Source organism: Bacillus sp. AK031, from assembly GCF_053903065.1.
Map to the genome: position 1 here is coordinate 2,749,486 of NZ_CP096424.1, position 230,686 is coordinate 2,980,171.

Here is a 230,686-nt window from a genome sequence, read left to right on the forward strand (position 1 = left end):
GTACGTTAAAAGATTACGACGGCGACCTACCATTTTCAAAAGACCGCGACGAGAGTGGTGGTCTTTCTTGTGAGTACGCAAATGGTCGTTCAAAGTGTTGATTTCTTCAGTAAGGATAGCAATTTGAACCTCTGCAGAACCAGTATCGTTCTCATGAGTTTTGTACTCGTTGATTAGTTCGTTTTTACGTGTTTGTGTGATAGCCATCCATTTCACCTCCTAATATTCTTTCAAAATCCCCTGTGACCCAGCAAACGTTGGTGAATCGTGCTGCCAAGTAAAGGTTCATTGTCATACGTTAATTAGAATACTACTTTTTCTTTCATAAATCAAGCCTAAACGAATAATTTCTCAAAGTAAGCGATTGCTTCCTTCTTATCCTTTTCAATTTGATCAATCAATTGTTGAATTCCGTCGAACTTTTGCTCAGACCGAATATACTTGTGCCATTCAGCCACTACCTCTTCCCCGTAAATAGAAGAATTGAAGTCAAAGATATGAACCTCAATCGACAGAGCCTTATCATCCGGATTATTAAAAGTAGGTTTGTATCCCAGATTGGCTACCCCATCATGCCATTGGTTCTGGACATACAGCCTCACAGCATATACCCCCAGCTTTGGAATGATGTAGTCATCCGCCAGTTCAATGTTGGCAGTAGGAAAACCAATCTTTCGTCCCCGTTTATCACCATGTATGACAGTGCCGGAAGTGGTATAGAACCTGCCGAGAAGATTTGCCGCCCTGCATGTTTCCCCTTCATTGAGGGATGACCTGATCAAAGTGGAACTTACCTTATCATCTTCATCTGAAAGCTTGCTCACAATACTGTATGTGAATTGGTTACGGGAATGAAATTGGAGTGTTTCCATATTCCCTTTGCCTAGCTTGCCATATGTAAAATCAAAACCGGCAGAAACATGCTTGACATTCAGGTTGATAATATATTGATCTACATATTCCTGTGGATGAAGGCTTGCAAAATCTGAAGTGAACCGGACTATGAATAAGTAATCAACTCCCAAGTCTTCCATGCGTTGAATCTTATCCTGAAGCGGTGTAATATATTTAACATGCTTGTGCTTATGTCCCAGCACTACCGAAGGATGCGGATCGAATGTCATGACCGCGCTCTTCAAATTGCGGGCTTCAGCTTCACTAATTGCGTTTTTAATAACCTTCTGATGTCCTTTATGCACTCCATCAAAATAGCCCAGGGCCATCGATAACGGAGGAAAATCCTCAGAGTGTAACGAATGGGGATGATGGACCGTAATAACCTTCATGATACCTCACCTATTTTCCCTAATCATTGAATAGTACTTTCACAGGCTTAATAACGCCTTCTTTATCTGGATGAGCCTGATAAATCGCCAAGGTTTTACCATTATAATTCATAGCAACTTGATCACCTGGCCAGCTTTCCGGCGTATGCAGCACTGCTCCGTTCTTTACTTTCATTGCTAATGTATCACTTAAATCCCATTTCGGCAAATGAGAAATTCCTGTTTCAATAGGAAATAGCGCTTGTTGTACATTACCTGTCTGAACGAGTTCCTCAATCTCTTCGAAAGTAAAGCAATCTTCCTGGTTAAAAGCAGCTGAGCGGATTCTCGTCAATTTAGACATGTGAGCGGGATATCCAAGTCTCTCCCCTATTTCAACTGCCAGTGTCCTAATATAGGTTCCTTTGCTGCAGGAAACTCGAAATTCAAAGCTTAACGGATTTCCTTCAAAGACAGTCCGCTCGTCAAGCAATTCAATTGAGTGGATGGTAACCCTTCGGCTGGGACGCTCAATGACTTTCCCTTCTCTTGCATATTCATATAAGCGCCTGCCATTTACCTTTACCGCTGAGTACATGGGGGGAGTCTGAGTGATCTCTCCATGAAATGACTGCAGTACATTTACTATCTGCTCCCTTGTATAGCTGTCGGTTACCTTCTTTTCTTCTACCTTTTCTCCCCAGACATCTTCTGTTGTTGTTGAAGAGCCCAGCGTCACTTCTCCTTCATAAGCCTTGCCGCTGTTGGTTATATATTCAGCTATTTTGGTCCCTCTGCCAATACAAAGCGGCAAAACACCGGTCACTTCGGGGTCCAATGTTCCGGTATGTCCAACCTTTTTAGTTCGCAGCAATTTTCGGATTTTAAATACACAGTCATGTGATGTTAACCCTTTGGGCTTCCATAATGGTAATATGCCATTCATTTCAAACCACTCACTTTCTCAGCATTCAGCTGTTAATCCCAGTAACCTGTATGAATCATAGAAAAAGGCTGACCCAAATAAAATTGGTCAGCCTATGTCCATTGAGGAAGTACGCAGCATTGACTTGAATCAGTCCTGCTTTTCTTCCGGTTCATCTTGAATTTTTTTAAGCAATGATTCAATTCGATTTCCGTAATCGATTGACTCATCAAATTCAAAAATGAGTTCAGGTGTTTTACGCAAACGAACTCGCTGTCCGATTTCCGAACGAATAAATCCTTTAGCTTTCGCCAATCCCTTCAAAGTGTTCTCTCTCTGCTCCTCGTCACCGAGAACAGTGATATACACTTTCGCTTGCTGCAGATCCCCTGATACTTCCACATCAGTCACCGTAACAAAGCCGATTCTTGGATCTTTGATTTTTCGTCCGATAATATCGCTGAGCTCTTTTTTCATCTGCTCGCCAACACGGTTAGAACGATGGCTCATCAATATCACCTCTTAACTTCCCTTGTTTATAGCTGAAGCTTTGAGACTAGAGAAGTTCGTGTACAGTTTCTCCTCTTTCCCACTCAGGAAATGAATCTGTTAGCTTCAGGGCACTGTCTATTACAGCCTGGGCGGATTGACGTGAAGATGCGACAGTGACAATGGCAATCCTGGTTCGCTGCCATACATCCTGATGGTCAATTTCTGAAACCGCCACATTGTATTTTTGCTTCAAGCGGGTCAATACCCGCTGAAGCACTGCTCTTTTGTCCTTAAGAGAATGAGAATCATGTATGATAAACTCACATTCTACATATGCAATCATTATCGTTTGATTTCCTGCATTACAAAGGCTTCAATGATATCTCCTTCTTTGATATCGTTAAAGTTTTTAATTGTAATACCACACTCGTAGTTGGTCGCAACTTCTTTCACGTCGTCTTTAAAGCGTTTCAGGACATCCAGTTCACCTTCGTAGATGACAACTCCATCACGAATCACGCGAACCCCGCTGTCACGGGTGATTTTCCCGTCTGTTACATAGCTTCCCGCAATTGTTCCAACTTTAGACACTTTAAATGTTTGACGAACTTCAGCCTGACCGATAATTTTCTCTTCGAACTCAGGATCAAGCATTCCCTTCATCGCAGATTCAATCTCTTCGATTACTTTATAGATAATGCGGTGAAGGCGAATTTCAACTCCCTCTGCTTCGGCAGCACGCTTTGCATTGACATCAGGACGAACGTTAAATCCGATAACGATCGCGTTGGATGCAGCAGCAAGCGTAATATCAGATTCATTCAAGGCACCAACACCAGTGTGGATAATCTTAACATTTACACCTTCCACTTCAATCTTCTGAAGTGAAGCTGCTAAGGCTTCGACAGACCCTTGAACATCAGCTTTCATGACGATGTTCAAGTCCTTCATCTCGCCTTGTTTCATTTGCTCGAACAGGTTATCGAGGCTGACACGGGATTTTTCGCCGCGCTGCGCTTGAAGTGCCTCCTGGGCACGGGATTCACCTACAGAACGAGCTGTTTTTTCATCTTCGAATACGACAAATCTGTCTCCAGCTTGAGGAACATCATTCAAACCGGTAATTTCGACCGGTGTAGATGGGCCGGCCTCTTTCACTCTGCGGCCAATATCATTAACCATTGCACGAACACGGCCAAACGTAGTTCCTACAACAATCGGGTCACCGACTCTTAAAGTTCCGTTCTGAACAAGCAGTGTCGCGACAGAACCGCGTCCTTTATCAAGTTCCGCCTCTATGACAGTACCTTGAGCCAGTCGGTTAGGATTTGCTTTAAGCTCCTCTACTTCGCTGACAAGAAGAATCATTTCCAAAAGATCGTCAATTCCTTCGCCTTTCAGTGCAGAAAGCGAAACGAAAATCGTATCTCCTCCCCATGCTTCTGGAACAAGCTGATACTCTGTAAGTTCCTGCATGACACGGTCAGGGTTTGCTCCTTCTTTGTCCATTTTGTTAACAGCAATGATGATCGGTACCTCTGCAGCTTTAGCATGGTTGATTGCTTCTACTGTTTGCGGCATGACACCATCATCTGCTGCAACGACAATGATAGCGATATCCGTTACCTGGGCACCGCGTGCTCTCATAGTTGTGAAGGCAGCATGTCCCGGTGTATCAAGGAAGGTGATTTTCTTATCGTTTTCAACGATTTGATAAGCACCGATATGCTGAGTGATTCCTCCTGCTTCTCCTTCAGTCACTTTCGTATTCCTGATGGAATCAAGCAAGGTGGTTTTACCGTGGTCAACGTGTCCCATGATTGTAACAACAGATGGACGTTCAACTTGGTCTGCTTCTTCATCTTCAGTGAAATACACTTCAAGATCAGAAGCATCAACAAGGATCTCTTCCTCGACTTCAACACCATATTCTGCTGCAACAAGTTCTATTGCTTCTTTCTCAAGTTCCTGGTTGATGGTAGCCATTACACCCAGCATGAATAACTTTTTGATAATTTCAGAAGGCTCACGATGTAATTTCTTCGCCATCTCGGCAACAGTAAGAGATTCGGTAAAAGTGATTTTTTCAGGAAGCTCTTTTTCCTTTTTCTTTTGAGGCTGATTGTTGTTTGTCTGGCTGCCTCTGTTGTTTCTGTTATTATTCTTGTTGTTAGGCTTATTGTTGTTTTTACCTTTTTTATTGTTGTTAAACCCTTTTTTATCCTTTGATTGGCCGGATTGTTCAGTCTTTTTGCCATCGCGGTTATTCGGTGTACCGCTCTTCACTGCTTCTTTATTTGGAGCTTTATCTGAAGAAGACCCCTCAGATTTGCCGCCATATGACTTGTCTAGTTTCTTAACGGTGTCGTCCTCCAATGTTGTCATATGATTTGATACCTCAATATTCATTTCTTTTAGTTTTGAAATAACGTCCTTGCTTGAAACGTTATGTTTTTTCGCATATTCATATATACGTACTTTACTCATATGTTCACCCCCATTGAGATTCATCGAGCAGGCTGGAAATCTTTTTGGCAAAACCGGCATCCAGTATTGCAACCGTTACTCTGGCTTCTTTTCCGATTGCTCGTCCGAGAAGGCCCCTGTTTTCAACAAGGCAGACTGGAATTTGATAAAACTTGCATTTATCCATTATCTTCTTCCTTGTATTCAGAGAAGCATCATCTGCAAGCAGCACGATCTTTGCACGGTTGTTCCGGATTTCCTTAATAACAAGTTCTTCGCCTGAAATAACCTTGCGTGCCCGATTGGCCAATCCTAGCAGAGACATCCATCGATTTTGCTGATCCATATAATCGGGATTACTCCTTATCCACGAACGCTAGCAGGTCCTCATATAATGAGTCTTCTACTTTTGTTTGTAATTGATTGGCTATTGCATTTTTCTTTTTAGCTGTTTCGATTGCATCCTTTGATTTCGAAAGGTATGCCCCTCTTCCTGATTTCTTTCCTGTCGGGTCGATGGAAACTTCCCCTTCTTTAGAACGGACAATTCTGATCATTTCTTTTTTAGGCTTCATTTCCCCAGTAGCAAGGCATTTCCTTAGAGGAATTTTCTTCTTCGTACTCATTTTTATCACCTTTATTCGAAATCTTCAGAAGGATTATCATCATAATCCTCTTCTTCATTAACCGGAAGCAGCGGTTCTTCGCCGCGAGGGTAAAGCCCCAGCTCGCGGGCATCGGTTTCGCTCTTAATATCGATTTTCCACCCGGTCAACTTTGCAGCAAGGCGTGCATTCTGACCTCTCTTGCCAATCGCAAGGGACAATTGATAATCAGGTACCACGACTCGTGTAGCCTTGGCATCTTCATCAACTTGAACGTCCAATACCTTCGATGGGCTTAAAGCATTTGCAACGAATGTGACGGGGTCTTCTGACCAGTGGACAATGTCAATCTTTTCACCTTTCAGCTCATTAACGATTGCCTGGACGCGCGCCCCCCGGGAACCAACACATGCTCCTACTGGATCAATTTCTTCATTGGCAGCAGCAACGGATATCTTTGAACGGTCACCTGCTTCTCGTGCAACAGATTTGATTTCAACCGTTCCGTCAAAGATTTCAGGAACCTCAATCTCGAATAACCTTTTCAATAGGCCGGGATGTGTTCTGGAAACGAAAATTTGCGGACCTTTTGTAGTTTTTTCAACTTTTGTTATAAATACTTTGATACGGTCATGCGGTTTATACGATTCATTTGGCATTTGCTCATTCACTGGCAGCAATGCTTCTATTTTGCCTAAGGCGACATAAATGAAGCGGCCATCCTGCCTTTGGACGATACCTGTCATGATATCTTCTTCTCTATCGGCAAATTCAGAATAGATAATGCCTCTTTCAGCTTCCCTTACTCTTTGAGTAACGACCTGTTTTGCTGTTTGCGCAGCAATCCTGCCGAAGTCTTTTGGTGTAACTTCAAGTTCCACTACATCCCCGGTATCATATCCTGGGTTAATCTCTTTCGCATCATCTAAAGAAATCTCCAGGCGGGAGTCAAACACTTCATCAACGATTTCCTTACGGGCAAAGACCCTCATCGAACCTGTTTCTAAGTTAAGGTCAACCCTTACATTTTGAGCCTGGTTGAAGTTTCGCTTATAAGCAGAAACCAGGGCAGCTTCAATCGCTTCAATAATTACATCTCTCGAGATGCCTTTTTCTTTTTCAAGTACATTAAGAGCCTCAAGTAATTGCGAACTCATAGTTATGTCATCCCCCTTCTCAATAAAGGTCCTTCCGCTATTTAAAAAGTAACCGCCAGACGGGCTTTTGCCACTTTTTCCATCGGAATGTCTACCTGTTTTTTCCTTGTCTTAATAATCATTTCTATTGAAAGGGATTTCCCATCATATGACAGGAGTTTCCCTTCAATCGCTTTTTCTCCATTGATAGGTTCATATGTTTTCACGTGAACATTCTTGCCGACCGCTTTTTCAAAATCCTTTTCTTTCTTAAGGGGACGTTCTGCCCCCGGGGAAGAAACTTCGAGGAAATAATTATGGGTGATCGGATCAATTTCATCCAGCTTTTCACTCAAGCGTTCACTGACGATTCCGCACTCTTCAATGTCAACGCCAGTTTCTTTATCGACAAAGACACGCAGGAACCAGTTAGAGCCTTCTTTCACGTATTCAACATCTACCAATTCAAGTGACATATCATCCAAAATCGGTGTCACGAGTTCATCTACGAGTTCAGTAATTTTACTCATACATACCTCCTGGATATTAAAAGAAATCTTGGACCAGGAATAATCATTCCCAGCAAATAAAATATCGGACCGCCTAATAATATAGACAGGCAATGTTACAGACTCTGCCGCAACCCCTGTCTATCGAATTTACTCTCATTAGCCTGGATACAAGCTTGAAAAACTTGTGTGTACCTTTCGATGAGCTAAAGATTCGAGTTGACGTTGCCTTCATTGAACACCTTAAGCATTTCGTTGAACGCCAGATGTCCAATTATCCACTTCGACAATCCTCCTCTTCTGCTTAGCGAAAAGCTCCTGAAAGATATTTTATCATTCCTGCTACAAGATGACTTTCGGCTTGAGGGATGAAAGGCAGAGCAAGATTCGTTTCTGTTTATCGATGAACAAATAGAATCAAGTCAAGCAAAAAATCCCTAATCAACAACGAAAGAGTGAGGCAGCCCCCACTCTTTCGTTCAGAGTTAACATTAGTATTTCCAATAAAAATATACCATAACCAACATTTTTTTGCAAACAAAACCCTTGACAACACTGCGTGCCATCAGAATAGTGACAGCTGATTTTGGTCAGGAAGAGCATCAAGGCAGCCATGGTTCGTCAGGTATTCAATGATCGTCTTGGACACCCGTCCTCTTTGCTGTAAGTCTTCCTTGGACAGGAATTCCCCCTCTTTTCTTGCATTCACTATGTTGATGGCTGCATTGGTTCCCAAGCCAGGAATGGCATTGAAAGGCGGGATTAGTGAATCTCCATCTATCACGAATTCAGTCGCAGAGGATCGATACAGATCAACCTTCTGGAATTTATAACCCCTCTCGCACATTTCTAGCGAAAGTTCGAGAACTGTCAATGTGTTCTTCTCTTTTGGAGAAGCATCAAGTCCTTTGCTGTTAATTTCTTCGATTTTCGCCCTGACCGCCTGGCTTCCCCTTACCATCGCTTCAATATCAAAATCCTCTGCTCGAACCGTAAAATAGGCAGAGTAATAGAGCAATGCATGATGGACTTTGAAGTAGGCAATTCTTACAGCCATTAACACATAGGCAGCGGCATGGGCTTTCGGGAACATATATTTGATTTTCTTACATGAATCAATATACCAGCCTGGCACACCATTTTTGACCATTTCTTCTTCCCATTCAGGCTGCAGGCCTTTTCCTTTACGCACAAACTCCATTATTTTAAAGGCTAATGAAGGCTCAAGCCCCTGATAGATCAGATAAACCATAATATCATCACGGCAGCCGATAACTTCACTTAGGTTACAAATCTTATTGTGTATCAATTCCTGAGCATTTCCAAGCCATACATCAGTGCCGTGCGAAAGCCCTGAGATCTGGACAAGTTCAGAAAATGTCGTTGGTTTCGTATCCTCAAGCATCTGCCTTACAAACCTTGTTCCGAACTCAGGGATTCCCAAGGTTCCGGTTTTACACATAATTTGATCCTCTGTTACTCCAAGCGACTCGGTGCTGCTGAAAATCTTCATGACTTCGGGATCATCAGTCGGTATCGTTTTAGGATCGATGCCTGATAAATCCTGAAGCATACGGATAACAGTCGGATCATCGTGCCCGAGTATATCCAGCTTCAAAAGATTATCATGAATCGAATGGAAGTCAAAGTGGGTCGTTTTCCATTCCGAATTCTTGTCATCTGCTGGAAACTGAATAGGTGAAAAATCGAAAATATCCATGTAGTCAGGAACAACGATAATACCGCCAGGATGCTGGCCAGTCGTTCTCTTTACACCAGTACAGCCTTTCGCCAGCCTGTCTACTTCGGCTCCCCGGATCTGGAGGTTATTATCGGAAGCATATCCCTTTACATATCCAAAGGCTGTTTTGTCGGCTACTGTTCCGATCGTTCCTGCACGATACACATTATCTTCACCGAACAGGACCTTTGTATAATCATGGGCCTGCGGCTGATATTCCCCGGAGAAGTTCAAATCGATATCCGGTACTTTATCTCCTTTGAAACCAAGGAAAGTTTCGAACGGAATATCATGCCCATCTTTTTTGAAGACACCGCCGCACTCAGGACAGTTTTTGTTCGGAAGGTCAAAGCCCGATCCTACCGATCCGTCATCAAAGAACTCTGAATGCTTGCAAGCCGGGCACACATAATGAGGCGGAAGAGGGTTTACCTCTGTAATCTCAGTCATTGTGGCAACGAAGGACGAACCTACAGATCCACGTGACCCAACCAGATATCCATCATTCAGCGACTTCTTAACAAGTTTTGCAGAAATTAAATAGATAACGGCAAATCCATGGCCGATGATGCTCTTTAACTCTTTCTCGAGCCTGGCTTCTACGATTTCAGGCAGGTCATCGCCGTAAATGCTTTTGGCCATCTCGTAACTCATGCGCCGCATTTCTTCATCTGCGCCTTCGATTTTAGGAGTATAAAGATCATCTTTAATCGGCTTGATGTCATCGATTAAATCGGCAATTTTATTGGAGTTGGCAACGACGATTTCCTTTGCTTTTTCTTTACCCAGGAAAGAGAAGCAATCAAGCATTTCATTCGTAGTTCTAAAATGGACATCAGGAAGCTTATGGCGGTTAAGAGGATTGGCTCCCCCTTGGGAACCGACCAATATTTCTCTGTGCACTTTATCAGTCGGGTTGATGTAATGGACATTCCCGGTAGCGACAACCGGTAAATCCAGCTTTTCGCCCAACTTGACAATATTGCCGATGATTTCTTCAAGGTTCTGTTCAGACATAATTAACTCTAGTTCAATCAGGTGCTGATAGACTTCTTTCGGATGGACCTCCAAGTAGTCATAAAAGCGTGCTGCCTCTTCGACTTCTTCCGGTGCCTTCTGCATCATCCCTTCAAAGACTTCACCTTTATCACATCCAGACCCGACCAGGATTCCGCTTCTGTATTTTTGCAGAAGGGACCTGGGGATACGAGGCACACGATAAAAATATTCCAAATGTGAAACTGTCACCAGTTTAAACAGATTTTTCAGTCCTTCTTGGGTCTGTGCAAGCAAAGTCACATGTGATGGACGGGAGCGCTTATAGGCATCTCCCTTACCCATGTAATCATTAAACTGATTGTGATAGGTGATCCCTTTCTCATGTGCATCCTTCAGCATTTTCAAGAGGAGATAGCCTGTTGCTTCTGCGTCATAGATTGCCCGGTGATGCTGTGTAAGTTCTACATCGAACTTTTTAGCAAGAGTATTTAAACGGTGATTTTTCATTTCCGGGTAGAGAAGCCTTGCTAATTCGAGTGTATCTATAACAGGGTTATCAGCTTTATCCATTCCTGCTTTTGTATATCCCACATTAAGGAATCCCATATCGAATGAAGCATTATGGGCAACCAATACAGAATCAGCGGCCCACTCCTTGAAAGACCTTAATGCTTCCTCTACTTCAGGCGCGTTTTCCACCATATCATCTGTGATCCCGGTCAGGTTGATTGTAGTTGCTGACAATGGATGGTGGGGATTGGCAAATGATTCGAACCTGTCAATGATTTCCCCATCATGGATTTTCACTGCAGCTAACTCGATGATAGTATTGTACATGGCAGACAATCCGGTTGTTTCAACGTCAAAGACAACAAAGGTATCTTCTTCAAGTAATCGGTGTGAATCATTGTATGCAATCGGAACACCATCATCCACCAAATTAGCTTCTAATCCGTATAGGATTTTGACACCATGTTTTTTACTTGCGTTGTATGCTTCCGGAAATGACTGGGCAACGGCATGGTCTGTGATGGCGATGGCTTTATGCCCCCATTTTTTTGCTTGTCCGACTAATTCGCCGACAGAAGAAACAGCATCCATTTGGCTCATTGGCGTATGAAGGTGGAGTTCGACCCTTTTTTCATCTTCCGGAGCTGTATCTTTTCTGAGGACTGGCGTAATTTCATTCACATCATTGGCGATCATCACCAAGTCCCTGACAAAAGTGTCATTCTGGATGCTTCCCCGACAGCGTACCCACATTCCTTTTTGTACTTTGCCCATGATGGCGGCATCCTCTTTATCCCTTGAGAACATCTTAACTAGGATAGAGCTTGTGTAATCAGTGATTTTAAAAGTTAGCAATGTACGTCCGCTCCGGAGCTCTTTTGTCTCCGCATCGAAAATGTACCCTTCTAAAGCGATTCTTCTTTCCTCATCAAATATATGTTCTATTTTACGGAAATCAGCATCATCTTTGATTGTCAGACCGATATTGACTGGCCCGGACGGAGCTGAATCCTGATCTTTTTCATTCGCCTGCTTCTGCATCTCGATGACAGCCTGCTTGGCTCTTTCTTCATCTTCCAGTCTTTTTGCTTCCAGGAATTTTTGATAATCATCATTTTCGTTATCTGTCTGCTTTACTTCCGCATCAATACTGTAGGCAGGAAACCCAAAATTCTGAAATACAGAAGATATGAATCCACTGTACTTCCGCTTCAGTGCAGTTGCTTCCGTTTCATTAGAAGTCTGGACGATGATTTTATTTCCTTTTACTTTTGGCACCTGCTTGTTCAACAAGGCCAGCAGAGGCGGAGAAATACCATCAATTTCTTTAATACATTCATTCCAGTATTCCAGCAGCTGATGTTCAGTATGTGTATCGTCCTGCAACTTGATGGAAAACTGAACTTTGGCAATATGCTGAAATGCCTGCTGCAGCCTTATGGAGAACGTATTCCATACTGCACAAGGCACAAGTTTTTCTAAAGTGAAATAAAAATGCCATCTCTTTTCCTGGCGGTCGACCAGTAATTTTTCTATCTGTGCAGACTGAAAATGCTTCACAACTGCATCTTCCGTTAAACCAAGCTGCATAAGCAATACTTGAAACCTTTCTTTTTTGCCGGCGGGATTGTCTCGCAAACCATTTCTCCCCCATTCTATTAACTGTCTATAAAAAGAATTAATATCCTTGTCCCTTTATTTAACGGACAGAAGAAAGGGACTGACCGTAATGATCAGACCCTGTTGTAGTTCAATCAGGAATGAAATATAAAATCTCTTTCTATTTTACCATAAATCCCTGTTTTATTGATTGCGAAATAATTCCTGCATTTTGTCCAGAAGCTCATCTTTACGGACTTCCCATACTTCTGCTGTTTTTCTGCATTTTACTTCTACGATGCCTTCTGCTGCTTTCTTTCCGACCGTCACCCTGAATGGAAGCCCAATAAGGTCAGAATCGGTAAACTTAACACCTGGACGTTCTTGGCGATCATCGAGCAGGACGTCATAGCGATGTTCTCTCAGTTTAGAATAAAGCTCCTCCGCCAATTCACGCTGCTCATCGTTTTTGACATTGATCGGAATGATATGCAAATCGAATGGTGTAAGACTGGCAGGCCATTGCAAGCCGTTCTCATCACTGAATTGTTCTGCTACTGCAGCAAGTGTACGGGAAACCCCGATACCATAGCAGCCCATGATCATCGATTGGGCACGGCCATTTTCATCCAGGAACGTTGCGCCCATGGCATCACTGTATCTTGTTCCTAACTTGAAAACGTGCCCTACTTCAATTCCCTTGGCAAACTTGATAGTTCCATTGCCATCGGGTGAAGGGTCACCTTCCATTATGAATCTAAGGTCTGCAAATTGATCAACCATGAAATCTCTTTCATAATTAACATTTACATAATGATATCCTTCCTCATTTGCACCGCAGACAGCATTTTTCACGTACTTTACAGCCTCATCAGCAATAATCTTAACTTCTGTCTTCAAACGTGCAGGCCCTACTGACCCGACAGGCGCACTCAGAACGGAATAGGTTTCCTCTGCTGTCGCCAATTCAACAACACTGGCGTCGAGAAGGTTCTTCACTTTAATATCATTTACTTCGTGATCCCCTCTGACGACGACAAGAACATACTCATCATCTGCTTTAAAGAGCAGGGATTTCAGGCATTTGTCTTTAGCCAATGATAAATGCTCACTGACCTCTTCAATCGTTTTCTTGCCCGGAGTTTCCAACTTTTCCAACTCCTGATCAGCCTCATTTGACAGTTCATATTGAGGAATGACTGGGGCCATTTCAATATTTGCAGCATATTGGGAAGAATCAGAGTACGCGATTGTGTCTTCACCTATTTCAGAGAGCACCATGAATTCATGAGTATCTTTTCCTCCCATGGCTCCTGAGTCAGCAATTACAGCCCTGAAGTTCAGTCCACAGCGCTCAAAGATGTTGGAATATGCCTGAAAGAGTTTGTCATATGTTTCATCCAGGCTTTCATAAGAAGAATGGAAAGAGTAGGCATCTTTCATGATGAACTCCCTTCCCCTTAGCAGCCCAAAGCGAGGCCTTTTTTCATCACGGAATTTTGTCTGGATCTGGAATAATGTAAGAGGCAACTTTTTATAGGATTTCACCTCATCCCTTACCAGGGAGGTAATCACTTCCTCGTGAGTGGCACCCAGGGCAAAATTTCGTTTATGCCTGTCTTCTAGCCTCATAAGTTCAGGGCCGTATGTGTTCCATCTGCCAGACTCCTGCCACAACTCAGCTTGCTGAAGCGCGGGCATAAGCAATTCGACCCCGCCTGCATTAACCATTTCTTCTCTTATGATTTCTTCAACTTTCTGAAGCACCTTCCGGCCAAGAGGAAGAAAACTGTAGATACCGCTTGCATTTTGTCTAATAAAACCTGCACGCAGCAGTTGCTGGTGACTTTTCACTTCTGCATCAGCTGGTGTTTCTCTTAATGTTGGAATTAGCGTCATACTCTGTTTCATATACTACCACCTCAAACAAATTGTATTTAAATTATATTTAGTCTTTGAAAACTCCATTTTTTATGTAAAGCTATTGATTTTATTTTTTATTATAAGCAGTGCTGCCAAGGAGCAAATCATTTGAAAACAATGAAAAGAAAAGAGAACGAACAGTATTCATTCTCTTTTCTGCTATTACACTGGATAACCACAAGGGATTGTTTTACAGGAAGAATCGCTGGATATCATTCCAAGTAACAACAAGCATGAGCACCATTAGCAATGCAAACCCAATAAAGTGGACCATTCCCTCTTTATGCCGGTCTACCGGACGCCCTCTAACAGCTTCTACAGCAAAGAACATTAACCTTCCGCCATCCAAAGCAGGAATAGGCAGCAGGTTCATGATCCCGAGATTAATACTCAGAATGGCTCCCCATTTCATCAAGTAATAAATACCTGATTTGGCTACAATATCCGTCGATTGATAAATCCCGACCGGACCTGACAATGCATCGATTGAGAACTGCCCTGTAACAAGCTTCCCAAGCATGACAAAGATCAGCTTTGTCCATTCATAGGTCTGTTGAAATCCATTGGTCACGACCTTCAAAGGAGATTTTTCAACTGGGCTGTGCACACCGATGATACCTATTTCCTTGTCTTCAATCACTTGAGGCTTTGGTGTAACAGACAGCTCTTCTGTCACCCCATCACGATCTACGGTAAACAACAGTTGATCACCAGGGTGTTTTTGAATGATGGTAACAATATCTTCCCAGGAGGAAATTTCATTGCCGTCAATACTGATGATTTCATCACCCTGCTGGAGCCCTGCTTCCCGTGCTGCTCCATCATCAGTTAATTTACCAAGAACAGGATCATTTACCGGCACACCTTGTAAAAGACCTACAAGCAGAAAGATGACAAAAGCCAAAATAAAATTAAAAAGCGGTCCTGCAAAAATAGCCATCGCCCGCTGCCCCAATGTTTTCGACGCAAATTGTCTGTCCCATGGAGCAACCTGGGTTTCCACCCCATCTTCAATAATGACCGCATCTCTGCTGATAGTGAAAGTCGTTAATTCTTCTTCTCCATCCTCATATCCGCGAATGAATAACTTATGTTCCAGATCGCTCTCTTCTACCTCGATGACACGAACGTTCGGATATTTATCTTTATTATTGATGATGATCTTTTGAATCGTCTCATCATCATTTAACACCAGACCGACTCTGTAACCGGGTTTCAAATCGACCATTTCAGGATCTTCACCTGCCATGCGGACAAATCCTCCAAGCGGCAGAAGACGGATCGTATAGGTTGTTTCTGACTTTTTATAAGAAAATACTTTTGGTCCAAATCCAATTGCAAATTCCCGGCACATAATTCCTGCTCTTTTTGCAAAAATCAAATGCCCTAATTCATGAAAGAAAACAAGTGCGCCAAATATGACGATAAAGGCTATCACTGTCTGCAAATAGAAAACCACCTTTATAGTTGAGTGTAGATGAAAACCATGTCATCCCACAAGTTTTAAACGTAGTGGAAATTATTGAAAAGCACCCGGAAAAATACTCCGTAATACCGATGCTTCTTATAACCGGTACGAATTGATGAAACGGCGTGTTTCTGCATCAATCTCTCTGATTTTATCCAAATCCGGCTGGTTGATGACCTCATGCTTCTCCATTGCCTTTTCAATGAGTGCTTCAATCGCCAGAAATGTAATTTCCCCATTTAAGAATCTGGCAACTGCAGCTTCATTGGCAGCATTGAGCACAGCAGGCATAGAACCACCAATTTCTCCGGCATCAAAAGCATATTTTAGACAAGGGAACCGCTCCATATCCATTTGCTCGAAATGAAGTTTGCCAATCTCTGCAAGGTTCAATCTGCTTCCCCCGCGCCTTTCCAACCTTTTCGGATAAGTCAGGGCATATTGAATCGGCACCTTCATATCCGGTGTACCAAGCTGAGCAATAACAGAGCTGTCATGAAACTCAACCATGGAATGAATTATGCTCTCTCTATGAAGCAATACTTTGATGTCTTTGAATGGTATGCCAAACAGCCAATGTGCTTCAATAACCTCTAAACCTTTATTCATCATAGTTGCCGAGTCAATCGTTATCTTAGCGCCCATCGACCAGTTTGGGTGGTTAAGAGCATCCTCAACCGTTACGCCTTCCAGTTCCGCTCTGGTTCGATCTCTGAAACTTCCTCCCGAAGCGGTAATGATCAGGGACTCGATATCTTTCTGGTTTTCTCCTTGGAGGCATTGGAAGATAGCGGAATGTTCACTATCTACCGGCAGCAGGTTAACACCGTTTTGCTTGGCAGCTTCCATCACCAGGTGTCCTGCTGTCACCAATGTTTCTTTATTGGCAATCGCAATCGTTTTCCCTGCCTCAATCGCTTGTAATGTAGGATATAACCCCACACTTCCCAGGACTGCATTAACTAATACATCTGCATCCCGATGGCAGGCAACTTCCAATAGCCCCTCTTCTCCCCAGAGTACCTTTGTTCCAGGAGGTACATCATTTTTCAGGGATAGAGCATCCTCTTTTAACAGGACAGAAACCAATTCTGGTTTAAATTCATTAATGATCTTTTTTGTTTCTGCTATATTCCTGCCAGCAGAAATAGCCGTCAGTGCAAATTCTTCCTTATTATCGCGTATAACCTCGATGGTCTGCACGCCGATTGAACCGGTAGCACCCATCAAACTGATTTTCTTCAAAACATCCACTCCTACTAAAACACACATTCTGACAGAAATTTGCTTAGTGAATAACGAGCACTATAAAACATTTAAGAAATGAAGCAGAGGCAGTACAAATAAAAGGCTGTCGAACCTGTCCAGTATACCTCCATGCCCAGGCAGCAAGCTGCCGGAATCCTTGACATCATAGTGACGTTTTAAAGCCGATTCCACCAAATCTCCTATCTGGCCAAAAACAGATAATACAGCTGAGACGATCAATAGTTTCGGCAAGGAGACACCGAGATCTGCAACAAATGTAAAGATGACCGCGACGATCATTGCACAGATTACTCCCCCGATGGAACCTTCAATGGTCTTGTTCGGACTGATATCAGGCCAGAGTTTCTTCTTTCCAAAAGCCCGTCCTATGAAATAAGCACCTGAATCTGTTGCCCATATCAAGAATAGCGTATAAAAGACAAACTGGATTCCTGCATCTGCATATCTTGTTTCAAGAAAGTAGTAAAAGCCGATTCCTACATACAAGGTAGCCAATATAGAAAACGCGACATCATCGAAGGAAAATCTGTTCTTCGCCGCTACTGTATATGTCAAGAAAAGCAAAACAGCCAGTAACGCCAATTCAATTTTGCTATAGCCAAGCTCCTCTATAACATCAATATATTGATCCGGAAGCAAAAAAATCCATAAAAGTGCAATAGAAATGATGCCAGGGATTGATAAAATTTTCAGCTTTCTCATTTTCAGCGCTTCATATAGCCCTATAGTTGCAATTAAATAAGTCAAAATCAAAAATGGGGTTCCGCCAAATAACACAATTGGCAGGAAAACAGCTGCTGCAATGATAGCAGTCAGTATTCTTTGTTTCATTTCAATTCCTCACTTTGTATTCCGCCATACCTTCTCGATCTTCCTTGATAGGCCTCAATAGCTTCAAGCAAATGTTCCTCTTGGAAATCCGGCCATAGTACTGGTGTGAACCAGAATTCAGTGTATGCTAATTGCCAAAGCATAAAGTTACTCAATCTGATTTCACCGCTTGTGCGAATCAGAAGATCTGGATCTGTAAGATCCTTCGTCATTAAATATTTGGAGAAGGTATCTTCGTTAATTTCATTTTTATCTATTATACCATTGCTCACATCATTTAAGACATCTTTGACAGCTTCTATAATTTCAAACCGGCTTCCATAGTTTAAGGCAAAGTTCAATACCAGGCCATCATTTTGTTCTGTTTCCTTCATTGCCTTTTTTATAGCATTAGCTGTATGAGAGGGTAATTTATCTTCATACCCCATCATTGTCACTTTAACATTTTCCTCTATCAACTCCGGCAGGAACGTCCCCAAAAACTCCTCTGGCAGTTTCATTAAGTATTCCACTTCCACTTTTGGCCTCTTCCAGTTTTCTGTAGAAAAAGCATATAAAGTCAGGGTTTTGACACCTAGTTCATTTGCCATCTTCGTTATTTTCCGTACAACCTTCATACCTTCATGGTGTCCCGCTATCCTGGGAAGGGCTCTTTTCTTGGCCCATCTTCCATTTCCGTCCATAATAATCGCGATATGATTAGGGATACGATGTTGTAATACTTCATGAAATTTTTCGTCAAACTCAGTTTTATCCTTCTGACTTTTCCATAATTTCATTTTATTTAACATAATTGGTCCTCCACAAACAATAATATCAATACCATTCTTTGCACCTCAGATCAGCTTCTTCTTATCATTACCCCAGCCGCAAAATCGACTATAGCCATATTATTCATATACGGTTTTGAACAAGAATGAACACCGAAGCAGAGCACGATGAAATTGATTAGTATAATCATTATCCCTACTATCATATCAAAAATATGTATATTTATCTTTAAAAATCAAGATTTCTGTTTTACAGCCTTAAAATATGCGGTTTGAATCATTTTGCTGCATTAAGCGTATCGGCTAATAGATGAAAAAAACCCCCTGATAAAAGAGGGTTTTTTCATCATACTTCTAAGATTTCTTTTTCCTTGTCTTTAGCAATGGAATCAATTTGATTAATATGATCATCTGTTAATTTTTGTACATCATCTGAATATCCACGCAGGTCGTCTTCAGTGATCTCACCGTTCTTTTCTAACTTTTTCAGGTCATCGTTAGCATCGCGGCGGATATTGCGGATTGCAACTTTTGCATCTTCAGATTCTTTTTTCACAAGCTTAACAAGATCTTTACGGCGCTCTTCAGTCAACTGCGGTATTACAATTCGCAGGATATTGCCATCACTTGTAGGCGTAATGCCCAGATCTGACTTCAAGATAGCCTTTTCGATATCTCCTAAAGCTGATTTATCGTATGGCTGGATAACAAGCATTCTTGCTTCAGGTACAGAAATACCAGCTAACTGATTGACAGGAGTTGGCGCCCCATAATAGTCAACAGTAATTTTGTCAAGTAAAGAAGCGTTTGCCCGTCCGGCACGGATAGACGCAAGCTCCCTTGTAAAGGTTTGAATTGCTTTAGTCATTCTTTCTTTTGTGTTAGACATAATTGTACTTGGCATTATGCTTTCCCCCTCACAATTGTTCCGATTGGTTCACCTAAAACGGCACGTTTAATGTTTCCATCTTCAGAAATAGAGAAGACAATAAGCGGAATATCATTATCCATACATAAAGATGAAGCTGTAGAATCCATCACTGCAAGTCCTTCTTTGATCACTTCCAAATATGAAAGCTCATCATATTTTACAGCATTTTCGTCTGTTTTAGGATCTGCCGTATAAACACCATCAACATTATTCTTTGCCATAAGGATAACTTCCGCTTCAATTTCAGCTGCCCTCAAGGCTGCTGTTGTATCTGTCGAGAAGTAAGGATTCCCTGTTCCTGCAGCAAAGATGACCACTCGCTTTTTCTCTAAATGGCGGATTGCCCTTCTGCGAATATACGGTTCAGCCACCTGGCGCATATCAATGGATGTTTGCACACGTGTTTCAACTCCGCTTTGCTCAAGGCTGTCCTGCAATGCCAATGAGTTCATGACTGTAGCCAGCATTCCCATATAATCAGCTGAAGCACGATCCATTCCCATTTCACTGCCAACCTTGCCGCGCCAGATGTTGCCGCCGCCGACAACAACAGCAACTTCTACACCCAGTTCAGCAATTTCTTTGACATCTTCTGCGACACTCTTAATAATGGAAGGACTAAGCCCGAAACCCTGTTCGCCAGCCAGCGCTTCCCCGCTTAACTTCAATACTACCCGTTTGTATTTTGGAATGCTCATTTGAACCTCCATATGTAGTTGATTTTTTTATGTTACTTCCAGCATACCTCTGCTGATCAGGCTTTGAAAAATAGGGAACACACAGTGTGTTCCCTTTCTTTAAAAGTATATCCTACTGGTTACTTCTTATTTACTTGGCTCATTACTTCATCAGCAAAGTTTTCTTGGCGTTTTTCCATGCCTTCCCCAACTTCGTAACGAATGAAGTCTGTTAATACAGCACCTTTTGACTCAAGGAATTGACGTACTTTCTGGTCAGGATTCTTAACGAATGGCTGATCAAGAATACATACATCTTCAAAGAATTTGCCAAGGCGGCCCTCTACCATTTTAGCTACGATATTCTCTGGCTTGCCTTCATTAAGAGCTTGCTGAGTAAGAACTTCACGCTCACGCTCAACCTCTTCTTCAGACACTTGGTCACGGGAAACATATTTAGGGTTTAGTGCAGCAGCATGCATTGCAACATCTTTTGCAACGTCAGCATCAGTCGTGCCTTCAACTACACTTAACACACCGATTCTTCCACCCATGTGAAGGTACTCACCAAACGCGTCATTATCCGTTTTTGTACGGATAGCAAAACGGCGAAGAGTGATTTTCTCCCCGATTTTAGCAATTGCAGAGTTGATGTATTCACCAACAGTGCTGCCGTTAGTCATTGTCTGGTCAAGAGCTTCTTCAACAGATGCAGGCTTGTTTGTAAGCACGTGTTGGGAAAGATCCTTTACTACTGTTTGGAAGTTTTCGTTTTTAGCAACGAAATCCGTTTCAGCATTTACTTCAAGGATGACAGCTTCGTTGCCTTCGCTTTGAATGTAAGTAGTACCTTCAGCTGCGATACGGTCAGCTTTCTTAGCTGCCTTTGCAATCCCTTTTTCACGAAGAAAGTCAATTGCTTGATCCATGTCGCCGTCAGTTTCTTGTAATGCTTTTTTACAATCCATCATTCCGGCGCCAGTTTTTTCACGAAGTTCTTTTACCATTTGCGCAGTAATTGCCATAATGATTTCCTCCTTAAATTTACTATGTAGACTTGTATTGCAAGTGTTTTTATTTTTAAAAAAAGGTGATAAGGGGTATCCTCTCATCACCTTTTCAGATCAACCGTACCAGTATGATCCACAGCAGTTTCTGCTATTCAAGGTGCAGATTATCTGTCTTCCATATAAGCCGGTTGCTAATGCTCTTTATTACTCAGCAGTTACAGCTGCTTCCTCACCTTGCTTAGCTTCTAGAATAGCATCAGCCATTTTGGAAGTAAGAAGTTTAACAGCACGGATTGCATCATCGTTGGCAGGGATAACTACATCGATTTCATCCGGATCACAGTTAGTGTCAACGATACCAACGATTGGAATGTTCAATTTACGAGCTTCCGCTACAGCGATACGCTCTTTACGAGGATCGATGATGAACAATGCATCTGGAAGTTCTTGCATATCTTTAATACCGCCAAGGAATTTAACCAAGCGCTCATGTTCTTTTTTCAATTGTACTACTTCTTTCTTCGGAAGAACTTCAAAAGTTCCGTCTTCTTCCATCTTTTCGATTTGCTTAAGACGGGAAATACGCTTTTGAATTGTTTCGAAGTTTGTTAGTGTACCACCCAACCAGCGTTGGTTGATGAAGTACATGCCTGCACGTTCTGCTTCTTCTTTAACAGACTCTTGTGCTTGTTTCTTAGTACCTACGAAAAGAACTTTACCGCCGTTACCAGCTAATTCCTTAACGAAGTTATAAGCTTCTTCAACCTTTTTAACTGTTTTTTGAAGGTCAATGATGTAGATGCCGTTACGCTCTGTGAAGATATATTTCTTCATTTTCGGGTTCCAACGGCGAGTCTGGTGACCGAAGTGTACACCAGCTTCAAGCAATTGTTTCATAGAAATTACTGACATGTGTGTTTCCTCCTAATTGGTTTTTATTTTCCTCCGCTTTTGATCGCTTCCAGACAAAAACTGTTTTTACAGCACCTTCTGCCTGAATCCTAAAAGCGTGTGTAATCACACCGTTAATTACTATAGCACAACAGGATTGTGCAATCAAGAAATTTATTTGTGATTTTGTCGAAATTTCAAAAGCAGCTCTATTTCGGTTACTCCCTTACCCAGTTCTTGGGCAATTTCATCAAGTGAATACCCATCATCCTGGAGATTTTTGATCTTAGAGTATATAGGGTCTTTGCTCGATGCCTCATCAACAGGTAAAACATGATCGGCATCAGGTTTTGAACTATTCATATGAATTTTCTTATATGCTTTTGCAGCATTTTGCCGCTTAAATGATTGGCTGCTATAGGTTTCAGGGCTTTCCTCCTGATCCTGGAATGAGTTCCCTGCTCCTGAATCCAGCTCAGCTGCTTGCCTGATTTTTTCGACTTTTTCCCGGCTCTGTTCCGTATTATTTTCTTTTAAAGTTTGAAATTGTTGAATGAACCTGTCATTATCTTCTTTCAGCTCAAGAAGATAGGCTGAAATCGTATCTTCCATTTCTTTAACCGTTCTTTCCTGCTTTTTTTCCACTTCCAACAGTCTGTTTTGCCTGGTATAAAGTATGACAATCGCCAATAAGGCTGCTATGTTCAGAATAAAAGATATAAAAATTAAAAATGTTTGCATATGCTCACCATAATTTCTGTAATCTGTAATAGTTTGAGGCTTCTTCCAGTTACAAGGAGCTGTTACCCTAATAGGGTGCGAAGCTTAAAAATAGCCTTGGAGTGAATCTGAGAAATTCTTGAGGTGGATAAACTCATCACTTCCCCTATTTCAGTCAGCGTCAGCTCTTCATAATAAAACAAACTGAGCACCATCTGTTCTTTCTCAGATAAAGTCCGTATGGTTTCTGTCAACTCAGCGATATTTTCATTTTTAAGCAGCTGAGATTCAGGCATAACTGTGTGGTCATCCTTGATGGAGTATGAAAGCTGGCCTTCACTTTCTTCATCAGAAACTTGTTCATCGATCGACAGTACATTCGCAACAAAATACTCAGTCATCGTCTGATAGACTTCGCCTTCCTCCAGCTGCAATTCACGAGCAATTTCTGCTGGTGTCACAGAACGAAGCAAGTCTTGTTCCATAACTTCAATCTTTGCTTCAATCTTCTTTGCCCGCTCCCTTGTTGACCGTGGCAGCCAGTCCTCTTTTCGTAATCCGTCGATGATTGAACCTCTTACTCGAAAGGAAGCGTAGGTATCGAACTTCAGGTCTCTGGATGGGTCAAACTTTTCTAAAGCATCGAGAAGGCCCATCAAACCGAGACTCTTCAAGTCTTCTCTTGAAACATTCTTAGGCAGTCCGACTGAGATCCTTTGAACATGGTAAGAAACGAGCGGCAAATATTTTTTTACTAGCATATCTCCAGCGTGGGGATCCCTGGATTTTTTCCACAGATCCCAATACTTTCGTTCATCCATTAAAGAAGGCTGAGACATGTTACTCCTCCTCCCGGCATCCAAGATTGGCTGTTTTTTATAAATAATTCAAATCTGATTGTCATACTCAATGGAGTATGTATTCCTTAAAGGTATTACAGATGCAGTTAATCACTCGTCTTTGAGTAAGTGTTGTATAGCTGCTGCAATTTCTTGTTCATCATATGACTTGCCGATGTCCGCTGAAATCTCTCTCTCTTTTTGCCCTTCTGGTTTTCCCGGCTCTCCCGTAACATCTCCAGAAGGAATCCTGTCATCATTCAATCCGGATTGGACAAAAAAACGGACAATGAACATGATTATAAAAAAGATTAATGATGTAATGAATGAGCCAGTAAGGACTTCTTTTGGCTCTCCATCTACGAATGCAAGAAAAAAGTACAGGCTGAAACCAAAAAGGGCAAAAGCAAAATTCCATACAATGTTTCCAGCCATTATATATCTTTAATTCCCATATTGACAGTCCTGACATTCAATAAAGAAGAATCGATATGAAATTCAATCGTACGTCCGTTACTGCCGCCTACATCTTCCGACAGGATTGGAATTCCCAATTTTCTTAATTCCTCTTTTACAGCTTCTACATTCCTGGGGCCAATCCGCATTAGGTCACTTCCGGAAGTGAATTGGAACATTTGAGCTCCACCCGCGATTTTGGCTTTAAAACGATTGATTCGTCCACCTTGAAGTGATAGGCACCTTACCAGTTCTCTAACTCCAGTGTCTGCAAACTTTGCTACATTAAAACTGCTGTCTTTGGACAGGCTTGAGGAAGGCAGCATTACGTGAACCATTCCAGCCAAATGAGCTAAGTCATCAAAAATAACAACTCCGACACAAGAACCTAATCCGGATGTCCTGATAGACTGTTGGCCTTTGGCGAGTTTCATATCAGCAATTCCTACTTTTACTACTTCGCTTATCTGAGTCACGTTCATACACCTAATGATTTAAAAATTGATTTAAATGAATCGGGATCGGGAAGCAAGAAAAAATGGCCTTTAACACTATCTGTTTCAGGAATATCTTCTTCTCTAAGAGCTGTATCTATGACAATTGCATTATCACTGGTCTGTGATACTTCCAATAAACCAAAACTGATAATGGCCCCTACCATATCCACAGATAATGCAGGAACGGAGGGATAAAGATTCAGGCTGGTAAAATCGCTTAATGAGGAGAGGTAGGATCCAGATAAAATATTTCCAAGCTCCTGCATAGCGGATAATCCAATCTCCGAGTATGGAGGTTCATCAAATGTAAACTCTGTATCTCCTGTCATCCTTTGAATAAAGCTTGCAGCTTGCCTCAAAGGAAGAACAAAAAACATGCTTCCCGGCGCATCTCCTTCAATTCGCAAGAAGACACTTACCACCACATTGTCCGGTCCGCCTGCCATCTCCATCATTTCATCAAAAGAAACGACTCTGACCTGAGGAACCTTCATATCGATTTTTTTATTCAGCAAAGTTGAAAGAGCCGTTGCAGCATGACCAGCCCCGATATTTCCGATCTCTTTGAGAATATCCAGGTGGAGGTGTGTAATTTCTTTTTCGAATCCCATTGTAAATAACCCCTGTTTATATTCAATTTATACATAAGGGAAGCTGCCCCTGAGTACTGGACCTTCCCTATGACCTCACTGCTAATCTATTGCTTAATTTAATACTTCTTCCAAATTCAATAGAACAAGCAGCCTTTTCTCTATTTTCGCTACTCCGCTGATATAATCCGTTTCAACACCCCCGACTACTTCCGGCTGTGACTCAATAGATTCTGCCGGAATGTCAAGGACATCATTCGCCGCATCAACGACAAGGCCCACTTCCATATCTCCAATACCAGCAATAATCACCCTTGTATCTTCGGAGTGTTGTTCTTCAGGAAGCGAAAATCTGCTTCTCAAATCAATAACGGGTGTCACGACTCCCCGTAAATTGATGACTCCTTTAACAAAAGTGGCTGCCTTTGGGACCCTGGTAATATGTTGAACTTTTTCGATTGACCGTACCTGATTAACAGGGATCGCATATTCTTTCTCCAATAATTGAAAAACAATCACTTTTAAATCTGAAGCAGTTGCAGTATCACTCATCATCTTCGGCCTCCCATTATTTAATTAATGCATTACAATCAACGATTAATGCTACTTGTCCGTCTCCAAGGATAGTGGCGCCGGAAATAGCAAAAACATCAGTCAAGTAATTGCCAAGAGATTTCAACACGACTTCCTGCTGCCCTATAAAGGAATCCACTACCAGTCCTGCCATCCTGTCACCTTTACGGACAATCACCACTGAATAGAATTCATCCTGTTCTTGTTTAGACACCTCAAAAACATCTTCAAGGAATAGCAATGGAACTACTTTTCCACGGAAGTCGATCACCTTTTGATTGTGTGCGTTCATGATATCTTCTTTTTTAATAATAGCCGTTTCAATTATGGAAGATAACGGGATAGCGTATTTTTCTGTCTCCACTTCAACGAGCATTACCGATATAATGGATAACGTCAATGGAAGCTGAATGGAGAAGACGCTTCCTTCACCGAGCTTGGAATCTATCGTAATCGAACCGCCTAATGATTCAATTGTTGCCTTTACAACATCAAGCCCTACTCCTCTTCCAGAAATATCAGAGATGGTTTCAGCTGTTGAAAAGCCTGATGCCAGTATGAGCTCATACACTTGGCGGTCTGACAAAGTGGAAGCTGTTTCCTCACTGACAACACCTTGTGAAATAGCCTTCTTCAGTACTTTCTCTCTACTGATTCCACCGCCATCATCAGCAATTTCAATGAAGACATGGTTGCCGCTGTGGTAAGCTTTCAACGTTACGGTTCCCTGCTCAGGTTTGCCGCTTCGCTGCCGGACTTCCGGTGTTTCTATGCCGTGGTCAATCGCATTTCGGAGCAAGTGGACCAGAGGATCACCGATTTCATCGATAACCGTGCGGTCAAGTTCTGTATCTGCACCAATGATTTCAAGCTCTATCTTCTTGTTCAAGTCTCTCGCAAGCTGACGGATCATCCGTGGGAATCTGTTAAACACAGTTTCTACCGGAACCATTCGCATATTAAGAATGATGTTCTGTAAATCGCCGGATATTCTGGACATTCTTTCTACAGTCTCATTCAGCTCTGGATGGTTAAGATCTTTGGAAATCTGCTCAAGCCTTCCTCTGTCAATAACCAGCTCTTCGAACAAATTCATCAGGATATCCAGTCTTTCGATGTTCACTCTGATCGTCTTATTGCCAGCGTTGCTTTGTTTCGCTGGAGCCGAGTCTTTCTTTGCCTCTCCTTTTACAGATCCAGCAGGTGTTTGGGCAATCTGGCTGTCCATCGTCGCTGCCTTCTCGCCATCTCCCGTTTCAATCGGGTTATTCTCTGATTCTGGAGAACTTTGCCCTTTTGTTTTATGTAAATCAACAGGAAGTACTTCAACCTTATCAACCTCTGAAACTTTCAGAACCTTCTTCTGGATGTCTTCTTGTGAGTCTTTCGTCACAATACTCACTAGAAAGTCATGGTCAAAGTTTTCTTCTTCCAACACATCCACTGGAGGAACAGACTTAATCACTTCTCCGCACTTCTCCAACACTTCAAACACCATAAATACCCTTGCTGCCTTTAATAAGCAGTCTTCTCTTAGAGACACTGATACTTCATAACAACTGAATCCTTGTTCCTTCGACTGCTCAATGACTGTTTGCTCAAACTGGTCATACTCAGCTGTGGATTCTGCTTGAGGTTCCTTTTCGAGAACAGCAGCAGCAGCTTCATTACCCGGTTGGAGGGTATCCAGAGATTCTCCTTTTTCAATCAGGGCAAGCTTTTTGACAATTTCAGTTACGTCACGCTTTCCTTCCCCTCCTTCAGCAATGGACATCACCATAGCTTCCAAATCATCGACCGCCATGAAAACCACGTCTAAAATCAGTGAACTGACTGATATTTTATTATTGCGTATGGCATCCAAAACATTCTCCATTTGGTGGGTCAAGCTGGCCAGATCTTCATAGCCCATTGTCGCTGCCATTCCTTTTAAAGTATGGGCAGACCTGAAAATCTCATTGACGATTGCCAAATTTTCCGGGTTTTTCTCCAATTCCAGCAGTTGTACATTACAGGTCTGTAAATGTTCTTTGCTTTCTTCAATAAATACTTCCAAATATTGGTTCATTTCCATGGTTTCCACACCTCTCTAGGGCATATATTTCATAATACAGCCGGCAATATTATCTACAGTTTCAATGTCATCTACCAGATCAGTAGAAATTGCAGCCTTCGGCATTCCAAAAACAATACTTGTTTCATGAGATTCTGCTATAGCTTTAACTCTACCATTCTCCTTCAATTTTACCAGACCTTTCGACCCATCAGAACCCATTCCTGTCATAATTACAGCAATTTTGTCATAATTTGAAAGTCCGCTGATAGATTCATACATTACATCAACTGAAGGTCTGTGGCCATTTCGGGGGGCTTCTTGATCGTCTAAGCAAACAACCAGAACTGCTCCCTTTGATTTAACTTTCAGATGAAACCCTCCTGGTGCGATGTACGCTGTCCCTTTTCTGAGAATTTCTCCATTTTCCGCTTCCTTAACCGTGATTTCCGATAGTGCATTAAGCCTGTTCGCCAGGGATTTGGTAAATCCGGCCGGCATATGCTGAACAATAAGGACCGGTGCTTGAACATCTGCCGGGAGCGATGCTATAACCTCTTGAAGTGCTCTTGGGCCTCCGGTAGATGTTCCAATACATATCAATTTCTTTGTCTGCCTTGACCAATCTAAAGTGTCAACTTTTCTAAAATCCAAAGGTTTGCTGATACTTTCAGGTGTTTTCCTGGAACGGTATTGATCAAGCTGTTTCATGGATACACTACTTGCATTCAAAACTTTGGAAATCAATTCTTCTTTAACTTTATGCAAGTCCAAGGAAATGGCTCCGGAAGGTTTCATTACAAAGTCGATTGCTCCATAGTTCATTGCTGTTATCGTGTTGTCAGCGCCTTCTTTAGTTGTAGATGAGAGCATGACTACCGGCAGCGGGCAGTGGTGCATAATATGCTTGAGTGCTTCCAAGCCGTTCATCACAGGCATTTCCACATCCAGTGTAATCACGTCCGGCTGGTACTTTTCTATCTTTTCCAATGCCTCTTTACCATTTCGTGCAGTAGCTGCCACTTCAAGATGATGGGAGCTTGTTAGAAAATCTGTTATCAGCTTTCTCATGAATGCAGAATCATCTACAATCAAGACTTTTTTCTTTGTCATCCCCCGGCCCTCCTAAAGAGCATTCTTTTTAGATTAGAAACGAATCCTTTCTTTTCTGCCGGTGTAAAAGTTGTGTTGCCTTCTAAATATTGTTGAAGGACACGTTGTAAGGACAAGGCAATAGCTGATTGAGGAAAGGAATGAACCAAAGGTACTTGCTTTGTGACCGCCTTCCGTACTGCAGGATCTTCAGGGAGAACACCTGAAAGATAGACTTCTTTGTTCAAAAATTTATTCATAGCCACTTTAAGCCTGTTCAGCGTCTCCATTCCCTCGTTTTCTGTTTCTGCCCTGTTGCAGATCAAATAAAAATCCTTCTCTTTATCCTTATTAAATATATATTTCATCATTGAATAAGCATCAGTAACCGCTGTAGGTTCAGGGGTAGTCACAACCATAATATCATCAACCGACATAAGGATTTCCATTGTATAGCTCGCAGCTCCTGCGCCCATGTCAAAAATTATATAATCATAGGAGTGAACCAGTTCTGCCAAGGCATTAACAAGCCTCTCTATGTCTTCCTCCACCCATTCAACTATATTTTGAAGACCGTTTCCTGCACTTATATATGAAGCACCTTCAGAATCAGTGAATATTACATCTTCAACCCTCAGCTCATGGTCGTTTATAAAATCAGCAATTGTCTTATCAGGCTGCTTACCGAGAATAATATGGATATTCCCCATACCCACATCAAGATCAAACAATAGAACCTTTTTTCCTTTTTTCTCTAACGCTAGTGAAAAATTGACAGCAAAGTTCGATTTTCCTACTCCACCCTTGCCGCTGACTACAGCAATGGTTTTTGCGTTTTTAGATTGGGCTTCAAGTAACTTCATCCTTAACCCTTGTGCTTGATCTTTCATAATTCATAACCTTCCATCATTAAACGTACAATTTCTTTTGGCGTTCCCTCTGTAATATCTTCAGGCACACTTTGTCCTGCTGTAATATAAGCAGCGCCTTTTTGTTCACTTCGGATTATATTGTACATCGTTCCATAACTCGAAGTTTCATCCATTTTCGAAAAGATGAACTTTTCGATAGGAACATTTGAGAATTTACTGATAATTTCTTTCAAATCTTTTTCTTTTGATGTCATAGATAACACAAGAAAAGTTTCCATATCCTTTTTAAAATCAATTATTTTTTCAAGATCTTTAACGTATTTTTCCTCCCGGAAATTTCTTCCAGCTGTATCAACAAAAATAAGATCATAATCACTGAATTTATCTATGGCTTTTTGAAAATCTGCAAGCTTATATACCACTTCCAACGGGACATTCAATAATTGAGCATATGTTTTTAACTGTTCAATTGCAGCAATTCTGTATGTGTCCGTCGTAATGAAGGCAATTTTCTTTCGCTTTTCCAAAACTGCTTCAGTGGCCATTTTAGCTAAAGTCGTCGTCTTGCCTACACCTGTCGGCCCGATGACATTCACAAACTTTTTCTTATAACTGATACCGCCGAAAGGCATTCCACTAATTTGTGAAGTAAGAAATTCAGATAGTCCCGAGCCGTACTCTTCATTGTTTTCTAATGACATTAAATGTTCAGCTGACTCCAGAATATATTCCTCATCAACCTCCTGATTCTTCAAGAACATGAGAGCTTTTCTTATGTGTTCGGGATAATGTTCAAACCCATTGCTTGACTTCATTAGCTGTACAATGGATTTAAGTTCTGAAATTTCCTTCTCAAGTTGATTCGAGCTGCTTTCTGTGATTTGTACAGCTTTAGTCACTGGCTCTGCTTGCTTCTGCATAACCTTAGGCTTTGCGGCAGGAGTACGCCTTTCTGCAGACTTGGGTTTGTTATTGGGGTCTATCGCAGCAATCACTTCTATATTCTTTTTCTTGAACAGACCCAGAAAGCCTCCCGTATAAATCACTTTTGAGTTCAATATAACGGCACTTTCACCTAATTCAGACCGTACTTTTTTCATTGCTTCCGGCATGGTAGGTGCAGTATACTTTTTTACTTTCATTCAATATTCACCAACCCTAAACTTTGGACTTCGACATTTGCTTCCAATTCGTTATATGAGAGTGTCGGGACTTGAGGGAAATACCGCTCTGTCAATTGACGAACATACATCCTGACAGCAGGTGAACATAATACAATCGGCGACTCTTCCATTAATGACAGTTGTTCAACTTGAGAAGCGACCGCTTCGAGGATCCTTTGTGAATCATTGGGATCCATGGATAAGTAATTTCCATGTTCTGTCTGCTGGACTGCATCAGCGATAAGTTTTTCCACCCTTCCAGATAACGTGATTACTTTGAGTGCCCCTCCCTGATCAACATACTGCGAGGTTATCTGCCTGGCTAATGCCTGACGTACATATTCTGCTAATAAATCGGTATCTGTACTCATCTTTCCATAGTCTGCCAATGTTTCGAAAATGATAGGAAGGTTTCTGACCGATACATTTTCTCTTAATAATTTTGCAAGTACTTTTTGGACTTCACCAACTGACAAAGGATTAGGTGTAACTTCTTCGACAAGAATAGGGTACGATTCCTGAAGGTGATCTATCAGCTGTTTTGTTTCCTGTCTTCCCAGCAATTCATGTGCATTGTTTTTAATGATCTCAGTTATATGGGTAGAAACAACTGAAGGTGGGTCAACCACTGTATAACCAAAGATTTCGGCCTGTTCTTTCATGTCTTCACCTATCCATTTGGCTGGAAGGCCGAATGATGGTTCAACCGTATCAATTCCTTCAATTGATTCATCCTCAACCCCGGGACTCATTGCCAGGTAATGATCAAGGAGAAGCTCTCCTCGTGCCATCTCATTTCCTTTTATCTTCAAACGGTATTCATTAGGCTGAAGCTGTATGTTATCCCTGATACGCACAACCGGGATAACAAGTCCAAGTTCGATTGCAAGCTGGCGGCGGATCATGACTACCCTGTCAAGCAGATCTCCACCTTGATTTGCATCTGCCAGCGGAATCAAGCCGTAACCAAACTCAAACTCTATAGGGTCTACATTCAGTAAATTAACAACGCTCTCTGGACTTTTCATTTCATCCTGTTCTTTCTCCTCTTCCATTTCCAGCAGGTCCTCTTCTTCTTCTTTCGGTGCGCGGGAAACCATATATCCGCCTACACCCAAAACAGCTGCTACAGGAATTGTAAGGATGTCATTGATAGGTGTGAATAGCCCCAAAAGGAAAATGGTAGCCCCTGAAACATATAACATCTGAGGAAAAGCCAGCAGCTGGTCGATGATATCTTTCCCCAGGTTCCCATCCGATGCCGCTCTTGTTACAACGATACCAGTTGCTGTAGAAATCAAAAGAGCCGGGATCTGGCTGACAATCCCATCACCTACGGTTAACAGGGAATATCTTGTGGCAGCTTCACCGATAGCAAGCCCCTGCTGGGTCATGCCGATGATAATCCCGAAAATAAGGTTCATCAAGACGATGATGATTCCGGCGATTGCATCCCCTTTTACGAACTTTGATGCACCATCCATTGCCCCGTAAAAGTCTGCTTCCCTGCTTACTTTTTCGCGTCGTTCTCTTGCATCATGCTCTGAAATGATACCTGCATTAAGGTCGGCATCGATACTCATCTGTTTACCCGGCATAGCATCAAGGGTAAATCTTGCCGCTACCTCTGAAACACGTTCAGAACCTTTCGTTATGACAACAAACTGTATGATGATCAATATGATGAAAACGACAAGTCCTACCAGTACATTACCGCCTACAACGAATGTCCCGAAAGTTTCTACTACATCCCCTGCTTCTCCATTGCTGAGGATTGACCGCGTTGTTGATACATTCAATCCCAGCCTGAAAAGAGTAAGCAATAAGAGCAGCGATGGAAAAATCGCAAATTGCAGCGGTTCGTTCATATTCATGGAAGTAAGGAGGACAAGAAGTGCCAATGAAATATTAATAATAATCAGGACACTTAACAGCCAAGGCGGAAAAGGAATGATTAACATGGCCACTATAAGAATAACACTCGAAAGTACGGATAAATCTCTTGCTGTCATCAGCATTCCCTCCTATCACTCAGCTGTTACAGCTGATTCTTCATTCGGTAGACATAAGCTAGAATTTCCGCGACCGCTTTGAAAAATTCTTCAGGGATGGCGTCCCCGATTTCTGCACCATCATAAAGCGAGCGGGCAAGCGGCCTGTTTTCCACCATGATTATGTCATTTTCACTGGCTATAAATTTGATTTTCTGCGCAAGATAGTCAACTCCTTTGGCGACTACATAAGGAGCTTCCAACTTGTCTTCATCATACTTCAATGCGATGGCATAATGAGTGGGATTGGTTATTACCACGTCTGCATCTGGAACTTCCTGCATCATCCTCCTCATTGCCATTTCGCGCTGACGTTGTTTGATCTTGGATTTAATAAGGGGATCGCCCTCAGAGTTTTTATGTTCATCTTTAATATCTTGTTTAGACATCCGGATATTCTTTTCAAAATCATATTTCTGATATAGATAGTCAAAAACGGATAAGAACAGTAAAGCCAAGGATGCTGCAATACCCATCTGCACTGTCAGGCTTGCCATCGTTGCCAAAGAATCATGTGCTGATTTAAATGATAGTTCTAGTACTTCATCTATCTTCCACCACAAGATTACAAAGGTGATGGCGCCGACAAATCCGATTTTCAATATCGACTTCAATAATTCTACGATCGCCCTAAGTGAAAATATCCGTTTCGCCCCTTTGATCGGATCGATCTTTTCAAGCTTTGGCTGTAAGGGTTCGGAAGTGAACATCACGCCGACCTGCACATAATTAGAGAAAACACCAGCCAATAAAGCAACAAGCATGATCGGACCGAGCAAAATGGCGACCTGCATCAAAACATCATTCACGATGACAAAAAAGCTTTCATGAGTCAGGTTCATCATCATATATTCTTGAAAGGAATGGCGGAAGAGATCAAAAACAATATTTCCAATGTAGGAAGCACTAAAGGTCAAAAATAAAAATACAGCTAGTAAAATGGCGGCTGCATTAACATCCTGACTCTTGGCGGTTTGTCCTTTCTTCCTTGAATCCTGGCGTTTTTTCGGTGTGGCTTTTTCAGATTTTTCTCCTGCAAAAAACTGCAGGTCAAGGGAAAGCAATTTCAAACTAAGCGCCTCCGATAATTTTCATTAAATCTCTCATCGTATACATCATCAACTCAAACATTTGCTGCATCACTGTCATCATCGCTCCCATTACAATAAACAATACAAGAAAACTGACAGCAATCTTGATTGGGAATCCGACAACAAAAATATTCAACTGAGGAACGGTCCTTGCTACAATTCCCAAAGCGACATCCACCAAAAACAAGGTTGCCACTACCGGAATGGACATTTGAAATGCAATAATAAAAACGGAATTAAAGGTTTTCACCACATATTCTGCAAGGTTTTCGTTCCCAAATGGTATCCACGGCTGATCGATCGGTATGAACTGATAGCTGTAAAACACTCCATCAAGAAGAAGGTGATGACCATCCAGTGCGAGGAGGAGCAGCAAAGCAAATGTATATAAATACTGTCCGACTAACGGAGTTTGCGCCCCTGTTTGCGGATCGATGACATTGGCGATGGCAAAACCCATCTGAAAATCAATGAAACTGCCGGCAACTTGAATGGCTGAAATGATCATATATGCGGCAAAACCGAGAAGAAGTCCTATCATAGCTTCTTTCATGACCAACAATATATAAGCGAAATCGATCACAAACGGGGCTGTATCGATTGTGTAATACATCATCCAGGAAATCACAGCCGCGAAACCGAGACGATGCTGTGCAGGAATGGATCTGTACGAAAATAATGGAAGGGTGACAAAAAAGGCAGAAACCCTCATGAAAACCAATAAGAATATTGAAAGATTTGGTATTAACTCTTCCACTCTATTAACCTACAAACCTGTTCAGATTCGTGAAAATATCTGACGCATACGTGACAAGCTTTGTCAGCATCCATGGACCAAAGAAGACCACACCAACGAGTACTGCCACGATTTTAGGAATAAACGCAAGGGTTTGCTCCTGAATTTGAGTGGTTGCCTGAAAGATGCTGACAACAAGACCTACCACAAGTGCAAGCAGCAAAAGGGGGGCACATATGACTAATGTTGTATAAACTCCTCGTTCTGCTAAAGCGATGACCGATTCAGCATTCATGTTATTCACCTACTTAAAAGCTTTGCAGCAGAGATTTTATGACAAGATACCAACCGTCTACCAATACAAAAAGCAAAATTTTGAAAGGCAAGGAAATCATTACAGGCGGCAGCATCATCATCCCCATGGACATCAATACACTTGCGACAACCATATCGATGACAAGAAAAGGAATGAAAATCATAAACCCTATCTGAAACGCCGTCTTGATTTCACTCAAGGCGAAGGCAGGCACGAGTGCCGTCAATGGAATATCTTCGATGGACTCAGGCCGTTCTGCCCCGGAATAACTCAAAAATAGTTCCAGGTCTTTTTGTCTTGTGTGCTTACTCATGAAATCCTTGAAGGGTACGGCGGCATTTTCATATGCCTGTTCTAAATTGATTTCTTCATTGAATAAAGGTGTAAGAGCCGTTTCATTCACTTCCTGAAATGTCGGTGCCATGATAAAAAATGTTAAGAATAGCGATAAACCGATAAGCACCTGATTGGGAGGCATCTGCTGAGTCGCCAGAGATGTTCTTACAAATGAAAGCACAATCATGATTCTTGTAAAAGAAGTCATCAGAATCAGGATACTCGGGGCAATAGACAGCACGGTAAAGAGCAGAAGCAGCTTGACCGATGTCGAAACAGAATCAGGAGAAGTTGAATTAAAAAACTCCATGAATTCATTCATCTTTATCTTTCTCCCTGCTGTTTAAATCATTAAGCATCTTATTTCTGCCTTTCCTGATATCATCTAATTGTGTTTTCAACAAAGACTGAAATGATTGAGTGTCATTCTCATCCTTGGAAGAACTGTCTGTCTTTCTGCCAATCAGCTGGGCAAGCAGAGCTTTGGGCTGCTGGATCCCCTGTGGCTTCTCTTCGTAATACTCCAGTATTTCTTCTTTCTCTTCAACCCCGTCAATTTCTTTCAGCAATTGAATATCTTCCCCTACTCCAAGAATCAATATTCTATCTCCAACTTTCACAAGCTGTACTGAACGATTTCCACCAAGGGTTGTTCCTCCTAAATTATGAATTAATTTAGTCTGTTGAAAGGATTTGCTTTTTTGATTAATAAATTTAAGCAAAAAATAGATAAGTGCGATAACAAATACAAGTGCAAAGATCATTTTTATATAATCAAAAGCTGTTACCCCTGTAGATTGCTCAGCCACTGTCCCTGTATCACTCTGAGCAGGCCGATTTTCTTCATTTCGCTGTTCGTCAGGTTGTTCCCAGTAATCTTTCACTGTTCCATCAAATGCTGCATATGCCGGCGAACTGCCAGTCATATGCAGAGCTGCTGTTAGGGCTGCGATGAAAACAAGCTTCTTCATGATAGTTCTCAAAAAAAGCACCTACTCTTTAATTCTAGCTTTATATCTTTCTATCGATGAAAGATCATTCTTTTTATCGTTCAATCCTGGCATCAAGTGGCGGCCTCTTAGCTCAATGCTTTTTGAATCGCTTCAATAACACGGTCAGCCTGGAAAGGTTTTACAATGAAATCCTTTGCTCCCGCCTGGATTGCATCTATTACCATTGCCTGCTGGCCCATTGCTGAACACATTATAATTTTTGCGTTGGAATCCATCCCTTTAATTTCTTTAAGTGCAGCAATTCCATCTTTCTCAGGCATCGTAATATCCATGGTAACCAGGTCAGGGTTAAGTTCTTTATATTTTTCCACTGCCTGATTTCCGTCTGCTGCTTCTCCAACTACTTCGAAACCATTTTTAGATAAAATGTCTTTAATCATCATTCTCATAAATGCTGCATCATCAACAATTAAAATTTTATTCGCCATTTTCTTTTCCCCCGATTTTTACTTTAATTTTTTTAAGCGATCTGATTGACTGACAATATCGGTAATTCTAACACCGAAATTTTCATCGATGACAACAACTTCGCCTTTGGCAATCAGTCTGCTGTTGACTAAAATATCTACTGGTTCTCCAGCCAGCTTATCAAGCTCAATGATGGACCCGGATGACAAATCAAGGATATCTTTAACTGAACGACTTGTTCTCCCCAGTTCTACCGTTACATTAAGCGGAATATCAAGCAGCATGTCCAGGTTTTTGCTTTCTTGCCTTTGCGCAGGCTGTTGCTCAAAGCTTGTGAAAGATGCCGGTTGAACATTTACAGGCTGCTGATTTTCAAAATTACTGCTCTGTTTGCTTCCGAAATGCTGCGGCTGTGCTTTTTCCTCTATATGCTGCTGTGCTGGACGAGCCTGCCCTGGCTGAGGCTGAGCCGAAGGCTGTGGTGTTGTAGTACTTGATTGACTTACTTGTTCTTGTTCTTGTTCTTGTTCTTGTTCTTGTTCTTGTTCTTGTTCTTGTTCTTGTTCTTGTTCTTGTTCTTGTTCCATTATATCGGAATTTGTCGATGATGTGTCATCATTATTCGTCAATTCTTCTACCAATTTTTTGGCGAAGTTCAATGGAAGCAGCTGCATGATACTTGAGTCAATTAAATCCCCCACTTTTAAAGAGAAAGAGATTTTGCTCAACAAATCCTGCTCAGGTATCGTATCAACACCCTCCCCTTCTGGTAGATACATCATATCAACCGTAGGTGGTGAAATGTCCACTTTCTTACTGAATACAGTCGACATGGATGTTGCTGCAGATCCCATCATTTGATTCATCGCTTCCTGGACAGCACTTATTTGTATTTCACCAAGGTCTTCGGATGGATTCAAACCGTCTCCCCCAAGCATGAGGTCAGCAATGATGGCTGCATCAGTTTGTTTTATGACCAGAAGGTTCGCTCCGGAAAATCCTTCAGTATATTCAACCTGAATCGCTACATAAGGATGAGGAAAATCGTCCTCAAGCTTGCTTCTTTCCAGGATGGAAACTTTTGGTGTCGTGATTTCCACCTTTTGGTTCAATAAAGTAGAAAGTGCAGTCGCGGAACTTCCAAAGGATATATTCCCAATTTCCCCAAGTGCATCTTGTTCAAATTCACTTAAATAATCCTCTACATTCAACTTCTGAGAAGAAGGTGGTTCTTGCTCTTCGTTGGAAGCACCCTTCAACAGGGCATCAATTTCGTCTTGAGATAACATTTCATCACTCATCATCCTCTTCTCCCCCCTTAAAAGAATCTAAGATTTGCACAGCAACCTTCTTATTCAATTCACCAGGCTGGGCTGTGAACTTTGGAATATCCCCAACCCTTACAACCATGGGCTCATCAATACGCCTGTCTAACTGAATGACATCACCGATATCAAGCATCAGAAAATCATCAATTGTGATATCCGAATCCCCAAGTTCTGCCACAATAGGTACCTGTGCTGTTTTAATCCGTTTTTCCAGATTTTCTGTTTCCCGAGGATTCTTGTCTTTCGACTTGGTTTGCATCCAATAGCTGACAGACAACTTTGGAATAATGGGCTCCAATACGACATGAGGTATACAGATATTGATCATCCCGCTTGTTTCCCCAATCGTAGTATTCATGGAGATAACGACCACCGTCTCGTTCGGTGAAACCATCTGCAAAAACTGTGGATTGACTTCAAACTCAGCCAGTATGGGATCTATTTCTGCAATGTTGCTCCAGGCATCACGAAGGTTGTCAAATGCCCTTTCAAATAGATTTGACATGATCTTTGTCTCAATCTCTGTCAAGTTCTCTATTTTATTCAATCCTGTACCTCTGCCGCCCATCACTCTGTCCATCATTGCATAGCCGATGTTAGGGTTGACCTCCATCAGTATATGTCCATCCAGGGGGGGAACGTCAAAGATATTCAGAAGGGTCATTTTAGGTACAGATCTAACAAACTCCTCAAAAGGTACCTGATCAGCAGATACTACAGAGATTTGTACATAAGTTCTTAGCTGTGCTGAAAAATAGGTGGTCAGGATCCTTGCAAAGTTTTCATGAATTCTGGTCAAACTCCTGATTTGATCTTTTGAAAATCGAAGAGCTCGTTTGAAATCATAAACCTTCACTTTTTTTTCTTCTTCCTCTTTCTTAAAGTCATCAGCACTCATTTCTCCTGTTGAAAGAGCTGATAACAAAGCATCAATTTCATTTTGCGAGAGAACCTCACTGGACATTTCCTCACCCCCGTTTCTGTAGAAGTTATGTTATTGAATCATGTAAGAGGTGATATAAACTTTTTCTACCTTTCCCTCTTGCATCAGGCTGTTTGCTTTTTCCTTGATGGTGTTTTCAAGCTTTTGCTTGCCTTCTTTCCCTTGAAGTTCATCAGACTTTAATTCAGAAAGTTCTTCGATAATGATATTCTTCACTTGAAAGTCTCTTTTTTCCAGTTCCTCTTTAGCTTCCTTGCTGTCAGTCTGAACTTTAAACGAAATTTTAATATAAGCACCGTTTAATAAATTTGTGGTGATTTCAGGAACATCAACCGAAGCCTCAATCACCTCATCGATACTTGGTTCTTTAGCTTCCTCATCATCATTGAATTTCAAAAGGACAATGAGTGCCAGTACACCAACTAAAGTAATTGTTACTAGCAGGATGAGTGTAATAGTTATCATTTTATTTTTCATCATGTATCCCCCTGGTACTTCTTACTCCCAGTACATTAATTTTTCTGTAAAAGGAAAGTGTTCTTTCCTCCACCTCTTCGATGGTTTCTTTGACAACGATCTTCTTGCCGTTGGTAAGAATGATTGTCGTATCTGGAAAGGCTTCTGCGCTTTCTATGTATAGACAATTGAGTGAAAAGGATTTGCCATTCAACTTTGTTAGTTTTATCAAATTCAGTCAGGACTGGACAGCCCTAACTGTACCAGCCCCGTACCTCCCTTGCAATCTATTATCGTTTCAAGTTTACAAGCTCTTGAAGGATTTCATCTGAAGTTGTTATGATTCTAGTATTTGCCTGGAATCCACGTTGTGCTGTAATCATTTCTGTGAATTCTTCAGAAAGATCAACATTGGACATTTCCAGTGATCCGGAAGCTAGGGAACCTCTTCCATTCCCAGGGAGATCTATGTTAGCGACGCCCGAGTTAATCGATTCCTGGAATACGTTCCCCCCTGCTTTGGATAATCCTGATGGATTCGAGAATTTTGCTAAAGCTAATACTCCTAATGTTTCAACTAAACCGTTTGAGAATACTCCGTTTATTTCTCCACCTGCACCAATATTGAAACTTTCAAGGGAGCCTTGAGTGTTGCCATCCGGGTCACCAATAATGGTTGTTGGTTCATTTTTATTTTGCGACACATCCGAGAAGTCGAAGTTTATCCTAGGAATCGGTTCTCCATCTACTGTTATCGGCCAAGGAGAGGGAGTAGTAGTTGTTTCATTCCAAACAGGTTCTGGATTAGTTTGTGTTACAGTGGAAAAATCCAAGGTACCTACCGACTTACCATTTAATTGTACATCCCAGCTGTCCGTTCCTGTACTGTTAACAAAATTAACTTTTCCCACTACTTCTTTGCCATCTGAGCTTACTAATTTAACTTGCTGGCTAATATTATCTGACAAGTTATTCGTGAATGAAATATTTTTTGTTTCAATAGTCGGTAACACTGCATTTACGTTAACAGAAACATCACCATAAGCATTACCAACTGTCCCGTCTGCATTCATCTTAAAGGCCTGTACTTTTAAACCATCTCCGTTCACTAATGTCCCACTGTCATCAAGATAAAAGTTACCAGCTCGGGAATAGGTTTGCTGACCGCCTTGCTTCATAACAAAATAACCGTCACCGTTTATCGCCAAGTCCAATGATCTACCCGTAGTTTGTAGGCTTGATTGCGTATGGATTGTATCTATGGTAGCTAAGGTGGAGCCCAATCCAACTTGTAACGGGTTTTTGCCTCCTCGGTTATCTTGTGCAGCCGATGCACCAGAAATTGTCTGGTTCATAGTATCTTTGAAAGTAACACGACCTTTTTTGAAACCATAGGTATTTACATTTGCGATATTATTCCCAATCACGTCAAGTTTAGTTTGAAAATTTTTCATTCCGCTGATTCCAGAATACATTGAACGTAGCATTTATCATTTTCCCCTTTCTTTTCTCACTGCATCTGTCGGTCTGCAGTGACAGGCTTCCTTATGGGTCCAGCCTATTGGTCTATTAATATAGTTCCATCAATATTGGTGAATATTTGAGAAACTGCTTCTTGTCTGTCCATGGCAGTAATCACTGTGGAATTTTTGGCACTGACTATCAATGCCGCATTCGAGAGCAGAACAAGTGATTCTTTTACACCTTTATCCTTGGCTTGTGCAACCTTGCTCTCAACCTCTTTCCAGGTTTGTGGACAAATTTCAATCCCTCTCTGCTTCAACCGGAAATCTGCATGCTTGCTGATTGTAAGATTTTCTCTCGTGCCTTTGACCGTTTTCTTGAATGTGTCTGCAAATGATTGATTCGGGATTGGTTTCCTATTGATATTCTTTGATGGAAATTGCGACGTAATTGGTTGAGATGGCAAACGATTAATAAAGTTCCTATCCATTCAACCACACCCTTTTATTCGATTTTCATAATTTTATCTTCTTTGATTTTTTCACCGTTTTCCAGATGAAACCACAGGCTGCCGTCTTTTTGTGACACTGATTTAACTGTACTCGATGTTTCGGTATCTCCATCTTCCCAGTAGACTGCCCTTCCAATCAGGTTGCTTGCGTTAACTAATGAGCTGCCTCCATACATACTTCCACTGTTATTGACTTGAGATATGTTTCCAGGCAACAGAGTCGTACCATCTTCTAGAACGAATTGAACTTCATTATCCTTGAAGCGCACAGAAGAAATGACCCCTTTTCCTTCCTGTATAGACATCTTTCCATCTTCCTGGGAAGCTTCATTAAGCTTGTGCCATGTGACCTCTTTACCTGCAAACTGATTATAAGCAATCAAATTGTTTTGGCCTTCTGCTTCAATAAACTTCTCCATTGTTTTTCCAAGGTTTGTTATTTGTTCCAACGTTGAGAATGTTGCCATTTGAGCAATAAAATCTTTATCCTGCATCGGATTTAATGGATCCTGATTTTGCAATTGTGTCATGAGGATTTTCATGAAATCATCTTTTCCGAGTACATCTTTCCCGCCCTCTCTCTGCGTTTGCTGGAGGGAAGATAATAACAAATTTGAATTAATTGTGTTTGACATGGTCATCACCTATACTTCACTGTTCATTAAAATGTCTTTAAATGTTGCTTCTGTTTCATCATCATTATGTCGATGTTCCTGTCCTGACTGCCCCTTTTGCTGCTGTCCGCCTTGCTGTTGCGAAGATTGTCTTTCCTGGCGGCTTGATTCAGATAGTGTTTGGGCAACTTCAATTTTATCTACCTGCAAGTTATGTGAGCTAAAAGCTTGTCTTAAACCATTTAGTTGCGAATCAAGCATTTCTTTTGCAGTCTTAGTACTGGCAAGAATCTTAGCTGTCATCACTCCATCTTGCTGAAGCAGTTCAATTCGGATGGAACCGAGCTGTTCAGGGTACAACTTGATCAAAAGCTTGCTCATACTAGGTGTTTGGAGTAGTTGGGACCTTCCTATTACTTTGGCAAATTCTTTTGTAAACTGCTCATAGGTAGTGTGATTCTCCCCCTTATTCATAAACAGAGAGAGTTGCTCCACCTTTGCCGTCTGTTGGGTAAACATGCCTGAGCTAAAATTCGAAATTGTTGTTTCTTTACTTTGTAGGTGTTCAACTTCATTTAAAGTTCTATTCCCATTTTGGAAAAGCCTGCTCAGGGAAGGTGAGTTGTTATTAAACTGGGAAGTATTATCACCAGTAAGATAAATATTGTTGAATGCCTTTTCCAGGATTTGATTCCAATTCCGACCAGCAAATTTAGTGCTCGTCAAAAATTGTTCGATTTTCTGTGTAAGTGCCTTCAGATTCTGTTGAAGAGTTTCTGCTTTTTCTGATTGCCTGAAGTCCATTTCTGACTGATTAAATGCCTGTTCATAACCTTTAGCAGTCTTCAACAGGACTTCCATTCCTGTACTATCAAGCTTTTTCAAGCTATCTGCAGGCACAAGGCCTATAAGCTCAATGAGCTGAAACAAAGCCTCTTCCGGCTCTTGCTTAGACATTTGTGCTATAAGTTCTTTAATCTGAGGAACTTCATTTCCCATACTTTCTTTGATGAGCTGCATAGCCTCAGTTAATTCCTCTACAGAAATATTTAATGCATCCAGAATATTTTCCATGCTTAATTCAACTTCTTCTTCAGATTTCAAACTTGTGGTTTCTACCGGCTGAAGAATTTCCATCATGTTAAGCAGTTTCAACATCGCTTCCGGTATTGGTTCAGCTTTTCCTGGAGCCGAATCCACAGCCGAAAGCATGCCGCTGAACAGAGTGCCCTGTTTGCTATCGCCTCCCTTAAGTGAATTCCCCTGGACTGACAATTGACCTAATTTTTGCATGGAAAGCATGACTCCTACATTCATTTATTCACCTCCCTTCAAGTTCATAAGCCTCAAGACTCCTGCTCTACTACGGCTGATAGTAACTCAGTATACGTCGCTGCATCTTCAGGTGGCATTTTTTCCAGTATCTTTGCAAGCGTGTCCGGCTTGACATTCGACAGGATCTTTACAGCTTCCTCATTTTCCATATTCAACAAGACAGGTGCTGCACTTTTGGCAGACATCGATTCAAAGGTGGTAATCACTTCTTTAAAGGCCCGCTTGTTTTCTTCCTGAATCTGTTTAAATTCCACAATTTGGGCTTGAAGTTGTTCCTGTTCAGCTAAGAGCCGTTCTTTCTCATCTTCTTGAGAATTAATTTTGCTTTGGAGACTGCTGATCTCTGATTCTTTATTCTGGATTTCCGTCTGAAGCGAAAGGACTCGTTTCTCAAGTTTCGCAGCTTCTTCCTTTGCATCAGTTGGAATAACTGAAGAGACTACAGGGATTTCACCGCCTATTTCTTTCGCTTTTTCAAAAACATTTACACCAGCCACAGTCATAACAATCAAGGCAATAACCACGGCAAACAGTAGAGGTATTATGCCTGCAAACAGTACCCATTGAAAACGGCTGTTTGATTTTTCTTTTTTTGCTTTCTCTGCTGTTTTCCCCATGTCTTCACCTAATTTCTTTTATTTGCAAATTGCATGACAGCCAGTTCATCGAGAACTTTATTTTCTGATGCGTTCAAGACTTGTTTGTACCGGGTGTAATCATTCTCCTTGATCTTCTCGTATTTCCTGACTTCAATATTCATTTCGGAAAATTTCTGTTCATGCCAGTTCATGCGGTTCCTTGCTTGGATGACCATACCTTGATAGTATTCGATTGTCTTCTCTATATTGGTAATGAAGTTTTGATTATGGCGAATATCGTGTACCGACAACCCGTTGACAATTTTCTCAGATTGGAAGTTTGCAAGATCCTCTTTTTTCTTCAATAAGTCATATAATTTTTGGGCTATGTGTTCAAATTTCTCTACAGCATCACGATAAGATTCTCTTACTTCTTCCTTTTCTTGTTCTTTGAGAGCAAGGATATTTTCAAACTTAAATTGATACGCCATCACTTCCACTCCCCTTTTGCAGCCAGGCTGATTAGATCGGCTGTGCTTTCATCCATCGATACCTTCTCATGTGTGCCCTGCTTCAGAAAAGAATTGATCTTCGGCTGGCAGGCTATCGCCTGGTCTATTTCCTGAGATGTACCTTTCTTATATGCACCGATATTGATCAGGTCCTCTGAGTTACTATATGTGCTCATTAACTCCCTGACTTTTTCTGCTGCACGAAGATGGTCTTCTGAAGCCAAGTGATTCATGAGACGGCTGACACTCTTGAGGATATTGATTGCCGGGAATTGCCCTTTATTGGCAATGTTCCGGTCAAGGACGATATGGCCATCAAGGATTCCTCTGGTCGTATCTGCAATCGGCTCATTCATATCATCCCCATCAACAAGCACTGTATAAAATGCTGTAATGGATCCATTTTGATTGGTGCCTGTCCGTTCAAGCAGTTTCGGCAATATCGCAAATACAGATGGAGTATATCCTTTCGTAGCTGGAGGCTCTCCAACAGCAAGACCGATCTCCCGTTGAGCCATTGCAACCCGTGTAACGGAATCCATCATCAACATTACGTTAAGACCTTTATCCCGAAAATACTCTGCTATGGCAGTAGCAGTAAATGCACCTTTTATTCTCATGAGAGCGGGCTGATCGGAGGTAGCAGCAACCACTATCGATCTTTTTAAGCCTTCCTCCCCAAGATCTCGTTCAATGAACTCCCGGACTTCCCTGCCTCGTTCACCAATTAAAGCAATGACGTTGAGATCTGCCGTGGTGTTTCTTGCAATCATACCAAGCAGGGTGCTTTTCCCTACTCCACTCCCGGCAAAGATACCGACTCTTTGGCCTTTTCCTACAGTCAGCATGCTGTCGATTGACCTGACTCCCACTTCAATTTTTTCATTGATAGGAGGTCTGGTCAGCGGGCTGGGCGGATCCTGCTCTGTGCGGGCTGTTGCCAGCCCTTTCGGCAGCCTTTCACCATCAAAGGGGTTGCCCAGAGAATCAACAATTTTTCCTATTAACGAATGGCCTACTTTAATGGTCAAAGGGCTAGAGGTTGCTTCTACAAGACTTCCAGGAGAGATTTCATTTATATTGGAATAAGGCATCAATATTACAGTCTCTTCTTTAAAGCCAACTACTTCAGCCTGGATGGTTCTGCTGCTTTCAGATAAATGTATCAAACATAGTTCGCCAATTGAGCTCTTCGGACCCTGTGACTCGATCATCAATCCAACTACCCTTTTCACTTTCCCGTACTTTTTGAAAGTTTGCAGTGAAGATAAGTAATCAACTAGTTCGCCGGCTTTCATTCATTTTCACCTTCTAATATCTCAACCAATTTGTCTTTTATTTCACGGAGCTGACTGTCAATACTGACAATGACCCTGCCTTCCCCTGTCTCAATAAAACACTCTTCAGCACTTAGCGCATCGTCAGGGTAAATGAGCAGCTTTTGAAGAATAGGAAACATGGATTCAAGTTCTTCCAGGTTTTCACTCAGCAAATCGTACCTGGACGGGTGAATGTGAATTTGTACTTCAGGCAGGTCTCGTACTTCCTTTATTCCACGCTTGACGATATCAAGAAAAGCTGAAGGGGATTCTGCTATTACCCTACCAAGAATCCGCTCGGCTGTTCGCATCCCCAGTTCCAATATGACATTTTCAGCTTTTTCAATATGGAGGAAGTAATCTTCTTGAGCTTTTGAAATAACTTCTTGAGCTTGCGTGATGTGTTGCTTGTATTCCTCGCGTCCCATTTTCTGCCCCTCGGCCATCCCCTGTTCAAAAGCCTGTTGGTAAGCCTCCTGTTGAAGACTTTCTTTTTCCTTCTCCCACTCCAACTTCAAGTTGGAAGCTTTTTCTTCCATCCGTTGTGACTCTTCTTTAGCAGAATTCAGCATACGTTCAGCTTTCGCTTGTGCTTCCTGCAATATGCTTTCTCTCTCCCTTAATAGCTGGTGAGTCACTGCGGGATTTTCTTCTGTTTCACTTACAGCAGCCTCTAACACATTCCTGACAGCTATAACTCTTGCCTGCCTCTGAGGGGTCTGAGGCGCTTGAAAATTCTTAATGACCTTAGACAATAATATCGTCTCCTCCGCCACGGGCGATAATTATTTCACCAGCATCTTCAAGCCTTCTTATTACACTAACGATTCTGGATTGTGATTCTTCGACATCTTTCAAACGTACCGGTCCCATGAACTCCATCTCTTCTTTGAAGGTTTCTACCATTCTCGTAGACATGTTGCGGAACACTATATCTTTCACTTCATCACTGGATACTTTTAGTGACAATAGGAGGTCTTCATTTTCACTGTCACGGATAACCCTTTGAATAGAGCGATTATCAAGAGTGACAATATCCTCAAATACAAACATCCGTTTCTTGATTTCTTCTGCGAGTTCAGGGTCCTGGATTTCCAACGAATCCAGAATGGTTTTTTCAGTGGATCGATCCACACCGTTCAACACTTCCACGACCGCTTCAACTCCTCCCGTATGGGAATAATCTTGAGTGACGGTTGTGGAAAGTTTCCTCTCAAGGATTGCCTCTACCTCACTGATTACCTCTGGAGAAGTACTATCCATTAAAGCGATCCTCCTGGCGATATCTGCTTGAACCTCTTGTGATAGTTCAGACAAAATCTGCCCTGCCTGCTGAGGATTCAGATATGAAAGGATTAAGGCGATGGTTTGCGGATGCTCATTTTGAATAAAATTCAATATTTGGGAGGCATCCGCTCTTCTAGCAAAATCGAAGGGTTTCACTTGGAGTGAAGATGTCAGCCTGTTTATGATGGCTGAAGCCTGATCATTTCCAAGCGCCTTTTCCAAAACCGTTTTAGCATAGCCAATTCCGCCTTGTGATATATAATCCTGCGCAAGAGCAATATTATGAAATTCTTCAAGTATTTCTTCTTTTGCTTCAGATTCAACCTTTTTGACACCCGATATTTCCAGAGTCAGCTTTTCAATTTCTTCTTCAGACAAGTGCTTATATACCGAGGCTGAAACATCAGGGCCAAGCGAAATGAGGAGTACGGCAGCTTTTTGTTTGCCTGTTAATTCTTTTTCACGTGGGTTTGCCATTTTAATTTCCTCCTATTCATCAGCCAGCCAGGATCTCAGCAGCTTTGCAAATTCTTCCGGTTTTTCTTTGGCCATTTTTTCCAACTGCTTCCTTCGTAAAGAACCCTCTGTTTCTTTTTCAGTATCTATGTCCGGTATGTTGATTGTCTGCTGCTGTTCAACAGACACAATCTCTTCTTCTTCTGAGGATTTGCGTTTTCTTGCAATTAAGAATACCAGTAAAATTATTATGGCAAGCAGGATTCCGCCAATAACATATGTCCACCAAGGAAGAACTGACTGTGCCTCCTGCTCGAACTCCATTTTTCCATTGAAAGGCTGGACCGAAACGACAATTTTGTCTTCAATAGCTTCTTCCGTCAGTTCAGTCCCGGCTTCTTTATCTATAGAAGTTCTTACAATAGTAGAAAGGATTTGCGAGATATCTTCCTGTCTATCCTGCGGAAATGAGTTAGGGTCCTCGGGATCAGGAGGTTCAACCATAACTTGAATGCCGATATCCCTGATTTTATAAGGACTTTCAACAATCTCTTTTCGGATTCTATTCACTTCACTATTTATGGTTTCTTCAATTTTTTCATAATCACCATTAGAGTTTGAACCTTCTGTATAGGATCCAAGCGCATCACCGCCATCTTCTGAAGCAGGAATGCCCCCTGCTCCTTCACCGTTTCCAGTAAATGTTTCAGTTATCCGCTGTGCACTTACGGCGATTCCTTCCATATTTTCTTCATCAACTGGCGCAACAAGGTTTTCTTCTCTGTTTTCTTGGGTAAAGTCAATATCAGTGGTTACGGATACAACGACCTTATTGAATCCAATTAAAGTTCCGAGCATGCTTTGAACTTGTCTTTGAATATCTTTTTCCACTTTGTCTTTGACATCCATTTGCTGTACAACATTTCCACCAAAGGAAGAATTTTCATTTTCCAAATCAAAATACTCAAAAAATTGATTCATAATGACGATATTATTTGTAGGAAGATCTGGTACACTCTTGGATACCAGGTGATATAAGGATTTGATTTGCTTTTGGTCAAAATTAAATCCCGGTTTTGTATTCAGGACGATTGAAGCAGAAGCTTGTTCAGTGTCCTCGCTGATAAACACACCTTTTTCAGGCAGGGTTATCATTACGTTGGCATCCTGGACTCCTTCAATCCCCTTCATGAGATTTGCCAGTTCTGTTTGCATTGCATCAAGCTTCATTACGCTAAATTCATTATCAGTCATGCCAAACCCGGCATTTTGGCTGAAGAAAGAGTAATCAATACTTCCTGAATTCGGAATCCCTTCAGCGGCTAGTTCCACTTTAAGCGTATCAACCATCTCTCCCGGTACCATTATGGTTGATCCGCCATCTGTTATCTCTGAGACTACCCCTCTCCCATCAAGGTTTTCTTTGATAGAACCTGTTTCCGAGGGAGCAAGATTACTATAGAGCGGGACAAGTGTCGTTCTTGTAGAAAGGAAGCCAGTTATAGCAATAGCAAGGATGACCACCAATGCAGCCAGCCCGTACATTCCTTTTTGCTTTTTTGTCCTTGACGCCCAAAATGTATTCAATTGTTGTTTGTATTTATTAAACGTTTCGTTCATCATAATCCCCCGGTTACTCTATCTTTTTTATCCGGCAGCACTCACTCAGCAAGTTACATTGGCATTCTCATAACTTCCTGGTAGGCTTCTACCACCTTGTTGCGGACTTCCATCGTAGTCTGGAGTGTAATACTTGCTTTTTGGGATGCAATCATCACTTGATGAAGATCGACGTTCTCTCCCTTAGCCAGCTTGTTGGTCAAGAGGTCTGACTCTTTCTGGCTTGAATTCACCTCATCTATCGATTTCTTTAGAAAGTCAGCGAAATTTTGCTGTCCCTGCACTGGTTTTGAAATATTTTGTTCAAATGACGGACTTATTTTGTTATTCATTGCAGAATATATATTATGTACTGGCATGGTACCCCTCCTTATTTACCGATCTCAAGTGATTTCATCATCATGGATTTATTAGCATTGAATACCGTAACATTCGCTTCGTAGGAGCGTGTCGCTGAAATTAAGTCAATCATTTCGCGAAGGGGATCCACGTTAGGCATCTGTACGTATCCTTCCTGATTGGCATCAGGGTGTTCAGGGTCATAAACAAGATTAAATGGCGTCTCATTGTCTTCTTTAATAGATGAAACGCGCACACCATTACCTAAAGATTGAGAGTCTTTAACATTCATAGCTTTATTGAGAAATGAAGAAAACTGTCCTTCATTAGGCTGAAATACAACTGACTTCCTTTTATAGGGCTGCCATTCTCCATCCACCAGCTTTCCCCTTGTACTATCTGCATTTGCCATATTGGATGAGATAACATCCATTCTAAGGCGCTGTGCAGTCAATGCAGATGCTGCAGTATTCATACTATGAAAAATTGACACAGTTACTTACCTCCCCGTATAACAGACTGTAAGGAATTGAACTTCCCATTTAGTCGATCCGTTAACGCATTAAAGTATATTTGATTCGATGCAAGATCTGACATTTCTTTGTCAATATCTACTCCATTGCCATTGTGGTTATATTGGAACTGTCTATTACTTACTGTGATTCCATTAGCTCCCCTGCCTGAAAATTGAATGTGGCGGGGGTCTGTTATTTTAGTATTGAGATTTGCTACGGAGTCATTCAGCTGGTTTTTAAAACTAACCGATTTTGCTTTGTAATTGGGCGTATCTACATTCGCAATATTTTGCGAAATTATTTTCTGTTTAGTTGAAGAATAGTTCAACCCGTTTTCAAGTGATTGAATGGTGCTGGAAAATAAACTCATTTTTTACACCTCTAGCCTGATTTTTGTCGAAGATTAAGGAATTTTGACATTTGTTACGAAAACATACTACCTATTGTAATATTAAGTAAAAGGAGTGTCTATGTATATTCTGTTAATTCTCCTGTTACTTATTATTCATTTTTTTTTAAGGCTTTTAACTCAAAATCGATAATAAATAGCTGATATAAGCGTGTTTCAAGGCAATCATCATTCAGAAAATCAGTCTTTTTTACTTGTTTTTTTCTATAATTTTCTAAACTATTTTTATTACCAATCCAAAAAAACATAAAAAATCTGAAGAGGGATACTATAATTGAAATACAACCAACCTTTAAATTTTAAACACTTAAAATAGAGCGACCTCTTTATCAGATATCGCTCATTAAAAGAAGCTACTGCTTTTTCTTAATCTAAGTAACTAGGCTGCCATTAGCCCTTAGCTTTGCGTCCTCTCTTTTCAGCTGCTTCCACGGTATGCAAGAGATGTAGGTTTTTGTCGTATTCACATTTATTAACATTTTACTATCTACAGAGGGAAATACAACCCATATTCTTATTTTCTAAATAGGTCTTTTTACCTGTTTATATATTTAGAAATTTTGCAGAACATAAAAAACCGACCTTCAATTGTGAGGTCGGTTTTTTTCATTAGTTTGTCTTCAATTTATCAAGTTCTACAAGGAACTTATCATTTAATACTTTAATATACGTTCCTTTCATTCCAAGTGACCGGGACTCAATGACACCCGCACTCTCCAGCTTACGAAGTGCATTTACGATTACTGAGCGGGTAATCCCCACTCTGTCAGCAATCTTGGAAGCAACCAATAGGCCTTCATTTCCGTCAAGCTCTTCAAAGATGTGTTCAATTGCTTCCAGCTCACTGTAAGATAAAGAACTGATCGCCATCTGGACAACGGCTTTGCTGCGTGCCTCTACTTCAATTTCTTCAGATTTTTCACGAAGGATTTCCATACCTACAACCGTAGCACCATATTCACCCAAGATTAGGTCATCATCGTCAAAACTGTCTGTAAGACGGGCAAGGATCAACGTACCAAGACGCTCCCCTCCTCCGATAATCGGAACGATGGTTGTAAGGCCATTCTTGAACAGGTCTCTGTTTTCAACCGGGAAAGCAGTATACTGGCTGTCGATGTCCAGGTTGGAAGAAGTCTCCTGAATGTTGAACAGGCTGTTTGTATACTCTTCAGGGAATTGGCGGTCTTCAAGCATTTTCTTCATTCTTTCATTTTCAATCTGCTGATTGACGGCAAAGCCAAGCAGTTTTCCACGTCTGCTTACTACAAAAACGTTGGCAATAATGACAGAGCTTAATGTTTCAGCCATTTCTTTGAAGTTAACAGGCTTTCCTGCTGCCTTTTGCAGCATTGCGTTGATTGTTCGTGTTTTGCTTAGTAAATTCATTTCATTTCCTCCTAGTACAACTAAATAGTTTCTATATTTATATAATATGATCTGTGATTGATTGCTGCTATCTCAGCAATTCGTTCCTTGTTCGAATACGTCTGCTATAGGTTTTACCCTTTAGGAAGCAATCGCAAACTTATAGAATGAACTGGCTCAAGTCTTTATCTTGAGATATTGCCCCCAGCTTTTCTTCTACGTAAGATGGGGTAATGGTGACCTTCTCCATAGTAATGTCTGGAGCTTCAAAAGATAAATCTTCGAGCAGTTTCTCCATGATAGTATGAAGACGGCGTGCTCCGATGTTATCAGTATTCTGGTTAACCGAAAAGGCTATTTCTGCCATCCTACGAATAGCATCGTCAGAAAATTCAATTTGTATACCTTCCGTTTCTAAAAGTGCAATATATTGTTTCACTATCGCATTATCTGGTTCTACAAGAATTCGGACAAAGTCTTCAACAGAAAGCTTCTTTAATTCCACTCTGATCGGAAATCGGCCCTGCAATTCAGGTATCAGGTCAGAAGGTTTGGCTGTATGGAAGGCACCTGCCGCAATGAACAGCATATAATCTGTTTTGACAGAACCATGCTTTGTTACGACTGTAGAGCCTTCTACAATTGGAAGGATATCTCTCTGCACACCCTCCCTCGAAACCTCACCGGAAGACTGACTGGAATTTTTGCTTGCGATCTTATCAATTTCATCTATGAAAATGATACCGGTTTGTTCCGCCCGCACGATTCCCTCTTGTGTCACTTCATCCATGTCAATAAGCTTTTGGGCTTCTTCATGAATGAGAACAGGTCTTGCTTCTTTGACTTTCAACTTACGTTTTTTCTTTTTCTTCGGCATCAGTCCGCCAAGGGCATCCTGCATGTTCATGCCCATCTGCTCCATTCCCGAGCCTTGCAGCATATCAAACATGGAAGCCTGCTGTTCTTCAACCTCTACTGTGATAACTTCATCCTCCAATTCACCATTTGCCAGCTTTTCAGAAATGACCCTGCGTTTATCATGGATAGATGACTCTTCTTTTTGTTCTTCATCATCCTGCTGCTGATTGCCTTGTGTTCCCCCAAAAATCATTTCAAACGGATTTTTGTAATTATTATTTTTCTTTTTTGAAGGGACAAGAAGTTCAACCAGACGGCGGTTTGCGTTTTCTTCTGCCGCTTCCTTTACATCACTCATTTTTTCTTCTTTGACAAGCCTTACTGAAGTCTCGACAAGATCACGGACCATGGATTCTACATCCCTGCCGACATATCCCACTTCGGTAAACTTCGTTGCTTCAATTTTAATGAATGGAGCTCCTACAAGCTTCGCCATCCTTCTGGCGATCTCGGTTTTACCGACACCCGTGGGTCCCATCATCAATATGTTTTTGGGAACAACTTCCTCTCGAAGCCCTTCAGGGAGAAGACTTCTTCTGTAACGGTTCCTTAATGCAATAGCTACTGACTTCTTCGCATCATGTTGTCCAACAATATATTGGTCAAGTCGCTCAACGACCTGTCTTGGTGTTAGTTGATTGGCTTGTTTTTTCAAGAGATACACTCCTTTGTTGTGTAAGGTTCATAACTCCATTATATTCTCCGGAAAGAGGAGTATACAGTTTTCCAAGCAGTCCATATATAACTGACGTAAGCCTTTATTAAAATCGGACTATAATTTTTCTACTATTATATTGCTGTTGGTATAAACACAGATATCAGCCGCAACATCAAGTGCAGCTTTGGCAATTTGTTCTGCATTCAAATGGTCACCGCTATGATATTTAAGAGCCCTGCCTGCTGCAAGGGCATAGTTTCCACCCGAGCCAATGGCCAGGATTCCATCATCAGGTTCAATAACCTCTCCTGTACCGGAAATCAGAAGCAAATCGTTTTCATTCATAACAATCAACATCGCCTCCAGTTTCCGCAATACCTTGTCACTTCTCCACTGTTTAGCAAGTTCCACAGCAGCTCTCTGCAGATTCCCATTGAACTCTTGCAGCTTTCCTTCAAACATTTCAAAGAGAGTAAAAGCATCGGCCACCGAACCGGCAAATCCAGCCACCACCTTGCCGTTAAACAATTTTCTCACTTTTTTTGCCGTATGCTTCATCACTACTGCATTACCGAATGTAACCTGTCCGTCCCCTGACATTGCACATTCACCTTTGTGCCTGACGGCGAAAATCGTTGTAGCATGAAAATTACCCAAAATAATTACCTCCTTTTTAATTAAGCTCGAGGATGGTGATTCAAGTAGGTCTTCCTAAGATGATCTTTTGTAACATGTGTATAAATCTGCGTGGAGGATAAGTTTTCATGGCCGAGCAGCTCCTGTACAGTACGCATATCCGCTCCATTATTCAGTAAATGAGTGGCAAAAGTATGTCTCAACATATGCGGGTGAATCTTCGCATTCAAAGAAGCTTTATTGATGATTTCCTTGAGGACGTGGCGAATTCCTCTGGCAGTCAGTGCGCCTCCCCTGAAATTCACGAAAACATTGTCATGGTCCTTATCTTTCAATAATTCCATTCGGCTTGTTTCTATGTAATGTTTCAGCGCATCATCAGCGTATGTTCCGAATGGCACATACCTTTCCTTATTGCCCTTTCCCCTGACGAGAATTGTCGACAACGAGAAATCGATGTCTTTCAACCGCAGCCCTGCACACTCACTTACCCGTATGCCGGTAGCATAAAACAACTCGAAGAGAGCTCTGTTTCTTACCTGAAGGGATGAATCGCCTTCACATGCTTTCAGGAGGCTTTCCATTTCTTCTTCATAGAAAAATTGGGGCAGCCTTTTCTCAGCCTTTGGACTGCTTACCAGTGCAAACGGATTTTCAGTCAATACTGTTTCCCGGTTTAAAAAACGAAAAAAACTGCGCAAGCTTGATATTTTCCTGGATATGGACGCCCTTGCATAATTGTTCTCATGCAACCCTGTTAAAAAAAGACGTGCATCAAAATATTCAATATCAGATAAAGAATGCAAATCCTGCTGATTCATAAAAAGAAAAAATTCCTTGATATCATCCCTATAAAAGGTAACCGTATACTCTGAATAGTTTTTTTCAATTTGTAAATATGTAATAAAATCATTCAGGCAATGAGTCAAATCCTTCTTCATTCCTATTTCACCTCACAAAAGGCTACTAAATAGTAACATAATTTAGTAGCCTGCGCAATGGAGTTTACAAATTTTTCACAAAGTTCTGAATTGTTTCTAAAGCTCTATTAGCGTATGTTTCATTACGGTCTTTTTTTGCTTTGATTTTCTTCTCCAACTCTGGAAACAGACCAAAGTTTGCGTTCATCGGCTGAAAGTTCTTTTGATCAGCTGTCGTTATATAACGTGCCATGCTTCCCATTGCCGTTTCATGCGGAAACTCCAATGGCTCCTCACCATAAGCCAGCCTCGCTGCATTAATGCCGGCGATCAGCCCGCTTGCAGCCGATTCAACATATCCTTCAACACCAGTCATTTGTCCGGCGAAGAATAAATCATTCCGGTCTTTGAATTGATAGGTAGCTTTCAATACCTTTGGTGAATTGACAAATGTATTTCGATGCATCACTCCGTACCGGACAATTTCAGCATTCTCGAGACCCGGTATCAAGCGAAGGACCTCTTTTTGCGGACCCCACTTTAAGTGTGTCTGGAATCCAACAAGATTATATAATGTTCCAGCTGCATCATCCTGTCTCAACTGTATGACAGCAAATGGCCGTTTACCGGTACGCGGATCCTCTAACCCAACAGGCTTTAACGGACCAAATAACATGGTCTTTTTCCCTCTGTTCGCCATTACTTCGATCGGCATGCAGCCTTCAAAAAAGATTTCTTTTTCGAATTCCTTTAGTGGCACTGTTTCAGCCGATATCAAAGTATCATAGAAGCGGTTGAATTCTTCCTCTGTCATTGGACAGTTTAAATACGCGGCTTCCCCCTTGTCATATCTTGACTTAAGGTATACTTTTTCCATATCGATACTATCTTTCTCGATAATCGGCGCAGCAGCATCGTAAAAATAGAGATACTCTTCCCCTGTTAGCTGGCGCAGCTTTTCAGAAAGAGACTCACTTGTCAGCGGGCCTGTTGCAATAATCGTAATTCCATTCGGGATTTCCGTGATTTCTTCATTATATACAGTAACGTTCGGGTGGTTTTTCACCTTGTCCGTTACATTGGCGGCAAACTCATGGCGATCGACAGCCAGAGCACCCCCAGCAGGGACTGCACATGCATCAGCAGAGGAAATGATCGCAGAATCCAATATCCTCATTTCTTCCTTCAGCACACCAACAGCATTTGTTAAGGTGTTGGCTCTGAGTGAATTACTGCATACCAGCTCAGCGAACTTATCTGTATGGTGCGCAGGCGTTTGCCTTACAGGCCGCATTTCAAACAGATTGACTTTTATACCTCTTTTGGCTGCCTGCCATGCAGCCTCACTGCCCGCCAAACCGGCGCCGATAACATTTATCTCTTTCTCCATCAAGACAGCTCCTCCATCAATGCCAAAACAATTTATATGAAAATGGATCAAAACTCATCGAAAGCCTGTTTCAACTTTATATTAACCTTAAAGATACCATATATTTAAACAAAAGGAAAAGGTGAGCCTCCATAGCCCACCAAATCCTTTACTGCTGTGTTTCTTCCTTATAATCACAGTTGGAGCACTGAACCTGAACACCCTTCTTCAATTTCTTCTCGATCAGAAGGTGTTCACATTTCGGGCACTTCCTGTTGATCGGTTTATCCCAAGAAAGGAATTCACATTTAGGATATTGATCACACCCGTAGAATATCCTTTTCTTCTTGCTTTTTCTTTCAATAATATTTCCTTCGTCGCAATCTGGGCATTTAACCCCGATTTCTTTGACAATCGGTTTTGTATTGCGGCAGTCCGGGAAATTGCTGCAAGCCATGAACTTGCCGTATCGTCCCATCTTGAAAACCATCGGATGTCCGCAATTCTCACAATCTTCGCCTGCAGGCTCATCTTTGATTTCTACTTTTTCCATTTCTTCTTCCGCTTTTACAAGATGCTTTTCAAAGCCTTTATAGAATTGATCAATAATATTGACCCATCTTTCTTTGCCGTCTTCGACATAATCCAAATCGCGCTCCATATTGGCTGTGAATTCCACATCTATGATCTCAGGGAAAAATTCCGAGACGAGTTCAGAAACGATTTCTCCAAGTTCCGTCGGAATAAATCGCTTATTATCAAGGCTTACATATCCTCTTCTTTGAATCGTATCCAAGGTTGGCGCATAAGTGGAAGGCCTTCCTATACCCAGTTCCTCCAGGGTCTTAACCAGTCTTGCTTCCGTGTATCTCGGAGGCGGCTGTGTAAAGTGCTGTTTTGGATCGATGTCTGAATAACTGACTACATCGCCTTCAACCAAAGCAGGAAGCATATTTTCTTTTTCTTCCTTTTGATCGTCAGAGCCTTCAACATATACCTTCATGAACCCAGGAAATTTCACCTTTGATCCATTTGCACGGAAATATACATCACCGTTGACGATATCCACGCTCATAGTATCCATGACAGCTGAAGCCATTTGGCTTGCTACAAAGCGTTCCCAAATCAATTTGTAGAGTCTCAGCTGATCACGCGATAAATACTCTTTCATGGAGGCAGGGTCCCTGAGCGTTGAGGTTGGCCGCACCGCTTCATGGGCATCTTGTGCCTTTTGGCCTTTTTTCTCTTTTGTCTCCTGGCTTTTCGTATATTCGCTGCCATATTTATCAGTAATATACTCTGCAGCTTCTTTTTGGGCAACTTCAGAGATTCTCGTAGAGTCGGTTCTCATATAAGTGATCAGGCCGACTGTCCCTTCTTTCCCAATCTCAATACCTTCATAAAGCTGCTGGGCGAGCATCATTGTTTTCTTTGCCCTGAAGTTAAGCTTTCTGGCAGCCTCCTGCTGTAATGAAGATGTGGTAAATGGAGATGCAGGATTACGCTTTCTCTCCTTTTTCGTGACTTTCTTTATTTCAAAAGAGTCGCCTTTTACCTTTTTCAGGACTTCATTCACTTCTTTTTCGGTTTTCAGTTCCAGCTTGTTACCATCCAGGCCATAGAACGATCCTTGAAAATTGTTTTTGCCTTTCTGGAATTGCGCTTGGATTGTCCAGTATTCTTCGGGAGTGAATTCTTTAATTTCTTTCTCCCTGTCTATGATCAGCCTGACTGCAACTGATTGAACTCGTCCCGCACTAAGCCCCTTTTTTACTTTTTTCCAAAGCAGCGGACTGATATTGTATCCTACAAGCCTGTCCAGTATCCTTCTGGCCTGCTGGGCATCTACAAGATCCATATTGATCGGGCGTGGGTGCTTGAATGACTCTTTGATTGCATCCTTCGTAATTTCATTGAAGACGACACGGCAATCTGAGTGGACGTCCATATCAAGGCTGTGGGCAAGATGCCATGCGATAGCTTCACCTTCCCTGTCGGGGTCGGCAGCCAGGTATATTCGCTTCGCTTTTTTTGCAGCGGTTTTCAATTCTTTTAGAACAGGCCCTTTTCCGCGGATTGTAATATACTTCGGGTTGAATTCATGTTCAACATCTACCCCCATCTGACTCTTAGGCAGATCGCGGACATGCCCCATGGAAGCACGGACCTTATACTTTTTTCCTAAATATTTCTCGATTGTCTTTGCCTTTGCCGGCGACTCAACAATCACTAAATAATCTGACATTCAATTGCCTCCTTAAAGAGGGAAATCATATTTTTTTAAGTTCATTTTTTTCATTATCATTCTATAATTGAGCCGAGGAAACGTTTTCAACAGCTCTAATAAAAGAAACTGGATATTTGTTTTATATCTGTTGCAAAATGTATAACAGATTGCGAAGAATTGCAACCTTTTTATACATTTTACACATATATTCATGTTTTTTTCAAAAATTTCGGCTATCGATCATGTTCATTAGCTACCTTTTCCGGACCCTTAGTTGCAAACGGAGAGGGATTATACAGGATGTTCGTCTCCGTTTAACACGGTTTTTTTAAATACATCACAAATATACTAAGACTACATGAGACCCCATAACTACCGATAACCTTGAGAATACATTTAGACTAAGCAAGCTCTGTTTTCAGTGAATTGCTCCCTCGCCATTGTATTAAAAAAGTTTATAAATTTTTCTATTATTTATATTTATACTCTGAAATTATGTCATCAGGTGCGGCAATTAGCTTGGCTCCTTGCTGAATTAAATGGTTGCTGCCTTCTGAGAGAGGTGAGTGAACAGGTCCTGGAAGAGCAAAAATGTCTCTTCCTTCATTTAAGGCGAAATCTGCGGTAATCAGGGAACCACTCTTCCTGCTTGCCTGGGTGACAAGCACAGCTTGGGATAATCCGCTAATGATTCTGTTTCTCATGGGGAAATGCCATCGACGGGGCTTTGTACATGGAGGGTATTCCGACACTAGGAGCTGGGTCTTTTTCATAGATTGAGCAAGCCCCCGGTTAGAAGCAGGATAAATGTGGTGGAAGCCCCCTGCAATGACAGCTATTGTTTTCCCGCCTAACTCGATCGTCTGCCGGTGAGCACAACCATCTGCTCCTGCTGCAAGTCCGCTGACGATTACGATATTTTCATCCACCAGTTTCGGGAGGAAAGCTGATAAAACATTGACTGTATATTCATCTGCCTTTCTCGATCCTACTATAGCAAGCTTCTTTTCTCTCAGCAAAAGTTCATGGTCACCTGTATAGAAGAGAACCCAAGGAGGATCGTAGATATTTTGCAGCAGTTTTGGGTATTCTTCATCCCAAATAGTAAGGAATCCAATCCCTTCAGCCTGATACTGATTCATTCTTTCAATTAGGTCAAACGAATGGAATTGTTCGTAAAATGAGTGGATTGAAGACGAAGGGATGGGAAGGATTCTGCGGAGATCCGCTTTGGATAAATGGGGTATATCTGTTGGGGTGGGTGTGTGTTTTAAAAGCAAATAGATCGACTTCCAGCCAATACTGTCACAGTGCTGGAGTGCAAACAAAATATTCCTGAATGAATTCATTGAAGCCTCCTGTTATTTATTTTTTAGAAAAAGATAATAAAAAGGGACTGAATAAACTAGTGAGTTAATATTCAGTCCCTTTACAACTATATTAGTGAGTTTTGCAATTTTCGTAAATACCTTTATCTTTAAGAACCTTGATTAATGTTTCACCCATATCAGAAGGAGTTGGAGCTACTTCAATTCCACACTCATTCATAACACGAATCTTCTCGTCAGCTGTACCTTTACCGCCTGAAATGATGGCGCCCGCATGGCCCATACGTTTTCCTGGAGGTGCAGTACGTCCACCGATGAAGCCTACTACAGGTTTGGTCATATTCGCCTTAACCCATTCTGCAGCTTCTTCTTCAGCTGTTCCGCCAATCTCACCAATCATGATAACTGCATACGTATCTTCATCTTCATTGAAGGCTTTTAAAACATCAATGAAGTCTGTGCCGTTTACCGGGTCTCCACCGATACCGACTGCTGTAGACTGGCCGATTCCTTCTTGAGACAGTTGATGAACCGCTTCATACGTTAGAGTTCCAGAACGTGAAACAACACCTACGTGTCCTTTGGTATGGATGTATCCTGGCATGATACCAATCTTACATTCATCCGGAGTGATTACACCAGGGCAGTTAGGTCCTACAAGACGAGTCTTTTTGCCCTCCATGTAACGTTTCACTTTAACCATGTCAAGAACCGGAATATGCTCTGTGATACAGATGGCAAGATCCAGTTCAGCATCAACAGCTTCCATGATTGCATCCGCTGCAAATGGAGCAGGAACGTAGATAACTGAAGCATTGACACCAGTCGCTTTTTTAGCTTCTTCTACTGTATTGAATACCGGAACACCTTCTACTTCTGTTCCGCCTTTTCCTGGTGTTACACCAGCAACGATTTGTGTGCCGTATTCAAGCATTTGCTTTGTATGGAAAAGAGCAGTTGAACCAGTAATCCCTTGAACAACAACTTTTGTATCCTTATTAATAAATACGCTCATTAGTCCCCCGCCTTTCTTAGCCTACTTGCTCAACGATTTTTTGTGCACCGTCCGCCATAGATTGCGCGGCAATAATATTCAGACCTGACTCGCTCAGGATTTTCTTACCTAGGTCAACATTTGTTCCTTCAAGGCGTACTACCAATGGAACTTTCAGCTCCACTTGTTTAGCCGCTTCCACAACACCCTCAGCAATTACGTCACATTTCATGATTCCACCAAAGATATTGACAAAGATACCTTTTACGTTTTCATCAGAAAGAATAATCTTGAATGCTTCAGTAACCTTTTCTGCAGTAGCTCCGCCCCCAACATCAAGGAAGTTGGCAGGGTCTCCGCCGTAATGCTTAACGATATCCATAGTTGCCATCGCCAAACCTGCTCCGTTAACCATGCATCCGATGTTACCATCTAATGAAATGTAGCTTAAGTCATACTTAGATGCTTCAATCTCTTTTGCATCTTCCTCTTCAAGGTCACGAAGCTCCATAACATCTTTCTGACGGTATAAAGCGTTGGAATCGAAGTTGAACTTCGCATCCAGTGCCATTACATCTCCATCGCCTGTTACGACCAAAGGATTGATTTCTACAATGGAAGCATCCTTTTGAGTGTATACATTGTATAGGCCCAGCATGAATTTAGCCGCTTTATTGACAAGCTTTGCAGGGATATTGATATTGAATGCAATACGGCGTGCCTGGAATCCAGTCAAACCTACTACAGGGTCAATATATTCTTTGAAGATTTTTTCTGGAGTTGCTTCTGCAACTTCCTCGATCTCTGTTCCACCTTCTTCAGAAGCCATTAATACAACTTGAGAAGTCGCACGGTCAAGAACCAAACCTACATAATATTCTTTTTTGATGTCACAGCCCTCTTCGATAAGTAAGCGCTTTACTTCTTTACCTTCTGGGCCTGTTTGATGAGTAACTAATGTTTTTCCGATTAGCTCCTCTGCATATGTACGTACTTCATCAAGACTCTTTGCGATTTTGACTCCGCCAGCTTTACCGCGGCCGCCGGCATGGATCTGGGCTTTAACCACATAAACACTAGAATCCAATGTTTTTGCTGCTTCTACCGCTTCATCTGGAGTAAAAGCCACTTTACCATTAGGTACCGCAACCCCATAACTTCTGAGGATATCTTTACCTTGATATTCATGGATATTCATTTTCCATCCTCCTATCAAAACTCTTTCAAAAATAGACTGCGCTTTCATTGTATAAAATGAAAGAATAGATGTCTACCTATATGCAATAAATATTATATTAATTTAAAAATTCCGACAAGTTAAAGAAGATAAAACTACTGTTTTTAACTAAAAATTACGGAAAACGTTATTTTGGAAAAACAAAAAACCTTGGCTATTCTATGTGTAATTTCTCATCACCCACTGCAAATATTATCTTATTTTTAATATACATTTCAAATTTTTAACAGTAGTAATACCCTGGATCACGTTTAGAGAACCTTTAATATGGTACCCCCTGTTTCTCAACTCTTTTCAGCTGCCTTGTCTATTCTGTAAAGAAAAGCAAAGACTTCCGCTACTGCCTGATAAAGCTCTTCAGGAATCGACTCATTAATATCAAGGCTCCCCAGCAATTCAACAAGATTATGGTCTTCCTGCACCGGTATATTATGATCTTTGGCCTTTTCCAGTATATTCTCTGCTATTATTCCCTTACCCTTTGCTGTAACTCTCGGAGCCTGCTGTTTCTCTGCAACATATTGGAGGGCTATAGCCTGTTTTCGCCTATACTCATTTACATTACTCATATTCTAAGATCCACTCCTGAATAGGACATGTCTTCAGCCATTTCCTTATAAACCTTCTTTAAAGGCGCTGCATGGCCTGGCTCCTTAAAATTGATCGACGATACTTTGTAATCCAATTTTTCAAGACCCTTTTTTATAACTGGATAAAAGGGTGCCGATATCTCCTTCAGTTGAGGCGTGTCGTTGTAGATATTCAAGGCTATCACCCTGTTCTGCACAGCCATGTCGACTACAACTTCGCGAAGGTTTTCCAGATCAAGATAAAATAACACACGGCAAAAGCCGGAATCAATCGAATCTCTTCCAGTTTTCCTTCCCGTCCATTGCATCGTGATATCTGTTTTTTGATTAAGCCAGGACAAAGGAAACTGGTAAATGATATGCTGCAGCGGACCGCTTTCCCCTGAGAGAGCAGCGTGACCATTGAGTTTATACAGTACCTTCTCAGCAGCCTCCCTGATTCCCCCTTGTGGCAGCTCCTTCAAAAGAGCTATTAATGCAGGCTTTAATGACTCACTGTTCTGGCGCACTCTCTCCCCGTCGGCTGCGAGCTTTGCCTCATAGTCAACACCCAGTTTGGAAAGTAATTCTTTGATCAAGCCGGGCAGCGATTCTTTCTGGATGCTGCTTGTTTTTTCTTCTGTTTCATTGAACAAAAGATTCTGAAGCAGTTTCAGTTCCGCCGGCTTTGGATTATCAGGCTTTTGCAGAAATTGCAGAGTCTGTGAAAAATCCGACAGTATCAGCCTTTCTTTTGCTGAGTGGATTCCGAGCATCAGATTGAACCTTTCAGACTCTTTCAGCTGGAGGCCCGGCTCTTTTCGGGAAAACAACTCCCCTCCTTGGCTAATCAGCGCCAAACTCTGCTTCTGAAGCTCTTGGAAGGATGCATTTCCTTCATTTGCCCTTCTTAAAACAGCCTGAACTTCAGTCAGTAAAGATTGTCCCCTGCCTTCAAGAGGTTTTGACCTGGAAAGCTGCTCTTGAAGTGCGATTAATGTATCTTTTGTCTGGTCAGTGCCCATGCTGTTCACATATTCAGCCATACGCTGAATGGCGCTCCCTTCCCTGCCCGCGAAAAGTTTTACAGCTTCGAGGGATGACTCTACAGGGACTGCTCCCAGTGTTTGCAGAAGGTTTAATGCAGGAAGGCGCTGTGAGTCTGAATTACTGGGGTTCATAAGGATTTCTGAAGCCTTGATTGCCGTCTTTTGAAAGAGCGTTGATACTTCAGTGTCTTTCACGCCTGCTAAGGCTGAAAGGACGTTCTCAGCGTACTGTGACCTCATTACGTTTTTTTTCAGAAGGCCTTCCAGATTATCCATTAATAAAGAGAGTGGCTCCATGCTTCTCCCATGAAGAAAGGATAAATATAAATCCTTTGAAACCGGCAGGCCAGCCCCTTTTAACTTAAGCATTGTTTCCATTCCCGCCTGTGTATCGTCTGTTTGAGACAGCAAGTTCACCATCCTGCTGAGCTCATCTTTCGTGAATGGAATAGAGTGCTTCGCCATGACTGTGACAAGTTCTCTTACCATCCCGTTCTTGGGCAGTTTCAAATCACTTATCAGACTTTCAGCCTGTCCGGCGATTGCAGGCTTGGAATCAACAGCCTGCGGGGAGGCGAGTTTCAACTTCAGGAATCCCTCTTCCGCCAAATCCGTTTGAAAGAAATAGGCGCTCCCTGGCTTCAATGGCACTTCAAGTTTCACAATTGCTTTTTGACCTTGGTAGTTAATCTCTGCCATGCTATCAGGGAGCAGCTTATTTACCTTTGCAAAAATAAGCTGTCCTTCAGATAGAGCAGAGAATGACTGCCTGCTGAAGGAGGGGTGATTGGCACTGTTTTGTATACCTCGTTCCAACATGATTACACCTTCTCTATATTAGCGAATAGTCTTTGACTGGAGCAAAAGATTTCCTATGTATCGGTGAGGGACCGATACGTTTCAATCCGTCCAAGTGTTCCTTGGTCCCATAACCCATATTTTTTTCAAAACCATATCCACTGTAGGTTTTTCCGTATTCAACCATTAACCGGTCCCTGGTGACTTTAGCAACGATGGATGCCGCTGCAATCGAGATACTGCGCGCATCCCCTTTGATCAGGGACATTTCAGGGTAAGGTGAGCCCAATTCCATCGCATCGATCAATAAATAGTCAGGCTTGACACTGAGGCAGTTCAGGGCTGTAAGCATAGCCTTCTTGGACGCTTGGTAAATATTCAGTTCATCAATTTCCTGTGAAGATATGATGCCTGTTCCCAAACTGACTGCATGATTGACAATATCCTCATATAAGATTTCACGTTGCTTCTCAGACAGCTTCTTGGAATCGTTCAAACCCGGCAAATTAAAATCTTGAGGCAGGATCACAGCTGCAGCAACTACCGGTCCTGCCAAAGGCCCTCTGCCTACTTCATCAATTCCGGCAATCAAATTAAAACCCTGCTGGTATAATTCCTTCTCAAATTCACTCATCCTGTCAAATTCCTCTTGAAGGAACTTTTCTTGTTTCCGCTCTTTATACCATCTGTTTATTAACTTTTGAATCCCTTTTCTGTCATCCTCCAAAAAAGACTGAAAAAGTTTATCGTCTTCCTCTTTGATCTCTTTCAATATTTTATCTACTTCTGAAATTGTGTACTTATTAGACATGGAATGTACTCCTCTGATTCTTTGGTCTTAAATCTATGTAATTTTTAGTGTTTTCGAAGGTTAATCTAAATGAGCGTTAATAAATGATTCTTCATCTATTAGTATATCGGCAATGCTCAGCAGAAAATAAACAAGCTGACTCAATAAGGGTAAAATACTCCTATAGAATCAGCTTATTTGCTATTCTTGTTCTTCTTCATATTCATCAGGTATATCGAAGGTAATCTTACCAAGTCGTTCACTTCTGATATCCCGTACGATCAAGTCGGAGGTTTTATCGTAATCGACACCGCCTCCTGAGATCAAACACCCTCTCAACATACCAATTTTATCAAACGCTTCTACAATCTCTTCAGGAAAAACATCAATACCATAGCGCTCTTCAAGCCTCTTAGGATAATGTTTCTCAAAGAAACGAAGTCCGTAAACAGCAATATCCTGCAAATTGAGAATCGTGTCTTTAATGGCCCCCGTCAAAGCAAGTTTGTAACCGACTTCTTCATCCTCAAATTTAGGCCACAGAATACCAGGAGTATCAAGAAGCTCCATTTCCTTGCCGACTTTGATCCATTGCTGTGCCTTGGTCACCCCTGGGGTATTCCCAGTTTTCGCGATATTCTTCTTGGCCAGACGGTTGATAAGTGTTGATTTACCAACATTCGGTATCCCCACAATCATCGCCCTGATAGCCCTCGGCTTCATCCCTCTGGCTTTCATCCGGTCAAACTTTTCACTAAGTATTTCTTTGGAAGCCCTTACGATATCCCCCAGGCCTGTACCGCCTTGGGCATTGACTGCCAATGCCTTGATGCCTTGATCCGAGAAATACTTTATCCACTGGTCTGTAAGCATTTTATCTGCCATGTCAGCTTTATTCAGAAGGACAAGACGGGGTTTATGCTGTACGACCTCATCAATCATTGGATTTCTTGAAGAAATCGGAATGCGGGCATCCACAAGCTCAATGATAATGTCAACAAGTTTAAGTTTTTCTGTTACCTGCCTTCTCGCTTTCGCCATATGTCCCGGAAACCACTGGATTGTCATGCTATCACCTCTTTTTCTTAAAAAACCTTGTCCTTATTTGGACGAGATTATTCATTTAATTATCTCTATGTCTTTGACCGGCCAATAAATTACGCTTGTATTCCCGATCACTTCATCAATTTTGACGACGCCTATATGACGGCTGTCCTTGCTGAAACGGCGGTTATCCCCCATTACAAAAATGGTATCCTCTGGAACAGTCGTCTGCCCGATCTTCTCCTCTAAAATAAAGTCCTCGGTCAGGAGCCCCTCATCAATTTGTTCCTTATATTCTTCCAAATACGGCTCTTCATATGCTTTGCCGTTAATATAAAGGACATCATCTTTATACTCGACAATATCCCCAGGCAGCCCGATCACACGCTTAATATAGTCTTTCTGTTCAGGAGCATGGAATACCACTATATCAAAGCGGTCAGGCTCTCCCACAGTATAACTCAACTTGTTAACAATCATCCTGTCACCATTATGCAAAGTCGGCATCATCGATAAACCGTCCACCACAATTGGTGTAAATAAAAAGTAACGTATCAGCGCAGCGAGCCCAACGGCAATCAAGAGCGCCTTTATCCATTCCCACACTTCATTCTTTTGCTTTGCCACCAGGTTCCCCTCCTGTGTCTCAATATCTTTCCAACCTCTATTCTACAAAAAACAGACACGGTTTATATCCGATAAACTGAAAACAGGTATATAATATGTAATTATTTTTGTAATGACAAAAGGAGCTTGTCACCAAGCTCCTTTTAATCGTGCAATTATCGAATTTCTTTGATACGAGCAGCTTTACCGCGCAGGTTACGCAAGTAGTAAAGTTTCGCACGGCGTACTTTACCGCGGCGGATAACTTCAAGCTTCGCAATTTTTGGTGTGTGTACAGGGAATGTACGCTCAACACCAACACCATAAGAAATTTTACGAACTGTGAACGTTTCGCTGATTCCGCCACCACGACGGCTGATTACTACACCTTCGAATACCTGGATACGCTCGCGAGTACCCTCAACGATGTTAACGTGTACGCGAACTGTATCTCCAGGACGGAAAGATGGTAAATCAGAACGAAGTTGTTCTTTTGTAATTTCTTCGATTAATTTGTGCATCTATTTCATCTCCTTCCACCAGATGCTCATACAAAAACGATTTATTGCAGCGGAACATCCTAATCGATGACTCTGACAGACATTATCTGTCCAAGTCACAAAGGTAATAATACCATATCCAAATAGACCTTGCAATAGAATCCTATTACTTTTTCCATTCTTCCAGCCACTTTTTTTGGCGTGCATTTAACTCTTTACCTTCCAATAAGTCCGGCCTTCTTTCGTATGTGCGTCTCAAGGACTCTCTCTCACGCCATTCTTCAATCAGTTTATGATTCCCGGAAATGAGCTCCTGGGGAACCTTCATCCCCCTGAAATCCGAAGGCCTTGTATAATGCGGATGTTCCAGAAAGCCAGATGAAAATGAATCAAGGACAGGTGAATCCTCATTCCCCAGTACTCCCGGGAGAAGGCGCACAACACTGTCTACAACGACCATGGCACCCAGCTCCCCGCCTGTAAGGACAAAGTCGCCTATCGATATTTCATCCGTCACAACATGCGAACGGATCCGTTCATCATACCCTTCATAATGGCCGCATACAAATATCAAATGATCTTCAGCAGCCAGTTCTTCTGCTTTCCTTTGACTATAGCGTTCTCCTTGTGGACACAGCAGGATCACTCGCGGCTTCTTCCTGTCAGCGGCAGAGCTTGACAATGACTCTACCGCGTCAAAGATAGGCTGAGGCTTCAGAACCATCCCTGCACCACCACCATAAGGATAGTCATCGACTTGGCTATGTTTGTTATCAGCAAAATCACGGAAATTTACAACGTTATATTGAACAGCGCCTTTTTCCTCTGCTTTTTTCAGTATTGATTCCCCAAACACACCATTGAACATCGACGGAAACAGAGAAAGGACGTCAATTTTCATCATGATAAAAGCCCTTCCATCGGTTCTATGATGATGACTTGGTTTTCTATATCGATATCCTTCACCACATCATCTATATATGGAATCAGCACTTCTTTCCCCTTGCTGCCTTTGACTACCCAGACATCATTTGCTCCCGGCGTCAATATCTCTTTTATCGCACCTACGTCATCACCATCAGTCGTTTTGACAAGGCAGCCGATAATTTCGTGGAAGTAATACTCCCCTTCTCCAAGCTCCCCAAGCTGGTTCTCGTTAATTTTGAGAATTCCATTTTTAAACGGCTCAACCTCACTTATGTCCGTAAGGCCTTTAAAGGTCAGCAAATCGAAATTCTTATGTTTGCGGTGAGTTCCCACAGTCAGTTCTACCGGGTCCCCTCCTTTTTCTTTAAACAGAAACAAAGTGCTGCCTGCCTTATATCTTTCATCGGGGAAGTCTGTACGGGAAATTACCCGGACTTCGCCTCTGACACCATGAGTATTGACAACTTTGCCGACGTTAAACCATTTCTCCATATGTATCACCTCTAACGTTTTTAACGTATTTCTGTTATGTAGCCGTCCTTAATGACAATCGTTTTGGAAGAATGCTTTTCTTCCCAATTATCTCCAACTTCCACTTCAACAATTCCCTGAACCTCTTTATCTTTTAATTCACTGCCGAATGGCAAGATGTTCAGCTGATCAATCTGGAAGTCTGTAAGCTTAATTTTTTCCATCCTTGCTTCAATCTCTTTTTCAAAGCGGGACTTTAAGTTCTGTGAGGAATATTTTTTTGTTTTCTCCAGCTTTTTCATTTCAAATTTTAGCTGGTCACATTCTTTCTGCAGCTGAAATTTCTTTCCCTCATAACTTTCAAGCAATGATTTCTTGCTCGATTCCGTCAAAACCTGGTTTACTGTGACATTCTGGAGAATCCTCATTTTTCCGCCTCCTGTGAATGTGTTCTTATTTATTCAAGCTCTTCAGATATGAAATGTTCTCCTAAGTGAAAATGCATAGTCACAATAGTCACTATTACTTTTTCAATACAATATGCGAAGAACGTCAGCTATAAAATGGTATGTAAAAAGGGAGGTTTTTTTCTCCTCCCTTAGATAACTGTCTTATATGTTAGACCCAGGTGATGCAGATCATCATGAAGATGTATTCCGCTCACCCAATGTCTATTCCTGCTGTTACTCTGCAATTTCCAGAAAGACTCTCTTTTTTTCATGTGATCCTGCCGCAGCATAAACTACTGTTCGAATCGACTTTGCCACTCGCCCTTGCTTTCCGATCACTTTGCCCATGTCTTCAGGATGAAGCATCAGCTTATAAGTGATTGAATCATCTTTCTCCTCAGCATGCACTTCCACATCTTCAGGACGGTCCACCAGGGGAGCTACAATCGTTAAGATCAAATCTTTCATTTGTTCCACAATTACTTGCTGTTTTTAGCGTTGTGGAATTTTTCCATGATACCTTGTTTAGAGAAAAGGTTGCGGACTGTATCAGATGGTTTAGCACCATTTTGCAGCCATTTAAGAGCTAGCTCTTCATTGATATCAACTGCTGCTGGTTGAGCAACCGGGTTGTAAGTTCCTACTGTTTCGATCTGGCGTCCATCACGTGGTGAACGAGAATCTGCTACTACAATACGATAGAAAGGAGACTTTTTAGCTCCCATACGTTTTAAACGAATTTTTACTGCCATGTTTAAAGCACCTCCGAATAGTTTTACACAAGTAGATATATTATCAGTGTGTATTTTGTTTGTAAAGTGTTTTTTCTTAACAGTTGAATTTTCTTTTTAACTGGTAAGGGTTGGGTCTTACATGAACGGGAATTTCATGCCTTTTTTCTTGCCTTTTCCCTGCATTCCGCTCATTTGTTTCATCATTTTTTTCATATCTTCGAATTGCTTTAATAAGCGGTTTACTTCTTGGATGTTTCTTCCACTTCCTCTTGCAATCCGTTTTTTCCTGCTCGCATTGATGGTTTCAGGATGTTGTTTCTCTTCCTTCGTCATCGATTGAATAATTGCTTCTACGTGGCTGAGCTGCTTTTCATCTACTTGAAGCTTATCCAGCCCTTTCATTTTGTTAGCACCTGGCATCATCTTGATCAGTTCATCAAGAGGCCCCATCTGCTTAACTTGTCCAAGCTGATCGAGGAAGTCTTCAAAAGTAAAGGACATGGTCCTCATTTTCTTTTCGAGTTCTTTCGCCTTCTCTTCATCTACATTGGCCTGGGCCTTTTCAATCAGAGACAGTACGTCTCCCATTCCGAGAATACGGGAAGCCATCCGCTCAGGGTGAAACGCTTCAAGTGCATCAAGCTTTTCTCCCATACCAACGAATTTAATCGGTTTCTCCGTAACGGATCTGATGGAAAGTGCAGCACCGCCCCGGGTATCTCCATCGAGCTTCGTCAGTACGACTCCGGAAATCCCCAAAGATTCGTTGAAGCTTTGGGCAACATTTACTGCATCCTGCCCGGTCATGGCGTCAACAACCAAGAAAATCTCGTCAGGATTTGTGAGCTCTTTGATATCCTCTAATTCACCCATCAGCTTTTCATCGATATGAAGACGTCCGGCTGTATCAATCAGAACATAGTCATGGTGCTCTTCCTTTGCTTTTTCAATGGCTTGCTTCGCAATTTCCACTGGACTCACTTGATCACCTAAAGAGAAAACGGGCATGCTCAATTGCTTTCCGAGAGTTTCCAGCTGTTTGATAGCTGCCGGCCGGTAAATATCGGCCGCCACCAATAAAGGTTTGCGGTTATATTTCTTTCTAAGAAGATTGGCGAGCTTACCAGTGGTCGTTGTCTTACCGGCACCCTGAAGACCCACCATCATGATGACAGTAGGAGGACGCTTAGCGACAGCGATCTGGCTCTGCTCTCCACCCATTAATTCAGTAAGCTCTTCTTTAACGACTTTAATGACCTGCTGACCCGGTGTTAAGCTTTGCATAACCTCCTGGCCTACAGCTCTTTCACTTACCTTTTTAACGAAAGTTTTTACTACTTTGAAGTTTACGTCTGCTTCGAGCAATGCTAGACGGACTTCACGCATCATTTCTTTTACATCCGCTTCATTGACTTTCCCTTTGCCGCGAATCTTTTGAATTGTGCCTTGCAGTCGGTCGGCTAATCCTTCAAATGCCATAATGCCGCCTCCTAATCCAATTTCTCGAGCTTTTCGAACAGCTCTTCAAGTTCAGACTTTTTATTGTCATGTGTATTAAGTAACTGTTTGATTTCCCGCAATAGAATGCTGCGCTCTTGAAACTTCTGAAATAATAAAAGCTTTTCTTCATATTCTTCAAGCATCGCTTCAGTACGCTTGATATTGTCATAAACTGCTTGACGGCTGATCTCATATTCTTCGGCAATTTCACCAAGAGAAAAGTCGTCCAAGTAGTAGAGGGACATGTAGCTGCTTTGCTTAGGAGTTAAAAGCGACTGATAAAAATCATACAGATAGTTCATACGGGTCGTTTTCTCCAGCATTCCTCTCTCCCCCTTGTGTTAAGTGAAAAACCTTTACATTGGAATAATACAGAGAATAAGAGGAATTGTCAACCCTTTAGCGGAACCGGTCGTCTAGAGTCGTATAGAGATATAATGACTTGGGTTCAAGCAGAGATATCCTATTTGGTACTTTCAAGACTCTCAAACTATACTTCCCGTTTTTCAACTGCGTAGATTTGGGCAAACCCTAAAGAAAAACGCGACCAGCTTTTTGCTCATCGCGTTTTCCCTTATCCTTACTCTTCTTCTCCTGGCTCTTCATCAACTATGTTGGCAAACAAGCCATATACATATTTTTCTGGGTCGAATTGCTGAAGGTCATCGACTTTTTCACCAAGACCGACAAATTTAACCGGGATTTGCAATTCATTTTTAATGCCAATGACAATACCGCCCTTAGCGGTTCCATCCAGCTTTGTTAAAACGATCCCTGAAACGTCTGTAGCTTCTTTGAACGTTTTGGCTTGGAGAAGAGCGTTTTGACCGGTTGTCGCATCAAGTACGAGAAGCACTTCATGCGGCGCTTCGGGTATTTCACGCTCGATCACTCTCTTCACCTTTTGTAATTCATTCATCAGATTTACCTTATTTTGCAGCCGGCCAGCCGTATCGCATAGAAGGATGTCTGCTTTCTTGGCTTTGGCGGACTGGACAGCATCAAAGATGACTGCAGCCGGATCAGAGCCCTCTGAATGTTTAATGACAGGCACTCCCGTTCTTTGCCCCCATACTTCCAACTGGTCGATAGCCCCTGCACGGAATGTATCACCAGCGGCAAGCAATACGTTCTTGCCTTGTTCTTTGAACATGTGGGCCATTTTTCCGATAGTGGTTGTTTTACCGACTCCATTAACCCCCACAAACAGGATGACTGTAAGGGTATCTTCCTGAATGTTCAATTCACTGGAAGCTCCGTCATCACCTTCATAGATTTCTACCAGCTTTTCCGAAATGACACTTTGCAAGTCTCTAGTATCCTGAATGTTCTGGCGCTTGGCTTCGAACTTCAATTGATCGACCAATTCCATTACGGTATCAAATCCGACATCTGCTCCGATAAGGATTTCTTCCAGTTCCTCAAAGAATTCTTCATCCACTTTTCGATATCTTGCGACCAGATCGTTCACCTTGGATGTAAAATTGTTTCTGGTTTTAGAAAGGCCGTCCTTAAATTTGTTTGTTACAGAATCAGAAGACGTTGTAAATTTCTCTTTTAATTTCTTGAAAAAACTCATTACAAAGCACCTGCCTTATTTTACTTGTACAAAATCTTTTGTATCTTCGAGCCGGACCGAAACGACCATGGACACTCCGGACTCCTGCATTGTGACACCGTAGAGAACATGGGCATCTTCCATCGTTCCCTTTCTATGGGTGATGACAATGAATTGTGTTTCCTGGCTGAATTTTTTTAAATATTTGCTGAACCTTTGAACATTGGCCTCATCCAGGGCAGCTTCCACCTCATCCAGTATACAGAATGGCACCGGCCGGACTTTCAGGATCGAGAATAACAATGCAATTGCCGTCAAAGCCCTTTCTCCGCCAGACATCAATCCGAGATTCTGCAATTTTTTTCCTGGCGGCTGAGCGACAATATCCACCCCTGTGTTTAACAGGTCCTCAGGATTTGTCAGTTTTAATTCAGCCCTTCCACCTCCGAACAAAGCAGAGAATACACCTTCAAACTCTGCTTTAATTGCGTGGAAGGTATAATCAAAACGCTTTACCATCTCACTGTCCATTTCTTTGATGACTTCGTGGAGAGTATCCTTTGCCTCCTGCAGGTCGGTTTGCTGTTCAAGCAGGAAATGGTAGCGTTCAGAAACGCGTTCATATTCATCTATTGCCCCTAAGTTAACAGTTCCCAGTTCCTCGAGGGCCAATTTGATGAGTTTTACTTTCTTCCTTGCTTCCGCTATATCCATGGTCAGCGGGTAATCTTCTTTTGCTGCTTCAAAGGAAAGCATATACTCTTCCCTTAAGTGCTCGAGCCGATTCTCTAATTCCACATCAAGCCTGTTTATTTTTACTTCTTCATCTTTAAGGGCCCCCATGAGTCCTTTATGCTGTCTCTTTAGTTCTTTCAGGTGAAGCTCCTCATCTTCTACAGCCGTCTGAACTTTTAGTCTTTCTTCCCTGCGCTTGCTGATCAGCTCTGCTGTGTCCTGCTTCTCGCGGGACCTGGCTTCTGCAGCTTCCTGGAGTTTTTCCTCACCCGAGAAATCATTCTCCATCTCGCTGTTCAGCCAATTTAGATCTTCTTCGTAACCATTTTTTCTCTTCTTTGCCTGATCAAGTTCTTCATTTAATCTGGCAAGATCATTTTTACTGGCATTAAGCTGTTCATGGCGTGCTGCCAGATTGGCTCTAAGCTCACTGATCTCGTCAGAAATCACCTCTTTGGAAGTACGATCAGAATTTTTCTGCTGGGTCAGGCTGTCTATTCTGGCTTCCATTTCTTCCAGCTCCTGAGCAATCCGGTCAAGTTCTTCTTTCAATTCAATTATCCGTTTTTCATTCTTTTCCTTCAGGTCGGAAAACTCACCCTTTTCCATATCATAGAGAGAAAGGCGTTCATCCATGTTTTTCTGGGATATTTGAAGTTCTCTTTGCCTTGATTTATGCTCCTGTTCTTCATAGCGAAGCTGTTCACCTTTAACCCTCATATCTTCAAGCTTTTTCTCCCCTAAGGAGACATCAGCCTTGTACTGGCGGATTTGCTCTTCCAAACTTGCCGTTTTCTCTTCCATCTGCCTGAGTTTTGCCGTCAGCTCTTCCAACTCGGTTTTCCGGCTTAGAAGCGATGATTTTTTCTGTTTGGAAGCACCACCTGACATGGATCCTCCCGGATTGACGACATCCCCGTCCAGTGTAACGAAACGGTACCGGTATCCCGCCTGTTTTGCCAGAGTGTTTGCGCCTTTTAAATCTGCTGTGATAATGACATTTCCAAGCAAATTGCTGATGATCGAGTGATAACGTTCCTCATAATCCAGCAGTTCGGAAGCAACTCCGACAAATGATTCCTGGCTGCTTAGCATAGAAAGCTGGGCAGCAGGAATCGACTTTCCTTTTATAACGTTCATCGGCAGAAAAGTGGCTCTTCCATATTGATTTTTCTTTAAAAAGGAGATTGCCTCACGTCCATGAGACTCACTTTCTACCACGACATGCTGCATTGAGGCACCAAGCGCCGTCTCCATAGCCTTATCATATTGTTTAGGAACCGAAATCAGCTCTGCCACAGCTCCTTCAATTCCTTTCAAGGAACGATTCCTGGCTTTCAGCACTTCTTTTACACCTTGGAAGAATCCTGAATAATCATCTTCCATTTCTTCAAGCATTTCTTTGCGAGACTTAGCCTGCTGCAAGAATTGATAAGCCTGATACAGCGTTGTTTCAAGTTTCTGATACTTGCTCTTCATAGATTCAAGATCATTCTTCTCTTTTCTGAAGGCAACAACCTGGCTGTCTATAGATCCCTTCAGCCTCTCCAGTTTCTCTTCCGTATCCCTTTGTGCTTCCCTGATTTCTTCACGCTGCGCTAAAAACTTTTCATTGTCTTCATCAAGCCGTCTGCTCCTGCCTGTCTGCTGTTCCAGTTGGCTTTGCAGATATTGGATTTCATTCTTGGCAGCTGCCTGGCGGTTCAGCTTCTCGATGTAATCGCCTTTCAACGTCTCGATCATTGTTTCAAGATCATCGTTGAAGTGCTGGAAACGTTTTTGCTTTTGTGTCAGCTGTTCCTGCAGCTTTTCAGTTTCAGCTTTAATTGAAAAATATTCTTTCGCTGATTCATCTCTTTCAACAGTAAGCTTTTCAATCCTATTTTTGGTCTCTTCGATATTCTTTTCCATTTGCTCTCGGTTGTTTGAGGCATTTTTCTTTCTTTCCTGAAGTACCTGTTTTCTTCCTTGCAGCTTTTCCAGCTCTTCACTGGCTGCCAGAAGTACTTCTTGCAGCTGCGTAACGGATTCATCCAGAGCAGAGGCATTGTCCCGCAATTTTTCAAGCTGCGCTTCTCTTTTTTGAATATCAGCTGATAACCTCAACTCATCCTTGCCATGCAGTTCAAAGGAATCACTTAACTCCTGCCACTGTCTGTGCAAGTCTTCTATTTCAAATACAGTGACGCCTACTTCCACTTTTTCAAGTTCTTCTTTCTTCTCTAAATAATCTCTTGCCATTGAAGCCTGAATCTTCAGTGGTTCTACCTGGCCTTCAAGTTCAGAAATGATATCATTGACCCTGTTCAGGTTTTCCTGGGTTTCAAAAAGCTTTCCTTCTGCTTTCTTTTTTCTGTTTTTGTACTTCAGTACACCGGCAGCATCTTCAAATATAGTTCGACGCTCTTCCGGTTTGCTGTTTAGTATTTCTTCCACTTTTCCCTGGCTAATGATTGAAAAGGCTTCTTTGCCAAGCCCGGAGTCCATGAATAATTCGATGATATCCTTAAGCCGGCAAGGCTGCTTGTTCAGCAGATATTCACTATCACCGGATCTGAATACCCGGCGGGTCACACTTACCTCACTGTATTCTATCGGCAGTGCGCCGTCACTATTATCCAGCGTCAACGTGACTTCTGCAAAATTCTGTGGCTTTCGTGAGTCACTTCCAGCAAAAATCACATCTTCCATTTTTGCTCCACGCAATGATTTTGCAGATTGTTCTCCCAGCACCCAGCGAATTGCATCGATAATGTTGCTTTTCCCGCTGCCATTAGGTCCAACCACTGCAGTTACGCCTGGAACGAAGTCGACAGAAATCCTCTCTGCGAATGATTTAAATCCTATGACATCCAGTTGTTTGAGGAACATATTCTTCCCCCTTAATTTTCTTCAAGCTTTTGCTTTAATTTTTCTAATGCCATTTGTGCTGCATGCTGTTCTGCTTCTTTTTTTGATCTGCCTGTTCCTAACCCAAGCTCTTCACCATTCAAGCAGACTCTGGAAACGAACTCACGATTATGTGCCGGACCTTTTTCTTGAACGATTCCATACTCGATTGTCCCTGCACTGTCCCGCTGCACAAGCTCTTGCAGCTGGCTTTTAAAATCCATCACATGAGAAAAAGCACCGGAATTGATTTTAGGATAGACATTTTTTTCGAGCATATTCAGTACGGTCGGCAGCCCCTGGTCAAGGTAAAGCGCTCCGATAAAAGCCTCAAAAACATCAGCCAGCAGCGCAGGACGTGCTCTCCCGCCTGTCAATTCCTCACCTTTACCAAGAAGGACAAGTTCCCCGAATTTCAGTTCATTTGCAAACGTTACCAAAGAAGGCTCACATACTATGGCCGCCCTGAGCTTGGTTAATTCCCCTTCACTCATTGTCGGGTATTTTTTATATAGAAATTGGGATACAGTCAGTTCTAATACTGCATCACCAAGAAACTCAAGCCGTTCGTTGTCTTCATAAGGTTTTTTCCGATGCTCATTCACATATGATGAATGAGTAAAAGCCTGCCTCAGCAATTTCTCGTTATTAAAATTAATCTCATGTTTTTTTTGAAACTCTTTAAATTTTTCATCAATGAACTGCATTGATTGTTTATCTCTGTTTCTTACTTGTTTCCGCATTGGGCCTCCACCTTGCTTTTTATTAGTACATTAAATTTTTCACACTACTCAAGTTTATGATAAAAATGGTAAAATCGCAAAATTTGTTTTAATTTGCTGAGGTTTTTCCTGTTTGTTTCACCAACAGATAAAAGACAAAGCCACTGATAAAAATAAGAGGTTGTTCTTGAAGAGGCAGACACTGCAGAAGATAGAAATGACAGCTTGACATGCTGTCGATCTCCACATTCTTCTGTTTATGCCAATACTCTTCAAGAACAGCCTCTTAAAAGGAACAAGAGCTCCGCAAGATGCGGAGCTGAAAATTATCGATTAGCCTTTGTTATTTATGTAGTTCACAGCGTCACCGACTGTAGCGATTTTTTCTGCATCATCATCAGAAATTTCCATATCAAACTCATCTTCAAGTTCCATAACCAATTCTACTACATCAAGTGAATCCGCTCCAAGGTCTTCTTTAAAAGAAGCTTCAAGAGTTACTTGAGACTCGTCTACGCCAAGGCGGTCAACGATGATCTTTGTTACGCGATCTAGTACTTCTGCCATTCTTGTCACCTCCCCTCAAGTTATTATAGTAGATTTCCATTAATAATCAAGAACAGTTTCCTGATTTTCCAATCTTGTAATGAAACTGTATTAATAGAATCGGGATATTTCAAAGGACTACATGACCATTCCGCCGTCTACGTGAAGAGTTTGACCTGTCATATAGGATGAATCTTCAGATGCCAGGAAGTTTACCACTCTTGCGATATCTTTTGCTTCACCAAAACGGCTCAGCGGAATGCCTTTCAGCATCTCAGCCTTCACTTCTTCACTTAGCTCGTCCGTCATGTCAGTGGAGATGAATCCTGGTGCTACTGCATTAACAGTTATTCCTCTCGCTGCAAGTTCTCTGGCGCTGGTTTTCGTCAACCCGATCACACCTGCTTTAGCTGCAACATAATTCGCCTGACCTGGATTTCCGCTCACTCCGACGATTGATGAAATATTAATGATCCTTCCGCTTCTTTGTTTCATCATTTGGCGGCTGACCGCTTTTGTACAGAGGAAAACCCCTTTAAGATTGGTATTGATAACGTCATCCCATTCATTTTCCTTCATTCTCATCAGGAGATTATCTCTTGTGATGCCTGCGTTATTGACAAGGATATCAAGAGATCCGAAATGAGAAATTGTTTCTTTTATCATAGCTTGCACAGAGTCACCATCAGCAACATTGCACTGGATCGCAATTGCCTTACCGCCCATGCTTTTGATTTCTTCAGTGACTTCCATTGCTCTCTCTTTACTGCCTGCATAATTCACTGCCACATTCGCTCCCTGGCGTGCAAGCTCAAGTGCGATTTCTCTGCCGATTCCCCTTGAAGCCCCTGTAACTAACGCCGTTTCCCCTTGAAGTTTCATTGAGCAGCCTCCTTTAGCTTTTCTACTGTTTCCTTAAAGCTGGCTTCATCACTGACCGAGAAAGTATTCACTCTGCGGTTGACCTTCTTGATTAATCCAGATAAGACTTTACCAGGTCCGATTTCAACAAAAGTATCTACGCCGGCATCCAATAGTTCAGATACAGTATCTTCCCAAAGTACAGGAGAGTAAAGCTGCTGAATCAACCTTTCTTTAATCTCTCCGGCGCTTGTCATCGGCTTGGCATTGACGTTGGCGATAACAGGTTTATTTGCATCATTGATCGTGATTTCATCCAGCACTCCGGAAAATTTCTCAGCAGCTGGTTTCATTAAGGCAGAATGGAAAGGCCCGCTGACTTGTAAAGGCAGTACACGTTTTGCACCTTGTTCTTTTGCAAGGTCAGAAGCCAATTCAACCCCCCTGAAGGATCCGGAAATGACGATCTGGCCGGGACAATTCAAGTTTGCCAAACCGACATGGTTACCTTCCCCGGATACCTTCTCGGTAATTTCAGAAAGATTTTCTCGATCCATTCCCAAGACGGCTGCCATGGTTCCCTCGCCGGCAGGCACGGCTTCTTCCATATATTCTCCACGCTTGCGTACGGCATACACACCATCTTCGAATGATAAAGCCCCTGATGCCACTAGAGCAGAGTATTCGCCTAAACTGTGGCCGGCTGTATAGTCAGCCTCTATCCCCTCTGCTTTAAGCAGCTCAAGAAAAGCAATGCTTGTCGCCAGCAGAGCAGGCTGTGCATTCTCTGTCAATGTCAGCTCTTCTTGAGGCCCTTGGAATATAAGATTAGAAAGTTCAATGCCAAGTCTTTTGTCAGCATTGTTAAAGTACTCTTGCACCTCAGGATATTTTTCTGCTAGTTCTTTTCCCATTCCGACTTTTTGCGAGCCCTGTCCTGGAAAGACAAATGCTATTTTACCCATATTATCCCTGCTTCCCCCTCATTAATTCATTCACTTTTTTCTACCTTAGAGACTGCTTCCTTAATGGTAGCCGGCACGGAATGGTTCACCATTTCCCTTGCCTGCCGGACAGCATTGAACAAAGCATTCTCGTTGGAAGATCCATGAGCTTTGATGACTGGTGATTTCAGGCCGAATAAGCCGGCACCGCCATACTCTGTATAATCCAGCATGTTTTTTAGATCTTTCAGATCATTTTTGACCAGACCCGCAGCAATCTTATTCTTAAACGAAGAGGTCAGAGTCGTTTTAAGCATCGAGAAGATTGACAAAGCAGTTCCTTCAATCGTTTTCAGGACCATATTCCCTGTAAATCCGTCAGTTACGACGACATCTGCAGCTCCATCAAGCAGGTCCCTGGATTCAACATTGCCAATAAAATTTATACCGGAGTCACTCAGCAGGGAGAATGATGCCTTTGTGAGTTCATTTCCTTTTTTTTCTTCGGTTCCAATGTTCAGTAACCCTACTCTCGGATTCACAATACCACGGACTTTTTCGGCATAAATGCTCCCCATGATCCCATATTGCAAGAGGTGTTCAGGTTTAGCATCGACATTGGCACCCAAGTCAAGCATAAGGAATCCTTTACCATCAAGAGTAGGGAGAGTCGGTGCCAGAGCGGGACGTTCGATGCCTTGAATCCTTCCCACTATGAACAGTCCGGCTGTCATAAGCGCACCTGTATTTCCTGCTGAAATACAGGCATCCGCTTTGCCGTCTGCGACCGCTTGTGCCATCAAAACCATGGAAGCGTCTTTCTTTCGCCTTACCGCCCTTACCGGTTCATCTGATCCCAAAATTTCTTCGGTAGTATGAACAATCTCAATTCTTTCATGCTCTCCAACTTCCGCCTTGATTTTCGCCTCGTCGCCAAATAATATGATTTCTACATCGTGAAACTCATTTACAGCCCTCTGAGCACCAAGCACAATCTCCTTAGGAGCATTGTCGCCTCCCATCGCATCAATGGCTATCTTCATTGCCCATCATCCTTTTCAGCATCGTTTGAACGATACATTTCGAATTCACCGGAGAATACCTTTTCTCCACCGACATAACTATTTACTTCCACAATTGTCCGTTCTTTATGTATTTCGATGACTTTTGCTTTAGCGATGACGCGCTCACCCTCTTTTACCGGGCGTGTAAACCGGATCTGGGACTTTGCGGTCAACGCCAGTTCATCATTTATGACTGCCACTGCCAGTGAGTTTGCCTGTGCAAATAAATGATGTCCCCGGGCAATGCGGTTTCGTTTAAATACATGCTCGGCTTTCACATCAAATATTGAAATGGCGCTTTGATCGAGATCTATATCTATTATTTCCCCGATAACTTCCTCGATTGGCAGGGACCTCACTTCATCGCCAAACGTTTTTTCAGCTACATGTTTAATTCTTTCCCTTAATTCAGGAATGGAAAGTTCCATTCTGTCCAGACGGATCGTCTGGACACTGACACCAAATCTGTCTGCAAGTTCTTCATCTGTAATAAAGGGATTCTCTTTAATCGTTACTGATAATTGTATCTGCCGCTGCTTTTTAGTCGGTCTCATTATTAACACCATCCGCTACTAGTACTAGGTACTAATAGTAGTATATAATTAAAAAAATCAGATTGCAAGCCTCTGCAATCTGATTTTCAATCCAATTTTTCTCCTTGAAGAACACCTGATTTTTCAAGAAACTCCCTTAATGGCCCATATGCCGGTTCAACCCAAAATCCATTGCTTTGTATCAGCTGCTGGGCATCATTCCGGGCAACCTCGAGAGCTCTGTAGTCATGGATCATGTCTGCAACTTTAAACTCCGGGAGACCGCTTTGCTTCTTGCCGAAGAAATCACCTGGACCTCTCAATTCAAGGTCCTTTTCACTAAGTTCAAAGCCATCATTGGTCTCTGCCATGATTTTCATCCGTTCTTTTCCGACATCCGTTTTCGGATCCGCAAGCAGTATACAGTAGGATTGGGCGCTCCCTCTCCCTACTCTTCCCCTAAGCTGATGAAGCTGGGACAAACCGAATCTTTCAGCATCGTAAATGACCATCATTGTGGCGTTGGGGACATTAACACCCACTTCGACCACAGTTGTAGAAACAAGAACCTGGATTTCATTCCGGCTGAAGGATTTCATCACTTCATCCTTTTCATCCGAGTGCAGCCTTCCATGCATAAGGCCGACATCGTACCTTCCCTGGTAATAAAACTGAAGCTGAGCATGAACGTCTATGGCGTTCTGGACATCGAGCTTATCGGACTCTTCTATCAACGGGCAAATGACATATGCCTGCCTGCCTTGGACCAGCTCCTTTTCCATAAAGTCCAGGACTCGTTCAAGCTTATCCTGCTTGGCCCAATAGGTCTCAATTGTTTTTCTTCCGGCAGGCATTTCATCTATGATCGACACATCCATTTCACCAAACACAGTAATGGCGAGAGTACGGGGAATGGGGGTTGCCGTCATGAATAGAACATCGGGACTTTCTCCCTTTTCCCGAAGGACCCTGCGCTGCGCAACGCCGAATCGGTGCTGCTCGTCCGTGATGACCAGACCCAGATTTTTGAAATTGACTTCATCTTGTATCAGAGCATGAGTACCGATCAGCACATCGATTTCTCCATCTTCAAGCTGTTGCAGCAGAAGTTTTCTCCTCTTTCCCTTCACCGAACTTGTCAACAGCGCCGTATTCAGGCCTGCAGGTGCCAAAAGCTCACTGAGGGATTCTGCATGCTGCTCTGCAAGGATTTCAGTCGGAACCATCAAGGCCCCCTGGTAGCCTGCTGTGATACTCGAAAAGAGCGCAATGGCTGCAACGACCGTTTTACCGGATCCCACATCCCCTTGAAGCAGCCTGTTCATTCTGTATGGAGATTTCATATCGGCAGAAATTTCATTCACGACCCTTTTTTGGGCACCCGTCAATGGAAATGGAAGGCCGTTAATGAATTCTTTGATCTTTTTCAAATCATAATCCTGTGAAATTCCGTTTGAATGTTCGCGTTCAAACTTGCGAAGCGCCTGCATCTTAAGCTGAAACAGGAGGAATTCTTCATACACCATTCTCCTTCTTGCCTGTTTCATACTGGCTGGATCTGAAGGAAAGTGCAGGTTGAATAGCGCTTCCCGCCTGTTAAGCAATTTATACTGAAGCCTTAATGATTCCGGAATGTTTTCTGAAATGCTTTCTCCAAAATGATCGAAGGCCGTTCTAATGTATTTTCTTAAGGATTGATTCTTGATTGAACCTTTCAATGAGTATACCGGTTCAAAATCTCCTTTAGAGGTATGCGGACCAAGGGAATATTGCTGCACTGTGATAATTTGGCGGTTTTTATCCCATTTACCTGTGACTGTTATTGTGTCTTGCAGGTTCAATTTCTTTTTCAAATAGGGCTGATTGAAAAAAGTAGCCTGAATGAGATAGCCTCCAGTCAGCAAGCGAACATTCAGACGGGACTTTTTCCGGCCATAAAACATTAACGAAGGGGCTGAGTGGATTTCCCCCTCAACCGTCACCCTTCCATCATGTTCTGCTTCAGCCAGGTCCTTAAGGCGATAATCCTCATACCGGTAAGGGACATACTCCAGCAAATCGCCCACTGATTGAATATCCATGGAAGAAAGCTGCAGAGCTGTTTCTTCACCGATTCCCTTTATCTCTGTTACAGGAACCTTAACTAAATCAGTCACCTTTATTTAATGACACTCCAAAAATTTTCGCTTCTAACTCACGTCCGGTCGGGGTAGCCGCAAGTCCTCCCTGAGCGGTTTCCCTCAATGCAACAGGCATCGTCTGACCAATTTTAAACATGGCATCGATGACTTCATCACAAGGGATCCGGCTGGTAATACCTGCTAAAGCCATATCAGCTGCGACCATTGCGTTGGCAGCCCCCATTGCGTTCCTCTTCACACACGGAACTTCCACCAGTCCGGCTACAGGGTCACAAACCAATCCAAGCATGTTCTTCAGTGTAATTGCCATGGCTTCAGCACTCTGGCTGGGAGTTCCACCCGCAATTTCAACGATTGCTGCTGCAGCCATTCCACTGGCAGAGCCTACTTCTGCCTGGCAACCGCCAGCTGCACCGGAGATGGACGCATTATTTGCGACAACAAATCCAAAAGCCCCGGAGACAAACAAGAAACGTACCATTTCTTCCCGAGTCGGGTTCAGTTTTTCTTTAACTGCGAATAGTGTTCCCGGCACTACACCAGCAGACCCGGCTGTCGGTGTCGCGCAAATGGTTCCCATTGCTGCATTCACTTCATTTGTTGCTACAGCTTTACTGACTGCATCAAGCAGGAATTGTCCTGAGAGGAAATTCCCTTTTTCGATATATTTTTGAAGAAGCACTGCATCTCCACCTGTTAATCCGGAATGAGACTTAACACCCTTGAGCCCTTTTTCTACAGCTTCCTCCATAACCTCTAGGTTTCTTTCCATCTGGGAATAAATTTCATCCCATGTTTTGTTTTTATATTCCATTTCCTGCTCTATCATAATATCGGATATTTTTTTGTTATTGCTTTCTGCCAGTTCAATAAGTTCTGCTACATTACGAAACATATCAATGCTCCTTTCCATTAGTTGTGAAAGCGCTGCCACCTTTTCCCGTGATTAATCAGCTATCATGGTGACTTGAGTTACATTTGATAATGCTTTCAATTCATCTATCACTTTTTCATCTATGTTATTTTGATCAATTTCGATTGTCATCAACGCCATTTTCCCTGCTTCTTTACGGGAAACATCCATATGGCCAATATTGATTTCATGCTTTGCCAGCACACTTGAAACAGCGGCAATTGCACCGAATCTATCCTCATGAACCACCAGGATTGCCGGGTGATGTCCAGTCAGTTTCAATTCAAAGCCATTCAGCTCAGTCACTTCGATTTTTCCGCCGCCGATCGAAATACCGACTAATTCCATCTCACTCTTATCATCGCCAAGACGGATACGTGCCGTGTTGGGATGGTCTGTGACAGCATCTTCTTCGTGGAACCTGACCCTGATCCCCTTTTCTTTGGCTATCTTTAGTGATTCTTTGATTCTTTCGTCAAAGGTATCATAGTCCATCAGCCCTCCGACGATTGCGACATCCGTTCCGTGTCCTTTGTATGTTTTTGCAAAGGATCCATAGAAAGAAATTTCTGCCCATTCCGGGTCCCGTCCGAAAAGATTTCTGGCTACTCTCCCGATTCTTGCTGCTCCTGCAGTGTGGGAGCTGGATGGACCAATCATAACCGGCCCGATGATATCGAAGACACTTTTATACTTCATTGAAGTCTCCCCTTTCCCCTTAACCTGTATATTTTAATATAATTTCAGATGATTTAAAAAGCCCGTACTTATCTATCATAACACGTCTATCAAATCCTTACATCTGTAACAGTATGAGCATGAAAAGTTTCCTTACACAAGGAAATAGAAGGGGGATGCCCTTCTATTTCTGCATTCTCTATTCAATTGAGAAGATAAAAGAGTACAATGGCTGTTTGCCGTTGTGAACTTCTACTTCTACATCTTCAAACTGTTCTTCAACAAATTCTGTCAGGCTTTTGACATCTTCCTCGGAAGCGTCTTCACCATATAAGACAGTCAGGATCTCAGAATCTTCATCAATCATTTCATTTAGAAGATTCTTAGCTGTATCCAGGCGCTCTTTTCCTGTTACGACAATCTTGCCTTCAGAAATTCCCATAAAATCGTCTTTCTGGATGCTTAAGCCATCAATATTGGTATCTCTAACAGCAAACGTAACTTGTCCAGTCTTTACAAAGCTGGATGCTTCTGTCATGGCATCCTTATTGTCAGCATTGCTTGCTGAAGGATTGAATGCCAGCAGAGCAGCCATTCCCTGGGGAACTGTTTTCGTCGGCACCACGACAACATCGCCTTCAAGGACTTCTGCAGCCTGATTGGCAGCCATGATGATATTTTTATTGTTCGGCAGGATGATGACTTTTTCTGCATTCACTTCTTCGGCAGCTTTGACGATATCTTCCGTACTTGGATTCATGGTCTGTCCGCCTTCTATCACATAGGTAGCTCCAATACTGCGGAAAAGATCAGCAATTCCTGCTCCCATTGAAACAGTGACAATGCCGTATTCCTTCTTTTCTGCCGGCTTCTGCTCTGTCTCAAGTTTGTGGGAAGTCTCGTTCATAATTGTGCTGTGCTGCTGCCTCATGTTTTCAATCTTCATATTGATCAGGCTGCCGTATTTTTGTCCGTAGCTTAATACATTGCCCGGCTCTTCAGAATGGATATGTACCTTTGCAAGTTCTTCATCACTGATGACAAGCAATGAATCACCGTAAGCACTTAAATTATTTCGGAAAGACTCTTCTGAGAATGGCTCTTTCCCTTCTTCAAAACGGACCATGAATTCAGTACAATACCCGAATTCGATATCCTCTGTGTTCATGAAGCCCTGTACATTTTTATGATGTTCGGCGCTTACAAGATCGTCCATTGAAGGGAGGGTTGTATAGTCAGATACCTGTTCACCCTTTAATTCTGCAAGGAATCCTTCATAAACAAGCAGCAGCCCCTGGCCTCCGCTGTCTACAACTCCAACTTCCTTCAGTACAGGGAGCAAGTCAGGAGTTCTGTTAAGAGAAGCTCTGGCCTCTTTAACGACTTCTTCCATCAATGCAACGATGTCACTTTCATTTTTTGCAACAGCCACCGCTTTTTTGGCAGCATCTTTAGCTACCGTCAGGATGGTTCCCTCTACCGGTTTCATCACAGCCTTATAAGCTGTTTCAACTCCTGTATTCAATGCACTGGCAAACTCTTCGCTGGTTAAGGCAGGATTAGCTTCAATCGCTTTTCCAAACCCACGGAATAATTGGGAGAGAATGACACCTGAGTTTCCTCTCGCTCCCATTAACAGGCCTTTAGATAAAGCACCTGCAACTTTTCCAATATGTTCTTGTACATTATTCTGAACTTCTTTTGCACCAGAAGTCATAGATAGGTTCATGTTTGTTCCAGTATCACCATCAGGAACCGGAAATACGTTTAAAGCGTCCACCATTTTCGCATTGGCTGCCAGATTGTTGGCACCCTGGATAACCATTTCCGCAAAACGCTTTCCTTCCAAAGATGTAATTGACACAAATCTTCCTCCTCACTACGGGTTCGTTACACGAACGCCCTGAACAAAAATATTTACTGAATCGACCGCCAAGCCGACGGTTTTGTTAAGAGTATACTTGACCTTGGATTGAACATTGTGAGCGATTTCAGAAATTTTCGTTCCATAACTCACCATGATATACATATCAATATGTACTTCTTCCTCTTCCTGGCGAACGATAACACCCCGAGTGAAGTTCTCTTTGCGCAGAATATCAGTTAAACCGTCTTTAATTTGATTCTTAGAAGCCATTCCGACGATACCATAGCAATCAACAGCAGCTCCGCCCGCAATCATTGCAATAACATCATTAGTTATATCAATTTGCCCGAACTTCGTTTTCATTTCGATGGACATGAATTGTTCCCCCTTCTAATACATGCTTGGCTAAAAACATTTTACTATAACTATTGTATTTTTAAAAGCTAAACTGATGATAGAGACGGTTTTATATGGAGAATGCCTGTGTTTTTATTGGGGTTGTTACCGAAAAAAAAGATCCTTATCTTATTATTAACCCTCTTTACCCCGACATTATACCCATTAAATGTCTTAAAAAAGCTTATTGTTGTAAGGACTCTCCCCTTAATGTTGGCTCGCATGAGGAGCTTAGGCAATAGGTGAAGATGAACCAGGGAGCTCTCGTGCTGTTCCAAGTCCTTTCCCAACTCATGGAGCTCTTGAAAAGCGATGAATATACAAAATTGAAACGAGGTAGTTTTTGCTTGTTCATAAAGAAACCGAACTGCAGCGTTATATTGTTTTTAGGACCCTATTAAAATGGGTTTCCTGATTTCCGCTACAGGTGCGCGACTCCGCGGGGCGGGCGGTGAGCCTCCTCAGCTTCGCCTGCGGGGTCTCACCTGTCCCGCTAATCCCGCAGGAGGTCGCACACCTTCCGCTCCAATCAACAAATGTTTCAAGTTTCACTGAAACATTAAGTTTTTAGAACTAGGAAACGTGGATCCGTGCCCAGAACTAGTCAAAAAATAAAAGAAGTAGCTTGAAATCAGTTGCAGTTTATGAAGGTATAAAATATTCGGCAATAAACCTGAATAACAACATCATCAACTAACAAAGTCTTAAAGTAAAAACAGCAAATTCCAAGCTGAGATTACCACCTGAAATCGCCTCCGAGATTGCCGGGAGTTTCAGGCGCTACCCGCATTTCTATCCGTCAAGTATTTTTTCTTGATATCTTTTTGCAGAACTATTGCATTGTTTCAGGTTGTATGATAAATTATTAAAGTATCTTTTATGACTATGTTGAAATGTGAAACAACTGATATTGTTTCAGCTTCTTTTATGAGGAGGGAATACCATGCCAAAGAAATGCGTAGTAACTGGCCGTAAAGCTCGTTCGGGCAACGCTCGCTCCCATGCGATGAACGCTAACAAGCGTACTTGGGGCGCTAACTTACAAAAAGTTCGCATTCTTGTAGATGGAAAACCAAAACGTGTTTGGGTTTCTGCAAGAGCTTTAAAATCCGGTAAAGTTGAACGTGTATAATGTTCATTAAAGAGACATCCTGTTGAGGGGTGTCTCTTTTTCATTGAAATCGGATTATTTATTCATACTAAATAAAAAACACCCCGGCATCCAGGGTGCTTAAACCATTTCATTATTCTTTTTTAAATGTCCCCAGCATTGCTTTCACCAATCCGCCCAGAAATTTTGGCAGTTTAATCGTATAAAATTTCATCAACAGTCCCTCCCGTCAATCTAAAACCTGTTGTCTCGCTTGAATTCGCTTTTAGTATATTCAAACGAAAAATTTAAGTACGCATTACTTCTAAGTTAAAAGTGCCTAATCATGACTTCTTATCACCATTAATATGCCGCTTGTGAATGAAAAAGTACCAGAAGGCTGAATAAGTTCGTTACTTATACATAGTGTGGATCCAAGTGAAATATTCCTGTTTTGAAGGGGATACCTAAACCCTGTCAAACTCAACCCTTCAATTTCTGACGTTAACGGCAGAAACGACACATACTTGCTTTCAGGTTTTTCATTTAATGTATATTCACCAGGAGGAACAATTTGAACATGATTTTGTTTATCGATGATTTCTATTTCGATTGACGGATGAAGATTTTCTTTTTTACCTAGCAATTGGACATTCGCAAGGAAGTGATCAACTCTGCCTCCAGTTGCACCAAAAATCCTTATTGCTTCAGGGGATTGTTGTATCGACCAATTCAAAGCCAGTTCCATGTCTGTTTCATCTTTTTCAGGCATATACCTATTAATTTGTTCAACATTTTCTTCTATCAGTTTCCATTCCTCTTTACTGACAGAATCAAAATCTCCAAATGCCATGTCCGGCCGGATACCTTGGTGAAGCAGCCTGAATACTCCATGATCGACTCCCACCCAAATGCCAGCCTTGTCTTCCTCTTTGTAACTTGCGAGGGCAGGGATAAACTCTTCAGGCCCTCCGCCTAAAATATTTATTTTCATTAATACACCCGCTCTCTTCTTAGTTAGTTATGTTATCCCCTCAATTCCAACTATTTAACCTTTGGGTTTTACAGGAAGAAGGCGTGATATTATTTCAGGTTTTTTCCTATGAATAAGGTATTGGTCCTCTCAGGGAAATGTCCTAACCTGTGTACCCATCCATTTTCAGCTGCCAAAAAAGACCGGCCCAGAAGTTAATCTTCTATGCCGGTCTCAGTCTTTTGCTCATGAAATTGAAGCTGCTTCACGAATGGCGTCAATCGCCTGTTTGCGATCCTTTTGGTTATAAATGAAGGATCCGGCTACGAAAACGTCAGCACCTGCTTCTGCACACAGCTTGGCTGTTTCAGCATTAACTCCTCCATCCACTTCAACCTCCAGTGATGGATTGAAATCTTGTGCCATTTTGCGTACTTCCCGGATTTTCGGCAGTACTGAATGGATGAAACTTTGTCCGCCGAAACCGGGATTAACAGTCATTAACAGCACCATATCGATATCTTCCATCACGTGCTTAATCATTTCTGCCGGTGTTCCAGGGTTCAGGACCACACCCGCTTTTACACCTTTTGATTTAATCTGTTGAATTGTCCTGTGCAAATGCGGGCATGCCTCAGCATGGACGGTAATATAATCTGCTCCTGCCGCTGCAAAAGCATCAATATATTGATCAGGATTTTCAATCATTAAATGTACGTCCAACGGAAGGTTCGTCACCGGCCTTATCGCTTCTACGATAAGGGGGCCAATCGTGATATTGGGCACAAAATGACCATCCATTACATCGACGTGGATATAATCCGCTCCACCCGCTTCCACGTCTTGAATGTCTCTCGCAAGGTTTGCAAAATCTGCTGATAGAATCGAAGGTGCAATTTTAACCATTTATTTCAATACCTCGGCTTTCTGTCTTTTATTTCATTATAAAATTGTTCATAATGCACATAGCGGAATTCCGGTATGTCACCGTCTTCCACTGCCTTCTTGACAGCGCATTTCGGTTCATTCATATGGAAGCAGCCCCTGAATTTACAGTTGTCGGCTCTTTCAGCCATTTCGGGAAAGCAGGAAGAAAGCTCATCAAGTTCCAATTCACTGAATTCCAATGAACTGAAGCCTGGTGTATCTGCAACCAGCCCTCCATCATTTACCTCAATAAGCTCCACATGCCTTGTCGTATGCTTTCCCCTCCCGAGATGAGAGGAAATATCGTCAGTCTTCAGCTCAAGCTCAGGCATTAACGCATTAAGCAAAGAAGACTTACCCACACCGGACTGTCCGGCAAAGACGGATATTTTATCTGACAGATAAGGTTTCAGGCTTGAAAGACCCTCTTCGGTTTTAGAAGAGGTAATAATCACATCATAACCGAATGAACGGTAACTCTGGACATATTCCATAATGCCTTCCCGTTGAGAATCCTTTATCAAATCCATTTTAGTGATGCATATCAATGGTTCTATGCCCTTACTTTCGACGAGGACGAGAAACCTGTCCAGCAGCGCGGTGCTAAAGTCAGGTTCGACTGCTGAGAAAACCAGGATCGCCTGATCGACATTGGCGATCGGCGGCCTCACCAATTCATTTTTCCTTTCGAAGACTTCAAGGATATATCCTTCCCGTTCGTTTTCGGATTGAAAACTGACGTGATCTCCTACCAGGGGAGTGATTTTGTTTTTACGGAAAACTCCCCTGCCCCTGCACTGGGTAATTTCATCACCGCTTAACACATAATAAAAACCGCTGAGCGCTTTTATGATTTTGCCTTCTGGCATAACTAGCCTCCTTAATTGTCCACTTCACCTAGTCTTCCGGATAAGGAACTTCCGTTTCAGGTGTATACACCTGGCCGTCTACTATCACTTTATATATCGCAGACTCTCCTGGCTGGATAATTAATTCTATCGTTGTGGTCCAATCTTCAGTAAATGAATCAGTTAAAAACAATTCTGTTATGTCGTTTTTACTGTCTTCTACATACACTTCTACAAATGAAGGTGTTCCATCTTCTTTAGGTTCAAAGGGAATAGAAATTTCCTGTGGCACTGTTTTCGGAACTGGCTGTTTGCCTTTAGAAATGACCACATCAACTACACTGCCTTTAACCAGGTCCGTCCCGTCTGCAGGCTTCTGTGAAATAACTTGTCCTTCCGGTACTTCTTCCGAAAATTCCCTTGTCTTTTTAATATTGATTTCTCTGTACTCTGCATAATCATCAAGGCTTTTTTCTGTATAGCTTCTTAAATCAGTCAACTTAAATGTTTCAAGACCTGCACTTATTCTAAAGGTTACAGTCGTCTCTTCCGGAATAACTTCCGTATCAGGGTCTGGGTCCTGTCCTATGATTGTACCAGGTTCCAGTTCGCTGAATTCAGGATCATCTTTAACATTTGCAAATCCCTTTTCATTTAACACCTCTGAAGCATCTGCAAACATCTGTCCAGTGTAATCCTCTAAGCTTACCCTTTCCTTGCCGCTGCTGACATACAAGGTGATCTCCTTACCTTCAACAACATTTTTCCCGGCAGGAGGGTTGGTTTTGATCACATGATTGGCTGGGACTTCATCACTGCTCTGTTCCAGGTTATCACCAATTTTGAAACCTTCAAGAGCTAGTATTTCAACAGCCTCTTCTACAGATTTCCCACTTACATCTGGAAGAACCACTTCTTTTGGCCCGAGCATATCAGGCAATACCGTCACAGCCAAAATCCCAAGCACCACAAGGAAAAAGAAGAACCCTATAACGATTGCAGGCCATTTCTTCTTTTTCTTTTTCTCGGGCTTACCATCGGCACCACCGTTATTAGGAACTGTTCCGGCAGTTTCTGCTCCATTTTTATCATGGACAATCGTGTGCTCAATATTCGAATAAGGACGTTCATCCGTTATGACCGGTATGGCTTTTGTGGCATCCATATCCTCTTCGATGGCGAACTTTGGTTCATCCAGCCGGTCTGGGTCCAACGCTGTCTGCAGATCTTCTTCGACCTCTTCGACTGAATCATAACGCTGGAATGGGTCCTTCGCTGTTGCTTTGAGGACGATGTTTTCCACGCTTTGCGGAATGTCCTGGTTCCATCTTCTTAATGAAGGAGTTTCAGACTGAAGATGCTTCAGCGCAATAGAAACCGCTGATTCACCTGAAAATGGAAGCCTTCCCGTAAGCAGCTCGAACATCACAATCCCAAGAGAGTAAATATCCGATTTTCTTGTTGCCATTCCCCCGCGTGCCTGTTCTGGAGACAGATAATGTACTGAACCAAGTACTGAGTTTGTCTGTGTGATGGAAGTGGCACTCAGGGCCATCGCAATCCCAAAGTCCGTGATTTTCACAGTGCCGTCATGGTCAATCAATATATTTTGCGGCTTAATATCACGATGGACAATGTGATTTTGATGGGCATGAGAAATCGCAGAAGTTAACTGGCGCATGATATCAATCGTCTTCTCAATGGATATCGGCGAATTCTTCTGTATGTATTGCTTTAATGTCATGCCATCGACATATTCCATGACGATATAGTATATATCATCCTCTTCCCCTACATCAAAAATGCTGACGATGTTTGGGTGGGCCAAACTTGTCGCTGATTGAGCCTCACGTTGAAACCTCTTGATGAATTCTTCCTCATTGGCAAAATCCATACGCAGCATCTTGATCGCTACTTCGCGATCAAGGATCATGTCCTGGGCAAGGTATACATTGGCCATACCTCCGCCGCCGATCATCTCGAGGATTTTATATCTGCCGCTGATTCTCTTTCCGTTTAACATAAAATTCACCCGTCTCTGCTTTCAGAGGGAAACTTGACGATTGCCAGCGATATATTGTCTTCGCCGCCATTCTCATTTGCCAACGAAATGAATTTTTTGCCTATTAGGCCCAAATCCTCACTGCTTTTAAGGATCTCTTCCATTTCCTCTTGTGAAACTTTATTAGAAAGCCCGTCGGAACAGAGGAAAAGAATATCATCTTCTTCAAAAATGATGGTCTTTATATCCAGTTCTACCTTTTCCTCAGTGCCCAAGGCTCTGAGAAGTACATTTTTCCGGGGATGATGTTCAGCGTCTTCTTTAGAAATCTGACCGCTTCTGACCAGTTCATTGACGAGTGAATGGTCTTCCGTCAGCTGATTAAAGCCGCTTTCATTTAAAATATACCCCCGGCTGTCACCAATGTTAACAACTGTAGCGAAATTATCTGTGCAAATCGCTGCCACCACAGTCGTTCCCATCCCTTCACATTCCATGTGATTGCGTGAATGCTCGAATACCTCTTGGTTGATTTGTTTTATTTTATCCTGCAGCCATTTCTCTGCCTGATCAGCGGTTTTAATCTTTTCTTCCGCTTTCCATAATTCTTCAAATTTAGTAATAGTCATTGAACTGGCGACATCGCCAGCACGATGACCGCCCATTCCATCAGCGACCACCGCAAGGCAGTCCCCTCCCTGATTGTTAAAGATACCGACACTATCTTCATTATGCTGCCTGACTTTCCCTGTATCTGTATAGTGTACAGAATTCATTTCGGCCACCTCTTTTCTTCATTGCCCTTTAATCAAAAGCGGGCGGAATCAATTAAGAGTAGACCCGCTTCGACTTTTTTCATCGGCTATTTTACATTTACGACTTTTATATCAGATTTTCCTGCTTGATATTCACCTTTAATTCAGTGAGATCTTCTAAGAAGGCAACTGTCAGGATTTTTTTCGGAAGCACGAGATAAAGAAACCGTCACCGCCAAAATCCTGAGGGAAAATTTGAAGCATGTTATGATCGACAAAAGGCTTTACCGCCTCAGGCAAATGCGAAAGCCCATAAGGCTCAAAATCAGGATTCGCTGTTAAAAACTCCCGGACTGTGCCTTCATTTTCATTTTTGTCAACAGTACATGTACTGTATACAAGCAGTCCACCTTTTTTCAACAGAGGAGCGACTGCGCCTAAAATTTGAAGCTGGATTTTCTGAAGGGAGTTTAAGTCGCTTTCCTTCTTCGTATATTTAATATCAGGCTTTCTTCTTAATACCCCGAGACCTGAGCAAGGTGCATCGACCAGAACCCGGTCCAAACTTTCACGGTCAAAAAGAGCCTCTGCCGTCCGGCTGTCATGAGCTTTTGCTTCAATATTTTCCAAACCCAATCTTGCTGCATTCTCATCGATCAGTTTGATTTTATGCTTATGAAGATCCAAGGCAAACACTTTTCCTTTTCCTTTCATTAATTCAGCAATATGCGTTGTCTTTCCGCCGGGAGCTGCACAGGAATCCAGAACCGTGAAATCCTCATATACATCAAGGCTGTGGCCGACGAGCATGGAACTTTCATCCTGTATTGTCATCAGCCCTTGCTTAAACGCTTCTGTTCTGGCAAGATTCCCTTTCAGTGAAACAATTGCATCAGGGACGATGCTGCTCTTTCTTACAGATAATCCGGCTTCTGTCAGCTGAGCCAGCAAATCCTCGGTCTTGATTTTCAAAGTATTCACTCGGGCGGACTGCAGCGGTGCCGTAATATTCGTTTCACACATAGCTCTCGTTTTTTCCAAGCCAAACTGGTCAACCCATCTTTGAACAAGCCACATAGGATGGCTGGTTTCCACTGACAGGCGTTCTACCGGGTCTTCTATCGTATCAATTGATGGAATCCCTTTTCGCTGCACGGAACGGAGGATTCCGTTAATCATGCTGGCAATCCCTTTGTGCCCTCTTCTTTTGCCGATTTCAACGGCTTCAAAAATGATGGCGCGGTCCGGGATTTTATCCAGGTATATCATTTGATATAAAGATAGTCTTAGAAGCTGCCTGACCCAGCTTTCGATTTTTTTATTGATGAAAGGTGCAAGGTAATAATCAAGTGTCATTCTGCGCTGGATGGTACCATAGGTTAATTCTGTCAGCAGGCCGGTGTCAGGTCCGGTCACTCCATATTTAGTAATGGCATGATTCAATAGGAGGTTGCTGTATGACTGGTTTTTCTCAACGGACTCAAGTACATCGAGAGCTGCCTCGCGGACAGTCTTTTTCCCTTTATTCATCTGCATCTCCCAGCCTCATACCTTTTTCAATAAAAGATCCTGCACCTCTCAGGTAGTCTTTTGCATTCATTTTTTTCTTTCCGGATGGCTGAAGTTCTGTAATTTTGATTGAAGTGGAATTGCCTGTCCCCACTACGAATCCATCTTCCTCGACAGCCGTGATTTCTCCAGGATTTCCATCTGTATCCGGCACCTTTTCACTCCACCAGACCTTCATGACAGATCCATTCAATGTCGTATAGGCAACCGGCCATGGATGAAGACCTCGGACATGATTATAAATGTCTTCTCCATCCTTACTCCAATCAATCTTTTCCTGTTCACGCTTTATATTCCAGGCAAAGGTCGCTTTGCTTTCATCCTGCTTTTCAGGTTTGATTTCACCTCTTAATAAAGGCGGAATGGTTTCCAGGAGAAGCTTGGCCCCTGCAGCGCTTAACTTGTCATGCAGCGTACCGACGTGATCTCTCTCATCTATGTCTACTTCAACTGAGCTGAGCATATCACCAGCATCCAGCTTCTCTACCATATACATGATCGTAACACCGGTTGATTTCTTGCCCTGAATAATCGAATAGTGGATCGGCGCTCCTCCGCGAAGTTCCGGCAGAAGTGAGGCATGTACATTGATACAGCCAAACTGAGGAGCTTCCAGCAGCTCTTTAGGCAAGATCTGGCCGAAGGCTGCGGTTACAATCAAATCAGGCTTTAATGCTAGAATTTTTTCAAGCTCTTCTTTCCCGCGGATTTTCTCAGGCTGATAGACTGGTATTCCATTTTTCTCAGCCTCCATTTTAACAGGAGGAGGCGTCATGACTTTCTTTCTGCCGACTGGGCGGTCAGGTTGTGTAACAACCGCGATTACTTCATAGTCATTTTCAATTAAATTTTGCAGTACTGGTACAGAAAAATGTGGGGTACCCATAAATATAATTCTGGTCATTCGCTTTCATACCTTTCAAGTTCATCTTCTTCAATATATCTGATCACTTTGGTCGTGAATAATACTCCATGTAAATGGTCAATCTCATGTAAGATGGCCCTGGCTAAAAAGTCTTCAGCTTCAATGATAAAGGAACGGCCCTTGCGATCTTGTATTCTCACTTTCACATACTCCGGCCTTGACACTTCACCATAGAGGTTAGGAAATGAAAGACAGCCTTCCAGGTCTGTTTGTTCCCCTTTTACTTCAAGGACTTCCGGGTTGATCATTTCAATAGTCCCTGTTTCGTCTCCAATATCCACAATTGCAACGGAAATATCTTTTCCAACCTGTGGGGCGGCAAGGCCGACTCCATCAGCAGCGATCATGGATTCATACATATCATCCAGAAACTTTTTTAACTTCTTATCAAACACTGTTACTGGTTTGCATTCTTTTTCAAGTATTTCATTTGGATAGGTGACAATCGGTAATATAGCCAAAGGATACTCCCTCTTTCTTACATCATCATATAAGGATTGACATCTATTGAAATTGTTAATCCTTCTGATGTTTTTTGTTGTTGGGAATGTTCCAGAATCGTCTTCAATATTGATGGAAGCTCTGGTTCCCGCTTGTATTTTATCAAACATTGGTATCTATATCTATTGTTGATCCTGGGTATTGGCGAGGCAGCAGGCCCCAGCACAATCGAATGAGGCGACAATTTTGCCTGAAGGAACTTCGTAATTCTTTCCGCTGCTCCGACTACCTTCAACAGATCTTCATGGCTTATGGTGATTAAAGATAAATAATAGAATGGAGGATAACTACCAATCTTTCTCATCATCATTTCTTTTTGATAGAAAGCGTCATAATCCTGGGTGCCCGCCAGCTCAATACTGTAGTGTTCAGGTGTATAGGTTTGAATCACCACTTCACCCGGCAGAGAATGCCTCCCAGCTCTTCCGCTGACCTGGGTAAGCAGCTGGAAGGTTTTTTCAGCTGAACGGAAATCCGGGAGGTGCAGCATGGTATCCGCACTTAACACTCCCACAAGCGTGATGTTTGGAAAATCGAGACCTTTGGCGATCATTTGTGTACCAAGTAAAATATCAGCGTTACCTTCGCCAAAACTATCTAATAACCGCTCATGAGAGCCTTTTCTGCTGGTCGTATCCACATCCATGCGGATCACCCTTGCTTGCGGAAGCAGCCTGGTTATTTCTTCTTCCACTTTCTGGGTACCCGTTCCAAAGTACCTGATATGCTCACTTTCGCATTCAGGACAAGTGTCGGGAACTGCCGTTTCATGCCCGCAATAATGACACTTCATGCTATTTGAAAACCGATGGTATGTAAGGGATATGTCACATTGCGGACACTGTGCTACATACCCGCAGTCTCTGCACATAATAAATGAAGAATGGCCTCTCCGGTTAAGGAACAGGACAGTCTGTTCGCCTTTCTCCAGCCGATCCTGAAGCTTTTCAAAAAGCTCTTCAGAGAACATCGACCGGTTGCCGCTTCTTAACTCTTCTCTCATGTCGACAATCGAGACCGCAGGAAGATCCCCTGAATTCATTCGTTTGGATAAGGTAAGCAGCTGGTACACTCCTTTTTGGGCGCGCGCGAACGATTCCAAAGAAGGAGTGGCGCTTCCCAAAATAACCGGACAATGATACTTCTTTCCCCGATAGATGGCTACATCCCTTGCATGATACCTCGGATTTTCTTCCTGCTTGTAACTGGTTTCATGTTCTTCATCAATAATGATGATGCCAAGATTCTCAAACGGTGCAAATATAGCTGAACGCGCACCGACAACGACCTTTACTTCCTTCCGTTGGATCCTTCTCCACTCATCATACTTTTCCCCGGCAGATAAACCGCTGTGCAGGACGGCAACATCATCTCCAAATCTTCCTTTGAAACGATTGACCATCTGTGGAGTCAACGATATTTCCGGCACCAGTACAATGGCTTCTTTCCCTTTTTCATAAACTTCCTGGATCGATTGAAGGTAGACTTCAGTCTTACCGCTGCCGGTAACACCATACAAAAGAAAGGTTTCATGTTCCTGTTGTCTGATGGAATCAAGAACAGGTTCTATCGCCTTTTCCTGTTGTTCTGTCAGCGGCAATGGTTCAGTCTTTTGAAAGATTTTGTGGGCAAAGGGATTTCGATAAATTTCCTGCTGTTTTTTCAGAAGAAGCCCTTTATCAACGAGTGCATTGATTGTTGCAGAAGATGCTCCAGCACTTTCCGCTGCCTCCTTGAGTGTAAAGCCCTCTTCTTCGTCTGCAGACAAAATAAACTCCAAGACAGCTTTTTGCTTATCGGCATTTGCGGGAAGTGACGACAATTCATCGTATAACTTTTCTTTCGTTAAAGCCGGAAAGACTTTCATGACCGTTTTCTTCTTCCCTTTGGATTTCACACTGTAAAAAACATCTAAATTTCCTGCTTTAATTTCTTTTTGCAATAGAGGAAGCATCCCCGCCTCCTCTGCATCCTTCCAGGCAACTTCTTCCTTTTTTGCAAACAGCTTTGCAGCCTGTTCATTCAAGAGGTCTCTTTTTCCAGTCTCCAGAATGATTTTCTTTTCATATTTTGCCTTCATAGCAGCAGGCAGCATCACTTGCAATGCCGATATCTTAAAGCAGAGAGTCTCTCTTGTCAGCCAGTCTGCCATATGCAGCAGGTCTTCATTTAAAACCGGGATCAAATCCATTGGCTGAATCAGGTCTTTCAGCTTTCCTGCTTCTGTCCTTTCTTTCAATCCAGTAACAAAGCCCTGGACTTTTCGTGGTCCAAACGGAACAATGACTCTCATTCCCGGTTGTATCTGACCCTGCCAGCCAGCGGGGATGGAGTAATCAAACACCCGGTCGGTCTGCATAGCAGGAACATCGACAATTACACTTGCAATCTTCATTGCTATCAACCTTTGTCCATCATTTTTTGGATTTCGCGCAAGATTTCTTTTGCTGTCTCCGCTTTAGATAATAACGGCAGTTCACGTTTTGAACCATCTCTTTTGAATATCGTCACAATGTTTGTATCGCCTGCAAACCCTGCCCCTTCCACAGTGACATTGTTTGCTATGATCATATCCGCATTTTTCTTCTGAAGTTTTGCTGAAGCATATTCATCGACATCATTTGTTTCAGCTGCAAAGCCAACAAGAAGCTGGCCGCTTTTTTTCTCCCCCAAGGTTTTGAGGATATCTTTGGTCCTTTCAAATTCAATCGCCAGGTCGCCGTCCTGCTTTTTCATTTTCTTATCTGACGTTGTCCTCGGCCTGTAATCCGCAACGGCAGCGCTCTTAATAACGATATCTGCCGTTCCATATTCATTTAATACCTCATTGTACATTTCTTCTGCACTTTCCACACAGATAAGATTCACGCCTGGAGGACTTGAGAGCGATACAGGGCCGGCAATCAGTGTGACTTCCGCTCCCTGCTTGGCAGCTTCCTCAGCAATCGCAAATCCCATTTTTCCTGTGGACCTGTTGCTGAAGAAGCGAACAGGATCAATCTTTTCCCGTGTCGGACCGGCTGTAACGATGATTTTTTTTCCCTTAAGCAAAGAAAGAGGTATTTCGAAAAAATCATTAAGGTGTTCAATGATTTTTTCTGGTTCCTCCAGTCTTCCTTTCCCAACATAACCGCAGGCAAGGTACCCTTCACTCGGTTCAATGAAACGGTAACCAAAGGAATAAATTTCAGATATATTCTTCTGGACTGCCGGATGCCCATACATATGTACATTCATGGCTGGTGCAATCCACACCGGGGCAGTCGTAGCCAGCAGGGTGGTCGTCACCATGTCATCTCCTATTCCGTTAGCCAGCTTTCCGATCACATTGGCAGTAGCCGGAGCCACCAAAACAAGGTCTGCCCAATCAGCGAGGTCAATATGGGCGATGACCTCCGGATTCTTCTCATCGAATGTATCGGTATACACATCATTACGTGATAACGCCTGAAATGTAAGTGGTGTGACAAATTGCCTTGCAGAAGTACTCATAATCACTTTCACTTGCGCACCAGCCTGGACCAGTTTGCTTGTAAGTGCAGCTGCCTTGTATACCGCAATACCGCCAGTTACACAGAGTAATATGTTTTTCCCCTTCACCATACAATCCCCTCATTTCGACATTTCTTTTCTTGCTTACTTGCTTTATTTTTTTATATGGGCACTGAGAAATTATGATTGGATTCTTTTCTTATAGGCTGTTTTCGTGAATATTGTGGATATTGTGGATATTGACCAGGGGTTTAGTAATGATTTCCGCTCCAGGCATGCGACTCCGCGGGGCGTGCGGTGAGCCTCCTCGGCTTTGCCTGCGGGGTCTCACCTGTCACGCTAATCCCGCAGGAGGTCGCACGCCTTCCGCTCCAATCAAATAATCATTAATTAAAGCCGGCCAAATCCACAACTCTTTAGAAAACAGTCTTCTTATATTATGAAGGATTACTCCTTAAAAAGAAAATAAGGGCTGACCCATAAGGTGAAAAACCTTAAGGTGTCAGTCCCTCTGCAAACCTGCTTTAACTCAATAAAAGCATTTACTCTTACTCGTCTGAGTATACTGCTCCCGCTTCTCTTTCTTTCATAGAAAGCTTACCTGTTTCTATTTCTTCCAGCGCTTTTCCTACATACTTCTCTGAAACATATTTATCAAGCATAAAGCTGCCATCTTCCTGCAAGCTTCTCGCACGCTTTGCAGCGATACTGACAAGAGAGTATTTAGAGTCAATTTTTTTCATTAAAGAATCTATGGACGGGTTTAACATTCAATCTACCTCCAACATTTTTTGGTAACGCTGTTTCACGCGTTCTATCCGGCAATGTTCTGCCTGTACGATCGATTTGATTTTTTCAGTGGCATTCTCCACTTTATCATTTTCCACTACATAATCATATAAGTCCATCATTTCTATCTCTTTTCTTGCTGTGGTCATTCTATTTACTATTAAATCCTCTGTTTCAGTTCCTCTCGTCGTAATTCTGTTCTGCAACTCCGACAAGCTTGGCGGTGCAAGAAAGATAAACAGGCCTTCAGGGAACTTATCCCTGATTTGTTTAGCGCCCTGAACCTCTATTTCAAGAAAGACATCTTTACCGTCTTCTATCGTCGCCCGAACATAATCTTCAGGAGTACCATAATAGTTGCCTACAAATTCGGCATATTCCAAAAGCTTCCCTTGTTCAATGAGGCTTTCAAACTCTTCCCTTGATTTGAAAAAGTAATCCACTCCATCAACTTCTCCTTCTCTTGGAAGACGGGTCGTCATCGAAATGGAATACTCGAACTGAGTATCTTCTTGAGAGAATATTTCTTTCCGTACTGTGCCTTTCCCTACCCCAGAAGGACCGGAAAGCACAATAAGCAACCCTTTTTCTTTCATTATTTACCCTGCCCTTCTTCTGAAATCTCATCTTTATCTGTCAAACGAGCCGCAACGGTTTCAGGCTGAACAGCAGATAAAATGACATGATCGCTGTCCGTAATGATAACTGCTCTCGTTCTCCTGCCATAAGTGGCATCCACGAGTGTTCCGCGATCTCTGGCATCCTGTATAAGACGCTTGATCGGTGCAGATTCGGGACTGACAATCGAGATGATGCGATTAGCTGATACAATGTTACCAAAACCTATATTAATGAGCTTTATAGACATAATGCTCCTCCAATCAATAGTCTATTTTGACCTAATAAAACCAAAATTAATCAAATTATTCAATATTTTGAACCTGTTCCCGCAATTTCTCCAAACAAGTTTTCATTTCCACTACAAAGGCCGCAATCTGTGCATCATTTGCTTTTGAACCGATCGTATTCACTTCTCTGTTCATTTCCTGAATGATGAAATCCAGCTTCCTTCCAACAGGACCAGTTTGCTCAAGAGTCCCGGTAAATTGGACTAAGTGGCTTCCAAGCCTCGTTAACTCCTCAGAAATGTCACTTTTATCAGCGAATATCGCTATTTCGGTCAGAATTCTTGACTCATCCACAGTGCTGCCAGCCAGTTCTTTGATCTTTCTTTCCAGCCTTGTCCTGTATTGTTGGATCACACTGGGGACATGGGCATGGATGGAAGACAGGGTATTCTTGAACTGATTTATATGAGATAGAAGGTCTTGACGGAGTTTTTCTCCCTCAAGCTTTCTCATTTCGACCAGTTCCTTTAATGCCTCTGCAAAGGCTTGCTCAACAAGAAGCTCAAGATCTTCATTTTCATCCTCAATTTCTTCTATCGAGAGAAATTCCGACCTCTGCAAAACCGCATGCAAGTCCATCTTATCATCTAACGAATATTTATCTTTCAGCATATGTATTGTTTTTAAATAGTCATCAGCGAGCTGCCAGTCCACTACAAGCTTACGGCGGACAAGTCCCTCGCCTGTTATCGTCAGGAAAATATCGACTTTTCCCCGTTTTATGTATTCTGTCGTTATCTTTTTCAGCTTTTCTTCTAATTTGACCAGTTGTTTCGGTGTGCGGATATTCAACTCGCAGAACCGGTGATTGACCGATTTCATCTCGACCGTAACCGCATGTTGTTCCGACTCTTGCCTCGCTCTGCCAAAGCCGGTCATGCTCACAACCATTAACAGTCACATCCAATCTTTCTGCTTATGCAGCTTGAAATGAACTTTAAACAGGCTCCTCTATTCAGCAGGTCCGACTGAAACTGCTGTTAACTGCTTGAACAGCTACAAGAACCTAATAAAAAAGGTAATAGAGTATGCACTCTACTACCTTTAGGATTATATCACAACTCAGCGTTTTTTTCCTGCAAAAAATGATCCCGCAAGCAAAAACGTCGGTACTGCACTCATTCCTCCAATTAGCAGCCAGTCTTTAAGCTCGATTGGTACCGTATGGAATATTGGCTGCAGGGCAGGCAGGTAAATGACGAGAACCATGAGCAGAAAAGATGACAAGACAGCCCATACAAGATACATATTGCCAAACGGGTTTCTGGCAAAGACCGATTTCTCGCTTCGGCAGTCAAACACGTGAATAAGCTGGGCCATGACCAAAGTGGCAAAAGCCACAGTTTGAGCATAAGCCAAATGGTCAGGATGCTGTTTATAAGCAAGCATAAACGCAGCCAGGGTTGAAATTCCTATCAAAAATCCCCTGGAAACCACTTTCCACCCTAACCCTCTTGCGAATACACCTTCTTTCGGATGGCGTGGATTTCTCTTCATTACATCCTCTTCCGGTTGATCCAGTCCAAGAGCCATTGCCGGCAAACCATCTGTTACGAGGTTGACCCAAAGGATCTGGATTGGAACGAGCGGAAGCGGAAGAGCAAGGATCATCGCAAAAAGCATAACCAGGATCTCACCAACATTGGAGGCAAGAAGATACCGGATGAATTTTCTTATATTTTCGTAGATGTTTCTTCCTTCATTAATAGCAGACTTTATTGTCGCAAAATTATCGTCAAGCAAGACAAGTGATGATGCTTCTTTTGCGACATCCGTCCCTGTGATTCCCATTGCCACTCCGATATCCGCTGCTTTTATGGCTGGTGCATCATTTACCCCGTCTCCTGTCATCGCGACTACATGTCCGCGATTTTGTAGTGCTTTAACAATTTTTAATTTATGTTCAGGCGATACTCGTGCAAATACAGAAACTTTTTCAACCACTTCTTCCAAGTCAGAGACTTCCATCGAATTCAGTGCAGCCCCTTCAAGTACCTGGTCCTGTCCGCGCAGTATTCCCAGGTCTTTTGCGATGGCTTTTGCAGTGATAACATGGTCGCCTGTAATCATGACTGTCTTTATGCCAGCCTGTCTGCATTCTTTTACAGCCTGCTTTACTTCAGGCCTAGGCGGATCGATCATGCCTTGGAGACCAATGAAGGTGAGGCCTTTCTCAGCTTCCTCTTCGCTGCTTGGAAGAGCCGGGGAAGTCCATGGAGCGTATGCAATCGCAATTGTTCTCAGTGCATTGGATGCAAGCTCATGAATCGCCGTCTGAACCTTTTCTGTAAACTCTTTTGTTCGATACTGCATCCTTTCATTCCACAGGATCGATTCACTGATATCCACCAGGACATCAGGCGCCCCTTTTGTAACAATAAATCGTTTGCCCTCTCCGTCTCTTACAACAATGCTCATCATCTTTCTCGTTGAATCAAATGGGAATTCCTTTTCAATTGTAAACTTGCCCAGCAATGCTTCCCGCTGCATTCCAGCTTTAAGGGCGGCAACAAGCAAAGCCCCTTCCGTTGGATCGCCATCAAGTATATACTCATCGTCCTTCATTTTGATTTTTGCATTGTTGCAAAGCATTCCAAATGTCAGCAGCTGGTTCAACGATTTTTCAGATGCTGGGCTTACTCTTTCTTCACTCCGGTAAAAGCTGCCCTCAGGATCGTATCCAGTTCCACTTACTGTCCATGTATTCCCTCCGCTCCACAAGTGGGTCACGGTCATTTTATTCTGTGTTAATGTTCCTGTTTTATCTGAACAGATGACAGATGCACATCCCAATGTCTCTACAGCAGGAAGTTTCCTGACAATCGCCTTTCTCCTGATCATTCTCTGTACGCCCAATGAAAGGGCTACCGTTACAATTGCCGGAAGTCCTTCAGGTATTGCAGCTACCGCCAATGAAACACCTGCAAGAAACATCGTGTACATATCATGTCCCTGGATGACACCGATGCCTACAACCAAGGCGGTAAGAACCAATGCAACAGTAATCAAAATCTTTCCGAGCTGCTCCAGTCTTCTCTGAAGCGGAGTTGTCATCGTTTCAGCTTTTTGAATCATGTCGGCAATTTTCCCCATCGCCGTCTGCATTCCCGTTGCCGTCACTACCCCGATTCCGTTGCCTCTCGTCACCATCGTACCCATGAAGGCCATGTTTTCCAGGTCGCCCAGGTTGACATTCTCACCCTCGATTTCTCCTGTTCTTTTGCTTACTGGAACGGATTCCCCTGTAAGTGCGGACTCTTCAATTTCTAAATTATTGACCGTGATGAGCCTGACATCTGCTCCGATCCGGTCTCCACTCGAAAATTTAATGATATCCCCGGGAACCACATCTTTAGATGGGACCTTTGTCCAATTTCCTTCCCGCAAAACATTGATTTGCGGTGCAGAGAGCTCCTTTAGTGCATGTAATGATTTCTCGGCTTTTCTTTCCTGGAAAAACCCAAGAAAACCGTTAATCAATACAATCGCAATAATTGCAATGGCATCAATGTATTCTCCCAACAGCCCAGATATTAGGGTTGCCGCCAGCAATACAATCACCATAAAGTCTTTGAATTGACTAAAAAACAACAATAAAGCAGATTGTTTCTCTGCTTCCTGCAGTTCATTCCAGCCGAACTGCTTTCTCCGTGCCTTTACTTCGTCTTCAGCAAGTCCGTTTGTAAAGTCAGTATTAACCGTTTTTTCTATATCGTCCTGCCGCATCTCATGGTATTTCATCCAACCAACTCACTCTCCCATTTATTATCCGAAAAGTTCACCTCTCACAGCATTATTATTCAGACTCGTCCCAAAAAATGATATGATTCTTATAGGAAGATGAAATATTGTGATTCATCATAGAGTTTTGTTTATTTTAGATGTCTTTTTGAGATATGGACCTATTTGAATACGTTGGACTGACTTATCATAGGGAGACAAGTATTACGTTAGACAGTGAGACCATTGAATCTAACTCGAGTTATTTAGAAAGCTTTTAAATCAATTTTCCAAAGGGGGATACCTCCTATCCATTTAAAAGTTTCAAGAATAACCCTTATCTCCCTTCTGCTAATTGATTTAATATTTATACTCCTATTACGGGAACTATCTAGTATATTGATTACAAAAACTTATTCTGTTTTAGTGGAAAACAAAATTGATTGGAGCGGAAGGTGTGCGACCTCCTGCGGGATTAGCGTGACAGGTGAGACCCCGCAGGCGAAGCCGAGGAGGCTCACCGCACGCCCCGCGGAGTCCACGCCTGGAGCGGAAATCACTACTCCCACCTTTCTTATAGCAACAATCTTTTAGAACAGAGACTTAAATAAATACCAAATGTGTAACTGTAATGAACAGGACTTCCACAAACTACATTTAGACCACAATTAACCATAGAAGAGGATGTAAGAAAATGTCATTCGACGGATTATTTACAAAAGCCATGACGGAAGAGCTTGGCGGTATATTAAAGGGCGGACGAATCAATAAGATTCATCAGCCTTATAAAAATGAAGTTATTTTAATCGTGAGATCACAGGGGAAGAACCATAAGCTTCTCTTATCTGCCCATCCAAGTTATGCGCGTGCACAGCTGACTTCCCAGAGCTATGAAAACCCTTCTGTACCGCCCATGTTCTGCATGCTGCTGAGAAAGCACCTAGAGGGCTATATCATAGAGGATGTTTATCAAAAAGAAGTTGACCGCATCATTATTTTTGAAATCAAAGGGCGCAGCGAAATCGGGGATGTTTCCTATAAGCAGCTGATCATAGAAATTATGGGCCGCCACAGCAATATTGTAATTGTCGATAAAAACAGGAACATGATCCTGGATTCCATCAAACATATTCCACCTTCGATTAATAGTTATCGTACTGTGCTGCCGGGACAGGAATACAAATTTCCACCTCCTCAGGATAAGAAAAATCCTCTGCAGGCGGAACAGGATGATATCCTGAAGGCGATCGACTTCAACAGCGGAAAGCTGGACAAACAAATTGTCGGCGCCTTTTCCGGGGTCTCTCCCCTGTTTGCCAAAGAGGCTGTTTACAGAGCAGGACTTGCCAACCGGAACAGTTTGCCAAGTGCACTGCTCAGCATCCTTGATTCTGTAAAGAAGCAGAATTACCAGCCAACATTGATCCGGTCAACGAAAGAGATCTTTTACTTCCTGGACCTTCAGCATATCGAAGGGGAGCACACACACTTCCCAAATCTAAGTGAACTGCTTGACCGTTATTTCCACCAGAAAGCCGAAAGAGACCGGGTCAAACAGCAGGGAAATGACCTTGAGCGGCTTCTTAAGAACGAACTCGAAAAAAATCAGGGAAAAATAGTGAAACTGGAAAAAACCTTAAAAGATGCCGAGAATGCGGATACCTACCAGCTCTATGGTGAACTGCTTACCGCCAACCTTTATGCAGTGGAAAGAGGCATGAGTGAGATTGAAGTGATGAATTACTACGACGAAGAAGGCGGAACAGTCAAAATTGAACTGGATATAAGGAAGACACCTTCTGAAAATGCCCAACAATACTTCTCAAAGTATTCAAAAGCGAAAACGGCCATCAGAATTGTTCAAGAGCAAATCGGAAAAGCGAAAGAGGAAATCATCTATCTGGAACAATTGCTGCAGCAGCTGGAATCGGCTTCACCTAAGGATATCCTTGAAATTCGTGAAGAACTTGCCGAAGAAGGGTATATCAGAGCCAAAAGTGAGAAGAAGAAAAAGAAAAGCAATGACAAGCCGCAGCTTGAAGCCTATGTATCAAGTGACGGTACAGCCATTCTCGTCGGAAAGAACAACAAACAAAATGACTATCTGACAAATAAACTGGCCGGCAAAGATGAAATATGGCTGCATACAAAAGATATCCCCGGTTCACATGTGGTCATCCGCAGTAAAGACCCAGCAGAGGAAACGATCAAAGAAGCCGCAGTATTGGCAGCCTATTTCAGCAAAGCAAGAGAGTCCGGTTCTGTGCCGGTTGATTTCACCAAGGTGAAAAATGTTAAAAAACCAAAGGGCGCCAAACCAGGTTTTGTTACTTATGATGAGCAGCAGACAGTCTATACGACTCCAAGTATCGATTCGGTTCGATCGATGAAAAAAGAATAGTTTTTGAAAGAAGCATCGAATGACGTTGCTTCTTTTTTTAGCCAAATTAAAAAGCGGGCATTCTTATATGCCCGCTTAAATAATTCCTTATTATGCTCCCCATTCTTCCGGATCTTCTCTCCAGCTTTTCAACGCTTCCAAGTCTTGTTCTTCGATGTATTTATTCTCATGTGCTGCTTCCAGTAACGCTGAATAGTCAGAAAGTGACACTGCCTTGATATCCGCTTCCGCTAGTTTATCAATCCCGCTCTGCAGCTCATATGTAAAGATAGCGGCGACTCCCAGGACTTCACAACCTTCTTCTCTTAATGCCTTCACAGCCGAGATACAGCTGCCACCTGTTGAAATAAGATCTTCTACAACGACAACCTTTTGCCCAGCCCTTACCTTTCCTTCAATCTGGCTCCCTTTTCCATGCGCTTTTGGCTTCGACCTTACATAGCACATCGGCAGGTTAAGTCGGTCACTAACCCAAGCTGCATGAGGAATGCCGGCTGTCGCAGTTCCTGCAATCATTTCTGCGTCCGGAAAGTGATTTTTGATGTTCTCAGCAATCCCTTCAGCAATCATATTTCTTACTGCAGGGAAGGAAATCGTCAAGCGGTTATCACAGTAAATCGGTGATTTTAAACCTGAAGACCAAGTAAATGGATCATTTGGTTTCAAAAATACTGCTTCAATATTTAATAATTCCTGTGCAATTTCTTTTTTCATGCTTGCCCCTCCCACTCTGTTTTGACTCTTCTATAGGCTTCTGCCGGATCTTCTGCAGCTGTGATGCTTCTCCCTACCACAATGGCAGAGGAACCAAGGGCTCTGGCCTCAGATGGTGAAGAAATCCGCTTTTGATCTTGAGCGGCATCGCCCTTAAGGCGAATACCAGGAGTTACTCTCAAAAATTCCTCTCCGCATGCATCTCTGATGGCGGACGCTTCATGCGGAGAACAAACGACTCCATCCAGTCCTGCTTCCTTGCTGATTCTCGCATAATGGAGGACAGATTCTATTAATGGAAGAGAGATCAGCTGATCACGCTGCATCCGCTCTTCTGATGTTGAAGTGAGCTGGGTAACGGCAATCAGCATGGGTCTTTTTTTTCCTGAAGGAGTACCCTGCTCTAAACCTTCCGAGGCTCTTTCCATCATGGGCATACCACCGGCAGCATGGACATTGATTAAATCGATTTCCAGCTGGGCAAGGCCCTTCATTGCCTGCCCGACTGTATTCGGGATATCATGGAGCTTTAAATCAAGGAAAACACGATGATTCATTTTCTTTAATTCCTCAATGATCACCGGACCATTTTGCAGATAGAGCTCCATTCCGACTTTTACAAAGAGCGGAGTATCAAATCTCTCCAAGAATTTCTTGCTCGTTTTCCAGTCAGGAAAATCAAGTGCGACTAACGGTTGTTTCTCCATGTTTCCCCCAGCTCCTTCCGATCAGTTCAGAAATGTGGTCTACTCCCATTTCCTCCAGTCTTTCATTCAACCCTTGGATTAACTCCGGACATATAAACGGATCAACGAAATTGGCTGTCCCTACTGCAATCGCACTTGCACCGGCATAAAGATATTCAATGATGTCATCAACCGTTTGAATGCCGCCCATCCCGATAATCGGGATATTTACTTGCTGGCTTACTTCATAAATCATCCGGATGCTGACAGGCTTGATGGCAGGGCCTGATAACCCGCCTGTGCCATTGGCAATGACCGGCTTCCCTGTTTTCGTATCAATTCTCATGCCGATCAAAGTATTGATCATCGTCAGTCCGTCTGCACCGCCATCTTCCACCGCTTTCGCCATTTCTACGATGCTGGCTACATTCGGGGAAAGTTTCACATATACAGGAACAGAGGAAACTGCTTTCACTTTCTTTGTCAGTTCTTTCGCAATTTCCGGTACTGTACCGAAAGCGATCCCTCCGGTTTTGACATTCGGGCAGGAAATATTCAGTTCCAAGGCTTTTACATTTGGAGCTTTTGAAATGGTTTCAGCCACTTCCACATAATCCTCTGTTTGCGAACCGGCCACATTTGCAATAATCGGCACATCATATTTTTCCAACCACGGAAGTTCCTCCGTCATGACTTTCTCGAGACCAGGGTTTTGCAGCCCAATGGCATTCAGCATTCCAGAGGAAGTTTCTGCAACACGAGGTGTCGGATTTCCATAGCGTGTATCCAGGGTGGTCGCTTTGATCATAATCGCACCCAGCTGGCTTAAATCATAGAGGTCTGCAAATTCTTTCCCGAATCCGAAGCAGCCCGATGCAGGCATTATTGGATTTTTCAAGCTTAAGCCCGGAAGTTCAATCTTCAGCTTATTCATAACTGTACCACCCCCACTGGAAATACTGGTCCGTCACTGCAGATTTTCACATAGTCTTTTCCACCGTCATTTACAGCTTTTTGGCAGACACAGGCAAAGCATGCTCCAATGCCGCAGCCCATTCGTTCTTCCAGGGAGATATATCCTTTGTGATCTCCATAAGAATTACTCAGTGCCGCAAGCATTGCTTTTGGTCCGCAGGAATAGAACAGGTCAAATTCAATTCCCTTTTGTTGGATGACATCCGTTACATACCCTTTTGTGCCGTGTGATCCGTCTACTGTAGCAATATAAGTCGGTCCAAGTTCAGAAAACTCGCCTTCATAGAATGCAGCCCCGCTATTTTGGAAGCCGAGCACATGGATGACTTTCAGACCCGTTTCAACAAGTTGTTTTGAAAGCTCATAAAGAGGCGGTACACCGATGCCGCCGCCTACAAGCAATGCTGTCTTCCCTGTATCTTCACTGTGGATGGGAAATCCTTTCCCTAAGGGACCGAGTACATCCACTTTTTCACCGGAGCGGGCTGAAGACAGAATTTTCGTACCTTTTCCTTCTGCACGGTAAATCACAGTCAGACTGCCCTTCTCTTTGTTGATTTCCGCAATACTGATTGGGCGGCGCAGGAGCGGATCTACTCCTGAGCCTATTTTAAAGTGAAGGAATTGACCTGGTTCCTTTAACTCTTGAACAAGATCTCCAGACAAAACCATTTTGAAAATATTGTCGGCAATTTCTTCGTTGGAAATGATTCTCATGAGATCTTTTTTGATCATAGCAGTACCGCCTCTTGGATTTTTTCTGCCCCTTCCATCGCTTCTGCAGAGAATGTCATAGATTCAAAAACTCTTAAAATCGCTTCAGCCGTATCCAGTGATGTCAAGCAAGGAATGCCATTCTCCACCGATTCTCTTCGAATTCTGAACCCGTCTCTCTGAGGCTGTTTGCCTTTGGTCAGCGTGTTGATAACGAGCTGGGTTTCACCGCTTTGAATGACATCCAGAAGAGTAGGGCCTTCCGAACCGATTTTGTCCACTTCTTTCACTGGAATGTTTTCTGTTCTCAATACATCAGCTGTACCTTTCGTAGCAATGATCTGATAACCGATGTTCACAAACCTCTTCGCCAGGCCGATTGCTTCTTCTTTATCTTTATCGGCCACTGTCAGCAGGACAGATCCATATTCTTTCATCTGCATTCCTGCAGCAACAATCCCTTTATAAAGGGCTTTTTCCAAGGTCTGGTCTTTCCCCATCACTTCACCTGTGGACTTCATTTCAGGTCCGAGGGTGATATCGACTCTGCGCAGTTTGGCAAAAGAGAAGACCGGGACTTTGACATATACACCTTGTTTTTCAGGAACCAATCCTGACTTATATCCCATCTCTTCAAGTGAAGTTCCCAGAATTACTTTGGTTGCAAGGTTAGCCATCGGTACATTCGTTATTTTACTTAGGAATGGCACCGTTCGGCTGGAACGCGGATTTACTTCCAGTACATATACTTCATCCTTGCTGATGACATACTGGATATTCAACAACCCGATGATGTTCAATCCTTTGGCAAGTTTTGTTGTATATTCTATTATTCTGTCTTTCTGGTCCTTTGTCAGCTGCTGCGGCGGATACACGGCAATCGAGTCGCCAGAATGGACACCGGCCCTTTCGATATGCTCCATGATTCCCGGAATCACAACATCCTTTCCATCAGAGATCGCATCAACTTCAATCTCTTTTCCTATTAAGTAACGGTCGATCAAGACTGGATGTTCAGGGTTTACTTTTACCGCATTCTTCATATATTGCAGCAGCTCGCCTTCACCGTAGACGATTTCCATTGCCCGGCCGCCAAGTACATAGGATGGGCGTACGAGGACCGGATAACCGATTGATTTCGCGATTTCAACTGCACCTTCTACTGTTACCGCTGTTTTCCCTTCAGGCTGTGGCACTCCAAGTGCTTTCAATGTGTATTCAAACTTATCCCTATTCTCTGCACGATCGAGGTCTTCAAGGGAAGTTCCAAGAATTTTGACGCCTCTCTCTACTAGTTGTGCTGCAAGGTTTATCGCTGTCTGTCCTCCGAATTGCACGACGACACCCTCTGGTTGTTCAAGATCGATGATGTGCATAACATCTTCGATAGTCAACGGCTCGAAGTAAAGCTTGTCAGAGATACTGAAGTCGGTAGAAACGGTTTCAGGGTTATTGTTTACAATGATTGCTTCATAACCCGCCTCTTTGATAGCCCAGACTGAATGGACTGTCGCGTAATCAAACTCGACACCTTGGCCGATCCTAATAGGGCCTGAACCAAGCACGACTACACTTTTCTTGCTTGTTACCACCGATTCATTTTCTCTTTCGTATGTTCCGTAGAAGTAAGGAGTTGCTGATTCAAACTCTGCTGCACACGTATCGACCATTTTATATACCGGAATGAGTTCCTGCTCTTTTCTCCAGTCATATACCTGCTTTTCTGTGGCAGTCCATAACTTTGCTAAAGTGATATCTGCAAAGCCCATTCTTTTTGCTTTAGTTGCAATTTCTTTGTTGAATGGAGATGCAGCAACTTCTGTTTCAAAGTCCACGATTTTCTTTAATTTATGAAGGAAGAAGAGATCAATTTTGCTCCAATCATGGATTGTATCGATTGTTACCCCTCTGCGGAGCGCTTCTCCGATATAGAAGAGTCTTTCGTCTCCGGCTTTTCTGATGCGCTTTTCAATTAAAGAATCGTCGATATTCTCTGCATCCTCAAGCTCCAGGTGATACACATTGCTCTCGAGCGAGCGGACTGCTTTCAGCATGGATTCTTCGAAGGTTCTTCCGATTGCCATTACTTCCCCTGTTGCTTTCATTTGTGTTCCGAGATTTCTTTTCGCTGATTCAAACTTATCGAATGGCCAGCGCGGAATTTTGGAAACGATATAATCTAGCGCAGGCTCAAAGCTTGCATAGGTTTTACCTGTTACCGGGTTCATCATTTCATCGAGATTCAACCCAACGGCAATCTTTGCCGCAAGTTTGGCGATCGGATACCCTGTCGCTTTTGATGCAAGGGCTGAAGAACGGCTTACCCGCGGGTTAACCTCAATGATGTAATACTGGAAGCTGTCCGGATCAAGAGCAAGCTGAACGTTACAGCCCCCTTCGATCCCTAAAGCACGAATGATTTTCAGTGAGCAGTTTCTCAGCATCTGATATTCTCTGTCACTTAAAGTCTGGCTTGGTGCCACTACGATCGAGTCACCAGTATGGATTCCGACAGGATCAAAGTTCTCCATGTTACATACAACAATGGCACTGTCGTTGCTGTCTCGCATCACTTCATACTCGATTTCCTTGAAACCGGCAATGCTCTTTTCCAGGAGACATTGTGTAACCGGGCTGTACTTTAATCCGCTGCTGACAATTTCAATAAGCTCTTCACGGTTATGGCAGATCCCTCCGCCGGTCCCTCCAAGCGTATACGCTGGACGGACGATCACCGGGTATCCTACTTCTTCAACAAACTTATAAGCTTCTTCAACTGTCCGGATGATTTCGCTTTGGGGTACCGGTTCGTTCAACTCGTTCATCAATTTCCGGAAAAGGTCACGGTCTTCAGCCTGTTCAATTGCTGATAGCTTTGTTCCAAGGATTTCTACATTACATTCTTCAAGAACACCCGCGTTTGCCAGTTCAACCGCCATGTTCAAACCTGTCTGGCCACCAAGAGTAGGAAGCAGGGCATCAGGACGTTCTTTACGGATGATTCTGCTGACGAATTCCAATGTCAGCGGTTCAATATATACTTTGTCGGCAATTTCACTGTCTGTCATGATTGTAGCCGGATTGGAGTTAACGAGAATAACTTTGTAGCCTTCCTCTTTTAGTGCAATACATGCTTGAGTTCCTGCATAGTCAAATTCTGCTGCCTGGCCGATGACGATCGGGCCGCTTCCGATTACTAGGATGGTTTTGATATCTGTACGTTTAGGCATGTGAAATCTCCTTTCTCTTTTCCGCTTCCATCATTGTCATGAATTGATCAAATAGTGCATTTGCGTCTTCTGGTCCAGGTGAAGCCTCTGGATGATATTGAACAGTGAACGCCGGCAGGTCCAAATGTTTCAATCCTTCAATGGTGCCGTCATTCAATCCGATATGAGTGGCTTCCAGTCGCGTTTCTTTCAAAGAATCAGCATCAACTGAATACCCGTGGTTCTGTGAAGTCAAGGCAATCTTGCCAGTTGCAAGATCTTTTACCGGATGGTTAGATCCGCGATGGCCGAACTTCATCTTGAATGTATCTCCTCCACCGGCAAGAGCAAACAGCTGGTGTCCAAGGCAGATGCCAAACAAAGGAATCTTGCCTAGAATTTCATTTATCATTTCGATGGCTTCCGGCACATCTTTTGGGTCTCCCGGCCCGTTTGAAAGCATGATGCCATCCGGGTTCAGTGCCCGGATTTCCTGTGCTGTTGTATTATAAGGTACAACAATCACGTCGCAATCTCTCTTGTTGAGTTCTCTCAGAATACCATGCTTCATACCGAAATCTACAAGCACGACCCTGAATCCCCTGCCAGGGCTTGGATAAGCTGTTTTCGTTGAAACCTGCTTAACCTGGTCGGACGGAAGTTCTGTCGCTTTCAGTTTATGAAGGATCTCTTCCTTATCAACTTCAACTGAGCAGATCATTCCTTTCATCGTCCCCCGCTCCCTGATTTTCTTTGTCAGCATTCTTGTATCGATCCCGGACAGCCCCGGGATTCCTTTGGCTTTCAACAATCCGTCCAATGTGTCTTCGCTTCGCCAGTTGGATGGAAAGTCCGCTTCTTCTCTTACAATGAACCCCTTGATAGCAGGAGAAATCGATTCAAAGTCATCACGATTGATTCCGTAGTTTCCAATCAATGGATAAGTCAAGGTAATGATCTGTCCACAGTAGGAAGGATCTGATAAGATTTCCTGGTAACCAGTCATTCCTGTATTGAAGACTACTTCACCCGTAGAATTTGTATCTGCTCCAAAACCTTCACCTGTAAAAACTGTACCGTCATCTAGTATCAATTGTCTTTTCATCTTATTCTTCGCCATCCTTCCAAACTAGAGTTCCTTCTGAAAATGTTGCTTTGGGCCATCCTTTGCATTCCCATCCGGCAAACGGGGTATTTTTTCCTTTGGATAAGAAACGTTCAGGATCGATTGCATTTGTTCCATCTAAATCTACTAACGTTATGTCTGCGAGCTTGCCGGCTTCCAAAGTTCCATAAGGAAGGTTAAAGGTCTTTGATGGTGCTTCAGTCATCCAGTCAACCAGCTGTTTCAAAGAAATGATTTCTTTTTCAACCAGATTCGTATACATCAGCGGAAAGGCTGTTTCCAATCCGACAATCCCAAATGGTGCCAGTGCAATTCCTTCTGATTTTTCTTGGGCTGTATGCGGTGCATGATCAGTAGCGATAAAATCGATTGTTCCGTCAAGCAGACCCTCGAGAAGTGCCTCGCGATCCGCCTTGCTTCTGAGCGGAGGGTTCATCTTGTAATTTGCATCGTCTCCAGGGATATCATCTTCTGTGAGCAGAAGGTGATGTGGCGTGACCTCTGCCGTCACCCTGATTCCAGCTTGCTTGGCATCTCTGACAACTCTCACCGACTCTTTTGTACTGATATGGCAGACGTGGTAATGGCAGCCCGCTGCTTCAGCAAGCAGTACATCCCTGGCAATCTGAACAGATTCACAGATAGACGGGATTCCTTTAATGCCCGTTTCTTTTGCGAACCTGCCGTCATGGACAGCCCCCCCATAGATGAGAGAATTATCTTCACAGTGAGCTACGATCGCTTTATCAATTGCGGCTGCAGCTTTCATGGCTTCAAACATTTTGCCTGCTTCCTGCACGCCGACGCCGTCATCCGTGAAGGCAAATGCGCCTGCTTCTTTTAATGCTTCAAAGTCCGTCAGGTTCTTCCCAGCCTGTCTTTCCGTGATCGACGCGTAAGGAAGTACTCTTACTGTCCCTGTCTCTTTGATTCTGTTATTGAGCCATTGAAGAGTTTCTGTATCATCCGGTACAGGTCTTGTGTTAGGCATTGCTGCAATCGTTGTAAAACCGCCTTTTGCAGCTGCTCTTGTACCTGTCTCGATCGTCTCTTTCTTTTCACCGCCCGGTTCACGCAGATGGACATGCAAATCCACAAATCCAGGTACCAGCAGCAATCCTTCAGCTTCAAAGATTTCTGTTCCCTGATCTTGAAGGTTCTCCCCTATTTCTTCTATATATCGACCGTTTATCTTCAAATCTCTTTTTGTGAGATTGCCATTTTCATCAATCATCTGTGCATTCTTAATAATAGTCGCCATACTATTCTCCCCCTCGGTTTTCTAATGCTCTTTTCAAAACTGCCATTCTGACGTATACTCCATTTTCCATTTGCTTAAAAATCCGGGATTTCCTGCATTCAACCAACTCACTTGCTATTTCAACATCCCTGTTTACTGGTGCCGGATGCATAATGATGCTCTGTTCTTTCATCATTTCCGCTCTTTCCAGTGTCAGTCCAAACTCAGCATGATACTGTTCTTTTGTTAATGTCGAAGTGCTGCCATGCCTTTCATGCTGAACTCTCAGGAGCATGACCACATCAGCCGATTGGACCGCTTCATCCACTGTCAGGTAACTTTCATTTTCTAAAAACTCGGTTGGAAACCATTCAGGCGGTCCCGAAAACTTCACTTCTGCCCCCAGTTTCTTTAAGGCTTCTGCATTTGACCGTGCCACCCTGCTGTGTGAAATATCACCGATAATACTCACTTTCAAACCCTTAAATGATCCAAACTCTTCGTTTATTGTCATAAGATCCAGCAAGCATTGTGTGGGATGATTTCCGCAGCCGTCACCGCCATTCAAGATCGGAATATTAACGTTTTCGATGAGCTCATCGAAATAACGATCGGTTTCATGTCTGATGACAACTGCATCCACACCGATAGATTCAAGTGTTTTGACCGTGTCATACAATGTTTCTCCCTTCGTAACGCTTGAAGTATTGGTTTCAAAAGGGATCACATCCAGCCCCAGTTTCCTTTCTGCCATTTCAAAGCTGCATTTCGTCCTTGTACTGTTTTCGAAAAACAGGTTTGCTGTATAGTATTTTTTTTCAGGAAGCCAAATTTCACCCTGTTTAAACCTTTCAGCCTGAGCCACTATTTCCTCTATTTCTTCTACGGTCAGTTCTGCCATCGTTAACAAGTGTTTCATCATTCAACCTCCCAATACTTTCAATTATGTAAAAAAACACCCGGGCTTCAGCCAGGGTGTTTTTTGTTCGCAAAGACCAGCATGTACCCCTATAGCACATACATCCCTGCAAATTTCAAACACCCTTCTAAGCCTCTCTGGACCTCTATTAAAAGGTGTATCTATTTAGTTTTCTGCATTTAAATCTCTGAACATCTCATCTTCATCGACAGGTTCCTGCCCCGGCAGTACCAGGTTGAGCACTACACCGACGATCGCAGCCAGTGCCATTCCTGACAGAGCAAGCTCTTCGGTGATTTGAATGAATGCACCGCCGACTCCGATTACCAGGATGACTGAGGAAATGATCAGGTTGCGTTTTTTGCCAAGGTCGATCTTATTGTCAATCAGCATACGCAATCCGCTTGAAGCGATGATACCGAACAACAGGATGGAGACGCCTCCCATTACGGCTGTTGGGATCGTGCCGATTAAAGCAGTGATTTTCCCGATGAATCCAAAGGCGATGGCAATTACTGCAGCCCCGCCGATAACGAAAACACTGAATACCCTTGTAATCGCGAGAACACCGATATTTTCGCCGTAAGTTGTATTAGGAGGACCTCCAAGGAAGGAAGCTATGATTGTTGCAACCCCATCACCCAGTATCGAGCGGTGAAGGCCGGGCTCCTTGATGAAATTCTTGCCTGCAACTTTACTTAAAACCATTTGGTCCCCAGTGTGTTCAGCTAATGTGACGACTGCTACAGGTACCATGATTATGAATACTTCCCATGAAAATGATGGTGTGTAGTTGACAAAAGGTATGAAAAAGTCCGGCATCTGTAGCCAAGGTGCATTTTTCACAGGAGTCAAATCAACTATGCCGGCAAAGTAAGCAATCACATAACCGCCTACAATCCCTGCAAGAATCGGAACCAAACCAAGGAATCCTCTGAAGAAAATCGATCCAAGTACTGTGATGGCCAAAGTGGCTAAGGCAACCATAAAGTGTGTATTGCTGTAGATAAGTTCTGTGGCTCCTGGATTCTCATACATGGCCATATCGACTGCAGTGCCTGCCAGCCCCAGTCCGATAACCATTATGACCGGTCCGACAACAATCGGCGGCAGGATTTTCAATAGCCATTTCAAACCAAATTGAGAGATTAATAGGGCGACAAGTCCGTATACCAGACCTGCAAGGAAACTTCCCATCATCGCAGCCGCTGGTCCGCCTACTGTTTTCGCTGCAATGATCGGTGCGATGAATGCGAAGGATGAACCCAGGTAGGCAGGAATTCTCCCTCTGGTGATAAGAAGATAAGCAAGCGTTCCCAGTCCGCTTGAAATAAGGGCGACTGCCGGGCTTAATTCTACCAGGAACGGTACAAGTACCGTAGCCCCGAACATCGCGAATAAGTGCTGTAAGCTCAGCGTAAGCCATTGCCCCGCTTTTGGTACGTCTCTTACGTCTAATACTGCTTCATTGTTGTTTGCCATGTTGTATTCCTCCTCTTTTGTGTACTGCGTAAATCCTATAAAAAAAACCCTCTTACCTGAAGAGGGCCGCAAGAGGGTTCTGCAATGAAGAGCGTTTATGTCTCGCTTCACTGAGATTCCTTTGCCAGCCTCTCTGGACTGTCTTTAAAAGGAAAGCTATTTAACTGTCGTGTATTGTTACCTGATCTTCCTGATCCACTTCATTCAGCTCTACTACGATTTTTTCTGAACTTGATGTAGGGATATTCTTTCCGACAAAGTCAGCTCGGATCGGCAGTTCTCTGTGTCCTCTGTCGACAAGGACCGCAAGCTGAATGCTGCTCGGCCTGCCTAAATCCATCAAGGCATCCAGTGCCGCTCTGACTGTTCTTCCTGTAAATAGAACATCGTCGATCAAGATTACTTTTTTGTTCGTTACATCTACTGGAAGGTCGGACCCTTTCACTTCTGGCTCTTCATTTTCCGTCTTGACCGTCAAATCATCGCGGTAAAGGGTAATATCAATTTCCCCAACCGGTATCTTGGCACCTTCTATTTCTTCAATCCGGTCTGCCAGCCTTTCTGCTAAATGAATGCCTCTTGTCTTGATCCCTACAAGCACACAGTCCTGTATGCCCTTGTTGCGCTCAATGATTTCGTGAGCGATTCTCGTGAGCGCCCTTCTGATTGCAGGCTGATCAAGGACAACTGTTTTTTGTGCCACTGTCATCACCTCGTCCTTAATATTGCCAAGAAACTTCTTTATAACACTTTTCAAATACAAAAGCGGAGGCGCCTTGTTCAGCCCCGACAGGCGTAAGACGAGCCGGCGGGAAGGTTGCTCTTTAACCTTCTTGACGGATCGACTTATGACCCGAGGGGCTAGGCGCTGGAGCTGGATGCAGAAATCAAATTTCGTTAACCAAACCATAAGACTTTTATAGTTCCTAAAACAAAAAATCCCCCTCACCGTTATGATGAGAGGGCATACTTATCGTTAGAAATCATTACACTGCACTCCTGTAGTGTAATAGTTGAAAAGTTCCTTCTCAGCCTCACGGGACTGTATTAAAGGTTTCCTTATTCGATTAAATCAATCATAAAACCTAAACGCTTTAATGTCAACGATTATTTTGCAATTTCTGCAGAACTTGTCGAAACTCTTCAGGCGGATCCGCTTCAAACTCCAGATATTCTCCGGTGCGGGGATGATCAAATCCTAGAATCCCTGCATGCAAAGCCTGTCCATCAAGAGTTAATGTCTTCCTAGGACCATATTTCGGGTCTCCCGCTAAAGGATAACCGATATATTTCATATGAACACGGATTTGGTGCGTTCTCCCTGTCTCCAGCTGGCACTCTACATATGTGTAGGCATTGAATCTTTCCAGGACATTAAAGTGGGTGACTGCATCCCTGCCGGAATCTACAACAGCCATTCTCTGTCTGTCTTTTGGGTCTCTTCCCAGGGGGGCATCAATCGTGCCATGATCATGGGGGATAATACCATGGACAATTGCCTTATATTTCCGTGTGACGGTTTTGTTCACAAGCTGTCCAACAAGCTTTTCATGTGCCATGTCATTTTTGGCAACCATCAGGAGGCCTGATGTATCTTTGTCGATTCGATGGACGATTCCCGGCCTTAGAACACCATTGATTCCCGATAGATCTTTACAATGGGCCATGAGTCCATTGACAAGAGTTCCTGACGGGTGTCCCGGAGCAGGATGTACAACCATTCCTCTAGGTTTGTTAACAACAATGACATCTCCGTCTTCGTAATAGATATCCAAATTCATTTCTTCAGGAACGACATCCAGTTCCTCTGGTTCAGGAATCTCGATACTGACTTTGTCATCAAGTGCACATTTATAATTCGTTTTGACTTCAGCACCATTTACTTTAACATTTCCATCTTTGATCCATTGCTGGACTTGTGAACGTGACCAGTTTTCCTCAAGCTGTGTCAGTACCTTATCCAGTCTCTGGCTTTTTTCTTCTTCACGAACGATATGTTCCATTGTTTCCATACATTTTCTCCTTCTTTTCTCTTCGCTCTTCCAGCAGCATATTGATGATCAGCATACTGACACCTAACGTCAGAGCAGCATCTGCAATATTGAAAATCGGGAAATCATATTGAAAAATATATGTATTCAGAAAGTCAACGACTTCTTTTCTGAATAACCTGTCAATAAAATTCCCAATCGCCCCGCCAAGCATGAGGGCAAGACTCATACTGAACAGCTTATTTCCTTTGGCATGCTTTTCAAGATAATAGATGAGCCCGATAACGACGCCGACTGTGATAATATAGAAAAACCACATCTGGCCTTGCAGGATTCCCCAGGCAGCTCCCTGGTTCCTGTGAGAAGTAATATAGAATAAATTCTCAATAATGGTTATGCTTTGTCCTTCTGTCATGTTCCGTACGATCAGCCATTTTGTCAGCTGATCCAACGCAACGATAACTAAAGCAATCAGATAATAAAACATCCGGGCAGCCTCCGCTCATATCTAAATGATTATTACTTATGCATTTTAGCATAACCACGGCCAGAATGACACTCTTATCCGCCTGCCGTCATCAGTTGGCGCTGCTTATTTTTTTCAGTACAAAGATTTCCTTGAGTATCGCGACCAATCATTGCTCCTGCTTGATTCTGTCCCAATCCAAAAATAGGAAATCAGTTCCTCTTTAAATTCCTGTTCGTCTGGTTGTTTTCCATAATATTTTTCCAGAATCCCTTTAATCTCCTTCTTCTCTTCTTGAATGTAATGTTGAACTAAAACATTTTCCGAGCGGGCATTTTCTAGCTCTTGCAAAGAAACTTCCAATTCCTTGATCGTTTGTTGTAATTGTTCTTCCATATACATCCCTCCGTGTCTTTAGTATGGTTCAAATGGTGAAAAATTTTATATGTAAGTATTAGAAATTGTGACAGGGTTGTCTGTAAGTATTGCGGCAATTACACCAGACATAGTAGTGATTTCCGCTCCAGGCATGCGACTCCGCGGAGCGTGCGGTGAGCCTCGGCTTAATCGTACCGCTTCAGCTTCTTTCTCCTTTTATAAGGGTCGATCTCCGATAACCATCTCGCCACAGTTGAACAGTTAAAGAAACAGCAAAAGACCCCGCAAGATAAACTTGCAGGGTCTCCAAGGTATTATGAATAATGCTTCTTCACAACGTCGGTACAGCGCGGGCATAATGCCGGGTGATCAGGGTCCTGGCCAACCTCTGTTGATACCGTCCAGCAGCGGTCACATGTTTCACCTTCTGCCTTTTCAACAACGATTGCATTGTTCTCCAGCTTCAATGCATTTGCCGGAGCATCTTCTGTACTTCCGCCAATTTCAAATGCAGAAACAATAAACAATTGCTTCAGATCTTCTTTTACAGAATGAAGAAGATTCTTTGTATCCTCATTTACGTAAAGAGTCACTTTGGCAGTTAAGGATTTACCGATGATCTTTTCATTCCTCGCTTCCTCAAGAGCTTTCAATACATTATCACGCAGCTTAAGGAATGTTTCCCATTTAGAAAGAAGTTCTTTACTGTTCGGAAGTTCCTGATATTCAGGCATATCCGTCAGCTGCACACTTTCTTCTTGTTGAGAAGTCATGTGAGACCAAACTTCATCTGCTGTATGGGACAGGATTGGTGACATTAATTTAGTCAGTGCAAGAAGACACTCATGAAGAACTGTCTGCATCGCACGCCTTTCATAATTATCTTCTGCCTCGATATAGAGTACATCTTTGGCAAAGTCAAGATAGAAGGAGCTTAAGTCCAGCGTACAGAAATTGTTAACACTTGTGTAGATGCTGGAGAACTCATAACTATCATACGCAGATTTCACATTCTTGATCAGTTCGTTAAGTTTTACAAGCATGAATTGATCAACTTCTCTTAAATCATCATATGCTACTGCATCGTTTGCAGGGTTGAAATCAGCCAGATTTCCAAGCAGGAAACGATATGTGTTTCTGATCTTGCGGTAAACTTCAGACACTTGTTTCAAAATCGCATCAGACAATCGGACATCTGCCTGGTAGTCTACGGAAGCTACCCAAAGACGCAGGATATCTGCACCCATTTGCTTGATGACTTTATCCGGAACAACAATATTCCCGATTGATTTACTCATTTTGCGTCCTTCACCATCATTAACGAATCCGTGGCTGAGGACACCTTTATATGGTGCTTTCCCTGTCACTGCCACCGCAGTTGTCAATGAGGAGTTGAACCAGCCGCGATATTGGTCAGAACCTTCTAAATAAAGGTCTGCCGGTCGCTGCAAGTCATCCCTTTGATGGAGTACCGACTGATGGGAAGAACCGGAATCAAACCAAACGTCCATGATGTCCTGCTCTTTCGTGAATTCGCCATTCGGGCTTCCTTCATGGGTAAATCCTTCTGGCAGAAGTTCCTTGGCACTCTTTTCAAACCAGATATTAGAACCATGCTGGCGGAACAGCTCGGATACATGGGCAATGGTTTCTTCTGTGATGATTTCTTCACCATTTTCAGCGTAGAATACTGGAATTGGCACACCCCAGGCACGCTGCCTTGAGATACACCAGTCTCCTCTGTCACGAACCATATTATATAATCTTGTTTCCCCCCATGCCGGCACCCATTTCGTATCATTTACCGCCTGCAGGAGGTCTTCCCGGAAAGCGTCAATGGAAGCGAACCATTGCGGAGTAGCCCTGAAGATAACAGGTTTTTTTGTACGCCAGTCATGTGGATATGAATGAGTGATGAAGTCGAGCTTCAACAATGCTCCCGCTTCTTGTAATTGCTCTGTAATCGGCTTATTGGCAGCATCATAGAACAAGCCTTCGAATCCAGGTGCTTCCGCAGTCATGACACCCTTGTCATTTACTGGGCAAAGGATATCCAATCCATATTGCTTACCAACAAGATAATCGTCTTCCCCGTGTCCCGGGGCAGTATGAACACAACCAGTTCCTGAATCGGTTGTAACATGCTCACCGAGGATTACAAGAGAATCCCTGTCATAAAGAGGGTGTTTTGCTTTTACCTTTTCAAGCTCAGCACCTTTTACAGACTTAACAACGGAAGGGCTGTTCCATTCAAGAACGGAGGAAACTTCTTCAAGCAGGTCTTCTGCAACAACGTACTTACGGCCCTCTACTTCCACTACAACGTAAGATAAATCGGTATGAAGAGTGATGGCAAGGTTAGCTGGAATTGTCCAAGGGGTTGTCGTCCAGATGATGATCTGTGTCCCTTCCTCAAGAACGCCATTGCCTTCTCTTACCTCGAATCCGACATAAATGGATGGAGAGCGTTTATCTTTATATTCGATTTCTGCTTCAGCAAGCGCTGATTCACTGGAAGGACTCCAATAAACAGGCTTTAATCCTTTGTAAATGTAACCTTTATTGGCCATTTCCCCGAATACTTTGATTTGTTCTGCTTCATATTCAGGTTTCAGTGTGATGTAAGGATTTTCCCAATCACCACGGACTCCCAGCTGCTTGAATTGGCTTCGCTGGCTGTCTACCTGGCCATAAGCGTATTCTTCACACAGTTTGCGGAACTCTGCAACAGTCATCTCTTTGCGGTTTACCCCTTTTTTCGTCAATGCCTGCTCAATCGGAAGCCCATGTGTATCCCAGCCTGGCACATAAGGAGCATTGTACCCGCTCATCGATTTGTAACGAACGATGAAGTCTTTAAGCACTTTGTTCAGCGCATGGCCCATATGCAGGTCACCGTTTGCATAAGGAGGTCCGTCATGAAGAATGAAAAGCGGCCTTCCTTCTGTACGTGCCTGTACCTTTTTATAAATGTCCATCTCATTCCATTTTTCCTGCATTTCAGGTTCACGCTTTGGCAGATTCCCACGCATCGGGAATTCTGTTTTTGGCATCAGTAAAGTATCTTTATAATTCATTGCCATTTCCTCCTGTCTGGACTCAGTATAACTGCTATTTTTGTCCGAACTTAAAATTAAATGCTGGCTGCGCAAAGCATTATATACAATATGAAAACTTTCTAACTATTACAGGGTTGTCGGTTTTGCCCCTAGGAATACATCCTAATTAAAAACCAGACAATAAAAAAGCTTCCCCATCCCTGGAAAGGGACGAGAAAGCTTACCCGCGGTACCACCCTAATAGGCAATTTGTTTGCCCACTCTGACATTCGTAACGAGAATGACACGCCGGAATCTAATTGCTTCGCTTTCGAAACCGGTGCTCAAGGGTGATATTCCGCTTCTTTTTGCCTACGCCAAGCTTCCACCACCCTTGACTCGCTGCCTGAAGGCCTATAGTTAAAGAAACGTACTGTCCCTTTCATTGCGCTGCAGTATAATTATAAAATCCATTATATGAAACAAATTCTTATTTCGTCAAGCTATCTTCTTCTTTTAGTGTCTTTAAATCTGTTGCATCGATTTCAAATTCCATAATCTGATCCCAATCATCACTGCTTAGTAAATCAAGCTGTGCCTCAATCAACATTTTGAAACGGGTTCTGAATACCTTTGACTGTTTCTTTAGTTCTTCAATTTCCATCGCAATCTTTCTGGCTTTAGAAAGAGATTCATTAACGATTCTGTCTGCATTCTTCTCAGCTTCTTTAACAATCAGCTTTGCCTCTTTAGAAGCGTTTCTTCGTACTTCTTCTCCCGCTTCCTGGGCAATGACAATGGATTTGTTCAATGTTTCTTCAATGTTAGTAAAGTGGCCCAGTCGCTCATTCATTGATCCCAGTGTTTCTTCGAGCTCTTTTTTCTCGCGCAGCAGTATCTCATAATCCTTGATGATCTGATCAAGAAATTCGTTCACTTCATCCTCATCATACCCGCGGAAACCGCGGCTGAATTCTTTGTTATGTATATCTAACGGCGTTAAAGGCATAATGCCACCTCCATATCGAAGTAAGTATTCTTTTCCCTATTATAACTGAATTTTCGACAGTTTGTGGGAATTTCCCTTTATTTTTCGAAAATTATTTAAGAATTCCCGCTGAGATTCGAAATTTATCTTTTTTTGTCTTTCCTTCAATGGAGAGCAGCTTACTTCTTCCATAACCTCTCATCGAGAAAACATCCCCTTCAGCCACCTCAAATGAAGGAGTTTCGATAACCCGCCAGTTCACCTTGACCACGCCTCCAGAAATAAGAGTCTGCACCTTTTGCCGGGAAATGTTATATAGGGCTGAAAGAATTACATCAAGCCGCAAAGAACTTGCAGTTGTAACCGTTTCCCGCCATTCTTCTGAAGAGGACAGCCTATCTTCTAAAGGAAGCCGTTCAAGATAAACCTTGCTGCGGCCCACTTCTTTAAAATTCATTTCGACAAAATCATCTATTTCTGAGGCAATCATCATCTGAATCCTATCACCATTCATGATGATGTCCCCGAATTTTTCTCTTTTCAAGCCAATCGACATCATGGAGCCTAAAATATGACGATGTTCAAGAGTGACAAACTTTGCAGGATATTTTAATTCGAATAGAGTTACCCCGTAATCGGATTCTGCAGGTGTGAAATAATCAGGGTACAATATTCCTCTCTTTCTTTCAATTGAATCTCCCTCAGGAAATAGACTCAATTTGATGTCACTATTCTTTCCAATAATCGCTTGCAGGATATATTGCTGCCGCGGATCCAAAAAATCAGTTACTTTGGGAGCAAAGGAATTCTCAACATATTCACGCCACTCTAGTACACTGTCGATAAATTCTTTTTCATCTTTTCTGAAATGCTGATAAATCGAAGTCATGTTATATTCACCTTCTTTATTGGGAGGATTTTTCATTTTCTCTAAAAAAATGAAAAAGGAGAGCCTGAGGCCTCCTTTTAAAATGTGTTCAGATTACAAGCATTTCGCTTAGACAAACCAGCTGTAAAGTTGTATAATTCCGGATTTAGCCAAACTTAAAACGATGAAGGCTACAATTGGCGAAATATCAATCATGCCAATTGAAGGGACTATTTTTCGGAAAGGCTCTAGATATGGTTCACAAATCCTTGCTAAAAATTTTCCGATAGCCGTCTCTCTGGCATTAGGGAACCAAGACATTAATATATAAATAATCAATGCCCAGGAATAGATTTCAATCAGTCTGTATAACGTTGCAATTACAAATTCCATTATTTATTCTACCACCTTGTATTATGGTTGTCTTCTTCCTGAAGGAACTCAGAAATATTGCCCGCCACTTCCACGTTGTCAGGAGTGCACAAAAAGATATTGCTCCCGATACGCTGGATATCTCCGCCAAGGGCATAAACAGTTCCGCTTAAAAAGTCTACGATCCGCTTTGCTTGATCATGCTGAATTCTTTGCAAATTGACAACAATTGCCCTCCTGTTTTTAAGATGATCGGCTATTTCCTGTGCTTCCGCATAAACACGCGGCTCCACAATGATCATTTTTGAAGATTTCTGTACACTTTGCAGGCTGACCACATTCTTTTTAGCAGACGAGGGCTGCTGTTTCATTGGCAGCTTTTCCTCATACTGTTCTTCGCTATAACTCTGTTCTTGATCAAACTCTTCCTCATCCAGCAGAAAAAAGTTTTTGAATTTTGACTTGATTCCCATTTGTCTGCCTCCTTTTAATCTTCTCCCACAAGTGCTGTACCAATCCTAATAAAGGTGGCTCCCTCTTCGATGGCAATCATAAAATCATTCGACATCCCCATTGAGAGTTCTGTACAAGGTGCATGTTCAAAACTCCTTGCCGCAATATCTTCCTGAAGCCTTTTCATCTGCTTGAAGTAGCCTCTCAACTCATCTTCATCATCTATATGCGGCATCATGGTCATCAAGCCTGCTACATTTATATTCTCATACCGGCCTAAAGATTCAATGAACGAGGCTGCCTCCTCAGGTGACAATCCATGCTTGGTATCTTCTCCGGAAACATTGACCTGTACGAAACACGATACAGGGCCGGATGCGCGCTTGTTGATCTCTTTAGCAAGAGACATGCGGTCGAGCGAATGTATGTATGAGACTTTATCTATGATATTTTTCACTTTCCGCGACTGTAAAGTCCCGATAAAGTGCCATACAGGCTTGTCCCCCAGTGCTTCCCACTTGGCATTAAGACCTTCATCCCTGTTTTCTCCAAGGTGAATAAGTCCTGCTTCCAATGCTTCTTTTGCTCTCTCGTTGGAAACATATTTGGTTACGGCCACGATGGAAATATCATCAGGATTTCTGCCTGCAGCTTCACATGCTGTCTTTATTTTATCATTAACGATGTCGTGCTTATTTTTTACATCCATGAGGTATCACTCCTTCCAGCCGATAAAGCTCATGATTCTGCCAGTTTTCCCTTGATCTCTCCGATGTGAGAAGAATTCGGTACTTTCACAGGCGGTACAGAGTTCCGATACACTGATGTTGCCAGAGGGTACTCCGCTATTAAGCAGCGTCTGATAGTTGGTCTGTTTTAAATCCAACTCATATTGCCCTTCATATTTTAGATTATATGGTTTTTCATTACAATCTTCTAGTAATTTTTTTACTTTGTCGATAACTCTGTCATCTACCTGGTAGCAGTTTCTGCATATCGAAGGACCGATTGCCACTTTGATTTCTTCTGCCCTTACGCCTTGTGAAGTGAATTCATCGACCATCCTGCCTGCGATATTGAGGACAGTTCCTTTCCAACCTGCGTGTGCAAGTCCTATCAGCCTTCTCCCTGGATGTATAAAGTAAATAGGTACACAATCTGCATAGCACATTGTCAAAAGCAAATCTGGATCACCCGTTATCAATCCGTCTGTACCGGAGATGCTTTTAGAGTAATCAAGCGCTCCCTTGCCTCCGTCCTTTTTGGTGACCCATTGTATGTTGTCCCCATGAGTTTGTTCGGCACAGACCCAGTTATCAAGTGGAAAATCAATTGTTTCCGACAGTATTGCACGGTTTTTCTTTACAGCTTCCGGTTCATCATTGACATGCAAGCCCATGTTCAAAGACTGGAATGAACCTGTACTGCTTCCGCCTTGTTTGCCAGTGATTCCCGCTTTGAGCCCTGGAAACTGCCTTTCCCAATCAGGAAGGGAGAAAAATAGATCGTCAGCTTTGATAAAGGCTTTTTCAATCACTGTAAAGTCTCCTTCCTTTTTTCTATAGTTTACCATAAAACGTTCTATACCGTCACAAACCGTGTAACGGCTATAGAACAATAGTTTCTTTTACTGTTTCTTGGGTTCTTCCAGTTGTGCCTGTAAGTAATGATTATCCTTATGGCGGACCAGAATCACATCTTCTCCGATTTTGACAATTGATGTCCATGGAATGACGATATCTTCATCTTTTCCGAAAAAGCCAAGAAGCTTTCCATTCCTCCCGATGACAATCGCCTCGATTCTGCCTGTATCAAGATTGATTTCTATATCTGCAATATTCCCGAGTTTTCTTCCATCTGATATACTGACAACATCTTTCACCTGGAAATCTGATATCCTAACCATCTCTCTCCCTCTTTCTATGAAGTCTTATTCCATTTATATGCACAATAAAATGGGGTCATGCCCCGCTATACATAGGGGGCATGACCCATTATTGAATATTTTTATTCATTTGTTTGATTGCTGCCTTTTCAAGCCTCGATACCTGAGCTTGCGAAATCCCTATTTCCTCCGCCACTTCCATTTGGGTTTTACCTTGGAAGAACCTTTTTCTGATAATCATTTTCTCCCTGTCATTAAGCCTTCTCATTCCTTCTTGAAGAGCAATCTCTTCTATCCATGTATGATCTCTGTTCCTTTCGTCACTCAGCTGATCCATTACAAAAATCGGGTCTCCCCCATCATTATAAATCGGTTCAAACAGTGATACCGGATCCTGGATGGCATCCATGGCAAAGACTATATCTTCATGCGGAACATCCAGCACTTTGGCGATTTCTTCAGCTGTTGGTTCCTTCGATGTTTCACCCATCAGCTTTTCCCTCACCTGAAGTGCTTTATAAGCGATATCTCTCAATGACCTGGAAACTCTTATCGGGTTATTATCTCTTAAATAACGGCGGATTTCACCGATGATCATTGGTACTGCATATGTGGAAAATCTGACATTTTGGCCCAGATCAAAATTGTCTATCGACTTCATCAAGCCGATACACCCCACTTGAAACAAATCATCTACATATTCCCCGCGATTGTTGAACCTTTGAATCACACTCAATACAAGGCGAAGGTTCCCATTTACCAGCTTTTCTCTGGCTGAAATGTCTCCAGCCTGCATTTCCCGAAAGAGTTTTCTCATTTCCTCATTCTTCAGAACGGGAAGTTTCGATGTGTCTACACCACAGATTTCAACTTTATTTCGTGTCAAATTCTTTCCCTCCTTGCAGGAGTTGCTGTACAAAAATCAGTATCTCCCCGGGAGGGAAATTTATGCATCGTGTTTCTATCCTTCCTTCTCTTGAAAATACTTCCAATCCTGTCATATCAACGATTAATGAAGCCAATTTTTTTGAAATCATTTTTTTATACTCATAGTGAGGTTACTTGGCCCGGCCAAAAGCCGGGAATCCACATTGAAGCTCTCACAACAATAAAAAAAGACGATCTCCTATTAGAGACCGCCATAGCGTCAAACCATCTTATTGAATTCTTTTTTAAGCCTTTTAATGATCCGTTTTTCCAGCCTGGAAATATAGGACTGAGATATTCCCAGCATGTCTGCAACGTCTTTTTGCGTTTTCTCTTCTCCGCCCATCAAACCGAATCTAAGTTCCATAATCTGTTTTTCACGATCAGAAAGTTCTGTTAAGGCGTTGAACAAAAGCTTTCTGTCCACTGTAGCCTCCAGATCTTTCGTAATGATGTCTTCCTCAGTTCCAAGCACATCTGAAAGCAGCAGTTCATTCCCGTCCCAATCAATATTCAGCGGTTCGTCAAAAGAAACCTCAGAGCGGATTTTATTATTTCTTCTCAAATACATCAAGATCTCATTTTCAATACACCTTGATGCATAAGTTGCCAGTTTGATCTTCTTTTCAGGATTAAAAGTATTCACCGCCTTAATCAATCCAATGGTTCCGATACTGATTAAATCTTCAATATTGATGCCTGTATTTTCAAACTTTCTTGCAATATACACAACCAATCTTAAGTTTCTTTCGATAAGAAGTGAACGGGCCGTTTTGTCACCATTGGGAAGTTTCTTAAGCAGAACCTCTTCTTCCTCTTTGGAGAGTGGAGGAGGCAGAGCTTCACTGCCGCCTATGTAGTATATTTCGTCGGTTTTCAACCCCAGCTTAATAAGAAGTTTATACCAGTAGTATGTAAGTCTCAGCCGTAAATTTTTCAATGTAGTTCCCCCTTCTATTTTGGTGAATTGTGAGTATAGTAATAGTGGCGTTGTATTGTATTAAGAGACATTTTGAAGCGACGGAGAAGCCATCATTTTAGGATGAACGATGCTGTCAAAGTTTTCATCTGCAGAAAATTGGATGTTTTGGAATACCACAAGACCTTTTTGGCAAATCCATGTTTCCCCCTCCCTGCTGATAGCAATCGAATCGGGCTTGAAGGCAACCAGCAGTTGGTTCTTCTTTCCGACTGACTGTGCAGGTATGAACCTCATTCTTTCTTCCCATTCTGCAGGAAGAGTACATTGGCCGCTCATGAACCTCTCATTATCATCTGACAGGCTGAGAACCTCTTCAGGCACTATTCCTTTAAGCACAGAAGTAGAAATGAGCATGACCGGGCTTTTGCTCAGCGGATCATAAAGCTGATTCCCGCTGTCAATTAACCCTTTAAATACCAATTTAAGCCCGTTGATTTCCACTTCAATATCTACAAGCTGTTCATATTGGATGTTAACCATTTCGATGCTGTCAACCCTCTTGCGCGCGAAATACCATGCAGCTGGAAGTGCCAGCATGACAAAAACCCAGCTTATAGGATCACCAAACCCTTTGACACTTGCCAAAAACATGGAGGATTGAAGATTGTTATCAAACTGTAAAAAGTAATGAACCCCAATTAAGATACCGCCCGTCAAGAAAGTTGAGAAATACAGCATAAGCAAATTTCCTATAAAGTAACGAAAACGTTTATAACCAAAAGCTGCCAGGACCATAACCACAGAAAACATGAATTTCATTAGCGGATGTCCACTTAAATTGGCGTATGAAGTAAATGATAATATCACTATCAAGGACCCGATGAATCCTCCAAGAAAAACCCTCCACCATATTAGATGCCTTTTTAAAAATACTGCAGTCATTATGAGCAATATGCTGTCTACCAATAAATTTAATAGCCAAATGACATCTAAATACAGAACCAATCCTTCCCCTCCTTTTTGTTCTATTCCGACTGTTATGAGAAGTATATCGTACATACTCTCAGGAAGTGTGTCACTTTCTGTAAGAGAAGAAGTGAAACTTTTCATAGTCTCGTTCGAATATTGTCAAACACTTTTTATATAGTGCGGTTCTCGTTCACTTTGCTGGCTACTAAAAAAGATATTGTTTGATATCCGATTACAGGTGCCCGCAGATCCCTTCTTAGCTATAAGTAAGAAGAGTCTTATCTAAAAACGAAATTCGACAAAAAAAAAAGACTCAAGGATACTCCTTGAGTCTTGTAAATTCATATTATCTTCTACGGTTACGGTTTCTTAAGAAAGTTGGAATATCTAATGTCTCTTCCATTCCCTGGCCGCTTGAGCGTGAAGGTTCTTGCTGCTGCGGCTCTTCCCTCTTCTGCTCACGCTTAGGGGCTTGCTGGCTTACATTAGTATTATTATTATTATTATTATTTGGCTTCATTCCGCCAAAAGACGGCCTTGTTGGCTTAGGCTGAATTGCTTCCTCATTAAAACCGGTAGCAATTACAGTAACCACGATTTCATCCTTAAGATCTTCGTTGATAACAGATCCGAAAATCATGTTCACTTCCTGGTCAGAAGCGGAAGCCACAATGTCTGCTGCTTCCTGTACTTCATATAGAGACAGGTTGGTGCCTCCTGTGATATTCATCAGGACACCTTGTGCACCATCGATAGACGTTTCAAGCAATGGACTTGAAATAGCTTTCTTTGCTGCTTCTGTTGCACGGTTTTCACCAGCTGCAGCACCGATACCCATTAAAGCTGAACCTTTGTTTGACATGATTGTTTTCACATCTGCGAAGTCTAGGTTGATCAGGCCAGGTACAGCGATCAAATCGGAAATACCTTGAACACCTTGACGCAAAACATTATCCGCTTCACGGAATGCTTCAAGCATCGGAGTGCTCTTATCCACGATTTCGAGCAAACGGTCATTTGGAATGACGATGAGTGTATCAACCGCATCTTTCATTGCTCCAATACCGCCGCTTGCCTGCGTGGATCTTTTGCGTCCTTCGAATGTGAACGGACGAGTTACAACACCGACAGTAAGAGCACCAATTTCACGTGCGATTTCAGCGATTACAGGAGCAGCACCTGTTCCTGTTCCACCACCCATTCCAGCTGTAACGAAGACCATGTCCGCTCCTTTTAGTGCTTCTTCAATCTGCTCTTTACTTTCTTCAGCAGCTTTCTTTCCGACTTCAGGATTCGCACCTGCACCAAGCCCTCTCGTAAGCTTGCCGCCGATCTGCATCTTAATTTCAGCTTTAGACAAGTTCAATGCCTGAGCATCAGTATTTACCGCAATAAATTCTACTCCTTGTACACCATGCTCAATCATTCGGTTGACGGCATTATTTCCGCCTCCGCCGACACCGATTACTTTTATGGTGGCTAATGAATCTAAATTTGTATCAAACTCTAACATGAAACATCCTCCTAATTCCTCGATTCTCAACCTATTTAAAACTATTCAAAAAAGTAGCCGAAAAATTTCTTCATTTTCGATGACATTTTCTCGTCATCTGGCTTTTCCTGTTTAACTTTTGGCTTTTCTGTCTGTTCTGGCTTTTTAACATTGCGCTTTTCAGCAGGCTCTGCAGGAACAGGAGATGAACTTACGCTTCTCCCTTGCAATCTAGCATTCTTGTGAGCGTACTTGATCAACCCGACAGAAGTAGTGTATTGAGGTTCACGTACACCAATATAATCAGGGACAGCCACTCTCACGCGGTTTTGAAAAACCAGCTGTGAAAGCTCCAGGACACCTGGCAGATTTGCTATTCCGCCTGTCAATACGTAACCGCCAGGCAAATCATGGACACCCATTCTTCTCAGTTCATGTCCAATCATATCAAAGATTTCTTCTAATCTAGCTTCTATGATATCAGAAATTTCAAGCTGATTAAATTGTTGATGCTGATCGCTTCCGATAATCGGTACACTGAATACCTCATCCTCGGATGCATGATCATAGAAAGCATGTCCATACTTGACTTTGATCATCTCAGCATCTTCAGTGGAAGTGCGCAGGCCAATGGACAAGTCCTTAGTAATGTGCTCCCCTCCCACAGGAAGGACGGAAGCGGCTTTGATATGGCCCTGTTCAAAGACTGCAATTGTGGTTGAACCGCCGCCAATATCAATCAGGGCAGCCCCAAGGCTTTGCTCATCCTTAGAAAGGGCAATGGATCCGGAAGCAAGCGGCTGCAATACGATTTCCATTACTTCCAGTCCAGCCTTTTCAACACAACGCAATGTATTATGTAAAAGTGTCTTAGATCCTGTAATGATGGTGCCTTCCATCTCAAGCCTGACTCCGATCATGCCTCTTGGATCGGTAATCTCATCAAGCCCGTCGACAAGGAATTGTTTAGGAATGACATTGACAATTTCTCTCTCGGGAGGAATTGAAATTACTTGTGCAGCATCCATTACACGTGCCACATCTTCATCAGTAATTTCCCTGTTATCACTTGATACAGCCACGACTCCATGACACGCTTGCAGTGCGACTCCGTTACCAGGTATTCCAACAATAACCTGGTTTATATTTACTCCGACCATCCTTTCTGCTTGCTCGACGGCCTTTTTAATTGATTGAACAGTTTCATCTATATCGACAATGGAACCCTTACGTATCCCATGCGATTTGACATTACCGACACCGATTATATTCAAAGTATCATTGGACATTTCTCCGATGATGACTTTCACAGTGGATGTACCGATGTCTAGACTTACAAAAATTTCATTGCTGTTCACTCTGTGGCACCTCCTTCAATTATTATGTATTATTGAACAACAACCTGGTTTAAGTTGAATTTTGAGTATATCTTATAAAAATATTCGTCGCTTACAATAGATTCCCTTTTAAATTTTCAATTTTTTTCTTTTTTTTCACTATTTGAACTCCAGTTGCTGATTATTATTCTTCGAATAACCGCAATATTTTGGAAAAGCCTCACACCAAAGGCGAAAACTGCTGCTAAATATAAGTCTACACCAAGATGGACACCTAGAAAAGCCAAACTTGCAGCCAAAATAATATTAAAGAAAAAACCGGAGACAAACACTTTATCATCATAAATATTTTGCAGGTGGGCCCTTATCCCACCGAACAATGTATCGAGAGCTGCTAATACCGCAATGGATAAGTAGTTTGAGTATTCGTCTGGAATCCTGATATCGGTAAGCAATCCGAGGATCACTCCTAGCAGCAACCCTAAAACGGGCAGCCACATGCTCCTAATTCCCTCCTTTTGTCTCAGGCTCCATATAACGGACCCTGATAGTATCTTCGTATGCTGGTACTGTCAGGCTTTCCACTGGAGAACTGATATTGACTCTCAAATTATCAATAAAAAAGTCTTCTATTGCCCGGGAAACCTGCATCCGTTTATACAGGTCCTTAGCATCATCCAGGTTTTTGGTCAGCACCCTGATTTCAAAGGGAATTGTATTGATCGGAAAACCGTCAATCTTGGTTTCGCCATTGATATCCCTTATAACAGATGTATTAATAAGCCGATGGCCGTCAATTGAAATATCTTCAGCATCATACCGGTTCAGCTCATTGACCAGACGTTCAAGGAGTTCAGGGGAAACGGACTTTACTTTCTCCCCTAGCAATACCTCTTCCAATGAAGGTTCCACTGTCAATATTACTCCCGGACCTGATTTTTCCATCAGGCCAGCTTCCTGCTTAAGTTCATCAAGAGTTTCCCTTAAAGCCTGTTCCTGGCTTGTCTGTCTCTCAGTCTCATACTTTTCCAACTTTTCATCAATTGATTTGAGGTCCTCATACAAGTTGGAAGAGGCATCTTTTTCATTCTGAATTGCTTCTCTTAATTCCCAAATATCCCTGGTATCCCTAATCACCGGTTCCTGAACTGTCTGGAACTGTACAGCGATCATTAAACCGATAATCAGGGTTATAAGAGTAAAGCTGATTTTATTGCCCACTCTTGTTCACCTTGCTTTCCATTTTCCAAAGATTCTGTATCCCTGCTTTACGATTCACTTATAATAGGGTCAAGAATCAGTTTATTTTCCTTTTTCAGAGTGAATCCAATGTTTTCATTAACCAACTGATCTTTAACACCGCCGGTCAGGTTCAATGCCGACGATAATACTTCCGGATCTCCTATTGCCGTTATCTCAAATGGAGCATTGGAAGGGACATCATCCACTGTAATGACCGGACCGGTACAAAGAATATATGAGTTGTGCTTAAGACGTTGCCCATTGATGGCTACAGCTGAAGCACCGGCGATATATAATTCATTAATCACCTTGAATACATGGCGTTCATGGACAATATAATTATTAACATTCGGTTCATCAGGATTGTATTGCGAGTCGGATAAAGTTACACTAACTCCCGGTCCATTCACTTTCACTTTCCCCAAATACATCCTGTATTTTTCAGCATCTTCAGCCATATTGAAATAAATTTGCTTTTCCTGAGAAAGTTCTTTTTCAATGTTCACTACCTTTTGCTGTTTCTCATAGAGCTCGTTTTGCAGCTCAGAGTTTTTCTCCTGTAAACTTATCAGCTGACCACGTAATTCATCTTCTTTTTTCCATTGTCCGTCTGTCAGCTGAACTCCTTCTTTCTTCTCGGAGTTAGCGAGACTGTAGGAAAAAGCCAGGATGAAACCGAGGACCAGACAAACTAAGGACAGGATGACATGCCTAACTTTCACTTTCATCTTCTTCACCCTCTGGCTCTCCTTCCGTTTCATATTCCCTGAAGTATGAGCCAACTTCCAGATCGATAACCCCTTTGGCAGATGGATTAAGCTGGCTTACGATCGAAGGATAATGAACCATTTTTTCAGAAAAGGTCCTGATTGAGGCACTGACTTCATAACCATCATTCATGAACAGAGACACATGGTAAGGATCTGTCTTTTTGGGCGCCAGTACAATTTCAGAAATGGAGTTCTTAATTTCTGAAGGGAGACCCTTCAACTCACTTACCATGTCCTTCAGCACCTGATCCTCCTTGAAACCTATAAGGATCGGGGCGTCTGTCGGCAGAGCATTTAAATCCCTCGAATCCAGCAAGTCTCCATTTTCCAGTATTGGATAGAAGTTTGTTTGATTAATTAAATAAGCCGCCTTCTCAAATTCCTCTACAACTACCTTAACTGTATTTGGCAGCTGCAACTTCACTTCAGCACTGGAGATTTCAGGTATCTTCTCCAACTCGTGCTTTGTTTGAGATCTGTCGACACTCCAAACACTTGTACCTTTTTCAATAGTGATCTTATTGAGAATGGACTCTTTTGATACCAAATGGTTTCCAGTAATGACGATATCCTTTACTTGACTTAGGGACGACTGAAAATAAACGACTGCCAATATAAGAAGAAGAAAGAGCGATAATAAAAATGTAAGCCTTCGATTCGCTTTTTTCTTTCGATGTTGTTTCAGTTTCGGAATACGTTCTTCCAAGGACACAATTTTCCCCTTGTCCATACTTCATTTCCCCTCCAATAATCATACCGACCAGGAAAAGGCATGGCCTTTTCCGCTATGTAAAACTATTCTTTTCTTTCAAGATGAAGCATCGAGTAACCTGTATGAAATCAGAGCTTTCGCTTTTCGTTTTCATTACCTTTATTCTATATGAAGGGAAAAGATGATTAAAGAGGGTAGACCGTTATTTTCATAATATTTTTCTATTTTTTGTATTTTGAGACATGCGCAATGCCCCATTTTCATTTTTCAGAGTGACGATCTCCGGTATCCCCATGAATTCAGCATATTTTTCCAATGAGAAATTTTATCAAAAATAAAATTCTCTTACCAGTGTGAAGACCTTTTAGCGTATTCCCTATACTACTATATTTTAAACAGGTTCGGACGTTGATAATTAGAATGTCATCTAACTGTAAATTAGTTGATTTGTTTTGTCATACTAATAGACCAAAATAAAAAACGGACCACAAACAAATAGTTGTGGTCCGTTGGATATGGTCAGTATCTTGCATACCGGCTTATGTTCAGCAACACCCCCACTGCCAGAAGCATAAGAGTCAGCGAAGAGCCCCCATAACTCAAAAACGGAAGAGTGATGCCAGTTACAGGCATTAACCCGGTTACTACCCCTACATTGATCATCACTTGTATGGCGATCATCGAGACGATCCCGACAGCAAGAAAGCTTCCATAAAGATCAGGCGCTCCTAAGGCTATGCGTATCCCTCTCCATAAAAGCAGGGAAAACAACAGAAGCACGAGACTTCCTCCGAGAAATCCAAGTTCTTCAGCCAAAATGGCAAAGATAAAATCATTTTGTGGTTCCGGCAGGTAAAAGAATTTTTGCCTGCTTTCCCCAAGCCCAAGTCCCAAAAGCCCTCCCGGTCCAATCGCATAAAGTGACTGTATCATCTGGAATCCGCTGCCCAGGGGGTCTTCCCAGGGATCGAGGAAAGAGGTGATCCTTTTGATCCGGTATGGCGCAGACAGGACCAGCCCTGCAAAACCTGCGAGTCCTACCAATCCCATTGCAGCAAAGTGGCTGATTTTGGCACCGGCGATGAAGATCATGACGACTGCTGTTCCGACCATGACCGTTCCCGTTCCCAGGTCCGGTTGAAGCATAATCATCCCGAAAGCTGTGAAGACAAGCAATAGGGACGGTATGACCCCTTTACGAAATGAAGTTATGTACTTTTGATGTTCAGAAAGGTATTTCGCGAGGAAAGCAATCATGGCCAGTTTCATAAATTCAGATGGCTGAATGGAAAAGGCACCGACTCCAATCCAGCTCCTTGAACCATTCCTTAACACGCCTACCCCTGGAATGAGCACCAGTACCAGGAGAACAAAACAAACGATAATAATTACCTTGCCCCAGGTTCTCCATGTCCAATAATCCACATTCATGATAAAGAACATAGCCAGAATCCCCACTCCGGCAAAGAGCATCTGCCTCTTGGCGAAGAAAAACGTATCTTCGAATTTGTAGTCGGCCCACACAGCACTGGCACTATATACCATTATAAGCCCAATAGCCAGCAAAGATAACGTTACGACAATCAAAATAAAGTCGGGAGTTGATTTTTTTAAAGGCAATTCTAACACCTCGATAGACTTATTTGAGCCGTTTCGAGCAATCAAAACCCTTGATTTTTGCTGTCAATTCACGCTGTTTACTCTTATTGCTCCAAAAAAGACAAGCCCTTACTATAGCTTATGCACCTCATCGATAAAAATGTCACCGCGGACTTCAAAAGTGCGATATTGATCCCAGCTGGCACAAGCAGGCGACAGCAGGATGATATCTCCCTCCTCTGAAATCTCATAAGCGGCAGGTACGGCAGCTTCTACATTATCGACATGTTTTACTGTTTGTATGCCTGCCTTATCGGCTGTTTCAGCCAATTTTGACGCAGTCTCCCCAAATGTTATCAATGCTTTCACATTATTCATATACGGAATGAGGTCATCAAAACTGTTTCCTCTATCCAGGCCTCCTGCTAGCAGGATCGTGGGCTGGTTGAATGCTTCGAGAGCACTTTTTGCAGCAAGGACATTCGTTGCCTTGGAATCGTTGTAGAAAGACCTGCCATCAAGAGTGCGTACAAACTGGGTTCTATGCTTGACCCCTGTAAAAGTTTTCAGAACTTCAGAAATAGATTCATTGTCCACACCGCTTAGTTTCGATGCGATGACAGCACATAAGATATTCTCCAGATTATGCTTTCCTGGCAAGGCGATGGACGCAATGTCGATGATCTTCTCGTTATTGTATTGCAGTGCTCCATCATGGATACTTGCACCTGATTCAAGGAGCCGCTTTGTTGAAAAATAAATTTTCTGCGCTTTTGAAAAACTTAAAACTTCCTCCAGCTGCGGCTGGTCTCCATTAATGATCAGGTAATCTTCCGCTGTTTGGTTAGCGGTGATATTCGCTTTTGCTTTTGCATACTCATCAATTGAACCATGGTAATCCAAGTGAGCTTCATACAAATTGGTGAAAATACTTACCTTGGGACGGAATGTCTCAATCCCCATCAATTGGAAAGAAGACAACTCTATTACGATGTTGTTCTCTTCCTTGGCATCCTGTGCGACTTCTGAAGCAACCGTTCCGATATTTCCAGCGATAAGCGGCAATTTCCCGCCTTTGTGGAGCATTTCATATATTAGTGTAGTCGTTGTTGTTTTTCCATTTGTCCCGGTAATCCCGATAAAAGGAGCTTCAGAAATTAAATAGGCAAGCTCCACTTCTGTAATCACCGGGATACCACGCTCCAGAGCCCCGCTGACAAGGGGATTGTTATATGGGATCCCCGGATTCTTCACGATATAGTTGAAACCTTCATCAAGCAATTCAATTGGATGGCTTCCGCAAATCACCTTGATGCCTTGCTGCAGAAGTCCTTGTGCTTCTGGATTTTCGGAGAATGGCTTCATGTCATTTACGGTAACAAAGGCTTCAAGCTTATGCAGAAGCGAAGCAGCACTAACACCGCTCTTGGCTAACCCTAATACTAGTACTTTTTTGTGTTTAAACTTAAGCGTTGTCTTCAATTATATCCACACCTCAATATATATTCCTAAAACTGCACAAAGAAGGCCGACTGTCCAGAATGTCACCACTACTCTCCATTCTGACCACCCTACCAGTTCATAGTGATGATGAAGAGGGCTCATCCGGAAAACACGTTTTCCTGTAGTCTTGAAAGATATCACCTGGATGATTACAGATAATGTTTCAATGACAAACACTCCGCCTATCAGTACCAATAAAATTTCAAGTTTGGTTAAAATGGCTATGGCAGCTATCGCTCCTCCCAGAGCCAGAGAGCCTGTATCACCCATGAAAACCTTTGCAGGATGTGCATTAAACACAAGAAAGCCCAAAACCGCTCCGACTACAGCCACAGCAAAAATGGACACATCATATTGTGACTGGTTCCACGCAAGTACGGCAAGAGCACCAAAAGCAATGGCAGATGTACCGGAAACCAAGCCATCCAGTCCATCTGTCAAGTTGACAGCATTGGAGAACCCTACGAGCCAGAAGATAATGAACAACACATAAAACCATCCCAAGTCGACACTTATGTCTGTCAACGGAATGGATACAGTGGAAGCAAAATCGTTTTGCTGATAAATGTAAAAGAATACGGCTGATATAACAATCTGGCCGGCAAGCTTTTGCTTGGAAGTCAATCCGAGATTCCTTTTCATCACCACTTTGATGAAGTCATCCAAAAAGCCCAATATTCCAAATCCAACCGTTACCAGAAGCAGCAAGAACGTCTCCGCTCCCAGTTCAGAGTATCGACTTGTAATAAACAATGTAGTTATGATGATCGACAGCAGAAATACCAGACCACCCATTGTCGGAGTCCCTGATTTTTTTTGATGGGACTTCGGGCCTTCCTCCCTGATGCTCTGACCGAATTTCAGCCTTCTCAAGAAGGGAATGAAGATGGGAGACAGAAACACCGTCACCACGAATCCCATAAGGATAGTATAGAAGATTACATTCTCCAGCATCTTATTCCCCCCCTTTCAATAATAATGATTTTTCGGCAATTTCCTTCAATCTGGAATATTGTTCTTTTTCTGATATTTTATATAGTTTGCCCTTTTCTTCTCTAAAAATAAATGTTGTCATTTTTCCCCACTCTTCTTGTTTCGAATTATTGTAGTAATCATCGAGTATCCTTAGTACATCTTCTATTGGATTGTCTGTTATAAATAACGGGAAATGGTTCGGCAGCCACGCTGGAAGTTTCCTCCCTTTCAGCCAAATGGCTGCCACTGCCCCATTGTGAATCGATTTAAACAGTTCTTCATCGGAGAATGGAATGAAGAGGCCTTTAGGCATCGGAACATCTGCTTCTGCAGTAATAGACTCAAATAAAAGCTCCGGATCATCTATCCCTGTGGAAGAAGCAGTCATCTTCTTAATATCCTTATAGGTCAGCATCAATTCAACCTCTTTACGGCATCCTTCGCAGCTGCTCTGTCATCGAATGCTGTAACCTTGTCTCCAATAATTTGATACGCTTCATGTCCCTTTCCGGCAATCAGGACCACATCTCCCTTACCGGCTTGGGAAACAGCATAATCAATAGCTTCCTGCCGGTCAATAATCACATTGAAATTAGTGTGCTTCAAATCAGCTTTCATATCGTTAATAATCTCCAGAGGATCCTCATTTCTTGGATTATCCGAAGTGAAAACGGCATGATCACTGTATCGGCAGGCTATTTCTGCCATGATCGGCCTTTTGGTTTTATCTCTGTCTCCACCACAGCCAACCACTACTGTCACCTTATTTTCTTTAATTGTTTCAATGGTCTTCAGGACATTCTCAAGACTGTCAGGTGTATGTGCATAATCAACAATAATGGAAAAATCCTGTCCCGCTTCTACATGTTCAAACCTGCCGCTCACCCCTTTAACCGATTGCAGGGATGTTTTGATATCTTCCAAAGGAATCTTCGAGATATACGCAGAAGCGGCTGCAGCAAGAACATTGTAAATATTGAACTTGCCAGCAAGCTGGATATTCATTTTAATACTTTCATTCGGAGTGATGAGAGTGAAACTGGATCCATTAGGGCGAAGCTCTATATCCTCCGCGCAGAAGTCTGCAAGGGTACTCAAACCATAAGTAACGACATGGGCAGCTGTTGAACGGATAAAGAATTCTGCTGACGGATCATCCCGGTTGATTATTGCTACCTTGGACCTTTTGCTGTCATATGAGTTCCCTAATTGTGAAAATAACAAGCTTTTCGCACTCTTGTACTCTTCCATTGTACGATGGTAATCCAAATGATCTTGTGTAATATTCGTAAAGACAGCCACATCAAAATCACAGCCATGGACCCTGCCCTGATACAAGGCATGCGACGAGACTTCCATGATAGCCTGCTTTACCCCAGTCTTCACGAATCCACTGAACAGCTGCTGAAGTGTCAGGCTGTCCGGTGTGGTATTCTTGCTGGCAATTACTTCATCTCCTGTTTTCACATATAAGGTGCCGATTAAACCTGTTTTATCACCAGCAGCACTGAATATCCGTTCCATCAGGTGGGTTGTCGTTGTCTTTCCATTCGTTCCAGTAACCCCAATGAGCCTTAGCGCCCTCGTTGGATGATGATAAAAAAAGTCTGAAAGTATCGCCATTGCCCTTCTTGAGTCCCTTACGATTATAACAGGCACATCAAGATCTATTTCTTTTTCGGAGACAACTGCCGCCGCGCCGGAGAGAACTGCTTCTTTTGCTAGTGTATGGCTATCCACTTCGGATCCTTTTATACAAAAAAACAAATCACCATGATCAATTTTTTTATGATGGTTTTTTAAGTTTGCAATTTCAGGATTCCCCTTGCCCCTGGTGGTGTAAAACGGCAATACTCCCAGCAAAGTGTGCAATTTCATCATTTCAACTCCTCATGTATGTAAAGCAACCATTTTTATTTTACAGAAAAACATGAACGAAATCTATCAACCTTTAATATTAGTTATTGGTGAATTTTATAAAATCCATCTGAGTGGCCATCCAATGGGACGGATATCACTTTTCCTATAACCCTCTTTTCCAACATTGTTGGTTTTGTCAGGTGGTTAGTTGATTTCGGCTCCCAGGCTCACTGACCTTCAGAATCATGCCTTATTTGAATTGTGATCAATTCAACAACCTTTTAGAAATAAACTAATGTGCCTATGTTCTATCATTATGATTACAATTTGAAAAGAATGAGTACTATCAGTGAATTGCCTGAAACCGAATCAGTGAACCTCAATCCGATTTCAGGACATTGCTCTTCCTGCATTCTCAACTCTGTTAATCCGCCATTTGTACCCGTATGGTTGCCCCTTCTTTAATTTTCATTCCCGGATCAGGTGACTGCGCCACGACTTTATCGCCTTCCCCGCTTATATCAAGCTTAAGGTTGATCAGCTGCTGTTGAAGCTCTTTGCGAGTCATCCCTACAAGATCAGGAGTTTCCAGAAGAGGTACATCCAGCCATGTTGTCTCCTTTTCAATTTGGTCTTTTCTAGGAGGCACTCCCATTGCACGCAGGCTGTCGCCTATGATATTCCCTACAATTGGTGCTGCAACTACTCCCCCGAATTGGACTGTGCCTTTAGGATTGTCTACAGCAAGATAAACGACAATCTCCGGCTTGTCTGCAGGTGCAAAACCTAGGAAAGATACAATATGATTATTCTCCATGTAGCGGCCGTTTTTCACTTTCTGGGCCGTACCAGTTTTACCTCCGACTCTGTAGCCTTCAACGAAAGCTCCCTTACCGGTTCCCTGTGCCACCACACTCTCTAAAGCATATCTGATTTTTTCAGAGGTCTCTTTAGAGATCACTTGTTTTTTTGCCTGGGGGGAATTTCTCATTACCACTTCACCCGTTTGTGGATCGACCAGTTCCTTGGCAACATAAGGCTGGTAAAGGGTCCCGCCATTGACAGCAGCCGAGACGGCAGCCACTTGTTGAATCGGCGTCACCGCGACACCTTGACCGAAAGCAGTTGTCGCCTGTTCAACCGGGCCTACACGGTCAAGATTAAAGAGCAGTCCCTTCCCCTCTCCCTGCAAGTCGATCCCGGTTTTTTCACCAAATCCAAAATCCTTAATATATTTAAACAGTGTTTCTTTTCCAAGCCTTTCACCGAGTTCCACAAAGCCGGGGTTACATGAGTTCTGCACGACCTCAAGGAATGTCTGTGTGCCATGGCCGCCTCTTTTCCAGCAATGGAGAGTAGACCCTGCAACCTCCACATGACCAGGATCGTGAAATTTTTCTTTTGTAAGATCCACTTTATTTTCTTCCAGTGCGGCAGCCAGTGTTATGATTTTGAAGGTCGACCCCGGCTCATACGTACTCCAGATAGGAAGGTTTCGGTTATATATCTCCTGAGGGACATTCCTGAAATTCGCAGGGTCAAAGGTAGGCCTGCTTGACATTGCCAATATTTCACCATTATTAGGATTCATTGCGATAGCGATAATCCCGTCAGGTTTATAGGCAGCTTCTGCAATATCAAGTTCTCTTTCTATAATTGTCTGGACCTTGGTATCAATGGTCAGTTTTAGATCCAGTCCATCAACCGGGGCTTCATAGTCATCTGCCATATCCGGCATCCTTTTCCCTTTGGCATCTGAAAAAAATTTAACAGAGCCTCCTTCACCGCTCAGTTCCTTGTCATAATATGCCTCAAGCCCCATCAGTCCCTGATTGTCTATTCCCGCAAAACCAAGAACGTGGGATAAATAACTTCCAAAAGGATAATACCTTTTGGAGTCTTCCGCAATATAAACACCTTTAAGATTTAAATCCCTTACTTCCTTCGCTTTTTCATATGATATTTTTCTTGCTTCGTTAATTCTCACCATTGAAGCCGATTTCGTCACATATTTATAGACTTCCTCCAACGGCAGATTCAGGGCTGCCGCCAGTTTTTCTGACGTCTTGGCCGGATCTGTTATTTGCCGTGGAACTACAAATACAGTCGGGGCACTCTGGTTGGTTGCCAGCTCCACTCCATTCTTATCAAGAATTTTTCCTCTTTCAGGTTCAAAAGGAATGTTCCGGCTCCACGAATCCTTCGCCCAGCTTGTCAGCTTGTCCCCCATGAAAAACTGGACATATCCAAGCCTTACATCTATGATCGCGAACACTAATATTCCCATTACCAACGCAAACGCCAGCCTCTTTCTTACCGTTACATTCGATACCCTTTTCACACGAAGAACCTCCCCTTATTTGGCTCGTTCCATTATATGCCTGTACAAGTTAAAGTATGTTAGGAACAGGGAGACAATGCCTGCGCATTAATGAGAGGGATCTATGCTTCTTGAAACGATCTAACAATTAAATCCATAAAAAGACCGGAGATTCCTCTCCGGCCCTGGGTTAATTCAATGGTGCATTTTCATCAGGCTCACTTGGAGCATTTTGTTCCTCAAGCTGCTCTTCAGGTGTTTGGAATGTCACGACAAGCGGCTCAGACTCGCTGAACGAGGAATCCGGTTTTATGTTCTGCTTCGTTACATATCCCGTACCCACCATATTAAGCTTAAGGTTTGCCAGCTTAGTAACCTTTAAGACATCTCGGACTGACCAGCCTTTCATGTCCGGAATCGTTAAATTCCCATCCGTACGGAGAACAACCTTTTCTCCTTGAAGGAGCACATCGCCCACTGCAGCAGATTGGCTTACTACCTTATTGCCATCTCCTATAATAACGGGGGCAAGTCCCGATTCTTCCAGCTGCTTTTTCGCTTTTTCTACGGATAGTTCCGTTAAATCCGCCAGTTCTGATTTCCTAATGCTTTTACTTTCTTCCGGTTTAATGTTCAAGTATTTCAGACTATTCAGCATAACCGGATTGAAGACGTCTGAAACAGGGTCAGAACCAATTTCACTATCCTTTAATGACGGCTTCTTGATAGCTACATAGACAATCAGCTGTGGGTTATCAGCGGGAGCCATACCTAAAAAAGAGAATAAAAAGTTTTCTTTCCCGTATTGGTATTTTCCATTTTCATCTATTATTTGAGCAGTTCCTGATTTCCCCGCTACATCATATCCTTCGATTGCAAATGGCTTCCCCGTACCTTTCTCAGCAGTAACTGTAGAGGCTAAATATTCTCTTACCTTTTTCGCCGTCTCTTCAGAAATGGGAGTACCTGCCACTTCAGGTTCCGTATTCTTGATCGTTTTTTTCGTATCAGAATCAACAATTTTTTCAATTACGTAAGGTTTCATCATTTTACCAGCATTTGCAATAGCTGTTTCTGCCTGGATCAATTGAAGTGGAGTCACTGTTGTTCCCTGTCCAAATATTGTTGTCACTTTTTCTATTGGATAATTATAAAGTATACTTCCGGCACTTTCATTTGGAAGATCGATGCCCGTTGCTTTCCCGAAACCAAAAGAATCCAGATATGTTCTAAATTTTTCTTCTCCAATTTTCTCAAGGAGTTCTGCAAAAGCTACGTTTGAAGACCTCTGAAGCCCCTGGAGAAACGTGATTGTTCCCCAACCTTGGCCATTATTCCAGTCACCTATCGATTGGCTCCCTACGTAATATCTGCCGGACTGATAATATTCATTAGGGTTAAACACCCCTTCTTCAACCGCAGCAGCCAATGAAAAGCTTTTCATTGTGGAACCAGGCTCATAAGAAGATTCAACAATTTCATTTTGCCAGGATACAAGATCTTCCCTTGTGTCAGGATGGAAAGTAGGCCTTTGCGCCATGGCCAGAATCTTTCCTGTTTTGGGGTCCGCCACTATTGCCAGCATCTTCTCCGGCTTATACTGCCTGTCGACTTTACTCATTGTTTCTTCCAGGAACGTTTGAATTTTCTTATCAATCGTCAAGTAAACGTCGTTACCGTTTTGAGGAGGTGTCACATGCTGCTCTGTCTGAGGCAGGATATAGCCCCATTTATCACTGTCATATTTCACCTTTCCATCTTTTCCGCTTAGGTAATCATTCAGGCTTTGTTCAATACCCATCTTCCCGACGATTTCAGTTTCATTCCCTTCATTCTCTTCCTTCTGGGCAAAGCCGATTAAATGTGAGGAAAAGATTCCGTTTGGATAAAACCGTTTTGACTCTTTTACAAATGTGACGCCGGGAAGTTCTTCTTTTTCAATTTCAAGCTTAAGTTGATGGGAAATCCCCCTGCCGGCACTTCCGAACTCAACCTGGAAACGCTCCTGGTCGGATCCTTTAGTCAGCCGCTCATAGAGCTGGGACTCATCCGCCTCGAGATAAGAGGCGAGCACCCTTGCCGTCTTTTCAAGATCCTGTACATGTTTCGGCTCTTCACTTCCATTCGAAACTGACTCATCAAGAATCGCCACAAGCGTGTATGCAGAGGTATCTTCAGCAATGACTTCCCCTTTGTGGTCGAATATTGTGCCTCTTCTTGCTTCAAGTACACCGCTCTTAAGATATTTTTTTGCAGCCTGCGCAGCCAGGACTTTGCCGTCTGCTTCCCCTGTAACTTGTATAGTGACAAAACGAACCATTAAAACAAAAAAGAGCAAGCCGAAAAATCCAAAAAGGATGGCTGCCCCAATTCTCATTCCCGGTCTCTTTTTACTCATTGATTCTGCACAACCTTAACATTCTTTTCTTTCAAATCAAGACCCAGCTCTTTAGCTTTTTCAAGTATTCTTTCGTATGTACTCAGCTCGCTGATTTGCAGCTTCAGGTCGGAGTTGGCTTTCTCTTGCTTCTCAATCTGTGATTGAACAATCTGAATTTCTTTATTGGCTTTGTAGATTGATGACTGAGTGGAGATAATATTGACTGCCATGAAACAAAACACGACCGCTATTAGTGCTACAAGGATTTTCTCTCCGGGAGTAATCAGCGGCCTTTCTTCTCTTGCCGGCGCTGTTTCCTGCTGCCTTTGAGGCTGTTGGATGGTCTGCTCCTTATACTTCCTGGCTAAGTTACTCACTCTCTTTACTCCCTCCTGTTTCTCTATGCTTTTTCTGCCACTCTCAATTTAGCAGAACGAGCTCTGTTATTTTCTTCTAATTCCCCATCACTTGGTAATATCGGCTTCCTGGTCACAAGTTTTAACTCCGGCTTGTATTCATCCGGAATTATAGGAAGTCCAGGTGGAAGTTCGGGTCCGGCCGCCTTTTCTTTAAAAATCGTTTTGCAGATTCGGTCTTCCAATGAATGGAATGTTATTACACTTATCCTTCCGCCCGGCTTCAAAATCTCAATTGATTTCTCAAGAGCTTCTTCGACAGCATCCAATTCATCATTGACAGCAATCCTGATCGCCTGGAACACCCTTTTCGCCGGATGTCCGCCTTTTCTCCTTGCAGGTGCGGGAATGCCTTCTTTTATCAAATCAACTAATTCGCCTGTTGTTTCAATCGCCTTCGTTTCCCTGGCCGCTTCAATCTTCCTCGCAATCTGCTTAGAAAACTTTTCTTCTCCATATCTGAAGAAAATTCTCACCAAATCTTCATAAGGCCATTGGTTGACTACCTCATAGGCAGTTAATTCGCCCTCAAGATCCATTCTCATATCAAGAGGTGCATCATGATGATAACTGAATCCTCTCTCAGGTGTATCAAGTTGAGGGGAAGAAACTCCTAAATCAAACAGGATGCCGTCTACTTTGTAGATGCCAAGATCAGCAAGTTCCTCTTTAATGTAACGAAAGTTTGATCTTATGAATGTAACTTGATCCAGATAAGATGCAAGTTTTTCTTTCGCATGGTCGATGGCCGTCTGATCCTGATCAAAACAATAGAGCTTTCCATTGCTTGTAAGCTGTGAGGCGAGATATTCACTGTGTCCTGCACCCCCAAGGGTACAGTCAACATAAATGCCGTCTTTTTTGATGTTCAATGCATCCACTGTTTCTTTCAGTAATACGGTTGTATGTTCAAACATTTTTCTTCACCTTTCCAATCGAACAGTTTTGAATAGTAGCATAGCCTTTTTTTCGCTTAGATTACGGGTTTGCAGTGCTTGCTCTAAATATCGAAATCAATCATATTCTCGGCAATCTCTGCAAAAGAATCCTCTGACTGTGAGAAATAGTCTTCCCATAAAGACTTACTCCAAATCTCAATTCGGTTGGAAACTCCCAATACTACACATTCTTTTTCCAGTTTTGCGTAATCCGTAAGCGTGGAGGGAATATTGATTCGCCCGGTCTTATCCAGTTCACATTCTGTGGCTCCAGAAAAGAAGAACCTTGTAAATGCCCTGGCGTCTTTCTTGGTCAGCGGAAGAGCTTTTAATTTTTCCTCCAGTGCTCTCCATTCCCCGAGCGGATATCCAAATAAACATTGATCAAGTCCTCTGGTCAACACAAAGGCATCACTAAGATGCTCCCTGAACTTGGAGGGGACGATTAAACGGCCTTTATTATCAATGTTATGCTGGTATTCGCCCATGAACATGTCCACTGCCCCCACTTTCTAACACAAATGTACCACATTCCCCCACTTTTCTCCACATATAAATTAAATTCTTCCTCACCGCTCTATTTCCTGCTTTTTATTGAAACTCTTTTTGTTACATTTTCACTGATAACAGAAAATGGATTGATCAGGGTTTAAGTACCATTCTCCGTATTCCTGAGCAAGCGCATTGCAGGCAGTACCAGGTTCCTCCCTGTAATAGGCGAACTTCAGAAGCGGAATCTTTCACCTCCGGAAACAGCAATCAATGCAAAAAAAGGAAGAGTCGATTACGTAATCGACTCTTCCTTTACGAATTTTAAATTTTGATGACCTTATGATTCCCGTCAAACTCCATCGGCAGGGACATTAACTCAGAGATGAAGTTTTCTCCATACCTATTCATGAAGTAATACAGGTTCCACATTCTCTCTTGCGGAGCCCCCTCAGGCTTTAGGGAAGATTGGATTCGATCATACTTCCTCAGGGTTACTTCGTTCTTCTTCTTGATGGACTGCTCCGCCTTTAATCTCAGGAAGCCAAATTGCTGCCTGTGGAAAGCCAGATTCTTATCAATGATGCTTTCAAGTCCTTTATCAAGATTTTCTGCCTTAATAAATATCTTTTCATATGATGCAATTAAATCTTCCTCTGCTGCATCTATACTAGCATCAAAAGATTTGTCCTTAACTGATTCCCAATATTGCTGGCGATCTTTCTCTGTGCCCTCTGTCAGTACTTCTTTCAGTGAAAGGTTCAATTCCTGCAGATTTCTGCTGACATCCCTTTCAAGGAAAGTCAAGTTCAGCCTGGGAACAATCGGAGGCATGCTAATACCGGCCCACTCAAAAGCTTTCTTTAGTTCCCCCCAGTAAGCTATTTCTCCTGGTCCGGCAACAAAAGCAAGAGTCGGAAAGAGCCATTCTTGCATCATAGGCCTTGTGACCACATTATTGCTGAATCTGTGAGGCTCTGATTGCAAGATCTCTTCCAACTGCTTTAATGTATAGGTCAATTCGCCATTTTTCCCTTTAAATTCATTTCCTTCTCTTTCAAGAAGAATCCGCTCTCCATTCTCTGTGATGAACAAATTAGCAGCATGGTCTTTGGTCTCAATTGCAAGAGGAAAGCCTCTTTCCAAAATGATTTCCTGCTGTGCCTTTACCTTTTTGGTAATGCTGCTGCTGCCCTCAAGGAGATGGAGGAAATAAGGTTTCTCCAATTTTCTTAAAGGAGGGTAGGCTGAGTCGATAATCAATAAGCCATAATCCTTGAATAGGGACATGATAATAGTGCTGAAAAAATCAACTACAGTTTCAGCATTCTCAATTGCATGCTCCAAGTGGTGAAGCAGCCCTTTTGTAAATTCCGTCTCGCCAAAATGGTGAATTATCTGACGGACCCACTTTATCATTGTGCTTTTTTCAAATACGAACTCACTTGTCATTCGCTTGTCATTCGCACGTTCAGGATAACCTAACTTTGCAAGCTTTCCATTCTGTTCGGCAAAAACATGGTTGATTTCCAGATAATCATGATCCTCACCAGCAATCCAAAAGACTGGGACCACCGGGGAATTTAATTTATCTTCCTGTTCTTTTGCCAGTTTAATGATAGATATAACTTTATGTATAGTATAAAGCGGTCCAGTCAACAAACCTGCCTGCTGGCCGCCAATGACCACCGGCGCACCGCCTTTTAACTTTTCCAGAGAAGCGTGCACTTCACTTCCCATAGGAAAAGGCTTCATATATCCTGCTATGATATCCGCCAACTCAGCTCTTGGAAAATCCCTCTTTGTTAAGTCAGACATTCTTTCTTCATAAAGGCGCGGATTGGTAAGTGTGTAATGAAAAAAAGAAGTTACCGGGAATTCCTGTTGTAAGTATAATGAAGCGAAACGATTTGTTGCTGGAATATATAAGCTTTCCAGTTCCATTTAAATGACTCCTTTTCTTCCATCTTCTACTGTTCGTAGTATAGCATTCCACAACAATAAAAGGAAAAAACTTGCCTGAACAGGAATGTTTGTTAAACGATCTATTGGTATATATGTAGCTATTTACAAAGATTTGAGTGATGTCCACTCCAATCACCATAGTTTCAAACAAGTTTGAAATCCAAATTCCACAGTCTTTGAAAACAGCTTATAACGAATCAACGATTCTGGAGGCTGTTCCATATAACATGAGGATAATATAAGCCATGGAGAATAACAAAAAGTTCAATCTCCATCCCCCTTTGATGACACTTCTGAAAATAACTTCCTCTTTGATCTTCCAATGGATAACTGAAAGGAGCCCCGTGCTGACAATCATCACTAACATTATGATCCATAAGTAAGATTTATTCCAAATTGCCAGTACGATGAAATGGACTGCCACTATGAGAAGAAAGGTCGTGACATTAACAGCTGCATTAACTGCTTTTTTATGTTTACCGGTTATTTGCTTCATCAGGATGAACGTTGTGAAATAACCTAAAAAAGGAAGAAGGGTGAATATCGCAACTAAATTAGAAATAATAGACGACATTTAATTGTTTCCCCTTTCATTATCCAGTCCTTTGACCATTTTATACAAAGCGGGAATAAGTGTCAGCGGAAGGTGCTCTTTCTTCCCTTTCTCGACCAACACCCCTAAAATGGCATCTATCTCTGTCTCCCTCTTTGCCTTTATATCAGCAAGCATAGAAGACGTGTTACCGCGCGTATTACTTCCAATTGCTTTAATGTCTTCAAATGAGATGACAGATTTTAATTGTGGAAACAGCAGAAGAATTTCCTTGAAAACAGACTGTGCAAGACTAAGAAAGTCAGCATTTTTGACCAACTGGCCATTTTTCACCCGAAGAACGGCGGTTAGAGGGTTGATGACAGCATTGACTGCCAGTTTCTCCAGCAGCATGATTTCATAATCAGGTTTTAGCTGAAAAGGAAAATCACTGCTTCTGTACATCAGCATTGTGAGCGGCTCCGAGTTCCCTCGAAAAACAGCTGCATTCGTTTTTCCCTTTCCCATATGTACTACAGTATTATCATTATATTTAATTGACCCATGCTCAACGGTACCGACATAGATGTGGTGATTTAGGAGGCCTTTTAACATCTCTAGGTGGCCAATGCCGTTCTGGAGGAACAACAGTGGAATCTCATGAGGAATATTCTTGATGGTGTCCTTTAGGCCAATCAGGTGGTACTGCTTGACAGCAATGATGATTAGGTCATTTTCGGCAATGCCTTCAAAATTTATTGAAGCTTTAACAGAAACTGGGTATTGAATAGAAGCACTCTTAAGTGAAACCCCTTGATTATTAATAACTGCTTCCTGTTCTTTTCTTTTTACATATAACGTCACATCAAATTCTTTTCCAAGGTTAGCAGCAAAAAGCAGACCGACTGCCCCGCCGCCGATGATGCCTATTTTCATATGATCTCCTCAATCCGAATAATGCTGGTTAATATTGCTAATATCAGTTTACCATTGCCGTCTTAATAGAGAAACAGTTTAAATAACAATCAGCTTATTTGTTAAAAGTTTTTGCCGGTAATTCTCCATAAAAAAGGGTTAACCTGCGAAATGTCTCTGCAGGTTAACCCTTTGCTGTTTATACAGGATATACCGGGTGCTTTCTTGAACTGAATTGCACTTCTTTCGTTTCATACATCTTGTACCTTGCAATCAGTACATCACGCAGTTCATTCGGCCCCGTGATTTCATCGACAATCATTTCAGACGCAAGCTTATAGATATCAATATGCTCTTTATATTCTTTCTGTTTCTCCTGAACATAAGCTATACGCTCTTTTGGATCTTCAATTGCCTGAATCTTATTGGAGTACACAGCATTGACCGCGGCTTCCGGCCCCATAACAGCGATTTGGGCAGTCGGAAGGGCAATGCAGACATCCGGTTCAAATGCAGGACCAGCCATGGCATAAAGACCTGCACCATAGGCTTTACGGACAATAACAGAGATTTTAGGAACTGTTGCTGAACTCATGGCAGCAATCAGCTTTGCTCCGTGCCTGATAATTCCGGCTCTTTCCACTTTGGTGCCAATCATGAATCCCGGGACATCAGCCAGGAACAGCAGCGGAATGGAGAAAGCGTCACACAAAGTGATGAATTTAGCCGCCTTATCTGCAGAGTCAACAAACAGCACTCCACCTTTGACTTTCGGCTGGTTTGCTATAATTCCGACCGGTTTGCCATCAATCCGTGCAAAACCTGTTACAAGTTCCTGAGCGAATAACTTCTTCATTTCAAAGAAGCTTCCTTCATCAATCAGCGCATCAATGCACTCATACATATCGAATGGGGCATTTTGATGTTCCGGAATGATCTGCTCCAAAGATCTGCCTTCTTTCGGGCTGACCCCAACATCCGCAGCAGGTTTCTCAAGATAGTTAGCCGGGAAATAGGATAGGTACTTTTTCGCAGACTCTATCGCTTCTTCCTCAGAATACACAAGCATATCACCGACACCGCTGACGGAACAGTGCATTCTCGCTCCGCCCATTTCTTCGAGCGTCACTTTTTCCCCAATAACTTTTTCAGCCATACGAGGAGACCCAAGATACATAGAAGCATTGCCGTCAACCATAACAACGATGTCGCAAAAAGCAGGTATGTATGCCCCGCCGGCAGCTGAAGGACCGAACAATAGGCAAATTTGCGGCACCATGCCGGACATTTTCACCTGATTATGAAAGATTTTCCCTGCTCCCCTTCTGTTAGGGAACATTTCAAGCTGATCGGTAATCCTCGCTCCTGCAGAATCGACTAAATATAGGATCGGAACCTTCAAATTCAGTGCTGTTTCCTGAATGCGGATAATCTTCTCAACCGTACGGGCACCCCAGGAACCCGCTTTTACGGTTGAGTCATTCGCCATCACACAAACAGTCCTGCCTCCGATTTTACCTGTAGCAGTAACCACTCCATCAGCAGGAAGTCCTTCCTCCTGGCAGTTGGCGAACATTCCGTCTTCCTGATATTCTCCGTTATCGAATAATAGATTCAAGCGGTCTCTTACAAATAATTTATTTTGTTCCTTCTGTTTTTCATGATACTTTTGATGACCGCCGCTGGATATTTTCTCCCTTTTCTCTTCAAGCTGGTGTTCGTATGTTTTTTGAGACACAGAAAAATCCCCCTTTGTATTCATTTCACAGGCTTATAATCGACTTGCTGTCAATTTCACCGGAATTTCTTACTCAAATGTAACGAGAACGTCGCCTTCATTGACAAAATCGCCGACATTCACTTTTACTTCCGCTACTTTCCCGCCTTGTTCTGCTTCCACAGGGATTTCCATTTTCATTGATTCAAGCATAAGAATTGTCTCCCCGCTGCTTACCTCAGCTCCGCTCTCTACCAATACATTTAATACTGTTCCTGCCATTGATGCTGTAATTTCTTTCATAGTTAGTTCCTCCTAAGTCAATGTTATTTTTTTATTGTCAGCCTTGAACTTAGCCAGGCTGTATTATATGTTCCTTCTTTAAAACTCTCTTCCTGGAGAATATCCCTGAAGAGCGGGATATTGGTTTTCACACCTTCGATTTCAGTTTCTTCAAAAAATTTGACAGCTTCATTTATGCATTCACCACGGTTTTTACCTGTGATGATCACTTTGGATATCATTGGGTCATAAAAAGGCGTTACACTGTTTCCTTGTTCATACCCGCTGTCTATCCGTCCATTTTCCACCTCGCCCCATTTAATAGACGATATGGTTCCTGGTGAAGGAAAAAACGTTTTGGGATCTTCTGCATAGACACGGAACTCTATAGCGTGCCCTTCGCTCTTGATTCCATCCTGGCTCGATATCGGCAGTTCTTCACCTCTGCTCACAAGGATTTGCCATTTAACCAGGTCCAGATTCGTAATACTTTCTGTCACTGGATGCTCCACTTGGAGTCGGGTATTCATCTCAAGGAAGTAGAAGTTTTCTTCATTATCAACGATGAATTCGACTGTTCCTGCATTGACATAATTGACAGCCTTCCCAGCCCGGACAGCAGCTTCAAACATTTTGTCTTTAGCTTCCTGAGACAATTCCGGAGAAGGTGCCTCTTCAATGACCTTTTGATTTCGCCGTTGAACGGAGCAGTTTCTTTCAAACAAATGAATGATGTTTCCTTTGTCATCACCAAAAATTTGCACTTCAATATGCCTTGCATCATCAATACATTTTTCCAGGAAGACTTCATCCTGTCCAAAATAAGCTTTTGCACGATTTTTAGTAGAGTCAAAACTTTGAACGAGCGCTTGCTCATCATTGCAGCGAATCATTCCAATACCGCCTCCGCCGCTGCTGGCCTTCAGCATGACTGGATAGCCGATTCCTTTAGCGACTTCCTTTGCTTCATCAATTGAAGCAACTCCGCCATTACTTCCCGGCACTACAGGTACATTCGCCGCAATCATTGTTTTCCGGGCAGCGACTTTATCGCCCATCATTTCCATAACTTCTGCTGATGGACCGATAAATGTTATCCCGTTTTCTCTTGTTTTCCTGGCAAAATCACTGTTTTCGGATAACAGCCCATAACCTGGGTGAATCCCGTCAGCATTTTCCCTGCGTGCTATCTCCAAAATTGCATCACTTTGCAAGTAAGATTTATTTACAGGCGGTTCACCAACACGGAAGGCATTGTCTGCCTCTTTAACATAAGGCATATCTTTGTCAGCATCTGAATAGATTGCTATAGTTTCAATTCCCATTTCCTTGCATGTACGGATAATTCTTGAAGCTATTTCTCCCCTGTTTGCCACTAAGATCTTCTGCACAACATATCCCCTTTCTTATCACTAGTTTGCTGTCTAGTAATAGCTTTCTACAAAAAAACAAAAAATCCTTCTAAAACTGCAAACGCTTTCTTACTTAAGTGCAGAATTTTTTGTATTTTTGTTATATAATGATAATATCATATTCTTCATATATAGTAATGAATGAAAAATGATATTAGAAAAACTGCACACTAATACTATTCATTCGAGAAGAAAGATATACAACAATCAAATGCTCAGGAGGTACCGCAGATGACTGTAAAAGTTGAAAAACTTAAAGTTAATTACAAAACACTGGAAGAATTTAAAAAATTCAAGGAATATGGGGTTCAAGAACTTTCCATGTTGGAAGACCTGGAATCAAATATTATTGAAAATAACAGTGAATCTCCATTCTACGGAATTTATTTCGGAGATACACTTATCGCCCGGATGAGTTTGTATCAAAGGGACTCTCAACATGACCAATATTTTGATCCCCCGCAAAATTACCTAGAGCTTTGGAAGCTGGAAGTACTGCCTGCCTACCAAGGGAAAGGATACGGAAAGGTTCTTGTGGATTTCGCCAAAAGCTTCAATATAGCTATCAAAACAAATCCACGGATACAGTCTCATGGCTTCTGGGAAAGAATGGGCTTCGAAAAGGTAACCTATGATATGGAACGCGATTTAGGCCAAAACCCGCTTATCTGGCTGCCTGAAGGTGTCAGCGAACAAAAACATTAAAAAAAGACGCAAGCATCCTGATTCATCATCAGGGTGCTTTTTTCTTTGATAAAATGTACTCCATTATACCGTCGCGGGTTCGGATTTCAAATACAAAAACTAAATTAGCACACCATTTCGCAGTCCAATCCATATTTTTCCTTAATTCTGAGTAGCCTCTAATTTTTTAAATAATAAGGGTAGTTTTTCCCGTTATTCTTCAAAAAGGAGGTAAATTCGGGGAAATAAGGGGAATTTTTCCCCTTAAGGTAAAGTCAAATAGTCCAATTTTATGCTTTTGGAGCAAATAGGGGGAATTCTTCCCTCTATTTACTCAATTTTTCGTGCTGTTTCCTCAATAAGAGGAATTTCTCCTCTTATTTTGGCAGCTTATTTTATGGAGACTTTTGGATAATAGGCAATCACTAACCAGTGCTTATCTTGGGATAAAGAAGGCTTCGATCATGTGTCTCCAAGCCCAGGCTTTTTTATTGCCAAATTGCTTTTTAATGTTGGTGCGAATTACTATACAAAAAGCAATGTTAATTCATATTTTGCATTTCAAAACAGAACCCCTTAATTATAACCCTTTTTATTCAGCCGAGGCTCACCCCCTCGCGGAGTCGCACGCCTGAAGCGGAAATCACTCTAAACTTATTGAATAGCCACAAATAAAAAAGGCCGACACTCACGTCAACCTTTTTAAAAAATATTGTAATTAAGTTATTTCTGCAGTCTCTGAAGATTGCCGTTCTTATCCATTTGAAACTTCACTTTATCATCATTCTCTTGCAGCAGGGCCATTTTTCGTGCTTTTTCAAATATGGATAGCAAGGATTGGTGGTCCTCTTCAAGCAATTCAAGCTTCTCCTTGTATATATCATTGGATTCCTTCAGCTTTTCGATCTGCTGTTCAAGCTTTTTACAATATTCTTCGAGTTTTTTATAGGCAGCTTCCATTTCTTCATCTTGTGTTATATTTTCTTTCAAGCTTTCCAGAAACCTAATGACACCATTTAATGTTAAAGGCTCACTTTTCTTTTCTTCCTTTGATAAGCAAGAAACTTCTTGCTTTGAGGCAGGTTCCGATTTTGTCTCTGCCTGCTGTGGGGAAGCTGCAGGCTTCTTACCTTCTTTACGCTGTCTCTTAGCCAGTTCAATCCCCGACTTATACTGTTTGCGGACGAAAGAATTCCAACGGAACCCGCATGCCGCAGCTGTTCTTGAAAGCTTCTTCCCGACTTCCTCAAAGGCTTGAAGCTGTGTACCGCCCTCTCTAATATGGCGAAGAACGACCTCGGCAAGCAATAAATCTTCATCCTGGCTCCAGGCATCTTGTCTATTAGATGTCACTTCTATCCCTCCTGTATGAATTTATTTAGTAATTCATACTTATGTTTATGGTAGAAAAGATAGAATATATTACAAAAGATTCTATTTTTTTGAAAGAAAGTTTTCAACTGCTGTATGATGCTCTTCCTTTTCCCACAGAATAGCACATTGCCTGATTTCCCTGTCTATTCTTTCATATAGATTGCCAGCTTCCCACTTTTCTCTGGCTGCTTTTTTATAAGCCTCCAAAACATGGACATCAATAGTAAGCAATTGCTCCATTTTGCGGATGACAAGCCCGGCATCCGCCTGATCAATCAGGCCGGTGACAAAACCTAACTCATGCATTTTTTCTGCACTGTATAACCCGGCTGTTCCCAACAGAAACAATGCATCACCATGAGGCAGCTTTTCCAAAAGAAGCGAGCCCCCTCCCCAGCCAGGAGTAATCGCAAGCTTACCCTGAATAAATCCCATCTTTGTTTCTTTCCTGGCAAAACGGAAATCACAGGCCGCTGCAATTTCACAGCCGCCCCCCACTGCACTGCCATTTATCAGCGCAGCTGTCATCTTAGGAAGAACAGCTAATTGATAGAGTATGTCTCCCATCTTCTTTAACATTGAGTAGGCTTGTTCCTCTGTTCGCAATCCATGGAACGTTTCTAAATCACCGCCTGCACAAAACGCTTTGTCTCCTGCAGCCGTAATGATCAGCATCTTAATATCATCGTTTTCTGCGGCTTCATCTATGGCGGCTTTCAAACCGTCCATTACAGCGTAATTAATAGCATTCCTTTTCTCTTCCCTGTTTATAGTGAATATAAGAGCTCCTTCATAAGTTCTTTCCAGCTTATAATCCTGCATTCAATCCCTCTTCTCCTAATTTAGTTGAATATGCTATGTAGATCCATCCGACAGGCCTTCCATTTTTACTATAATACAAAATGTCTGAATATTGAACACTTCCTACGGGATTCCGGTCATCTCCCTCTAAGTTTGAACCTAAGATTGAGGCACAAAAAAAGCGTGAAGAGCCATGGCCTCTTCACGCTTTTTTGCCGTAAATAAATAATTATTTATTTACAACTTCTTTTCCTTTATAAGTACCGCACTCTTTACATACACGGTGAGCTAGTTTCATTTCCCCGCAATTTGGGCATGCAACCATACCAGGTACATTTAACTTGAAATGTGTACGGCGTTTTCTTTTTGCTGTTTTAGATGTTCTTCTAAAAGGTACTGCCATTTCTTCCCACCTCCTTACAGAAGTATGTTATGATGAAGCCAGAACGAGCTGGTTCACGCGCTTAATTGTTCTTGTCTTGTTCAAGAAGCTTTGCAAGATCGGCAAGGCGAGGATCAACTTTCTTCTCCTCTTCTTCCGACTGGTTAGCCTGCTCTTCAGTAATGACTTCCCAATTCTTGCCGGACGGAAGGTTTTCATCATTTTTAGCTTTATCGCTGAAAACTTGCATTGGAATCTCAAGCACAAGCAATTCCTTGACGACAGGCATCAAGTCAATGACATCTCCCTGGATTCTATGCACTTCTTCCTCTTCATACTGATCGTAATCATTCGCTTTTAATAAGTAGGTTTCAACCGTATTTATATCGACCGGAAAGTAGACATCTTCCAACGTTCTTGAACAAGGCAGAACAAGTTCACCCTTAATGTTTAAATGAAAGGTAACTTTGTCGGAACTAATATCGGCTCTTCCCGTGACATGAATTGGAGAAACATCACGAATTTGAGGATCAATGTTTTTCACTTCATTTGCATCAATCGTTTCATCAAGGGCTAAACCCTTCTCACGAAACTTTTGCAATTGAATAATTGACCATTTCAATGTACTCACCTCAAGGCAACAAAGGTAATTATAGCTTTCATAATACCTTTTGTCAATATTTTTTCTTTACACTCTTTACAAGTATAGTGTTGTAATTATAACTTGTATTTATGAGTATTTACCACCCATTTTAAAGGATGTGAAAAAGAAATGAAAGCAGCGGGCGTTATTGTTGAATATAACCCATTTCATAACGGCCATTTACATCACCTTACAGAAACAAAGAAAATGACGAATGCCGATGTCATCATAGCTGTGATGAGCGGTAATTTTCTGCAGAGAGGTGAACCAGCCATTGTTTCTAAATGGTCCAGAACAAAAATGGCTCTCAGTTCCGGAGCCGATATTGTCATAGAACTTCCTTATTCTTTTGCCACACAGCATGCGGACGTTTTTGCATCCGGATCGGTTGCCCTGCTTGATGCAATGAGGTGCAAATCTTTTTGTTTTGGCAGTGAGTCCGGAGATATTGATGCCTTTGAGCGAACAGTTCATTATCTCCAAAATAACAATGATATCTATAATTCCTTTGTTCACAAGTTCGTCAAAGAAGGGATGAGCTATCCATCTGCACTCTCCAAAGCTTTTCAAAGCCTTGAATCTGCAGAAGAGCTTGTTGATTTATCCTTGCCAAATAATATTCTTGGGTTTCATTATATTCAGTCACGCAATGCATTGCATTCTGAAATGCAACCCTTCACCCTTGGCAGGAAAAATGCAAACTATCATGATGAAGATTTCTCTGATGCTGTGATAGCAAGCGCAACAAGTATAAGAAAAGAAATACGAAATAAGGAAGGAAACGTCGGGACAATCAATTCCTTTGTTCCCGCTTCTACAATGAGAGAATTGAAAGAATATCAAAATACATATGGAATACTCCATGATTGGGAATTGTACTGGGACTACCTGAAGTACAAGATCATCTCTTCATCCGGCGAACAGCTTTCTGCTATTTATGAAATTGAAGAGGGTATCGAGAACAGATTAAAATCAGCAGCACGTTCATCCTCGAGCTTTCAGGAGTTTATGGAAACAGTGAAAACCAAAAGATATACCTGGACAAGACTCCAAAGGATGGCGCTTCATATACTCACTAACACTTCCAAAGATGAAATGAGTACAAGCCGAAAACCGGAGTATCTGCGTTTATTAGGAATGACAACGAATGGCAGACAGTACCTGAATCAATATAAAAAGAAACTGAAACTTCCCCTTATCAGCAAGCTCGGTGCAGCTGAATTTGAAGGGATTTCACTGGATATCAGGGCTGCAGAAATATATGCCCTTGGCGCCAGAAATGCAAACCAGCAACAACGCTTGCTCCAACAGGAGTTCAAGCAGCCTCCGATCTATTTCAAAAGTTAAAGCAAAGGCCTGAACCGGTGAATGGTTCAGGCCTTAACTTTTATAAAGAATTCAGGTAATTCAATGCATCTTCAAATGTTTTGACAGGAACGATCTTCATATCTGTCCCGATTTCTTCAGCTGTCTTCTTCGCTTCTTCATAATTCGGCAATAGGTTTGGATCCGTCTTCTTTATGCTCTCAGGAATAATGTCCATTGGGGCAAAAAAGATTTCAGCTCCAGCCTTATCAGCAGCGATCACCTTTTGCTCGATCCCGCCAATCCTGCCGACAGTTCCATTTGAAGAGATCGTCCCTGTTCCCGCAATGTCCTTCCCATGGGTGATATCTCTTTCAACGAGTTCATTATACAGCTCAAGGCTGAACATCAGGCCTGCAGAAGGGCCGCCGATCTTTTCCGTATTCATCGTTACTTTTGGTGTGGTGACAATCTCTTTGTCATCAACCAGGCCAATGCCCAAACCTGCTTTTCCTTCACTTGCTGAAAATTCGGCAAGCCCTATTTCCTTCTCAAAAACTTCACCGTTCCTTGTGAAAGTAACTAATACTGTATCATCTACAGTTTTCTGGCTGATATACTCAATAAACTCTTGGGAAGAGCTGAATTTGTTTCCATCAATCGCCGTGATCATATCTCCTGGTTCAAGGATTTCATCTGCCGGCATCCCGGGATATACATTCAGGATATATACTCCGTTGTAATTGAAAGTATATTGCTTCTTCGCATGTTTGAATGCCACTTCAATAGCATTCAATTTTGATGTTTCCATCATATGGAGCTGCCTTACTGAATACTCCTCGTCTGTTTCTTCTTCTCTTCTAATTTCATTTGCAGGATAAATATGTTCATATTTTCTCAAAGACGCTATTAAATAGGTATAAATATTGGCCTTTCCCATTCTTACAGTGGTAAGCATAAATGTCCCTTCATCTTTGAAGCCATTTTCCACTTCTATAATAGGATCCAGATCCTTCGCACTTCCAGGCTTAGTAACATAATAAGGCAAATAGAGAAAAGAACTTCCTATAATAAGAATCGTCATGACAACCAAGGTACGAATCCAATTTTTCTGTGACACCAGCTGTTATTTCCCCTTCCATTCTTCAATTGCTTTTCTGATTGAAGGAATTATTTTCTTTGCTTCAGCTTCGCCCACCGCAATTATTTCTTCTGTATTTGTAAAAGCCCTTGCACTATATTCTTCGACATCCGGCCTGATCATAAAGTCTGATCCAATCTCCCGGTGGCGGATAATTTCTTTCTGCAGGATATCAATGCTTTGCATTATAACATCGTACACGGTGGAGATCTCAGCATTTTGCTTCACTTGAGCTACGTCCACACCTATGACAATATCAGCTCCCATCTCTTTCACAACAGAAACAGGTACTCTGTCAATAACGCCCCCGTCAACAAGCAGCCTGCCATTAATCTTTTCGGGAACAAATATACCCGGAATGCTGATGCTTGCCCGGACTGCATCAGCAATGGGGCCTTCGGAAAAGATGACCCTTTCACCATTTGTCAGATCTGTTGCCACCACAGCCACGGGCAGGGTAAGGTCTTCAATATTTTTATTGTGGGTAAAGAGCTTGATAAACTGCTTGATCCTTTTTCCAGCAATAAATCCCATCTTAGGGACTGTAAAATCGAGATAATACTTCCTCCGAAATGCAGTAGATAACTTATATAAATCCTCCATATTATGCCCGACTCCATAAAAGCACCCGACAAGGGCGCCCATGCTGCTTCCGGCAATCATATCAACAGGGATTCCTTCTTCCTGAAAGGCCTTCAGCACTCCAAGATGGGCAAACCCCCTTGCCCCTCCAGAACCGAGAGCTAAGCCAACTTTAGGCTTGTTCACATGGCCTCCCCCTTTTTCTTCGATTGTTTTCATCTTATGGTCTATTTTACCTGTCTATGAGTATATTTCAATAATATGAGGACAAGGCGTATGGCACATAAGAAATCTACTTACAGTTTATCACTATTTACAATATCTACAAGACAACTTAATTGAACTTTCAGTCAAGGTTTTAGGGGGGAACAGGTTGAATGCTTCACAATTTAAAACAATCATTTTAGCGGTTTCGGTTACAACCCTTGCCGCCTCTCTAATTATTTTTCCTCAAGAATCATTCGAAGCCTCTATCAGGGGATTGAATATGTGGTGGGAAATTGTATTTCCATCATTGCTTCCTTTTTTCATTATTTCAGAAATGCTGATCGGATTTGGCGTTGTCAGATTTATCGGGGTGCTCCTGGAACCTCTGATGCGTCCAATCTTCAGGGTTCCAGGGGTAGGAGGATTTGTCTGGGCAATGGGTATGGCCTCAGGATTTCCGGCAGGAGCCAAGTTGACAGCACGCCTCCGCCAGGAAGATCAGCTAACAAAAATTGAAGCAGAAAGGCTTGTTGCATTTACAAATAACTCTAACCCGCTTTTTATTTTTGGCGCCGTGGCCATCGGCTTTTTTTACGATCCCCGCTTAGGGATCATTCTCGCTTTTGCACACTATCTTGGAAACGTCTGTGTCGGCCTGGCCATGAGTTTTTATGGACGCAAACAAGAGAGTGAAACGAATACTGTATCCAATAAACCTTTTTCTATAAAAGAGGCATTGTCTGCTCTGCACAGAACGAGGATTAAGGAAGAACGTCCAATTGGTAAACAACTGGGTGATGCTGTTAATTCTTCAATTCAGACGCTTTTGATGATCGGCGGTTTCATCATCCTGTTTTCTGTAATCAATAAGCTGCTTTTTCATCTTCAAGTCACCCCCATAGTTGCCGATGCATTAAATGTTCTTTTCAGGATGATGACGATGCCGGAAGCTCTCAGCCTTCCTTTTATTTCAGGTTTGTTTGAAATAACTCTCGGCAGCCAGATGACAAGCGGTGTCGGGGAAGCATCATTGCTGCAGCAGGCCATTTTAACCAGCTTCATTCTAGGTTTCAATGGATTCAGTGTGCAGGCACAAGTAGCAAGCATACTGGCCCAGACAGACATCAGCTTCCGGCCGTTTTTCTTTGCAAGGCTGCTGCATGGCATTTCTGCAGCTCTTATCACCTTGCTGATATGGAAACCTGTCTACGTAAAGCTCTCCCAAGGCAAAACATCCAATGCTGTTCCTGTTTTTAATGGCTTTGAAGGCCATTTTTGGGAGCAGGCAATGGATTGGATGAAACAATGGGGCCCGGTTATCACCATTTTCTCCTTGCTGCTGTATACCATTCTTTATCTTGCAGAAATAAAAAGGAGCTCAAAAAATTAAGATTATACGAAAAAAGCTGCTGATGTTAATCATCTGCAGCTTTTTTAGAAAATCGTAAGATATGAGACTATAGAATAGTTAAGTTGAAAATTAGGTGGCGGCTCTTTAATCCAGCTCCATAGCCCGGGGCTGATCGGGGGAGCTTGCACTTTTTAATTATCAGGTGCCTCATTCTTTTTTTGAAGAGCCTCTTCTACGGGCTTAGGAACCAGTTCAGAGATATCTGCGTCATATTTTGCGACTTCTTTAACAATGGATGAACTCAAGAATGAATACTGATTGTTAGTCATGATAAAGAATGTCTCTATGTTTTCATCCAGGACTCTGTTCATAGATGTGATCTGCATCTCATATTCAAAGTCGGAAACCGCACGCAGCCCCCGCAGGATGGCATTCGCATTCACACTTTTAGCATAATCCATTAATAGTCCCTGAAAGGAATCAACCTCAACGTTAGGAATGTCCCGGGTCACTTCACGGATTAATTGCATTCTTTCTTCGACGGAGAACATCGGTTTTTTCGATGAGTTATTTAAAACAGTTATGTATAATTTGTCAAAAACTTTAGCCCCGCGCGTAATAATATCCAGATGTCCATATGTAATCGGGTCAAAACTTCCAGGGCAAACAGCTATGCTTCCCATTTTTGCAGCCTCCATTCTTCTAAAAGGGAATCGATTCAGAGAGTTTACATTAAGCCTATCCTTCCCACAAGAAGGAAAGGCTCATTTAGTTTTTTTGGTAGATGGTAATTCCGATAATTCCGTATTCCTCTGTCCGTATGGCTCTAAGGCTGCCGATGTCGACAGGAAGAACAATATCAGAACTGTGTTCACATACAACGAAACCGCTTTCATCCAATAATTTATTTTCTTCAATTTCTTCAAGCAGCTGTTGGAGCTTCTGTTTTTTATAAGGGGGGTCCAGGAATATGCATTTAAAGGATATATCCCTTTTTATGACCGCTTTCAGTGCCCTGCCGGCTTCATTTCTGTAAACCTCACTACTTCCACTATAACCGCAGTATTCGAGATTTGCTTTAACAGTCTGGATGGCCTTATAATCCTTATCGACAAATATGACTTTATCCATTCCCCTGCTGAGCGCCTCTATCCCTAATCCTCCGCTGCCGGCAAATAAATCCAGCGCTAGTCCTGTTTCGAAATAAGGTCCGATAATATTGAAAATCGCTTCCTTCACTTTATCCGTTGTCGGTCTTGTACCGCTTCCGGGTACAGCTTTTAACGGCCTGCCTTTGCATTCACCAGATATGACTCTCATTGTATTCACCACTGAATCTGTATTTATTTCTTTATTATCCTACCATATTTAAACATCTTTTTCTATCCGTTGTCGAATTGTGGCGCAAGTCGTTGAAATTTCGGTTGGTATGTATAAAAGTTTTCCCACTGGTGATAATGCTAGTAACAACATCTTTTCTGGTGTTGTTGCCAACCGCGGAGAAGACTTACGTTTCCCCATAAGTTCTTCCTCCGGTTTCTCCTCTCCCTTTGCCTTCTGTCCCTTGTGGAATTAGAAGGACCCTGCAGGAAGTCCTGCAGGGATTTTTTTGCTTACTTATTTTTCTTCATTCATGCCCAATTACTCCTCACCAATATGGCCTCTCTTATTGTCTAACCCTTATTTTCACTTCTCCTTTAATCCAGGCAGGATAATCTTGCAGCTCCAACGTAATTGGCCCCGATACTTCTTGTAAATCATAAGGAAAACCGAATCTAGGCAGATGGCCGTCATAGCCACCTTCACCATACGAAGAACTTATTTCATGTTCAATCCCCTTTGTATCAATAAAGGAGCGGAAAGGATTCATATGATTAGTTTGTTCATAATTTTTATCCCAGGAAAATAGAAGCGCATTATTGTTATCATATCCTTTTTCGTAAAACACCTTTGCAAGTTTGCCCTCCGGCGACTCAATGATTTTCTCTTTTTCCGGATCTACTATTACCGTTAATTCATCTTTATCAAGCGCCCTGATCGTATTAAAGGCCAAATAAAGCTCTTCCGGTTTTTCAAAGTAATTGCTCTGCAAATAATATGTTTTCTCTTCGAAATCTCCACTTGCGAAGAGCCCGTTTGATATTCTTGACCATGCTTCTCCGTTTTCATCCACCAGCCGCAAATCTTCTATTTCGAAAATTCTTTTGGAATTTTCTTGAGGGAATCTCAGGTTGACACCGATTCTTGTCGGTGATATTTCAAGACTGTCAACAACGATATTTTGCCCTTCAACTGTAAAGCTCTGGGCAATGTTGACCTCTTTTGTTTTGCCGATTTTTTTATGGTCGATAGTGAAAGGAATTCTCCATTCATCTGTTAAAGAATGATCATCTTCTTTTAGACTCATCACAAGTACATATTCCTTTTCAGCCAGCGGTTTTCTCAGTCCAAAATCAGACTGATAAATATCTGGCCCGCCATTTCCCAGGCCTGGCAAAGATAACCTGTCAAATGGAACTGTTTTGCCGCTCTTTGTTTCCACCCTTAACTGGTCTATCTGCAACTTTTCTAAAGGAGTTGTTTCAGAATCCACAGAGTAAAACAACACCAGCTGTTCCTCATCTGAAATTAATGAAACCAGGGTAACCTCGATCCCCTGATGTGAATCCGATTGATCAACACTCTGTGCGAAATCATTCTCAATAAGAGAAACCAGTCCTTTATCCTGTCTGACAAGCTCCACTATTTTTTCCATACCAGGTAAAGTGCTGACATATGAGGCGAATGCTTCTGAAACCCGAAGAGAGCTTACAAATACAGTCAGTATAATCAACACAGCCGCCGCTGCAGTTCTCCACACATAAACAGTTTTCTTGGACTGCCTCGCCTTTTTCACACCCCTTCTGATGGCTTGGTCTATCAGATCTTCAGGCAGTTTTTCATCATCCAGCCGGATTCTAGCTTCTTGCAGCTTTCCTTCTTCACGCTCGAACATTCTTATCACCTTCCTCGTCTTCACCTAAATGATTGCGTAAATCAATCAATCCCTTATGCAGCCAGGTCTTAATGGTGCCTTCAGGATGATCCAATACATCCGCAATTTCCGAGATCTTCATTCCTTGGAGATATTTCAACACGATGACTCTTTTATATTTTTCATCAAGTCTGTTTATAGCTTCCTCCACTTCAAGGGCGGATTTTTCGAAAGAGCCTTCAGTCGAGTTCAGAAGCCTTTCATCATAGACGAACCGTTTTTTCTTCTTCAGTTCATCATGGCAGTAGTTCAGCAGGATACGGATCAGCCAGGTTGAAAAATAGTTCGTTTTTTTCAGCTTCTTCAACCCTTTATAAGCCCGGAATGTTGTTTCCTGAATGGCCTCTACAGCATCATGTTCATTTTTAAAATATGATAAAGCTATTCTATATAATTGCATTCTATGTAACGTTATCAGCTTATAAAAAGCCTCATCATCGCCTTTTTTGGCTCTTTTAATTAAAATCTTATCATCACGCATCATCACGGCCCTCCTTTCTTATACATTAGACAGTCGAATCTTAAAAAAGTTTTACGCTTTTTAATTTTTTCAGACTTCTTTTAACAAATCCCTATCATTCTTTACTTCTGGAGACGCTTTTGGAATAATTAAAAGTTGGGAATGATTAAAATGATGAGGGTTGAAAGGGAGTAATAATAATGATTCAACGTTTTATTGAACTTGGAGAAGGGTATTCGGACTTATATGAATTAATAGAACTGGCTCGTTCCAACGAATCGAGACTGCTTCACTTCATGGCTTTCCATACAGTTGTAAAAGAACGTCCTGTAACATCTTTAGCCGTTGTACTAAAACCGGCTAAAGAAGGAAAATTCCAGCCGCTTTACATTTGCAGGGAGGGCATCCCTGATCCAAATCACTTGCAAAACAAAAGATACCAGCTGTTTGAAGAAGCAGCCAGGGCGCAGGGGAAGGAAGTCATCCAGATGGATGTAAAGCCGTCTTCTGTTTTTGCTGAAAAGCAATTGTATTATCAGCATCTTATTGCCATATTAAGGCTGAACCATTATATCCCGCCATTACAGTAATGCCGCCAAACGAAAACAGCCTGGTACAAACAAAAGAAACAGGTGATGGAAGATCACCTGTTTCTTTTAACTTATATACCCATTTTATAATCGTATTCTTTAGCTTTATCAGGCTTTGAGTTTTCGAACTCTGTCTTGATGAAAGGCTTGAAGGATGGTTCGACTTTTTTCACATAAGAATAAGAAGAAAGCTTTTCTACAATTGAATCCGTTTCACTCTGGTTACAATACAGTACAACATATTTCATTTTTCTGGAAACGTATTGCACATTTCCAAACCGGCGCATTGATTTTGCATGCTTTAAACTGTATAACCACACTGTAATACCCTGTCTTTCGGTAAACATCTTTATTTTCCCCTTAAGAATCACTCTATTTTCCATAAGTCTAGCATAATAAATAACAAGAAATCAACAAAAGAAGGGATGGAGAGCATGGATCTTGCAATGATTTGGGATAAATTCGCTGAACATTTAAAATCTTTCGAAGGCATCGAGGATTACGAAATGAAGAAAATAGCGGGGATTCCGTTCATTTATGTAAAAGGCTCTCTATCCAAAGAAGAGATTGAAGAGATTGTCATGCGGTCTTCTGCCAAGTCAATGCGTGGAAAACGCCTGCATTCGGAAACTGTATATGTAAGAACCAAAGATCAACACTATGTATACCGGCATCGTTTCTATGTTCCCCAAGAAAAAATGTTTTGCTGTGGCAATCTCTGTGTAGATTGTATCCGGCTGCGAGGATGATCCGAACTTCTTTTACCTGCCAATGATCATGTGTGAATAATGTTCCAAATTGAGTGTTAAAAACAAAAAATGCGGGGAATCCCCCGCATTTTAAGAACAGCCGCAGCTCCCTCCGCTTCCACATCCTCCTCCACAGGCAGATGCAGAATCGAAGAACGGATTTCCTGTCGGCACTTTAACATTTTCAGACACTGACCTGCCGATTAATACACTGACTTGGTCCAAAAGATCTTGCAGGTCTTTTTCAGCACGGCGAAAGTCTGCAACATTTTCGTCCATATCCATATCCCGTTTCAGTTCACGAATTTCTTTCATTACCCGTTTATAATCGGGATGATAACGCCCGAAACGTTGAACTTCCTCATAAAGTTCTTTCATTTTATTGAATTCACGGATTTTATGCTGAGTGTCTTTATCAGATTGGAGCTTATATAAACTACGACGATACTCTTCGGCAACATCTGATTGTAAAATCTGAGCTGCCAAGTTTTCGGCGGATTCCTGTATTTCCAGTCTTTCTAGTGTAGCAAGCAAAAACGCCCACCTCCATAACGGTATTTTAACACGTTTATGGAAAGTAAGCGAATAGTTGTTTTATGGAATTGTAATATAGAACTGCTTCATCAATCCAAGTGATTTATTGTCTTTTGACATAATCTCGAGCTTTACATGATGGATGCCCTTCTTCAACCCTTTTATTACAAAGGCGGCTGTGTGATATTCATTGAACCTCTTTCCATCCACACTCACGACAATTTTTCCTTTTTTACTGGATGAATTTCCTGAAGTAAACGTTATTCCTGGGGCAATACACTCTACGTAAACATGACTTCCTTGAACTACGTGCCTTACTGTTACATCTGTTTTTTTCTGGGGGCTTATGGTTGCGGCTTCTGCTGTAACTTCTGTGCCGAATGATTCAGGTTCAGGCATATCTTCTTTACACCCTGCCAAGCATAATATCAACAGAAAGAATATACATTTTTTCATCGTTACCACTCCTTGCCCATAGCGTTTGCAGACAAGGAGGTTTTTAACCAAAAAAATAAGCCGGCTTCTTACAAGGCTCTTTTCGTAAGTTTTGTTGTTATTTAGTATGAATTACAAAAGATATTACTATAATTCACAAGAAATTATCCTGGGAAGCAAGAAAGAAATGAGCTGCTCTCCTTGTTCAAAAGAGTAAACACTTTGTAAACAGGGGAAAAATCCGGCTCTTGAAATTTTTTTCCAAAGCGACAATCTACACGAAAACAGCCTTCTACAACGAGCAGTTCTTCGGTATTATCAATTTTTATTGAGACTCATTCATCGCCTGAAACATTTGCATCATCATCGAGGCCATGTTCACTCCATTGGAAAATTTCTGTACTTGGTGGTGCACCGTCTTTTCATGATGATTGATGGATGCAGCCTCGAATTTGTCAAGATGATGAGGGTTTTTGGCCAGGATTCTGTACCAGGCAGGCTGGACCCTGATAAAATTTTTCAAATCCTGTTTAGAATGTATATAGTCGACAACTTCTTTCCTCAACAGTACCACTTCCCTTAATCTTTTCTAAACAAAAATGGATGGCGCGGCCGCTGGGATGTATCACTTTGTTGTGTTGAAGAAGTCCCTGTATTGCCGGACTGGAATTGCGAGAGGACCCCCTGTACAGCTCCTATCGCCTGACTTAAACTGTTAATATGGTCCTGCATTTGATTTGGGTCCATGTTTTTCAGCATGCCTCCAATTTGGTCCATAAATCCTGTTGATTCTTTTTTTTCTTTCTTTCCTTCTTTTTCAGCACCTTCCCTGTAGGTGTCCCAGCGGGAATCCTCTTCCCCCAGCAAATACCATTCTTCAAACAGGTCCTGCCAAGTAGCTGTGCCCTTTCTTACTTCACTGGATAACTTTGGATGCCTTTGAACAAACTCTTTAAACTCTTTTACTTTAGGATGCAGCTGTTTAGCCATATCCTTCACCTCCTCAGTCGGGGCATATACCTACTATAATTTATGAAATATAAAGCGAAATGTGAATTTGCACTTCACGTCCCGCAGAAATAAATTGCAAAAAATTCCACGCACTATTATTTCATGTTATGATTAGTTAGGCTGAAAAAAACCTCATGGGAGCCTATTTCCAAAGAAGGAATTTACTCTCTAAGCAGGATAACAAACAAGAATTTAATGACAAAGAAGGATGTATTTAAATGAAAGAAGAACTTAAAAACTTGCTGCATGAATGTATTGAAAATGCTAACGATGCAGACCTGAATGTGATCAAACAAATGCTTCAGGGAGTCAGGAGAAAACAGGATAACTACAATGGTTCCTATATTGGGGCTGCTCTGGCAATGGAGAGAACCACTGGTGAAGATACGTGTGAAGTAACGATTCCCGTTACACCCTTTACTTATAACTCCCTTGAAATAGTCCACGGTGGAATTACCGCCACCCTGGTCGACTCGGCTATGGGCACCTTAGCTAATATACTTTTGCCTGAAGGGTTTGGCGCAGTCACAACCAACCTGAATATTCACTATTTAGCACCAGGAAGGCATGGTAACTTAACAGCAAAAGCGGCACTTGTACACAAGGGATCAAAAACATTGGTCGTTGACGGCAAAGTCGTCAATGATGAAGGAAAAACTGTAGCTCATTGCACAGGTTCATTCTTTGTTGTAAAAAAACGATAAAAGATAAATACTATCGCGCTTCCTAATAATCTAAAGAAGGGAACCGGCTGCAAATTGCCGGTTCCCTTCTAATATCATTCTTCAAATTGCTGAATGAAATTCTGAGTATAGTACTTTCTAAAGACACCTACCCCTATGTGGGTAAAGTCGGCTTCTAAAAGGGTCTTCCGGTGCCCTTCAGAATTCAGCCAGCCATGGACGGCAGCCGGACCGTCTGCATACTGTGCAGCAATGTTCTCGCCAGCCATTCCAAAAACGATATCCGCAGTTTCCAACCTGTCAGCCAGAGTTCCGAAAGTCGGGGACTCATGAGAAAAATAATCCTCAGCGAACATTTCCATGCTGTGTTCTTCTGCAACCGCAGCTGTCTCTTCATCCCATTTCAGCTTTCCTGCCATATAGCTGTCCCGGATAATATTGGTAATGTCGAAAATTTGCTGTTCACTGCCTTCAGAGATTGCACCCCACTCCTCCTCAGACCTTTCCGTTTCTTCCATGAGTTCTCCTCTGTAGACCATTTCATACGGCCTTTGCTCGACAAGGGTATCCTTGTTAAATAAGCGGATGCTCACTAGCTGGCCTGTATATTTATCCAAATATAACTGTGCATAGACATCTCCTATGGTTGTAAGCATCCTTGTATTCAGGTCTTCTTCCGAGAGTTCAAATCGGTATGTACCTCCGTCAACATTGACGACAATCTCAGATTCCACCTGGGTATTTTGGTAGATTTCTTTAATCGTCTGGCCAATCTTATACGGTTCTATGTCAACATCATCACCCGCTGCGTAAATCGTGACCACTTTTCCTTTTTCAATACCTATCTGGTAATATTCTTGATCAGAAAGGTGATAAATCCACCATTCATAGCTGTATGAAGAAGGATCGATACGATCAGGCTCTCCATACTGTGCAACCAGCTCTTCAGCACTTTTATTGATAAAGGATGCGATTCCCGCTGCAGGTTCAGAACCTGGGGATGCTTCCTCTGTCCCACTAAGTGAATTTTCCTCATCAATTTGTGGCTCTTGCGTCTCCGGGCCTTTCAAAAGCGATGTATCATCTTGCTTCCCGCTTGAATAAATACCTATAAATAATATAATGGCCAAAATCGTAAAAATCCGAAGTAACGTTTTCAGGAGTTATCCTCCTTTCTGTAAAATCTATCAGGAACTATTATTAATCTCAGGAAGCATTGACCTATTTATAAACAATCCGCTGGCATATGTATGTATAACTACTTATAGTATAGCATTAGTTACAAATCCTTTTACAGTAAGAGCGTTTAGAAATTTTGTAAAAATCATTGTTTTTATATACTTTTTATTCAAAAACAACCCTATTTTACTTGAATGCTATCGCCACATAAAAATGATATTGAATATTTAAAAATCTTGTATGGAGAAAAATTTTATTCCGAAAAGCAGAAAAACACCTGGACAATAGTTCAAGTGTTTTTTGCCTGCTCATTTTTCTTCAGAGGTACTGGTAGAAATAGCTCCCAAACCTATCCTTGCATCTATTAATGTGTGCGTCAGCATGGTTTATTCGCTCTAATTTCAGGTTCTGATATTTTCTCAATCGCAAAGTTGGTTTGAGGGTCAAGCTTGTCCCTCACCGCCAGGTCTCCCAAGGCTACAATGCCGACAAGCTTTTGGCCGTCTACCACCGGAAGCCTCCTGATCTGATGGCTGCTCATAAGGGCTGATGCCTCATCAATTGATGCATCTGTACCAACAGTAATGAGCTTATCACTCATTACCTCTTCAACCTTCGAAGAACCAGGGTGCTTTTCTGCTACCCCTCGTATTACTATATCCCTGTCGGTGATCATGCCTACAAGCCTGTCTCCGTCCACAATCGGAATCGCCCCAACATTATTTTCTTTCATCTTCACAGCCACTTCATAGACATTGTCAAGCAGAGTACAGCTTTCAACTTCCCTTGTCATAATTTCTTTGACTAACACAACTATGTCACTCCAATCAATAAGTTCCTTCTTATATCTTTCTCAATAAAAAAAGAAGTATCCCCTAATTTGTGCTGGATTTTACTAATTTCGTCACAATGTATTCGTTGCATCCACAAAGAAATTACACTATTATAAAGAATGAGGATTTATTGCATTTTGTCTGGAAATATAAGAAAAGATAAGAATGCGTTGAAGATATAGGAGGGATTAATTATGCGATTTGAAGCTGCTGGCGTTGATAAAATGAAAGCGGATTTAAACAGGCTTGATGAAGTGATGAAATCACATGGCTTATTGAGAGATGCCCAATGGGATTATGAGCGTGTAACGTATGACAAAAAGTTCGAAATCAAGGAAGGTACATATTATTTAAGAATTCCAGGACATGCTGTTGGCGGGGATATCGGTAAGCATGATGCAATCATTCAGCTTATGACACCTCTTCTTGGCAAGCACTATTATCCGCATGGAGTAGAATATGGAGAAGGCGAACATTTTCCTGCCCACCTTGTTACTACCTGTGAAAAACTTTTAGCTGAACTTAAAACTGAAGTTTCAGGCTTTGCTGAATAATAGAAGATCAACTGGCAGAAAAGGCATTACTTTTCTGCCAGTTTTTTTATCTGGCTCATTTGATATACAACTAATGATCAGTATTCACACAATGACCTTCCCGGCCTAAAAAAGTATGCAGAATCTGGAGCTGCACTCTGTTCAGTTTAGGTCTTATTATAATATAATAGTTATATAGGTACATAAGAAGAAAGGGGCCTGAAATTGACGAAGTTCTTCTCCAAAAAGATGATAGTGATCTCCATCGCTGTCGTAATAATTTTTCTATTGGTTTATTATATCCTTCCGGTTTCCATCCCTCTTATAGCTGCCATTATCACAGCTCTGCTATTGGACCCTGCCGTAAAAATGCTTGAAAGAAAATTCAAGATAAAAAGGAAGCTCGCAGTCTTAATCGTCTTTATCATTTTTATGTTGTGCATCGGAATACTATCTTATTTTGTGATCACTAAAGTTGTCGGAGAAGGCGTGAAACTCGTCGAAGATATGCCCGCATACATAAATCAGTTAAGTGAAATCTGGCTTTCTTATGAAAAGCAACTGACTAATGCGGCAAAAGATCTCCCGATTGAAATTGTTACCGAGACCAGCAGGGAAGTACAAGAGTACTTGGACAGCTTTAAGAGCAGTTTGAAAGAATATCTGGACATTGAGAAAATAAGTGCATTCCTTGCATATATTCCGAATTATCTGGTCAGTTTCCTGGTCTTCTTAATTGCTTTATTTATGTTTATGCTGGACCTGCCAAGGATCAAACAGACCCTTTTCAGCCACCTAACAGAGAAGACAGCTGAAAAGGTCAACTTTATGACATCAAGACTATCCTATGTTGTATTTGGTTTCTTCAAAGCACAATTTCTGGTCAGTATCATTATCTTCTTTGCGTCACTCATTGGCTTATTATTTATTGCCCCTGAAGTGGCTGTAGTCATGTCCATTATTATTTGGATTATTGATTTCATCCCTTTAATAGGTTCCATCGTCGTCCTTGGTCCCTGGGCTATATTTCACCTGCTGTCAGGAAACCTTCCGTTAGGAACCCAGCTTGCTGTACTGGCTGCCGTATTGTTGATTATCCGACGCACGGTCGAGCCAAAGGTAATGGGAAGCCATATCGGCCTGTCTCCCCTAGCGACATTGATCGCCATGTATTTGGGATTGAAACTATTAGGGGTTCTCGGGTTTATTCTTGGTCCATTAATACTGATTGTGTTCAATTCTGCGAAAGAAGCAGGGATTATCAAACTAAACTTTAAAATTTAAAAAAAGAGCTCAAGCACTTTGTTAGCTTCGGAAATAAGGACAGTTTTTCCTAACGGGTTCGGTTTTGGAGTACACAACTAAAAAATGCACATCAAAACAAGTGACAATTCGCATCGAATTTGTCACTTGTTTTTTCTTGATTTAGCGGTGTTCATGCCAATAATTATGCTCTTTTTGTATTATAAAATGTAACCCAAAATGCAGGTGACAGAACTTTCTGTTCTTCTAAATTTGTTGTGCGGTTTCCGATACATTTAAGTGACAAATATTTTTAAAAAAAGGTCAGTATGTATGATAAAATGAAAAGAACAGAATCTTCCATTAACGGAGCAGATTACTTGAAGAAACTCACGAGTTGGCTAAAAATGCTGTTAGCTTAAATAAAGGGAAATTTTCCCGTTAAATGCAGATTAGAAGTAGTTTTTGATAAAATAAGGGGAATTTTTCCCTCTATTTCAGTCAAAGGTACATATTTTTACAATCTTTGATTCAAATAAGAGGAATTTCTCCCGCTATTTAAGCTGTTTTCAGCACAATTTGCTAAATAAGGGGAATTTTTCCCTTTATAAATCTCAACTAGCAGAGAACCTGATTTCATTTTTTTAAGAATGCAAAAGGTGAACGGTGGATCTGATGCTCAACTATTCAGCCATCTGGGGCGTTAATTGAATAACCGGCAATAAAAAAAACCGGTCAGGTGCACAGCACATCAGCCTCTGACCATTTTTTTATTCAGATATGATTGAATTTCAACTACAAAAAGCTCCACAATTTCATTTGTTAATTAGATGTTTGTACTTCAAAACTGAACCCGTTAAGGTTTTCCTTGTTTTTCTCTTAGGGCTATATTGCCCTGAAGGGAAGGGTTACGTTCCGATGAGTACGTAACCCATGGCGCAGGAACGGTATTCAAAAGTATCACCCAAACTCCAACCACAAAATATATACTCAAAAAGGCTGTCTCTATACAGAAGAGACAGCCTTTTTATCCATATTTCTTAGAAGAAGTCGATGAAAAAGCCTGGTTTCGATTTGATATTATCATCGAGTATTGAAATTTGTTCAGGTGTTCCCTCTATAACTCCCATCCCTTCGAGTTCTTTAGCGGAATATACGCCAAAGAATAAAGGGACCAGAGCATTTATATCCATTTTCACAGAACAATCTGCAGTCTCAGTTTCTAAAACCTTCCCGTCAGAGATAGTAAATGTCTTGTTGTTCCACGGAGCAAACTTGTCGGAAACTGAAAAAGATACTTCATTCTTAAAGGTATTAATATACAGTCCTAAAAACCTTTTTACATCAACAACCCTTGCCATAAAGTAAGGGCACATTTCAGTTTGTGTACGAGGATTGCTCAGCAGGTATGGTAACGGATCCCCAGGAGCCAAGACCAACTCAACTTCAGTCACCATGGAATCATGCTGGCATATAAAATTCCACAACCCGCTCCTGCTTTCCGCATTCAGAGCAACGAATTCTTCCACCTTCATCTTTTGGTCTTTAATGCCATAAAGGATATACCCCTCCTCAATACCCTCTTCACTGTGATATACAGCTACATTCAAAGAAGTTATCGCTCTATCCTTCCACCATTCTTTTGTTCTGGAAAGCATTCCGCTGAAGCTCTCGCTGTAATGGCGATAAATCGTTTCAAGAGAAACTGGAAAGTCGCTCTTATCAAACCTTTGAATAAAACCGGGAACTTGATTGAACATACTCATTTCTGCTTGGGTAACTTTGACTTTTTTCAAAGACGAAAATAACTCCCATCCATACTTGCGATAGAACGCGACAGAAAAAGGATGAAGCATTGAAATCGTTTGCCCTTTTTCCTTCATCCTATTAAGCGAGAAGGTTAACAGTTCTTTTACGAACCCATTTCGCCTATACTCCGGATAGGTAGCGACTCCTGCAATTCCTCCCATGCTGAATTCCTGGCCATTCAACCATACATCCAATGAAAGAAGATGTAACTTGGCCGCAAGCTTCCCACCTTCTTCAATTCCGTAAAGTTCATGCTGATCTATTTGCTTATATCTGTTTTCTCTTTCCTCCTCAGGCACATTATATTGAAATGCATACATTGATAGATTTAAGGATTCTTCATAATGTTCCCTGGTCAATTTCTTTATCATCAATTCCATTCACCTCTTCAAATTTCTATTCTACAGACCGCCTGTTTTTTCCTCCAAGAAGACCTTTTCTGACTATAAAAAAAAGCCGGTGAATTTCACCAGCTTCAAAAAAAGTCAAGTTAAAGACCAAGAATTGCTTTAATGACAGATGTCGTTTCTCCGCCTTTATACAGAACATAAAGTAATGAGTACACCGCTACACCAGTGGTAGCTGTGAAAAACCAGATGATGCTGGTTATCGGTCCAAGTTTTCTATGTTTCTTCAGATTCGATTTGTATCCCGTCCATAAGGTGACAATTCCAAATACGGCACCTGTGGTAGCAAGGAAAATATGGAAAATCAAGAATAGTGTATAGTAAATTTTAATATCATCTGGACCGCCAAAAGAGGTGTTTCCAACAAAGATAGTTCGGCTTGCATAAATGATAAAGAATATTATGGCAAACACAGCTGCCAGAAACATTGTTTTTTTATGGGTTTCTATTTTACGTTGTTTAATTTGCCACCAGCCGATAGCTACTGCTATGGCACTTAATACGATAAATGTAGTACTGATAGTCGGTAATATAGGTAAGGACATTGTTTCTTCCTCTCTTCTGTCTATGTTAGAAATATTTTTTTATTCAACAGGTTTTGGATTCGCAATTCTGGCGGCTTCATAGTTGTGAATCGTGTTATCCGCTTCTGCCTGGTCTTTTTTATACCATTGGAAGAACAAGCTCGCCAACACAAAACCAAAGACAATTTCCTGAATGATCTTCATAATGACTCCGCCAAGCTGCTGATCATGTTCCAATGACATGGAGGTAAATAGCTCAGGACCACTGAGGTTCAATCCTGATAGAGTATTACCGGGTACACAAAGCGCCAGCGCTTTTAGCCATTCTCTAGGATCATAATAGGTTGCATAAAGCGGGTTTTCAGCAAAAATGATCAAGCCGCAGGCCGGCGTCAATAGTACAGCTGAACCAAGAATGTATCCTATTTTCTTAAGCCCGTGCAGCTCATTATGACTCTCAGCAGGATTCAATAAAGGCCACCACATAAATACAGCGAATAGGAACAGGATAAAAGTGACCAAGCCATGCAGGGTTGCATCTGTTCGTACATTATCGAATACCAGCGGAATGTGGTAGATAGAAAAAAGGATGTTAAATGAGACTAGAGCAATAAGTGGTTTCGTTAAAAAAGAAATAATGCTTTTCAACACAGGAAGTTCAACGACGCTTTTCCAAACCCAACTTGGAATTCCTAACAGAAGGAGAGGCGTAAACACTAAATAAAGTGTAGCCATTTGCGTCATGTGGACTGAAAATAACATTGTGCTCATCACTTCAACAGGTGATCCTTTTATCGCATATAAGAGAACCATGGCAATCAAAAAAGAAGCTCCCTGTTTGAATGTAAGTTTTTGATTATCTTTAAAACTGCTTCGCCATTTCACTGTAATTAAAAAATACAGTGTTGTCATAAAAAGGATTGTTACTATAAATAACGGACTCCACAAAGCAAAAAATCCGAAAATACCTAAATGCATAGAATTACCCCATTTCTTAGGAATGCTCAATCCTATTATACGTTGACAGTATGGACAGTTCAATGTCAGCTAATGACAAGTTCATGACATTTCCTGTCCAGAAAGGGGATCTCCTCTTCCCAAAAAGAAAAAAGGTGTAGTAAAACTTAATTATTTCCTGAAAAATAAAGGTTGGTTTCGAAAGAATTGTGGCTATTACACAGGTTCTTTAAATGATTTCCGCACCAGGCGTGCGACTCAGCACCAAACAATCAGTTTTTTAAATTACAGTTGAAGAAAACAGACTAAAAAACCTCACTCTTTTAGAAAGGCTTTTTCCTTAAACTTTGTTGCTATTTATTATGAATTCCAAGAATATAAGCATATTTCACAAGAAATACCCTGGTAAGCAACGAAGAAAAGAGCTACTCTCCCTTTTCAGAAAGAAATCCCCTGTACTCAGGGAAATAATCGGGCCATTTTAAAAGCTAAATAAAAAGAAACCCTTAAATTTGATCAAGCAAATTTAAGGGTTTCTTTAATACTAAATCCAAACAATCGTCATAAAAGTCAGGACTGTTATGAACGCTACCAATGCACCTGAGTAAAGAAACAGGGCTGGTGCTTCATGGCCTTTGTGGCTCATGTGCATAAAGTAATACAATTGGAATATTAACTGCACGACAGCCAGCAGAAGAATAAACGGTACGATGAACCATTTGGAGAAATCTCCAGCAACAGCTACGAAAGCCACTAAAGTCAAGAAAATCATTAATGCAAAAGAGACAACTTGCATTCTCATATCTTCTGCATTTTTCTTACGACGATATTCGTAGTCTACACTTGGGTTTCCGGAATTTGATTGTACGTTCGCCATCAGTTTATCCCACCATTCCCATAAGATATACTACCGTGAAGATGAATACCCACACGACATCGATAAAGTGCCAGTAAAGGCTGGCTACATAAAACTTTGGTGCATTATATAAGCTTAATCCGCGTTTTGCATTCCGGACCATTAACGAGATGATCCACAGCAAACCGAAGGCTACGTGGGCTCCGTGGAACCCTACAAGCGTATAAAATGCCGAACCGAAAGCACTACTTGTAAAAGTATGATGATATTCATGGACATAATGATTAAACTCGTAAATTTCTAAGCCAAGGAATCCTAAGCCAAGAAGAACTGTAATCAGAAGCCATGCCTGCATACTTTTAAAGTTGTAATTCTTCATATGGTACATTGCATAAACACTTGTCAATGAACTAGTTAAAAGAAGCATTGTTGCCACAAATGCAAGCGGAAGATCAAATATATCTTTCGCAAGTGCATGATCTGGACTTGGAACACTGTCTTTCAATGCAAGGTAAGTTGCAAACAGCGATCCGAATAATACCGTTTCTCCACCTAGGAAGAACCAGAATCCCAAGAACTTATTTTTGGCTTCAAGTGTAGCCTTCTCAGGCGCAGCCGGCCAAGTTTTTGGCGTGAATTTTTCTTCAGTATGCATTATGCCTTACCTCCTTTATCAGAATCATCAAGAAGGTCTTCTTTGTGTACATGGTAACCATGATCATCAATAACTGAACGGAAGAACATAGCTCCAAGCGTGATCAGCATTCCAATCACTAAAACAGGTATTGCCCATGCTTTGTCATCCACTCTGTACATTGCTCCAAATGCAGCAACGAACAAGCCTACAGACATGATGAATGGAAGGATGGAGTTGTTCGGCATATGGATATCTCCGATTGGCTCAGCAGGAGTCAATTCTTTCTTTCCTTCCATTTTTTCTAACCACCAAGCGTCCAAGCCGCGAACAAGCGGAGTCTGCTTGAAGTTATAGAATGGAGGCGGAGATGGGATAGCCCATTCCAATGTACGTCCGTCACCCCATGGGTCATTGCCGACTTTCACACCTTTGACTTGAGTCATAATGATATTTATCAATAACACGATTGTAGCAATACCCATAAATCCTGCTCCAATGGAACTAACAAGGTTTCCTGTTTCAAATCCTTGTCCAGGAAGGAACTTCCAGATACGGCGAGGCATCCCCATTAGTCCTAGGAAATGCTGGATGAAGAATGTTAAATGGAATCCAATGAAGAACAGCCAGAAAGTGATCTTACCTAAGAATTCATTTAACATAGTACCGAACATTTTCGGCCAGTAGAAATGTGTTCCTGCTAATAGTGCAAGTACCACCCCACCGACAATTACGTAATGGAAGTGAGCTACTACGAAATACGTATCATGGAACTGGTAATCTGCCGCAGCAGATGCAAGCATGATACCCGTAACACCACCGAGTGTGAATGTCGGGATGAAAGAAACCGCATAAAGCATTGGAGTCGTGAAAGATATGCTTCCGCCCCAAATTGTCAATAACCAGTTAAAGATTTTGATACCTGTTGGAACAGCAATTGCCATTGTGGCAACAGCGAAAATTGCATTGGCAATCGGACCTAGGCCAACTGTGAACATATGGTGGGCCCAAACCATGAATCCTAGGAATCCGATAAGGACTGTAGCAAATACCATTGAAGAGTATCCGAACAGGCGCTTTCTCGCAAACGTAGGAATGATTTCTGAGAAAATACCGAATGCCGGCAAGATTAAGATATATACCTCAGGATGTCCAAAGATCCAGAAGAAATGCTCCCAGATAATTGTGTTTCCTCCACCAGCCACATCAAAGAAGTTAGAACCGAACATGCGGTCAAACATCATTAAGAACAATCCGACTGTTAAAGCCGGGAATGCGAATAAGATCAGAGCGGATGTTACAAATGCCGTCCATGTGAATAGAGGCATACGCATATAAGTCATACCAGGCGCACGCATAGTGATGATGGTAACAAGGAAGTTAATACCACCAATAAGCGTACCTGCACCTGAAATCTGAAGCCCCAGGACATAGAAGTCCACTCCATGTCCTTCCGAATGCATTGCTAATGAAGCATAAGAAGTCCACCCAGCGTCTGGCGCCCCACCCAAAAACCAAGATAGGTTCAGGAATACTCCTCCAAAGAAGAAAAGCCAAAAACCTAGTGAATTCAAGAATGGAAACGCAACATCGCGTGCACCGATTTGCAAAGGAACGACTGCATTTAAAAATGCAAAGATCAGCGGCATGGCTGCCAAGAAAATCATCGTCGTACCGTGCATTGTCAAAACTTCGTTGTACAAGCCTGCACTAATAAAATCACTGTTTGGAACGGCAAGCTGAATACGTATAATCAAGGCTTCAAGTCCACCGAGCAAGAAGAAGAATCCACCTGAAACCAGATAGAGGATAGCAATCTTCTTGTGGTCTACTGTAGTTAAGTAGTCCCAAAGAGTGGCACCAAAACCTGTCTTTTGTGCATAGCTACTCACGATTAAACCTCCCTTTTACTTTCCCCTAGTTAATCTTGTACTTTCAAGCCCATCAGATATTCTGCAAGGGCATCTAATTCTTGTTCGTTTAACTTACCATAAGTGCCAGTCATCTTATTGCCCGGTTTGTATTGTTCCGGATCAACAAGCCAGTTTTTCAATTCCTCTTCGTTGTGTTCCAAGATACCTGCTACACGGGAACGCTCACCGAAGTTGGCAAGGTTTGGAGCCAGACGAGCCTGTTCAGGTCTTTGATCCTGTCCTGAAACAGCATGGCAGCTCAAACATTTTTGGTTGAAAATTTCTTGGCCCTGCTGTGCCAATTCAGTTGTTGGAGCAGGCTCTTCAGTTTCCTGCATGGCTGTTACCCAGCTGTTGAAATCATCCTGAGAAATAGCTTTAACTTTAAAGTCCATCAAAGCATGCGATGGTCCGCAAAGCTCAGCACATTTTCCATAGAATAGATTTCCTACTTCATCAGCTGCCTCGCTGTCAAAATCAAGGAAGAAAGTATTCACGTTATCCACGTTTGTATCAATCTTACCACCGACGGCAGGAATCCAGAATGAGTGTTTCACATCAGAAGCAGTGACATTGAAATATACTCTTCTGTCTGTAGGCACTACAAGATCCTGTGAAGTAATGATTCCTTGATCTGGATATTCGAATTCCCACCAGTACAGGTTGGCACGAACATTCACCACAAGTGCTTCACGGTTGCCTTCAGCATCTTTAACTTCCATAGCATCCGTATCAGCCAATTTAAATGTTGCTGAGACGGTAGGAACTGCCAATATCAAAAGAAGAATAATCGGAACTGTAGTCCAGATAATTTCCAGAGTATGGCTTCCTTCAACTTGCTTAGGAATCTTATTTTCGTCACCTTTCTTGCGACGGAAACGGACGATGGCAACAAAATATACAATTGCAACTACTATTATAACGAGAACCATGATAACTGTAGCCAGAATCATAAGATCATATTGCATCTGTGCCACTTCACCGGCTGGCTGTAATGTAGAAACAAATGGCTCTCCACAGCCGGAAAGAACGAGCGCCAATAGCGTGAAAATCGATAATAGACGCCATTTAGATAGCCTTGCTTTCATAGCTTAATCAAACCCCTCTTTCGTGTAATGTACTTTTTGATAAAACAAGGACTGAAACTTATTTTATATGGATTTCCTAAAGAAAGAATTCCCGAATTCATTAGATGACGGTTACAATAACCATCGCTACAAAAAGAATGGTCAAATAGTTCAAAGAATAAACAAACATCAACCTTGCCCATTTTAGGTCATCCTTCATTTTATAACCCCAAAGAGCCAAAGCTAACCACCCGATGTTGAATGCAGTGGCCAGAACAAAAAACACTGGGCCCAATTCTAATAAGAAGAACGGGATTGGCAGCAATGCTGCTACCCAGGCAACACTGTGATTCTTGGTGGCTGCGAATCCTTTTACAACCGGCAGCATAGGAATGTTGGCCGCTCTGTACTCTTCACAGCGTTTCATTGCCAACGCATAAAAATGCGGCGGCTGCCAAATGAAAACGATTGCGAACAGCATCCATGCCATCAAACTCAGGTCAGCATCTACTGCAGCCCATCCGATCAGCGGAGGAACTGCGCCTGAAATACTACCCACGACTGTATTGCTCACATGCTGTCTTTTTGACCACATTGTATAAAGAACGACATAACTGAAAATGCCGATAATACCTATAACGCCTGCTGTTACAGTTGTCATAAATAAAAGAACAGTTCCTATAGTGACCATAAGCAATCCAATCAGCAACGCTTTGCTGCCGGTAATCTTGCCTGTTACCGTAGGCCGTCCTTTTGTTCTCTCCATCAAATGGTCGATGTCGCGGTCAATAAAGTTATTGATGCTGCATGACCCTCCCATGACAAGTGCGGATCCCGCAAGAGTAAGGAACATCGTGTCAAGAGAATTGAGGAAATGTGTATTAGTGAAGTAAAAGGCTAACCACATACCTGTAAACGTAGTAATCAAATTGGAATTTACAATACCAATTTTAATAAGGGCTAAAAAGTCTTTCCAAGCTGTAGTAACGGGGATATCAGCTTCCTTCATATCTGCAACTACTCTGCTGTTAGACATCTTTCCCCCTCCTCTCTCTTAAATAACCAGAGGCTTTCCTCACCTCTATACTATAAAGGAATTCCAAAACCATTTCTATAATCACACAGTAATTTAGTAGATTTTTCTCTCAGGATATCTGGATTCCATGTATGCCAGCCCAAAACACATTCAATATTTTTGCTGTCAATATTATATTAAACCACAGATTTTTTTCTTTTTGTGAAATAGAACGGATGGAAATATGGCGATATTGTGTCATCCGGTTTCCTTTCAAATTACAAGCATTTCACTTCAATATCATAACATAAAAAGAATAAAAACGCTTACAGACATTCGTCATTTTCATTACAATTCAGGCTATTTTCATATTTCTTTTAATCTAGTATAAAACATGGGATAAAGAAGAGCATTCTCGTATTTCTGTAACATTTTATCTGTTGTTTTTTGAGGGTTTATTCTGTATTATCTTAAAGGCATACATTTTTTCAGTATATTTTTTCTTATTATGTTTGTTGACTAATATAGTAGTTTATCAAAATTACACAGCTTATTTTAAAGAAGGTGAATAGATTGCATAAAGGTTTAAAATGGCTAAGTGTCATAACGACCCTGGGAATGCTCTTTGTATTGCTGGGAGGGGCGCTTGTGACTAAAACTGAATCAGGAATGGGGTGTGGTCGTTCCTGGCCGCTTTGCAACGGAGAATTGGTTCCGAGCCAAATTACGTTCGAACTCGTTATTGAACTTTCTCACAGGCTTGTATCAGGCAGCGTAGGGATCCTTGTCCTTGCACTCGCTATATGGTCTTGGAAAGCAATCGGTTACAAAAGGGAGACGAAACTTCTTGCCGCTCTTTCCTTTTTCTTTCTGGCAGCACAAGCTCTCATCGGGGCAGCAGCGGTTATCTGGGCACAGTCAGACTTCGTTCTTGCGCTTCATTTCGGTATATCCTTAATTTCTTTTGCTGCAGTACTTCTTTTAACACTCCTGATATTTGAAGTGGATAAAAAGTTCGATGCTGACAAACTGGTGATTGACCGCCAGATGAGGTTTCACATTCTCGGCATCACCCTTTACAGTTATATAGTGGTCTACACAGGCGCACTTGTACGCCACACTAACTCCAGCCTGGTTTGCCGGGATTGGCCGCTGTGTATTAATAACGATCCCTCACTGCCTTCCAATATGTATGAATGGATACAAATGGGACATAGATTTGCAGCTGCACTGATTTTCTTCTGGATTGCATATGCTGCCTATCTTGCATATAAAAATCATAAACACCAAAAAGTCATATACTGGGGCTGGATTATCGCTTTCATTTTGGTAGTGCTTCAGGCAACAACAGGTGCATTGACTGTGTTCACCAGATTAAATCTTTTTGTAGCATTGGCACACGCCTTAATCATCTCTTGCTTATTTGGACTTTTATGTTACTTTAATCTCCTGGCTTCCAGAAGCAAGCTTCGAAAATAAGAGAATAACAAAAAGGATGGGGAAATCATTCCCCATCCTTTTTTATTTCGTTTTGAGACAAAACATAAGATATGGCACATTGCCTTAAAGCTTACCCACGTTCGATTTCGATTAGCAGGTCCCCTGGTGCAATAGCATCTCCATTATTTACATGGACAGATGAGATCACACCAGAAAATGGCGCTTGCACGGTAGTTTCCATTTTCATTGCTTCCGTGATAAGCAGGTGATCTCCCTGATTGACCCTTTCGCCTTTTTCAGTGATAACCTTTATTACCGTTCCTGGCATTGTCGCACCGATATGGCTTTCGTTTTTAGGATTTGCTTTTATTTTGGAAGTCACAGTTGCTTTAATGTTTTCATCCTTTATGACAACTTCACGAGCCTGTCCATTAAGCTCAAAGTAAACAATGCGCGTTCCGTCAGCTTGTGGCTGGCCAACCGAAATCAGTTTTACTATCAGCGTTTTTCCTGTTTCTATTTCTACTTCTACCTCTTCTCCCAACCTCATTCCATAAAGGAATGTAGGGGTATCAAGTACAGAGATATCCCCAAATGCATCGACAGTTTGGCTGTATTCCATAAACACTTTTGGATACAGGGCATACGCGATTGCCTCAAAGCTTGTAACTTGGCGGTCAAGGTCTTTAAACAGCTTTTCTTTTAGTTTACCGAAGTCGACGTCTTCCAAAAGCTCTCCCGGTCTGACAGTAATCGCCTGCCTGCCTTTTAATATAACTTTTTGGAGATTTTCCGGAAATCCTCCATAAGGCTGCCCCAAATATCCTTCAAAGAGCTCAATAACAGAGTCAGGGAAGTCAATTTTTTCTCCACGCTCAAGAACATCACTTTCAGATAAGTCATTTTGAACCATAAATAACGCCATGTCCCCGACAACTTTCGAAGAAGGTGTTACTTTGACAATATCTCCAAACAAATGGTTCACTCTTGAGTACATTTCTTTTACTTCTTCCCATCTATCTCCCAATCCAACGGCTTTTGCCTGCTGCTGCAGGTTGCTGTACTGTCCGCCAGGCATTTCATGCTGATATACCTCTGTATGCGAGGACATCATTCCGCTTTCAAAGTCTTTATAATACTTTCTGACATCCTCCCAATAATGGGAAAGCTTTTCGAGCGAACCTACATCCACCTTCGGCTCTCTTTCTGTTCCTTTCACTGCGTAGTAAAGTGAATTTGCGCTCGGCTGGGATGTTAAACCTGACATTGAACCAAGAGCAGTATCAACAATATCCACTCCTGCTTCAATCGCTTTTGCATACATATATATTCCATTTCCGCTTGTATCATGGCTATGCAGATGAATCGGTATATCCACCGTATCCTTCAGCTCAGAAATCAGGCGGTATGCAGCTTGAGGCTTTAACAATCCGGCCATATCTTTAATCGCCAGGATGTGCGCTCCCTGTGCTTCAAGCTCCTTGGCAAGGTTTTTGTAATACTGGGTATCATATTTTTTTCTTGATGGATCAAGTATATCTCCCGTATAGCAAATGGCCGCTTCCGCAATCTTGCCATTTTGCCTTACCGCATCAATTGCCGTTTCCATTCCCTGCACCCAGTTAAGGCTGTCGAAGATACGGAATACGTCAATCCCGGTAAAAGAGGATTTTTCCACAAACTCCCTTATCACATTATCGGGATAATTTTTATAACCTACCGCATTTGACGCTCTTAACAACATCTGGAATAGAACGTTCGGAATTTTTTCCCTTAAAGTAATCAACCTGGCCCATGGATCTTCCTTTAAGAAACGATAGGCAACATCAAATGTCGCCCCTCCCCACATTTCATACGAAAAGAGGTCAGGCATCAGGCGGGCAGACGGCTCTGCAATCTGCTTCAAGTCATTGGTTCTGACCCTGGTTGCAAGCAGTGATTGGTGTGCATCCCTGAATGTCGTATCTGTCAGCAGCACATTATTTTGCTGCTTAATCCAATTCACCAATCCTTCTGCACCGTGGTTATCGAGGATTTGTTTAGTTCCTTCCTTTACCTCAGGCAAGTCATTGAACGCTGGTATTCTTGGTTTATCGAATACCGGTTTCTTCTTTTTCTCAATTCCCGGGAACCCGTTTACTGTAACATTGCCGATATATGAGAGCATCTTTGTTCCGCGGTCTTTCCGCTTAGGGAATATAAATAGCTGCGGAGTTGTATCTATAAACGATGTGTCATATTGGCCTGTCAGGAATTGATCATGTTTGATTACATTTTCAAGGAAAGGAATGTTTGTTTTGATCCCTCTAATTCGGAACTCCTGGAGGTTCCGGACCATTTTTGAAGCTGCCTGATCAAATGACAGTGCCCAAGTAGAAACTTTCACCAGCAAAGAATCATAGAAAGGGGTAATGACTGCTCCCTGGTACCCGTTTCCAGCGTCAAGCCGTACACCAAATCCTCCACCCGAACGGTACGCCATGATTTTCCCGGTATCAGGCATAAAATTATTCAATGGATCTTCTGTCGTTACCCTTGATTGAATGGCATATCCGTGAATCTTAATTTCCTCTTGAGAAGGAATCGCTATTTTGCTGCCATGCAGTTCATGGCCTTCTGCTATCATGATTTGTGACTGGACAATATCTACTCCGGTGATCATTTCTGTAATGGTATGTTCAACCTGTACCCTTGGGTTAACTTCAATAAAGTAAAACCTGTTATCTGCAACAAGGAATTCAACCGTCCCTGCATTAACATAGTCCACATTTTTCATCAACTGGACAGCAGCATTACATATATCATCACGAAGCTGTTCATCAAGGGAAACACAAGGTGCAACCTCTACCACTTTTTGGTGTCTGCGCTGAACCGAACAATCCCGCTCAAATAGATGGATAATGTTTCCTTGCTCATCCCCAAGAATCTGAACCTCAATATGCTTCGGATTCTCCACAAACTTCTCTACATAAACTTCATCGTTTCCGAATGCTGCTTTTGCTTCGGATTTAGCTCTTTCAAAGGATTCCTTAACCTGGTCAGGGCCTCTTACAATCCTCATTCCTCTTCCGCCTCCGCCAAGAGAGGCTTTAATGATAATTGGATACCCATGTGTTTTTCCGAATTGGACTACTTCCTCCAAACCATTAACAGGCCCGTCACTTCCAGGTATCACAGGAATGTTGGCCAATTGGGCCTGATGCCTTGCTTTCACTTTATCCCCAAACATATCAAGGTGTCCGGAATGAGGCCCGATGAAAGTAATGCCTTCTTCTTCACACCGTCTGGCAAAATTGATATTTTCTGAAAGAAAGCCGTAACCAGGATGGATTGCGTCCACGTCTGCTTTTTTGGCAATTTCAATAATCCCTTCTATATCAAGGTAAGCGTCTATAGGTTTTTTCCCTTCGCCGACCAGATAAGCTTCGTCCGCTTTATAACGGTGATAGGCCCCTGAATCTTCTTTAGAATAAACGGCGACCGTCCTCAAGTTCAATTCTGTACATGCACGAAAAACCCGAATAGCTATTTCTCCACGGTTCGCAACCAATACTTTATTAAATTTTTTCAACTTAACCTCTCCTTTGGCAATAATCATGTAAGTTATGTAATACAAATGTGGATCTGGAATACCCAAATTAAGATTTTGATTTTTCTAACAAATCCACTTATATTGAAGGGCTGATCCCTAAAGAAAATCTCCTTATTAACCAGCCCGTGTTCATTTTACTGATGAATACTGTATATATTTTTTGTGTCTCTGCTATGTTCTGCAGGATTTTCTTTTTTCGTCCTGTATTTTTCATCATACTTGACAAACATCGACACATTGACGAGAACCCCCATAGATAAGGACAAAACCAGAAGAGACGATCCTCCGTAACTCACAAAAGGTAGCGGAACTCCTGTTATAGGTATGACACCTGATACCCCGCCCAAATTAATGAAAGCCTGAAGCCCTATCATGCTCGAAATCCCTATGGCCAACATAGTACCTAACGGGTCCCTGCTTTTTATTCCAGTGTAAATCCCCCTTAAGACAATATAGGCCAGTCCCAAAATGACAAATGAAACCCCCAGGAGGCCTAGTTCTTCTACAATAATGGCCATGATAAAGTCAGTATGTGACTCCGGCAGATAGCCCAGCTTCTGCACTCCCTGTCCAAGGCCAAGTCCTTTTATGCCGCCTGCTCCTATTGCTAAATAAGAATTCACCAGCTGGTATCCTTCACCCTGTGCATATTTAAAAGGGTCCAGGTATGCATGAATTCTCCCCATTCTTTCGTCAGTGAAGATATAGTTCCTGCCCAAATAGATAACCGGGGAAAGAAGCAGGAAGAATAATGCGCCAATTCCTCCCAGCTTAAAAAACATTTTAAAGCTGATCCCTGAGCAAAGAATAACAAAGCACCCAATAACAAAGATGATGCCGGCAGTACCATAATCCGGCTCAAGGAAAACCAATGAACAAACAAACCCAAAAAGGAGTAAAGGCGGCATTACGCCAACATTCAACTGATCTATGTATGCTTGCTTTTTGGCATATACACCTGAAAGGTAAATAATGACGGACAGCTTGGCGAACTCGGATGGCTGTATTTGCATGAATCCGATATTGATCCAGCTTTGGGCACCGTTCACTTCCACACCGATAAAATGAACGGCAATCAAGAGGCCGATTGTAAGGAACATCACCAGCTTCAAGGCAAACTTGATTCGCGTAAATGCTTTGTAGGGGAAGGCAGCCGCGAAAATAAAAGCTGCAAATCCAATTAAAATATTAAAAAGCTGCTTCTTATAGAAATGGTCACTGCTGGCTTCATAAAATTCAACCGCCATTACCATACTTGCACTATATATCATGATCAAGCCGAAAAAGCACAGAAAAATATAAACAGCTATCAACGAATAATCGTACGATTTTAATATTTTTTTTATAAGCATAATCTCTTCCTATCCCTTTTTTAAAGATATTCTATTTAGATAAAAGAAAATCCTTCCTCTTAAATAGAAAAGGCAGTACACCTGAGCCTAGTAAAAAAACCCAAACAAGCAGTTGCTTTTTGTTTGAGTTTTGACGTTTATTTATTTTTTCGTGGAGGCTTCATGCAAAGCAGAAAGCTCTCTTTCCAAAGAATCCATAAGGGTCTTTCCATCTGCCTCGTCTACAAGTCCCAGACGGACTGCAAACTCTATTTCACGGGATAATCCGAACATTTGAGTATCCAACACTTCCTCATATAAAGGACATTGGGGCATCGTTAAATTATCCATCTGTACTTTAATAAGCTTTAATATTTTTTCTGCGTCAGCCTTCAGCAGCTGATAGGCTTTTTCACGATGGTCGATTTTCATCTCAGACGCCATAATGATCCCCCCATTCCGTACAAATAGCGACTCTCTTATCTTAAAATTTTATCGCTAAACGTACAAAAATGCAAGGAAAAAACGAAAGTGGAAGCGGCCGTTCAGCGGCGTACAGATTTTAGGGCTTCCGTATGAGATAAAGGAATCACGAAGAGCGCAGCGATTCGATGATGACTTATCGCAAGGAGGGAGACCGTAATCTGCTAGCCGCTGGCCGCTGGAACTGGATGAAAGAAAAGTAGAGGTGTCCCGCTCAGCCGGACTGGCAGCCTTCCACTGGAGACTAAAATATACTCCATTTATACTCAGCACCCATTACCTCAAGCAGCCTCAATCCCGCTATACTGTTTCCTGTGTCGTCAAGTGCAGGGCCGAAGATGCCTATACCGCACTTCCTGGGCACTGAACCCATAATGCCGCCTGAAACACCGCTCTTGGCAGGGATTCCGACTTTGATGGCAAACTCCCCTGATGAGTTATACATTCCGCAAGTTACCATAAACGTTTTACAGATACGAGCCACATCACGGGTGATCAATTGTTTGCCGGTAACCGGGTCAACCCCGTCGTTGGCAAACACCGCTCCAATTTTGGCCAGATCCTGGCAGTTCATCTCAATTGCACATTGTTTGGTATAGACATAGATTAAATGTTCTATATCCCCCTTGATGATTCCATGCTGTTTCATAAAATACCCGAGGGAACGATTCAAAAATGCCGTATTGAATTCAGATTCTGCGACTTCGTTATTGTAAGTCACTTCATCGTCACCGGTTAACCGCCTAACAAACGCCAATAACCTTTCCCACTTTTCTTCATTGTTTGCACCTTTAATCATATCTGTCACAGCAAGTGCACCCGCATTGATCATTGGGTTCAGGGGTTTTGACAACCGGTTTGTTTCAAGTTTGATGATGGAATTAAAAGGATCCCCGGTCGGCTCCATTCCCACTTTCGAGAATACCTCTTCCTCTCCGTTATCCATCAAGACCAAAGCTAAAGTAATCACTTTTGAGATACTCTGCAGAGTAAATTTTTCCTGATAATCACCTGCAGAGAAAAACTCTCCGTTGAGGAAACAAACAGAAACAGAGAGATCGTCTTTATTTTCTTTCTTTAAAGCAGGTATATAATCGACCAATCTCCCTTCTGAAGAAATCGGACGGGCTTCTTCAACCATTCTTGCCAGTATTTTATCATCTACGTACATCCTGGACCTCCTATCCCACTGTTTATTATCCCTATATGTTTTCCCTACATACAGAACAGTTACTCATAAGAAACCTTTGCAGAGATGTGAAAGGAGCCATAATCTGATATACTGGATTCATTACATAGATGGAGGGAATCACCATGGATACTTCAATTGTACCTTTAACCGGTAAAGTTAAATTCCGGATTACCCTGGATCCGGGCGTTTGGATCTTTGATGACAGGAAGGTAGATTTAAATACATATTTTGAGGACACAGAAAAGGCTGCGAATGAATTAGATGAATATACAAAAAACATGTCCAGAAACTGGTCCCGTGAAATCCAGGAGGGAGCCACATCCCCACCTACACTTAAAACCGAGAAAAAGTACCAAAAAGAAAAGATATTGAACGGCTCATTCGGAATACCTCTTGCCCCGTTCTTATTAAACGCCCAGCCCGATAAGGAAGCAGGCTCCATTGTTATTAACACTGCAGATGCAGAGGAAAATATTACATTGCCTCTCACCAAAGGAGAAGAAATTCTGCTTGGATTCTCAAAGGATGGCAAACCATTGAAAGAAGATGGCCCTGTTCATGTTTACTATAGGGACGGCTCAAACAAAGACAACCCCATCAAGAATGTCAGAGGCATAGAGATCAAATAGCTATGAAAAAACGATTCAGGAACACCTGAATCGTTTTTTCATATAGTATTAATGTGTTTTTTTTGAGACTCTATAATATATCTGCTGCCAGCTGAGCTAAACCGGATCGCTCACCTTTCATGAGCTTGATATGGCCAGCCACAGGATGATCCTTGAACTTTTCCACTACATAGGTCAGGCCATTATTATATTCATCCAGATATGGATGGTCAATTTGCCCCGGATCCCCCATTAAGACAATCTTACTCTTCTCCCCTACCCTGGTCAAAATGGTTTTCACTTCATGCTTTGTCAGATTTTGAGCTTCATCAATGATGATGAACTGCTCCGGTATGCTTCGTCCCCTAATATAAGTTAAGGCCTCCACTTCTATCGAACCCATTCCTGCAAGAATGTCATCTAATTCACCTGGTTTTTTAGTATTGAATAGGTATTCAAGATTATCGAAGATGGGCTGCATCCATGGTCTCAGCTTTTCTTGTTTTTCCCCAGGCAGGAAACCGATATCTTTCCCAACTGGCACAATCGGCCTTGCCACCAAAAGCTTTTTGTAAGCTTGCAAATCTTCTGTTTGAAGGAGTCCGGCAGCAAGGGCAAGCAATGTTTTTCCAGTCCCTGCTTTTCCTACCATTGTGATCAATGGTACATCATCTCTCAATAGCAATTCAATCGCCATCGTCTGCTGTACATTTCTCGGCTTGATTCCCCATATATGGTCCTGATCATAAACGAGCTTCCTTACATGTTTCCCTGAAGCATCAACTATTCCCACAGCAGAAGCAGAACTTCCCAGTGAGTCTTTCATCAACAGGAACTGATTGGAATAGAAAGGATGCTGAGTAAATTTGGATAACGGTATCTCGCCCTTTTCATAAAATGTATCCAGCAAATCTTTAGGAATGTAAATTTCGATAAAACCGCTGTAGATATCACTGACATCCACTACTCTGTCACTTAGAAAGTCTTCAGCCTGTAATCCCAATGCATCAGCTTTTACCCTGACAAGTGTATCCTTGCTGACCAATATTACCAAACGGCCGTTTTCTTTTGTCTCCTCTTCAAGTGACAGATTTTTCGCCACCGCCAAAATTCGATTATCATTTGTCTTCTCAACAAATATTTCTTGCAGTTGATGAAAAGAACGGTGATTTAACTCTATACGTAAAGACCCGCCATTATGAAGCGGTATTTTTTCATGGAGCTTTCCTTGTTGCCTTAAGCTATCAATTAATTTCGATACATGCCTTGCATTTCTTCCTATTTCATCCATATAACGTTTTTTGCTGTCAACTTCTTCTAAAACTACAGCCGGAATTACAACTTCATTATCTTGAAAGGAAAAAATCGCTTGCGGATCTTGCAACAAGACATTGGTATCTAATACATAAATTTTTTTCAAATCGATGCCTCCTGCTCCTCTATTCTTAATACTATTGTATGTAGACCCTCTTCATCCGGTTATTACTTAAGAGTCCACTTAAATAGGACGGCCCGTTGCTTAAAATATATGAACAAAGGTATAAATATAGAAGAAAATTACACAATAAGAGATACAGATATAAAAATCGGAGGTTTCACAATGAAAAAACTACTAATGATTTTATTACTGGCAACCTTGATTTCCGGGTGTAATCAAAACAATCAATTGGCAAATGACAACAATGCAAACGAAAACAACCCCAAACCCATTACAGTTAAAAACAGTGATATTGAAGAACAACAGCAAGAAAACCCGCCTGGCCAGGAAGTTTCTAAGCATTTAGTGAAAATTGCAACCTCTGTGCCCGATGTAGAAGATGCTACTGCTGTGGTTCTGGGTAATTACGCATTTGTAGGCATAGATGTTGATGCCAGAGTTGAGCGATCAGAAGTCGGAACGATTAAATATTCTGTAGCAGAAGCTCTCAAAGATGACCCTCATGGAGCACAGGCTGTCATCGTAGCTGATCCTGACCTTTATGCACGCCTTCAGGAGGTAGGCAATGACATCCAAAATGGAAGGCCCGTCCAAGGAGTACTTAACGAATTATCAGATATAGCCGGACGCCTGATGCCGGAACTTCCAAAGAATACACAGCCAATCAACCCTGAAGAAGCTCCTGAACAGCCAAAGAAAAAAATAAATGAACAAAATGAAGGGGAACTTAAAGAAAAGCAAGAAGATCAATCTAATAACTACATTAACCGATAATCAGATGCAAAATAAAAGAAGCCATGAAAAAGCTAAGGGAAATCAAGCTTTTTTCATGGCTTCCAACACTTGCCGATCCAGACGGTCGGCCGCATCTTTATCGTATGTTTTTTCGTAAACCGGCTCTGCAGAAATTTTCGCTCCATAAAACATGACATCCCTAACCTCACTGATTTCTAGGGAAATGAGCGTTAGTTTAATTGGGACTTCCGCTAACTTTTCTGACTTTAATACCGCTCGTCCGCTTATGGAGTAGGAGGATTCATTTGCAATGATATTCAAAACGACAAGTGGATTATTCTGCACATTGGATACAATTCTTGACCGGCTGTCAACAGCAAACAAAATTGCTTCTTCACTTGCAGCATAAGCCCATGAAATTGCACTTACATTAGGACCGCCTGTTTCAAAATCAACTGTCGAAACGGTAATAAATCGTTCTTGCTGCAACTCTTCATATAGAGCAGGAATCAACTTAGCCTCAATTCGGTTTGCCAATGAAATCCCTCCCTCGATTACCTACATTATACAACACTTCCTGAAAAGATGGCTATGTCCAATCCAGATTGATCTTTGTCTCACTTAGGAATATGGGTGAATGAATAAAATATTTCGCATTTAAAACTGAATAACAATACCATCAACTACAAATCCTTCAGGAAAGTTGAAGAAATTGTGAAAAGAAGTGAGAAGTGTCGTACTAATGAAATAAAAAAATCATTATACAGCCTATTCCTCCATACAACCTTCAGAAAAGAAAATCCAAAAGAAGAAATCCTGTTTACTACATGATATACTAAAAAAAGAAAAATAGACTAACGCATCTGGACATGGAGGTGTCTAATATGAGAGTGAAATGCACTCTGTGTGATGTGATTGAATCGATTGATGATGAATCTCTGGTAGCCAAAAGGTTAAGAAACCGACCAATCCATACTTATATGTGCAAAAAATGCCATGCAAGAATCACCACAAGAACCCAAGAACGTGCTGATTCAGGAAACTTCAGGCTATACCGCTCAGCGAAATCAAAAAATGACTTCTAAGTCCTTCCTTTATAAAGGCACTTTGTCAGGAATCATCGCAGGCATTCTCCTTGGGGCAAGCCTTAAGTTTGTACAGGGAGTAACAGGACAAAAAGTATACACCCTCCTGTTGAATGTTGACTTCATTCCATTGATAGGCAGAGTCAGCTGGCCGGAATATATGGAATTTACTTTTCACCTTATAGTGTCGGTTGTGTTAGGTATAATTTTTTATTATCTTGCATGCAAGCGAAGACTAAAAACCAGTCAAAGCTTTCTATTAGCAGCTGCTTTGACCATTCCGGCATTGCTCTTATATTTTCCTTTATCCTTCCTTGCCATTAAAGATGTGCCGGCACTGACAAACTGGACAGCCTTGTCCTACTGGGCAGCAGGGCATCTTATATATCTAATTTCATTGACATGGATGTATTCCTTATTGAAGAAATGAGAGAACAAGAACTCCTGAATTTAAGTTTATAATTTCCAAACAGCAAAAAGCAGAGGACTTCTCCTCTGCTTTTCTTTATGAACTAATTTCTTCTTTTTTATGGTTACGGAGCCTGATTTTATAAATGATCAGAATCAAGGCGGCGACAACCAGCCCCTCTGCTACAGGAAGGAAAATTCCTAAAAAGGTCAAAACTGTTGAACCTGCAACAAGGAAAAAATAAATGACGGCCGATTTGAGAACCGGCAATTTTTTTGCAAACCCCAATTTATACACAAGGATCGATAATGCGATGATCGTAAAGTATAAAAGCCACATGCCGAGTGTAGGGTTTTCATCCACCCGGTATAGGGATGCGAAAAAGGATAAACGTTCTGTTACCATTTCCTGATCACTCCCAATAGTTTATATTAGTTTGTTTCTGCTACCTTTTTCTTTTTGGTAACTCTTTCACGTTCATTTTTATCAAGAATTTTTTTGCGAAGGCGGATAGACTCCGGTGTCACTTCACAGTATTCATCATCATTTAGATATTCCAATGATTCTTCTAGTGTCATGATACGTGCTTTCTTGATCGTCACCGTTTGATCTTTATTCGCAGAACGGACGTTAGTCGCTTGCTTTGTTTTTGTAATGTTAACAGTAATGTCATTCTCACGTGTGTGTTCCCCAACAATCATACCTGCATAGATTTCTGTACCAGGTTCAACGAAGATTGTTCCTCGGTCTTCTACTCCCATGATACCATATTGAGAGGATTTACCTGTTTCCATTGAAACAATAACACCTTGTCTGCGTCCGCCGACTTGGCCCTTTTGCATAGGCTGGTAGCTGTCGAACGTGTGGTTGATGATTCCATATCCACGAGTCAATGTCATAAACTCAGTTGAATAACCGATCAATCCGCGCGCAGGCACCATGAAAATCAATCTGACTTGGCCGCTGCCGTTGTTGATCATGTCGAGCATTTCACCTTTACGTGTTCCCATGGACTCAATGATGCTTCCTGTATATTCTTCAGGTACATCGATTTGAACGCGTTCTACTGGCTCACATTTCACTCCATCAACTTCACGCACGATAACTTCCGGCTTAGAAACTTGAAGCTCAAAGCCTTCACGGCGCATGTTTTCAATCAAGATAGAAAGATGAAGCTCACCACGGCCGGAAACCGTCCAAGCATCAGGGGATTCAGTGTTTTCAACACGCAAACTTACATCTGTTTGCAGCTGAGCAAGCAATCTTTCTTCAATTTTTCTGGAAGTAACGTACTTACCTTCACGGCCAGCGAAAGGACTGTTATTAACCAGGAATGTCATTTGAAGTGTAGGTTCGTCGATTCGAAGCACAGGAAGCTGGTCCTGATGATCGATAGGACAAACTGTTTCACCAACATTGATATCTTCCATACCTGATACGGCGATTAAATCCCCAGCATGTGCTTCTTGGATTTCAACGCGCTTCAAGCCCATGAAACCGAAAATTTTCGTTACACGGAAGTTTTTCACACTTCCATCAATTTTCATCAATGCTACTTGCTGTCCCACCTTCATTGTCCCTCTGAATACACGTCCAATACCAATACGTCCTACATAATCATTATAATCCAGAAGCGCTACCTGGAACTGAAGCGGTTCTTCGCGATTATCGATTGGCGCAGGAATGTGCTCAATGATAGATTCATACAAGCACTGCATGTTTTCATCTTGGTTTGCCGGGTCTGGATCTGTGCTTGCAGTTCCGTTGATGGCTGACGCATAAACTACCGGAAATTCAAGCTGGTCTTCATTAGCATCAAGTTCAATGAACAATTCAAGAACTTCATCGATGACTTCTTCCGGACGAGCTGAATCTTTATCGATTTTATTAACGACAACGATTGGGGTAAGGTTTTGCTCAAGAGCTTTCTTAAGCACGAAACGCGTCTGCGGCATACAGCCTTCATAAGCATCCACTACAAGAAGCACTCCATCAACCATTTTCATGATACGTTCCACTTCACCGCCGAAGTCAGCATGTCCTGGTGTATCAAGGATGTTAATACGAGTATCTTTATATTGAATCGCAGTATTTTTCGCTAAGATTGTGATTCCTCTTTCTCTTTCCAGATCATTGGAATCCATCGCACGTTCTTCAACATGCTCATTCGTACGGAAAATACCGGATTGCTTTAACAACTCATCAACCAGTGTTGTTTTACCATGGTCAACGTGGGCAATAATTGCTATATTTCTTAAATCATTTCTAATATTCACTATATCCACTCCTGATTTATGGGCATCTTATTGATTTCAACAATAAATTAGGACTGGTTTTTTCTCTGAATTTTCTTGCAAATCCCAGTCATAAGCTATGTTTCAATAGGCCTTATTCTATTAACTAGGACATTATATCATAGCAAACAAAAAAGCAGAAACAGATAATTGTAAATATTGCTCATCAGACGGTAAGAAAATTAAAAATTAATATGCAGAATCCTTGGTATTACTGAATTATGTAAAGTTAATCAAGTAAATAATCAGTACGTTATTCCATGAATTAACAATGTATATTCATTTATTTTCATCTCATTAAGCTCGTTCTGCAATGACTCCTTTTTAGCTTAGAATCACATGAAGCAATCAATTCATGCAGATGAACCATGAATCAGATGTATAAACCTTTCCCATTATCAGCCTTTTATGGAAACCACATAAGTGAATCCCGGGAATAAAGCTTGTTATCGTGTCTATTCATTGATAATATTTCAGAGAGAGAGTATTCTGCATTTGTTAAATATAAAGGAGAAATGAATCTTGAAAAATATAAAATGGATATTTGTATTGTTTGCAGTCCTGGCTGCCGCTTGTATAATGGGAATTGGAATAGCCATCAGCCAAAAAAGCATTTTTTTAGCGGTTTTATCAATAGCTGCCTGGATATTGGTAATGGGCTATGGCTTTAAAACGAAGAAAAAATACCGTGAAGAAGGAAAGCTCTAATGAAGCAATGAAAGGACCGGCCATAGACCCGGTTCTTTTTTGTTTCCAAGAGTTTGAATTGACTTGGATTATACATCACATCAGTAATGCATCGTAAATGAAAAAACAGGCGACACATACGGCCGCCAGCTTTTCATTCACGTACACTATTTCTTGAAAGAAACATCCTTCAAGTATGTTTTCATTATCTTTTCGTGAAGACCTGGTTTGCAAGAAAACACGGAACTCTTTTGGAGCATATTCAATTTCTTTCCGTCCAAGCTGGTTACGACTCCTCCTACTTCTTCAATGATGATTTTACCTGCGGCGAAGTCCCAAGGAGCAAGTCTCATAGTCATATAACCGTCGATCCGGCCTGAAGCCACATAAGCCATTTCCATGGCAGCGGAACCATAGGACCTTGTCCCCCTGACATCCCTGACAAGAGGCCCGATAACTTCTCTGTCGATCCGATTGTTTTCCGTTACCCATAATGCATTGACTCCAATAATCGAATCTCTCACATCGACTTCATTCAATCGAGGCAGCTCAGTATCGTTCATAAAGGCACCTTTGCCTTTTTGGGCATTGTAAAGTTCATCATGGACTACATCATAAATATAGCCAAGAACTCCCTCACCATCATGATAAATGCCAATTGAAATGGCAAAATTCCGCTGCTGATGGACGAAATTCATTGTCCCGTCGATAGGGTCAATGATCCAAATCGTCCCCTTCATGTCTGTAAGTTCATCACCAAATCCTTCTTCACCCAAAATATGATGGTCCGGATAGGTGTTCCTGATTTTTTCAATAAAGAACTGTTCGGTCTCCTGATCTACATTGGTGACAAGATCATTCCGATTCGACTTTGTTTGGATGTTCAATTGTGTTTTAAAGGACTGTCTGATATTTTTACCAGCATCCTTTATCCACTGTTTAACATATGTATCGACTTCCTGCCAGTTAGCCATAATAAGTCCCCCATTCAATATTTAACGATACTGCTTTTCGGTTTGCCACTGGATGACGTCTTTCCCTGCGATAGCTTAATAATGCGGTATTAAACATGTATCGTATTATGTAGTATTTGCTTTTCGTATATTATAGATGTACAGCTTTTATTTAGCTTAAAATATATTTATAGACCCTTCAAGTTTCCTGCATTTTCGCCACAAAAATACGAACTCTTCAAAGTCATTATCAGAGTCCGTTAAAACCTTATTCAGTTTGGTGTTTCATTGACGTTATCTTTTATTTTTACAGTGCGTCTAACTTTACAAGCTCTTCCCTGATCTTCATCAGCTTTTCTTTTGTTTTTGCCTGAATGGCAGTGTTTTTGTCTTCCATGGCTTCAAACAACACAGCTAATTCATAATCCATTTCCAGTTTCAGCACCGCCATACGCTGCTGCTGAACGTTCTTTTTCCGCGTCGAACTCATTACTTGCTTCATGGACAGTACACCCTTTCCGGATATTTTTATTCTTAATATTCTGAATTTATCTAGTATATTCTATGTGGAATTAAACTAACAGGTAACTAAAATGTGCATTCACCTATTAGAAATCAACATTTTTCTTCCTCGAAAGCTCTATGGTAAAATAGTTTCCAGAAGCATAAGGAGGAACAAAATGAAATTCAATGGATTTACAGAAAATGATTTCAATATCTTCACCATTAACGGCCTTGATGAACGTATGGAGGCTTTAAAGGAAACATTAAGACCGAAGCTTGAAGCTCTTGGAGAACATTTTTCCCTTGAACTCAGTACCTTGACAGGCGATGAAATGTTTCCCCATGTTGCCAAGCATGCCCGCCGTTCAGTTAATCCCCCGGATGATACATGGGTTGCTTTTGCCAATAACAAGAGAGGGTATAAAAAGCATCCTCATTTTCAAATCGGCTTGTGGAAAACACATGTATTTGTCTGGTTTGCTATGATTTATGAAGCACCTGCCAAAGAAGAATATGGGGAAATACTTGAGAAAAACTTAGAAAAAATCAATTCAATCATCCCTCAAAATTTCGTCTGGTCAGGCGATCATACAAAATCTGAAGCAACACCGCTTTCTGAAATGGACCAAGAGGAATTAGCCGCTTTGTTTAAAAGGCTGCAATCGGTAAAAAAAGCTGAAATCCTTTGTGGAATACATATTCCGAAAGAAAAGGCCGTTGAACTTTCAGGTGATGAAACAATTGAAATAATCAGTGATGCATTTGTAAAATTAATACCCCTTTACAATCTGCAATAAACATGCCATACCGCACTGGCCATAAATTCAAGACAATAAAAAAACAAGGGTTCCTTTTGCTCAGGAACCCTTGTTTTTTTTTACATTTTGATTTTCCCGCTGTCTGTTTCTTTCATTTTTTTCACTGCCCTGTAGGATGAATATCCGCTTGATTCCTCAAATTCGTTGCAGATTCTCTTTTCTTCGGATTTACCGGGAACTATTTCTTTAAAGCGTTTATAGGCCGTCATTAACTTTTCCCTATCAACCCCCTGCTCATATGCTTTTTCAATACACTGAAAAAATGCCACAACATCAATTACTTCGTCTGTCGACCAATCCAACGAGAAAGGATATTGGTATTCCATATAATATTCACCCTTACTTTCGTAATCTTATTTGCACCACTTCGAGCCGGCTTCTTCAGCTTCGGAGATTATCCGATTAATCAGGACCTGAACAGTAGGGACGTCATGGATCAGTCCCATAACCTGCCCTGCCCAGCCAAAGCCCTCATTTTCCTTTCCCTCATAAATATACTTTTTATTCGCTTCTCCGCTAATAAAGTTTTTCAAGCCATCATAGCCTGTACCTTGTCTTTCCAAGGAGAGTATTTGATCAGTCCAGCTGTTGGAAATCGCTCGGGCAGGGGCTCCAAGTGTTCTTTTGATGACCACTGTATCATTTTCAGTCCCGCTTATCAACGCTTGCTTATATTGTTGGGATGCATGTACACATTCCTGTACCGCAATGAACCTGGTCCCCATCTCAATTCCTTCAGCACCGAGACTGAGAGCCGCTGCCATCCCTCTTCCGTCACCTATCCCGCCGGAGGCAATGACAGGAATAGTCACTGCGTCGACAACCTGGGGTATCAGCACAAAAGTTCCTATATCATCTTTTCCTAAGTGGCCACCGCCTTCCGCACCGACGACCATTACTGCATCTGCACCCAGTTCCTCTGCCTTCACTGCCTGCCTTTTAGCTGCTACAAGAACAAGTTTCTTGATTGGGGTATCTTTCAGCATCTCAAACATCCGAGCGGGATTTCCACCAGTCATGGACACTACAGGTACCTCTTCATCTATAGCAACTTGCAGGAAGTCCTCAAATGGACGTCCATGCTGCCCGATAGCAAAATTGACGCCAAATGTTTTGTCTGTCAACTTTCTTACTTTATCGATTTCAGCCTTTAATTTTTCAGGAGACTCCAGTGACATGGCCGTGATCTGGCCAAGGCCGCCGGCATTGCTGACAGCAGCAGCCAGATCTGCATACGCAAGATAGGCAAGCCCCCCTTGAATGATTGGATACTCTATTCCCAATAAACCTGTAATTCTTGTATTCCAGTTCAAGTTCATCACCCTTTCAAAACATTAATTCTATTTATGAATACTAAAATCCTGTTTATTTCGACAAAAAGGTGTATGGAATGGCATCTGTCACTATGCAAAGAAAACCGTAAATGCTATAATTCTTTATCGATAAGACAAGTGTTCTTTTCTTTTAAAAAGGCTGTGTTAAAGAGTAATGTTGGTGTTGCTGATTTCCGCTCCAGGTGTGCGACTCCGCGGGGCGGGCGGTGAGCCTCCTCAGCTTCGCCTGCGGGGTTACGTTCCAGTGGGTACGTAACCTTGGTCTCACCTGCCCCGCTTATCCCGCAGGAGGTCGCACACCTTCCGCTCCAATCAAACGTTGTTTCTTTATTTCATTGAAATATTGAGTTTCTAGATCTAAGAAACGGATTTGCTTATATAATTGGGTTTCAGAACACTAAATAACAACAGCATTAACTAATTAAGCCTTAAAAAACATTTTTCGTAAACATTCTTGCTTTTTGAATTAGATAGTTGATTTCTATTCCAAGTGCACGACTCGATCAACTCTGCGTTAAAGTAAAAACAACAATCTATTAGAAATCAGCCTTCTAAATTTTCCTATGACTAATTCCTTATTATTAAGGGAAAAGCTTAGATATAACCTGACTTTAAAGAGGTGTCGAATGAATTGTCTCAATACAATACTCCTTTATTTACCGGCTTAGTTGAACACAGTAAAAAAAATCCGGTTCAGTTTCATATTCCCGGACATAAAAAAGGGACAGGAATGGATCCGGAATTTAGAAATTTCATCGGTGATAATGCTTTTTCGATTGACTTGATCAATATTGGACCGCTCGATGACCTTCATCAGCCCAAAGGAATGATCAAAGAAGCCCAACAGCTTGCAGCCGAAGCATTTGGCGCAGACTATACCTTCTTCTCTGTCCAAGGGACAAGCGGAGCTATTATGACAATGGTCATGTCTGTATGCGGACCAGGTGAAAAGATCATCGTCCCTAGAAATGTTCATAAATCCGTTATGACGGCCATCGTTTTCTCAGGCGCTACCCCGATCTTTATTCATCCGGAAGTCGACGAGAATCTTGGTATATCACATGGGATAACTACTGATTCAGTTGCCAGAGCGCTTGAACAGCATCCTGATGCCAAAGGGGTACTTGTCATCAATCCAACCTACTTTGGAATTTCAGCAGATTTGAAAAAGATAGTTGAAATCGCTCATTCTTATGAGGTTCCCGTCCTGGTTGACGAGGCCCACGGTGTGCACATTCATTTTCATGAAGAGCTTCCGCTTTCCGCTATGCAGGCAGGAGCAGATATGGCCGCCACCAGCGTCCATAAACTGGGCGGGTCAATGACACAAAGTTCTGTTCTTAATATGAAGACTGGCCTGGTTTCGCCAAAACGTGTACAAACGATCCTGAGCATGCTCACAACCACATCTACATCCTACCTGCTGCTCGCCTCTCTGGATGTTGCCAGAAAAAGGCTCGCGACAGAAGGCAGAGACCTGGTTGAAAAAACAATTACACTCTCAGAAACAATCAGAGAAAGAATCAATACCATCCAAGGACTATATTGCGTAGGAAAAGAAATCCTAGGTACAAAAGCAACCTTTGACTATGATCCAACCAAACTGATCGTTTCGGTCAAAGAGCTTGGAATAAGCGGATTTGACGCAGAAAAATGGTTAAGGGAAGTTTATAATATCGAAGTGGAAATGTCTGATATGTACAACATCCTATGCATTATTACTCCAGGCGATACAATGGTTGAAGGTGACAAATTAGTAGAAGCACTGAAAGAGATGTCATACCAATTTGCCAATAAAGAAGGCCTTGTAGAAATAGCTGAGGTATTGCTGCCGGATATTCCGGTATTATCGATGACACCAAGAGACGCGTTTTATGCTGATACAGAAGTAATTCCAATGGAACAATCGGTGGGCAGGATCATCGCAGAATTCATCATGGTGTATCCTCCCGGCATACCAATTTTTATACCTGGAGAAATCATAACAGCCGAAAACATCACCTATATTAAAAAGAATGTTGAAGCGGGTCTTCCTGTCCAGGGACCTGAAGACTTTGATTTAAAACACTTGCGCGTCATCAAAGAACACAAGGCGATCAGATAAAACCAGAAGCACCCTTCTAAATTGGAGGGTGCTTTTCAGGAGGAAATCCCCTCCTTTTATAATCATTTTTACACTTTATTACTAAGCATGAAAAATTAAGGGCCTTGCATCAGCAAGACCCTTTAATTTATATAAATCTCTTAATCATCCAATTCGTTTTCTTTATTGCAGTCACAATCAGTGGAGAATAAAACCGATACCTTTTCATCTTCAAAGTGATCAATAGTATTTAAGCATGATTGACAAACAATTGTACCCATCTTAAAACTCCTTTCATCATTAACGTTTTTTTGAAAGCGCTTAACTTTCTTTAAGTATATAATAATATAACACAATTAAAATATCAAGCACTAATTGTATGTCACAATAAAATTTTAATGTAACATTCTGTTTGTTGTTTTAATTATATGTTGGGTTTATTGTGTTTATTATCATCAAAAGGTTACCCTTAAAATAATTTTCTATTGGCTCACTCCTACCCATGGCAGTTGAATTGCTGCCCAGGCAATGATTGAGGTTTGTTTCCTGAAAAAAAGCTGTCAAACGGCTAACGTTTGACAGCTTTTTTTACAATTGCGGTGTCTGGATCAGTTCAGGATCGACCATTTCATACCCTTTGTCCCTTAAGCCTTGGACAATGTCTGCAAGAGCCTCATTTGTCCACTCCCGGTCGTGCATTAACAAATTGGCTCCAGGCTTTAACAGAGAGTACGGTACATCAACTTCTGGTGCTTCACCTGAAATCATAGCGGTTTTCAACTTCTCAGCGTCCATGTAAGGCTTGAAATAATCATAGCCATATGTCCAATTCATTAACGCCATGCCTTCTTCTTTGGCCAGTTGTTTTACAAAATCAGTGTTTACCCCATGTGGTGCCCGGAAAAATTTCGGTTTCTCACCGGTTATTTCCACGATTAACTCATTTAGTTTGATGATTTCTTCTCTTTGTTTATCTTCAGAAACATCATCCAGCTTTTGATGGTTAAAAGTATGATTGCCAATGGCGAATCCCATATCATAAATCTCTTTAAGCTTTTGTTTTTCTTCTTCGGTGTCTAAGAAATGTCCATTTACAAAAAATATAGCAGGTGCGTTAAGGCTTTTCAGTGTCTTTGCCATTTCAACTGCATACATATCCGGAGCATCATCGATTGTCAGCAATGCAACTTGTTCATTGGCATCAGTAATCGGCTGAATTGACCAGTTATTTGCGTTAACTGTATATTGCGGTTCTTTTTCCTTCACTTCCTGGTCAGCTTCCTTTTCTGCACTCTCTTCCCCGGCTTGCTCTGTTTGGTCCTGATCACTTTCTTCCTCTGTTTCAGTATTTTCGGAAGCGATATCTTCGGTTTTAACCGTTTCTTCCTCGTTTACATTTTCACTTGCCGTATTTTCCTGCGGCTCCTCAGCGCAGCCTGCCAATAATCCCAGCAGGATAAAGCTGAATAATAACTTCTTCATGATTTACCCCTTTCTCTAGCTGTATTACAAATATTATTATATCACTAAGTTTTATATTAGATGGACACGACTATTTGTTCAAAAAAAAGTTTTAAAGAAAAAAAAGTACTGAGACTTATCAGAGTAATAATTAATGTGCTCTTGGATGATTGAAGAATTTTCTTTGCCACAATGAAGCCCAGATAAAAAAATACAATGAACATAATCCACTTGTACTCTAAATGATCTTTATGTGATAACCATTGAGCAAACGAAAAGGCACTCCAAATAATCAACTGCAACAAAAATGCAATGTAATTTTTCATTCTCTCACCCGGTTTTATAGAATTTATATAAGTATATTCTCTTCCCTCCCATTTTTAAAACCTCTTCTTTCAAGTGATTTTTCATTTATGTAACAAATTCGTTATTTTGCACATTAATCAATTTTCATATGTTAGAATGATTTCAATTGAGTAATTAGTCATAATTTTACATTTTATTGATAAATTAGCCTTAGATAAGGGGTTAAAGGATATGGATTAATATTGAATACAATATTGAAAAGAGGCTTATAGATGAAATATTCTTTTCTTATCATTCTTATGCTGGGTAATATAGCATTCCTTACATCCTGCAGCTTACATAGCGAACGGACTGCAGCAGGGCTCAATATTGAAAAAGGGATTCTATTTTATTCAGATGAAAACAACTTTCTGGAAGAGGACTCTTATTATGAAGCATTAATTGAATTGAAACAGGATTATCCCGATGAATTTGAAAACTATACAATTATCGCCAAAAATCAAGGAAATGATCCCGCTTTAGCTTCTCTAAACTCGGTATATCCCGCTCTCCTTGTCATAAAGGAAAATAAAGTCGTCTTCAAAGTGACTGGCAATGCCACTAAAGAGGATATTCTCAAACCTGTCAGCAATACCCTGGAAAACTGGTAGGAAAAACGGACCGCGACAGTCTTTCCGAAGCTGCAATATAAGTGTCATCATGCTGGAGGGGTAAGATCGTTTTCCAGAAGAGATTGAAACACAAAAAACCTCTTGGACTAGTCCAAGAGGTTTTTTCTTGCTACTATTTAATAATGTGAATCGGGCTTCCCATGGCAACTTCAGCAGCTTCCATAGAAATTTCTCCAAGTGTAGGATGGGCATGGATTGTCATAGCAACATCTTCTGCAGTCATTCCTGACTCGATAGCCAATCCAAGCTCAGCGATCATGTCAGAAGCTCCTGAACCGACAATCTGTGCACCGATTATCAATCCATCAGCTTTACGAGTGATCAGCTTCATGAATCCATCAGTAGAATTCAATGCCAATGCACGGCCGTTAGCCGCAAACGGGAATTTTGAGGCTACGATGTCAAGTCCCTCTTCTTTAGCTTGTGCTTCAGTATAACCTACAGTCGCTAATTCAGGATCAGTGAAACATACAGCCGGAATACCCATATAATCGATTTCAGCCGGCTCACCAGAAATGGCTTCAGCTGCAATTTTACCTTCATAAGAAGCTTTGTGGGCAAGCGGTGGTCCATCAACGATATCACCGATTGCATAGATGTTTGAAATATTCGTGCGGCACTGTTTGTCAATCTTGACCAAGCCGCGGTCAGTCATTTCAACTCCTGCTTCTTCAAGGCCGATTTCATCAGTATTCGGGCGGCGCCCTACAGTAACAAGAACGTATTCTGCGTCAACTGTTTTCTCTTCACCATTCACTTCATACTTAACCGTAACACCGCTGTCCGTTTCGTCTACACCTTTTGCCATTGCTTTGGTTACGATGTCAACACCATTTTTCTTCAGGCCTTTTTTAACAATCTGAGTCATTTGCTTTTCAAATCCGCTTAGGATATCGTCAGCACCCTCAAGGATCGTTACTTTAGTACCAAGGTTGGCGTAAGCTGTTCCAAGCTCTGTGCCGATGTATCCTCCACCGATAACCACCATGCTTTCTGGAATTTCAGAAAGGTTTAGCGCTCCAGTTGAATCAAGTACACGTTTTGAGAACTTGAAACTCGGAATTTCGATCGGGCGTGAACCTGTTGCCAGGATCAGGTTTTTGAACTTGTATGTTTGTGCGGAATTTTCATCCATAACACGGAGAGTGTTTGCATCTACAAGGTAAGCTTCACCGCGAACGATTTCAGCTTTGTTCCCTTTAAGAAGGCCTTCAACACCGCCAGTAAGTTTCTTAACGACTCCGCCTTTCCACTCTTGGACTTTGTCGAAGTTTACTTTAACGTTTTCTGCAACAATTCCCATATCATCAGAGTGTTTCGCCTGATGAAAACGGTGCCCTGCCGTAATAAGTGCTTTAGACGGGATACATCCCACATTCAAGCACACACCGCCAAGATTTTCTTTTTCGATGATTGTTACTTTTTGTCCAAGCTGTGCTGCACGAATCGCTGCAACATATCCTCCAGGACCTGAACCGACTACTATAGTATCTGTTTCAATTGGGAAATCTCCTACTACCATTGCATTACGCCTCCATTAATAAAAGTTCTGGATCGTTCAACAAGCGCTTGATATGGTTAAGTGCATGTTGAGCAGTAGCTCCGTCGATCATACGGTGATCGAAGCTCAATGATAATGCTAACACAGGTGCGGCTACAATTTCACCATTTTTAACCACTGGTTTTTCAGCAATGCGTCCAACTCCCAAAATCGCCACTTCAGGATGATTGATTACAGGCGTGAACCACTGGCCGCCAGCTGAGCCGATATTCGTAATTGTGCAGGAAGCACCTTTCATTTCGTCACCGGAAAGCTTTCCGTCACGCGCTTTTCCAGCAAGTTCATTAATTTCATTTGAAATAGAGAACATTGATTTGCGATCCGCATTTTTCACGACAGGGACAAGCAACCCTTTATCCGTATCGGCCGCAATGCCAATATTGTAGTAATGTTTGTGAACGATTTCGCTTGTGCTGTCATCTAAAGAAGTGTTAAGTGCAGGGAATTCTCTAAGAGCACTTGTTAAAGCTTTTACAACATAAGGAAGGAATGTCAGCTTGACGCCTTTTTCAGCAGCCACTTCTTTGAACTTCTTACGATGTGCCCAAAGTTTTGTAACATCAACTTCGTCCATTAATGTTACGTGAGGTGCAGTATGCTTGGAATTAACCATTGCCTTGGCGATTGCTTTACGCATTCCGCTCATAGCTTCACGAGTTTCAGGGAATTCTCCCTCAGGAACTTTTTGTGCAGCAGCCGCTTTTGGAGCCGCTTCCTCTTTTGCTGCTGGTGCAGTTTCCTGCTGCTCTGCAGGCGCAGCTTTAGTTCCGCCTTCCAGGAATGACTGGACATCTTGTTTCGTTACGCGTCCATTTTTGCCTGAACCGGAAACTTTGCGGATATCCACGCCTTTTTCTCTGGCGAATTTACGTACAGACGGCATTGCGATCACACGGCGGTTAGGATCAACTTCTTCTCCCGTGTCACCCTGTTGTTCGCCTGCGCTCGTTGTCTGTTTATCCGTATTGGTTTGAGAAGGATCTTTTGAGACTGCCTGGCCTTCTTCCGCCACGCCTTGGACTTGTCCTTCTGTTACTTCATTTGCCTTTGGTTCTTCTTTCTTCTCATCTCCGTGATCGCCCTTGAACTGTAGGTCTTCGTATCCTGGAGCATCGAACTTAACCAGTACATCTCCTACTACAGCAACCGTTCCTTCATCTACAAGAAGCTCTTCAACCGTTCCAGCAACCGGGGAAGGGATTTCTACGACTGCTTTATCGTTTTGAACCTCACATAACACATCATCTTCATCAACTTTATCTCCGGGCTTGACGAACCACTTAACTATTTCACCTTCATGAATACCTTCACCGATATCCGGCAACCTGAATTCAAATGACATAGGTTCTACCTCCTGTTATTGTTTTCGCTGATTATTTATTACAGATTGGAAAAGAGAAGGGGGACTCCCCCCTTCCGCTCTATTCAATCTGTTCTCTTAGAAGTTAAGTACTTTCTTTGCTGTTTCAATAACATCTTTAAAGTTAGGAAGCCAAACAGGCTCTGCTTGAGAGAACGGATAGACAGTATCTGGTGCAGCTACACGAAGTACAGGAGCCTCCAAACTTAAGATTGCACGGTCATTGATTTCCGCTACGACATTAGCAGCGATTCCAGCTTGCTTTTGTGCTTCTTGAACAACGATTGCGCGGTTCGTTTTTTCAACAGATGCAATAATTGTATCAATATCAAGAGGGCTGACAGTTCTCAAGTCTACAACCTCTACAGAATGTCCTTCTTTTTCAAGCTCTTCGGCTGCTTTGAGAGATTCATGCACCATTGCGCCATAAGTGATGATAGATAAATCTGTTCCTTCACGCTTAACATCCGCTTTTCCAAGTTCAATTGTATATTCCTCTTCAGGAACCTCTTCACGGAAAGAGCGGTAAAGCTTCATATGCTCAAGGAAAATGACCGGGTCATTGTCTCTGATAGCAGCAATCAAAAGACCTTTAGCGTCATAAGGAGTAGAAGGAATTACAACTTTGAGTCCCGGCTGTTGAGCGACAAGGCCTTCCAGACTGTCAGCATGAAGTTCGGGTGTATGTACTCCTCCTCCAAATGGTGAACGGATCGTCACAGGTGCTGTATAGGTACCGCCTGAACGGTAACGCATACGGGCCAATTGACCATTTACAGAATCCATTACTTCATAAACGAATCCGAAGAACTGAATTTCCGGTACAGGACGGAAGCCTTCTAAAGCAAGCCCGACTGTCAAACCGCCAATCCCAGATTCTGCAAGAGGTGTGTCAAATACTCGGTCTTCTCCAAATTCTTTTTGAAGGCCTTCAGTTGCACGGAACACACCGCCGTTCAATCCTACGTCTTCACCGAAAACAAGCACATTATCATCATTACGCAGTTCAGTGCGAAGTGCATCAGTGATAGCTTGAATCATAGTCATTTGCGCCATGGCTTATTTCGACTCCTTCTCTTTATAAATTTCTAATTGCTCTTGCAAGTTATTTGGAAGAGTTTCAAACATGTTGTTAATGAAGTCCGTCACTTTTTGTTTTGGAGTTCCATCTGCCTTTTTGATGGCTTGTTTGATATCTTCTTTCGCCTGCTCGATTACTTCATTTTCTTTATCTTCATTCCAGAGGCCTTTGCCTTCCAGGTATTTACGGAAACGAACAAGTGGATCTTTTCTTTCCCATTCTGTATCCATTTCAGAAGAACGGTAACGAGTTGGATCATCCCCTGCCATTGTATGAGGGCCGTAGCGGTAGCAATGAGTCTCAATCAATGTAGGACCTTCCCCGTTCACTGCCCGGTCGCGTGCTTCACGTGTTACAGCATAAACCGCTAATGGATCCATTCCATCTACAAGAACGCCTGGAATTCCGGCTGCAACTGCTTTTTGAGCAATCGTTTTACCAGCTGTCTGCTTGTCGCGAGGTGTGGAGATTGCGAATTGGTTATTTTGCACGACGAAAATCGCTGGGGCACTGAATGCTCCTGCAAAGTTGATCCCTTCGTAGAAATCTCCCTGTGAAGAACCGCCGTCACCTGTATAAGTGATAGCAACAGTTTTCTTTCCGCGTTTTTTCAAGCCTAGAGCTACACCAGCTGTCTGGATGTATTGTGCACCGATAATGATTTGTGGAGACAATACATTTACACCTTCCGGCGGCTGGTTTCCTTTAAAGTGTCCACGAGAGAATAAGAATGCCTGGTATAAAGGCAGTCCATGCCAGACAATTTGTGGCACATCCCGATATCCAGGAAGAATCCAGTCATCTTTCTCCAAAGCGAAATGTGAAGCAATTTGTGATGCTTCCTGTCCTGCTGTAGGAGCATAGAATCCCAATCTTCCTTGACGGTTTAATGAGATTGACCTTTGATCAAGAATACGAGTGTAGACCATGCGGCGCATAAGCTCCTGCATTTGCTCATCATTTAACTCAGGCATTGCATCCTGATTCACCACTTCGCCTTCTTCGTTTAAAATTTGAACCATTTCGAATTGCGCTTCAATATTTTCGAGCGCTTTTTTCGCATCAAATTGTGCCTTCTTAGATTTAGAAGCCATCGAAGTCACCTCTTCCTTTCTTTATCCACTTATTTTAGAGTTTTTTTGCATACAGTGATTAGGGTGTCCAGAATAAGCTGCGACAACCGCATTTTTGGCAAATATACATCTATAAACATATGTTTCCACATTTCACCTGAAAGAAAACTCTTTAAACAGTATTTTTATAAACTGTATTAATCTTTCTGAACAGACGACTAATACAATATGTAATTACCTTACATAGTTTACACTACATTTTTTATAGAAGTCAACGAGAAAAGCTTTTAATATATAAGCAGAATCGTTGGTTTTTATCTTTAGCCCTTACCATTAGATTTCCGAACTGTATCAATGAATCCAAATAAACTGTATTATAAAACGAGTATTTTTTTCTATCTGTTATACATTAATCAAGCGCAATAAATTGTTTGTATGTCACACTAATTCAAAAAACAAAAAACCGCCTGCAAAAAGGGTGGTCCCTTTCCACAAGCGGTTTTCTTTCATTAAGCTTCGGCATCCACGTTAATTTCCGCACTTTCATAAAAAGAAAGCTTCGATGAATTGATTTCTTCTGTCAACTTGTTATAACTCTGATTATGCTCCATTGTCGTTTGATAGTTGGTGTTGATTTTCTCGATTTGCGCTTGAAGTTCTTCCATTGTCAAATCTTCTTTTTTCAACATTGTATAAAGCTCTTTATCGCTCTCGAGTGATGTTAAGTAAGAGTCAGCCATAGATTCATGTGCCTGGAATCTCTGATTCATTAAATCCGCAAGATTTTCAGCTTCCTTTTGCAGTTCTTCATCCTCAATTTCTTCAATTGATGACTCTGCAGCCTGAAAAGCCTCTTTCGCTTCTGCCATAGCCTGTGCTTCTTCTTTTATCAGAGCTTCCCTTTCACTGATATTTTCCAGTGCCTGGTCCGCAATCTTATTGATTTCATCAATTTCTTTCATGCTTAGGCCGATCGCCTTATCAAACAGCTCCTGCTCTTCTTTCTCAAGCTTAGTTAAAGGCTCCTGTGTTTCTTTCAGTTTTTCTTCTTTCTTAACTGTATCTTCTAATGTATCGTATACCAGTTCTTGAGGTGTACTTCCACCTATGCATCCAGAAAGCAGAAACATTACACCTGCAGCAGCTAAAACTCCTCGAAGTCTATACACTTGCAGTCCCCCTTATAATAATGACATTTACTACTATATCGGTCCTTTTTGACTTTGACAATGGAAATATCAGAAAATATTGCTGGATTTGAATAAGCAGGGAATTAACTCAAAACAGTGAATAGAACTGCCTGTCCTCAATTAATTACTATGATAAATACGTAAATATATGTCAAGGAATATCCCTTCATAAAATATAGTTAACTTTTTGAAACTGGTCTGTTAGACTATAAACATAAAATTGCGGATAAAGCGGGAGGAAACAGTATGATTACAATGAATGATATTATACGAGAGGGCCATCCTTCCTTAAGGAAAGTTGCCGAAGAAGTGACAATGCCGCCCTCTGAGGAAGACAAAGAAATACTCAGGAGCCTTCTGGAGTACGTACAGAACAGCCAGGATCCCGAAATCGCCCAACAATACGGGTTAAGATCAGGAGTAGGGCTGGCTGCACCTCAAATCAATGTACTGAAGCGCATGCTGGCAGTCCATGTCACTGACAATAAAGGAGAACTGCACAGCTACGCCCTCTTCAATCCGAAAATTATCAGCCATTCAGTTGAAAAGGCTTATTTAACAACAGGGGAAGGTTGTTTATCAGTTGACAGGCAGGTTCCTGGATATGTACCCCGCTATGCAAGAGTCACAGTAAAAGGAATCGATCTTGATGGCACACCTGTGAAGGTCCGTCTAAAAGGAATGCCTGCAATCGTCTTTCAGCATGAAATCGACCACCTTAACGGGGTGATGTTTTATGATCACATCGACCATAAAAATCCTCTGCAGCCGATTCCTGACGCTAAACCCATTGAAAGATAATAAAGGACATAAATTGAAAACTAATTGATTTAAGTAAAAATAATCGAAAATAAAACCGCATGAGATCAAGGTTATTTACTCTTGACTTCATGCGGTTCATTCATGTTATTAGGCTCTTATCTTAAAGATGTTACTCTTAAGGTTATCTACCGCTGCTTCCTGAACGTAGGCGGATTGAAGCGGAAGGTGTGCGACCTCCTGCGGGACTAGCGGGACAGGTGAGACCCCGCAGGCAAAGCCGAGGAGGCTCACCGCCCGCCCCGCGGAGTCGTGCACCTGGAGCGGAAATCCATTCTTTTTACTCTGACACATTCTTTGCGAAAAGAGCTTTTTTTAAAGGTTTTGTCCCAGCCTCTTTCTTTAATTTAAATTAATTTTAACTCCTTCAGTCCGTGATAGATCCCATCTTCATCTACAGGCTTCGTTATAAGATCAGCATGATCTTTCACTATCTGGACAGCATTTCCCATAGCTACGCCCGTTCCTGCTGACTCTATCATTTCAATGTCGTTCAGCCCATCACCGAATGCATATACGTCGCTTATATTAAAGCCGAGCTTTGCAATCATTTTTTTTATCCCCTCAGCTTTTGAACCGCCCCTTGGAAGGATGTCCATGGAATAATCATGCCATCTGATAAAATTAAACTTGCCGAACTTATCCCGATATAACTTTTCATCACTTTCCCTGCAGAACAGCAATGATTGATAGATTTCTTTATCGCTGTAAAAATCCGGCTGACAATCAGGGTGGGGAAATTTCAGGCTTGCCATACTCTCTTCAATGAAAGGATGATGCTGGGTATTTGCTTTCATAGTCCTTTCATTCAAGTGGACAACAGGATGATGTTGGCTGCCCGCCTCCTCTAAAAGCTGTTCAAGTTCACCCCTGTCCAATGGATTTCGATAGATCACTTCATTTTCGAATACAACATATTGGCCATTAAATGAAACAAAGGATTCAATCCCCAGTTCCTCTCTTAAATCCTCATACATGAAGGGGGCCCGCCCCGTTGCAATTGCTACATATGTACCGTTATCCTGGAGAAGTTTGACTGCCTTCCTGGTAGCATCAGGTAATTTCTTATCATGATCTAGTAAAGTCCCATCTATATCAAAAAAGACTATTTTGGACATTTGCTTGTCTCCTTTCCATGCTTTCACTCCATACAGAGTCCTTATTTTTCGGCAGAGCTGAGTAGATAGCCGCCTTGCCCATTTCTTCTCATAAAGGTAAACCTCTCTATTTTAAATGTCAATCAAACCGCAAAATCTCAACATTTTCCAAACATAACCACGTAAAAGCTGTTCAGTATTCCATATACTAATATCGAAAAAGAGACAGGTGAAACTCGGGTAAACTTTACTTTAAGACCAATTCTAGGTAAACTACTAATTAAGGAGTGATCCAGATGTTAAAGAAGCTTAGGAAGAAGCTCTTGAAACGATGGAAGGATGTACTCAGAAAAAAAACGATCGCTTAAATGTGCAGGCCCTCACGTTTAGGAGGGCTGTTCTTTGTTTATTGTTAGTATATAAATTGGGGAAACGGCAGATAAAGCTGCACACTCCCTTCAATTACTATATAGGCATTCATACATAACGGGATTTCGCTATGTTGGATGCATGAAAACTTTTAAAACTTTTTATATAATAGAAAAAGTTACATTTTTGAAAACGGATAAGGAGAGAGAAAAAAATGATTTACAAAGTCTACTACCAGGAAAGCAAACAGGAAGTCCCTGTGCGTGAATGCACAATGACACTGTATGTAGAAGCTGATTCCGAACGTGAAGTCCGCCTGAAATTGAAAGAAAAACCGTATAATATTGAATTCGTCCAATTGCTCGATGACTCACATCTAGAGTATGAAAAAGAGTCCGAAAATTTTAAGGTGGAGAATTAATCACTTATGAAATTTGTTAAGAATGATCAGACAGCTGTTTTCGCACTTGGCGGTTTGGGCGAAATCGGCAAAAATACTTACGGTGTACAATTTCAGGACGAAATTATTTTAATTGATGCTGGGATCAAGTTTCCAGAAGATGAACTGCTGGGAATCGACTATGTCATTCCCGATTATACGTACCTGGTGAAAAATGCCGATAAAATCAAAGGCCTTTTCATCACACACGGACATGAGGATCACATAGGCGGGATCCCATATCTCCTAAGAGAAATCAACATCCCGATTTACGGCGGCAAGCTTGCTATCGGACTATTGAAAAACAAGCTTGAAGAACACGGTCTGCTGCGTTCAGCCAAGCTGAACATCATCCAGGAAGATGATGTAGTGAAATTCAGAAAAACAGCTGTAAGCTTCTTCAGGACGACTCACAGCATTCCTGATTCCTATGGTGTAGTTGTTAAGACGCCTCCAGGAAATGTCGTGCATACAGGAGACTTTAAATTTGATTTCACTCCTGTAGGAGAGCCTGCGAACTTGACTAAAATGGCTGAGATCGGAAAAGAGGGAGTCCTTTGCCTTCTATCTGACAGTACTAATAGTGAGGTTCCTAACTTCACAATGTCTGAACGCAAGGTCGGAGAAAGCATCAATGATATTTTCCGCAAAGTCGATGGAAGAGTCATCTTTGCAACCTTCGCCTCTAACATCTATCGTCTGCAGCAAGTAATTGATGCAGCCGTTATGCATGGACGAAAGGTCGCTGTATTCGGCCGGAGCATGGAAAATAATATTGGGATCGGACAAGATCTGGGTTATATCCAGGCTCCTAAAGATACCTTCATTGACTCAAGCCAAATCAACAGGCTTCCGGCAAATGAAGTCACAATTCTATGTACAGGAAGCCAAGGCGAACCAATGGCTGCCCTTTCAAGAATTGCAAATGGTACACATAGACAAATCCAAATACACCCTGGGGATACGGTTATCTTTTCATCTTCACCTATCCCAGGCAATACGATCAGTGTCAATCGCACGATTAATATGCTTTACCGCGCGGGTGCTGATGTCATACACGGCTCCCTTAATGATATTCATACCTCCGGACATGGAAGCCAGGAAGAACAAAAGCTTATGCTGAGACTGATTAAGCCTAAGTATTTCATGCCGATTCATGGTGAGTTCAGAATGCAGAAAATGCATACACAGCTTGCTGTCGACTGTGGTGTAGAGCCTGAAAACTGCTTTGTCATGGATAACGGTGAAGTGCTTGCTCTTGGAAATGACACCGCACAAGTAGCTGGAAAAATCCCATCCGGTTCTGTCTATATCGACGGAAGCGGAATTGGCGACATCGGTAATATCGTTCTCCGTGACAGAAGAATCCTTTCTGAGGAAGGCCTGGTAATCGTTGTAGTCAGCATTAACATGAGTGATTTCAAAATTGCTTCAGGTCCTGATATCATATCAAGAGGATTTGTATATATGAGAGAATCAGGAGACCTTATCAATGAGGCGCAGAATATCATCAGCAAGCACTTGAACAAGCTGCTTGAGCGCAAGACAAGCCAATGGTCTGAAATCAAAAACGAGATTACTGATACCCTTGCTCCATTCCTTTACGAAAAAACAAAACGCCGCCCTATGATCTTACCAATCATCATGGAGGTTTAATTAAAAAATGGAGGCTGAATCACAGTGATTCAGCCTCCATTTTTATTTATTTGCTTAAGGCATAACTTTTTTCTCAAATCTGGTAATGTCTGAATCTGCGCCAATGACGATCAGGATGTCCCCTTCCTGAATAAGTTCATCCGCCTGGGGAGAGACAAGAATATCCTTCTGACGTTTAATTGCAACAATGTTGATACCATATCTGGCACGGATATCCAAATCAATCAGAGTATTGCCATACAAGTGTTCACTCGCCACTATTTCAACAATCGAGTGTTCATCAGATAACTCCAAGTAATCGAGCACATTATTGGAAACAATATTATGCGCAATCCTTTTACCCATATCTCTTTCTGGATGAACGACTTGACTTGCGCCTATTTTCCTTAGTACCTTTTCATGATAGTCGTTTTGAGCTTTGACAGTGATATTGCTGACTCCAATCTCCTTGAGCATCAAGGTTGTCAGGATACTTGACTGAATATCATCACCAATCGCTACAATCACATGATCAAAGTTTCTGATCCCAAGGCTTTTTAAGACGGATTCATCCGTCGTATCCGCCACAACTGCATGGGATGCGATAGATGCATATTCATTTACCTTATCTTCTTGTTTATCTATCGCCATAACTTCCAAACCCTGTTCTGCAAGAGACCGTACAATGCTTCCTCCAAAACGCCCTAATCCTATAACAACAAATTCCTTTTTCACAGTAACTCCTCCACCATAAGAGTATATATATTGAATATTCTAGCACAAAAATGTGAAGTGAAGTTACTTCTTTCCTTTAACATAGTCAGCATCAAACAGAAACAGTCTCATTAATAATATCAAGGATGGTATTAGAAGGCACAGACCTGCAATAAAAACGATTACCAGGGCTGTTCCCATATCAGGACTGGTCACACTGCTTTCTATTGTTATGAATGGTTTCAAGATATAAGGAAGGTGGGAAGCACCATATCCGAAAAAGGCAAAAAAGAATTGAAGCATGACCATAATAAAGGCTGTTCCAAACTTTTTCCGCAGGTAGATCAACCCAGAGGCTATCAGGAAAAATGATAACGACAATCCAAACATCCACCATATGTCCAATGCATTTTCAAAGTGTTCAAGGTTGTGTTCCCTTAAACCGATAAACACAAGCATGCTCGCCAGTATCGTCGGCAGGCTCCAAAACAGTGCAAACTTGCGAACAATTTCTCTTGCGTCCGAATCGTTCGCCCGATCAGCATAATAAGTCAGAAACGCTGCTGAAATAAATAAAACTGATACAATCGAAAGTACTACAACACTCCAGGAATATAAACTTGTGAAAAGCTCCCCCGCCAAGAACACCACTTTATCCTCAGTTTCTTCCAGGAAGCCTCCTTCTGAAATCGTCAGTGCAGTTGACAAAGAAGCAGGTATTAAAAGGCCGGTGGCACCATACAAAAACAGAAAGAATACATTGTCCTTTGAGCCGTAATTCCCGAAAGCATAGAAAGAACCTCTTATCGCCAGCAGAATAAGGGCAAGGCTGCCTGGCAGCAGCAAAGCTGTTCCATAATAATATGCCGTATCAGGAAAAAAGCCGACAAGACCAACAAAGAAAAACACAAAAAATACGTTTGTCACTTCCCAGACCGGCGACAAATACCGGCTGATCAAGTCATTCACTGTATGCTTTTTATTTGTTATTTTGGCATAGAATGCAAAGAAGCCGGCACCAAAATCTATAGATGCCACAATGAGATAACCATAGAGAAAAATCCATAATACTGTAATCCCTAAAACCTCTAAACTCACTAGTGTCCCTCCTATTCCAATCCGTTCACTCCGTAGTAGAATTTATCAATTTGCTACTGAAGTTTTCCATCTTTGAATCGTTGTTGAAATTCCAGCTCCGGCGGCTTGTTTTTGAACATCTTGACTAAAACCATAACGCAAAATACAGCCAAGATGATGTACAGGATTACAAACAGGACAAAAGTCAACCCTACCCCATCTGCCTTTGTTGCCGCTTCTGCTACTTTCATATATCCCCTGAGAATCCAGGGCTGCCTCCCTACTTCCGCATAAATCCAGCCAAATTCTATGGCAAGCATCGATAGCGGCCCGCTGGCAACTATTCCCCAAAGCAAGGGCTTGTTCCATTCATTTCTTTTCTTCCATTTCCAAAATAAAACAAACAGCGATGTGATGAATAAGGTAAACATCCCGATTGATACCATCAAGTCGAAAAGATAATGTACGAACAATGGGGGAAGTTCATCCTCAGGAAATTCTTCCAATCCTATAACTTCCTTATTGAATGAATTTCCAGCCAAAAAACTTAGAAATCCAGGGATTCTTATTTCGTTATGAACTTCATTATTTTCATCAAGCGTACCAAAAATAATTAAATCAGCATTGCTTTCTGTTTCAAAATGCCATTCGGCGGCAGCCAGTTTTTCCGGCTGATATTCAGCTAGAAACTTTGCCGATACATCACCTGCAACAGCAGTTCCTACGGCAAAAATTAAACCGCACACCATGGTCATCCTCAATGCCTTCCGATGATATGTACTTCCTTTGTTCTTCAAGATGGCAAAAGCAGTGATAGCCGCAAGCACCAGTGCTGATGTCAAATAGGCTGATGTCAATACATGAAAAACCTTTGCCGGTGTTGCAGGGTTGAACATAGCAGCAATCGGATCAATATTGACCGCTTTACCATTTTCAAGTTCGAACCCTTGTGGAGTATTCATAAAGGCATTCACCATAGTAATAAATAAAGCCGAGGCAGAAGAGCCGATCATGATCGGGATTGTCAAAAGCCAGTGTACCATGCGATTCTTGAACCGGTCCCAAGTATATAGATAGATTCCTAAAAATATTGCCTCAAAAAAGAATGCAAAAGTTTCCATAAACAGCGGCAGCGCAATTACTTGTCCGGCTACCTGCATAAAACTTGGCCACAGCATCGATAACTGCAGTCCGATAGCGGTCCCTGTCACCACTCCAACAGCAACGGTAATTGTAAACCCTCTGGCCCATCTTCTTGCCAACAATAAATAATGTCCATCATTCCTCTTAATACCTATGAACTCAGCAATCGAGATCATTACTGGTATTCCGACACCGATTGTCGCAAAGATAATATGAAACGCCAGAGTCACTGAAGTGAGCATTCTGCTCAAAATAACGCTATCCAGCTCCATACATTTCCCCCCTACTAATCTTCTATACTTATAGATATCACTTATCGCCCATTATAAAACCTATGAATGAGTTTGTGAAGTGATGAGCATTCAGAGCTGTTATTCTGCTTTCATAGCCTTCTCTGCGCATTTAAATAGAAAAAACCGCCCTTCTAAAGAAGGACGGCTGCTATTCCCTTATATAACCTCAAGCATTTTAAACTGTGCTTTGACCAGGTGGTAGTATTCTCCCTGCTGGTCCATTAATTCATCATGGTTTCCTTGCTCAATGATTTCTCCATGATCAAGGACGAAGATATTGTCTGCCTCACGTATTGTAGAGAGCCTGTGGGCAATCATGATTGCCGTACGTCCTTTCAATAGTGTTCTTAAGGCATTCTGTATCTGAACCTCTGTTTCTGTATCTATAGAGGCTGTCGCTTCATCCAGTATGATGATCCTTGGATCGGCCAGCAATGCTCTTGTAAACGAAATCAGCTGGCGTTCGCCTACAGAAAGGATATTACCGCGCTCTTCCACCTCAGTGTCATAACCTTTAGGAAGCCGTTGAATAAATTCATGTGCTCCGACCGCTTTAGCTGCTTCAACTACATCTTCATCGGATGCATCAGGCCTTCCGAACAGAATGTTTTGCTTAATGGTACCTGAGAAAATAAACGTATCTTGAAGGACAATACTTATTTGGCTTCTAAGACTGGAAAGGGAAACGTCTCTTAAATTATGACCATCTATCTTGACCTTACCTGCTGTCGGGTCATAGAAGCGGCTGACAAGATTGGCAATCGTCGTTTTACCAGATCCTGTATGTCCGACCAGCGCCACCGTCTGGCCGGCTTTCATCTCAAGTGAAATATTGTTAAGGGCTTTGCGCTTGCTGTCATAAGCAAAATCAACATTTTTAAATTCTATACGCCCATCAACATCCTTTAACTCTTTTGCATTGGCTTTTTCATCGACATTCGGCTGTTCATCCAGGAATTCAAATATTCTTTCCGACGAAGCCATTCCGACTAGAAGCTGGTTATACACCATGCCCAGGCGGGAAATCGGCTCCCAGAACATTCCGAGATAAAACGCGAATGATACAAATTCACCCAATGTGATTGAGTCTCCCTGGATCAAAGTTGCACCATACCAGATCAGCACCGCTGTCCCAACAGCATTTGTCAGTTCTACCATCGGCCTGAACATTGCACTTTTCTTCGTTGCATTTCTCCAGCTGTCGAAGTTCTCCGTATTAATTCCATCAAAGAATTCCATATTTTCTTTCTCTTGTGTGAACGACTGGGTTACACGGACGCCTTGGATACTCTCATTCAAGTGTGAGTTCAATTTAGACTGTTTAAGCCTCACCATCTGCCATGACCTTCTGATTTTCTTGCGAAGGCTGGTGGAGATGAAGAACATGAGCGGCAGAATGACCAGAACTGCGAGTGTCAGTTCAGGACTGAGAGTAAACAGGATGGCTACGATTCCGATCAACAGAATCATATCCATCAGCAGGTTGATGACCCCGTTTGTGAAAAGCTCCTGCAGCGAGTTAATATCATTCATAATCCTTACAAGTATGGAACCCGCAGAACGCTGGTCAAAGAACCTGTGCGACAGCCACTGGACATGGGTGAATAAATGCTTCCTCAAGTCATAGATGACCCCCTGCCCAAGCATATTCATCCACCTGATCCTGAATACATTCGCAACATAGCTGAGAACATACAAACCAGCTATTATGGCAATTAGGTTCGTAAGCATACTCCCGTCCTTCTCGATAATCGCCCTATCAAGAGTGTAAACCCCAATAAGAATCGGAATGACCAGCCTGACCCCTGTTGTGATGAGGACCATGAGAACCGAGAGGGGCAGAAGATTTTTAGAGTATGGCTTCAAGTAGCCCAGCAGTCTCCAAAGCTGCTCCCAGTTAAATGGCTTATCAATTACCTGGTCGGTTGAATAATGAAACCTGTTAAGTATCTTCTCATTGGTTTTATCTTTTCTTTTCATTGTCTCACCTACCCTTGCTGTGATTGCAGTATTTTTTTCTGATCCTTATATTGGATGTCATATATTCTTTGATACGGCCCATTATTTTTCATTAGGAAGTCATGCACCCCTCGCTCAACAATCTGTCCATTTTCAAGGACAAGAATTTCATCTGCATGCTTCAGCGCTGAAATACGATGCGCAATAATGAAGGTAGTCCGGTCCGCCATCACTTCTTTGAATGCTTTTTGAATTTTGAACTCTGTTTCCATATCAACAGCACTTGTCGCATCATCCAATATCAAGATACTAGGATCTGTACATATGGCACGGGCGATGGCGATACGCTGCTTTTGCCCTCCGGATAGTCCAAGCCCTCTTTCGCCAAGCTTCGTTTCATACCCATCTTCCAATTCTTCAATGAAATCATGGGCCTGTGCTCTTTTTGCAGCATCTATGATCTCTTCCATAGTCGCATCAGGCCTGCCGTATGAAATATTCGTCTTGATGGTGGAAGAAAACAAAAAGGATTCCTGCAGTACAAATCCAATATTCTTTCTTAATGATTTTAAAGAATAATCTTCAACTGGTTTTCCATCAATCAGGACTTCCCCGGAAGTAGGTTCGTAAAAACGTGTAATAAGGTTGGTGATGCTGGTTTTACCTGAACCGGTTGCACCTATCAAACCGATTACTTTACCTGGTTCTGCTTTAAAGGAAATGCCATCAAGCGCTTCTTCATCGTCCTCAGTATATTTTAGTTCGACACTCTTGAATTCCACTTCTCCTTTTAACCTGTCAACCTTAAGGGCATCTTCTTTATCTGTAATGGTTTCGTCCGCTTCAAGGATTTCCAATAAGCGTTCTCCGGAAGCTTTGGATTGAGAAAATTGATTAATCACGAAACCTAAGTTCATTATTGGCCAGATGATGTACCAGAGAAGACTGTAAAAGGCGACCAACTCACCCGGATCGAGGCTTCCATCCATTACCAGGAATCCGCCGTAAGAAAGGAGAAGGACGACACTCACATTGCCAAGAAACTCCATGAGCGGAAAGTATTTCGCCCACACGTCAGAGGTCAATAAGTACTTATCTTTATAATCACTGTTAGAGGTATTAAATTTATTGATTTGGAAACCTTCCCGTGACAAGGATTTCACAGTATTGATTCCGCTGATATTTTCCTGGACATTGGTGTTCAGCTTTCCAAATGATTTCCTGATGCCCCGGAAAGCTGGATGAACTGCCTTATCAAATTTATATACCGTCACTGCGAGAAAAGGCAATGTTGCAAGTGTGACAAACGTCAATGACGGAGAATAATAGAACATTACTCCGAAAGAGACTGTAATCAACATGACGAATCGGATCAGTTCCGAGATCCCAAATGAAAGAAAGAACCTGAATGCTTCTACATCTGCCGTCAGCCTGGACATCAAATCGCCTGTCTTAGCGTTATCATAATAACGGAATGGCAGATACTGCAGCTTTTCATACAATTCATTCCTCAACCTGTACACGCTCGTGATCCCGAACATATCTCCGTTATATTGATGAATATAAGTTGCCACACCTTTGATGATCATGATAAAAATGAAGCCGAATGCCAAGTAAGGCACCCATTGGAATTGCTCCCGCAGGATGACATCATCAATCGTCTTCTGCAGGATAATAGGGTATACTACTGTAATTCCCGTTACTGCAATCAAGAATAGTATCGAAGTGAAAAAGAACTTCTTGTAAGGCCAGTAAAACTGTTTTAATTTTTTAAATGTCTCCATTTTTCTTCCCCCTCTCTCTGATGCAAAAAATCACGTACTATTAAATATATCGGGTTTCGAAATATTTTTCCACCTTTTTATTTGAATTTTTTACTTTTTTAAGAATCCTTTATCAATTTAGATAATATGCCATTTACTTTATGATTCTTTTCATAAAATTTGGCCTTGTTAGTTAATGATGTTGTTATTCAGATGTAAAGGATGAAGTGTTTTTTTATGATAATCAAAGACACAGTTGTTTTATTCTTAAGCAGTTCACTTAGAGGTACAAAACGTAAAAACCCAAAGTCTTTAGCATACGAATTCGCACCCTTATTCGTATGCTATTTTTTTATTGGTTTTACAGTAAGTCATCTACTTTCAAATGTTTTTTCGCATCTAGTTTCGCACATGTTACACAACACTGAAATAAATATTGTAGTCTTGCGATTTATGTAGCGGATTAACTTGTGAAATGGCATAAAAACACCATCACGAATTTTGGCCATTATGGTTATAATTCGCACCTTCATAAGGGGTTCAAATATGTAGCGGATTTACTGTTTGAAAGACGGCTTTTCTTCAAGTAACAACGCTGTTTGTTCACTGGGTGGCCCCACCCCGAAATCCAAGAGCGGAATCTCATGGCCCAAAGGAAATCAGCAGCACGAGCTGATAAAAATAAAGGGAGAAATTCCCCTTATTTAGGAAATGACACTAAAAATAGTTGAAATAACGGGAATATTTACCGCTATTCATTTGAAAATCATGAAAAATGGGGTGCTGTGCCAGGAATTAGGGGAAATTCTCCCCTTATTTATAGCGAACTCAGCCATGTTTTGCAGTTTAAGGGGAATTTCTCCCCCTATTTATGGATCTGTGACCCCTCACTTAAGAATAGGACTTTCTATAATTAATAAATCATCATCCACTATTCTGCTGTTGGTCTAATGATACATTCCTTTCCCTTCCTCTTATCATCTTCTTTCAGTAAGCCGACAGTTTTGGTTGCACTTTACCTTACGAATCAGGGTGCAGATTAGTATGCGGTTTCATATGAAAAAAGCAATTCTTTAAGGGGACAAATAGTGTTTTTGCACTCCAAAACTGAACTACTTACTTTTATGCTGCTTTTGTTATTGGTTGCAAGTGCTACTGAAATATCGCCACTTGAGCGGAGACAGTATTGATTCGGAATCTGATGCATTACGAAGACCTATTTAAGTCCGAATCGGAGGCTCATTCAATCAGAAAACCACCAAATAATGAAGGAATGGTTGATTGATGGATAATCCGGTCTCTAATGCGTAAAGAAAAGGTGTTCGGCAAGAAGCCGATACTTACCATATTATATAGAAGTTCGAATAATAGAATCTGCTTTTTTGACAATACTATTAGAGTTATGTATATACTAAAAAGGGCAAATCAGCCTTATGCACGGGCATTCATAAAGAAAGGGTGTAAAAAAATGGACTTTTTAGTAGGATTAACGGATTTCAGTGACAGAATCTATGACTTCGACTGGACCGGACTCCTCATTACCATCGGTATTTCCGCTCTGCAGATTCTTGCTATTTATATCGCATTTTTAGTTGTCAAGGGGGCTGGCAACAAGGTGTTAGAGCGGGCATTCAGCAAGTACAGCGAGAGAAATAACATTTCCTCTGCCAGGTCGCAAACCCTTGAAAGCCTTGCGAAGAACATATTCTCATACATATTGATCTTTATTTTCTTTGTAACGATTCTTCAGATTTTTGGAATCGAAGTAACAGCAATTCTGGCTGGAGCCGGAATCATCGGCCTTGCGGTAGGATTTGGTGCTCAAGGGCTTGTGAGTGATGTAGTAACCGGTTTCTTCATATTGCTGGAAAAACAAATTGATGTCGGGGATTATGTAACAACCGGCAGTTTTTCAGGAATCGTTGAAGCTGTAGGTTTAAGGACTACGCAAATCCGGAGTTTTGACGGTACACTGAACTTTGTCCCTAACCGTGAAATTACAAGCCTCAGCAATCATTCCCGAGGGAATATGAGAGCCCTTGTCGATATCGGAATTTCCTACGATGATGACATTGATAAAGCCATTGCCGTTTTACAAGAAGTTTGCGACAGGGTCGCTGCTGAAGATGACAACATTGTAGATGGGCCAAACGTTATTGGTGTACAGACACTTGGTGCTTCCGATGTGGTCATTCGGGTGATCGGCAAGACAAAGAACATGGAGCAATGGGGTGTTGAACGGAAGCTCCGCAAAGCGCTTAAAGAAGCACTTGATTCAAATGGAATTGAAATCCCCTATCCTCATCAAGTATATATTGAGAAGAAAGAACAATAATGTCCTGACAAAAAGGCTCAGAAAAAATTCTGAGCCTTTTTTCATTTTATAAAGTTTTAATATAATCAGTCACAGTGGAAACTGCAAATTCGATTGCCTTTTCGTCTGGATTCAACTCAGCGTGATGAAGACCGAATTCAGAATTGACGCCCAGCCAGAACATAAAACCCGGGATTTCCTCTAGCATATAGCCAAAGTCTTCACCTGTCATCGCTTCATCACAAATCACAAGGTTAACGCCTTCTTTCTCTTCCAGATATCCGATGAACCCTCTGGTAGCTTCTTCATCATTGTATACTTGTCGATACATACTGCCATAATCAATTACAGCTTCACAGTCGTACCCGATTGAAACCCCCTTGACGATCGACTCAATTCTCTCTTTTACATTTTCCATTGCGTCGATAGAAAGTGTCCTGATCGTACCTTCCAGTCTTGCTGTTTCTGCAATGATATTTTGAACTGTACCGCCGGTTATCTTACCGATCGTCACCACCGCACTATCCAAAGGATTAATATTCCGAGACACGACAGTTTGCAGCTGGGTAACCAACATAGCTGCAGCTACAACCATATCCTTCGTATTATGTGGATATGCAGCATGACCGCCTTTTCCTTTCAGGTCGATGAATAATTCAGAAGTGTTGGCAAATAACAGACCTTCCTTCACCGCGATGGTCCCTACTTCATATTCTGGTGCAATATGGAGGCCGATAATAAAATCAGGCTTCCACTCTTTCATAACATCACTTTCTAGCATCGGTTTAGCGCCGCCCGGTCCTTCTTCGGCCGGTTGAAATATAAACAGCAGATCATCATCCACAGGCTTCCTCACAAAGTGAGTAAGAATCCCAAGGGCAATGCTCATATGAAAGTCATGGCCGCAAGCATGC

The 230,686-nt window shown here is 42.0% G+C and carries 225 protein-coding genes and 1 other annotated feature (2 of these 226 running past the window's edge); of the genes, 23 read left to right on the top strand and 202 right to left on the bottom strand.

All coding sequences use genetic code 11. From position 1 onward, the window contains the following. The 89 genes from rpsO to M1E09_RS14595 form a co-directional block, all read right to left on the bottom strand. On the bottom strand, nt 1–207 hold the 5' portion of the coding sequence (gene rpsO / locus M1E09_RS14155; protein WP_113929935.1) for a 30S ribosomal protein S15. The gene continues 63 nt to the left of window position 1, outside the view; 207 of the gene's 270 nt are visible here — the first part of the coding sequence; its start codon is at nt 205–207; its stop codon lies off the left edge, out of view. 128 nt (nt 208–335) lie between these two features. Further along, nucleotides 336–1,286: a bifunctional riboflavin kinase/FAD synthetase gene (ribF, locus tag M1E09_RS14160; protein ID WP_456271503.1), complete on the bottom strand. Its 951-nt coding sequence runs from the start codon at nt 1,284–1,286 to the stop codon at nt 336–338. A gap of 19 nt (nt 1,287–1,305) precedes the next feature. Then, nucleotides 1,306–2,211, bottom strand: a complete 906-nt coding sequence (gene truB / locus M1E09_RS14165) for a tRNA pseudouridine(55) synthase TruB (protein ID WP_456271504.1) — start codon at nt 2,209–2,211, stop codon at nt 1,306–1,308. A 129-nt stretch (nt 2,212–2,340) separates the two neighbouring features. After that, nucleotides 2,341–2,700, bottom strand: coding sequence for a 30S ribosome-binding factor RbfA (gene rbfA / locus M1E09_RS14170; protein ID WP_456271505.1), 360 nt, complete (start codon nt 2,698–2,700; stop codon nt 2,341–2,343). 46 nt (nt 2,701–2,746) lie between these two features. After that, a complete protein-coding gene (locus M1E09_RS14175; protein ID WP_456271506.1) occupies nt 2,747–3,025 on the bottom strand; it encodes a DUF503 domain-containing protein in 279 nt (92 codons plus the stop codon). Then, complete coding sequence (gene infB / locus M1E09_RS14180; RefSeq protein WP_456271507.1) at nt 3,025–5,169, bottom strand: translation initiation factor IF-2; 2,145 nt, start codon at nt 5,167–5,169, stop codon at nt 3,025–3,027. Before infB ends, M1E09_RS14175 begins: the two co-directional genes overlap by 1 nt. A gap of 4 nt (nt 5,170–5,173) precedes the next feature. Next, complete coding sequence (locus tag M1E09_RS14185) at nt 5,174–5,494, bottom strand: YlxQ family RNA-binding protein (protein WP_456271508.1); 321 nt, start codon at nt 5,492–5,494, stop codon at nt 5,174–5,176. 10 nt (nt 5,495–5,504) lie between these two features. After that, nucleotides 5,505–5,774, bottom strand: a complete 270-nt coding sequence (gene rnpM, locus M1E09_RS14190; RefSeq protein ID WP_456271509.1) for an RNase P modulator RnpM — start codon at nt 5,772–5,774, stop codon at nt 5,505–5,507. Nucleotides 5,775–5,785: 11 nt separating this feature from the next. After that, entirely contained in the window at nt 5,786–6,910 is a 1,125-nt protein-coding gene (nusA, locus tag M1E09_RS14195) for a transcription termination factor NusA (protein WP_456271510.1), read from the bottom strand. A gap of 41 nt (nt 6,911–6,951) precedes the next feature. Further along, entirely contained in the window at nt 6,952–7,419 is a 468-nt protein-coding gene (gene rimP / locus M1E09_RS14200; RefSeq protein ID WP_456271511.1) for a ribosome maturation factor RimP, read from the bottom strand. A gap of 544 nt (nt 7,420–7,963) precedes the next feature. After that, nucleotides 7,964–12,238: a PolC-type DNA polymerase III gene (locus M1E09_RS14205; RefSeq protein ID WP_456274996.1), complete on the bottom strand. Its 4,275-nt coding sequence runs from the start codon at nt 12,236–12,238 to the stop codon at nt 7,964–7,966. A 213-nt stretch (nt 12,239–12,451) separates the two neighbouring features. After that, nucleotides 12,452–14,158 carry a proline--tRNA ligase gene (locus M1E09_RS14210; RefSeq protein WP_456271512.1) on the bottom strand — a complete coding sequence of 569 codons (1,707 nt, stop codon included), beginning with the start codon at nt 14,156–14,158 and terminating at the stop codon, nt 12,452–12,454. Between the two features lie 202 nt (nt 14,159–14,360). Further along, nucleotides 14,361–15,617, bottom strand: coding sequence for an RIP metalloprotease RseP (gene rseP / locus M1E09_RS14215; protein WP_456271513.1), 1,257 nt, complete (start codon nt 15,615–15,617; stop codon nt 14,361–14,363). 117 nt (nt 15,618–15,734) lie between these two features. Further along, nucleotides 15,735–16,883, bottom strand: a complete 1,149-nt coding sequence (locus tag M1E09_RS14220; RefSeq protein WP_456271514.1) for a 1-deoxy-D-xylulose-5-phosphate reductoisomerase — start codon at nt 16,881–16,883, stop codon at nt 15,735–15,737. A gap of 60 nt (nt 16,884–16,943) precedes the next feature. Then, nucleotides 16,944–17,738, bottom strand: a complete 795-nt coding sequence (locus M1E09_RS14225; RefSeq protein ID WP_456271515.1) for a phosphatidate cytidylyltransferase — start codon at nt 17,736–17,738, stop codon at nt 16,944–16,946. Beyond that, nucleotides 17,735–18,529, bottom strand: a complete 795-nt coding sequence (locus tag M1E09_RS14230) for an isoprenyl transferase (protein WP_456271516.1) — start codon at nt 18,527–18,529, stop codon at nt 17,735–17,737. The genes M1E09_RS14225 and M1E09_RS14230 overlap by 4 nt, the downstream gene beginning before the upstream one ends. 325 nt (nt 18,530–18,854) lie before the next feature. Continuing rightward, nucleotides 18,855–19,412 (bottom strand): ribosome recycling factor, encoded by a 558-nt coding sequence (gene frr, locus M1E09_RS14235; protein ID WP_456271517.1) that lies wholly within the window; start codon nt 19,410–19,412, stop codon nt 18,855–18,857. Continuing rightward, nucleotides 19,412–20,137: a UMP kinase gene (gene pyrH / locus M1E09_RS14240; protein WP_456271518.1), complete on the bottom strand. Its 726-nt coding sequence runs from the start codon at nt 20,135–20,137 to the stop codon at nt 19,412–19,414. Before pyrH ends, frr begins: the two co-directional genes overlap by 1 nt. Before the next feature lie 119 nt (nt 20,138–20,256). Beyond that, nucleotides 20,257–21,141: a translation elongation factor Ts gene (gene tsf / locus M1E09_RS14245; RefSeq protein ID WP_456271519.1), complete on the bottom strand. Its 885-nt coding sequence runs from the start codon at nt 21,139–21,141 to the stop codon at nt 20,257–20,259. A gap of 189 nt (nt 21,142–21,330) precedes the next feature. Continuing rightward, nucleotides 21,331–22,038, bottom strand: a complete 708-nt coding sequence (gene rpsB, locus M1E09_RS14250; RefSeq protein WP_456271520.1) for a 30S ribosomal protein S2 — start codon at nt 22,036–22,038, stop codon at nt 21,331–21,333. 153 nt (nt 22,039–22,191) lie between these two features. Next, the gene (locus M1E09_RS14255) at nt 22,192–22,758 is read right to left on the bottom strand and encodes a hypothetical protein (RefSeq protein ID WP_456271521.1); all 567 of its coding nucleotides are present in this window, start codon (nt 22,756–22,758) and stop codon (nt 22,192–22,194) included. Between the two features lie 62 nt (nt 22,759–22,820). After that, nucleotides 22,821–23,576 (bottom strand): FliA/WhiG family RNA polymerase sigma factor, encoded by a 756-nt coding sequence (locus M1E09_RS14260; RefSeq protein WP_456271522.1) that lies wholly within the window; start codon nt 23,574–23,576, stop codon nt 22,821–22,823. Nucleotides 23,577–23,687: 111 nt separating this feature from the next. Then, on the bottom strand, nt 23,688–24,011 hold the full coding sequence (locus M1E09_RS14265; protein ID WP_456271523.1) for a hypothetical protein: 324 nt from the start codon (nt 24,009–24,011) through the stop codon (nt 23,688–23,690). Next, nucleotides 24,011–24,514 (bottom strand): chemotaxis protein CheD, encoded by a 504-nt coding sequence (locus M1E09_RS14270; RefSeq protein WP_456271524.1) that lies wholly within the window; start codon nt 24,512–24,514, stop codon nt 24,011–24,013. Before M1E09_RS14270 ends, M1E09_RS14265 begins: the two co-directional genes overlap by 1 nt. Continuing rightward, nucleotides 24,511–25,140 (bottom strand): chemotaxis protein CheC, encoded by a 630-nt coding sequence (locus tag M1E09_RS14275; RefSeq protein WP_456271525.1) that lies wholly within the window; start codon nt 25,138–25,140, stop codon nt 24,511–24,513. The genes M1E09_RS14270 and M1E09_RS14275 overlap by 4 nt, the downstream gene beginning before the upstream one ends. Before the next feature lie 93 nt (nt 25,141–25,233). Continuing rightward, entirely contained in the window at nt 25,234–25,671 is a 438-nt protein-coding gene (locus M1E09_RS14280) for a chemotaxis protein CheW (RefSeq protein WP_456274997.1), read from the bottom strand. Between the two features lie 16 nt (nt 25,672–25,687). Beyond that, entirely contained in the window at nt 25,688–27,766 is a 2,079-nt protein-coding gene (locus tag M1E09_RS14285) for a chemotaxis protein CheW (RefSeq protein WP_456271526.1), read from the bottom strand. Nucleotides 27,767–27,781: 15 nt separating this feature from the next. Beyond that, nucleotides 27,782–28,858, bottom strand: a complete 1,077-nt coding sequence (locus M1E09_RS14290; RefSeq protein WP_456271527.1) for a protein-glutamate methylesterase/protein-glutamine glutaminase — start codon at nt 28,856–28,858, stop codon at nt 27,782–27,784. Continuing rightward, on the bottom strand, nt 28,855–29,727 hold the full coding sequence (locus tag M1E09_RS14295; RefSeq protein ID WP_456271528.1) for a MinD/ParA family protein: 873 nt from the start codon (nt 29,725–29,727) through the stop codon (nt 28,855–28,857). Before M1E09_RS14295 ends, M1E09_RS14290 begins: the two co-directional genes overlap by 4 nt. Beyond that, on the bottom strand, nt 29,724–30,851 hold the full coding sequence (flhF, locus tag M1E09_RS14300) for a flagellar biosynthesis protein FlhF (RefSeq protein ID WP_456271529.1): 1,128 nt from the start codon (nt 30,849–30,851) through the stop codon (nt 29,724–29,726). The genes M1E09_RS14295 and flhF overlap by 4 nt, the downstream gene beginning before the upstream one ends. Beyond that, the gene (gene flhA, locus M1E09_RS14305; RefSeq protein ID WP_456271530.1) at nt 30,848–32,884 is read right to left on the bottom strand and encodes a flagellar biosynthesis protein FlhA; all 2,037 of its coding nucleotides are present in this window, start codon (nt 32,882–32,884) and stop codon (nt 30,848–30,850) included. Before flhA ends, flhF begins: the two co-directional genes overlap by 4 nt. A 26-nt stretch (nt 32,885–32,910) precedes the next feature. Beyond that, the gene (gene flhB, locus M1E09_RS14310; RefSeq protein ID WP_456271531.1) at nt 32,911–33,993 is read right to left on the bottom strand and encodes a flagellar biosynthesis protein FlhB; all 1,083 of its coding nucleotides are present in this window, start codon (nt 33,991–33,993) and stop codon (nt 32,911–32,913) included. Between the two features lies 1 nt (nt 33,994). After that, complete coding sequence (fliR, locus tag M1E09_RS14315; protein WP_456271532.1) at nt 33,995–34,771, bottom strand: flagellar biosynthetic protein FliR; 777 nt, start codon at nt 34,769–34,771, stop codon at nt 33,995–33,997. Nucleotides 34,772–34,775: 4 nt separating this feature from the next. Then, nucleotides 34,776–35,045, bottom strand: coding sequence for a flagellar biosynthesis protein FliQ (fliQ, locus tag M1E09_RS14320; protein WP_456271533.1), 270 nt, complete (start codon nt 35,043–35,045; stop codon nt 34,776–34,778). A gap of 13 nt (nt 35,046–35,058) precedes the next feature. Next, entirely contained in the window at nt 35,059–35,724 is a 666-nt protein-coding gene (gene fliP / locus M1E09_RS14325; RefSeq protein WP_456271534.1) for a flagellar type III secretion system pore protein FliP, read from the bottom strand. Beyond that, nucleotides 35,717–36,373 carry a flagellar biosynthetic protein FliO gene (gene fliO / locus M1E09_RS14330; RefSeq protein ID WP_456271535.1) on the bottom strand — a complete coding sequence of 219 codons (657 nt, stop codon included), beginning with the start codon at nt 36,371–36,373 and terminating at the stop codon, nt 35,717–35,719. Before fliO ends, fliP begins: the two co-directional genes overlap by 8 nt. A gap of 107 nt (nt 36,374–36,480) precedes the next feature. Further along, nucleotides 36,481–36,843: a response regulator gene (locus tag M1E09_RS14335; protein WP_456271536.1), complete on the bottom strand. Its 363-nt coding sequence runs from the start codon at nt 36,841–36,843 to the stop codon at nt 36,481–36,483. Nucleotides 36,844–36,861: 18 nt separating this feature from the next. Further along, the gene (gene fliY, locus M1E09_RS14340) at nt 36,862–38,127 is read right to left on the bottom strand and encodes a flagellar motor switch phosphatase FliY (RefSeq protein ID WP_456271537.1); all 1,266 of its coding nucleotides are present in this window, start codon (nt 38,125–38,127) and stop codon (nt 36,862–36,864) included. Beyond that, nucleotides 38,117–39,115, bottom strand: a complete 999-nt coding sequence (gene fliM, locus M1E09_RS14345) for a flagellar motor switch protein FliM (protein ID WP_456271538.1) — start codon at nt 39,113–39,115, stop codon at nt 38,117–38,119. Before fliM ends, fliY begins: the two co-directional genes overlap by 11 nt. 30 nt (nt 39,116–39,145) lie before the next feature. Further along, nucleotides 39,146–39,571, bottom strand: a complete 426-nt coding sequence (gene fliL, locus M1E09_RS14350; protein ID WP_456274998.1) for a flagellar basal body-associated protein FliL — start codon at nt 39,569–39,571, stop codon at nt 39,146–39,148. Next, a complete protein-coding gene (locus M1E09_RS14355; RefSeq protein ID WP_456271539.1) occupies nt 39,561–39,782 on the bottom strand; it encodes a flagellar FlbD family protein in 222 nt (73 codons plus the stop codon). The genes fliL and M1E09_RS14355 overlap by 11 nt, the downstream gene beginning before the upstream one ends. Before the next feature lie 58 nt (nt 39,783–39,840). Beyond that, on the bottom strand, nt 39,841–41,037 hold the full coding sequence (locus M1E09_RS14360) for a flagellar hook protein FlgE (protein ID WP_456271540.1): 1,197 nt from the start codon (nt 41,035–41,037) through the stop codon (nt 39,841–39,843). Nucleotides 41,038–41,108: 71 nt separating this feature from the next. Then, the gene (locus M1E09_RS14365) at nt 41,109–41,504 is read right to left on the bottom strand and encodes a TIGR02530 family flagellar biosynthesis protein (protein ID WP_456271541.1); all 396 of its coding nucleotides are present in this window, start codon (nt 41,502–41,504) and stop codon (nt 41,109–41,111) included. 14 nt (nt 41,505–41,518) lie between these two features. Further along, nucleotides 41,519–42,160, bottom strand: coding sequence for a flagellar hook assembly protein FlgD (flgD, locus tag M1E09_RS14370; protein ID WP_456271542.1), 642 nt, complete (start codon nt 42,158–42,160; stop codon nt 41,519–41,521). Nucleotides 42,161–42,169: 9 nt separating this feature from the next. After that, the gene (locus tag M1E09_RS14375) at nt 42,170–43,456 is read right to left on the bottom strand and encodes a flagellar hook-length control protein FliK (RefSeq protein WP_456271543.1); all 1,287 of its coding nucleotides are present in this window, start codon (nt 43,454–43,456) and stop codon (nt 42,170–42,172) included. A gap of 29 nt (nt 43,457–43,485) precedes the next feature. Then, nucleotides 43,486–44,091 (bottom strand): MotE family protein, encoded by a 606-nt coding sequence (locus M1E09_RS14380; protein ID WP_456271544.1) that lies wholly within the window; start codon nt 44,089–44,091, stop codon nt 43,486–43,488. A gap of 8 nt (nt 44,092–44,099) precedes the next feature. Beyond that, a complete protein-coding gene (fliJ, locus tag M1E09_RS14385) occupies nt 44,100–44,543 on the bottom strand; it encodes a flagellar export protein FliJ (RefSeq protein WP_456271545.1) in 444 nt (147 codons plus the stop codon). Continuing rightward, entirely contained in the window at nt 44,543–45,862 is a 1,320-nt protein-coding gene (fliI, locus tag M1E09_RS14390) for a flagellar protein export ATPase FliI (protein WP_456271546.1), read from the bottom strand. Before fliI ends, fliJ begins: the two co-directional genes overlap by 1 nt. Further along, entirely contained in the window at nt 45,859–46,638 is a 780-nt protein-coding gene (gene fliH / locus M1E09_RS14395) for a flagellar assembly protein FliH (RefSeq protein ID WP_456271547.1), read from the bottom strand. The genes fliI and fliH overlap by 4 nt, the downstream gene beginning before the upstream one ends. Continuing rightward, nucleotides 46,631–47,647, bottom strand: coding sequence for a flagellar motor switch protein FliG (fliG, locus tag M1E09_RS14400; protein ID WP_456271548.1), 1,017 nt, complete (start codon nt 47,645–47,647; stop codon nt 46,631–46,633). Before fliG ends, fliH begins: the two co-directional genes overlap by 8 nt. Nucleotides 47,648–47,659: 12 nt before the next feature. Further along, the gene (fliF, locus tag M1E09_RS14405) at nt 47,660–49,246 is read right to left on the bottom strand and encodes a flagellar basal-body MS-ring/collar protein FliF (RefSeq protein ID WP_456274999.1); all 1,587 of its coding nucleotides are present in this window, start codon (nt 49,244–49,246) and stop codon (nt 47,660–47,662) included. Nucleotides 49,247–49,299: 53 nt separating this feature from the next. Next, nucleotides 49,300–49,578, bottom strand: coding sequence for a flagellar hook-basal body complex protein FliE (gene fliE / locus M1E09_RS14410; protein WP_456275000.1), 279 nt, complete (start codon nt 49,576–49,578; stop codon nt 49,300–49,302). Nucleotides 49,579–49,616: 38 nt separating this feature from the next. Next, a complete protein-coding gene (gene flgC, locus M1E09_RS14415) occupies nt 49,617–50,078 on the bottom strand; it encodes a flagellar basal body rod protein FlgC (protein WP_456271549.1) in 462 nt (153 codons plus the stop codon). Between the two features lie 2 nt (nt 50,079–50,080). Then, entirely contained in the window at nt 50,081–50,470 is a 390-nt protein-coding gene (flgB, locus tag M1E09_RS14420; RefSeq protein ID WP_456271550.1) for a flagellar basal body rod protein FlgB, read from the bottom strand. A gap of 648 nt (nt 50,471–51,118) precedes the next feature. Then, nucleotides 51,119–51,898 (bottom strand): GTP-sensing pleiotropic transcriptional regulator CodY, encoded by a 780-nt coding sequence (gene codY, locus M1E09_RS14425; protein WP_456271551.1) that lies wholly within the window; start codon nt 51,896–51,898, stop codon nt 51,119–51,121. A gap of 139 nt (nt 51,899–52,037) precedes the next feature. Beyond that, nucleotides 52,038–53,450, bottom strand: coding sequence for an HslU--HslV peptidase ATPase subunit (gene hslU, locus M1E09_RS14430; RefSeq protein ID WP_456271552.1), 1,413 nt, complete (start codon nt 53,448–53,450; stop codon nt 52,038–52,040). 117 nt (nt 53,451–53,567) lie between these two features. Next, nucleotides 53,568–54,110, bottom strand: coding sequence for an ATP-dependent protease subunit HslV (gene hslV / locus M1E09_RS14435; RefSeq protein WP_456271553.1), 543 nt, complete (start codon nt 54,108–54,110; stop codon nt 53,568–53,570). Nucleotides 54,111–54,130: 20 nt separating this feature from the next. Further along, nucleotides 54,131–55,030, bottom strand: coding sequence for a tyrosine recombinase XerC (gene xerC / locus M1E09_RS14440; protein WP_456271554.1), 900 nt, complete (start codon nt 55,028–55,030; stop codon nt 54,131–54,133). Between the two features lie 64 nt (nt 55,031–55,094). Continuing rightward, nucleotides 55,095–56,399: an FADH(2)-oxidizing methylenetetrahydrofolate--tRNA-(uracil(54)-C(5))-methyltransferase TrmFO gene (trmFO, locus tag M1E09_RS14445; RefSeq protein ID WP_456271555.1), complete on the bottom strand. Its 1,305-nt coding sequence runs from the start codon at nt 56,397–56,399 to the stop codon at nt 55,095–55,097. Nucleotides 56,400–56,547: 148 nt separating this feature from the next. After that, nucleotides 56,548–58,623 carry a type I DNA topoisomerase gene (topA, locus tag M1E09_RS14450; RefSeq protein ID WP_456271556.1) on the bottom strand — a complete coding sequence of 692 codons (2,076 nt, stop codon included), beginning with the start codon at nt 58,621–58,623 and terminating at the stop codon, nt 56,548–56,550. A 452-nt stretch (nt 58,624–59,075) separates the two neighbouring features. Beyond that, complete coding sequence (gene dprA / locus M1E09_RS14455) at nt 59,076–59,954, bottom strand: DNA-processing protein DprA (protein WP_456271557.1); 879 nt, start codon at nt 59,952–59,954, stop codon at nt 59,076–59,078. 91 nt (nt 59,955–60,045) lie between these two features. After that, on the bottom strand, nt 60,046–60,948 hold the full coding sequence (gene sucD / locus M1E09_RS14460) for a succinate--CoA ligase subunit alpha (protein WP_456271558.1): 903 nt from the start codon (nt 60,946–60,948) through the stop codon (nt 60,046–60,048). Between the two features lie 16 nt (nt 60,949–60,964). Continuing rightward, nucleotides 60,965–62,125, bottom strand: coding sequence for an ADP-forming succinate--CoA ligase subunit beta (sucC, locus tag M1E09_RS14465; RefSeq protein WP_456271559.1), 1,161 nt, complete (start codon nt 62,123–62,125; stop codon nt 60,965–60,967). Between the two features lie 323 nt (nt 62,126–62,448). Further along, on the bottom strand, nt 62,449–62,733 hold the full coding sequence (locus M1E09_RS14470; RefSeq protein WP_456271560.1) for an EscU/YscU/HrcU family type III secretion system export apparatus switch protein: 285 nt from the start codon (nt 62,731–62,733) through the stop codon (nt 62,449–62,451). Continuing rightward, nucleotides 62,730–64,601, bottom strand: a complete 1,872-nt coding sequence (locus M1E09_RS14475; protein ID WP_456271561.1) for a hypothetical protein — start codon at nt 64,599–64,601, stop codon at nt 62,730–62,732. Before M1E09_RS14475 ends, M1E09_RS14470 begins: the two co-directional genes overlap by 4 nt. A gap of 13 nt (nt 64,602–64,614) precedes the next feature. After that, nucleotides 64,615–65,391, bottom strand: a complete 777-nt coding sequence (locus M1E09_RS14480; RefSeq protein ID WP_456271562.1) for a ribonuclease HII — start codon at nt 65,389–65,391, stop codon at nt 64,615–64,617. A 180-nt stretch (nt 65,392–65,571) separates the two neighbouring features. Beyond that, nucleotides 65,572–66,438 (bottom strand): ribosome biogenesis GTPase YlqF, encoded by an 867-nt coding sequence (ylqF, locus tag M1E09_RS14485; protein ID WP_456271563.1) that lies wholly within the window; start codon nt 66,436–66,438, stop codon nt 65,572–65,574. Nucleotides 66,439–66,489: 51 nt separating this feature from the next. Then, nucleotides 66,490–67,041 (bottom strand): signal peptidase I, encoded by a 552-nt coding sequence (lepB, locus tag M1E09_RS14490; RefSeq protein ID WP_456271564.1) that lies wholly within the window; start codon nt 67,039–67,041, stop codon nt 66,490–66,492. Between the two features lie 155 nt (nt 67,042–67,196). Then, nucleotides 67,197–67,541: a 50S ribosomal protein L19 gene (gene rplS, locus M1E09_RS14495; protein WP_421384555.1), complete on the bottom strand. Its 345-nt coding sequence runs from the start codon at nt 67,539–67,541 to the stop codon at nt 67,197–67,199. A gap of 145 nt (nt 67,542–67,686) precedes the next feature. Continuing rightward, entirely contained in the window at nt 67,687–68,421 is a 735-nt protein-coding gene (gene trmD, locus M1E09_RS14500) for a tRNA (guanosine(37)-N1)-methyltransferase TrmD (protein ID WP_456275001.1), read from the bottom strand. Then, nucleotides 68,421–68,939, bottom strand: coding sequence for a ribosome maturation factor RimM (gene rimM / locus M1E09_RS14505; RefSeq protein WP_456271565.1), 519 nt, complete (start codon nt 68,937–68,939; stop codon nt 68,421–68,423). The genes trmD and rimM overlap by 1 nt, the downstream gene beginning before the upstream one ends. Nucleotides 68,940–68,959: 20 nt before the next feature. Next, nucleotides 68,960–69,346 carry a YlqD family protein gene (locus M1E09_RS14510; protein ID WP_456271566.1) on the bottom strand — a complete coding sequence of 129 codons (387 nt, stop codon included), beginning with the start codon at nt 69,344–69,346 and terminating at the stop codon, nt 68,960–68,962. Nucleotides 69,347–69,601: 255 nt separating this feature from the next. Then, nucleotides 69,602–69,835, bottom strand: coding sequence for a KH domain-containing protein (locus tag M1E09_RS14515; RefSeq protein WP_456271567.1), 234 nt, complete (start codon nt 69,833–69,835; stop codon nt 69,602–69,604). Between the two features lie 11 nt (nt 69,836–69,846). Further along, a complete protein-coding gene (gene rpsP, locus M1E09_RS14520; RefSeq protein ID WP_456271568.1) occupies nt 69,847–70,119 on the bottom strand; it encodes a 30S ribosomal protein S16 in 273 nt (90 codons plus the stop codon). A 117-nt stretch (nt 70,120–70,236) separates the two neighbouring features. Further along, nucleotides 70,237–71,580 carry a signal recognition particle protein gene (gene ffh, locus M1E09_RS14525; protein ID WP_456271569.1) on the bottom strand — a complete coding sequence of 448 codons (1,344 nt, stop codon included), beginning with the start codon at nt 71,578–71,580 and terminating at the stop codon, nt 70,237–70,239. Nucleotides 71,581–71,591: 11 nt separating this feature from the next. Next, a complete protein-coding gene (locus M1E09_RS14530; protein WP_456271570.1) occupies nt 71,592–71,924 on the bottom strand; it encodes a putative DNA-binding protein in 333 nt (110 codons plus the stop codon). Between the two features lie 257 nt (nt 71,925–72,181). Next, complete coding sequence (gene ftsY, locus M1E09_RS14535) at nt 72,182–73,180, bottom strand: signal recognition particle-docking protein FtsY (RefSeq protein ID WP_456271571.1); 999 nt, start codon at nt 73,178–73,180, stop codon at nt 72,182–72,184. A gap of 15 nt (nt 73,181–73,195) precedes the next feature. Further along, nucleotides 73,196–76,765: a chromosome segregation protein SMC gene (smc, locus tag M1E09_RS14540; RefSeq protein ID WP_456271572.1), complete on the bottom strand. Its 3,570-nt coding sequence runs from the start codon at nt 76,763–76,765 to the stop codon at nt 73,196–73,198. 11 nt (nt 76,766–76,776) lie between these two features. Next, entirely contained in the window at nt 76,777–77,526 is a 750-nt protein-coding gene (gene rnc, locus M1E09_RS14545; protein WP_456271573.1) for a ribonuclease III, read from the bottom strand. A 312-nt stretch (nt 77,527–77,838) separates the two neighbouring features. Beyond that, on the bottom strand, nt 77,839–78,072 hold the full coding sequence (gene acpP, locus M1E09_RS14550; RefSeq protein ID WP_006838176.1) for an acyl carrier protein: 234 nt from the start codon (nt 78,070–78,072) through the stop codon (nt 77,839–77,841). A 117-nt stretch (nt 78,073–78,189) separates the two neighbouring features. Then, the gene (gene fabG, locus M1E09_RS14555; protein ID WP_456271574.1) at nt 78,190–78,933 is read right to left on the bottom strand and encodes a 3-oxoacyl-[acyl-carrier-protein] reductase; all 744 of its coding nucleotides are present in this window, start codon (nt 78,931–78,933) and stop codon (nt 78,190–78,192) included. Further along, nucleotides 78,930–79,877, bottom strand: a complete 948-nt coding sequence (gene fabD, locus M1E09_RS14560; RefSeq protein WP_456271575.1) for an ACP S-malonyltransferase — start codon at nt 79,875–79,877, stop codon at nt 78,930–78,932. Before fabD ends, fabG begins: the two co-directional genes overlap by 4 nt. A gap of 26 nt (nt 79,878–79,903) precedes the next feature. Further along, nucleotides 79,904–80,899, bottom strand: coding sequence for a phosphate acyltransferase PlsX (gene plsX, locus M1E09_RS14565; protein WP_456271576.1), 996 nt, complete (start codon nt 80,897–80,899; stop codon nt 79,904–79,906). Then, nucleotides 80,896–81,474 carry a transcription factor FapR gene (fapR, locus tag M1E09_RS14570; protein ID WP_456271577.1) on the bottom strand — a complete coding sequence of 193 codons (579 nt, stop codon included), beginning with the start codon at nt 81,472–81,474 and terminating at the stop codon, nt 80,896–80,898. Before fapR ends, plsX begins: the two co-directional genes overlap by 4 nt. 86 nt (nt 81,475–81,560) lie before the next feature. Next, nucleotides 81,561–83,609: an ATP-dependent DNA helicase RecG gene (gene recG / locus M1E09_RS14575; protein WP_456271578.1), complete on the bottom strand. Its 2,049-nt coding sequence runs from the start codon at nt 83,607–83,609 to the stop codon at nt 81,561–81,563. Beyond that, a complete protein-coding gene (gene sdaAA, locus M1E09_RS14580) occupies nt 83,602–84,489 on the bottom strand; it encodes an L-serine ammonia-lyase, iron-sulfur-dependent, subunit alpha (RefSeq protein WP_456271579.1) in 888 nt (295 codons plus the stop codon). Before sdaAA ends, recG begins: the two co-directional genes overlap by 8 nt. Nucleotides 84,490–84,540: 51 nt before the next feature. Beyond that, nucleotides 84,541–85,206, bottom strand: a complete 666-nt coding sequence (gene sdaAB, locus M1E09_RS14585) for an L-serine ammonia-lyase, iron-sulfur-dependent subunit beta (protein WP_456271580.1) — start codon at nt 85,204–85,206, stop codon at nt 84,541–84,543. Nucleotides 85,207–85,384: 178 nt separating this feature from the next. Further along, complete coding sequence (locus M1E09_RS14590; protein WP_456271581.1) at nt 85,385–87,049, bottom strand: DAK2 domain-containing protein; 1,665 nt, start codon at nt 87,047–87,049, stop codon at nt 85,385–85,387. A gap of 15 nt (nt 87,050–87,064) precedes the next feature. Beyond that, entirely contained in the window at nt 87,065–87,427 is a 363-nt protein-coding gene (locus M1E09_RS14595; RefSeq protein ID WP_409253663.1) for an Asp23/Gls24 family envelope stress response protein, read from the bottom strand. A 964-nt stretch (nt 87,428–88,391) separates the two neighbouring features. Between M1E09_RS14595 and rpmB the strand changes: the two genes are divergently transcribed. After that, nucleotides 88,392–88,580: a 50S ribosomal protein L28 gene (gene rpmB, locus M1E09_RS14600; protein WP_100330870.1), complete on the top strand. Its 189-nt coding sequence runs from the start codon at nt 88,392–88,394 to the stop codon at nt 88,578–88,580. Between the two features lie 112 nt (nt 88,581–88,692). Here rpmB and spoVM read toward each other — a convergent pair whose 3' ends face one another. From spoVM to M1E09_RS14680, 16 genes are all read right to left on the bottom strand, one after another. Beyond that, a complete protein-coding gene (spoVM, locus tag M1E09_RS14605; protein WP_006837352.1) occupies nt 88,693–88,773 on the bottom strand; it encodes a stage V sporulation protein SpoVM in 81 nt (26 codons plus the stop codon). 105 nt (nt 88,774–88,878) lie between these two features. Next, the gene (locus M1E09_RS14610; protein ID WP_456271582.1) at nt 88,879–89,532 is read right to left on the bottom strand and encodes a thiamine diphosphokinase; all 654 of its coding nucleotides are present in this window, start codon (nt 89,530–89,532) and stop codon (nt 88,879–88,881) included. Nucleotides 89,533–89,757: 225 nt separating this feature from the next. Then, nucleotides 89,758–90,417 (bottom strand): ribulose-phosphate 3-epimerase, encoded by a 660-nt coding sequence (rpe, locus tag M1E09_RS14615; protein WP_456271583.1) that lies wholly within the window; start codon nt 90,415–90,417, stop codon nt 89,758–89,760. 5 nt (nt 90,418–90,422) lie between these two features. Continuing rightward, nucleotides 90,423–91,307, bottom strand: coding sequence for a ribosome small subunit-dependent GTPase A (gene rsgA / locus M1E09_RS14620; RefSeq protein ID WP_456271584.1), 885 nt, complete (start codon nt 91,305–91,307; stop codon nt 90,423–90,425). A 28-nt stretch (nt 91,308–91,335) separates the two neighbouring features. After that, on the bottom strand, nt 91,336–93,309 hold the full coding sequence (gene pknB, locus M1E09_RS14625) for a Stk1 family PASTA domain-containing Ser/Thr kinase (RefSeq protein ID WP_456271585.1): 1,974 nt from the start codon (nt 93,307–93,309) through the stop codon (nt 91,336–91,338). Between the two features lie 5 nt (nt 93,310–93,314). Further along, complete coding sequence (locus M1E09_RS14630) at nt 93,315–94,064, bottom strand: Stp1/IreP family PP2C-type Ser/Thr phosphatase (protein ID WP_456271586.1); 750 nt, start codon at nt 94,062–94,064, stop codon at nt 93,315–93,317. A gap of 171 nt (nt 94,065–94,235) precedes the next feature. After that, nucleotides 94,236–95,573 (bottom strand): 16S rRNA (cytosine(967)-C(5))-methyltransferase RsmB, encoded by a 1,338-nt coding sequence (gene rsmB / locus M1E09_RS14635; protein WP_456275002.1) that lies wholly within the window; start codon nt 95,571–95,573, stop codon nt 94,236–94,238. Continuing rightward, nucleotides 95,566–96,516 (bottom strand): methionyl-tRNA formyltransferase, encoded by a 951-nt coding sequence (gene fmt, locus M1E09_RS14640; protein WP_456271587.1) that lies wholly within the window; start codon nt 96,514–96,516, stop codon nt 95,566–95,568. Before fmt ends, rsmB begins: the two co-directional genes overlap by 8 nt. Then, nucleotides 96,513–96,998 (bottom strand): peptide deformylase, encoded by a 486-nt coding sequence (def, locus tag M1E09_RS14645; protein WP_456271588.1) that lies wholly within the window; start codon nt 96,996–96,998, stop codon nt 96,513–96,515. Before def (M1E09_RS14645) ends, fmt begins: the two co-directional genes overlap by 4 nt. Nucleotides 96,999–97,015: 17 nt before the next feature. Continuing rightward, complete coding sequence (priA, locus tag M1E09_RS14650; protein ID WP_456271589.1) at nt 97,016–99,433, bottom strand: primosomal protein N'; 2,418 nt, start codon at nt 99,431–99,433, stop codon at nt 97,016–97,018. Between the two features lie 5 nt (nt 99,434–99,438). Further along, nucleotides 99,439–100,641, bottom strand: coding sequence for a bifunctional phosphopantothenoylcysteine decarboxylase/phosphopantothenate--cysteine ligase CoaBC (gene coaBC / locus M1E09_RS14655; RefSeq protein ID WP_456271590.1), 1,203 nt, complete (start codon nt 100,639–100,641; stop codon nt 99,439–99,441). Nucleotides 100,642–101,078: 437 nt separating this feature from the next. Beyond that, the gene (gene rpoZ / locus M1E09_RS14660) at nt 101,079–101,300 is read right to left on the bottom strand and encodes a DNA-directed RNA polymerase subunit omega (protein WP_456271591.1); all 222 of its coding nucleotides are present in this window, start codon (nt 101,298–101,300) and stop codon (nt 101,079–101,081) included. Next, the gene (gene gmk / locus M1E09_RS14665) at nt 101,301–101,915 is read right to left on the bottom strand and encodes a guanylate kinase (RefSeq protein WP_456271592.1); all 615 of its coding nucleotides are present in this window, start codon (nt 101,913–101,915) and stop codon (nt 101,301–101,303) included. Next, nucleotides 101,915–102,187: an extracellular matrix/biofilm regulator RemA gene (remA, locus tag M1E09_RS14670; protein WP_456271593.1), complete on the bottom strand. Its 273-nt coding sequence runs from the start codon at nt 102,185–102,187 to the stop codon at nt 101,915–101,917. Before remA ends, gmk begins: the two co-directional genes overlap by 1 nt. Nucleotides 102,188–102,242: 55 nt before the next feature. After that, nucleotides 102,243–103,118: a YicC/YloC family endoribonuclease gene (locus M1E09_RS14675; RefSeq protein WP_456271594.1), complete on the bottom strand. Its 876-nt coding sequence runs from the start codon at nt 103,116–103,118 to the stop codon at nt 102,243–102,245. Nucleotides 103,119–103,289: 171 nt separating this feature from the next. Continuing rightward, a complete protein-coding gene (locus tag M1E09_RS14680) occupies nt 103,290–105,968 on the bottom strand; it encodes a calcium-translocating P-type ATPase, SERCA-type (protein ID WP_456271595.1) in 2,679 nt (892 codons plus the stop codon). 673 nt (nt 105,969–106,641) lie between these two features. Between M1E09_RS14680 and M1E09_RS14685 the strand changes: the two genes are divergently transcribed. Further along, the gene (locus M1E09_RS14685; RefSeq protein WP_456271596.1) at nt 106,642–108,348 is read left to right on the top strand and encodes an Rqc2 family fibronectin-binding protein; all 1,707 of its coding nucleotides are present in this window, start codon (nt 106,642–106,644) and stop codon (nt 108,346–108,348) included. A 90-nt stretch (nt 108,349–108,438) separates the two neighbouring features. Here the strand turns inward: M1E09_RS14685 and pyrE are convergent, their stop codons facing one another. The 46 genes from pyrE to M1E09_RS14915 all read right to left on the bottom strand — a co-directional run bounded on the left by pyrE (nt 108,439) and on the right by M1E09_RS14915 (nt 157,505). Continuing rightward, nucleotides 108,439–109,062: an orotate phosphoribosyltransferase gene (gene pyrE / locus M1E09_RS14690; RefSeq protein WP_456271597.1), complete on the bottom strand. Its 624-nt coding sequence runs from the start codon at nt 109,060–109,062 to the stop codon at nt 108,439–108,441. Then, nucleotides 109,059–109,769 (bottom strand): orotidine-5'-phosphate decarboxylase, encoded by a 711-nt coding sequence (pyrF, locus tag M1E09_RS14695; RefSeq protein ID WP_456271598.1) that lies wholly within the window; start codon nt 109,767–109,769, stop codon nt 109,059–109,061. The genes pyrE and pyrF overlap by 4 nt, the downstream gene beginning before the upstream one ends. Continuing rightward, nucleotides 109,741–110,682, bottom strand: a complete 942-nt coding sequence (locus M1E09_RS14700) for a dihydroorotate dehydrogenase (protein ID WP_456271599.1) — start codon at nt 110,680–110,682, stop codon at nt 109,741–109,743. Before M1E09_RS14700 ends, pyrF begins: the two co-directional genes overlap by 29 nt. Further along, the gene (locus M1E09_RS14705; protein WP_456271600.1) at nt 110,679–111,458 is read right to left on the bottom strand and encodes a dihydroorotate dehydrogenase electron transfer subunit; all 780 of its coding nucleotides are present in this window, start codon (nt 111,456–111,458) and stop codon (nt 110,679–110,681) included. The genes M1E09_RS14700 and M1E09_RS14705 overlap by 4 nt, the downstream gene beginning before the upstream one ends. Next, nucleotides 111,455–114,667 carry a carbamoyl-phosphate synthase large subunit gene (gene carB / locus M1E09_RS14710; RefSeq protein WP_456271601.1) on the bottom strand — a complete coding sequence of 1,071 codons (3,213 nt, stop codon included), beginning with the start codon at nt 114,665–114,667 and terminating at the stop codon, nt 111,455–111,457. Before carB ends, M1E09_RS14705 begins: the two co-directional genes overlap by 4 nt. Next, entirely contained in the window at nt 114,660–115,751 is a 1,092-nt protein-coding gene (locus tag M1E09_RS14715) for a carbamoyl phosphate synthase small subunit (RefSeq protein ID WP_456271602.1), read from the bottom strand. Before M1E09_RS14715 ends, carB begins: the two co-directional genes overlap by 8 nt. A gap of 1 nt (nt 115,752) precedes the next feature. After that, nucleotides 115,753–117,033: a dihydroorotase gene (locus M1E09_RS14720; RefSeq protein ID WP_456271603.1), complete on the bottom strand. Its 1,281-nt coding sequence runs from the start codon at nt 117,031–117,033 to the stop codon at nt 115,753–115,755. A 1-nt stretch (nt 117,034) separates the two neighbouring features. After that, nucleotides 117,035–117,931, bottom strand: coding sequence for an aspartate carbamoyltransferase catalytic subunit (locus M1E09_RS14725; protein WP_456275003.1), 897 nt, complete (start codon nt 117,929–117,931; stop codon nt 117,035–117,037). A gap of 165 nt (nt 117,932–118,096) precedes the next feature. Beyond that, on the bottom strand, nt 118,097–119,413 hold the full coding sequence (locus M1E09_RS14730) for a solute carrier family 23 protein (protein ID WP_456271604.1): 1,317 nt from the start codon (nt 119,411–119,413) through the stop codon (nt 118,097–118,099). 160 nt (nt 119,414–119,573) lie between these two features. Continuing rightward, entirely contained in the window at nt 119,574–120,122 is a 549-nt protein-coding gene (gene pyrR, locus M1E09_RS14735; RefSeq protein WP_456275004.1) for a bifunctional pyr operon transcriptional regulator/uracil phosphoribosyltransferase PyrR, read from the bottom strand. A 391-nt stretch (nt 120,123–120,513) separates the two neighbouring features. Next, on the bottom strand, nt 120,514–121,425 hold the full coding sequence (locus M1E09_RS14740) for an RluA family pseudouridine synthase (RefSeq protein ID WP_456271605.1): 912 nt from the start codon (nt 121,423–121,425) through the stop codon (nt 120,514–120,516). Continuing rightward, nucleotides 121,397–121,891, bottom strand: a complete 495-nt coding sequence (gene lspA, locus M1E09_RS14745; protein WP_456271606.1) for a signal peptidase II — start codon at nt 121,889–121,891, stop codon at nt 121,397–121,399. Before lspA ends, M1E09_RS14740 begins: the two co-directional genes overlap by 29 nt. A gap of 114 nt (nt 121,892–122,005) precedes the next feature. Continuing rightward, a complete protein-coding gene (locus M1E09_RS14750) occupies nt 122,006–122,266 on the bottom strand; it encodes a hypothetical protein (protein WP_456271607.1) in 261 nt (86 codons plus the stop codon). Nucleotides 122,267–122,562: 296 nt separating this feature from the next. After that, nucleotides 122,563–125,325, bottom strand: a complete 2,763-nt coding sequence (gene ileS, locus M1E09_RS14755) for an isoleucine--tRNA ligase (protein WP_456271608.1) — start codon at nt 125,323–125,325, stop codon at nt 122,563–122,565. Nucleotides 125,326–125,510: 185 nt separating this feature from the next. Next, nucleotides 125,511–125,741: a binding site (T-box leader), on the bottom strand. Between the two features lie 35 nt (nt 125,742–125,776). Continuing rightward, nucleotides 125,777–126,295, bottom strand: coding sequence for a DivIVA domain-containing protein (locus tag M1E09_RS14760; RefSeq protein WP_113929827.1), 519 nt, complete (start codon nt 126,293–126,295; stop codon nt 125,777–125,779). A 91-nt stretch (nt 126,296–126,386) separates the two neighbouring features. Then, a complete protein-coding gene (locus M1E09_RS14765; RefSeq protein ID WP_456271609.1) occupies nt 126,387–127,163 on the bottom strand; it encodes a YlmH family RNA-binding protein in 777 nt (258 codons plus the stop codon). A 108-nt stretch (nt 127,164–127,271) separates the two neighbouring features. Beyond that, nucleotides 127,272–127,535 (bottom strand): YggT family protein, encoded by a 264-nt coding sequence (locus M1E09_RS14770; protein ID WP_456271610.1) that lies wholly within the window; start codon nt 127,533–127,535, stop codon nt 127,272–127,274. Between the two features lie 8 nt (nt 127,536–127,543). After that, a complete protein-coding gene (locus tag M1E09_RS14775; protein ID WP_456271611.1) occupies nt 127,544–127,987 on the bottom strand; it encodes a cell division protein SepF in 444 nt (147 codons plus the stop codon). Nucleotides 127,988–128,001: 14 nt separating this feature from the next. Continuing rightward, a complete protein-coding gene (locus M1E09_RS14780; protein ID WP_456271612.1) occupies nt 128,002–128,676 on the bottom strand; it encodes a YggS family pyridoxal phosphate-dependent enzyme in 675 nt (224 codons plus the stop codon). Nucleotides 128,677–128,682: 6 nt separating this feature from the next. Beyond that, nucleotides 128,683–129,504: a peptidoglycan editing factor PgeF gene (gene pgeF / locus M1E09_RS14785; protein ID WP_456271613.1), complete on the bottom strand. Its 822-nt coding sequence runs from the start codon at nt 129,502–129,504 to the stop codon at nt 128,683–128,685. A gap of 90 nt (nt 129,505–129,594) precedes the next feature. Then, nucleotides 129,595–129,873: a YlmC/YmxH family sporulation protein gene (locus M1E09_RS14790; RefSeq protein WP_456271614.1), complete on the bottom strand. Its 279-nt coding sequence runs from the start codon at nt 129,871–129,873 to the stop codon at nt 129,595–129,597. Nucleotides 129,874–129,961: 88 nt separating this feature from the next. Continuing rightward, a complete protein-coding gene (sigG, locus tag M1E09_RS14795) occupies nt 129,962–130,738 on the bottom strand; it encodes an RNA polymerase sporulation sigma factor SigG (RefSeq protein ID WP_409253625.1) in 777 nt (258 codons plus the stop codon). A 261-nt stretch (nt 130,739–130,999) separates the two neighbouring features. Beyond that, on the bottom strand, nt 131,000–131,719 hold the full coding sequence (gene sigE, locus M1E09_RS14800) for an RNA polymerase sporulation sigma factor SigE (protein ID WP_456271615.1): 720 nt from the start codon (nt 131,717–131,719) through the stop codon (nt 131,000–131,002). 60 nt (nt 131,720–131,779) lie between these two features. Then, on the bottom strand, nt 131,780–132,706 hold the full coding sequence (gene spoIIGA, locus M1E09_RS14805) for a sigma-E processing peptidase SpoIIGA (protein WP_456271616.1): 927 nt from the start codon (nt 132,704–132,706) through the stop codon (nt 131,780–131,782). Between the two features lie 310 nt (nt 132,707–133,016). Further along, nucleotides 133,017–134,183, bottom strand: coding sequence for a cell division protein FtsZ (ftsZ, locus tag M1E09_RS14810; RefSeq protein ID WP_456271617.1), 1,167 nt, complete (start codon nt 134,181–134,183; stop codon nt 133,017–133,019). Between the two features lie 41 nt (nt 134,184–134,224). Then, nucleotides 134,225–135,520 carry a cell division protein FtsA gene (ftsA, locus tag M1E09_RS14815; RefSeq protein WP_456271618.1) on the bottom strand — a complete coding sequence of 432 codons (1,296 nt, stop codon included), beginning with the start codon at nt 135,518–135,520 and terminating at the stop codon, nt 134,225–134,227. 116 nt (nt 135,521–135,636) lie between these two features. Beyond that, a complete protein-coding gene (locus tag M1E09_RS14820; RefSeq protein ID WP_456271619.1) occupies nt 135,637–135,999 on the bottom strand; it encodes a small basic family protein in 363 nt (120 codons plus the stop codon). A gap of 4 nt (nt 136,000–136,003) precedes the next feature. Continuing rightward, entirely contained in the window at nt 136,004–136,720 is a 717-nt protein-coding gene (locus M1E09_RS14825) for a DUF881 domain-containing protein (RefSeq protein ID WP_456271620.1), read from the bottom strand. A gap of 47 nt (nt 136,721–136,767) precedes the next feature. Further along, the gene (locus M1E09_RS14830) at nt 136,768–137,469 is read right to left on the bottom strand and encodes a DUF881 domain-containing protein (protein WP_456275005.1); all 702 of its coding nucleotides are present in this window, start codon (nt 137,467–137,469) and stop codon (nt 136,768–136,770) included. Then, nucleotides 137,453–138,241, bottom strand: coding sequence for a cell division protein FtsQ/DivIB (locus tag M1E09_RS14835; RefSeq protein ID WP_456271621.1), 789 nt, complete (start codon nt 138,239–138,241; stop codon nt 137,453–137,455). Before M1E09_RS14835 ends, M1E09_RS14830 begins: the two co-directional genes overlap by 17 nt. Before the next feature lie 501 nt (nt 138,242–138,742). Then, nucleotides 138,743–139,843 carry a stage V sporulation protein E gene (spoVE, locus tag M1E09_RS14840; RefSeq protein ID WP_456271622.1) on the bottom strand — a complete coding sequence of 367 codons (1,101 nt, stop codon included), beginning with the start codon at nt 139,841–139,843 and terminating at the stop codon, nt 138,743–138,745. 111 nt (nt 139,844–139,954) lie between these two features. Further along, nucleotides 139,955–141,304 carry a UDP-N-acetylmuramoyl-L-alanine--D-glutamate ligase gene (gene murD / locus M1E09_RS14845; RefSeq protein ID WP_456271623.1) on the bottom strand — a complete coding sequence of 450 codons (1,350 nt, stop codon included), beginning with the start codon at nt 141,302–141,304 and terminating at the stop codon, nt 139,955–139,957. Beyond that, a complete protein-coding gene (mraY, locus tag M1E09_RS14850) occupies nt 141,305–142,279 on the bottom strand; it encodes a phospho-N-acetylmuramoyl-pentapeptide-transferase (RefSeq protein ID WP_456271624.1) in 975 nt (324 codons plus the stop codon). It lies immediately after the preceding gene. A gap of 1 nt (nt 142,280) precedes the next feature. After that, nucleotides 142,281–142,715 (bottom strand): hypothetical protein, encoded by a 435-nt coding sequence (locus M1E09_RS14855; RefSeq protein WP_456271625.1) that lies wholly within the window; start codon nt 142,713–142,715, stop codon nt 142,281–142,283. Next, on the bottom strand, nt 142,715–144,178 hold the full coding sequence (locus tag M1E09_RS14860) for a UDP-N-acetylmuramoyl-L-alanyl-D-glutamate--2,6-diaminopimelate ligase (RefSeq protein WP_456275006.1): 1,464 nt from the start codon (nt 144,176–144,178) through the stop codon (nt 142,715–142,717). The genes M1E09_RS14855 and M1E09_RS14860 overlap by 1 nt, the downstream gene beginning before the upstream one ends. Nucleotides 144,179–144,584: 406 nt before the next feature. Then, the gene (locus M1E09_RS14865; RefSeq protein ID WP_456275007.1) at nt 144,585–146,447 is read right to left on the bottom strand and encodes a stage V sporulation protein D; all 1,863 of its coding nucleotides are present in this window, start codon (nt 146,445–146,447) and stop codon (nt 144,585–144,587) included. Between the two features lie 223 nt (nt 146,448–146,670). Beyond that, nucleotides 146,671–148,878: a penicillin-binding protein gene (locus tag M1E09_RS14870; protein ID WP_456271626.1), complete on the bottom strand. Its 2,208-nt coding sequence runs from the start codon at nt 148,876–148,878 to the stop codon at nt 146,671–146,673. Continuing rightward, nucleotides 148,875–149,237 carry a cell division protein FtsL gene (ftsL, locus tag M1E09_RS14875; RefSeq protein WP_456271627.1) on the bottom strand — a complete coding sequence of 121 codons (363 nt, stop codon included), beginning with the start codon at nt 149,235–149,237 and terminating at the stop codon, nt 148,875–148,877. Before ftsL ends, M1E09_RS14870 begins: the two co-directional genes overlap by 4 nt. 23 nt (nt 149,238–149,260) lie before the next feature. Beyond that, on the bottom strand, nt 149,261–150,193 hold the full coding sequence (rsmH, locus tag M1E09_RS14880; protein WP_456271628.1) for a 16S rRNA (cytosine(1402)-N(4))-methyltransferase RsmH: 933 nt from the start codon (nt 150,191–150,193) through the stop codon (nt 149,261–149,263). Between the two features lie 83 nt (nt 150,194–150,276). Next, nucleotides 150,277–150,708, bottom strand: a complete 432-nt coding sequence (gene mraZ, locus M1E09_RS14885; protein ID WP_456271629.1) for a division/cell wall cluster transcriptional repressor MraZ — start codon at nt 150,706–150,708, stop codon at nt 150,277–150,279. 319 nt (nt 150,709–151,027) lie between these two features. Beyond that, nucleotides 151,028–152,647: a bacillithiol biosynthesis cysteine-adding enzyme BshC gene (gene bshC, locus M1E09_RS14890; RefSeq protein ID WP_456271630.1), complete on the bottom strand. Its 1,620-nt coding sequence runs from the start codon at nt 152,645–152,647 to the stop codon at nt 151,028–151,030. A gap of 208 nt (nt 152,648–152,855) precedes the next feature. Further along, nucleotides 152,856–153,242 (bottom strand): DUF3397 domain-containing protein, encoded by a 387-nt coding sequence (locus tag M1E09_RS14895; protein WP_456271631.1) that lies wholly within the window; start codon nt 153,240–153,242, stop codon nt 152,856–152,858. Continuing rightward, complete coding sequence (locus M1E09_RS14900; protein ID WP_456271632.1) at nt 153,243–154,136, bottom strand: 2-dehydropantoate 2-reductase; 894 nt, start codon at nt 154,134–154,136, stop codon at nt 153,243–153,245. 178 nt (nt 154,137–154,314) lie between these two features. Further along, nucleotides 154,315–155,877, bottom strand: coding sequence for an acyl-CoA carboxylase subunit beta (locus M1E09_RS14905; protein ID WP_456271633.1), 1,563 nt, complete (start codon nt 155,875–155,877; stop codon nt 154,315–154,317). 45 nt (nt 155,878–155,922) lie between these two features. Further along, complete coding sequence (locus M1E09_RS14910; RefSeq protein ID WP_456271634.1) at nt 155,923–156,135, bottom strand: biotin/lipoyl-binding carrier protein; 213 nt, start codon at nt 156,133–156,135, stop codon at nt 155,923–155,925. Nucleotides 156,136–156,158: 23 nt separating this feature from the next. Continuing rightward, entirely contained in the window at nt 156,159–157,505 is a 1,347-nt protein-coding gene (locus M1E09_RS14915) for an acetyl-CoA carboxylase biotin carboxylase subunit (protein WP_456271635.1), read from the bottom strand. 252 nt (nt 157,506–157,757) lie between these two features. Between M1E09_RS14915 and M1E09_RS14920 the strand changes: the two genes are divergently transcribed. Beyond that, nucleotides 157,758–158,231, top strand: coding sequence for an N-acetyltransferase (locus tag M1E09_RS14920; protein WP_456271636.1), 474 nt, complete (start codon nt 157,758–157,760; stop codon nt 158,229–158,231). Nucleotides 158,232–158,933: 702 nt separating this feature from the next. Here M1E09_RS14920 and M1E09_RS14925 read toward each other — a convergent pair. The 4 genes from M1E09_RS14925 to M1E09_RS14940 form a co-directional block, all read right to left on the bottom strand. Further along, on the bottom strand, nt 158,934–159,563 hold the full coding sequence (locus tag M1E09_RS14925) for an RsfA family transcriptional regulator (RefSeq protein ID WP_456271637.1): 630 nt from the start codon (nt 159,561–159,563) through the stop codon (nt 158,934–158,936). 81 nt (nt 159,564–159,644) lie between these two features. After that, entirely contained in the window at nt 159,645–160,406 is a 762-nt protein-coding gene (locus tag M1E09_RS14930) for an enoyl-CoA hydratase/isomerase family protein (RefSeq protein WP_456271638.1), read from the bottom strand. A gap of 208 nt (nt 160,407–160,614) precedes the next feature. Continuing rightward, nucleotides 160,615–160,788, bottom strand: a complete 174-nt coding sequence (rpmF, locus tag M1E09_RS14935; protein ID WP_006836756.1) for a 50S ribosomal protein L32 — start codon at nt 160,786–160,788, stop codon at nt 160,615–160,617. Nucleotides 160,789–160,849: 61 nt separating this feature from the next. Then, nucleotides 160,850–161,389: a YceD family protein gene (locus tag M1E09_RS14940; RefSeq protein ID WP_456271639.1), complete on the bottom strand. Its 540-nt coding sequence runs from the start codon at nt 161,387–161,389 to the stop codon at nt 160,850–160,852. Between the two features lie 150 nt (nt 161,390–161,539). Here M1E09_RS14940 and M1E09_RS14945 point away from each other — a divergent pair, with 150 nt between their 5' ends. Next, on the top strand, nt 161,540–162,757 hold the full coding sequence (locus M1E09_RS14945; protein ID WP_456271640.1) for a nucleotidyltransferase: 1,218 nt from the start codon (nt 161,540–161,542) through the stop codon (nt 162,755–162,757). 40 nt (nt 162,758–162,797) lie between these two features. On the opposite strand, the gene M1E09_RS14950 is transcribed toward M1E09_RS14945, so the two are convergent. Continuing rightward, the gene (locus M1E09_RS14950) at nt 162,798–163,835 is read right to left on the bottom strand and encodes a SepM family pheromone-processing serine protease (protein WP_456271641.1); all 1,038 of its coding nucleotides are present in this window, start codon (nt 163,833–163,835) and stop codon (nt 162,798–162,800) included. 6 nt (nt 163,836–163,841) lie between these two features. After that, complete coding sequence (locus M1E09_RS14955; RefSeq protein ID WP_456271642.1) at nt 163,842–164,657, bottom strand: patatin-like phospholipase family protein; 816 nt, start codon at nt 164,655–164,657, stop codon at nt 163,842–163,844. A 154-nt stretch (nt 164,658–164,811) separates the two neighbouring features. On the opposite strand from M1E09_RS14955, the gene ylbJ reads away from it, so the two are divergent. Next, nucleotides 164,812–166,035 carry a sporulation integral membrane protein YlbJ gene (ylbJ, locus tag M1E09_RS14960; protein WP_456271643.1) on the top strand — a complete coding sequence of 408 codons (1,224 nt, stop codon included), beginning with the start codon at nt 164,812–164,814 and terminating at the stop codon, nt 166,033–166,035. A 152-nt stretch (nt 166,036–166,187) separates the two neighbouring features. On the opposite strand, the gene coaD is transcribed toward ylbJ, so the two are convergent. The 4 genes from coaD to M1E09_RS14980 all read right to left on the bottom strand — a co-directional run bounded on the left by coaD (nt 166,188) and on the right by M1E09_RS14980 (nt 169,514). Next, nucleotides 166,188–166,679 (bottom strand): pantetheine-phosphate adenylyltransferase, encoded by a 492-nt coding sequence (coaD, locus tag M1E09_RS14965; RefSeq protein ID WP_456271644.1) that lies wholly within the window; start codon nt 166,677–166,679, stop codon nt 166,188–166,190. A gap of 85 nt (nt 166,680–166,764) precedes the next feature. After that, entirely contained in the window at nt 166,765–167,316 is a 552-nt protein-coding gene (gene rsmD / locus M1E09_RS14970; protein ID WP_456271645.1) for a 16S rRNA (guanine(966)-N(2))-methyltransferase RsmD, read from the bottom strand. Nucleotides 167,317–167,662: 346 nt separating this feature from the next. Further along, the gene (locus M1E09_RS14975; RefSeq protein ID WP_456271646.1) at nt 167,663–168,991 is read right to left on the bottom strand and encodes a DUF4179 domain-containing protein; all 1,329 of its coding nucleotides are present in this window, start codon (nt 168,989–168,991) and stop codon (nt 167,663–167,665) included. Then, complete coding sequence (locus tag M1E09_RS14980) at nt 168,978–169,514, bottom strand: sigma-70 family RNA polymerase sigma factor (RefSeq protein ID WP_456271647.1); 537 nt, start codon at nt 169,512–169,514, stop codon at nt 168,978–168,980. The genes M1E09_RS14975 and M1E09_RS14980 overlap by 14 nt, the downstream gene beginning before the upstream one ends. Before the next feature lie 176 nt (nt 169,515–169,690). Between M1E09_RS14980 and M1E09_RS14985 the strand changes: the two genes are divergently transcribed. Further along, entirely contained in the window at nt 169,691–170,080 is a 390-nt protein-coding gene (locus M1E09_RS14985; protein ID WP_456271648.1) for a DUF7147 family protein, read from the top strand. Between the two features lie 71 nt (nt 170,081–170,151). Here the strand turns inward: M1E09_RS14985 and M1E09_RS14990 are convergent, their stop codons facing one another. Further along, complete coding sequence (locus M1E09_RS14990; RefSeq protein WP_456271649.1) at nt 170,152–170,427, bottom strand: YlbG family protein; 276 nt, start codon at nt 170,425–170,427, stop codon at nt 170,152–170,154. An 87-nt stretch (nt 170,428–170,514) separates the two neighbouring features. On the opposite strand from M1E09_RS14990, the gene M1E09_RS14995 reads away from it, so the two are divergent. Next, nucleotides 170,515–170,829 carry a hypothetical protein gene (locus M1E09_RS14995; RefSeq protein WP_456271650.1) on the top strand — a complete coding sequence of 105 codons (315 nt, stop codon included), beginning with the start codon at nt 170,515–170,517 and terminating at the stop codon, nt 170,827–170,829. A gap of 90 nt (nt 170,830–170,919) precedes the next feature. On the opposite strand, the gene M1E09_RS15000 is transcribed toward M1E09_RS14995, so the two are convergent. From M1E09_RS15000 to M1E09_RS15015, 4 genes are all read right to left on the bottom strand, one after another. Continuing rightward, on the bottom strand, nt 170,920–171,363 hold the full coding sequence (locus M1E09_RS15000; RefSeq protein WP_456271651.1) for a YlbF family regulator: 444 nt from the start codon (nt 171,361–171,363) through the stop codon (nt 170,920–170,922). Between the two features lie 60 nt (nt 171,364–171,423). Beyond that, the gene (locus M1E09_RS15005; protein ID WP_456271652.1) at nt 171,424–171,819 is read right to left on the bottom strand and encodes a hypothetical protein; all 396 of its coding nucleotides are present in this window, start codon (nt 171,817–171,819) and stop codon (nt 171,424–171,426) included. Between the two features lie 304 nt (nt 171,820–172,123). Continuing rightward, nucleotides 172,124–172,363, bottom strand: coding sequence for a YlbE-like family protein (locus M1E09_RS15010; RefSeq protein ID WP_456271653.1), 240 nt, complete (start codon nt 172,361–172,363; stop codon nt 172,124–172,126). 14 nt (nt 172,364–172,377) lie between these two features. Then, on the bottom strand, nt 172,378–172,788 hold the full coding sequence (locus M1E09_RS15015) for a YlbD family protein (RefSeq protein WP_456271654.1): 411 nt from the start codon (nt 172,786–172,788) through the stop codon (nt 172,378–172,380). 239 nt (nt 172,789–173,027) lie between these two features. Between M1E09_RS15015 and M1E09_RS15020 the strand changes: the two genes are divergently transcribed. Beyond that, nucleotides 173,028–173,513: a PaaI family thioesterase gene (locus M1E09_RS15020; RefSeq protein WP_456271655.1), complete on the top strand. Its 486-nt coding sequence runs from the start codon at nt 173,028–173,030 to the stop codon at nt 173,511–173,513. A gap of 74 nt (nt 173,514–173,587) precedes the next feature. Here M1E09_RS15020 and M1E09_RS15025 read toward each other — a convergent pair whose 3' ends face one another. Both M1E09_RS15025 and M1E09_RS15030 read right to left on the bottom strand, forming a co-directional pair. Beyond that, nucleotides 173,588–174,652 (bottom strand): CAP domain-containing protein, encoded by a 1,065-nt coding sequence (locus M1E09_RS15025; RefSeq protein ID WP_456275008.1) that lies wholly within the window; start codon nt 174,650–174,652, stop codon nt 173,588–173,590. 395 nt (nt 174,653–175,047) lie between these two features. Further along, nucleotides 175,048–175,464: a CBS domain-containing protein gene (locus M1E09_RS15030; protein WP_456275009.1), complete on the bottom strand. Its 417-nt coding sequence runs from the start codon at nt 175,462–175,464 to the stop codon at nt 175,048–175,050. A 234-nt stretch (nt 175,465–175,698) separates the two neighbouring features. Here M1E09_RS15030 and M1E09_RS15035 point away from each other — a divergent pair, with 234 nt between their 5' ends. Further along, nucleotides 175,699–176,058 (top strand): YugN family protein, encoded by a 360-nt coding sequence (locus tag M1E09_RS15035; RefSeq protein WP_456271656.1) that lies wholly within the window; start codon nt 175,699–175,701, stop codon nt 176,056–176,058. A 204-nt stretch (nt 176,059–176,262) separates the two neighbouring features. Beyond that, a complete protein-coding gene (gene ytvI, locus M1E09_RS15040) occupies nt 176,263–177,321 on the top strand; it encodes a sporulation integral membrane protein YtvI (protein ID WP_456271657.1) in 1,059 nt (352 codons plus the stop codon). A 998-nt stretch (nt 177,322–178,319) separates the two neighbouring features. Here ytvI and M1E09_RS15045 read toward each other — a convergent pair. From M1E09_RS15045 to cyoE, 8 genes are all read right to left on the bottom strand, one after another. Then, complete coding sequence (locus tag M1E09_RS15045) at nt 178,320–179,459, bottom strand: GNAT family N-acetyltransferase (protein WP_456271658.1); 1,140 nt, start codon at nt 179,457–179,459, stop codon at nt 178,320–178,322. 119 nt (nt 179,460–179,578) lie between these two features. After that, complete coding sequence (locus M1E09_RS15050; RefSeq protein WP_456271659.1) at nt 179,579–180,040, bottom strand: DUF420 domain-containing protein; 462 nt, start codon at nt 180,038–180,040, stop codon at nt 179,579–179,581. Nucleotides 180,041–180,079: 39 nt separating this feature from the next. Next, nucleotides 180,080–180,997 (bottom strand): cytochrome c oxidase assembly factor CtaG, encoded by a 918-nt coding sequence (gene ctaG / locus M1E09_RS15055; protein WP_456271660.1) that lies wholly within the window; start codon nt 180,995–180,997, stop codon nt 180,080–180,082. A 523-nt stretch (nt 180,998–181,520) separates the two neighbouring features. Further along, entirely contained in the window at nt 181,521–181,853 is a 333-nt protein-coding gene (ctaF, locus tag M1E09_RS15060; protein ID WP_456271661.1) for a cytochrome c oxidase subunit IVB, read from the bottom strand. A gap of 4 nt (nt 181,854–181,857) precedes the next feature. After that, entirely contained in the window at nt 181,858–182,487 is a 630-nt protein-coding gene (locus M1E09_RS15065; protein WP_456271662.1) for a cytochrome c oxidase subunit 3, read from the bottom strand. After that, nucleotides 182,487–184,358 (bottom strand): cytochrome c oxidase subunit I, encoded by a 1,872-nt coding sequence (ctaD, locus tag M1E09_RS15070; RefSeq protein ID WP_456271663.1) that lies wholly within the window; start codon nt 184,356–184,358, stop codon nt 182,487–182,489. The genes M1E09_RS15065 and ctaD overlap by 1 nt, the downstream gene beginning before the upstream one ends. A gap of 29 nt (nt 184,359–184,387) precedes the next feature. Then, nucleotides 184,388–185,467 carry a cytochrome c oxidase subunit II gene (coxB, locus tag M1E09_RS15075; protein ID WP_456271664.1) on the bottom strand — a complete coding sequence of 360 codons (1,080 nt, stop codon included), beginning with the start codon at nt 185,465–185,467 and terminating at the stop codon, nt 184,388–184,390. 100 nt (nt 185,468–185,567) lie between these two features. Next, nucleotides 185,568–186,482, bottom strand: coding sequence for a heme o synthase (gene cyoE / locus M1E09_RS15080; RefSeq protein ID WP_456271665.1), 915 nt, complete (start codon nt 186,480–186,482; stop codon nt 185,568–185,570). 552 nt (nt 186,483–187,034) lie between these two features. Here cyoE and M1E09_RS15085 point away from each other — a divergent pair. Further along, the gene (locus M1E09_RS15085; protein WP_456271666.1) at nt 187,035–187,940 is read left to right on the top strand and encodes a COX15/CtaA family protein; all 906 of its coding nucleotides are present in this window, start codon (nt 187,035–187,037) and stop codon (nt 187,938–187,940) included. Between the two features lie 91 nt (nt 187,941–188,031). On the opposite strand, the gene pyc is transcribed toward M1E09_RS15085, so the two are convergent. The 4 genes from pyc to glsA form a co-directional block, all read right to left on the bottom strand. Then, nucleotides 188,032–191,472, bottom strand: coding sequence for a pyruvate carboxylase (pyc, locus tag M1E09_RS15090; RefSeq protein WP_456271667.1), 3,441 nt, complete (start codon nt 191,470–191,472; stop codon nt 188,032–188,034). Between the two features lie 155 nt (nt 191,473–191,627). Continuing rightward, on the bottom strand, nt 191,628–192,845 hold the full coding sequence (locus M1E09_RS15095; protein WP_456271668.1) for an FtsW/RodA/SpoVE family cell cycle protein: 1,218 nt from the start codon (nt 192,843–192,845) through the stop codon (nt 191,628–191,630). A 141-nt stretch (nt 192,846–192,986) separates the two neighbouring features. After that, nucleotides 192,987–193,268: a YlaN family protein gene (locus M1E09_RS15100; protein WP_456271669.1), complete on the bottom strand. Its 282-nt coding sequence runs from the start codon at nt 193,266–193,268 to the stop codon at nt 192,987–192,989. Nucleotides 193,269–193,551: 283 nt separating this feature from the next. Next, nucleotides 193,552–194,478, bottom strand: coding sequence for a glutaminase A (gene glsA / locus M1E09_RS15105; protein ID WP_456271670.1), 927 nt, complete (start codon nt 194,476–194,478; stop codon nt 193,552–193,554). A gap of 143 nt (nt 194,479–194,621) precedes the next feature. Between glsA and M1E09_RS15110 the strand changes: the two genes are divergently transcribed. Next, on the top strand, nt 194,622–195,128 hold the full coding sequence (locus M1E09_RS15110) for a peptidyl-prolyl cis-trans isomerase (protein WP_456271671.1): 507 nt from the start codon (nt 194,622–194,624) through the stop codon (nt 195,126–195,128). A 70-nt stretch (nt 195,129–195,198) separates the two neighbouring features. Here M1E09_RS15110 and M1E09_RS15115 read toward each other — a convergent pair whose 3' ends face one another. Then, a complete protein-coding gene (locus tag M1E09_RS15115; protein ID WP_456271672.1) occupies nt 195,199–196,527 on the bottom strand; it encodes a PhoH family protein in 1,329 nt (442 codons plus the stop codon). Between the two features lie 180 nt (nt 196,528–196,707). Here M1E09_RS15115 and M1E09_RS15120 point away from each other — a divergent pair, with 180 nt between their 5' ends. Further along, nucleotides 196,708–197,319, top strand: coding sequence for a YhcN/YlaJ family sporulation lipoprotein (locus M1E09_RS15120; protein WP_456271673.1), 612 nt, complete (start codon nt 196,708–196,710; stop codon nt 197,317–197,319). Nucleotides 197,320–197,361: 42 nt separating this feature from the next. On the opposite strand, the gene M1E09_RS15125 is transcribed toward M1E09_RS15120, so the two are convergent. Further along, a complete protein-coding gene (locus M1E09_RS15125) occupies nt 197,362–197,817 on the bottom strand; it encodes a pyridoxamine 5'-phosphate oxidase family protein (RefSeq protein ID WP_456271674.1) in 456 nt (151 codons plus the stop codon). A 347-nt stretch (nt 197,818–198,164) separates the two neighbouring features. Here M1E09_RS15125 and M1E09_RS15130 point away from each other — a divergent pair, with 347 nt between their 5' ends. After that, nucleotides 198,165–198,365, top strand: coding sequence for a YlaI family protein (locus tag M1E09_RS15130; protein WP_456271675.1), 201 nt, complete (start codon nt 198,165–198,167; stop codon nt 198,363–198,365). Next, complete coding sequence (locus tag M1E09_RS15135) at nt 198,355–198,795, top strand: hypothetical protein (protein WP_456271676.1); 441 nt, start codon at nt 198,355–198,357, stop codon at nt 198,793–198,795. The genes M1E09_RS15130 and M1E09_RS15135 overlap by 11 nt, the downstream gene beginning before the upstream one ends. 75 nt (nt 198,796–198,870) lie before the next feature. Here the strand turns inward: M1E09_RS15135 and M1E09_RS15140 are convergent, their stop codons facing one another. Both M1E09_RS15140 and typA read right to left on the bottom strand, forming a co-directional pair. Next, on the bottom strand, nt 198,871–199,179 hold the full coding sequence (locus M1E09_RS15140; RefSeq protein WP_456271677.1) for a YlaH-like family protein: 309 nt from the start codon (nt 199,177–199,179) through the stop codon (nt 198,871–198,873). A 26-nt stretch (nt 199,180–199,205) separates the two neighbouring features. Next, nucleotides 199,206–201,050: a translational GTPase TypA gene (gene typA, locus M1E09_RS15145; RefSeq protein ID WP_456271678.1), complete on the bottom strand. Its 1,845-nt coding sequence runs from the start codon at nt 201,048–201,050 to the stop codon at nt 199,206–199,208. 540 nt (nt 201,051–201,590) lie between these two features. On the opposite strand from typA, the gene M1E09_RS15150 reads away from it, so the two are divergent. Further along, a complete protein-coding gene (locus M1E09_RS15150) occupies nt 201,591–201,776 on the top strand; it encodes a YlaF family protein (protein WP_456271679.1) in 186 nt (61 codons plus the stop codon). Nucleotides 201,777–201,922: 146 nt separating this feature from the next. Here M1E09_RS15150 and M1E09_RS15155 read toward each other — a convergent pair whose 3' ends face one another. Then, the gene (locus tag M1E09_RS15155) at nt 201,923–202,729 is read right to left on the bottom strand and encodes an inositol monophosphatase family protein (protein WP_456271680.1); all 807 of its coding nucleotides are present in this window, start codon (nt 202,727–202,729) and stop codon (nt 201,923–201,925) included. A gap of 286 nt (nt 202,730–203,015) precedes the next feature. After that, entirely contained in the window at nt 203,016–203,210 is a 195-nt protein-coding gene (locus M1E09_RS15160; protein WP_456271681.1) for a hypothetical protein, read from the bottom strand. A gap of 178 nt (nt 203,211–203,388) precedes the next feature. Between M1E09_RS15160 and M1E09_RS15165 the strand changes: the two genes are divergently transcribed. Beyond that, nucleotides 203,389–204,009: a YktB family protein gene (locus M1E09_RS15165; RefSeq protein ID WP_456271682.1), complete on the top strand. Its 621-nt coding sequence runs from the start codon at nt 203,389–203,391 to the stop codon at nt 204,007–204,009. Nucleotides 204,010–204,089: 80 nt separating this feature from the next. Here the strand turns inward: M1E09_RS15165 and M1E09_RS15170 are convergent, their stop codons facing one another. Both M1E09_RS15170 and M1E09_RS15175 read right to left on the bottom strand, forming a co-directional pair. Then, on the bottom strand, nt 204,090–204,356 hold the full coding sequence (locus tag M1E09_RS15170; protein ID WP_456271683.1) for a UPF0223 family protein: 267 nt from the start codon (nt 204,354–204,356) through the stop codon (nt 204,090–204,092). Nucleotides 204,357–204,383: 27 nt separating this feature from the next. After that, entirely contained in the window at nt 204,384–205,343 is a 960-nt protein-coding gene (locus M1E09_RS15175; RefSeq protein ID WP_456271684.1) for an NAD(P)H-dependent flavin oxidoreductase, read from the bottom strand. 652 nt (nt 205,344–205,995) lie between these two features. On the opposite strand from M1E09_RS15175, the gene M1E09_RS15180 reads away from it, so the two are divergent. Next, nucleotides 205,996–207,468, top strand: a complete 1,473-nt coding sequence (locus M1E09_RS15180) for an aminotransferase class I/II-fold pyridoxal phosphate-dependent enzyme (RefSeq protein WP_456271685.1) — start codon at nt 205,996–205,998, stop codon at nt 207,466–207,468. Between the two features lie 140 nt (nt 207,469–207,608). Here the strand turns inward: M1E09_RS15180 and M1E09_RS15185 are convergent, their stop codons facing one another. Continuing rightward, a complete protein-coding gene (locus M1E09_RS15185) occupies nt 207,609–207,728 on the bottom strand; it encodes a GapA-binding peptide SR1P (RefSeq protein WP_456271686.1) in 120 nt (39 codons plus the stop codon). Nucleotides 207,729–208,035: 307 nt separating this feature from the next. Beyond that, nucleotides 208,036–208,929, bottom strand: coding sequence for a polysaccharide deacetylase family protein (locus tag M1E09_RS15190; protein ID WP_456271687.1), 894 nt, complete (start codon nt 208,927–208,929; stop codon nt 208,036–208,038). Nucleotides 208,930–209,486: 557 nt separating this feature from the next. Here M1E09_RS15190 and M1E09_RS15195 point away from each other — a divergent pair. Then, nucleotides 209,487–209,864: a hypothetical protein gene (locus M1E09_RS15195; RefSeq protein ID WP_456271688.1), complete on the top strand. Its 378-nt coding sequence runs from the start codon at nt 209,487–209,489 to the stop codon at nt 209,862–209,864. Nucleotides 209,865–209,997: 133 nt separating this feature from the next. Here M1E09_RS15195 and lpdA read toward each other — a convergent pair whose 3' ends face one another. From lpdA to M1E09_RS15220, 5 genes are all read right to left on the bottom strand, one after another. Further along, entirely contained in the window at nt 209,998–211,407 is a 1,410-nt protein-coding gene (gene lpdA, locus M1E09_RS15200; RefSeq protein ID WP_456271689.1) for a dihydrolipoyl dehydrogenase, read from the bottom strand. A gap of 4 nt (nt 211,408–211,411) precedes the next feature. Further along, nucleotides 211,412–212,788 carry a dihydrolipoamide acetyltransferase family protein gene (locus M1E09_RS15205; RefSeq protein WP_456271690.1) on the bottom strand — a complete coding sequence of 459 codons (1,377 nt, stop codon included), beginning with the start codon at nt 212,786–212,788 and terminating at the stop codon, nt 211,412–211,414. Nucleotides 212,789–212,884: 96 nt separating this feature from the next. After that, nucleotides 212,885–213,862: an alpha-ketoacid dehydrogenase subunit beta gene (locus tag M1E09_RS15210; protein ID WP_456271691.1), complete on the bottom strand. Its 978-nt coding sequence runs from the start codon at nt 213,860–213,862 to the stop codon at nt 212,885–212,887. Nucleotides 213,863–213,865: 3 nt separating this feature from the next. Continuing rightward, nucleotides 213,866–214,981: a pyruvate dehydrogenase (acetyl-transferring) E1 component subunit alpha gene (gene pdhA, locus M1E09_RS15215; protein WP_456271692.1), complete on the bottom strand. Its 1,116-nt coding sequence runs from the start codon at nt 214,979–214,981 to the stop codon at nt 213,866–213,868. Between the two features lie 488 nt (nt 214,982–215,469). Then, on the bottom strand, nt 215,470–216,129 hold the full coding sequence (locus tag M1E09_RS15220; RefSeq protein ID WP_456271693.1) for a YkyA family protein: 660 nt from the start codon (nt 216,127–216,129) through the stop codon (nt 215,470–215,472). 267 nt (nt 216,130–216,396) lie between these two features. Here M1E09_RS15220 and def (M1E09_RS15225) point away from each other — a divergent pair, with 267 nt between their 5' ends. After that, on the top strand, nt 216,397–216,951 hold the full coding sequence (gene def / locus M1E09_RS15225) for a peptide deformylase (RefSeq protein WP_456271694.1): 555 nt from the start codon (nt 216,397–216,399) through the stop codon (nt 216,949–216,951). A 365-nt stretch (nt 216,952–217,316) separates the two neighbouring features. Here def (M1E09_RS15225) and M1E09_RS15230 read toward each other — a convergent pair whose 3' ends face one another. Beyond that, complete coding sequence (locus tag M1E09_RS15230) at nt 217,317–218,087, bottom strand: Cof-type HAD-IIB family hydrolase (protein WP_456271695.1); 771 nt, start codon at nt 218,085–218,087, stop codon at nt 217,317–217,319. Between the two features lie 562 nt (nt 218,088–218,649). On the opposite strand from M1E09_RS15230, the gene M1E09_RS15235 reads away from it, so the two are divergent. Together M1E09_RS15235 and rnjA are read left to right on the top strand one after the other, a co-directional pair. Continuing rightward, nucleotides 218,650–218,856 carry a DNA-dependent RNA polymerase subunit epsilon gene (locus tag M1E09_RS15235; RefSeq protein ID WP_456271696.1) on the top strand — a complete coding sequence of 69 codons (207 nt, stop codon included), beginning with the start codon at nt 218,650–218,652 and terminating at the stop codon, nt 218,854–218,856. A 6-nt stretch (nt 218,857–218,862) separates the two neighbouring features. Beyond that, nucleotides 218,863–220,530 carry a ribonuclease J1 gene (gene rnjA / locus M1E09_RS15240; RefSeq protein WP_456271697.1) on the top strand — a complete coding sequence of 556 codons (1,668 nt, stop codon included), beginning with the start codon at nt 218,863–218,865 and terminating at the stop codon, nt 220,528–220,530. Nucleotides 220,531–220,584: 54 nt separating this feature from the next. Here rnjA and M1E09_RS15245 read toward each other — a convergent pair whose 3' ends face one another. The 5 genes from M1E09_RS15245 to M1E09_RS15265 all read right to left on the bottom strand — a co-directional run bounded on the left by M1E09_RS15245 (nt 220,585) and on the right by M1E09_RS15265 (nt 227,479). Next, on the bottom strand, nt 220,585–221,244 hold the full coding sequence (locus tag M1E09_RS15245) for a potassium channel family protein (RefSeq protein ID WP_456271698.1): 660 nt from the start codon (nt 221,242–221,244) through the stop codon (nt 220,585–220,587). Nucleotides 221,245–221,307: 63 nt separating this feature from the next. Continuing rightward, a complete protein-coding gene (locus M1E09_RS15250; RefSeq protein WP_456271699.1) occupies nt 221,308–222,321 on the bottom strand; it encodes a cytochrome d ubiquinol oxidase subunit II in 1,014 nt (337 codons plus the stop codon). A gap of 53 nt (nt 222,322–222,374) precedes the next feature. Beyond that, the gene (locus M1E09_RS15255; RefSeq protein WP_456271700.1) at nt 222,375–223,715 is read right to left on the bottom strand and encodes a cytochrome ubiquinol oxidase subunit I; all 1,341 of its coding nucleotides are present in this window, start codon (nt 223,713–223,715) and stop codon (nt 222,375–222,377) included. Nucleotides 223,716–223,892: 177 nt separating this feature from the next. Beyond that, entirely contained in the window at nt 223,893–225,716 is a 1,824-nt protein-coding gene (locus M1E09_RS15260; protein WP_456271701.1) for an ABC transporter ATP-binding protein, read from the bottom strand. Between the two features lie 8 nt (nt 225,717–225,724). Then, nucleotides 225,725–227,479, bottom strand: a complete 1,755-nt coding sequence (locus M1E09_RS15265; protein ID WP_456271702.1) for an ABC transporter ATP-binding protein — start codon at nt 227,477–227,479, stop codon at nt 225,725–225,727. 1,447 nt (nt 227,480–228,926) lie between these two features. Between M1E09_RS15265 and M1E09_RS15270 the strand changes: the two genes are divergently transcribed. Further along, nucleotides 228,927–229,793 carry a mechanosensitive ion channel family protein gene (locus tag M1E09_RS15270; RefSeq protein WP_456271703.1) on the top strand — a complete coding sequence of 289 codons (867 nt, stop codon included), beginning with the start codon at nt 228,927–228,929 and terminating at the stop codon, nt 229,791–229,793. Between the two features lie 46 nt (nt 229,794–229,839). Here M1E09_RS15270 and M1E09_RS15275 read toward each other — a convergent pair whose 3' ends face one another. Further along, nucleotides 229,840–230,686, bottom strand: the 3' portion of a protein-coding gene (locus M1E09_RS15275) for an N-acetyldiaminopimelate deacetylase (RefSeq protein ID WP_456271704.1). 275 nt of this gene lie beyond the right edge of the window; the window shows 847 of its 1,122 coding nt (coding positions 276–1,122); its start codon lies beyond the right edge, outside the window — the gene reads right to left on this strand; its stop codon occupies nt 229,840–229,842.

Coding starts and splice junctions, on each gene's coding strand:
- ribF (WP_456271503.1), bottom strand. CDS start 1,286: ATGAAGGTTATTACGGTCCATCATCCCCATTCGTTACACTCTGAGGAT.
- truB (WP_456271504.1), bottom strand. CDS start 2,211: ATGAATGGCATATTACCATTATGGAAGCCCAAAGGGTTAACATCACAT.
- rbfA (WP_456271505.1), bottom strand. CDS start 2,700: ATGAGCCATCGTTCTAACCGTGTTGGCGAGCAGATGAAAAAAGAGCTC.
- M1E09_RS14175 (WP_456271506.1), bottom strand. CDS start 3,025: ATGATTGCATATGTAGAATGTGAGTTTATCATACATGATTCTCATTCT.
- infB (WP_456271507.1), bottom strand. CDS start 5,169: ATGAGTAAAGTACGTATATATGAATATGCGAAAAAACATAACGTTTCA.
- M1E09_RS14185 (WP_456271508.1), bottom strand. CDS start 5,494: ATGGATCAGCAAAATCGATGGATGTCTCTGCTAGGATTGGCCAATCGG.
- rnpM (WP_456271509.1), bottom strand. CDS start 5,774: ATGAGTACGAAGAAGAAAATTCCTCTAAGGAAATGCCTTGCTACTGGG.
- nusA (WP_456271510.1), bottom strand. CDS start 6,910: ATGAGTTCGCAATTACTTGAGGCTCTTAATGTACTTGAAAAAGAAAAA.
- rimP (WP_456271511.1), bottom strand. CDS start 7,419: ATGAGTAAAATTACTGAACTCGTAGATGAACTCGTGACACCGATTTTG.
- M1E09_RS14205 (WP_456274996.1), bottom strand. CDS start 12,238: ATGCAGCTTGGTTTAACGGAAGATGCAGTTGTGAAGCATTTTCAGTCT.
- M1E09_RS14210 (WP_456271512.1), bottom strand. CDS start 14,158: ATGAAACAGAGTATGACGCTAATTCCAACATTAAGAGAAACACCAGCT.
- M1E09_RS14225 (WP_456271515.1), bottom strand. CDS start 17,738: ATGAAACAAAGAATACTGACTGCTATCATTGCAGCAGCTGTTTTCCTG.
- M1E09_RS14230 (WP_456271516.1), bottom strand. CDS start 18,529: ATGTTAAATAAAATGAAATTATGGAAAAGTCAGAAGGATAAAACTGAG.
- frr (WP_456271517.1), bottom strand. CDS start 19,412: ATGCCAAGTACAATTATGTCTAACACAAAAGAAAGAATGACTAAAGCA.
- pyrH (WP_456271518.1), bottom strand. CDS start 20,137: ATGAGCATTCCAAAATACAAACGGGTAGTATTGAAGTTAAGCGGGGAA.
- tsf (WP_456271519.1), bottom strand. CDS start 21,141: ATGGCAATTACTGCGCAAATGGTAAAAGAACTTCGTGAAAAAACTGGC.
- rpsB (WP_456271520.1), bottom strand. CDS start 22,038: ATGTCAGTAATTTCTATGAAACAATTGCTTGAAGCTGGTGTACACTTC.
- M1E09_RS14255 (WP_456271521.1), bottom strand. CDS start 22,758: ATGCAAACATTTTTAATTTTTATATCTTTTATTCTGAACATAGCAGCC.
- M1E09_RS14260 (WP_456271522.1), bottom strand. CDS start 23,576: ATGTCTCAGCCTTCTTTAATGGATGAACGAAAGTATTGGGATCTGTGG.
- M1E09_RS14265 (WP_456271523.1), bottom strand. CDS start 24,011: ATGGCTGGAAACATTGTATGGAATTTTGCTTTTGCCCTTTTTGGTTTC.
- M1E09_RS14270 (WP_456271524.1), bottom strand. CDS start 24,514: ATGAACGTGACTCAGATAAGCGAAGTAGTAAAAGTAGGAATTGCTGAT.
- M1E09_RS14275 (WP_456271525.1), bottom strand. CDS start 25,140: ATGGGATTCGAAAAAGAAATTACACACCTCCACCTGGATATTCTCAAA.
- M1E09_RS14280 (WP_456274997.1), bottom strand. CDS start 25,671: ATGAGTGATACTGCAACTGCTTCAGATTTAAAAGTGATTGTTTTTCAA.
- M1E09_RS14285 (WP_456271526.1), bottom strand. CDS start 27,766: ATGGAAATGAACCAATATTTGGAAGTATTTATTGAAGAAAGCAAAGAA.
- M1E09_RS14290 (WP_456271527.1), bottom strand. CDS start 28,858: ATGACAAAGAAAAAAGTCTTGATTGTAGATGATTCTGCATTCATGAGA.
- M1E09_RS14295 (WP_456271528.1), bottom strand. CDS start 29,727: ATGAAAGATCAAGCACAAGGGTTAAGGATGAAGTTACTTGAAGCCCAA.
- flhF (WP_456271529.1), bottom strand. CDS start 30,851: ATGAAAGTAAAAAAGTATACTGCACCTACCATGCCGGAAGCAATGAAA.
- flhA (WP_456271530.1), bottom strand. CDS start 32,884: ATGACAGCAAGAGATTTATCCGTACTTTCGAGTGTTATTCTTATAGTG.
- fliQ (WP_456271533.1), bottom strand. CDS start 35,045: ATGAATGCTGAATCGGTCATCGCTTTAGCAGAACGAGGAGTTTATACA.
- fliP (WP_456271534.1), bottom strand. CDS start 35,724: ATGAATGAATTCATGGAGTTTTTTAATTCAACTTCTCCTGATTCTGTT.
- fliO (WP_456271535.1), bottom strand. CDS start 36,373: ATGAAGAAGCTTGTTTTCATCGCAGCCCTAACAGCAGCTCTGCATATG.
- M1E09_RS14335 (WP_456271536.1), bottom strand. CDS start 36,843: ATGGCGAATAAAATTTTAATTGTTGATGATGCAGCATTTATGAGAATG.
- fliY (WP_456271537.1), bottom strand. CDS start 38,127: ATGATGAGTGATGAAATGTTATCTCAAGACGAAATTGATGCCCTGTTG.
- fliM (WP_456271538.1), bottom strand. CDS start 39,115: ATGTCCAGTGAGGTTCTCTCGCAAAATGAAATTGATGCTTTGTTATCA.
- fliL (WP_456274998.1), bottom strand. CDS start 39,571: ATGAAAAATAAAATGATAACTATTACACTCATCCTGCTAGTAACAATT.
- M1E09_RS14360 (WP_456271540.1), bottom strand. CDS start 41,037: ATGCTACGTTCAATGTATTCTGGAATCAGCGGAATGAAAAATTTTCAA.
- M1E09_RS14365 (WP_456271541.1), bottom strand. CDS start 41,504: ATGGATAGGAACTTTATTAATCGTTTGCCATCTCAACCAATTACGTCG.
- flgD (WP_456271542.1), bottom strand. CDS start 42,160: ATGTCAAACACAATTAATTCAAATTTGTTATTATCTTCCCTCCAGCAA.
- M1E09_RS14375 (WP_456271543.1), bottom strand. CDS start 43,456: ATGAATGTAGGAGTCATGCTTTCCATGCAAAAATTAGGTCAATTGTCA.
- M1E09_RS14380 (WP_456271544.1), bottom strand. CDS start 44,091: ATGGGGAAAACAGCAGAGAAAGCAAAAAAAGAAAAATCAAACAGCCGT.
- fliJ (WP_456271545.1), bottom strand. CDS start 44,543: ATGGCGTATCAATTTAAGTTTGAAAATATCCTTGCTCTCAAAGAACAA.
- fliI (WP_456271546.1), bottom strand. CDS start 45,862: ATGAAAGCCGGCGAACTAGTTGATTACTTATCTTCACTGCAAACTTTC.
- fliG (WP_456271548.1), bottom strand. CDS start 47,647: ATGGCAAACCCACGTGAAAAAGAATTAACAGGCAAACAAAAAGCTGCC.
- fliF (WP_456274999.1), bottom strand. CDS start 49,246: ATGAACGAAACGTTTAATAAATACAAACAACAATTGAATACATTTTGG.
- fliE (WP_456275000.1), bottom strand. CDS start 49,578: ATGAATAACAAAATAAGTCCGTCATTTGAACAAAATATTTCAAAACCA.
- flgB (WP_456271550.1), bottom strand. CDS start 50,470: ATGAGTTTATTTTCCAGCACCATTCAATCACTTGAAAACGGGTTGAAC.
- codY (WP_456271551.1), bottom strand. CDS start 51,898: ATGAATTTACTAAGCAAAACACGAACAATCAACGCAATGCTGCAAAAG.
- xerC (WP_456271554.1), bottom strand. CDS start 55,030: ATGAAGAAGGATTTGACTCATTGCCTGAATGATTTTATTACATATTTA.
- trmFO (WP_456271555.1), bottom strand. CDS start 56,399: ATGGAGAAAGAGATAAATGTTATCGGCGCCGGTTTGGCGGGCAGTGAG.
- topA (WP_456271556.1), bottom strand. CDS start 58,623: ATGTCAGATTATTTAGTGATTGTTGAGTCGCCGGCAAAGGCAAAGACA.
- dprA (WP_456271557.1), bottom strand. CDS start 59,954: ATGAATTCATTCAGGAATATTTTGTTTGCACTCCAGCACTGTGACAGT.
- sucD (WP_456271558.1), bottom strand. CDS start 60,948: ATGAGCGTATTTATTAATAAGGATACAAAAGTTGTTGTTCAAGGGATT.
- sucC (WP_456271559.1), bottom strand. CDS start 62,125: ATGAATATCCATGAATATCAAGGTAAAGATATCCTCAGAAGTTATGGG.
- M1E09_RS14470 (WP_456271560.1), bottom strand. CDS start 62,733: ATGAGTAATGTAAATGAGTATAGGCGAAAACAGGCTATAGCCCTCCAA.
- M1E09_RS14475 (WP_456271561.1), bottom strand. CDS start 64,601: ATGTTGGAACGAGGTATACAAAACAGTGCCAATCACCCCTCCTTCAGC.
- M1E09_RS14480 (WP_456271562.1), bottom strand. CDS start 65,391: ATGTCTAATAAGTACACAATTTCAGAAGTAGATAAAATATTGAAAGAG.
- ylqF (WP_456271563.1), bottom strand. CDS start 66,438: ATGACAATCCAGTGGTTTCCGGGACATATGGCGAAAGCGAGAAGGCAG.
- rplS (WP_421384555.1), bottom strand. CDS start 67,541: ATGCACAAATTAATCGAAGAAATTACAAAAGAACAACTTCGTTCTGAT.
- trmD (WP_456275001.1), bottom strand. CDS start 68,421: ATGAAAATTGACGTCCTTTCTCTGTTTCCGTCGATGTTCAATGGTGTG.
- rimM (WP_456271565.1), bottom strand. CDS start 68,939: ATGGAGAAATGGTTTAACGTCGGCAAAGTTGTCAATACTCATGGTGTC.
- M1E09_RS14510 (WP_456271566.1), bottom strand. CDS start 69,346: ATGAGGATTCTCCAGAATGTCACAGTAAACCAGGTTTTGACGGAATCG.
- M1E09_RS14515 (WP_456271567.1), bottom strand. CDS start 69,835: ATGAAAGATTTGATCTTAACGATTGTAGCTCCCCTGGTGGACCGTCCT.
- rpsP (WP_456271568.1), bottom strand. CDS start 70,119: ATGGCAGTAAAAATTCGTTTAAAACGTATGGGAGCTAAAAAGTCTCCT.
- ffh (WP_456271569.1), bottom strand. CDS start 71,580: ATGGCATTTGAAGGATTAGCCGACCGACTGCAAGGCACAATTCAAAAG.
- M1E09_RS14530 (WP_456271570.1), bottom strand. CDS start 71,924: ATGCTGGAGAAAACGACCCGTATGAACTATCTGTATGATTTTTATCAG.
- ftsY (WP_456271571.1), bottom strand. CDS start 73,180: ATGAGTTTTTTCAAGAAATTAAAAGAGAAATTTACAACGTCTTCTGAT.
- smc (WP_456271572.1), bottom strand. CDS start 76,765: ATGTTCCTCAAACAACTGGATGTCATAGGATTTAAATCATTCGCAGAG.
- rnc (WP_456271573.1), bottom strand. CDS start 77,526: ATGCGGAAACAAGTAAGAAACAGAGATAAACAATCAATGCAGTTCATT.
- acpP (WP_006838176.1), bottom strand. CDS start 78,072: ATGGCAGAAGTACTAGATCGCGTAACAAAGATCATCGTTGACCGCCTT.
- fabG (WP_456271574.1), bottom strand. CDS start 78,933: ATGAAACTTCAAGGGGAAACGGCGTTAGTTACAGGGGCTTCAAGGGGA.
- fabD (WP_456271575.1), bottom strand. CDS start 79,877: ATGGGTAAAATAGCATTTGTCTTTCCAGGACAGGGCTCGCAAAAAGTC.
- plsX (WP_456271576.1), bottom strand. CDS start 80,899: ATGAAGATAGCCATTGATGCGATGGGAGGCGACAATGCTCCTAAGGAG.
- fapR (WP_456271577.1), bottom strand. CDS start 81,474: ATGAGACCGACTAAAAAGCAGCGGCAGATACAATTATCAGTAACGATT.
- sdaAA (WP_456271579.1), bottom strand. CDS start 84,489: ATGTTTCGTAATGTAGCAGAACTTATTGAACTGGCAGAAAGCAATAAC.
- sdaAB (WP_456271580.1), bottom strand. CDS start 85,206: ATGAAGTATAAAAGTGTCTTCGATATCATCGGGCCGGTTATGATTGGT.
- M1E09_RS14595 (WP_409253663.1), bottom strand. CDS start 87,427: ATGTCCATCGAAATGAAAACGAAGTTCGGGCAAATTGATATAACTAAT.
- rpmB (WP_100330870.1), top strand. CDS start 88,392: ATGCCAAAGAAATGCGTAGTAACTGGCCGTAAAGCTCGTTCGGGCAAC.
- spoVM (WP_006837352.1), bottom strand. CDS start 88,773: ATGAAATTTTATACGATTAAACTGCCAAAATTTCTGGGCGGATTGGTG.
- M1E09_RS14610 (WP_456271582.1), bottom strand. CDS start 89,532: ATGAAAATAAATATTTTAGGCGGAGGGCCTGAAGAGTTTATCCCTGCC.
- rpe (WP_456271583.1), bottom strand. CDS start 90,417: ATGGTTAAAATTGCACCTTCGATTCTATCAGCAGATTTTGCAAACCTT.
- rsgA (WP_456271584.1), bottom strand. CDS start 91,307: ATGCCAGAAGGCAAAATCATAAAAGCGCTCAGCGGTTTTTATTATGTG.
- pknB (WP_456271585.1), bottom strand. CDS start 93,309: ATGTTAAACGGAAAGAGAATCAGCGGCAGATATAAAATCCTCGAGATG.
- M1E09_RS14630 (WP_456271586.1), bottom strand. CDS start 94,064: ATGAATTCTGTACACTATACAGATACAGGGAAAGTCAGGCAGCATAAT.
- rsmB (WP_456275002.1), bottom strand. CDS start 95,573: ATGAATAAAGGGAAAAAGACTGTCCGCGAGGCAGCTCTCGATGTACTT.
- fmt (WP_456271587.1), bottom strand. CDS start 96,516: ATGACCAGAATTATATTTATGGGTACCCCACATTTTTCTGTACCAGTA.
- priA (WP_456271589.1), bottom strand. CDS start 99,433: ATGAAGATTGCAAGTGTAATTGTCGATGTTCCTGCTATGCAGACCGAC.
- coaBC (WP_456271590.1), bottom strand. CDS start 100,641: ATGGTGAAGGGGAAAAACATATTACTCTGTGTAACTGGCGGTATTGCG.
- rpoZ (WP_456271591.1), bottom strand. CDS start 101,300: ATGTTAAACCCGTCCATAGATTCTTTAATGAAAAAAATTGACTCTAAA.
- gmk (WP_456271592.1), bottom strand. CDS start 101,915: ATGAAAGAAAAAGGGTTGCTTATTGTGCTTTCCGGTCCTTCTGGGGTA.
- remA (WP_456271593.1), bottom strand. CDS start 102,187: ATGTCTATAAAGCTCATTAATATAGGTTTTGGTAACATTGTATCAGCT.
- M1E09_RS14675 (WP_456271594.1), bottom strand. CDS start 103,118: ATGGTTGTGAGCATGACCGGCTTTGGCAGAGCGAGGCAAGAGTCGGAA.
- M1E09_RS14680 (WP_456271595.1), bottom strand. CDS start 105,968: ATGAAATACCATGAGATGCGGCAGGACGATATAGAAAAAACGGTTAAT.
- M1E09_RS14685 (WP_456271596.1), top strand. CDS start 106,642: ATGTCATTCGACGGATTATTTACAAAAGCCATGACGGAAGAGCTTGGC.
- pyrE (WP_456271597.1), bottom strand. CDS start 109,062: ATGAAAAAAGAAATTGCACAGGAATTATTAAATATTGAAGCAGTATTT.
- pyrF (WP_456271598.1), bottom strand. CDS start 109,769: ATGGAGAAACAACCGTTAGTCGCACTTGATTTTCCTGACTGGAAAACG.
- M1E09_RS14700 (WP_456271599.1), bottom strand. CDS start 110,682: ATGAATAAGCTGAAGATTGAACTTCCGGGCTTAAGCTTGAAAAATCCA.
- M1E09_RS14705 (WP_456271600.1), bottom strand. CDS start 111,458: ATGATCAAAAAAGATCTCATGAGAATCATTTCCAACGAAGAAATTGCC.
- carB (WP_456271601.1), bottom strand. CDS start 114,667: ATGCCTAAACGTACAGATATCAAAACCATCCTAGTAATCGGAAGCGGC.
- M1E09_RS14715 (WP_456271602.1), bottom strand. CDS start 115,751: ATGAAAAGACAATTGATACTAGATGACGGTACAGTTTTTACAGGTGAA.
- M1E09_RS14720 (WP_456271603.1), bottom strand. CDS start 117,033: ATGGCGACTATTATTAAGAATGCACAGATGATTGATGAAAATGGCAAT.
- M1E09_RS14725 (WP_456275003.1), bottom strand. CDS start 117,931: ATGAAACACTTGTTAACGATGGCAGAACTGACCGTAGAAGAAATAGAG.
- M1E09_RS14730 (WP_456271604.1), bottom strand. CDS start 119,413: ATGGCAAACAACAATGAAGCAGTATTAGACGTAAGAGACGTACCAAAA.
- pyrR (WP_456275004.1), bottom strand. CDS start 120,122: ATGACAGTGGCACAAAAAACAGTTGTCCTTGATCAGCCTGCAATCAGA.
- M1E09_RS14740 (WP_456271605.1), bottom strand. CDS start 121,425: ATGGAAACAATGGAACATATCGTTCGTGAAGAAGAAAAAAGCCAGAGA.
- lspA (WP_456271606.1), bottom strand. CDS start 121,891: ATGTTTTATTATCTGATTGCTTTAGTTATCGTTGCGTTGGATCAGCTG.
- M1E09_RS14750 (WP_456271607.1), bottom strand. CDS start 122,266: ATGGAAGAACAATTACAACAAACGATCAAGGAATTGGAAGTTTCTTTG.
- ileS (WP_456271608.1), bottom strand. CDS start 125,325: ATGAATTATAAAGATACTTTACTGATGCCAAAAACAGAATTCCCGATG.
- M1E09_RS14760 (WP_113929827.1), bottom strand. CDS start 126,295: ATGCCTTTAACGCCGTTAGATATACATAACAAAGAATTCAGCCGCGGT.
- M1E09_RS14765 (WP_456271609.1), bottom strand. CDS start 127,163: ATGACTTCGATTTATCAGCATTTCAGAAAAGATGAAAAAGAATTTATC.
- M1E09_RS14770 (WP_456271610.1), bottom strand. CDS start 127,535: ATGGAATTTGTAATTGCAACGTTATACAGACTGATTGAAATCTATTCC.
- M1E09_RS14775 (WP_456271611.1), bottom strand. CDS start 127,987: ATGGGAATCAAGTCAAAATTCAAAAACTTTTTTCTGCTGGATGAGGAA.
- M1E09_RS14780 (WP_456271612.1), bottom strand. CDS start 128,676: ATGGATGTAAAAAATAAGCACGACATCGTTAATGATAAAATAAAGACA.
- M1E09_RS14790 (WP_456271614.1), bottom strand. CDS start 129,873: ATGGTTAGGATATCAGATTTCCAGGTGAAAGATGTTGTCAGTATATCA.
- ftsZ (WP_456271617.1), bottom strand. CDS start 134,183: ATGTTAGAGTTTGATACAAATTTAGATTCATTAGCCACCATAAAAGTA.
- M1E09_RS14820 (WP_456271619.1), bottom strand. CDS start 135,999: ATGTGGCTGCCCGTTTTAGGGTTGCTGCTAGGAGTGATCCTCGGATTG.
- M1E09_RS14830 (WP_456275005.1), bottom strand. CDS start 137,469: ATGAAAGTGAAAGTTAGGCATGTCATCCTGTCCTTAGTTTGTCTGGTC.
- M1E09_RS14835 (WP_456271621.1), bottom strand. CDS start 138,241: ATGGACAAGGGGAAAATTGTGTCCTTGGAAGAACGTATTCCGAAACTG.
- mraY (WP_456271624.1), bottom strand. CDS start 142,279: ATGCTGGAGAATGTAATCTTCTATACTATCCTTATGGGATTCGTGGTG.
- M1E09_RS14855 (WP_456271625.1), bottom strand. CDS start 142,715: ATGCTGACCTATAAGGATATTAAGAAGATGACTGCTTCTTCCACAGGG.
- M1E09_RS14860 (WP_456275006.1), bottom strand. CDS start 144,178: ATGAAATTGCACACTTTGCTGGGAGTATTGCCGTTTTACACCACCAGG.
- M1E09_RS14865 (WP_456275007.1), bottom strand. CDS start 146,447: ATGGGAATATTAGTGTTCGCGATCATAGATGTAAGGCTTGGATATGTC.
- M1E09_RS14870 (WP_456271626.1), bottom strand. CDS start 148,878: ATGAGTAAAAAGAGACCGGGAATGAGAATTGGGGCAGCCATCCTTTTT.
- rsmH (WP_456271628.1), bottom strand. CDS start 150,193: ATGTTTGAACATACAACCGTATTACTGAAAGAAACAGTGGATGCATTG.
- mraZ (WP_456271629.1), bottom strand. CDS start 150,708: ATGTTCATGGGCGAATACCAGCATAACATTGATAATAAAGGCCGTTTA.
- bshC (WP_456271630.1), bottom strand. CDS start 152,647: ATGGAACTGGAAAGCTTATATATTCCAGCAACAAATCGTTTCGCTTCA.
- M1E09_RS14895 (WP_456271631.1), bottom strand. CDS start 153,242: ATGTCGTCTATTATTTCTAATTTAGTTGCGATATTCACCCTTCTTCCT.
- M1E09_RS14900 (WP_456271632.1), bottom strand. CDS start 154,136: ATGAAAATAGGCATCATCGGCGGCGGGGCAGTCGGTCTGCTTTTTGCT.
- M1E09_RS14905 (WP_456271633.1), bottom strand. CDS start 155,877: ATGAATACAAAGGGGGATTTTTCTGTGTCTCAAAAAACATACGAACAC.
- M1E09_RS14910 (WP_456271634.1), bottom strand. CDS start 156,135: ATGAAAGAAATTACAGCATCAATGGCAGGAACAGTATTAAATGTATTG.
- M1E09_RS14920 (WP_456271636.1), top strand. CDS start 157,758: ATGACTGTAAAAGTTGAAAAACTTAAAGTTAATTACAAAACACTGGAA.
- M1E09_RS14930 (WP_456271638.1), bottom strand. CDS start 160,406: ATGCAGGATTATAAGCTGGAAAGAACTTATGAAGGAGCTCTTATATTC.
- rpmF (WP_006836756.1), bottom strand. CDS start 160,788: ATGGCAGTACCTTTTAGAAGAACATCTAAAACAGCAAAAAGAAAACGC.
- M1E09_RS14945 (WP_456271640.1), top strand. CDS start 161,540: ATGAAAGCAGCGGGCGTTATTGTTGAATATAACCCATTTCATAACGGC.
- M1E09_RS14955 (WP_456271642.1), bottom strand. CDS start 164,657: ATGAAAACAATCGAAGAAAAAGGGGGAGGCCATGTGAACAAGCCTAAA.
- coaD (WP_456271644.1), bottom strand. CDS start 166,679: ATGGGAAGCATAGCTGTTTGCCCTGGAAGTTTTGACCCGATTACATAT.
- rsmD (WP_456271645.1), bottom strand. CDS start 167,316: ATGAGAGTCATATCTGGTGAATGCAAAGGCAGGCCGTTAAAAGCTGTA.
- M1E09_RS14975 (WP_456271646.1), bottom strand. CDS start 168,991: ATGTTCGAGCGTGAAGAAGGAAAGCTGCAAGAAGCTAGAATCCGGCTG.
- M1E09_RS14980 (WP_456271647.1), bottom strand. CDS start 169,514: ATGATGCGTGATGATAAGATTTTAATTAAAAGAGCCAAAAAAGGCGAT.
- M1E09_RS14985 (WP_456271648.1), top strand. CDS start 169,691: ATGATTCAACGTTTTATTGAACTTGGAGAAGGGTATTCGGACTTATAT.
- M1E09_RS14990 (WP_456271649.1), bottom strand. CDS start 170,427: ATGTTTACCGAAAGACAGGGTATTACAGTGTGGTTATACAGTTTAAAG.
- M1E09_RS14995 (WP_456271650.1), top strand. CDS start 170,515: ATGGATCTTGCAATGATTTGGGATAAATTCGCTGAACATTTAAAATCT.
- M1E09_RS15005 (WP_456271652.1), bottom strand. CDS start 171,819: ATGAAAAAATGTATATTCTTTCTGTTGATATTATGCTTGGCAGGGTGT.
- M1E09_RS15015 (WP_456271654.1), bottom strand. CDS start 172,788: ATGGCTAAACAGCTGCATCCTAAAGTAAAAGAGTTTAAAGAGTTTGTT.
- M1E09_RS15020 (WP_456271655.1), top strand. CDS start 173,028: ATGAAAGAAGAACTTAAAAACTTGCTGCATGAATGTATTGAAAATGCT.
- M1E09_RS15030 (WP_456275009.1), bottom strand. CDS start 175,464: ATGACAAGGGAAGTTGAAAGCTGTACTCTGCTTGACAATGTCTATGAA.
- M1E09_RS15035 (WP_456271656.1), top strand. CDS start 175,699: ATGCGATTTGAAGCTGCTGGCGTTGATAAAATGAAAGCGGATTTAAAC.
- M1E09_RS15045 (WP_456271658.1), bottom strand. CDS start 179,459: ATGATAAAGAAATTGACCAGGGAACATTATGAAGAATCCTTAAATCTA.
- M1E09_RS15050 (WP_456271659.1), bottom strand. CDS start 180,040: ATGTCCTTACCTATATTACCGACTATCAGTACTACATTTATCGTATTA.
- ctaG (WP_456271660.1), bottom strand. CDS start 180,997: ATGCATTTAGGTATTTTCGGATTTTTTGCTTTGTGGAGTCCGTTATTT.
- ctaF (WP_456271661.1), bottom strand. CDS start 181,853: ATGGCGAACGTACAATCAAATTCCGGAAACCCAAGTGTAGACTACGAA.
- M1E09_RS15065 (WP_456271662.1), bottom strand. CDS start 182,487: ATGCATACTGAAGAAAAATTCACGCCAAAAACTTGGCCGGCTGCGCCT.
- coxB (WP_456271664.1), bottom strand. CDS start 185,467: ATGAAAGCAAGGCTATCTAAATGGCGTCTATTATCGATTTTCACGCTA.
- cyoE (WP_456271665.1), bottom strand. CDS start 186,482: ATGTCTAACAGCAGAGTAGTTGCAGATATGAAGGAAGCTGATATCCCC.
- M1E09_RS15095 (WP_456271668.1), bottom strand. CDS start 192,845: ATGCTTATAAAAAAAATATTAAAATCGTACGATTATTCGTTGATAGCT.
- M1E09_RS15100 (WP_456271669.1), bottom strand. CDS start 193,268: ATGGCGTCTGAGATGAAAATCGACCATCGTGAAAAAGCCTATCAGCTG.
- glsA (WP_456271670.1), bottom strand. CDS start 194,478: ATGTACGTAGATGATAAAATACTGGCAAGAATGGTTGAAGAAGCCCGT.
- M1E09_RS15110 (WP_456271671.1), top strand. CDS start 194,622: ATGGATACTTCAATTGTACCTTTAACCGGTAAAGTTAAATTCCGGATT.
- M1E09_RS15120 (WP_456271673.1), top strand. CDS start 196,708: ATGAAAAAACTACTAATGATTTTATTACTGGCAACCTTGATTTCCGGG.
- M1E09_RS15130 (WP_456271675.1), top strand. CDS start 198,165: ATGAGAGTGAAATGCACTCTGTGTGATGTGATTGAATCGATTGATGAT.
- M1E09_RS15135 (WP_456271676.1), top strand. CDS start 198,355: ATGACTTCTAAGTCCTTCCTTTATAAAGGCACTTTGTCAGGAATCATC.
- M1E09_RS15140 (WP_456271677.1), bottom strand. CDS start 199,179: ATGGTAACAGAACGTTTATCCTTTTTCGCATCCCTATACCGGGTGGAT.
- M1E09_RS15155 (WP_456271680.1), bottom strand. CDS start 202,729: ATGGCTAACTGGCAGGAAGTCGATACATATGTTAAACAGTGGATAAAG.
- M1E09_RS15160 (WP_456271681.1), bottom strand. CDS start 203,210: ATGAAGCAAGTAATGAGTTCGACGCGGAAAAAGAACGTTCAGCAGCAG.
- M1E09_RS15165 (WP_456271682.1), top strand. CDS start 203,389: ATGAAATTCAATGGATTTACAGAAAATGATTTCAATATCTTCACCATT.
- M1E09_RS15170 (WP_456271683.1), bottom strand. CDS start 204,356: ATGGAATACCAATATCCTTTCTCGTTGGATTGGTCGACAGACGAAGTA.
- M1E09_RS15185 (WP_456271686.1), bottom strand. CDS start 207,728: ATGGGTACAATTGTTTGTCAATCATGCTTAAATACTATTGATCACTTT.
- M1E09_RS15190 (WP_456271687.1), bottom strand. CDS start 208,929: ATGAAGAAGTTATTATTCAGCTTTATCCTGCTGGGATTATTGGCAGGC.
- M1E09_RS15195 (WP_456271688.1), top strand. CDS start 209,487: ATGAAATATTCTTTTCTTATCATTCTTATGCTGGGTAATATAGCATTC.
- lpdA (WP_456271689.1), bottom strand. CDS start 211,407: ATGGTAGTAGGAGATTTCCCAATTGAAACAGATACTATAGTAGTCGGT.
- M1E09_RS15205 (WP_456271690.1), bottom strand. CDS start 212,788: ATGTCATTTGAATTCAGGTTGCCGGATATCGGTGAAGGTATTCATGAA.
- M1E09_RS15210 (WP_456271691.1), bottom strand. CDS start 213,862: ATGGCGCAAATGACTATGATTCAAGCTATCACTGATGCACTTCGCACT.
- pdhA (WP_456271692.1), bottom strand. CDS start 214,981: ATGGCTTCTAAATCTAAGAAGGCACAATTTGATGCGAAAAAAGCGCTC.
- def (WP_456271694.1), top strand. CDS start 216,397: ATGATTACAATGAATGATATTATACGAGAGGGCCATCCTTCCTTAAGG.
- M1E09_RS15230 (WP_456271695.1), bottom strand. CDS start 218,087: ATGTCCAAAATAGTCTTTTTTGATATAGATGGGACTTTACTAGATCAT.
- M1E09_RS15235 (WP_456271696.1), top strand. CDS start 218,650: ATGATTTACAAAGTCTACTACCAGGAAAGCAAACAGGAAGTCCCTGTG.
- rnjA (WP_456271697.1), top strand. CDS start 218,863: ATGAAATTTGTTAAGAATGATCAGACAGCTGTTTTCGCACTTGGCGGT.
- M1E09_RS15255 (WP_456271700.1), bottom strand. CDS start 223,715: ATGGAGCTGGATAGCGTTATTTTGAGCAGAATGCTCACTTCAGTGACT.
- M1E09_RS15260 (WP_456271701.1), bottom strand. CDS start 225,716: ATGAAAAGAAAAGATAAAACCAATGAGAAGATACTTAACAGGTTTCAT.
- M1E09_RS15265 (WP_456271702.1), bottom strand. CDS start 227,479: ATGGAGACATTTAAAAAATTAAAACAGTTTTACTGGCCTTACAAGAAG.
- M1E09_RS15270 (WP_456271703.1), top strand. CDS start 228,927: ATGGACTTTTTAGTAGGATTAACGGATTTCAGTGACAGAATCTATGAC.